General features: G+C 51.2%; 223 protein-coding genes, 2 tRNA genes, 1 other RNA gene, 2 pseudogenes and 1 other annotated feature (1 of these 229 only partly in view). Of the genes and pseudogenes, 113 read left to right on the forward strand and 115 right to left on the reverse strand.

What is annotated here, in order from left to right; genetic code table 11:
* Together WC7_RS15700 and yebS are read right to left on the reverse strand one after the other, a co-directional pair.
* Nucleotides 1-2,310: the 5' portion of a PqiB family protein gene (locus WC7_RS15700; protein ID WP_016152781.1), read on the reverse strand. It extends 324 nt beyond the left edge of the window; only the first 2,310 of its 2,634 coding nucleotides appear in the window; the start codon lies at nucleotides 2,308-2,310; its stop codon lies off the left edge, out of view.
* A complete protein-coding gene (gene yebS, locus WC7_RS15695) occupies nucleotides 2,279-3,562 on the reverse strand; it encodes a membrane integrity lipid transport subunit YebS (RefSeq protein ID WP_016152782.1) in 1,284 nt (427 codons plus the stop codon). The genes WC7_RS15700 and yebS overlap by 32 nt, the downstream gene beginning before the upstream one ends.
* Nucleotides 3,563-3,690: 128 nt before the next feature.
* Between yebS and WC7_RS15690 the strand changes: the two genes are divergently transcribed.
* The 4 genes from WC7_RS15690 to htpX all read left to right on the forward strand — a co-directional run bounded on the left by WC7_RS15690 (nucleotide 3,691) and on the right by htpX (nucleotide 8,113).
* Nucleotides 3,691-4,188: a GAF domain-containing protein gene (locus WC7_RS15690; RefSeq protein WP_016152783.1), complete on the forward strand. Its 498-nt coding sequence runs from the start codon at nucleotides 3,691-3,693 to the stop codon at nucleotides 4,186-4,188.
* 96 nt (nucleotides 4,189-4,284) lie between these two features.
* The gene (gene proQ / locus WC7_RS15685) at nucleotides 4,285-4,971 is read left to right on the forward strand and encodes an RNA chaperone ProQ (protein ID WP_003833781.1); all 687 of its coding nucleotides are present in this window, start codon (nucleotides 4,285-4,287) and stop codon (nucleotides 4,969-4,971) included.
* A gap of 19 nt (nucleotides 4,972-4,990) precedes the next feature.
* Nucleotides 4,991-7,039 carry a carboxy terminal-processing peptidase gene (prc, locus tag WC7_RS15680; RefSeq protein ID WP_016152784.1) on the forward strand — a complete coding sequence of 683 codons (2,049 nt, stop codon included), beginning with the start codon at nucleotides 4,991-4,993 and terminating at the stop codon, nucleotides 7,037-7,039.
* A 192-nt stretch (nucleotides 7,040-7,231) separates the two neighbouring features.
* The gene (htpX, locus tag WC7_RS15675; protein ID WP_016152785.1) at nucleotides 7,232-8,113 is read left to right on the forward strand and encodes a protease HtpX; all 882 of its coding nucleotides are present in this window, start codon (nucleotides 7,232-7,234) and stop codon (nucleotides 8,111-8,113) included.
* A gap of 284 nt (nucleotides 8,114-8,397) precedes the next feature.
* On the opposite strand, the gene WC7_RS15670 is transcribed toward htpX, so the two are convergent.
* Nucleotides 8,398-10,485, reverse strand: a complete 2,088-nt coding sequence (locus WC7_RS15670) for a TonB-dependent receptor (protein WP_016152786.1) — start codon at nucleotides 10,483-10,485, stop codon at nucleotides 8,398-8,400.
* A gap of 432 nt (nucleotides 10,486-10,917) precedes the next feature.
* Here WC7_RS15670 and WC7_RS15665 point away from each other — a divergent pair, with 432 nt between their 5' ends.
* From WC7_RS15665 to WC7_RS15625, 9 genes are all read left to right on the forward strand, one after another.
* On the forward strand, nucleotides 10,918-12,504 hold the full coding sequence (locus tag WC7_RS15665) for an ABC transporter substrate-binding protein (protein ID WP_016152787.1): 1,587 nt from the start codon (nucleotides 10,918-10,920) through the stop codon (nucleotides 12,502-12,504).
* Complete coding sequence (locus tag WC7_RS15660; protein WP_016152788.1) at nucleotides 12,504-13,478, forward strand: ABC transporter permease; 975 nt, start codon at nucleotides 12,504-12,506, stop codon at nucleotides 13,476-13,478. The genes WC7_RS15665 and WC7_RS15660 overlap by 1 nt, the downstream gene beginning before the upstream one ends.
* Nucleotides 13,468-14,280, forward strand: coding sequence for an ABC transporter permease (locus WC7_RS15655; protein WP_016152789.1), 813 nt, complete (start codon nucleotides 13,468-13,470; stop codon nucleotides 14,278-14,280). Before WC7_RS15660 ends, WC7_RS15655 begins: the two co-directional genes overlap by 11 nt.
* Nucleotides 14,274-15,068, forward strand: a complete 795-nt coding sequence (locus tag WC7_RS15650; protein ID WP_016152790.1) for an ATP-binding cassette domain-containing protein — start codon at nucleotides 14,274-14,276, stop codon at nucleotides 15,066-15,068. The genes WC7_RS15655 and WC7_RS15650 overlap by 7 nt, the downstream gene beginning before the upstream one ends.
* Nucleotides 15,052-15,642 (forward strand): ATP-binding cassette domain-containing protein, encoded by a 591-nt coding sequence (locus tag WC7_RS15645; protein WP_016152791.1) that lies wholly within the window; start codon nucleotides 15,052-15,054, stop codon nucleotides 15,640-15,642. Before WC7_RS15650 ends, WC7_RS15645 begins: the two co-directional genes overlap by 17 nt.
* Nucleotides 15,643-15,727: 85 nt before the next feature.
* Nucleotides 15,728-16,378: a metal-binding protein ZinT gene (gene zinT / locus WC7_RS15640; protein ID WP_016152792.1), complete on the forward strand. Its 651-nt coding sequence runs from the start codon at nucleotides 15,728-15,730 to the stop codon at nucleotides 16,376-16,378.
* A 139-nt stretch (nucleotides 16,379-16,517) separates the two neighbouring features.
* Nucleotides 16,518-17,156, forward strand: a complete 639-nt coding sequence (gene leuE / locus WC7_RS15635; protein WP_016152793.1) for a leucine efflux protein LeuE — start codon at nucleotides 16,518-16,520, stop codon at nucleotides 17,154-17,156.
* Between the two features lie 173 nt (nucleotides 17,157-17,329).
* The gene (yeaR, locus tag WC7_RS15630; protein WP_005120376.1) at nucleotides 17,330-17,692 is read left to right on the forward strand and encodes a DUF1971 domain-containing protein YeaR; all 363 of its coding nucleotides are present in this window, start codon (nucleotides 17,330-17,332) and stop codon (nucleotides 17,690-17,692) included.
* A 3-nt stretch (nucleotides 17,693-17,695) separates the two neighbouring features.
* Complete coding sequence (locus tag WC7_RS15625) at nucleotides 17,696-17,878, forward strand: DUF1869 domain-containing protein (protein WP_003832433.1); 183 nt, start codon at nucleotides 17,696-17,698, stop codon at nucleotides 17,876-17,878.
* Nucleotides 17,879-17,921: 43 nt separating this feature from the next.
* Here the strand turns inward: WC7_RS15625 and WC7_RS26335 are convergent.
* Nucleotides 17,922-18,766 (reverse strand): IS5 family transposase gene (locus WC7_RS26335; RefSeq protein WP_100245687.1). Its coding sequence is split into 2 segments (ribosomal slippage): nucleotides 17,922-18,421 and nucleotides 18,421-18,766, totalling 846 coding nucleotides; the frame shifts between segments, so codons are not numbered across the junction.
* A 247-nt stretch (nucleotides 18,767-19,013) separates the two neighbouring features.
* On the opposite strand from WC7_RS26335, the gene WC7_RS15615 reads away from it, so the two are divergent.
* Nucleotides 19,014-19,661: a hypothetical protein gene (locus WC7_RS15615; protein ID WP_032947085.1), complete on the forward strand. Its 648-nt coding sequence runs from the start codon at nucleotides 19,014-19,016 to the stop codon at nucleotides 19,659-19,661.
* Nucleotides 19,662-19,710: 49 nt separating this feature from the next.
* Here WC7_RS15615 and fdhF read toward each other — a convergent pair whose 3' ends face one another.
* On the reverse strand, nucleotides 19,711-21,858 hold the full coding sequence (gene fdhF / locus WC7_RS15610) for a formate dehydrogenase subunit alpha (RefSeq protein ID WP_016152795.1): 2,148 nt from the start codon (nucleotides 21,856-21,858) through the stop codon (nucleotides 19,711-19,713).
* Nucleotides 21,859-22,217: 359 nt separating this feature from the next.
* Here fdhF and WC7_RS15605 point away from each other — a divergent pair, with 359 nt between their 5' ends.
* Nucleotides 22,218-22,466 carry a GlsB/YeaQ/YmgE family stress response membrane protein gene (locus WC7_RS15605; RefSeq protein WP_016152796.1) on the forward strand — a complete coding sequence of 83 codons (249 nt, stop codon included), beginning with the start codon at nucleotides 22,218-22,220 and terminating at the stop codon, nucleotides 22,464-22,466.
* Nucleotides 22,467-22,515: 49 nt separating this feature from the next.
* Here WC7_RS15605 and yoaJ read toward each other — a convergent pair whose 3' ends face one another.
* The 3 genes from yoaJ to WC7_RS15600 are packed head-to-tail and all read right to left on the reverse strand — an operon-like array spanning nucleotide 22,516 to nucleotide 23,764.
* On the reverse strand, nucleotides 22,516-22,590 hold the full coding sequence (gene yoaJ, locus WC7_RS26645; RefSeq protein ID WP_101700011.1) for a protein YoaJ: 75 nt from the start codon (nucleotides 22,588-22,590) through the stop codon (nucleotides 22,516-22,518).
* A gap of 2 nt (nucleotides 22,591-22,592) precedes the next feature.
* Entirely contained in the window at nucleotides 22,593-22,691 is a 99-nt protein-coding gene (locus WC7_RS26650; RefSeq protein WP_032941789.1) for a YoaK family small membrane protein, read from the reverse strand.
* 47 nt (nucleotides 22,692-22,738) lie between these two features.
* Nucleotides 22,739-23,764, reverse strand: coding sequence for a sensor domain-containing diguanylate cyclase (locus WC7_RS15600; protein WP_016152797.1), 1,026 nt, complete (start codon nucleotides 23,762-23,764; stop codon nucleotides 22,739-22,741).
* A gap of 186 nt (nucleotides 23,765-23,950) precedes the next feature.
* On the opposite strand from WC7_RS15600, the gene WC7_RS15595 reads away from it, so the two are divergent.
* Complete coding sequence (locus tag WC7_RS15595; RefSeq protein ID WP_016152798.1) at nucleotides 23,951-24,199, forward strand: putative hemolysin; 249 nt, start codon at nucleotides 23,951-23,953, stop codon at nucleotides 24,197-24,199.
* Nucleotides 24,200-24,206: 7 nt separating this feature from the next.
* Here the strand turns inward: WC7_RS15595 and WC7_RS15590 are convergent, their stop codons facing one another.
* Complete coding sequence (locus tag WC7_RS15590; protein ID WP_016152799.1) at nucleotides 24,207-24,554, reverse strand: DUF488 domain-containing protein; 348 nt, start codon at nucleotides 24,552-24,554, stop codon at nucleotides 24,207-24,209.
* Nucleotides 24,555-24,752: 198 nt separating this feature from the next.
* Between WC7_RS15590 and WC7_RS15585 the strand changes: the two genes are divergently transcribed.
* Nucleotides 24,753-25,460 carry a CTP synthase C-terminal region-related (seleno)protein gene (locus WC7_RS15585; RefSeq protein WP_016152800.1) on the forward strand — a complete coding sequence of 236 codons (708 nt, stop codon included), beginning with the start codon at nucleotides 24,753-24,755 and terminating at the stop codon, nucleotides 25,458-25,460.
* Nucleotides 25,461-25,497: 37 nt separating this feature from the next.
* Here the strand turns inward: WC7_RS15585 and WC7_RS15580 are convergent, their stop codons facing one another.
* Nucleotides 25,498-26,685 (reverse strand): CynX/NimT family MFS transporter, encoded by a 1,188-nt coding sequence (locus WC7_RS15580; RefSeq protein ID WP_016152801.1) that lies wholly within the window; start codon nucleotides 26,683-26,685, stop codon nucleotides 25,498-25,500.
* Between the two features lie 99 nt (nucleotides 26,686-26,784).
* Here WC7_RS15580 and WC7_RS15575 point away from each other — a divergent pair, with 99 nt between their 5' ends.
* The gene (locus tag WC7_RS15575; protein WP_016152802.1) at nucleotides 26,785-27,603 is read left to right on the forward strand and encodes an AraC family transcriptional regulator; all 819 of its coding nucleotides are present in this window, start codon (nucleotides 26,785-26,787) and stop codon (nucleotides 27,601-27,603) included.
* Here the strand turns inward: WC7_RS15575 and WC7_RS15570 are convergent.
* From WC7_RS15570 to dgcJ, 3 genes are all read right to left on the reverse strand, one after another.
* Entirely contained in the window at nucleotides 27,560-28,006 is a 447-nt protein-coding gene (locus tag WC7_RS15570; RefSeq protein WP_016152803.1) for a DUF441 domain-containing protein, read from the reverse strand. The two genes, WC7_RS15575 and WC7_RS15570, sit on opposite strands and share 44 nt — an antisense overlap.
* Nucleotides 28,007-28,143: 137 nt before the next feature.
* A complete protein-coding gene (locus WC7_RS15565) occupies nucleotides 28,144-28,647 on the reverse strand; it encodes a YbaK/prolyl-tRNA synthetase associated domain-containing protein (protein WP_016152804.1) in 504 nt (167 codons plus the stop codon).
* Nucleotides 28,648-28,691: 44 nt separating this feature from the next.
* Entirely contained in the window at nucleotides 28,692-30,182 is a 1,491-nt protein-coding gene (gene dgcJ, locus WC7_RS15560; protein ID WP_016152805.1) for a diguanylate cyclase DgcJ, read from the reverse strand.
* Nucleotides 30,183-30,347: 165 nt separating this feature from the next.
* On the opposite strand from dgcJ, the gene WC7_RS15555 reads away from it, so the two are divergent.
* The 3 genes from WC7_RS15555 to WC7_RS15545 are packed head-to-tail and all read left to right on the forward strand — an operon-like array spanning nucleotide 30,348 to nucleotide 32,217.
* On the forward strand, nucleotides 30,348-31,118 hold the full coding sequence (locus WC7_RS15555) for a class I SAM-dependent methyltransferase (RefSeq protein WP_016152806.1): 771 nt from the start codon (nucleotides 30,348-30,350) through the stop codon (nucleotides 31,116-31,118).
* A 14-nt stretch (nucleotides 31,119-31,132) separates the two neighbouring features.
* Nucleotides 31,133-31,543, forward strand: a complete 411-nt coding sequence (locus tag WC7_RS15550) for a hemerythrin domain-containing protein (RefSeq protein ID WP_016152807.1) — start codon at nucleotides 31,133-31,135, stop codon at nucleotides 31,541-31,543.
* A gap of 59 nt (nucleotides 31,544-31,602) precedes the next feature.
* Entirely contained in the window at nucleotides 31,603-32,217 is a 615-nt protein-coding gene (locus tag WC7_RS15545; protein WP_016152808.1) for a CatB-related O-acetyltransferase, read from the forward strand.
* Between the two features lie 75 nt (nucleotides 32,218-32,292).
* On the opposite strand, the gene WC7_RS15540 is transcribed toward WC7_RS15545, so the two are convergent.
* Both WC7_RS15540 and yeaG read right to left on the reverse strand, forming a co-directional pair.
* Nucleotides 32,293-33,576 carry a YeaH/YhbH family protein gene (locus WC7_RS15540; protein ID WP_016152809.1) on the reverse strand — a complete coding sequence of 428 codons (1,284 nt, stop codon included), beginning with the start codon at nucleotides 33,574-33,576 and terminating at the stop codon, nucleotides 32,293-32,295.
* A gap of 123 nt (nucleotides 33,577-33,699) precedes the next feature.
* On the reverse strand, nucleotides 33,700-35,634 hold the full coding sequence (yeaG, locus tag WC7_RS15535; RefSeq protein WP_016152810.1) for a protein kinase YeaG: 1,935 nt from the start codon (nucleotides 35,632-35,634) through the stop codon (nucleotides 33,700-33,702).
* A 434-nt stretch (nucleotides 35,635-36,068) separates the two neighbouring features.
* Between yeaG and WC7_RS15530 the strand changes: the two genes are divergently transcribed.
* The 4 genes and pseudogenes from WC7_RS15530 (at nucleotide 36,069) to WC7_RS15520 (ending at nucleotide 39,022) form a co-directional block, all read left to right on the forward strand.
* Entirely contained in the window at nucleotides 36,069-36,815 is a 747-nt protein-coding gene (locus tag WC7_RS15530) for a MipA/OmpV family protein (RefSeq protein WP_016152811.1), read from the forward strand.
* 578 nt (nucleotides 36,816-37,393) lie between these two features.
* A complete protein-coding gene (locus tag WC7_RS0124500) occupies nucleotides 37,394-37,636 on the forward strand; it encodes a hypothetical protein (RefSeq protein ID WP_019076610.1) in 243 nt (80 codons plus the stop codon).
* Nucleotides 37,637-37,646: 10 nt separating this feature from the next.
* A complete protein-coding gene (locus tag WC7_RS15525; protein WP_016152813.1) occupies nucleotides 37,647-38,000 on the forward strand; it encodes a hypothetical protein in 354 nt (117 codons plus the stop codon).
* 178 nt (nucleotides 38,001-38,178) lie between these two features.
* Nucleotides 38,179-39,022, forward strand: a pseudogene (locus tag WC7_RS15520) (aldo/keto reductase).
* A gap of 95 nt (nucleotides 39,023-39,117) precedes the next feature.
* Here WC7_RS15520 and WC7_RS15515 read toward each other — a convergent pair.
* The gene (locus tag WC7_RS15515) at nucleotides 39,118-40,002 is read right to left on the reverse strand and encodes a D-hexose-6-phosphate mutarotase (RefSeq protein ID WP_016152815.1); all 885 of its coding nucleotides are present in this window, start codon (nucleotides 40,000-40,002) and stop codon (nucleotides 39,118-39,120) included.
* A gap of 199 nt (nucleotides 40,003-40,201) precedes the next feature.
* On the reverse strand, nucleotides 40,202-41,197 hold the full coding sequence (gapA, locus tag WC7_RS15510; protein ID WP_003030697.1) for a glyceraldehyde-3-phosphate dehydrogenase: 996 nt from the start codon (nucleotides 41,195-41,197) through the stop codon (nucleotides 40,202-40,204).
* A 341-nt stretch (nucleotides 41,198-41,538) separates the two neighbouring features.
* Between gapA and msrB the strand changes: the two genes are divergently transcribed.
* Both msrB and WC7_RS15500 read left to right on the forward strand, forming a co-directional pair.
* Nucleotides 41,539-41,952: a peptide-methionine (R)-S-oxide reductase MsrB gene (gene msrB / locus WC7_RS15505; protein WP_016152816.1), complete on the forward strand. Its 414-nt coding sequence runs from the start codon at nucleotides 41,539-41,541 to the stop codon at nucleotides 41,950-41,952.
* A 42-nt stretch (nucleotides 41,953-41,994) separates the two neighbouring features.
* Nucleotides 41,995-42,270 carry a YeaC family protein gene (locus tag WC7_RS15500; protein ID WP_016152817.1) on the forward strand — a complete coding sequence of 92 codons (276 nt, stop codon included), beginning with the start codon at nucleotides 41,995-41,997 and terminating at the stop codon, nucleotides 42,268-42,270.
* A 44-nt stretch (nucleotides 42,271-42,314) separates the two neighbouring features.
* On the opposite strand, the gene yajD is transcribed toward WC7_RS15500, so the two are convergent.
* Nucleotides 42,315-42,659 (reverse strand): HNH nuclease YajD, encoded by a 345-nt coding sequence (yajD, locus tag WC7_RS15495; protein ID WP_003832478.1) that lies wholly within the window; start codon nucleotides 42,657-42,659, stop codon nucleotides 42,315-42,317.
* Between the two features lie 93 nt (nucleotides 42,660-42,752).
* Nucleotides 42,753-44,006: a chitinase ChiD gene (locus tag WC7_RS15490; RefSeq protein WP_016152818.1), complete on the reverse strand. Its 1,254-nt coding sequence runs from the start codon at nucleotides 44,004-44,006 to the stop codon at nucleotides 42,753-42,755.
* Nucleotides 44,007-44,301: 295 nt separating this feature from the next.
* Here WC7_RS15490 and WC7_RS15485 point away from each other — a divergent pair, with 295 nt between their 5' ends.
* The 8 genes from WC7_RS15485 to WC7_RS15450 all read left to right on the forward strand — a co-directional run bounded on the left by WC7_RS15485 (nucleotide 44,302) and on the right by WC7_RS15450 (nucleotide 53,046).
* Nucleotides 44,302-45,378 carry a zinc-binding dehydrogenase gene (locus WC7_RS15485; protein ID WP_016152819.1) on the forward strand — a complete coding sequence of 359 codons (1,077 nt, stop codon included), beginning with the start codon at nucleotides 44,302-44,304 and terminating at the stop codon, nucleotides 45,376-45,378.
* Between the two features lie 27 nt (nucleotides 45,379-45,405).
* Nucleotides 45,406-46,785, forward strand: a complete 1,380-nt coding sequence (locus WC7_RS15480) for an MFS transporter (protein WP_016152820.1) — start codon at nucleotides 45,406-45,408, stop codon at nucleotides 46,783-46,785.
* Between the two features lie 17 nt (nucleotides 46,786-46,802).
* Nucleotides 46,803-47,846 (forward strand): NAD(P)-dependent alcohol dehydrogenase, encoded by a 1,044-nt coding sequence (locus tag WC7_RS15475; RefSeq protein ID WP_016152821.1) that lies wholly within the window; start codon nucleotides 46,803-46,805, stop codon nucleotides 47,844-47,846.
* A 24-nt stretch (nucleotides 47,847-47,870) separates the two neighbouring features.
* Complete coding sequence (locus WC7_RS15470; protein WP_016152822.1) at nucleotides 47,871-48,707, forward strand: ketose-bisphosphate aldolase; 837 nt, start codon at nucleotides 47,871-47,873, stop codon at nucleotides 48,705-48,707.
* 4 nt (nucleotides 48,708-48,711) lie between these two features.
* Nucleotides 48,712-49,659: a carbohydrate kinase family protein gene (locus WC7_RS15465; RefSeq protein WP_016152823.1), complete on the forward strand. Its 948-nt coding sequence runs from the start codon at nucleotides 48,712-48,714 to the stop codon at nucleotides 49,657-49,659.
* Nucleotides 49,660-49,668: 9 nt separating this feature from the next.
* A complete protein-coding gene (locus WC7_RS15460) occupies nucleotides 49,669-50,652 on the forward strand; it encodes an NADH-dependent methylglyoxal reductase (protein ID WP_016152824.1) in 984 nt (327 codons plus the stop codon).
* 136 nt (nucleotides 50,653-50,788) lie between these two features.
* Nucleotides 50,789-51,547 carry a DeoR/GlpR family DNA-binding transcription regulator gene (locus WC7_RS15455; RefSeq protein ID WP_016152825.1) on the forward strand — a complete coding sequence of 253 codons (759 nt, stop codon included), beginning with the start codon at nucleotides 50,789-50,791 and terminating at the stop codon, nucleotides 51,545-51,547.
* Nucleotides 51,548-51,687: 140 nt separating this feature from the next.
* Nucleotides 51,688-53,046, forward strand: a complete 1,359-nt coding sequence (locus WC7_RS15450; RefSeq protein ID WP_016152826.1) for an MFS transporter — start codon at nucleotides 51,688-51,690, stop codon at nucleotides 53,044-53,046.
* 38 nt (nucleotides 53,047-53,084) lie between these two features.
* Here the strand turns inward: WC7_RS15450 and pncA are convergent, their stop codons facing one another.
* Genes pncA through sppA form a run of 3 tightly spaced genes read right to left on the reverse strand, consistent with a single transcriptional unit; the run spans nucleotide 53,085 to nucleotide 56,666 of the window.
* Nucleotides 53,085-53,723, reverse strand: coding sequence for a bifunctional nicotinamidase/pyrazinamidase (gene pncA, locus WC7_RS15445; protein ID WP_016152827.1), 639 nt, complete (start codon nucleotides 53,721-53,723; stop codon nucleotides 53,085-53,087).
* A gap of 14 nt (nucleotides 53,724-53,737) precedes the next feature.
* The gene (ansA, locus tag WC7_RS15440) at nucleotides 53,738-54,754 is read right to left on the reverse strand and encodes an asparaginase (RefSeq protein ID WP_016152828.1); all 1,017 of its coding nucleotides are present in this window, start codon (nucleotides 54,752-54,754) and stop codon (nucleotides 53,738-53,740) included.
* Nucleotides 54,755-54,809: 55 nt separating this feature from the next.
* Complete coding sequence (sppA, locus tag WC7_RS15435; RefSeq protein WP_016152829.1) at nucleotides 54,810-56,666, reverse strand: signal peptide peptidase SppA; 1,857 nt, start codon at nucleotides 56,664-56,666, stop codon at nucleotides 54,810-54,812.
* Nucleotides 56,667-56,841: 175 nt separating this feature from the next.
* On the opposite strand from sppA, the gene WC7_RS15430 reads away from it, so the two are divergent.
* The 3 genes from WC7_RS15430 (at nucleotide 56,842) to topB (ending at nucleotide 60,504) form a co-directional block, all read left to right on the forward strand.
* A complete protein-coding gene (locus WC7_RS15430; RefSeq protein ID WP_016152830.1) occupies nucleotides 56,842-57,393 on the forward strand; it encodes an NAD(P)H nitroreductase in 552 nt (183 codons plus the stop codon).
* A gap of 116 nt (nucleotides 57,394-57,509) precedes the next feature.
* On the forward strand, nucleotides 57,510-58,553 hold the full coding sequence (gene selD / locus WC7_RS15425) for a selenide, water dikinase SelD (RefSeq protein ID WP_016152831.1): 1,044 nt from the start codon (nucleotides 57,510-57,512) through the stop codon (nucleotides 58,551-58,553).
* A gap of 4 nt (nucleotides 58,554-58,557) precedes the next feature.
* Nucleotides 58,558-60,504 (forward strand): DNA topoisomerase III, encoded by a 1,947-nt coding sequence (gene topB / locus WC7_RS15420; RefSeq protein WP_032947018.1) that lies wholly within the window; start codon nucleotides 58,558-58,560, stop codon nucleotides 60,502-60,504.
* Nucleotides 60,505-60,567: 63 nt separating this feature from the next.
* On the opposite strand, the gene gdhA is transcribed toward topB, so the two are convergent.
* Nucleotides 60,568-61,911: an NADP-specific glutamate dehydrogenase gene (gene gdhA / locus WC7_RS15415; RefSeq protein WP_016152833.1), complete on the reverse strand. Its 1,344-nt coding sequence runs from the start codon at nucleotides 61,909-61,911 to the stop codon at nucleotides 60,568-60,570.
* 237 nt (nucleotides 61,912-62,148) lie between these two features.
* Here gdhA and WC7_RS15410 point away from each other — a divergent pair, with 237 nt between their 5' ends.
* Nucleotides 62,149-62,424 (forward strand): YnjH family protein, encoded by a 276-nt coding sequence (locus WC7_RS15410; protein ID WP_016152834.1) that lies wholly within the window; start codon nucleotides 62,149-62,151, stop codon nucleotides 62,422-62,424.
* Here the strand turns inward: WC7_RS15410 and WC7_RS15405 are convergent.
* Nucleotides 62,384-62,797 (reverse strand): pyrimidine (deoxy)nucleoside triphosphate diphosphatase, encoded by a 414-nt coding sequence (locus WC7_RS15405; protein WP_032947020.1) that lies wholly within the window; start codon nucleotides 62,795-62,797, stop codon nucleotides 62,384-62,386. The genes WC7_RS15410 and WC7_RS15405 overlap by 41 nt on opposite strands.
* Before the next feature lie 79 nt (nucleotides 62,798-62,876).
* On the opposite strand from WC7_RS15405, the gene WC7_RS15400 reads away from it, so the two are divergent.
* Together WC7_RS15400 and WC7_RS15395 are read left to right on the forward strand one after the other, a co-directional pair.
* Nucleotides 62,877-63,446, forward strand: coding sequence for a carboxymuconolactone decarboxylase family protein (locus WC7_RS15400; RefSeq protein ID WP_016152836.1), 570 nt, complete (start codon nucleotides 62,877-62,879; stop codon nucleotides 63,444-63,446).
* Complete coding sequence (locus WC7_RS15395; protein ID WP_016152837.1) at nucleotides 63,439-64,062, forward strand: CDP-alcohol phosphatidyltransferase family protein; 624 nt, start codon at nucleotides 63,439-63,441, stop codon at nucleotides 64,060-64,062. Before WC7_RS15400 ends, WC7_RS15395 begins: the two co-directional genes overlap by 8 nt.
* 100 nt (nucleotides 64,063-64,162) lie before the next feature.
* Here WC7_RS15395 and WC7_RS15390 read toward each other — a convergent pair whose 3' ends face one another.
* The 7 genes from WC7_RS15390 to xthA all read right to left on the reverse strand — a co-directional run bounded on the left by WC7_RS15390 (nucleotide 64,163) and on the right by xthA (nucleotide 71,292).
* Nucleotides 64,163-65,470: a sulfurtransferase gene (locus WC7_RS15390; protein ID WP_032947087.1), complete on the reverse strand. Its 1,308-nt coding sequence runs from the start codon at nucleotides 65,468-65,470 to the stop codon at nucleotides 64,163-64,165.
* Nucleotides 65,471-65,556: 86 nt separating this feature from the next.
* Nucleotides 65,557-66,189, reverse strand: a complete 633-nt coding sequence (locus tag WC7_RS15385) for an ATP-binding cassette domain-containing protein (RefSeq protein WP_016152839.1) — start codon at nucleotides 66,187-66,189, stop codon at nucleotides 65,557-65,559.
* Nucleotides 66,189-67,724: an ABC transporter permease family protein gene (locus WC7_RS15380; protein WP_016152840.1), complete on the reverse strand. Its 1,536-nt coding sequence runs from the start codon at nucleotides 67,722-67,724 to the stop codon at nucleotides 66,189-66,191. The genes WC7_RS15385 and WC7_RS15380 overlap by 1 nt, the downstream gene beginning before the upstream one ends.
* A complete protein-coding gene (locus WC7_RS15375; RefSeq protein ID WP_016152841.1) occupies nucleotides 67,697-68,866 on the reverse strand; it encodes an ABC transporter substrate-binding protein in 1,170 nt (389 codons plus the stop codon). The genes WC7_RS15380 and WC7_RS15375 overlap by 28 nt, the downstream gene beginning before the upstream one ends.
* A 32-nt stretch (nucleotides 68,867-68,898) precedes the next feature.
* Nucleotides 68,899-69,609 carry a TVP38/TMEM64 family protein gene (locus WC7_RS15370; protein WP_016152842.1) on the reverse strand — a complete coding sequence of 237 codons (711 nt, stop codon included), beginning with the start codon at nucleotides 69,607-69,609 and terminating at the stop codon, nucleotides 68,899-68,901.
* Nucleotides 69,606-70,262, reverse strand: coding sequence for a TVP38/TMEM64 family protein (locus tag WC7_RS15365; RefSeq protein ID WP_016152843.1), 657 nt, complete (start codon nucleotides 70,260-70,262; stop codon nucleotides 69,606-69,608). The genes WC7_RS15370 and WC7_RS15365 overlap by 4 nt, the downstream gene beginning before the upstream one ends.
* 223 nt (nucleotides 70,263-70,485) lie before the next feature.
* Entirely contained in the window at nucleotides 70,486-71,292 is an 807-nt protein-coding gene (xthA, locus tag WC7_RS15360) for an exodeoxyribonuclease III (protein ID WP_016152844.1), read from the reverse strand.
* A gap of 444 nt (nucleotides 71,293-71,736) precedes the next feature.
* Here xthA and WC7_RS15355 point away from each other — a divergent pair, with 444 nt between their 5' ends.
* From WC7_RS15355 to ves, 7 genes are all read left to right on the forward strand, one after another.
* A complete protein-coding gene (locus WC7_RS15355; RefSeq protein ID WP_016152845.1) occupies nucleotides 71,737-72,957 on the forward strand; it encodes a succinylornithine/acetylornithine transaminase in 1,221 nt (406 codons plus the stop codon).
* Nucleotides 72,954-73,988, forward strand: a complete 1,035-nt coding sequence (gene astA, locus WC7_RS15350) for an arginine N-succinyltransferase (protein WP_016152846.1) — start codon at nucleotides 72,954-72,956, stop codon at nucleotides 73,986-73,988. Before WC7_RS15355 ends, astA begins: the two co-directional genes overlap by 4 nt.
* Entirely contained in the window at nucleotides 73,985-75,463 is a 1,479-nt protein-coding gene (astD, locus tag WC7_RS15345) for a succinylglutamate-semialdehyde dehydrogenase (RefSeq protein WP_016152847.1), read from the forward strand. Before astA ends, astD begins: the two co-directional genes overlap by 4 nt.
* Nucleotides 75,460-76,803: an N-succinylarginine dihydrolase gene (gene astB, locus WC7_RS15340; protein ID WP_016152848.1), complete on the forward strand. Its 1,344-nt coding sequence runs from the start codon at nucleotides 75,460-75,462 to the stop codon at nucleotides 76,801-76,803. The genes astD and astB overlap by 4 nt, the downstream gene beginning before the upstream one ends.
* Nucleotides 76,796-77,761 (forward strand): succinylglutamate desuccinylase, encoded by a 966-nt coding sequence (astE, locus tag WC7_RS15335; protein WP_016152849.1) that lies wholly within the window; start codon nucleotides 76,796-76,798, stop codon nucleotides 77,759-77,761. Before astB ends, astE begins: the two co-directional genes overlap by 8 nt.
* A gap of 349 nt (nucleotides 77,762-78,110) precedes the next feature.
* Entirely contained in the window at nucleotides 78,111-78,596 is a 486-nt protein-coding gene (gene spy / locus WC7_RS15330; RefSeq protein ID WP_003030629.1) for an ATP-independent periplasmic protein-refolding chaperone Spy, read from the forward strand.
* A gap of 351 nt (nucleotides 78,597-78,947) precedes the next feature.
* Nucleotides 78,948-79,523 (forward strand): environmental stress-induced protein Ves, encoded by a 576-nt coding sequence (gene ves / locus WC7_RS15325; RefSeq protein ID WP_016152850.1) that lies wholly within the window; start codon nucleotides 78,948-78,950, stop codon nucleotides 79,521-79,523.
* On the opposite strand, the gene cho is transcribed toward ves, so the two are convergent.
* Entirely contained in the window at nucleotides 79,483-80,370 is an 888-nt protein-coding gene (cho, locus tag WC7_RS15320) for an excinuclease Cho (protein ID WP_016152851.1), read from the reverse strand. The two genes, ves and cho, sit on opposite strands and share 41 nt — an antisense overlap.
* A 132-nt stretch (nucleotides 80,371-80,502) precedes the next feature.
* Nucleotides 80,503-81,333, reverse strand: coding sequence for an ammonia-dependent NAD(+) synthetase (gene nadE, locus WC7_RS15315; protein ID WP_016152852.1), 831 nt, complete (start codon nucleotides 81,331-81,333; stop codon nucleotides 80,503-80,505).
* A 210-nt stretch (nucleotides 81,334-81,543) separates the two neighbouring features.
* Between nadE and osmE the strand changes: the two genes are divergently transcribed.
* From osmE to chbG, 7 genes are all read left to right on the forward strand, one after another.
* Nucleotides 81,544-81,885: an osmotically-inducible lipoprotein OsmE gene (gene osmE, locus WC7_RS15310; RefSeq protein ID WP_016152853.1), complete on the forward strand. Its 342-nt coding sequence runs from the start codon at nucleotides 81,544-81,546 to the stop codon at nucleotides 81,883-81,885.
* A gap of 297 nt (nucleotides 81,886-82,182) precedes the next feature.
* A complete protein-coding gene (chbB, locus tag WC7_RS15305) occupies nucleotides 82,183-82,503 on the forward strand; it encodes a PTS N,N'-diacetylchitobiose transporter subunit IIB (protein WP_003832547.1) in 321 nt (106 codons plus the stop codon).
* 87 nt (nucleotides 82,504-82,590) lie between these two features.
* Nucleotides 82,591-83,949 carry a PTS N,N'-diacetylchitobiose transporter subunit IIC gene (gene chbC / locus WC7_RS15300; protein ID WP_003030619.1) on the forward strand — a complete coding sequence of 453 codons (1,359 nt, stop codon included), beginning with the start codon at nucleotides 82,591-82,593 and terminating at the stop codon, nucleotides 83,947-83,949.
* A 54-nt stretch (nucleotides 83,950-84,003) separates the two neighbouring features.
* Nucleotides 84,004-84,351, forward strand: a complete 348-nt coding sequence (gene chbA / locus WC7_RS15295; RefSeq protein WP_003030618.1) for a PTS N,N'-diacetylchitobiose transporter subunit IIA — start codon at nucleotides 84,004-84,006, stop codon at nucleotides 84,349-84,351.
* A gap of 10 nt (nucleotides 84,352-84,361) precedes the next feature.
* Entirely contained in the window at nucleotides 84,362-85,204 is an 843-nt protein-coding gene (chbR, locus tag WC7_RS15290) for a transcriptional regulator ChbR (protein ID WP_085951046.1), read from the forward strand.
* 124 nt (nucleotides 85,205-85,328) lie between these two features.
* Nucleotides 85,329-86,684 carry a 6-phospho-beta-glucosidase gene (locus tag WC7_RS15285; RefSeq protein WP_016152854.1) on the forward strand — a complete coding sequence of 452 codons (1,356 nt, stop codon included), beginning with the start codon at nucleotides 85,329-85,331 and terminating at the stop codon, nucleotides 86,682-86,684.
* A gap of 12 nt (nucleotides 86,685-86,696) precedes the next feature.
* Nucleotides 86,697-87,455, forward strand: coding sequence for a chitin disaccharide deacetylase (gene chbG / locus WC7_RS15280; protein WP_016152855.1), 759 nt, complete (start codon nucleotides 86,697-86,699; stop codon nucleotides 87,453-87,455).
* A gap of 36 nt (nucleotides 87,456-87,491) precedes the next feature.
* Here the strand turns inward: chbG and katE are convergent, their stop codons facing one another.
* Nucleotides 87,492-89,750 (reverse strand): catalase HPII, encoded by a 2,259-nt coding sequence (gene katE, locus WC7_RS15275; protein ID WP_016152856.1) that lies wholly within the window; start codon nucleotides 89,748-89,750, stop codon nucleotides 87,492-87,494.
* Nucleotides 89,751-89,959: 209 nt separating this feature from the next.
* Between katE and cedA the strand changes: the two genes are divergently transcribed.
* Nucleotides 89,960-90,205 carry a cell division activator CedA gene (gene cedA / locus WC7_RS0124505; protein WP_369707928.1) on the forward strand — a complete coding sequence of 82 codons (246 nt, stop codon included), beginning with the start codon at nucleotides 89,960-89,962 and terminating at the stop codon, nucleotides 90,203-90,205.
* A gap of 66 nt (nucleotides 90,206-90,271) precedes the next feature.
* Here cedA and tcyP read toward each other — a convergent pair whose 3' ends face one another.
* The 4 genes and pseudogenes from tcyP to hxpB all read right to left on the reverse strand — a co-directional run bounded on the left by tcyP (nucleotide 90,272) and on the right by hxpB (nucleotide 93,302).
* Nucleotides 90,272-91,663: a cystine/sulfocysteine:cation symporter gene (gene tcyP / locus WC7_RS15270; RefSeq protein WP_016152857.1), complete on the reverse strand. Its 1,392-nt coding sequence runs from the start codon at nucleotides 91,661-91,663 to the stop codon at nucleotides 90,272-90,274.
* A 135-nt stretch (nucleotides 91,664-91,798) separates the two neighbouring features.
* Nucleotides 91,799-92,398 (reverse strand): metal-dependent hydrolase, encoded by a 600-nt coding sequence (locus tag WC7_RS15265; protein ID WP_087121839.1) that lies wholly within the window; start codon nucleotides 92,396-92,398, stop codon nucleotides 91,799-91,801.
* 83 nt (nucleotides 92,399-92,481) lie between these two features.
* Nucleotides 92,482-92,603 (reverse strand): annotated as a pseudogene (locus tag WC7_RS25415) (SDR family oxidoreductase); the annotation flags it as partial.
* A gap of 30 nt (nucleotides 92,604-92,633) precedes the next feature.
* The gene (hxpB, locus tag WC7_RS15260; protein WP_016152859.1) at nucleotides 92,634-93,302 is read right to left on the reverse strand and encodes a hexitol phosphatase HxpB; all 669 of its coding nucleotides are present in this window, start codon (nucleotides 93,300-93,302) and stop codon (nucleotides 92,634-92,636) included.
* 168 nt (nucleotides 93,303-93,470) lie between these two features.
* Here hxpB and WC7_RS15255 point away from each other — a divergent pair, with 168 nt between their 5' ends.
* Complete coding sequence (locus WC7_RS15255; RefSeq protein WP_019076635.1) at nucleotides 93,471-94,007, forward strand: YniB family protein; 537 nt, start codon at nucleotides 93,471-93,473, stop codon at nucleotides 94,005-94,007.
* Nucleotides 94,008-94,071: 64 nt separating this feature from the next.
* Here the strand turns inward: WC7_RS15255 and WC7_RS15250 are convergent, their stop codons facing one another.
* Together WC7_RS15250 and pfkB are read right to left on the reverse strand one after the other, a co-directional pair.
* Complete coding sequence (locus WC7_RS15250; protein WP_016152861.1) at nucleotides 94,072-94,932, reverse strand: fructosamine kinase family protein; 861 nt, start codon at nucleotides 94,930-94,932, stop codon at nucleotides 94,072-94,074.
* Nucleotides 94,933-95,201: 269 nt separating this feature from the next.
* Complete coding sequence (gene pfkB / locus WC7_RS15245; RefSeq protein WP_016152862.1) at nucleotides 95,202-96,131, reverse strand: 6-phosphofructokinase II; 930 nt, start codon at nucleotides 96,129-96,131, stop codon at nucleotides 95,202-95,204.
* Nucleotides 96,132-96,418: 287 nt separating this feature from the next.
* Between pfkB and WC7_RS15240 the strand changes: the two genes are divergently transcribed.
* Nucleotides 96,419-97,177: a DUF481 domain-containing protein gene (locus WC7_RS15240; RefSeq protein ID WP_016152863.1), complete on the forward strand. Its 759-nt coding sequence runs from the start codon at nucleotides 96,419-96,421 to the stop codon at nucleotides 97,175-97,177.
* A gap of 167 nt (nucleotides 97,178-97,344) precedes the next feature.
* On the opposite strand, the gene yniD is transcribed toward WC7_RS15240, so the two are convergent.
* The gene (gene yniD, locus WC7_RS26655; protein ID WP_003030590.1) at nucleotides 97,345-97,452 is read right to left on the reverse strand and encodes a small membrane protein YniD; all 108 of its coding nucleotides are present in this window, start codon (nucleotides 97,450-97,452) and stop codon (nucleotides 97,345-97,347) included.
* Nucleotides 97,453-97,756: 304 nt separating this feature from the next.
* On the opposite strand from yniD, the gene thrS reads away from it, so the two are divergent.
* The 8 genes from thrS to ihfA all read left to right on the forward strand — a co-directional run bounded on the left by thrS (nucleotide 97,757) and on the right by ihfA (nucleotide 105,040).
* Entirely contained in the window at nucleotides 97,757-99,685 is a 1,929-nt protein-coding gene (gene thrS / locus WC7_RS15235) for a threonine--tRNA ligase (RefSeq protein WP_016152864.1), read from the forward strand.
* 3 nt (nucleotides 99,686-99,688) lie between these two features.
* Entirely contained in the window at nucleotides 99,689-100,231 is a 543-nt protein-coding gene (infC, locus tag WC7_RS15230; protein WP_048997935.1) for a translation initiation factor IF-3, read from the forward strand.
* A gap of 96 nt (nucleotides 100,232-100,327) precedes the next feature.
* Nucleotides 100,328-100,525 carry a 50S ribosomal protein L35 gene (rpmI, locus tag WC7_RS15225; protein WP_003030583.1) on the forward strand — a complete coding sequence of 66 codons (198 nt, stop codon included), beginning with the start codon at nucleotides 100,328-100,330 and terminating at the stop codon, nucleotides 100,523-100,525.
* Nucleotides 100,526-100,580: 55 nt separating this feature from the next.
* Complete coding sequence (gene rplT / locus WC7_RS15220) at nucleotides 100,581-100,937, forward strand: 50S ribosomal protein L20 (RefSeq protein ID WP_003030578.1); 357 nt, start codon at nucleotides 100,581-100,583, stop codon at nucleotides 100,935-100,937.
* Nucleotides 100,938-101,057: 120 nt separating this feature from the next.
* Nucleotides 101,058-101,182: a sequence feature (Phe leader region), on the forward strand.
* Entirely contained in the window at nucleotides 101,063-101,107 is a 45-nt protein-coding gene (gene pheM / locus WC7_RS26955) for a pheST operon leader peptide PheM (protein ID WP_001386830.1), read from the forward strand. It overlaps the preceding feature by 45 nt.
* 167 nt (nucleotides 101,183-101,349) lie before the next feature.
* The gene (gene pheS, locus WC7_RS15215) at nucleotides 101,350-102,333 is read left to right on the forward strand and encodes a phenylalanine--tRNA ligase subunit alpha (RefSeq protein WP_016152865.1); all 984 of its coding nucleotides are present in this window, start codon (nucleotides 101,350-101,352) and stop codon (nucleotides 102,331-102,333) included.
* A gap of 15 nt (nucleotides 102,334-102,348) precedes the next feature.
* Nucleotides 102,349-104,736: a phenylalanine--tRNA ligase subunit beta gene (gene pheT, locus WC7_RS15210; RefSeq protein WP_016152866.1), complete on the forward strand. Its 2,388-nt coding sequence runs from the start codon at nucleotides 102,349-102,351 to the stop codon at nucleotides 104,734-104,736.
* Between the two features lie 4 nt (nucleotides 104,737-104,740).
* On the forward strand, nucleotides 104,741-105,040 hold the full coding sequence (ihfA, locus tag WC7_RS15205) for an integration host factor subunit alpha (protein ID WP_003030571.1): 300 nt from the start codon (nucleotides 104,741-104,743) through the stop codon (nucleotides 105,038-105,040).
* A gap of 40 nt (nucleotides 105,041-105,080) precedes the next feature.
* On the opposite strand, the gene WC7_RS15200 is transcribed toward ihfA, so the two are convergent.
* From WC7_RS15200 to WC7_RS15180, 5 genes are all read right to left on the reverse strand, one after another.
* On the reverse strand, nucleotides 105,081-106,310 hold the full coding sequence (locus WC7_RS15200; RefSeq protein ID WP_016152867.1) for a NupC/NupG family nucleoside CNT transporter: 1,230 nt from the start codon (nucleotides 106,308-106,310) through the stop codon (nucleotides 105,081-105,083).
* Nucleotides 106,311-106,313: 3 nt separating this feature from the next.
* Complete coding sequence (locus WC7_RS15195; protein ID WP_016152868.1) at nucleotides 106,314-107,276, reverse strand: nucleoside hydrolase; 963 nt, start codon at nucleotides 107,274-107,276, stop codon at nucleotides 106,314-106,316.
* A gap of 17 nt (nucleotides 107,277-107,293) precedes the next feature.
* On the reverse strand, nucleotides 107,294-108,028 hold the full coding sequence (locus tag WC7_RS15190; RefSeq protein WP_016152869.1) for an outer membrane protein OmpK: 735 nt from the start codon (nucleotides 108,026-108,028) through the stop codon (nucleotides 107,294-107,296).
* A 31-nt stretch (nucleotides 108,029-108,059) separates the two neighbouring features.
* On the reverse strand, nucleotides 108,060-109,274 hold the full coding sequence (locus tag WC7_RS15185) for a PfkB family carbohydrate kinase (protein ID WP_016152870.1): 1,215 nt from the start codon (nucleotides 109,272-109,274) through the stop codon (nucleotides 108,060-108,062).
* 85 nt (nucleotides 109,275-109,359) lie between these two features.
* Nucleotides 109,360-109,518: a DUF1427 family protein gene (locus tag WC7_RS15180; protein WP_016152871.1), complete on the reverse strand. Its 159-nt coding sequence runs from the start codon at nucleotides 109,516-109,518 to the stop codon at nucleotides 109,360-109,362.
* A gap of 304 nt (nucleotides 109,519-109,822) precedes the next feature.
* Between WC7_RS15180 and btuC the strand changes: the two genes are divergently transcribed.
* The 6 genes from btuC to selO all read left to right on the forward strand — a co-directional run bounded on the left by btuC (nucleotide 109,823) and on the right by selO (nucleotide 115,243).
* A complete protein-coding gene (gene btuC / locus WC7_RS15175) occupies nucleotides 109,823-110,803 on the forward strand; it encodes a vitamin B12 ABC transporter permease BtuC (protein ID WP_032931198.1) in 981 nt (326 codons plus the stop codon).
* 60 nt (nucleotides 110,804-110,863) lie between these two features.
* A complete protein-coding gene (locus tag WC7_RS15170) occupies nucleotides 110,864-111,415 on the forward strand; it encodes a glutathione peroxidase (RefSeq protein WP_016152873.1) in 552 nt (183 codons plus the stop codon).
* Nucleotides 111,415-112,164, forward strand: a complete 750-nt coding sequence (gene btuD / locus WC7_RS15165) for a vitamin B12 ABC transporter ATP-binding protein BtuD (protein WP_016152874.1) — start codon at nucleotides 111,415-111,417, stop codon at nucleotides 112,162-112,164. Before WC7_RS15170 ends, btuD begins: the two co-directional genes overlap by 1 nt.
* Before the next feature lie 77 nt (nucleotides 112,165-112,241).
* Nucleotides 112,242-112,706, forward strand: a complete 465-nt coding sequence (locus tag WC7_RS15160) for an NlpC/P60 family protein (RefSeq protein WP_003832591.1) — start codon at nucleotides 112,242-112,244, stop codon at nucleotides 112,704-112,706.
* 319 nt (nucleotides 112,707-113,025) lie between these two features.
* Nucleotides 113,026-113,739 (forward strand): EAL domain-containing protein, encoded by a 714-nt coding sequence (locus tag WC7_RS15155; protein WP_016152875.1) that lies wholly within the window; start codon nucleotides 113,026-113,028, stop codon nucleotides 113,737-113,739.
* Between the two features lie 61 nt (nucleotides 113,740-113,800).
* A complete protein-coding gene (gene selO / locus WC7_RS15150; protein WP_016152876.1) occupies nucleotides 113,801-115,243 on the forward strand; it encodes a protein adenylyltransferase SelO in 1,443 nt (480 codons plus the stop codon).
* Here selO and WC7_RS15145 read toward each other — a convergent pair.
* From WC7_RS15145 to ppsR, 8 genes are all read right to left on the reverse strand, one after another.
* Nucleotides 115,240-116,019, reverse strand: a complete 780-nt coding sequence (locus WC7_RS15145; RefSeq protein ID WP_016152877.1) for a heme ABC transporter ATP-binding protein — start codon at nucleotides 116,017-116,019, stop codon at nucleotides 115,240-115,242. The genes selO and WC7_RS15145 overlap by 4 nt on opposite strands.
* Nucleotides 116,012-117,004, reverse strand: coding sequence for a FecCD family ABC transporter permease (locus WC7_RS15140; protein WP_032947022.1), 993 nt, complete (start codon nucleotides 117,002-117,004; stop codon nucleotides 116,012-116,014). Before WC7_RS15140 ends, WC7_RS15145 begins: the two co-directional genes overlap by 8 nt.
* Nucleotides 117,004-117,825, reverse strand: a complete 822-nt coding sequence (locus WC7_RS15135) for a heme/hemin ABC transporter substrate-binding protein (RefSeq protein ID WP_016152879.1) — start codon at nucleotides 117,823-117,825, stop codon at nucleotides 117,004-117,006. Before WC7_RS15135 ends, WC7_RS15140 begins: the two co-directional genes overlap by 1 nt.
* Nucleotides 117,822-118,853 (reverse strand): hematinate-forming heme oxygenase ChuS, encoded by a 1,032-nt coding sequence (chuS, locus tag WC7_RS15130; RefSeq protein ID WP_016152880.1) that lies wholly within the window; start codon nucleotides 118,851-118,853, stop codon nucleotides 117,822-117,824. Before chuS ends, WC7_RS15135 begins: the two co-directional genes overlap by 4 nt.
* Before the next feature lie 47 nt (nucleotides 118,854-118,900).
* On the reverse strand, nucleotides 118,901-120,886 hold the full coding sequence (locus WC7_RS15125; protein WP_016152881.1) for a TonB-dependent hemoglobin/transferrin/lactoferrin family receptor: 1,986 nt from the start codon (nucleotides 120,884-120,886) through the stop codon (nucleotides 118,901-118,903).
* Nucleotides 120,887-120,960: 74 nt separating this feature from the next.
* A complete protein-coding gene (gene hemP / locus WC7_RS15120; protein ID WP_016152882.1) occupies nucleotides 120,961-121,191 on the reverse strand; it encodes a hemin uptake protein HemP in 231 nt (76 codons plus the stop codon).
* 124 nt (nucleotides 121,192-121,315) lie between these two features.
* Entirely contained in the window at nucleotides 121,316-122,362 is a 1,047-nt protein-coding gene (aroH, locus tag WC7_RS15115; RefSeq protein WP_016152883.1) for a 3-deoxy-7-phosphoheptulonate synthase AroH, read from the reverse strand.
* A 126-nt stretch (nucleotides 122,363-122,488) separates the two neighbouring features.
* Nucleotides 122,489-123,322 (reverse strand): posphoenolpyruvate synthetase regulatory kinase/phosphorylase PpsR, encoded by an 834-nt coding sequence (gene ppsR / locus WC7_RS15110; protein ID WP_016152884.1) that lies wholly within the window; start codon nucleotides 123,320-123,322, stop codon nucleotides 122,489-122,491.
* Nucleotides 123,323-123,650: 328 nt separating this feature from the next.
* On the opposite strand from ppsR, the gene ppsA reads away from it, so the two are divergent.
* Nucleotides 123,651-126,029 carry a phosphoenolpyruvate synthase gene (gene ppsA, locus WC7_RS15105; protein ID WP_016152885.1) on the forward strand — a complete coding sequence of 793 codons (2,379 nt, stop codon included), beginning with the start codon at nucleotides 123,651-123,653 and terminating at the stop codon, nucleotides 126,027-126,029.
* A 95-nt stretch (nucleotides 126,030-126,124) separates the two neighbouring features.
* Here the strand turns inward: ppsA and fadK are convergent, their stop codons facing one another.
* From fadK to WC7_RS15080, 5 genes are all read right to left on the reverse strand, one after another.
* Nucleotides 126,125-127,771, reverse strand: a complete 1,647-nt coding sequence (fadK, locus tag WC7_RS15100) for a medium-chain fatty-acid--CoA ligase (RefSeq protein WP_016152886.1) — start codon at nucleotides 127,769-127,771, stop codon at nucleotides 126,125-126,127.
* Nucleotides 127,772-127,854: 83 nt separating this feature from the next.
* Complete coding sequence (locus tag WC7_RS15095) at nucleotides 127,855-128,148, reverse strand: ferredoxin family protein (RefSeq protein WP_016152887.1); 294 nt, start codon at nucleotides 128,146-128,148, stop codon at nucleotides 127,855-127,857.
* Nucleotides 128,145-129,434: an FAD-dependent oxidoreductase gene (locus WC7_RS15090; RefSeq protein WP_016152888.1), complete on the reverse strand. Its 1,290-nt coding sequence runs from the start codon at nucleotides 129,432-129,434 to the stop codon at nucleotides 128,145-128,147. Before WC7_RS15090 ends, WC7_RS15095 begins: the two co-directional genes overlap by 4 nt.
* Before the next feature lie 51 nt (nucleotides 129,435-129,485).
* Nucleotides 129,486-130,421, reverse strand: coding sequence for an electron transfer flavoprotein subunit alpha (locus WC7_RS15085; RefSeq protein ID WP_016152889.1), 936 nt, complete (start codon nucleotides 130,419-130,421; stop codon nucleotides 129,486-129,488).
* Nucleotides 130,422-130,442: 21 nt separating this feature from the next.
* A complete protein-coding gene (locus WC7_RS15080) occupies nucleotides 130,443-131,207 on the reverse strand; it encodes an electron transfer flavoprotein (protein ID WP_016152890.1) in 765 nt (254 codons plus the stop codon).
* Between the two features lie 505 nt (nucleotides 131,208-131,712).
* Here WC7_RS15080 and WC7_RS15075 point away from each other — a divergent pair.
* Nucleotides 131,713-132,603, forward strand: coding sequence for an AraC family transcriptional regulator (locus WC7_RS15075; RefSeq protein WP_016152891.1), 891 nt, complete (start codon nucleotides 131,713-131,715; stop codon nucleotides 132,601-132,603).
* Between the two features lie 54 nt (nucleotides 132,604-132,657).
* On the opposite strand, the gene WC7_RS15070 is transcribed toward WC7_RS15075, so the two are convergent.
* The 9 genes from WC7_RS15070 to ydiK form a co-directional block, all read right to left on the reverse strand.
* Entirely contained in the window at nucleotides 132,658-133,809 is a 1,152-nt protein-coding gene (locus WC7_RS15070) for an acyl-CoA dehydrogenase (protein WP_003836610.1), read from the reverse strand.
* Nucleotides 133,810-133,822: 13 nt separating this feature from the next.
* Complete coding sequence (locus tag WC7_RS15065) at nucleotides 133,823-135,418, reverse strand: acetyl-CoA--acetoacetyl-CoA transferase subunit alpha/beta (protein ID WP_016152892.1); 1,596 nt, start codon at nucleotides 135,416-135,418, stop codon at nucleotides 133,823-133,825.
* Nucleotides 135,419-135,574: 156 nt separating this feature from the next.
* Nucleotides 135,575-136,333, reverse strand: coding sequence for a type I 3-dehydroquinate dehydratase (aroD, locus tag WC7_RS15060; protein WP_016152893.1), 759 nt, complete (start codon nucleotides 136,331-136,333; stop codon nucleotides 135,575-135,577).
* A gap of 36 nt (nucleotides 136,334-136,369) precedes the next feature.
* A complete protein-coding gene (ydiB, locus tag WC7_RS15055) occupies nucleotides 136,370-137,236 on the reverse strand; it encodes a quinate/shikimate dehydrogenase (RefSeq protein WP_016152894.1) in 867 nt (288 codons plus the stop codon).
* Nucleotides 137,237-137,257: 21 nt separating this feature from the next.
* Entirely contained in the window at nucleotides 137,258-138,493 is a 1,236-nt protein-coding gene (locus WC7_RS15050; protein WP_016152895.1) for an MFS transporter, read from the reverse strand.
* A 240-nt stretch (nucleotides 138,494-138,733) separates the two neighbouring features.
* Entirely contained in the window at nucleotides 138,734-139,954 is a 1,221-nt protein-coding gene (locus WC7_RS15045) for an MFS transporter (protein WP_016152896.1), read from the reverse strand.
* A gap of 48 nt (nucleotides 139,955-140,002) precedes the next feature.
* Entirely contained in the window at nucleotides 140,003-140,359 is a 357-nt protein-coding gene (locus WC7_RS15040) for a YdiL family protein (protein ID WP_016152897.1), read from the reverse strand.
* Nucleotides 140,360-140,517: 158 nt separating this feature from the next.
* Nucleotides 140,518-140,625, reverse strand: an RNA gene (gene rprA, locus WC7_RS25425) — antisense sRNA RprA.
* Nucleotides 140,626-140,809: 184 nt separating this feature from the next.
* Entirely contained in the window at nucleotides 140,810-141,919 is a 1,110-nt protein-coding gene (gene ydiK, locus WC7_RS15035; RefSeq protein ID WP_016152898.1) for an AI-2E family transporter YdiK, read from the reverse strand.
* A 213-nt stretch (nucleotides 141,920-142,132) separates the two neighbouring features.
* Between ydiK and WC7_RS15030 the strand changes: the two genes are divergently transcribed.
* The 3 genes from WC7_RS15030 (at nucleotide 142,133) to WC7_RS0124510 (ending at nucleotide 145,862) form a co-directional block, all read left to right on the forward strand.
* Nucleotides 142,133-145,189 carry a D-2-hydroxyglutarate dehydrogenase YdiJ gene (locus WC7_RS15030; protein WP_016152899.1) on the forward strand — a complete coding sequence of 1,019 codons (3,057 nt, stop codon included), beginning with the start codon at nucleotides 142,133-142,135 and terminating at the stop codon, nucleotides 145,187-145,189.
* Nucleotides 145,186-145,596, forward strand: coding sequence for a 1,4-dihydroxy-2-naphthoyl-CoA hydrolase (gene menI / locus WC7_RS15025; RefSeq protein ID WP_016152900.1), 411 nt, complete (start codon nucleotides 145,186-145,188; stop codon nucleotides 145,594-145,596). The genes WC7_RS15030 and menI overlap by 4 nt, the downstream gene beginning before the upstream one ends.
* A 77-nt stretch (nucleotides 145,597-145,673) precedes the next feature.
* A complete protein-coding gene (locus tag WC7_RS0124510) occupies nucleotides 145,674-145,862 on the forward strand; it encodes a YdiH family protein (protein WP_029139522.1) in 189 nt (62 codons plus the stop codon).
* 67 nt (nucleotides 145,863-145,929) lie between these two features.
* Here the strand turns inward: WC7_RS0124510 and WC7_RS15020 are convergent, their stop codons facing one another.
* Complete coding sequence (locus tag WC7_RS15020) at nucleotides 145,930-146,781, reverse strand: Vmh family MBL fold metallo-hydrolase (protein ID WP_016152902.1); 852 nt, start codon at nucleotides 146,779-146,781, stop codon at nucleotides 145,930-145,932.
* A 122-nt stretch (nucleotides 146,782-146,903) separates the two neighbouring features.
* Here WC7_RS15020 and WC7_RS15015 point away from each other — a divergent pair, with 122 nt between their 5' ends.
* From WC7_RS15015 to WC7_RS14975, 9 genes are all read left to right on the forward strand, one after another.
* Nucleotides 146,904-147,791: a LysR family transcriptional regulator gene (locus WC7_RS15015; RefSeq protein WP_016152903.1), complete on the forward strand. Its 888-nt coding sequence runs from the start codon at nucleotides 146,904-146,906 to the stop codon at nucleotides 147,789-147,791.
* 376 nt (nucleotides 147,792-148,167) lie between these two features.
* A complete protein-coding gene (locus WC7_RS15010; RefSeq protein WP_032947027.1) occupies nucleotides 148,168-148,944 on the forward strand; it encodes a hypothetical protein in 777 nt (258 codons plus the stop codon).
* 342 nt (nucleotides 148,945-149,286) lie between these two features.
* Entirely contained in the window at nucleotides 149,287-149,655 is a 369-nt protein-coding gene (sufA, locus tag WC7_RS15005; protein ID WP_016152905.1) for a Fe-S cluster assembly scaffold SufA, read from the forward strand.
* A gap of 8 nt (nucleotides 149,656-149,663) precedes the next feature.
* The gene (gene sufB, locus WC7_RS15000; protein ID WP_016152906.1) at nucleotides 149,664-151,151 is read left to right on the forward strand and encodes a Fe-S cluster assembly protein SufB; all 1,488 of its coding nucleotides are present in this window, start codon (nucleotides 149,664-149,666) and stop codon (nucleotides 151,149-151,151) included.
* A 16-nt stretch (nucleotides 151,152-151,167) separates the two neighbouring features.
* On the forward strand, nucleotides 151,168-151,914 hold the full coding sequence (gene sufC, locus WC7_RS14995) for a Fe-S cluster assembly ATPase SufC (RefSeq protein WP_016152907.1): 747 nt from the start codon (nucleotides 151,168-151,170) through the stop codon (nucleotides 151,912-151,914).
* The gene (sufD, locus tag WC7_RS14990) at nucleotides 151,889-153,160 is read left to right on the forward strand and encodes a Fe-S cluster assembly protein SufD (protein ID WP_016152908.1); all 1,272 of its coding nucleotides are present in this window, start codon (nucleotides 151,889-151,891) and stop codon (nucleotides 153,158-153,160) included. Before sufC ends, sufD begins: the two co-directional genes overlap by 26 nt.
* Nucleotides 153,157-154,377, forward strand: coding sequence for a cysteine desulfurase SufS (gene sufS, locus WC7_RS14985; protein ID WP_016152909.1), 1,221 nt, complete (start codon nucleotides 153,157-153,159; stop codon nucleotides 154,375-154,377). The genes sufD and sufS overlap by 4 nt, the downstream gene beginning before the upstream one ends.
* A gap of 12 nt (nucleotides 154,378-154,389) precedes the next feature.
* A complete protein-coding gene (gene sufE / locus WC7_RS14980; protein WP_016152910.1) occupies nucleotides 154,390-154,806 on the forward strand; it encodes a cysteine desulfuration protein SufE in 417 nt (138 codons plus the stop codon).
* 118 nt (nucleotides 154,807-154,924) lie between these two features.
* Nucleotides 154,925-155,929: a L,D-transpeptidase LdtE gene (locus WC7_RS14975; RefSeq protein WP_016152911.1), complete on the forward strand. Its 1,005-nt coding sequence runs from the start codon at nucleotides 154,925-154,927 to the stop codon at nucleotides 155,927-155,929.
* A gap of 68 nt (nucleotides 155,930-155,997) precedes the next feature.
* Here the strand turns inward: WC7_RS14975 and lpp are convergent, their stop codons facing one another.
* Nucleotides 155,998-156,234 carry a murein lipoprotein Lpp gene (gene lpp, locus WC7_RS14970; protein ID WP_003029373.1) on the reverse strand — a complete coding sequence of 79 codons (237 nt, stop codon included), beginning with the start codon at nucleotides 156,232-156,234 and terminating at the stop codon, nucleotides 155,998-156,000.
* A 309-nt stretch (nucleotides 156,235-156,543) separates the two neighbouring features.
* A complete protein-coding gene (gene pykF / locus WC7_RS14965; protein ID WP_016152912.1) occupies nucleotides 156,544-157,956 on the reverse strand; it encodes a pyruvate kinase PykF in 1,413 nt (470 codons plus the stop codon).
* A 576-nt stretch (nucleotides 157,957-158,532) separates the two neighbouring features.
* Here pykF and WC7_RS14960 point away from each other — a divergent pair.
* The 3 genes from WC7_RS14960 to WC7_RS14950 are packed head-to-tail and all read left to right on the forward strand — an operon-like array spanning nucleotide 158,533 to nucleotide 161,050.
* A complete protein-coding gene (locus WC7_RS14960) occupies nucleotides 158,533-159,555 on the forward strand; it encodes a methionine ABC transporter ATP-binding protein (RefSeq protein WP_016152913.1) in 1,023 nt (340 codons plus the stop codon).
* Nucleotides 159,548-160,216 (forward strand): methionine ABC transporter permease, encoded by a 669-nt coding sequence (locus WC7_RS14955; RefSeq protein WP_016152914.1) that lies wholly within the window; start codon nucleotides 159,548-159,550, stop codon nucleotides 160,214-160,216. The genes WC7_RS14960 and WC7_RS14955 overlap by 8 nt, the downstream gene beginning before the upstream one ends.
* Nucleotides 160,217-160,237: 21 nt before the next feature.
* Nucleotides 160,238-161,050 carry a MetQ/NlpA family ABC transporter substrate-binding protein gene (locus WC7_RS14950; protein ID WP_003029358.1) on the forward strand — a complete coding sequence of 271 codons (813 nt, stop codon included), beginning with the start codon at nucleotides 160,238-160,240 and terminating at the stop codon, nucleotides 161,048-161,050.
* A 74-nt stretch (nucleotides 161,051-161,124) separates the two neighbouring features.
* Here the strand turns inward: WC7_RS14950 and ttrA are convergent, their stop codons facing one another.
* The 3 genes from ttrA to ttrB are packed head-to-tail and all read right to left on the reverse strand — an operon-like array spanning nucleotide 161,125 to nucleotide 165,946.
* Nucleotides 161,125-164,196, reverse strand: a complete 3,072-nt coding sequence (gene ttrA / locus WC7_RS14945; RefSeq protein WP_016152915.1) for a tetrathionate reductase subunit TtrA — start codon at nucleotides 164,194-164,196, stop codon at nucleotides 161,125-161,127.
* Nucleotides 164,189-165,211 carry a tetrathionate reductase subunit TtrC gene (gene ttrC / locus WC7_RS14940; protein WP_016152916.1) on the reverse strand — a complete coding sequence of 341 codons (1,023 nt, stop codon included), beginning with the start codon at nucleotides 165,209-165,211 and terminating at the stop codon, nucleotides 164,189-164,191. Before ttrC ends, ttrA begins: the two co-directional genes overlap by 8 nt.
* Nucleotides 165,212-165,946: a tetrathionate reductase subunit TtrB gene (gene ttrB, locus WC7_RS14935; protein ID WP_016152917.1), complete on the reverse strand. Its 735-nt coding sequence runs from the start codon at nucleotides 165,944-165,946 to the stop codon at nucleotides 165,212-165,214. It abuts the gene before it with no gap.
* Nucleotides 165,947-166,173: 227 nt separating this feature from the next.
* Here ttrB and ttrS point away from each other — a divergent pair, with 227 nt between their 5' ends.
* The 9 genes from ttrS (at nucleotide 166,174) to ydhT (ending at nucleotide 175,107) form a co-directional block, all read left to right on the forward strand.
* Nucleotides 166,174-167,907, forward strand: coding sequence for a tetrathionate respiration histidine kinase TtrS (ttrS, locus tag WC7_RS14930; RefSeq protein WP_202633465.1), 1,734 nt, complete (start codon nucleotides 166,174-166,176; stop codon nucleotides 167,905-167,907).
* Nucleotides 167,882-168,466, forward strand: coding sequence for a tetrathionate respiration response regulator TtrR (gene ttrR / locus WC7_RS14925; protein WP_016152919.1), 585 nt, complete (start codon nucleotides 167,882-167,884; stop codon nucleotides 168,464-168,466). The genes ttrS and ttrR overlap by 26 nt, the downstream gene beginning before the upstream one ends.
* Before the next feature lie 92 nt (nucleotides 168,467-168,558).
* Nucleotides 168,559-168,768: a fumarate hydratase FumD gene (gene fumD / locus WC7_RS14920; RefSeq protein ID WP_003029345.1), complete on the forward strand. Its 210-nt coding sequence runs from the start codon at nucleotides 168,559-168,561 to the stop codon at nucleotides 168,766-168,768.
* A 482-nt stretch (nucleotides 168,769-169,250) separates the two neighbouring features.
* Nucleotides 169,251-169,877, forward strand: coding sequence for a ferredoxin-like protein (locus WC7_RS14915; protein ID WP_016152920.1), 627 nt, complete (start codon nucleotides 169,251-169,253; stop codon nucleotides 169,875-169,877).
* Nucleotides 169,878-169,997: 120 nt separating this feature from the next.
* The gene (locus WC7_RS14910; protein WP_016152921.1) at nucleotides 169,998-172,100 is read left to right on the forward strand and encodes an aldehyde ferredoxin oxidoreductase; all 2,103 of its coding nucleotides are present in this window, start codon (nucleotides 169,998-170,000) and stop codon (nucleotides 172,098-172,100) included.
* Between the two features lie 10 nt (nucleotides 172,101-172,110).
* Nucleotides 172,111-172,776: a YdhW family putative oxidoreductase system protein gene (locus WC7_RS14905; RefSeq protein ID WP_016152922.1), complete on the forward strand. Its 666-nt coding sequence runs from the start codon at nucleotides 172,111-172,113 to the stop codon at nucleotides 172,774-172,776.
* 64 nt (nucleotides 172,777-172,840) lie between these two features.
* Entirely contained in the window at nucleotides 172,841-173,509 is a 669-nt protein-coding gene (locus WC7_RS14900) for a 4Fe-4S dicluster domain-containing protein (RefSeq protein WP_016152923.1), read from the forward strand.
* The gene (gene phsC, locus WC7_RS14895) at nucleotides 173,506-174,291 is read left to right on the forward strand and encodes a thiosulfate reductase cytochrome B subunit (RefSeq protein ID WP_016152924.1); all 786 of its coding nucleotides are present in this window, start codon (nucleotides 173,506-173,508) and stop codon (nucleotides 174,289-174,291) included. The genes WC7_RS14900 and phsC overlap by 4 nt, the downstream gene beginning before the upstream one ends.
* A gap of 3 nt (nucleotides 174,292-174,294) precedes the next feature.
* Complete coding sequence (gene ydhT, locus WC7_RS14890) at nucleotides 174,295-175,107, forward strand: protein YdhT (RefSeq protein ID WP_016152925.1); 813 nt, start codon at nucleotides 174,295-174,297, stop codon at nucleotides 175,105-175,107.
* 9 nt (nucleotides 175,108-175,116) lie between these two features.
* Here ydhT and WC7_RS14885 read toward each other — a convergent pair whose 3' ends face one another.
* The 5 genes from WC7_RS14885 to WC7_RS26665 all read right to left on the reverse strand — a co-directional run bounded on the left by WC7_RS14885 (nucleotide 175,117) and on the right by WC7_RS26665 (nucleotide 178,567).
* Entirely contained in the window at nucleotides 175,117-175,794 is a 678-nt protein-coding gene (locus WC7_RS14885; protein WP_016152926.1) for an amino acid ABC transporter permease, read from the reverse strand.
* Nucleotides 175,784-176,569: an amino acid ABC transporter permease gene (locus WC7_RS14880; protein WP_016152927.1), complete on the reverse strand. Its 786-nt coding sequence runs from the start codon at nucleotides 176,567-176,569 to the stop codon at nucleotides 175,784-175,786. The genes WC7_RS14885 and WC7_RS14880 overlap by 11 nt, the downstream gene beginning before the upstream one ends.
* The gene (locus tag WC7_RS14875) at nucleotides 176,569-177,387 is read right to left on the reverse strand and encodes an amino acid ABC transporter ATP-binding protein (protein ID WP_016152928.1); all 819 of its coding nucleotides are present in this window, start codon (nucleotides 177,385-177,387) and stop codon (nucleotides 176,569-176,571) included. Before WC7_RS14875 ends, WC7_RS14880 begins: the two co-directional genes overlap by 1 nt.
* Nucleotide 177,388: 1 nt before the next feature.
* Nucleotides 177,389-178,222: an ABC transporter substrate-binding protein gene (locus WC7_RS14870; protein WP_016152929.1), complete on the reverse strand. Its 834-nt coding sequence runs from the start codon at nucleotides 178,220-178,222 to the stop codon at nucleotides 177,389-177,391.
* 204 nt (nucleotides 178,223-178,426) lie between these two features.
* Nucleotides 178,427-178,567 carry a hypothetical protein gene (locus tag WC7_RS26665; RefSeq protein ID WP_016152930.1) on the reverse strand — a complete coding sequence of 47 codons (141 nt, stop codon included), beginning with the start codon at nucleotides 178,565-178,567 and terminating at the stop codon, nucleotides 178,427-178,429.
* Between the two features lie 331 nt (nucleotides 178,568-178,898).
* Here WC7_RS26665 and WC7_RS14865 point away from each other — a divergent pair, with 331 nt between their 5' ends.
* Nucleotides 178,899-180,380, forward strand: coding sequence for an APC family permease (locus WC7_RS14865; protein WP_016152931.1), 1,482 nt, complete (start codon nucleotides 178,899-178,901; stop codon nucleotides 180,378-180,380).
* Nucleotides 180,381-180,401: 21 nt separating this feature from the next.
* Here WC7_RS14865 and WC7_RS14860 read toward each other — a convergent pair whose 3' ends face one another.
* Nucleotides 180,402-181,100, reverse strand: coding sequence for a cache domain-containing protein (locus WC7_RS14860; RefSeq protein WP_016152932.1), 699 nt, complete (start codon nucleotides 181,098-181,100; stop codon nucleotides 180,402-180,404).
* A gap of 24 nt (nucleotides 181,101-181,124) precedes the next feature.
* Complete coding sequence (locus WC7_RS14855) at nucleotides 181,125-181,850, reverse strand: FadR/GntR family transcriptional regulator (protein WP_016152933.1); 726 nt, start codon at nucleotides 181,848-181,850, stop codon at nucleotides 181,125-181,127.
* Between the two features lie 314 nt (nucleotides 181,851-182,164).
* Here WC7_RS14855 and WC7_RS14850 point away from each other — a divergent pair, with 314 nt between their 5' ends.
* The 4 genes from WC7_RS14850 to WC7_RS14835 all read left to right on the forward strand — a co-directional run bounded on the left by WC7_RS14850 (nucleotide 182,165) and on the right by WC7_RS14835 (nucleotide 187,270).
* A complete protein-coding gene (locus WC7_RS14850) occupies nucleotides 182,165-183,592 on the forward strand; it encodes a gamma-aminobutyraldehyde dehydrogenase (RefSeq protein ID WP_016152934.1) in 1,428 nt (475 codons plus the stop codon).
* An 11-nt stretch (nucleotides 183,593-183,603) separates the two neighbouring features.
* Nucleotides 183,604-184,077, forward strand: a complete 474-nt coding sequence (locus WC7_RS14845; RefSeq protein WP_016152935.1) for an ester cyclase — start codon at nucleotides 183,604-183,606, stop codon at nucleotides 184,075-184,077.
* Nucleotides 184,078-184,165: 88 nt separating this feature from the next.
* The gene (locus WC7_RS14840) at nucleotides 184,166-186,058 is read left to right on the forward strand and encodes a flavin monoamine oxidase family protein (RefSeq protein WP_016152936.1); all 1,893 of its coding nucleotides are present in this window, start codon (nucleotides 184,166-184,168) and stop codon (nucleotides 186,056-186,058) included.
* 3 nt (nucleotides 186,059-186,061) lie between these two features.
* A complete protein-coding gene (locus WC7_RS14835) occupies nucleotides 186,062-187,270 on the forward strand; it encodes a c-type cytochrome (protein WP_016152937.1) in 1,209 nt (402 codons plus the stop codon).
* A gap of 47 nt (nucleotides 187,271-187,317) precedes the next feature.
* Here WC7_RS14835 and WC7_RS14830 read toward each other — a convergent pair whose 3' ends face one another.
* Nucleotides 187,318-188,793, reverse strand: a complete 1,476-nt coding sequence (locus WC7_RS14830) for a MocR-like pyridoxine biosynthesis transcription factor PdxR (RefSeq protein WP_016152938.1) — start codon at nucleotides 188,791-188,793, stop codon at nucleotides 187,318-187,320.
* A gap of 106 nt (nucleotides 188,794-188,899) precedes the next feature.
* On the opposite strand from WC7_RS14830, the gene puuE reads away from it, so the two are divergent.
* From puuE to WC7_RS14810, 4 genes are all read left to right on the forward strand, one after another.
* A complete protein-coding gene (puuE, locus tag WC7_RS14825; RefSeq protein WP_016152939.1) occupies nucleotides 188,900-190,162 on the forward strand; it encodes a 4-aminobutyrate transaminase in 1,263 nt (420 codons plus the stop codon).
* A gap of 175 nt (nucleotides 190,163-190,337) precedes the next feature.
* Nucleotides 190,338-191,393 carry an ABC transporter substrate-binding protein gene (locus WC7_RS14820; protein WP_016152940.1) on the forward strand — a complete coding sequence of 352 codons (1,056 nt, stop codon included), beginning with the start codon at nucleotides 190,338-190,340 and terminating at the stop codon, nucleotides 191,391-191,393.
* Nucleotides 191,380-192,384 carry a FecCD family ABC transporter permease gene (locus WC7_RS14815; protein ID WP_016152941.1) on the forward strand — a complete coding sequence of 335 codons (1,005 nt, stop codon included), beginning with the start codon at nucleotides 191,380-191,382 and terminating at the stop codon, nucleotides 192,382-192,384. The genes WC7_RS14820 and WC7_RS14815 overlap by 14 nt, the downstream gene beginning before the upstream one ends.
* Complete coding sequence (locus WC7_RS14810; protein WP_016152942.1) at nucleotides 192,381-193,133, forward strand: ABC transporter ATP-binding protein; 753 nt, start codon at nucleotides 192,381-192,383, stop codon at nucleotides 193,131-193,133. Before WC7_RS14815 ends, WC7_RS14810 begins: the two co-directional genes overlap by 4 nt.
* Here WC7_RS14810 and WC7_RS14805 read toward each other — a convergent pair.
* From WC7_RS14805 to WC7_RS14780, 6 genes are all read right to left on the reverse strand, one after another.
* Complete coding sequence (locus tag WC7_RS14805; RefSeq protein ID WP_016152943.1) at nucleotides 193,102-193,842, reverse strand: substrate-binding domain-containing protein; 741 nt, start codon at nucleotides 193,840-193,842, stop codon at nucleotides 193,102-193,104. The two genes, WC7_RS14810 and WC7_RS14805, sit on opposite strands and share 32 nt — an antisense overlap.
* 200 nt (nucleotides 193,843-194,042) lie before the next feature.
* Nucleotides 194,043-194,119, reverse strand: a tRNA-Val gene (locus WC7_RS14800).
* Nucleotides 194,120-194,123: 4 nt separating this feature from the next.
* A tRNA-Val gene (locus WC7_RS14795) sits at nucleotides 194,124-194,200 on the reverse strand.
* A 199-nt stretch (nucleotides 194,201-194,399) separates the two neighbouring features.
* Nucleotides 194,400-194,882 (reverse strand): glutathione peroxidase, encoded by a 483-nt coding sequence (locus WC7_RS14790; RefSeq protein WP_016152944.1) that lies wholly within the window; start codon nucleotides 194,880-194,882, stop codon nucleotides 194,400-194,402.
* Between the two features lie 267 nt (nucleotides 194,883-195,149).
* Nucleotides 195,150-196,160, reverse strand: a complete 1,011-nt coding sequence (gene gap, locus WC7_RS14785; protein WP_016152945.1) for a type I glyceraldehyde-3-phosphate dehydrogenase — start codon at nucleotides 196,158-196,160, stop codon at nucleotides 195,150-195,152.
* Between the two features lie 78 nt (nucleotides 196,161-196,238).
* Entirely contained in the window at nucleotides 196,239-197,219 is a 981-nt protein-coding gene (locus WC7_RS14780; protein WP_016152946.1) for a GlxA family transcriptional regulator, read from the reverse strand.
* 248 nt (nucleotides 197,220-197,467) lie between these two features.
* Between WC7_RS14780 and WC7_RS14775 the strand changes: the two genes are divergently transcribed.
* Nucleotides 197,468-197,938 carry a GNAT family N-acetyltransferase gene (locus WC7_RS14775; protein ID WP_016152947.1) on the forward strand — a complete coding sequence of 157 codons (471 nt, stop codon included), beginning with the start codon at nucleotides 197,468-197,470 and terminating at the stop codon, nucleotides 197,936-197,938.
* A gap of 98 nt (nucleotides 197,939-198,036) precedes the next feature.
* Here the strand turns inward: WC7_RS14775 and WC7_RS14770 are convergent, their stop codons facing one another.
* Nucleotides 198,037-199,230, reverse strand: coding sequence for an MFS transporter (locus tag WC7_RS14770; RefSeq protein ID WP_016152948.1), 1,194 nt, complete (start codon nucleotides 199,228-199,230; stop codon nucleotides 198,037-198,039).
* A gap of 141 nt (nucleotides 199,231-199,371) precedes the next feature.
* Entirely contained in the window at nucleotides 199,372-200,508 is a 1,137-nt protein-coding gene (locus tag WC7_RS14765; protein WP_016152949.1) for an alpha/beta hydrolase, read from the reverse strand.
* Between the two features lie 172 nt (nucleotides 200,509-200,680).
* On the opposite strand from WC7_RS14765, the gene WC7_RS14760 reads away from it, so the two are divergent.
* Nucleotides 200,681-201,571 (forward strand): LysR family transcriptional regulator, encoded by an 891-nt coding sequence (locus WC7_RS14760; RefSeq protein WP_016152950.1) that lies wholly within the window; start codon nucleotides 200,681-200,683, stop codon nucleotides 201,569-201,571.
* A 51-nt stretch (nucleotides 201,572-201,622) separates the two neighbouring features.
* On the opposite strand, the gene WC7_RS14755 is transcribed toward WC7_RS14760, so the two are convergent.
* The 5 genes from WC7_RS14755 to WC7_RS0124515 form a co-directional block, all read right to left on the reverse strand.
* Complete coding sequence (locus WC7_RS14755) at nucleotides 201,623-202,135, reverse strand: GNAT family N-acetyltransferase (protein WP_016152951.1); 513 nt, start codon at nucleotides 202,133-202,135, stop codon at nucleotides 201,623-201,625.
* 258 nt (nucleotides 202,136-202,393) lie between these two features.
* Nucleotides 202,394-203,563 (reverse strand): branched-chain amino acid transport system II carrier protein, encoded by a 1,170-nt coding sequence (gene brnQ / locus WC7_RS14750; protein WP_016152952.1) that lies wholly within the window; start codon nucleotides 203,561-203,563, stop codon nucleotides 202,394-202,396.
* Nucleotides 203,564-203,648: 85 nt separating this feature from the next.
* Nucleotides 203,649-204,455, reverse strand: coding sequence for a PhzF family phenazine biosynthesis protein (locus WC7_RS14745; RefSeq protein WP_016152953.1), 807 nt, complete (start codon nucleotides 204,453-204,455; stop codon nucleotides 203,649-203,651).
* Entirely contained in the window at nucleotides 204,442-205,098 is a 657-nt protein-coding gene (locus WC7_RS14740) for a helix-turn-helix transcriptional regulator (protein ID WP_016152954.1), read from the reverse strand. The genes WC7_RS14745 and WC7_RS14740 overlap by 14 nt, the downstream gene beginning before the upstream one ends.
* Nucleotides 205,099-205,111: 13 nt before the next feature.
* Nucleotides 205,112-205,474 carry a RidA family protein gene (locus WC7_RS0124515; RefSeq protein ID WP_032947028.1) on the reverse strand — a complete coding sequence of 121 codons (363 nt, stop codon included), beginning with the start codon at nucleotides 205,472-205,474 and terminating at the stop codon, nucleotides 205,112-205,114.
* 309 nt (nucleotides 205,475-205,783) lie between these two features.
* On the opposite strand from WC7_RS0124515, the gene WC7_RS14735 reads away from it, so the two are divergent.
* Nucleotides 205,784-206,284, forward strand: coding sequence for a hypothetical protein (locus WC7_RS14735; protein WP_231390972.1), 501 nt, complete (start codon nucleotides 205,784-205,786; stop codon nucleotides 206,282-206,284).
* 12 nt (nucleotides 206,285-206,296) lie between these two features.
* Here the strand turns inward: WC7_RS14735 and WC7_RS14730 are convergent, their stop codons facing one another.
* From WC7_RS14730 to WC7_RS14700, 7 genes are all read right to left on the reverse strand, one after another.
* A complete protein-coding gene (locus WC7_RS14730) occupies nucleotides 206,297-207,352 on the reverse strand; it encodes an AbrB family transcriptional regulator (RefSeq protein ID WP_016152957.1) in 1,056 nt (351 codons plus the stop codon).
* 35 nt (nucleotides 207,353-207,387) lie between these two features.
* The gene (locus WC7_RS14725; protein ID WP_016152958.1) at nucleotides 207,388-208,620 is read right to left on the reverse strand and encodes an ATP-grasp domain-containing protein; all 1,233 of its coding nucleotides are present in this window, start codon (nucleotides 208,618-208,620) and stop codon (nucleotides 207,388-207,390) included.
* 8 nt (nucleotides 208,621-208,628) lie between these two features.
* Nucleotides 208,629-209,258 (reverse strand): 2OG-Fe dioxygenase family protein, encoded by a 630-nt coding sequence (locus tag WC7_RS14720; protein ID WP_016152959.1) that lies wholly within the window; start codon nucleotides 209,256-209,258, stop codon nucleotides 208,629-208,631.
* Nucleotides 209,259-209,404: 146 nt separating this feature from the next.
* Nucleotides 209,405-209,608 (reverse strand): tautomerase family protein, encoded by a 204-nt coding sequence (locus tag WC7_RS14715; protein WP_016152960.1) that lies wholly within the window; start codon nucleotides 209,606-209,608, stop codon nucleotides 209,405-209,407.
* Nucleotides 209,609-209,622: 14 nt separating this feature from the next.
* The gene (locus WC7_RS14710) at nucleotides 209,623-210,963 is read right to left on the reverse strand and encodes a hypothetical protein (protein WP_016152961.1); all 1,341 of its coding nucleotides are present in this window, start codon (nucleotides 210,961-210,963) and stop codon (nucleotides 209,623-209,625) included.
* A complete protein-coding gene (locus WC7_RS14705) occupies nucleotides 210,953-212,815 on the reverse strand; it encodes an FAD/NAD(P)-binding protein (protein WP_016152962.1) in 1,863 nt (620 codons plus the stop codon). The genes WC7_RS14710 and WC7_RS14705 overlap by 11 nt, the downstream gene beginning before the upstream one ends.
* Nucleotides 212,812-214,002: an MFS transporter gene (locus WC7_RS14700; RefSeq protein ID WP_016152963.1), complete on the reverse strand. Its 1,191-nt coding sequence runs from the start codon at nucleotides 214,000-214,002 to the stop codon at nucleotides 212,812-212,814. Before WC7_RS14700 ends, WC7_RS14705 begins: the two co-directional genes overlap by 4 nt.
* Nucleotides 214,003-214,110: 108 nt before the next feature.
* Here WC7_RS14700 and WC7_RS14695 point away from each other — a divergent pair, with 108 nt between their 5' ends.
* Entirely contained in the window at nucleotides 214,111-214,983 is an 873-nt protein-coding gene (locus WC7_RS14695; RefSeq protein WP_016152964.1) for a LysR family transcriptional regulator, read from the forward strand.
* A gap of 376 nt (nucleotides 214,984-215,359) precedes the next feature.
* Here the strand turns inward: WC7_RS14695 and WC7_RS14690 are convergent, their stop codons facing one another.
* The 6 genes from WC7_RS14690 to WC7_RS14670 all read right to left on the reverse strand — a co-directional run bounded on the left by WC7_RS14690 (nucleotide 215,360) and on the right by WC7_RS14670 (nucleotide 221,989).
* Complete coding sequence (locus tag WC7_RS14690) at nucleotides 215,360-215,920, reverse strand: hypothetical protein (protein ID WP_016152965.1); 561 nt, start codon at nucleotides 215,918-215,920, stop codon at nucleotides 215,360-215,362.
* Nucleotides 215,921-216,207: 287 nt separating this feature from the next.
* Nucleotides 216,208-216,951 carry an SDR family oxidoreductase gene (locus WC7_RS14685; protein WP_016152966.1) on the reverse strand — a complete coding sequence of 248 codons (744 nt, stop codon included), beginning with the start codon at nucleotides 216,949-216,951 and terminating at the stop codon, nucleotides 216,208-216,210.
* Between the two features lie 290 nt (nucleotides 216,952-217,241).
* Nucleotides 217,242-217,403 (reverse strand): hypothetical protein, encoded by a 162-nt coding sequence (locus WC7_RS26960; protein WP_016152967.1) that lies wholly within the window; start codon nucleotides 217,401-217,403, stop codon nucleotides 217,242-217,244.
* A 349-nt stretch (nucleotides 217,404-217,752) separates the two neighbouring features.
* Nucleotides 217,753-218,757: a tryptophan--tRNA ligase gene (gene trpS, locus WC7_RS14680; protein WP_016152968.1), complete on the reverse strand. Its 1,005-nt coding sequence runs from the start codon at nucleotides 218,755-218,757 to the stop codon at nucleotides 217,753-217,755.
* A 218-nt stretch (nucleotides 218,758-218,975) separates the two neighbouring features.
* Nucleotides 218,976-220,760: a diguanylate cyclase gene (locus WC7_RS14675; RefSeq protein WP_016152969.1), complete on the reverse strand. Its 1,785-nt coding sequence runs from the start codon at nucleotides 220,758-220,760 to the stop codon at nucleotides 218,976-218,978.
* A 119-nt stretch (nucleotides 220,761-220,879) separates the two neighbouring features.
* Nucleotides 220,880-221,989 carry an AI-2E family transporter gene (locus WC7_RS14670; RefSeq protein WP_016152971.1) on the reverse strand — a complete coding sequence of 370 codons (1,110 nt, stop codon included), beginning with the start codon at nucleotides 221,987-221,989 and terminating at the stop codon, nucleotides 220,880-220,882.
* A gap of 203 nt (nucleotides 221,990-222,192) precedes the next feature.
* Between WC7_RS14670 and WC7_RS14665 the strand changes: the two genes are divergently transcribed.
* Entirely contained in the window at nucleotides 222,193-223,152 is a 960-nt protein-coding gene (locus tag WC7_RS14665) for a YbgA family protein (protein ID WP_016152972.1), read from the forward strand.
* A 145-nt stretch (nucleotides 223,153-223,297) separates the two neighbouring features.
* Here the strand turns inward: WC7_RS14665 and WC7_RS14660 are convergent, their stop codons facing one another.
* The 7 genes from WC7_RS14660 to WC7_RS14630 all read right to left on the reverse strand — a co-directional run bounded on the left by WC7_RS14660 (nucleotide 223,298) and on the right by WC7_RS14630 (nucleotide 229,819).
* Entirely contained in the window at nucleotides 223,298-225,226 is a 1,929-nt protein-coding gene (locus tag WC7_RS14660) for a putative bifunctional diguanylate cyclase/phosphodiesterase (RefSeq protein ID WP_016152973.1), read from the reverse strand.
* Between the two features lie 17 nt (nucleotides 225,227-225,243).
* Nucleotides 225,244-225,738: a putative pterin-binding protein gene (locus WC7_RS14655; protein WP_016152974.1), complete on the reverse strand. Its 495-nt coding sequence runs from the start codon at nucleotides 225,736-225,738 to the stop codon at nucleotides 225,244-225,246.
* 541 nt (nucleotides 225,739-226,279) lie between these two features.
* Nucleotides 226,280-226,921, reverse strand: coding sequence for a helix-turn-helix transcriptional regulator (locus WC7_RS14650; protein WP_016152975.1), 642 nt, complete (start codon nucleotides 226,919-226,921; stop codon nucleotides 226,280-226,282).
* 124 nt (nucleotides 226,922-227,045) lie between these two features.
* The gene (locus tag WC7_RS14645) at nucleotides 227,046-228,014 is read right to left on the reverse strand and encodes a threo-3-hydroxy-L-aspartate ammonia-lyase (RefSeq protein ID WP_016152976.1); all 969 of its coding nucleotides are present in this window, start codon (nucleotides 228,012-228,014) and stop codon (nucleotides 227,046-227,048) included.
* 27 nt (nucleotides 228,015-228,041) lie between these two features.
* Entirely contained in the window at nucleotides 228,042-228,437 is a 396-nt protein-coding gene (locus tag WC7_RS14640) for a RidA family protein (protein WP_016152977.1), read from the reverse strand.
* A 245-nt stretch (nucleotides 228,438-228,682) separates the two neighbouring features.
* Nucleotides 228,683-228,991, reverse strand: coding sequence for a monooxygenase (locus tag WC7_RS14635; RefSeq protein ID WP_016152978.1), 309 nt, complete (start codon nucleotides 228,989-228,991; stop codon nucleotides 228,683-228,685).
* A gap of 36 nt (nucleotides 228,992-229,027) precedes the next feature.
* Complete coding sequence (locus WC7_RS14630; RefSeq protein ID WP_016152979.1) at nucleotides 229,028-229,819, reverse strand: PhzF family phenazine biosynthesis protein; 792 nt, start codon at nucleotides 229,817-229,819, stop codon at nucleotides 229,028-229,030.
* Between the two features lie 133 nt (nucleotides 229,820-229,952).
* On the opposite strand from WC7_RS14630, the gene WC7_RS14625 reads away from it, so the two are divergent.
* On the forward strand, nucleotides 229,953-230,651 hold the full coding sequence (locus WC7_RS14625; RefSeq protein WP_016152980.1) for an RluA family pseudouridine synthase: 699 nt from the start codon (nucleotides 229,953-229,955) through the stop codon (nucleotides 230,649-230,651).
* The last annotated feature ends 35 nt before the right edge of the window (nucleotides 230,652-230,686 follow it).

Raw genomic sequence — 230,686 nt, forward strand, 5'->3', positions numbered from 1 at the left:
GCCTCTGAACAGGACAGGCGTACCGATATTCAGCGAACCTGCTTCCGGCGCTTCTACCACAATACTCAGACCATCGAGGTAACGAGAGTCGGTAATGGTGGCTTCCTGCAGTTCAAAATCACGGCGCGGGTTACCGCGTCCTGGTTCAACGTTAATATACGGCTGTAAGATCGTATCCAGATGCTCGACGCCTGCCGCGGAGATTTGCGGTGTGATCACGGAGAAGCGGGTACCGCTACGGGCAAAAGTCTGCACGTATTCCGGATACAGAACTGCTTTTGCCTGAACTTCGTTACGGGCGGTGATGAGCTCAAGCGTCTGGATCTGGCCGATATCGATCCCCAGGTAGCGAATTGGCATGCCGGCCGCGAGTTTACCGGCATCGAACGCGTGCAGGGTTATCTGGCCGCCCACCGCACGCGCGGCGGTTTCGGAAGCATACAGAATACGCTTGTCGCCTTTGCGTTGGCTGGCGCTGGCGCCGCTTAGGTTATCGAAGCTAATCGCCCCTTTGAGCGCTCGCGACAGGGGAGATGCCTGTACGGTCAATCCGCTACCGTTAAGCTGAACCTTTGCCCCGCCTTCGGCCCAGAATACGCTGTTGCTGGTCAGCAGGTTGCGATATTCCGGTTTGATATGCAGATCGATATCAAACGCATCGGCGCGTGGGCGAACGCTAATCACTTCGCCGACCTCGAATTTGCGGTATAACACCACCGAACCGGCCTGTACATCAGGCAGCGTTTCGGCGCTCAGGCTGAGCGTGGTAGTTGGCAGATCGCTCAGGCTGTTTTCAATCGCTTTTTCCAGGTTGGCATACAACGGGTAGCTTTTTTTCATTTCACCCTTGGTACCGGGCAAAATACGAATGCCGCCGCTGAGCCATTCGCTGGCGCTGGCGCCAAGGAATTCCACGCCATCAAGCCCGACCTTGACGTCAACCCGGCTGTTGACCACAAACTTACTGTCACCTTGCACCAGGGCGCGATGCTGTGGTTCGATGGCAACGGTAAATGAAACACCTTTGCCAGAGAGCGTGCGATCAATCACCTGACCGACCTGTACGCCGTGAAGAATCAGTGGCTGACCGGCATCAATACCGTAACTCTCCGGCGCGGTCAGCGTAAGCGTCATGACGCCCGGATCGTGTAACAACGACTTCTCAGCAGGAATAGCCGCAAACTGGTTACGCGGCTCGCCCTCGCCAGGTACCAGCTCGAAAGTTTTGCCCGTCAGTAGCGAACTGATATTTGCATCGTTTAACGATAATTTAGGGCTGTGTAATTCAATCCGCGTATTGTCGCGCAGCAGCGTTACTACGCTGGGATCGACCGTCATTTCGCCGGTCACTTTACCGCCCGGATTTAAATCCAGTTTGGTCAGTTGCCCGACTTCTAATCCTTGATACATCAGCGACGTTGAGCCGGCCTTGAGTCCATCGCCGCTGGGTAAATCAAGCTTGACGATCACTCCCCGCTGGCTGTGCGCGAGATCCTGATACAAACCAAACGTGTCATCGGCCACCGCGGGTTTAGAGTCTTCGGGCGAATCAAAAGCAATGGCGCCATTGACCAGCGCCGCCAGACTCTCCAGCTTGATTTTCGCTCCGCTGAGGCTGACATCCGCATTCACACCGGACACGTTCCAGAAACGGCTGCCTTTTTTCACCAGGTTGGTAAAGCGACGTTCGATCAGCACGTCGATGGTTACGCCCTGATGATTTGGGTTGATGGTGTAGTCATACACCCGGCCCACCGGAATCTTGCGGAAATATACCAGCGAACCGCTATTGAGCGACCCGAGGTCAGGGGCCCGCAGGTGCAGCATCAAATCGCCATTATCCAGACGATATTTGGGCTGCGTATCGAGGGCGACGAAATGATCTTCCGGCTCGCCGGTTCCGGGCATCATGCCGATATAGTTGCCGCCAACCAACGCATCCAGGCCAGAAACCCCCGCCAGCGACGCTTTCGGCGTGACTAACCAGAACTGGGTATCTTTGCGCAGAGCATCTTTCATGGTCGATTTGATGCTGACGCGCACTTCAATTTTGCGTAGATCTTCGCTGAGGTTGATATCCTGCACGGTGCCCACTTCAACGCCCTGATAGCGAACGGGAGTACGGCCCGGCACAATGCCGTCAGCAGACATAAAGTCAATGGTTACGGTATTGCCGCGATCTTCATAGCTTCCCCAGATAAGCCATCCTGCAATCATCAGCGCGATGAAAGGCAGCAGCCAGAACGGAGAGATACGGCGTTTAGTTTTAATCTGCGCTTCAGTCTGCGAAGCGGGCGTTTCCTGACTCATGTGCATCCCAAAGTAAGCGGCTGTCCAGCCATTCCACAGCAAGAATAGTCAATATTACCGCTGCGCCGAAATAAAACGCAGCTGGCCCCATAGTAAAAGCAAGTATCTGATCGCGATTAATCAGCGACATGGTTAAAGCGATAACAAAGAGATCCAGCATTGACCAGCGACCAATCCAGGTCACCATACGCAGCAGTTTGATGCGGGTACGCAATCCTTGCTCACATCTAAAATGGATGCTGATGAGCAACGTAAACATCACAATCACTTTGGTGAATGGCACCAGAATACTGGCGATAAAAACAATCGCCGCCACGCCGACGTTGCTGTTCGCCAGGGACATTATGCCAGACAGGATCGTGTCTTCCTGGCGGCCGCCATTGACATAAATTACCGAGATGGGCAGCAGATTAGCAGGCAAAAGCAGGACGATCGAGGCCAGCAGAGCAGCCCAACACTTTTGGATACTTTGATTCCTGCGCCAGCGCAACGGGATATGACAGCGAGGGCAGCGACCTCGGGCGTCCGGATAACCTGTAAAGTGGCAGCCGAGGCAGACGCGGAGTTTTTCATCAGGCCGACGGGCTGGTCTTTGCGGGTAGAAACGGTCCCAAAGCTGCTCAACGTTAAGGTGCGACAGCGTCAAAACACTGAGGATCACCAGCGCAATAAAAGCAAACAGACCTACACCGGGTTGCAAAAAAGCATAGTCCTGAACTTTGATTGATGCGACGCCAATGCCCACCAGATAGATATCAAGCATCACCCACTCTTTGAGCCTTTCCAGCATTAGCAGCACTGGGCGCAGGTTCATCCCAAGAATATTGCCAAACCACAGATAAGCGATTGAGGTCACGAGAATGATGGGCGCACCGGCAACGCAAAAGAGTACGAAGGATGCGGTGAGTGGGTCGCCTTGTCGGGTCATTTGCCAGATGCCTTGCAGCACATTGGCGTCAATGCGCACACCTAATAAATAGATGTGCAGGAGCGGTTCTCCCCAGGCAAAGGGCATCAGCAGCAGCATGGTGAAAGCCATAGCCGCCAGTCGTGTTAATGACCAGTCGCGTCCGTCACGAATTTTTGCCTGACAGCGTGGGCAAAATGCACTTTGATGCGAACGCATTTTAGGCAAACTAAAGATTAGGTCACATTCAGGGCAACGATGGTAATGCGCACGAGGGAGTGCATCACCAATGGACCTGATGGCTATTTTTTTAGTCGGCGTGATGCGTGGTGTCGTTAAGGCCATGTATCGCGAATCAAATTGTTGAAGTAATGTTATCTTAACTCATGACGGGAATGATCTTGAGCATTAACGCATTTAATGTTTATTTTAGTAGGCTGCAGCTTTAAGTAAGACAACTAAGTGATTACATAATGAACAAAACAGAGCTATACACGGATCTGAACCGTGACTTTCAGGCATTAATGGCAGGTGAAACCAGTTTTCTGGCAACGCTGGCAAATACCAGCGCGTTGTTGTACGAACGTCTTGCAGAAGTAAACTGGGCCGGTTTTTATCTGCTCGAAAACGATACGCTGGTGCTGGGGCCTTTCCAGGGAAAAATCGCCTGCGTGCGGATCCCGGTAGGACGCGGGGTGTGTGGGACCGCAGTAGCGCAGAACCAGGTTCAGCGCATTGAGGACGTTCATGCTTTTGACGGACACATCGCATGTGATGCCGCCAGCAACGCTGAAATCGTCCTGCCAATCACCGTCGAAAATCAGATAATCGGCGTGCTGGATATCGATAGCACGGCGTTTGGCCGCTTTACTGACGAGGATGAACAGGGGCTGCGAACGCTGGTGGCACAACTTGAAACCGTGCTTGCAACGACGGATTACAAAAAATTCTTTGCGCGCGTCGCAGGATAATCAACGGATAACGTAGCAATTACTGATGACGTCATTATAATGTCGCCTGTTCATGCCTGCGCTTGTTGGCTACGTCCGTTGTAATCAGGAAATTTCATGGAAAATCAACCTAAGTTGAATAGCAGTAAAGAAGTCATCGCGTTTCTGGCCGAACGCTTCCCGCAGTGTTTTAGTGCGGAAGGCGAAGCGCGCCCACTGAAAATTGGCATTTTTCAGGATCTGGTAGAGCGTGTTGAGGGCGAAATGAACCTCAGCAAGACGCAGCTCCGCTCTGCCTTACGTCTCTATACTTCAAGCTGGCGCTATCTGTATGGCGTTAAATTGGGCGCAACGCGTGTTGATCTCGACGGCAACCCTTGTGGTGAGCTGGATGAGCAGCACGTTGAACATGCTCGCAAACAGCTGGAAGAAGCTAAAGCCCGCGTTCAGGCGCAACGTGCAGAGCAACAGGCGAAAAAACGCGAAGCAGCCGCTGCTGCCGGTGAAAAAGAAGACGCACCGCGTCGCGAGCGTAAGCCGCGTCCTGCACCGCGTCGTAAAGAAGGCGCTGAGCGTAAACCTCGCGCTGAGAAACCAGCAGCAAAAGCACCGCGTGCTCCTCGTGAAGAACAGCATACCCCGGTATCTGATATTTCAGTACTGACGGTAGGGCAGTCTCTGAAGGTGAAAGCAGGTAATAATGCGATGGATGCCACCGTATTAGAAATCACCAAAGATGGCGTCCGTGTACAGCTGAATTCGGGTATGTCTTTGATTGTACGCGCAGAACACCTGGTGTTCTGAAACGGAGGCCAGGCCTGGCATGAACACTTTTTTTAGGCTTACTGCGTTAGCTGGTCTGCTTGCATTAGCAGGCCAGGCACTTGCTGTGGAAGATATCACGCGTGCCGATCAAATCCCCGTTTTAAAGGAAGAAACCCAGCATGCGACGGTAAGTGAACGTGTGACATCGCGTTTTACGCGTTCGCACTATCGCCAGTTCGATCTGGATCAGGCGTTTTCGGCAAAAATTTTTGACCGCTATTTGAATCTGCTCGACTACAGCCACAACGTGCTGTTGGCGAGCGATATCGAACAGTATGCAAAAAAGAAAACGGTCCTTGGCGATGAACTGCGTACCGGCAAGCTGGATGTCTTTTACGATCTCTATAATCTGGCGCAAAAACGCCGATTTGAACGTTATCAGTACGCGTTAAGCGTACTGGCACGTCCAATGGATTTCACCGGTACCGACACCTTTAACCTCGACCGGAGCAAAGCGCCATGGCCGAAGAGCGAAGCAGAGCTTAACGCGCTGTGGGACGGCAAGGTTAAATTTGACGAACTCAGCCTGAAGCTGACCGGCAAAACCGATGCGGAAATTCGTGAAACGCTGACGCGTCGCTACAAGTTTGCGATTCGCCGTCTGGCGCAGACCAACAGCGAAGATGTGTTCTCTCTGGCGATGACGGCTTTCGCCCGTGAGATCGATCCGCATACTAATTATCTCTCTCCACGCAATACCGAACAGTTCAATACTGAAATGAGCCTGTCTCTGGAAGGTATTGGCGCGGTTTTGCAAATGGATGATGACTACACCGTCATTAACTCCATGGTGGCGGGCGGCCCGGCAGCCAAGAGCAAAGCAATAAGCGTTGGCGACCGTATTGTCGGCGTGGGTCAGACCGGTAAGGGAATGGTCGACGTGATTGGCTGGCGTCTGGATGACGTTGTTGCGCTGATCAAAGGACCCAAAGGCAGCAAAGTTCGCCTTGAAATCCTGCCTGCCGGTAAAGGTACTAAGACGCGTACCGTCACGTTAACGCGTGAACGTATTCGTCTCGAAGACCGCGCCGTGAAAATGTCCGTGAAAACCGTTGGCAAAGAAAAAGTCGGCGTACTGGATATCCCTGGCTTCTATGTTGGTCTGACGGATGATGTCAAAGTTCAGTTGCAGAAGCTGGAAAAACAGAACGTCAGCAGCGTCATTATCGATCTGCGCACTAACGGTGGTGGCGCGCTGACCGAAGCCGTTTCGCTCTCCGGTCTGTTCATTCCTTCCGGCCCGGTGGTTCAGGTTCGTGACAATAACGGTAAAGTGCGTGAAGACAGCGATACCGACGGCGTTGTGTACTACAAAGGTCCGCTGGTAGTGTTAGTCGATCGCTTCAGTGCTTCGGCATCAGAGATTTTTGCTGCGGCAATGCAGGATTATGGTCGTGCGCTGATCGTTGGTGAACCGACTTTCGGGAAAGGCACTGTACAGCAGTATCGCTCTCTGAACCGTATTTATGATCAGATGCTGCGTCCGGAATGGCCGGCGCTGGGTTCTGTTCAGTATACGATCCAGAAATTCTACCGTGTAAACGGTGGCAGTACGCAGCGTAAGGGCGTTACGCCGGACATCATCATGCCGACAGGTAATGAAGAAACGGAAACCGGTGAGAAGTTTGAAGATAACGCCCTGCCGTGGGATAGCATTGATGCTGCGTCTTACACCAAATCAGAGAATCTGACGCCGTTCGGACCTGAATTGTTAAAAGAGCACAATGCACGTATTGCCAACGATCCTGAGTTCCAGTACATCATGAAGGATATTGCGCGTTTCAATGCGATGAAGGATAAACGCAACATCGCTTCTCTCAATTACGCTCAGCGTGAGAAAGAGAATAACGAAGATGACGCAATGCGTCTGGCGCGTATCAACGATCGGTTTAAGCGAGAAGGTAAGCCGCCGCTGAAAAAACTGGACGATTTACCGAAGGATTACCAGGAACCAGATCCCTACCTGGATGAAACGGTAAAAATTGCGCTTGACCTGGCGCATCTTGAAAAAGAAAAGCCAGCGGAACAGCCCGCAACCAGTAAATAACCTCCAACAGGCACAAGAAATTGTGCCTGTTTTTTTAACAAACGCATGAAGACGTCAGTGTGATACGATAAAATGTAAAGTTGTGTCTTTCTGGTGACTTAGCACCTATGGATGCTTGAAAATAGCCATAAGACCCATACGATATGGGTAATCGCATAGTGCGTTTTGTTAAATTGAGGTTAAAAGAAAATTATGATGCGAATCGCGCTCTTCCTGCTGACGAACCTGGCTGTGATGGTCGTTTTCGGGCTGGTATTGAGCCTGACAGGGATTCAGTCAAGCAGCGTTCAAGGCTTGTTGATCATGGCACTGCTGTTTGGTTTTGGTGGTTCCTTCATTTCGCTGCTGATGTCCAAATGGATGGCGTTAAAATCCGTTGGTGGGGAAGTGATCGAACAGCCTCGCAATGAAAGAGAACGCTGGCTGATGAATACGGTAGCGAATCAGGCTCGCCAGGCTGGGATCGCTATGCCGCAGGTTGCAATCTACCATGCGCCAGATATTAACGCGTTTGCTACCGGTGCGCGCCGGGATGCTTCGCTGGTGGCTGTAAGTACAGGCCTGCTGCAAAACATGAGCCCGGAGGAAGCCGAAGCCGTTATCGCGCATGAAATCAGCCACATTGCCAATGGCGATATGGTTACCATGACGCTCATTCAGGGTGTGGTGAACACCTTCGTTATCTTTATCTCACGTATTCTGGCGCAAATTGCCGCTGGCTTTATGGGCGGAAACCGCGATGAGGGTGAGGGCAGTAACGGCAACCCATTGATCTACTTCGCAGTGGCGACGGTGCTGGAACTGGTGTTTGGTATTCTGGCGAGCATTATTACCATGTGGTTCTCACGTCATCGTGAATTCCATGCGGATGCCGGTTCAGCAAAACTGGTGGGGCGTGAGAAAATGATCGCCGCGCTGCAGCGTCTGAAAACCAGCTATGAGCCGCAGGAAGCGACCAGCATGATGGCGTTCTGCATCAACGGTAAATCCAAGTCGTTGAGTGAGCTGTTTATGACTCACCCGCCGTTGGATAAACGTATTGAAGCGCTGCGCAGCGGAGAGTATTTGAAGTAAGTTAATGACTGTCACGGGGCACCCGTTGCTCCGTGACTCATAAAACATAATGGCTATTTAAAGCTATCGATTAAAGCCTCACCCAGACTATTCTGTCCCAGTTCTGCTTTACCTCTCATTCCGTCATTTTTCTCTGCCGGGGACGAAAATATTCCTTGCCGCTTTATCTCTGGTAAAAATATAGGAGCCCCGCTGGCTGACAAAATGAACAGTGCCGGGCATTTGATGAAACCCAGTGGTAGACGGGCTATCATTGACAGCCCGTCTGGTAGGAAAAAACTAAATCAGAACTGGTAGTTTAATGATACCCAATAGTTACGGCCCGGGTTTACGTATCCGGTAGTGGATTGTGCAGTCTGATAGTAATCTCCTGCGTAGGTGCTATTACGGCCCACCTGGTAAAGTTTAACCTCGCTAAAGTCTTTATCCAGCACGTTATTGACCGCCGTATTTAGCGTCAGATCTTTGGTCAGCTTATAAGACATTCCCATGTCGAGAACGGTCCAGGCTTTTAAATCAGCGCCTTTATCGTCATAGACGGCCTTTTGTACTGCGCTGAGGTTGTTGTAATTTTCGGTAAAGCGTGGGGCTTTACCGCGATAACGTGCGCTCAGCCAGGCATTCATATCTTCCGTTGCCTGCCAGTTCAGGCGAGCGTTAGCCATATGTTTTGGCGTGTAGCTTAACGGCGCGCCTTTATTGTCACCATCTTTTTGCTTGCTCTGGGTGTAGGTATAGTTGAGGGATAAAGTCAGCACATCCGACCACAGAGGGAAGGTGCTGGCAAATTCAACGCCATCGGTCCTTGCCTTGCCGCTGTTGGTATAGCTGTTGGTATTATCATCGATAGAATACGAGACAATTTTATTTTTGTATTCGGTATAGAAGCCGGTAATGTTGGCGTTCAGCCCGGTGTCGTTCTCGTAATACAGCCCGGTTTCGTAGCTGATACTTTCCTCAGGTTTTAGGTCCGGATTACCGACCGTATTCACGGTTCCTTGCGCGGTTACGCCGCTGATCCCGTTATGTAACTGGCTCAGTGATGGTGCTTTATAACCTGTCGTCACGCCGCCTTTGAGCGTCCATTCGTCGGATACGTCCCAAACCATATACGCTCGTGGGCTGAGATGACCGCCAAAGACATCGTTATGCTCGTAGCGTGTCCCTGCGGTTAAGGCCAATGAGTCGAGAATATGCCATTCATCTTCTACATAGGCTGCCCACGTTTTTTGATGGAACGTTTCGCCGGTATTGGCCAGCACCACACCGTCTTTCATGCGCGCATCCCAATATTCCCCGCCGAGGGTTAAGAGGTGCGAATCACCTAATGGCGTCAGCAGTACTGAGTCCAGAATGACGTTGGTGTTCTTCAGTTCACGTGCGTCACCGGCCCGGCCTGCGTTCTCTGGCGTGAGTGCGGAGGAGACTAATTGTCGTCCTTTGTTCTCAGTTTCATTCCAGCCGAGGGAGGATTTCCAGGTGCCGAACGTTAAGGCGGTATCGTGGCCGAGGGTGACTTTGTTACGCTCATAGCGCAACGTTTTATCGTAACCCCCCGTCAGGTTACCCAACTGACCGTCATCGTTATCATAGCGCTGTCTGGCGGAGTCGAGATCTAACCATAGCGTATTGCTTTCATTCGTTTTCCAGTCGAGTCGCGTGCCGATGTTATAGTTTTCTGACTCGGTAGGATAAGGTACGCGTGTGGAGGCGGTATCGCTCAGGGAGGTAACGCTGGAACCCTGACGTTGGGTGGTGCTACCCCGAACCTGCATATCCAGTACGCCAGCGATTAACGGGCCGCTAGACCAGAAGTTGGCGACCGTGCTGTTACCCCATTTATTACTCTCTTGCAGGTTAACGCCGGTATTGATGGAGGTGCTCCATTTATCGGTACTTTTTTTGGTAATGATATTCACCACGCCACCGATTGCGTCGGAGCCATAAAGCGTCGACATCGGGCCGCGGATCACCTCAATATGATCGATTGCCGCCAGTGGAGGCATAAAGCTGGTATTCATAGCTGAGAAGCCGTTTGGCGTCACATCGCTGCTGCCGTTTTGACGAATACCGTCAATCAGGATCAGAGTATAACTGGCGGGCATGCCACGAATGCTGATCTCCAGGCCACCGGTTTTACCGGTGCTGCTTTCAACATCCACCCCTTCAACAGAACGCAGGGCTTCGCCTAAATCATTATATTTATTGGTTTGTAACTCTTGCTGTGAAATAACGGAGACGCTGGCGGCAGCGTTGGTGATTTTCTTTTCGTAACCGGAAGCGGTTACCACCATAACATCTTCAGCGAAGGCCAGGGGACTGGAAAATCCTAGACAGGACAGAACAACAGAAGCAACAGGTTTTAAACGCATAGTCAAACTTCCTTTGTTAAAAATTCAAAGGAAGTAAGATAATTGATGGGAATGATAATAAAAATAATTATCATTATATGTTTACATAACTTATCACTTCTGGTGTTTTTCTTGAATAAATATACATAAATTGTCATTAGTTTTAGCTAAGTAAATAGCGGAAATGACCAATAATTAGTATTTGTAATCATTAGGTTGTAATTAATTTGCTATTAATTGACTGGCTAACATTTAATCTATTTTCTGTGATTCAGAGGGTACTCAATTAGGAGTATCAGAAAAAAGTATGATAATCTTAGAAAATCGTCATACTTTTCTGCGCCGCATCATTTTTTTCGTCATTTCAGTCCGCCATAATCCCTTCCCCAGGAGACCGTTTAACGGCATTGAATCGTTGAGCGGCATAAAAATAACGCAAATCTGGATAACATAATGATTAAAGGCAAGCTGGCACTGCTTACGTGCGCATTGACTCTCGCATTAACCTCACCACTTCTCGCCGCGCAAAATGTGAGCGAGGGGCAGACGTTGAAGCTGGCAATTGGACCTGAGCCAACGGAAGGGTTTGACCCGATGCTGGGCTGGAGTCATGGCAGCTATTTGCTTTTGCATGCACCATTATTAAAACAAAACGCAGATATGAGCTGGGGTAACCTGCTGACGGAAAAAGTTGAAACCAGTGCTGACGGCAAAACCTGGACGTTGACGTTAAAACCTGACCTTAAATTCTCCGATGGTTCCCCGCTAACCGCTGAAGATGTGGTGTTCACCTATAATAAAGCCGCAAAGAGCGGCGGCAAAATCGACATGGGAAACTTTACTCATGCCAGCCTGAAAGATAACCGCACGGTAGAAATCACGCTGCGCAGCCCGCAGAGCACCTTTGTGAACGTGCTGGGCTCTTTGGGTATTGTTCCCGAAAAACGGTATGACGAAAAAACATTCGCCAAAAATCCGATTGGCGCGGGCCCTTATCGGTTGGTGAGTTTTCAGCCGGGGCAGCAGCTGATCGTGGAGGCGAACCCCTGGTATGCCGGTAAGAAAAATGATTTCAGTAAGCTGGTGTTTGTCTTCCTTGATGAAGATAACGCTTATGCCGCAGCGCGCAGTGGTCAACTGGGACTCGTGCGTATTGCGCCTTCGATGGCGGTCGCCCCTCAACAGCAGAATTTGAAGCTTTGGGTACGCGACAGCGTGGAAAACCGTGGCATTGTGTTCCCGATGGTTCCTGCGGGTAAAAAAGACGCCAATGGTTATCCGATCGGTAACGATATCACGGCTGATATCGCCATCAGACGCGCCATCAACTACGCCATCGATCGTAAACAACTTGCCGATCAGGTCATGGAAGGTCATGCGATTCCGGCGTATAGCGCGGTTCAGGGCCTGCCATGGCAGGGACAGTCAGTTGCGTTCAAAGATGGCGACAGCGAAAAAGCGCGGATGATTCTGGAAGAAGCCGGCTGGAAGGTGGGGAAAGACGGCGTACGTGTGAAAGACGGTAAAGAGGCTCGCCTGACTCTATGGTACGCCAGCGGTGACAGTACGCGCCGGGATTTAGCCGAGGCCGTACGTGCGATGCTGGAGCCCGTGGGTATTCAGGTCTCGCTGCAATCCGGAAGCTGGGAAACCGTTGAGCGGCATATGCATGCGAACCCGACGCTGTTTGGCTGGGGAAGCCTGGATCCGATGGAGCTTTTCCATCACTACAGCAATCAGGCCGCGGGCGTGGAATACTACAATCCAGGCTATTACAGCAATCCCGTCGTTGAACAACATCTTAAACAGGCCATTGATGCTCCAGACTGGCAAAAAGCGTTGCCTTTCTGGCAACAGGTGGAGTGGGATGGCAAGCAAGGGGCTGGGGTGCAGGGCGATGCCGCCTGGGCATGGCTGCTGAACATTCAGCACACTTATCTGGCAAATCCGTGTATTGACCTGGGCAAAGGCGCGCCGGAGATCCACGGTAGCTGGTCCCTGCTCAATAATCTGGATGAATGGACCTGGACCTGCCGTTGATGAAGTCTGTTGTAGGCCATTTTCTACGGCTGATAGTGTTATTAGTGCTGGTTGCGGCTGGCACTTTTATGCTGCTCAGCTTTTCTCCTGTCGATCCGATTCGCGCCTATATCGGCAACGATCTCCTGCACGTGCCGCCGGAACAATATGCGCGTATCGCTGCTCGCTGGGGATTAGACCAGCCGTTATGGGAGCGTTTTGGTCACTGGTTTATACGTGTATTGCAGGGCGATCTCGGCTACTCAATGTTGTTTAATGCACCAGTTGCCAGCGTAATCAAGGAGCGCTTTGCAACTTCGTTTGCCTTGCTTGGCGGCGCGTGGCTGCTCTCCGGCATACTGGGAACGGCAATGGGATTTGTCGCGGGTCGTTATCTGAATCGCTGGCCGGATAAAGCAATCTGTCGACTCAGCTATCTGCTTTCGTCTTTGCCGACCTTCTGGATTGGTATGCTGCTGCTGGCGTTATTTGCCGTGCGCTGGCCTGTATTTCCGGTCTGCTGCGCGTGGGAGCCGGGCAACAGTGGCGATATGGCCACGCTGGCTGAGCGTCTGCGCCATTTAGTGCTGCCCGTTTGCGCGCTAAGTTTATTGGGACTTGGCCAAATTACACTTCATACGCGGGAAAGTATCGCCAGCGTGATGAAAAGCGATTTTGTCCGTTTTGCGCGTTCTCAGGGAGATAAAGGCTGGTCGCTGCTGCGTCATCAGGTTCTGCGCCACGCTATCACGCCCGCGCTGTGCCTGCAGTTCGCCTCGCTGGGAGAACTACTGGGCGGCGCACTGCTGGCGGAAAAAGTTTTTGCTTATCCGGGACTGGGACAGGCCACTATTGATGCCGGATTACGCGGCGATCTGCCGTTACTGATGGGAATTGTGTTGTTCAGTACCATACTGGTGTTCATTGGCAACTCGCTGTCTACCTGGCTTGTCCATGTGTTGAACCGTGCTCTGGAGCGACCTGATGCTCTATAATCCGACGCCGACGCTGATTCGTCTTCTGCTCTCTTTTAGCTGCCTGCTATGCATTGCGGTGTATGGCGCAGCGACGCTGGAAAACCCATTGAGCGTTAATCTGCTTGCCCGTCATTTACCGCCTGATGCGCTGTATTGGTTTGGCACCGATAACCTCGGTCGCGATCTGTGGATTCGTTGCTTTCAGGGCGCGTTAACCAGTCTGCAAATTGGTATTGGCGCGGCGTTGTGCAGCGGCTTCATCGCATTACTGATGGCGGCGGTTTCACGTATACATCCGCGTCTGGATGTACTAATGCGTCTGATTACCGATGCCATGCTGTCAATGCCGCATCTGCTGTTGCTCATATTGATCTGTTTCACGCTGGGTGGCGGAAAAAATGGGGTGATTATGGCAGTTGCGTTGACCCACTGGCCGCGTCTGGCGCTAATCCTGCGTGCCGAAGCGCAGCGCGTGGCCCACAGTGATTATCTGACGTTAACCTGGCGTCTGGGACACGGACATTTTTACTGCTGGCGGCATCACTATCTCCCGGCATTGTTACCCCAGTGGTTAACGGGAACCTTGCTGATGTTTCCCCACGCGGTGTTGCACAGCGCGGCGTTGAGCTTCCTCGGTTTTGGGCTGGCGCCGCATGAACCATCGCTGGGCCTGTTGCTGGCTGATGCGCTGAGGTTTATCAGTCATGGCGACTGGTGGTTAGTGCTGTTTCCCGGGCTGATGCTATTCAGTCTGGTTATGTTATTCGATCAGCTCGCAAGGGCAGTGCATCGTTTATGGTTACGAGGTGACGCATGTTGAGTTTAAGACAGGTCTCGCTGGACGTGGCGCGTTATCGCTGGTACGGCGCGAGAAACTGGTCTTCGCTGTTGCAGGATATCTCTTTCGACGTAGCGCCTGGTCAGATGGTGGCGTTAGTCGGGGGAAGTGGGGAAGGTAAAAGCCTGTTGCTGCAATGTCTGCTTGATCTCTTACCGGACAATTTGCGCTTCAACGGCTCCATCACCCTGGAGGGGAAAACGCTGGACAGTGATGATATTCGCAAATGTCGTGGCAATACTTTCAGCTATGTCCCGCAAGGCGTTCAGGCGCTTAACCCGCTGCTCTCGATTGAAAAGCATCTGCGCAGGGCAAGTCAGCTCTCCGGCCAGGCCTGGAATGCCGGAAAAATTGAACGATTGCTCCAGCGTAGCCAACTGGAAAGTCGCGTATTAGATGCCTTCCCACGCCAGCTTTCAGGGGGGATGGCGAAACGTGTTCTGGCCTGTCACGCGTCGCTGAGCCAGGCTCGCTATATTCTGGCTGATGAAATTACCGCCTGGCTTGATGCACCGCTGGCTAATCAACTGCTTGAACAGCTACGTGAGCAATGTGAGCAAGGGGCTGGCGTTTTATGGGTAACGCACGACCTCACGCTGGCCGCTCGCCACGCGGACCGCATTGTCGCGCTGCATCAGGGAAGGGTGTCGGATAACGTCAGCCGGGAACAGCTGTTACGCGGAGAGATCAGCGAGCATCTGCAACGCCAATGGCGGGCGCTGCCTGAAAGAAATCAACTTTTTGGAGAGCGCGATGCTGTGCTGTCGTGAAGTGACGATTTGTCAGGGAGGAAAGGTGCTATGGCAAAATCTGACCTTCTCTCTGCGCCCCGGAGAACGCATTGGGGTTTGTGCACCCAGCGGAACCGGCAAAACAACGCTGGGACGCGTACTGGCGGGCTGGCAAAAACCGACCTCGGGTGACATTCTGGTTGATGACCAACCGCTGCCAATGCACCAGTATTGCCCGGTGCAACTGGTGCCACAGCATCCGGAATTAACCTTTAACCCCCGGCGTAGCACCGGCGATGCGGTTTATGATGCCTGGCGACCTGATACCGAACTGCTTACCCGTCTTCACATCAATCCTGAGTGGTTAACCCGTCGTCCCGGACAGCTTTCTGGCGGTGAACTGGCTCGAATTGCTTTACTTCGCGCGCTGGATCCGCGGACACGTTTTCTTATTGCCGATGAAATTACCGCCCAACTCGATCCTTCCATTCAAAAAGATATCTGGGTACTGCTGCTTGAAGAGTGCCAGCGTCGGCCATTAGGTATGCTCATTATCAGCCATCAGCAGGCTCTGCTTGATCAGATCTGCTCCAGAAAACTCATTGAAGCGTGAGGCAATAACGTGCAGTAATGTCTATTGATTAAATTGTTACGTTATATTATAACATTTCACTCGCAAACGATTTGAGGGTGAAATTTTGGCTATTCGTTTTAACAAACTGACAATCGCTCTGGGGATGCTTTTAGTCAGTGGGCAGGTTTTGGCGCATGGTCATCATTCCCATGGTGCGCCGATGAGTGAAGCAGAACAAAAGGCGTCGGAAGGGGTATTTGATGATAACCAGGTGCAGAACCGGGCGCTGTCCGACTGGGATGGCATGTGGCAATCTGTCTATCCGTATCTGGTCAGTGGCGAACTTGATCCGGTTTTCAAAAAGAAAGCGGAGAAAGATAAAAGCAAAACGGCAGAACAAATTAAAGCTTATTACCGTACAGGCTATGCAACCAATGTAGACACCATCGGCATCGAAGATGGCGTGATGGAATTTCACACCGGTAATCAGGTCGCATCGTGCAAATACGATTATGCCGGGTATAAAATCTTGCACTATAAATCAGGCAAGAAAGGTGTACGGTATCTGTTTGAGTGTAAAGCCGCTGACAGCAAAGCGCCTAAATACGTGCAATTCAGCGATCATATTATCGCGCCGCGTAAATCGAGCCACTTCCATATCTTTATGGGAAATACCTCGCAGGCCGCCTTACTTGAGGAGATGGAAAACTGGCCTACCTACTACCCTTATCAGCTGAAGGGCGAAGAAGTAGTGGATGAGATGCTGCACCATTAATCTGGGCTAACCTTATCTGTACACACCCGCCACCAGTGGCGGGTTTTTTAATTAATAACCTGCTCTTTCCATCACCTGTCGCATTCGTTAGCATATTGTATCGCAGCAAGTGCATGTGTTTTTTCAGGAAGAGGTTAACGTGTTCGCAGAGTATGGAGTTCTGAATTACTGGACGTATCTGGTGGGGGCTATTTTTATCGTGCTGGTACCGGGGCCAAATACGATATTTGTGCTGAAAAACAGCGTCGGTAGGGGAGTAAAGGGGGGTTATCTCGCCGCCAGCGGTGTGTTTATTGGTGATGCCGTGTTGATGTTTTTGGCCTATGCCGGTGTTGCTGCATTGATTAAAACAACGCCCGTTTTGTTCAATATCGTTCGTTATCTTGGCGCTTTCTATTTACTGTATCTTGGCGCGAAGATCCTGTATGCAACACTGAAATCGAAAGCAAGCGACGCCGCGCCTGAGGAAGTCCCGTTTGGCGCTATTTTTAAGCGCGCATTAATCCTGAGCCTGACCAATCCCAAAGCTATTCTGTTTTATGTGTCGTTCTTCGTGCAGTTTATTGATGTCAATGCGCCGCATTCAGGGCTGTCATTCTTTATTCTGGCTATTACGCTTGAGATAGTGAGCTTTTTCTATTTGAGTTTCCTTATTTTCTCCGGCGCGTTTGTGACGCAATATATCCGTACGAAGAAGAAACTGGCTAAAGTGGGGAATTCCCTTATCGGCCTGATTTTCGTTGGTTTTGCCGCCCGTCTGGCCACGCTTCAATCGTGATGCCATCGGCCCGCTGATTGCGGCGGGCCTTTAATATTGCGCTCTGCTTTTCATTTATAATCGTACGGTTATAACCAATAAATGGTATTTTAAATATATATTTTGAGGCGTACCCTGTGTACAGCAGCGGTTCAATATGACTCGCTGGTTGTCGACTGGAAAAGGGAAGAAAAATGCTTCAAATTCCACAGAATCATATCCATACACGCTCTACGCCATTCTGGAACAAAGAAACGGCGCCTGCCGGAATTTTCGAACGCCACCTTGATAAAGGGACCCGTGCCGGGGTTTATCCTCGACTTTCGGTTATGCAGGGGGCGGTCAAATATCTCGGATACGCAGACGAACACAGCCCGGAGCCAGTAGAGGTGATGATTATTGAAGCCGGTCAGTTTGGCGTTTTTCCACCGGAAAAATGGCATAACATCGAAGTGATGACCGACGACACTTACTTTAATATCGATTTTTTCGTTGCCCCGGAAGTTCTGATGGAGAGTGCAAATCAACGAAAAGTCGTGCGCACCGGCAAGGAGTAAATCATGGGTAAAGCAACCTATACCGTCACCGTGACCAATAACAGCAACGGTGTTTCTGTTGATTATGAAACAGAGGCACCAATGACATTACTGGTGCCGGATGTGGCAGCAGAAGTGGTCAAAGATCTGGTCAATACCGTGCGTTCGTACGATACCGAAAATGAGCACGAAGTCTGCGGGTGGTAGGCATTAGTCACTGCTACTGATTGAATATATTAGGCTGTGTCCCTTAATTGCATAATCTTTTGTAAAACAGTCTGATACAGCCCAGTTTAACCATCGCCAGATAATTCCTCGCCGTTTTGTCATAACGTGTGGCTATGCGACGATATTCTTTCAGGCGACCAAAGCAACGTTCAACAACATTGCGATTACGGTAAGCATCACGATCGAGTTGTGAACGACCATCTGAGGCCATTTTTTCATTGGATTTGCGAGGAATGACGGCTTTTATACCCTTGTTTTTCAGTTCGTTCCGTAACGCATGTCCGGAGTAGGCTTTATCTGCCAGTACGGCATGACCACGTCGCTTCATGCTGCCATTCTGGCGCTGAACACCAATACCGTCCAGCAGACGTTGTGCGAACTGGCTTTCATGGGCTTGTCCGGGGCTCAGCACAATATTTAACGGCAGACCGCTTCCGTCTGTCGCCAGATGGATTTTGGTGCCAAAACCGCCGCGAGAGCGACCCAGCCCATTATCTCCGGCGATATCGGGATGTTTTTTTGAGCCCCGGCTGCACATTTGAGTGCACGGATATTACTGCCATCCAATGCTGTCGCTGACCAGTCAATAAGACTGTTTGTATCAAGTAACGTAAGTAACTTGTTGAAAATCATGTTAATCACTCCTGACTTTGACCACCGGTTAAAACGGTTGTAAACGGTCTTCCATGGACCATATCGTTCAGGCAAATCGCGCCATGGTGCGCCTGAACACAGCACCCAGAACATACCATTGATGACCATACGGTGTTCTGCCCATGGGCGTCCGGCCCGTGGTGTTGCTGGTTCAGCAGGTAATAAGGGCTGGATGAGAGCCCATGCATCATCGGGAAGGTCGTAACGAGCCATAGTTCAATGTGTTGTGGAAACAGGCAGTTACTATAGCTCAGGTGATTAAGGGACACAGCCTAGTTTTTAATCTAAAAACTGCACTGCGCTTTGACGGCGCAGTGCGTTTTTTTATCTGGGCGAAACAGGGAAATATCCAGAAAGGATTCCTTAAGAAAACCTTAAGAGAGTCGCATTGATTGCTAATAGTTGATCATTCACAGGGGTTATGATCGCGAAACAGTTACAAAAAAAGAACATCGCGCTTATGAAACTCAATACCCGACTTACATTACCCACAATCATTCTCGGATTAGCCATCGTGGCGATCCCGTTCGCCGCGAACTGGCATCTCCCGCTACTCAACGGTATTGTCGTCAGCTGGATTGAAAATGGCCAGGCGCTATGGCTGCTGTTTGGTGCCATATTTACACTCAGCTACATCAGGCCTTTATCACGTCCCGAAGGCGAGAAGCAATTTTGGCTTTGGGCGGCAGCGTGGTGGCTGGTATTACTGGGCCGAAGCACAAGTTGGGGCCGCGATTATTTTCCTGAGTATCCTAAACTCCTGTTCAGAGCTATCTCAGTGGTATTGATTGCCATGATTATTCTGCCAGTGCTGATTTCGAAGCGCTTACGCCAGGATATTGCCCGTCGCTTTCGCAATGAATCGCTACCGCTGTGGCTGTTAGCGATCACCACCTGTGCATTTTTGATCTCCGATACGGTAGAGCATCATCGTCTGCTGGCTCCCATCTTTCTGCACAATGCTCAGTATGGCGATCTGATTGAAGAACTGTACGAACTACCGTTTATGGCGGGATTGTTTCTGATGAACCTCGGCTTTATGCGGCGGGATAAGCAGGAGGAAGCTGCATCCATCCGCTTCAGTGAACCACAGCTGGCGAAGTCATGAGATAAGGCCTGAGTCTGGAAAGCCAGACTCAGGCGATGATGGCGGTGATTTACGCAATAGCCTCACACAGACGTGACTTCATATCGCTATACGTTTGTGCGGCATATTTTTCTGCCCACCCCTGATCGGTAATGTGTTCAATATTTACGGCGCAATATTTGGTTTCCGGCGTTTTCGAAATAGGATCGAGATTGTCCTGGGTTAACTCGTTACACGCGCCAATCCACCATTGATAAGTCATATAGACCGTTCCGACATTGATGCGCTCGGAGACATCCGCGCGGCTGATAACCTTACCGCGGCGCGAGCTGACCCATACCAGATCGCGATGACGAATACCCAATTTTTCAGCATCATGGGTATTGATTTGCACATACCCAGGCTCGTCTGCCAGCGCTTGCAACGCTGCGCAGTTGCCGGTCATCGAACGGCAGGAGTAGTGCCCAACCTCACGCACGGTACACAGCACCAGCGGATATTGTTCATCAGGAACTTCTGCAGGCGCTCGCCACGGTGCGGCAAACAGTTTGCCTTTGCCATTGGCGGTATCAAACTGGCTGTGCGCGTAAAGGTAGGGCGTACCAGGACTATCGAGATCCGGACATGGCCACTGAACATGACCCATCTCACCCATTTTCTCATAGGTCACGCCGTAGAACAGTGGACACAGCTCGCGCATCTCATCCCAGATTTGCTGGTTATTTTGATACTGCATTGGATAACCCATTTCGCTGGCCAGCAGGCTGATAATCTCCCAGTCACGCTTTACATCACCGGTGGGTTCAATCGCTTTCTCAAAACGCTGGAAACCGCGATCGGCGCAGGTAAAGACGCCACCGTGTTCACCCCATGAGGTGGCAGGCAGGAGGACATCGGCCATTTCCGCCGTCTTGGTCATGAAGATATCCTGCACGACGATAAAATCGAGCGCGTTAAATCCTTCGCGGACCAGACCCAAATCGGCCTCGGTTTGCAGCGGGTCTTCTCCCATGATGTAGTAGGCTTTGATTTTGCCTTCGATAGCCAGATGCGGAACTTCGGTGATGCGGGTCCCAACCTTGTCATCCATCTGATTAACGTCAATGCCCCATGCGGTGGCAAATTTCTCCCTGACGGCGAAATCGGTTACGTCCTGATACCCGGGAAACTGGTTAGGTAGCACCCCCATATCGCACGCGCCCTGCACGTTATTTTGCCCGCGCACCGGGCCAACACCGACGTTAGGGCGTCCCAGATTTCCGGTCAGCAAGGCCAGGCTCGACAAACCACGAACCACGTCAACGGCCTGACCAAACTGGGTGACGCCCATCCCCCACATCACGGTGGCCGATGGCGCCGCGGCAAATGTACGCATCGCCTGACGAACCTGCTGTGCGGGAACACCGGTTAAATGTTCAACGTCTTCAGGCGCATACTCCTTAACGGTTTCCCAGTATGTTTCCAGTCCTTCCGCATGCTTTTGTACATACTCGCGATCGTAGAGTTGCTCCTCGATGAGAACATGGCCAAAGGCGTTGACCAGCGCCATATTGCAACCGTTTTTCAACTGCAAATGTTGGTCAGCGATACGGGCAGTTTCAATCCGGCGTGGGTCGCAGACAATGATTTTTGCGCCGTTCTGGCGAGCTTTAATTACCCGGCGGGCCACAATTGGGTGTGAATCGGCACAGTTATAACCAAAGATCAGCAGGCATTTTGAGTTTTCAATGTCGCTGATGGAATTGCTCATGGCGCCATTGCCTAACGTTTCCTGTAACCCGGCCACGGAAGGGCCGTGACAGACGCGGGCACAGCAATCGACATTGTTGGTATGGAGCACGCCACGTGCGAATTTTTGCATCACGTAGTTGGTCTCATTCCCTGTTCCACGGGAAGATCCGGTGGTCATGATGGCACGAGGGCCATAGGTATTTTTGATTTCAGTTAAGCGTTTTGCGGTGTAGCGAATGGCTTCATCCCAGCTAACGGGAGTGAATTTTCCACCTTTTTCATAACGGATCATCGGGCGGGTCAGACGGGGAGTCAGAAGGCGAGTGTCGTTAAGAAAGTCCCAACCATAATAGCCTTTCAGGCATAACTGATTTTGGTTCGTTACACCCTCTGCGGCCTCAGCGCGGATGATTTTGTTATTCTCAACAACAAGCTTGAGCTTGCACCCGGCCCCACAGTATGGGCATACACTGGTGATTTTTTTCATCAATAACAGACCTGTTAAATGCTGAAATAGCGCGAATTGTAGACGCAGTCACGCGATACGTATCGCGGACTACGATGTGTCGTAGTGACGGGCTGTTTAAGCATAAAGTGTGCCAGAAGTGAAAACCCAGCAATAGCAGGGGCTGGCGGCCAAAGCGTTAAGCAGAATGACTGACGATTCGACATTAATGACGAGGCGCGACAAAATTAGTCTGCCGGTCAGCGGTGTAACCTTATGAAACATCAGAAAAAGATGAAAAACAGAAGTGATAGCGATCACAAATTTTAATTTTTCAGCGCTATGCTATGCTTTTATACGACGAGTGAATCGTTAATTTAAAAACATAAGTGAGGGAAATTATGGGCATTATTTCATGGGTGGTTTTCGGTCTTATTGCTGGGATTTTGGCAAAATGGATTATGCCGGGTAAAGATGGCGGCGGATTCTTTATGACCATTATCTTAGGGGTTGTCGGTGCGGTAGTGGGTGGCTGGATCAGCACCTTCTTTGGTTTTGGTAAAGTCGATGGTTTCAACTTCGGCAGTTTCGCCGTGGCGGTGATCGGTGCGATTGTGGTGTTGTTTATCTACAGAAAAATCAAAAGCTAAGTAAACATACAGACAATAGAGGCCACTAATATGTGGCCTTTTTCTTAGGTCACCACCAGCCGAATTCTGTTCCCAGAACGACGATGATAGCCACGCCAATCATAATAAGCGTTGTTTTTTTCATCGTTATGCTCCCGGCGCAGCATAGCCGCCAATAAAAAACCAGGATAAGAAAACGACAGCGGAAATGAAAATGATGACGGGGAAAATAATACCGAGTCGCATACGATTATCTACCAGAGTTATTTAAAGACGGGTTAGCATAGCAGGGCTTAATGTACGACAAAAGTGGTTTTATCCTGACGCTTTTTATCCTTGTACATTGCGCTGTCTGCGAGGTGAAGCGCGCAGTTTACATCAGTCTCCAACGGATTAATTTCCACAACGCCCAGGCTGGCGCCAGGATAAAATAGATGAATGTCAACCAGGTGGTAGTCACCACAAATTTGCTGTTGTAGCTGATTTTTCACCTGCTGCAGGCGGTCCCGCGGATCCCTGTCATCTTCCGGTGACAGGCTCACGACTAAAAATTCGTCTCCACCCAGTCGCCCAAGGATATCATTGTCACCGCATTCGCGAAGCAGACGCTGACCAATCTGGATCAGAAACTGGTCGCCAACCTCGTGGCCAAAGCGGTCATTGATCAATTTGAAATCATCCAAATCAATATAGGCAAAAATAATCTTCTGCCTGAGATGTCGGGCAAGGGAAAAAAGAGTCTCAACATTTTCAAAAATGGCGCGCCGATTCGGTAATCCGGTCAGGGCATCGGTGTAAGAGTGCGCAATCAGCGCGGCATTCGCTTCGCGTAACTGAGCAACCAGCGACTCTTTTTGAATTGACTGGGCGATCAGGCCCGCAAACAGATGTAACACCTGTTCGCCACGTTGGCTTAATGCGTGCTGGTGGCGACTGGCGGCGCAGAGCGTACCGTAAAACGTTCCGTCGGGAAGATGAACCGGCGTGCTCAGGAAAGTGGTTATCTCCAGCGCGCGGGCGGCGGTACACTCCGGCCAGCGAGCGGGAACGTTGTCGCTGTACAGACAGTTTTCGTCTATGGCGCGTTTGCATAGCGTCTCATCCCAGAGTACGGACAGCCCTTCAGGGATCTGCATCTGCTTGCTATTGCGCGCATACAAAATATGCTGCAGGCGGGCATCTAAATCGACCTTAGTTAAATAGGTGGATTCCATCTCAGTCACCACTTCCAGCATCTCCAGAAGTTGCCGAACCAGGCTCTCAACTGACTGCTCCGTGGCTAAGGATTGTGAGACTCTGGCAAGGATCATGTCCGACATGAGGTGTAAATGCTCCTGAGTAATGACTGGGCTAACGTGGCCCGCATGATAGAACATCAAGATGAAAGATGAAACACGCCATCCCGCTCAAAACTTAAACATTAAATTGAAAGCTGACAGTAAAACATGGAGATAGATGGAAAGTCGGGGTAACCTGCCGGGATAAGGTTTTTAACAGGAGTCGATATGAAACTGGCGTCTATTATTTTGCCCGGCTTGTTGGTGTTAGCGGGATGTACCACTCAGCCCGAAGCCCCCAAACCGCCGAAGATTGGTCTGGCGAATCCGGCATCGGTATATTGCGAACAAAAGGGCGGCTCGCTGATTGCTGTGCAGACCCCGCAAGGCGTAAGGTCGGACTGCAAATTACCGGGCGGGGAAGTGATTGATGAATGGGCGCTCTGGCGCAGAGATCATCCGACAACGGGCAAATGAAATCCGGTTAGCATTGACGTATCCATTCAGCCAGCACCAGCGCGTGGTTTTGCTGGGTGTTTTTCGCCGCATACAGTAGCGTTAAGGTTTGCTGTCGGGCAATCTCTGCGAGACGCTTTCCTTCCTGCTGCTGTAGGGCGAGTTCAGCGCGATATTGCTCGGAAAAGTGTGTGAAATCAATCAATTCTGCGTGGAACGCCTTGCGTAAATCAGATGACGGCGTAAGCGCTTTATTCCATTCGTTAAAAATAAGGTCGGTCTTTTTTACCCCGCGAGGCCACAGCCTGTCGACCAGTACGCGATAACCATCATTTTTTTCTGCTGGGTCATACACGCGTTTACATTGAATTTTCATCTTCTCATCCGCTCCATTAATCCACTGCTTTGATTTATTTCGACACCTTTATTACGGTTAAATAAGATCGTAAAACGTGACAATTGTAACATTCTGCCCGTCCTGACTCCCAATTTAAGGGATTGTGATACCAACAAAAAATCGGTAGGCTGAGGCTCCTTATATTGTCCCTCATTGTCTGGACATAAGGAAAGCTTAATGGAAATTTCCCCGTTTAAAGATACGCTTCGCATTGCGCTGGTGGGTGATTACAGCCCTGATATTGTGGCGCATCAGGCCATTCCTCTTGCTATCGATGATGCCGCTGCCGTCCTGGAATTAGTGGCTGATTATGACTGGCTAACCACCTCTGATATTAGCAGCAGTGAAGATCTGATTGGCTATGATGCTATTTGGGTCGTTCCTGGCAGTCCATATCGGCACCTGGAAGGCGCACTGATCGCGATACGCTACGCGCGTGAAAACAGCATCCCATTCCTCGGGACCTGTGGCGGTTTTCAACATGCGATTCTGGAGTATGCCCGCAACGTGCTGGGCTGGAGAGATGCTGCCCATGCGGAAACGGATACCACGGGGCGGATGGTCATCGCACCGTTGACCTGCTCGCTGGTAGAAAAAACGGATGATATTGAACTGAGGGCCAATACGCTGATTGCCAAAGCCTACGGACGGGGTGTTATCTCCGAGGGGTATCACTGCAACTATGGCGTATCGGAAGATTTTGCCGCCGAGCTTGAGAGCGGTGATCTTCGTGTGACTGGCTGGGATGAGGCTGGTGATATCCGTGCTATTGAGCTGGTGACGCATCCTTTTTTTGTCGGCACACTCTTTCAGCATGAACGTGGAGCGCTGGCGGGAAAACCCGTGCCGTTAGTTCAGGCAATGCTGCGCGCTGCGCGAGGATAAAAAAACGGGCAGGTTGTACCCAAACCTGCCCGCTGCATTATGCGCTTGCGATCTCCCGATTACGCCCTGCGCACAGACCAAACACCGCCATCAGTATCGCTAACACGGCGACCCCAGCTAATGGAATCAGCCAGCTACCATTGAGGTCGTGAATCTTACCCATCAGCGGTGGCCCACAGGCAGCCAGTAAATACCCGACGGATTGTGCCATGCCGGACAGGGCCGCGGCCTGATGCGCTGAGCTTGCGCGCAGGCCAATAAAGGTCAAACCAAGGATCATCGTGGCGCCTGAGCCAAAGCCAAACAGTATGGTCCACAGCAAAGCCTGCCCGGGCATTACCGCGAATCCCGCTGCGCCGATGGCGCACATTAACGAAACCAGTGCGGCGATGGCGCGCTGATCCTTAAATCTGTTCAGGACGAGAGGGATCAATAACCCCGGCGCGGCGGTTGCCAGTTGCAGTAAACCATGCAACGAACCGGCCTGCGCTTCGCTGTAGCCGTGGCTGATTAAAATGGCGGGTAGCCAGCCAATGATCACGTAGTAGATAAGTGAATTGATCCCGAGAAACAGCGTCACCTGCCAGGCAAGGCTCGAACGCCAGATCGCGCGGGAATGCAACGCGCGCGAGTTGCTCAAACTGGCATTGGCCGTCTGGCGACATTGGGGTAACCAGATAATCAGCGCCAGCAGCGGAAAGACCATCAGTACCATCAGCGCACCGCGCCAGCCAAACCCGTTCAGCGCCAGCGGAACCACAATAGCTGAACCCAGTGCCGCCGCTGCGCCCATAGTCAGCGAGTATGCGCCAGTGAGTTTTGCCACATGCTGAGCAAAATCACGCTTAATCAGCCCAGGTAACAGCACATTTCCCAGCGCGATTCCGCAACCAATGATAGCGGTGCCGCTAAACAGGAAACCTAGTGTGGGCAGCGAACGTATCGCAATACCTGCGCAAATCAGTAGCATTGCGGCAAACAGGCTGCGTTCGATACCCCAACGGCGTGCAACGGCGGCGGCCAGAGGCGATATCAGTGCGAAGGCCAGCAGCGGCAGGGTGGTCAGAAGTCCCGTCTGGGCGGTACTCAGGCCGTAGTCGGTGCGAATTGCATCCAGCAGCGGGGCGGCTCCGGTAAAGGTGACGCGCAGCGTGGTGGCAATCATCAGGATCCCCGCGATCAGCCAGGCTGCGTTTTTGCCGCGGGAGGAAGGCATATTTGTCATTTTTTTCTCATATCGTCAGGCGAGGCGATACTTTAGCGTTTTTACTCAATGGATGAATCAAGCTAAAATGACAGTTTATCGCTAAAAACGGACATTTTTATGTTAGGACTGAGGCTGGATGGGTATGAGCCCGACCTTTACCACGATGCGGCGGTGGCGTTTTGTATTCAGGCCCGGGAAGATGAACTCTTCAGTCCGCTGCATCAGCACCGTAAGGGGCAGTTGATTCTGGCCTTGCATGGCGCGATCACCTGTGAGGTTGAAAATGCTATGTGGATGGTGCCTCCACAATATGCGGTATGGATCCCCGGTGAAATTCCGCACAGCAACCACGTTACCGTTGGGGCGCAACTGTGCTTTTTGTTTATTGAGCCGCAGGCAGTCGTGATGCCTGAACGCTGCTGCACCCTGAAAATCGCCCCGTTATGTCGGGAGCTCATTCTGGCGCTGGCGTCCAAAACGGATGATCAACGGCTGGAGCCGTCTACCCAGCGGCTGACACAAGTGCTATTTGATGAACTCCCGCAGCAGCCGCAGGAGCAAATGCAGTTGCCGGTTTCCGATCACCCGAAAATCCGCAGAATGGTCGCGACGATGTCGCGGGAGCCCGCGCAGTGGCAGACGCTGGGACAGTGGGCCAGCGTATTTGCGATGAGTGAGCGGAACCTCGCCCGTCTGGTCGTTAAAGAAACGGGGTTGAGTTTTCGCCGCTGGCGTCACCAGCTTCAATTAATTCTGGCGCTGCAGGCGCTGATAGATGGCCATAACGTGCAACAGGTTGCGCAAATGCTCGGTTACGATTCGACCACGGCATTTATCACCATGTTCAAAAAAGGCCTGGGACAGACGCCAGGCCGTTATCTGGCTGGACTGGCTACTGCTTTCCAACAATCAATGACACCAGACCTGCCGCAATGAGCGGTCCCACCGGCACACCGCGAAATAGCGCCACGCCCAGTACCGTACCCACCAGTAAACCGGCCACAAGCTGAGGCTGGCTACCCATGAGCGTGACACCGCGCCCGCCAAGCCAGGAGACGAATACCCCGATGGCAATAGCGACCAGTGATTTCCAGTTCACAAAGGAGTGGATGAGCGTGGAGGGGGGGAGCGTTCCGCTGGCGATCGGCGCCATGACGCCAATGGTTAGAATTATAATCCCGACGGTCAGGCCCTGTTTTTCTATCCATGGAAAGAACGTATTCAGAGGGGTAACACGGACAATGATCAGCACCAGAATTGAAACAGCGACAGTGGTGTTGTGGCTGACAAAGCCCAGAGCTGCCAGTCCGAGCAGGATCAGCAGAGTGACATCAAACATCGTAGTTTCCTTGCCAAAAGAAAAAATAAGCCTGCTTACTGTACGCGTAAACGCGTGACGGAACAGGCTTTTTTTAATGATTATGATTTTTTTTGGGCTAATGCACGATGCTACGTTTTTACACCTGACTCGAGCGGCTATTGTACGCGGCGGAACGGGAGTAATTCCGGTTGCGCGATACGCAGGTAATCTGCGGTATCCATGATCACGGATTTTTCCAGCACTCCGGCATTGAACGCAATTTCGTTAAAACGCTCAAACAATAGCGGATCGGCGACCAGCTTAAGATTTGGATGGAAGCTAAACGGTGGAATAGCGCCGAATACGCAGCCTGTCAGCGCATCGACTTCCGCCGGGCTGGCAAGTGATGCTCTTAACCCGCCGATATGACTGGCTAACAGGCTCAGGTCGGCCTGCTGGTCGGCAGAAAGAATCGCCAGGACATGCTGATTAACGCCGTTGCCTTTGACCTTACAAACCAGCGCTTTTGCTCCCTGGCCCAGTGCGGTACCGCGAATTTCAGAAACCGCTTCACATTTGCCGACCGCTTCATGGCTTACCACGCGATACGTCGCGCCTTGTTCTGACAACAGCGAAATTAAACGCTGATGCGTTGCGTTACCTTTGTTCACTTCCGTCATGACTTACTCCTGGTACAACAATGAAAATTCTGTCAGAAAAATGATTACGCATCCGCGCGTTTTTTCTGTTTGTTCAGGTAGAGCTGTGCATCGGATGCTTTGTAGGCATCATCAATGGTGTCGTTTGGCTGCATATTATAAATCCCTGCGGAGAAGCTGATTGCTCTATCTTGCGCAATAATTTGTAAGTTATAGCGAATCCTCTCCAGCAGACGAGGCGTTAATTCAGCGGGGTAATCAATGAGGATAATGCAAAACTCATCCCCACCGAGGCGGATGGCATAGTCGTTTTTGCGAATCGAGGTTTGAATGGCTCTAGCCAGAATGGTGATAATGCGATCGCCTTCCTTATGCCCCAGCGTATCATTAATGACTTTTAGTTTATCGCAATCAATGGCGATAAAGGTCACGAGGGTGCCCGCGTTTACTAACTGCTGTAAACGCTGTTCGAGCGTCGGCGTTAAAATTTTGCGGTTGTAGAGCCCGGTCATCGCGTCACTGATATTTTCACGCGTGACGTTGTGATACAGCCGAAAATGCGTTCTGACCATATTCAGCAACAGTATTGTCGCCAGCAGATAAAAGGCGAATACTTTCCAGGAGGAGACAATAAAGTACATAAAATCAAGCGATAAGGTGATGCGTATACCGCCGGGCATGTCCTCCTGGTAGTGAACATAGCTAAACAGGTTGTTCTCACTTTGGTGAACGAGTATCTCTTTACCTGAGTTGATGTCCGAAAGCGTCACGTTAAGATAGCGCCAGACGAGAGGGCGGTCGCTGGTATAGAAAATATTCTTTAAATTCTCTTTGTTAATATCCACCATCACCACGCCTTTTAACTTACCGGCATAGTAGACCGGTGTTAAAAAGCTCATCACTTTTTTCTCGGTCAGGTTATCTTCATAAATACGGGAGATTACCGTGCGGCCAGTGAAAATACCGTCAATATCATTCTGGTTGATACCCAGGTTTCCTTTTTGCAAAAACGACCAGTTGTGTATCGCAAATTTCCGCGAGTCGACCAGATCAAAGAAATAGACGTAATTATTTTTGAGATCGACGTAATATCGAAATTTATACTCCTGCATACCTAAACCATGACCGTAATCTTTCTGCTCACGATTAACGTTTACCGCCCGGTCAAAAGAGGGCAGTAGAAATATGTCTTCAAGTTTCTCGCTACATTTTGTGGTGGGGGTTTGCAACGTACCGTGTAATGGTAGGTAGTTATGCTGGGTGAGGTTGAGCCCATGAGTGCCGTTAACGCTGTCGAAAGCGTTGCAAAGTGCTTTTTGTTGCTCGATAGAAGCGGGTTCCTGGGGGGATGAAAATGTGCGCATCAGATGGGCTGCAATACTTTGATTAGTATACTTATCATAGAGAAACGACGAGTCGGCTTTCTCATTGATATAGCGCATGTACGCATTCATTGCTTTATCGCTGGCAATGAGCTCATAAACCAAAAAAGAAAACGTCAAAACAACTACGCTGACGGAGATAAAGAGCCTGAGCGCTTTATGATGCAATTGCATAATGATGTACAGCCCTGTAAGTCTGATACTTCAGTCTATCACACGGCATACATCCGCTCTAACGCTACTGGGAAGGGCATTTTGTAATAAAAATCATTCGCGTGCTTCACCTTTAACTCTTATTGTTGTATTTATAATACAACTTATAAGAAAGGAGACAAGCAGATGAGCGCGACTGATAAAGCGGGCCATACGTTCTTAGCCAGCCTGGGCAAAACCCGTCTGCGTCCGGGGGGCGTTGAAGCAACAGAGTGGTTGTTCAGCCAGTCACAGCTGACGCCCGACAGCCAGGTGCTGGAAGTGGCGTGTAACATGGCCACGACGGCGATAGAGTTAGTTCAACGTTTTGGTTGTACGGTATACGCCATTGATATGGATAAAACCGCACTGGCAAACGCCAGAAATAACGTGGCGGCAAATGGTCTGGAAAATCACATTCACGTTATGGCAGCTAACGCTAACACCCTTCCATTTGCGGATAACAGTTTCGACGTTGTGATTAACGAAGCCATGCTGACAATGTATGCCGATAAAGCGAAGGCGAAGTTAATTGCCGAATATTATCGCGTATTGAAGCCCGGCGGGCGTCTGTTAACTCACGATATTATGTTCACCGCACAAAAACTGGGCGCGGGCGAGCAGGGCCAGCTTGTAGAGGTAGTGAAATCAAACGTTAGCCCGATGACCAGCCAAGGCTGGCGCGATTTATTTCTGAACGGTGGGTTTGCACAGGTCTTGCAGCAGAATGGTGATATGTCGCTGATGTCGCCGCGAGGATTAATTCGTGATGAAGGGCTGACTGGGGCGGTTAAAATTGTGTTTAACGGCTTACGCACACGCGAAAATCGTCGCCGGTTCCTGAAAATGTTTCGCTTCTTCCGTTCGCAACGTCACCAGCTAAACTACATTGCCTGCTGCTCCGTAAAGGGAAAATAAAAAAGGATAAACGGATGAATATTGATAAAATGAAAAATCAGCATCTTGAAATTCTGGAAAAAATATCATTTCTACGTACGTTGAGCCATGCAGGCGTATCATCCAATGCCCAGGAAATTGCAACTGCGATCGTTAGCATGAGTGCCATTATAAAAACACATTTGTCTGCTGAAGATCAGTTCCTTTATCCACATATTGAGCAGGATGGAAATAGTACGCTCAGACAGGTTAGCTCAAAATTTAAACGTGAAATGACGGATATCGTCAGCGAATATGAAGTTTTTTCCCGGCGCTGGAATATTGCCAGTAAATTAAAAGGTAATGATGAGGCATTCAGACGTGATGCCAACAATGTTCTACGCAAAGTGTATGAGCGTATGCAAAAAGAAAATAAAGACTTCTATCCGCTGGTGGAAAGGATGTAGGGTGTTTTAAAACACAATGATAAAAGGATGGCGAAGAGTCAGAAAAACACTGGTCGAGAATGGAGTACCTTCATCAGACAGTGACCAACCCTAATATAGTTATTAAGGGTACGCATAGCTATTACAGTGACTGCTGGGATCATGGATTCGAACGTTCGGTGGTGCGGTATTTACTCGGTGATGAGATCAGCCGGGACTGGGAACCGCTTGGGCATTTGGATAAGTTGATTATTGGGAATTTCGTCTGCATTGGCGCTGAGAGCGTTATTCTGATGGGGGGAAATAGTACGCACCGGCTTGACTGGATCAGTCTTTATCCCTTTATGGCGTCGATCAAAGATGCCTACGAGTTTCGGGGTGACACGGTGTTGCATGATGGTTGCTGGTTAGGCATGCGCGCCATGATCATGCCAGGCGTTACGCTCGGGGAGGGCGCTGTTGTCGCAGCAGGTGCGGTGGTGACTAAAGATGTGCCACCGTATGCGGTAGTCGGCGGCAATCCGGCAAAAATAATAAAATATCGCCTGCCGGTGGGGGATATTGAACGAATACTGGCCCTTAATTTGTATCAACTTCCGGAAGAGTCGCTCGTGAAAATGCAACCGCTGTTGTCTTCTGGCGATATTTCCGCGCTCGAAGTGGAAGTGGCTAGCCTGAGACAAAATGCTAAATGACATAACATGTAGTCGAAACGCGAGGTCATAAAAATCAACCAGAGGAGATAACCTCTGGCTGATTTATGTATGTGGTTAGCTATTGCTGGTTGTACTTTGCTTATGAAACAGTTCGCGAAAGACCGGATAAATATCATCCTGGTCGCGGATATGCTGCATCGCAAAGTTTTCAAACGTTGATTGCAGATGTTCGTATTCACGCCACAAGGTCTGGTGCGCGCGGCGGGTGATTTCGATATAGCTATAATATCGCACCATCGGCAGCAGTTTTTTCGCCAGAATCTCATGACACAACGGGGAATCATCCGCCCAGTTATCACCGTCCGAGGCCTGTGCGGCATAGATGTTCCACTGGGCCGGGTCGTAACGGTCTTTTACCACTTCATCCATTAACTTCAGCGCGCTGGAGACAATAGTTCCCCCGGTTTCCTGAGAGTAGAAGAACTCGTGCTCATCCACCTCTTTCGCCTGGGTATGGTGGCGAATATAAACCACTTCCACGTTTTTGTAGGTCCGACTCAAGAACAGATACAGCAAGATATAAAAACGCTTGGCCATATCTTTGGTCGACTGATCCATTGAACCGGAGACGTCCATCAGACAGAACATCACTGCCTGGCTGGAAGGATCGGGCCGTTTTTCATAATTCTTGTAGCGTAAATCAAAGGTGTCGATAAACGGCACGCGTTCGATTTTTGCCCGTAGTTCGGCAATCTCTTTGCGTAACCGTTCCTCTTCCAGCAACTGCGCTGGTTCACTTTTTGCGATGGTTTCCAGATCCGCTTCGAGCGCATGCAATTCGCGACGCTTACCAGCCGTCATCGCTGTGCGGCGCGCCAGTGAGTTTTGCAGGGAGCGCACCACGCTGATGTTGGCAGGCACGCCGTTAGAGGTGAAACCTGCCCGGTGCGTTTTGTACTCCGTTAACTGACGCTGCTGATTCTGCTTCAGGTTAGGAAGTGCTAAATCTTCGAACAACAGATCGAGATATTCATCTTTAGAGATCTGGAAGACGAATTCATCCTGACCCTCGCCATCCTGGCTGGCCTGGCCTTGTCCGCTTCCTGAACCACCGCCGCCGCCCTGCGGGCGTTCAATGCGGTCGTTCTGCACAAAATGGTCGTTACCCGGATGCACGCGATGGCGCAAGCCGCCACGCCCCTGATGGAACATCGGTTCGCTAATATCATCAGTCGGAATAGAGACAGATTCGCCGCTATCCACATCAGTCACCGAACGCTTGTTAATGGCCTCGGAGATCGACTGTTTAATTTGCGATTTATAACGGCGTAAGAAGCGCTGGCGGTTTACCGTGCTCTTGTTTTTGCCGTTAAGACGCCGGTCAATAAACCAGGTCATAAGCCCCCCGTACTGCATTTGCCAACTTTATGCTACATCAGTAACGCCGGATGCGCTGAGCATATCCGGCCTACGGATGTGTATTGTAGGCCCGGCAAGCGTACGCGCCTCCGGGCACTTATTTTAAGACGATTTACGTACGCGCAAATACCATTCGCACAGTAAACGCACCTGTTTACGCGTGTAGCCTTTTTCCATCATCCGGTCGACAAAATCGTCGTGTTTTTTCTGCTCGTCAGTTGAGGTTTTGGCGTTGAACGAAATGACCGGCAGCAGCTCCTCGGTATTGGAGAACATTTTCTTCTCAATGACCGTGCGCAGTTTTTCGTAACTGGTCCAGTTTGGATTGCGACCGCTGTTATTCGCTCTGGCACGCAGAACAAAGTTGACGATCTCGTTACGGAAATCTTTGGGGTTACTGATACCCGCCGGTTTCTCAATTTTCTCCAGTTCTGAGTTCAACGACTCGCGGTCAAACAGCTGACCGGTATCCGGGTCGCGATACTCCTGATCCTGAATCCAGAAATCCGCATAAGTGACATAACGGTCAAAAATGTTTTGTCCATATTCGGAATAGGATTCGAGATAAGCCGTCTGGATCTCTTTGCCAATGAACTCAGCATATTTCGGGATCAGATAGCCTTTCAGGAACTCAAGGTAACGTTCTGCCAGCTCCTGCGGGAACTGTTCGCGCTCGATTTGCTGCTCCAGTACGTAGAACAGATGCACCGGGTTAGCTGCCACTTCGGCGTGGTCAAAGTTAAAGACGCGTGAGAGGATCTTAAACGCGAAACGCGTCGAAAGACCGTTCATTCCCTCATCGACCCCGGCGTAATCCCGATACTCTTGATAGGACTTCGCTTTTGGATCGGTATCTTTCAGGCTTTCCCCATCGTAAACACGCATCTTCGAGTAAATGCTCGAGTTCTCAGGCTCTTTCAGGCGAGAAAGAATGGTAAAGCGAGAGAGCGTTTCCAGCGTGCCCGGTGCGCAAGGCGCATGGGTCAGCTCACTGTGGTTAAGCAGTTTTTCGTAAATTTTGATCTCTTCGGAGATCCGCAGGCAATAAGGCACTTTGACGATGTAAACACGGTCAAGGAACGCCTCATTGTTTTTATTATTACGGAACGTCACCCATTCGGACTCGTTCGAGTGGGCAAGAATAATTCCGTTAAACGGCAGGGCAGAGATACCTTCTGTCCCGTTGTAGTTTCCTTCCTGGGTTGCGGTCAGCAGAGGATGCAGCACTTTAATTGGTGCTTTAAACATCTCAACGAACTCCATAATCCCCTGGTTTGAGCGGCACAGTGCGCCCGAATAACCGTAGGCATCAGGATCGTTCTGGGCGTGGTGTTCGAGTTTACGAATATCCACTTTCCCGACCAGCGCAGAGATATCCTGGTTGTTTTCATCACCAGGCTCCGTTTTGGCGATAGCGATCTGCTCCAGAATAGACGGCCAGACTTTGACAACGCGGAATTTTGTAATGTCCCCGCCAAAATCATGCAGACGTTTTGCAGCCCAGGGCGACATGATCGTACCGAGATAACGACGTGGGATCCCATACTCTTTTTCCAGGATCTGGGCGTCTTCCTGCGGGTTAAACAGGCATAACGGATGATCGTTTACCGGGCTACGCTCGCCGTTGGCGCTCAGGACATAAATCGGTACTCGCTGCATCAGCGACTTCAGCCGCTCAGCAAGAGATGATTTCCCCCCTCCCACAGGCCCCAGCAGATACAGAATCTGCTTCTTCTCTTCCAGACCCTGAGCCGCATGCTTCAAATAAGAAACAATCTGCTCAATGGCCTCTTCCATGCCATAAAACTCTTCAAAAGCGGGGTATCGTGCAATCACCCGATTCGAAAAGAGTCGAGAAAGACGAGGTTCGTGGGCAGTGTCGACCATGACAGGCTCACCAATAGCCATTAATAGCCGCTCTGCCGCATTGGCATAAGCGCTGCGATCTTGCCGACAAGTGGTAAGAAACTCCTGCAGCGTGAACTCTTCGTCCTTGGCAGCTTCATAACGCTGGCGATAGTGATCGAATATATTCATGGTATGCCGTCCTTTCGTTTTTTTAGCACATGTTAAGAGCCGTTCATATGAATAGTAGAGGCCCCTGAAGAGGTAAACTGAACGACGTCGCTGCTGAAGAAATAAGCAACTCTCATGCCATTGTGGTGGTCAGGAGATCAACGTATTCGGTGATACACCTTCTAAAATTAAGCGTAGATGGCATTTGCAAAACTTGCCTGTGTGCGCAAATGAATTTCAATGGCATATCAATAACTCATCAGCAAAAAAAGCATATCTGTTGTAAATATATGGGGCAGGATTCATGCGGTGTTCACTGTCCTGCAAGCAAAATGTCATCACTCGCTGAGAAATTAGGGGGTTACATTCTGGGGCGAATCCGTAAAATAGTTGGGCTGAAGCGTATTGACGGTTAAACTTTGACCGCTACACATTTAAATAAGGAATTATTGACTGTGACCAAACTCAAACTTCTGGCACTTAGCGTGCTTATTGCCACTTCCGCTAACGTCGCACAGGCAGAGAGCAACCTGACGCTGGGCGCAGGCGTTGGTGTGGTTGAGCACCCTTACAAAGATTACGATAGTGACGTTTACCCGGTCCCGGTTGTGACTTATGAAAGCGATAACTTCTGGTTCCGTGGTCTGGGCGGTGGTTACTACCTGTGGAATGACGATACCGATAAGCTGTCGGTGATGGCCTATTGGTCGCCAATGTACTTCAAACCGGGTGACAGCGACGACAACCGTCTGCGTAGTCTGGATAAACGTAAGAGCACCATGATGGCTGGCCTTTCTTACATTCACAACACGCAATACGGTTTCCTGCGTACCAGCCTTGCAGGCGATACGCTGGATAACAGCAATGGTATTGTATGGGATCTGGCGTGGTTATACCGCTATACCAATGGCGGTCTGACGTTGACTCCGGGGATTGGTGTCGAGTGGAACAGTGAAAACCAGAATGAATACTATTATGGTGTTTCACGCCATGAATCTGCCCGTAGCGGCTTGCGTAGCTACGATCCTGAAAGCTCCTGGAACCCGTATCTGGAGCTCAGCGCAAACTATAACTTCCTGGGCAACTGGAGCGTATACGGTACTGCGCGTTATACCCGCCTGTCTGATGAAGTGACAGACAGCCCGATGGTGGACAAATCCTGGACGGGTCTGATTTCAACGGGTGTTACCTACAAGTTCTGATGCCACTGCGTGTCAAACACTCGCCCGCAGAGATGCGGGCTTTTTTGTGCATATCAGAGATGAATATTGATCCAAAACATGTGATTTGATTTTTTGTGCTGTTTTGGCATTACATCGGCCGCAACAAATAGTTAACGTATTTTTCCTGCCGCAATTACCAAAATTAAACCTGTTGTTTGATGAGACTGAAATCTATTCGTTTGTGAATGGAAGAGTATCTGTACAGTTTCACGAATTATTGTTCTGGGAGAGTGATTTCTGGTTTCGCAATATATTGATAATATTCTATTTTATAATCACGGTATAATTTTATCGTGAAACTCTCGCCACTAAAAATAGCAAGATAACTATTTTATTATTTTTGTGAGACGATGAAAGTTAACTTTCATTTGAAAAAATAAAATCATTAAGTTAATTTTTATTTTACATCTTTTAGGTATTTATCTGAAAAAATTAAAATTGACATTAAATAAGCGATTGCAGATATTACTCCAACTTAATAAGTAAAGACAGTAACGCTGCATGGCTCAGATATTAAATGTCATGTGGTTTTCTTGCGAATAAACCTGGTAGAGATAATGAAAAAGTTAATCATGATAGCAGTGATGGGTGGGATTCTGACGGGATGTTCCACCGAGGCTTCACGCATGAGTGCTTGCGAAAGCAAGGGCGTGAGCCGCGATGCCTGCTATATCGCTGAGCAAAACCGTCAGGCGACAATCAATGCCGTAGCTGAAAAACAAGCTATGGAGAACGCGCAAAACGTATATAACTCAAATGATACTAATTCCAGTCATCACCACAAACACAATAATTATTAAGGTGTAACTTATGAAGAAATTAATAATTATCGCTGTACTGGTCGCAACATCTGCTGCTGCACCAGCCTATGCCATCAGCGAGGCTTACCGTCAGCAGTTACAGCATGAACATAAAACGATGGTCAGCGATGCTAATGCTCCGGTGCACGCCAGTAAAATCACACCCGTGCATGTGAATAAACTGGGCGTAGACTTTAAACGTGGCGCTGATGGTATTGCTTATATTAATGGCAAAGCTGCGGCAAATGATGAGAACAATGCAGACGCTCAGTCTTATAGCGCGGGCTTGATTTCCGTCATTGTCTATAAAAACGGGAAAATTAACGCGATGAAAGAGGGGAAATATTTAGGTCGCTTAAAATAACCGCAGTGCAGTTAAGATTTTCTGTCATTCGGCCCGGGAGCATTGTTTGTTCCCGGGTTTTTTATTGCCGTTGCCATAGCGGTCAACTTCCAATCTTAGAGGGTGCAATTTGTGCACCCTAACAGGACACATGCCAGTTGTTTTGCTTTACTGTGGTGCATTAACACAGGAGGGTGCGATGACAGCGAAACAGGTGATGTTTACAAAGCAGGTATCGCTGCCTGCTATTGGGCAGGGAACATGGTACATGGGCGAGGATCCTGGCCGACGTCGGGAAGAGGTTTCAGCGCTGCGGGCTGGTCTGGATCTCGGTCTGCGGTTGATCGATACCGCCGAAATGTATGCAGATGGTGCAGCGGAAGAGGTAGTGGGTGAAGCATTAACCGGGCGTCGTGATAGCGCTTTTTTAGTCTCGAAAGTATATCCCTGGAATGCCGGTGGTCAGAAAGCCATTGCCGCCTGTGAAGCGAGCCTGCGTCGACTAAAAACCGATTATCTGGATCTCTATTTGCTCCACTGGACGGGCAGTTTTTCATTTGCTGAGACCGTTGATGCCATGGAAGCACTCATTGCGCAGGGGAAAATCCGCCGCTGGGGCGTCTCTAATCTCGATTACGATGACATGCAGGCGTTATGGCAAGTCACGGGTGGGCGGGAATGTGCCACTAACCAGGTGCTTTATCATTTAGCATCGCGCGGTATTGAATATGATTTACTGCCGTGGTGCCAGCAGCAGCAGATGCCGGTCATGGCTTACAGTCCGTTGGCTCAGGCGGGGCGATTGCGCGGTGACTTGCTTTCTCACTCTGTGGTGAACGACATCGCGCACGCGCACAATGTTAGTGCTGCGCAGATTTTGCTGGCATGGGTGATTCGTCTGCCGGGCGTGATGGCGATTCCAAAAGCGGCAAGCATAGCGCATGTCGAACAAAATGCCGCCGCGCTGGAGAGTTGATGAGCTGAAGCAGTTAGATAAGGCATATCCAGCGCCAAAGGGTAAAACGGCGCTGGATATGGCCTGATTTGCCGAATGGCGATGCTCACGCTTCTTATCCGGCCAACGCAATGTTTGGTAGGCCGGAAAAGGCGCAAGCTCCGTCAGGCTACAGACACAATTTTAGCGTTTAGCAACGCGGATAGTTTGTGCCAGGCGTGATGGTTTTTCTTCGTGGGTTTTCTGCGGCGCGGTCGCGTAAGCCGTCTCTACGCAAACAAACGTTTTATAGCCGTCATCCGGCATGTCGCCCATGCTAACGGACAGCGCCGGACCCGGGTTCCAGCCCACGACATTCAGATGGTGGTGATGGACGACGTCGATATTGCGGTTGAGAGCATCATCATGGATAACGCTGCACGCTTGCGGATTCAGATAGACACGATCGGTGCGGTCCGGGAAGGTCTGGATACCATCAGCCAGCACATCTTCTTTAGCATCATTTACTTTGTCGATCAGGCGATCGCCAAGTCCACTGACTTTTACTGCCGCAATGTCACCGACGTTGAAATAGGTATGCAGCGCAGAGGTTGTTTCAAATTCACCGTGGGCTTCCAGTTCCATTTCACAGGTGGCACCTACTTTGAAACGGGCCAGCAGGCAGAACTCGTGCGGCCATAGCTGACGCGTTTCAGCGTTGCTTTGCAATTCAAACGTCAGCACCACACCATTGTCGTCTTCATTGTGCGCTTTCAGCGTCCATGGCAGGTTGCGGGCAAAACCATGAGAAGGCAGGCCCTGCTGAGCAGCCGGACCAAACCACGGCCAGCAAATTGGTACGCCGCCACGCAGCGCTACGCCGGTTTTAAACGGGGTATTGTTACTTAGCCACAGGACTTCCTCTTCGCCGTTGGGTTTCCAGGAAAGAAGATGTGCGCCCTGCAGTGCGAAAGATGCTTTAACCTGTGGATGATCGACCACTAGAATCTCAAGTTCATCAAGCTGGCGGCGGGAGAGGACCGGGGTAATTTGTTCGATTACCGGAAGTGCAAAAATTTTATTAATCATTATGCAATCCTTTTTTTTACCCTAAATAATTCGAGTTGCAGGACGGCGGCAAGTGAACGATCCCGATGAGCTTACAGAAGTAAGTGATTCGGGTGAGAGAGCATTGCCAACACACCGGTAACTTGAAGTATGACGGGTATCTTCAGGCAAAAAAAAGAGCGACCTGAGTCGCTCTTACAGATTACTGTTTCATCTCAACTTATTTGGAGATGTGAGCAATCAGGTCCAGAACTTTGTTGGAGTAGCCGGTTTCGTTGTCGTACCAGGATACCAGTTTCACGAAGTTGTCGTTCAGTGCGATACCAGCTTTAGCATCGAACACGGAAGTGCAAACTTCACCGTTGAAATCGGTAGATACTACGTCGTCTTCGGTGTAACCCAGAACGCCTTTCATCGGGCCTTCGGAAGCAGCTTTGATTGCTTTCTTAATTTCTTCGTAAGAAGCAGCTTTTTCCAGACGAACGGTCAGGTCAACAACAGATACGTTCGGGGTAGGAACGCGGAACGCCATACCAGTCAGTTTGCCGTTCAGTTCTGGCAGTACTTTACCTACAGCTTTAGCAGCACCGGTAGAGGACGGGATGATGTTCTGGGATGCGCCGCGGCCGCCGCGCCAGTCTTTGTGAGACGGGCCATCAACGGTTTTCTGAGTAGCGGTGGTCGCGTGAACAGTAGTCATCAGACCTTCGATGATGCCGAAGTTGTCGTTGATAACTTTAGCCAGCGGAGCCAGGCAGTTAGTGGTGCAGGAAGCGTTAGAAACGATGTCCTGACCTTCGTATTTGTCAAAGTTAGCGCCTTTAACAAACATCGGAGTGTTATCTTTGGACGGACCAGTCAGAACCACTTTTTTCGCGCCAGCAGTGATGTGCTTACGAGCGGTTTCATCTGTCAGGAACAGGCCAGTAGCTTCAGCTACTACGTCAACACCAACTTCGTCCCATTTCAGGTTAGCCGGATCACGTTCAGCGGTAACACGGATTTTTTTACCGTTTACGATCAGATGACCGTCTTTCACTTCAACGGTACCGTTGAAACGGCCGTGAGTGGAGTCATATTTCAGCATGTAAGCCATGTAGTCAGCGTCTAACAGGTCGTTGATTGCAACGATCTCGATGTCAGAGCGTTCTTGAGCAGCACGGAAAACAATGCGACCGATACGGCCAAAACCGTTGATACCTACTTTGATAGTCATATATTCCACCAGCTATTTGTTAGTGAATAAAAGGTTGCCTGTAAAATTACAAAAACCTTACGCAGCGTCAAGCGGAATCGTGTCAATCATTGCGACAAATCAATCTGCTGCTTAAGCTTTGCGCAACTGACTCGCCTCACTCTTCCTTTGGGCTTGAAACCACATGGGGTCGGCGGCCCGAATTTTAAAGGGCAATCAAGATAAAAACGTGATTGTGATCACGAATTGCAGGCTGCCATTTCGCACGGATCAAGTTTAGAACAAAAGTTCGCACTCTGGTGTTAATGTTTTGTTAGAATCTGTCTCGCGATGTGAGTTTAGATAAAGCGAGATGTGAGCAAATGGCTAATCAACCTTCTCCAGAAGAACTAAAAAAAAATTTAACCGAAATGCAGTTCTACGTGACGCAGAATCACGGGACAGAACCGCCATTTACCGGGCGTTTGCTGCACAACAAGCGTGACGGCATCTACCACTGTTTGGTCTGTGACAAACCGCTATTTCGTTCCGAGACAAAATATGACTCTGGCTGCGGCTGGCCCAGCTTTTACGAGCCTGTCAGCGCAGAGGCTATCCGTTACATTAAAGATACTTCACACGGTATGCAGCGCATTGAAATCCGCTGTGGTAACTGTGATGCGCACCTGGGGCATGTCTTCCCGGATGGTCCGCAACCTACAGGTGAACGTTACTGCGTTAACTCAGCGTCTTTGAACTTCACCGATGGTGAAAACGGTGAGCAGACCAAAGGCTGAAGAAACGATTCAGCAAATTATTCTACGGAGAGTGGATTTAACATGAATCTTGATGAGATGATCAACAGCATGACGCCGGAAGTTTATCAGCGCTTATCAACTGCCGTTGAACTCGGAAAATGGCCGGATGGCGTGGCGCTAACGGCAGAACAAAAAGAGAACTGCTTACAGCTGGTGATGTTGTGGCAGGCGCGAAACAATATTGACGCGCAGCATATGACGATTGATACCAACGGTGAGATGGTGATGAAGAGTAAGCAGCAGTTGAAAGTGGAGTTTGGTATTACGCCCGAACCCATTGCGACGTTTAAATCCTGATTACTCAGGCCCGGCAAACATCTATGTCGGGCCCGCAGTTGAAGTTATTTCTTGTTCATCATCGCCTTCAGATCGGCGAACGGATTATATTTCGCTTCGCCCACCGCTTTCTGTGCATCTTCGCCTGCAACCACCGTTGAACCATACTGGTCCGCTTCCGTATATTTGGAATGTTCGTGATCGTGGCAGTACAGGCACAACATTTCCCAGTTGCTACCATCTTCCGGGTTATTGGAGTGATCGTGATCGATATGGTGTACCGTCAATTCGCGCAAATTTGAATACACGAACTCACGGGAACAACGTCCGCAGACCCAGGGGAAGAGTTTAAGCGCCTTTTCCCGGTAACCGACTTCCAGACGGGCGTAATTTTTAGGGATAAAAGCCATAAAGCTCATGCCTCCAGTAGAAAATGAAAAGCTGCGCCAAAAGCTGGCGCAGCAGAATGCGATAATCATAACCTATTGTGTCAGGCGTTGGGATCAGTGTTTGATGCCTAACGAATCGGCTAACTGCTTAGCCAACTGGTTTTGGTCATCCGCACCGTATTCCCAGAACATGGCGCCTCCCAGCCCCTTGCTCTTGATGTAGTCAGCCTTGATCGCTACCGAGCGTGGATTTTCATAGGAGAGGGCAAAGAGCGCTTTTCCCTCCACAGACTGCACTGACAGCCACGGCACTTTTGCTTCATCATCCCAATGCTGGCTAAAGCGCTTTTGCGGATCGTTGATCAATTTCGCCACAATGTCGTTGTACTTCACATAGGTATCTTTGCTCAGATCGACGCCCAGTGATTTGAACAATTCAATTTGCGCGGGCCCGAAATAGGGCTGGGTAACAGGATTTTTCTGTGCGTCAGGTTTGCTCCAGTCAATGCCTGGCTCAACAGCGCGTTTCGGTACGCGACCATAAAAACCAATGCCCAGGTTCATCTGACTCGCTTTTAGACCGGCAGCAAGATAGTTGTTGACCACAAAATCAGCGCTGTACTTATCCGCCGCGGCAACCGTCGGCCATTGTGTCGAATCGTACAGGTTCGAGTTGAAATACTGCGTACCGTAAGCCATGTCATAGGTCATCAGGTTTATGTAGTCGAGCGATGGCGCAATGGCTTTCACATCCACCCAGCTTTTCGGGCTTTCCGCATTTGCGCCCACGGCGATAGTCAGTAGTTTTTTATGCCCCAATGCGGCGCGGAGCTCTTTTAACAGTGCGGTAAAGTTAGCACGGTCGGCCGGTTGACTTTCGACCAGTCCCCAGGCGCCGTTGACTGGGTATTCCCAGTCGAGGTCGATGCCATCAAGGCCATATTTCGCAATTATCTCCTGAGCAGACTGAATAAACACCGCGCGCGATTCTTTCGTTGCCGCCGCGCCTGAGAATCCACGTGCCCCCCAACCACCGACGGAAAGCAATACTTTCAGGTTCGGATTCTGTTTACGCAGCTGTGGAATTTTCAGTAAATCATCCTGCACTTTCGGTGAAAGCCAAATCTGATGCAGCTTACTGGCGTCTTTTAAGGCGTCATTGGCCTCGTCTTTTTCGTTGTTGTAGACAAGGCCAAACGAATAGTTGAGATGGGTTATCTGACGAACATCCAGTTTATTGATGTCGCCACCAGGACCGGCAGTGACGTCGCCGCCACCATTGAAGTAGCCAACTGACATCAGTGAACTGGCGGAAACAACGCTGGCGCAAAGCAGGGGTAATGCTGCCAACAAAGGCAATAGTTTCATCGGTGTTCCTCTTTGACATTTAAACAAGCAAACACGCCACGGAAATGGCGTGGCGAAAAAAAATAGCACCTGCAGGTTAACAGTTTCATAACAGGAAAAATGCGAAGGTGTTCACGTCATTTTAACCAAGCGGCTGCTGTGTCTTTGGCTTTCAATTCATCTTGGCACTTATTTGTGATCTAAGTTGTGAAATGCAGATCATAATCTGTGTTTTAAAGATTTTATGTTGACCTCAAAAATTATATGGATAAGTATGATGCCAGGTGATGCAAAACTAAACACAAAGGAAAATTCAATGAAAGCACTGGCAAGATTTGGCAAGAGCTTTGGCGGCTACAAGATGATTGATGTCCCGGAACCGATATGCGGCCCGGATGACGTAGTGATTGAAATCAAGGCGGCAGCTATCTGCGGCGCGGACATGAAACACTACAATGTCGACAGTGGGTCCGACCAGTTCAATTCGATTCGTGGTCACGAATTTGCCGGCCAAATTGTGCAGGTTGGCGATAAGGTTAAGGACTGGAAAGTCGGTCAGCGAGTGGTTTCTGACAACAGCGGGCACGTCTGCGGCGTTTGTCCGTCTTGCGAACAAGGTGATTTTCTTTGTTGTACAGAAAAGGTGAATTTAGGTCTGGATAACAATACCTGGGGAGGGGGGTTTTCGAAATACTGTCTGGTCCCTGGGGAGATCCTCAAAATTCACCGTCATGCGCTGTGGGAAATCCCAACAGGTGTTGATTATGAAGAGGCGGCTGTACTCGATCCCATCTGCAATGCCTACAAATCTATCGCCCAGCAATCCAAATTTCTTCCGGGTCAGGATGTGGTGGTTTTTGGTACCGGCCCGCTGGGACTTTTTTCGGTACAAATGGCGCGCATTATGGGGGCCGTTAATATCGTGATGGTTGGGCTGGAAGACGATGTCGCGGTACGTTTCCCGATAGCCAAAGAAATGGGGGCCACGGCTGTCGTCAACGGTTCAACCGAAGATGTGGTCGCACGTTGTCAGGAGATCTGCGGGAAAGACAATCTGGGACTGGTCATCGAATGTTCCGGTGCCAATATAGCCCTGAAACAATCTATCGAAATGCTGCGTCCTAACGGTGAAGTCGTCCGCGTGGGGATGGGCTTCAAACCTCTCGATTTTTCTATTAACGACATCACTGCGTGGAATAAAAGCATCATTGGTCATATGGCCTACGATTCCACTTCCTGGCGCAATGCTATTCGCCTGCTCGCTAGCGGTGCGATAAAAGTCAAACCGATGATCACTCACCGTATCGGCTTATCGCAATGGCGAGAAGGTTTTGACGCGATGGTCGATAAGACCGCGATTAAGGTCATCATGACCTACGACTTTGATGAATAACCCCATTTATTAAAGGAAGGTTCCCGGATGGAACAGATAGCAAAACCGCACTGCGGCGCGAGGTTGGACAGGCTGCCTGACTGTCGCTGGCATACGTCTATGTTTGCCATGGTTGCCTTCGGATTACTGGTTTGCTGGAGTAATGCCGTCGGTGGATTAATTCTCGCGCAATTAAAAGAACTTGGCTGGACTGATAATTCCACCACCGCCACATTCTCTGCCATTACGACGGCTGGAATGTTTCTCGGTGCGCTCGGTGGGGGAATTATTGGCGATAAGATCGGGCGTAAAAATGCATTTATTCTGTATGAAGCGATTCATATTTTTTCTATGATCGTTGGTGCGTTTTCACCCAATATGACCTTCCTGATCGCCTGTCGTTTTGTGATGGGAGTTGGATTAGGCGCGCTGCTGGTCACCTTATTTGCCGGGTTTACCGAATATATGCCTGGCAGAAATCGTGGTACTTGGTCGAGTCGGGTCTCGTTTATCGGCAACTGGTCTTATCCGCTCTGTTCACTGATCGCGATGGGGCTGACGCCACTTATCAGCGCGGAATGGAACTGGCGCGTACAGCTGTTGATTCCTGCGGTGCTGTCGCTCATAGCAACTGTTATTGCCTGGCGCAGTTTCCCTGAGTCGCCTCGCTGGCTGGAGTCTCGCGGGCGCTACCAGGAAGCCGAAAAGGTGATGCGGGCAATTGAAGAAGGTGTCATTCGACAGACCGGTAAGCCTCTTCCGCCAGTCGTGATAAAGGATGATGGTAAACAACCTCGTTCTGTACCGTACTCCGCCTTATTAACAGGTGTATTGCTGAAGCGGGTTATTTTGGGTTCTTTTGTTCTGATTGCCATGAACGTCGTTCAGTACACCTTAATTAACTGGCTACCGACAATATTTATGACCCAGGGTATTAATCTGAAAGACTCCATTGTCTTAAATACCATGAGCATGTTCGGTGCGCCATTTGGGATTTTTATCGCCATGCTGGTAATGGATAAAATTCCGAGAAAAACAATGGGGGTGGGGTTATTAGTGTTAATTGCTGTGCTGGGTTATATCTATTCGCTGCAAACCAGTATGCTGCTAATTACATTAATCGGTTTTTTCCTGATTACTTTTGTTTATATGTATGTTTGTTATGCCTCCGCTGTATACGTTCCGGAAATATGGCCGACCGAAGCGAAACTTCGCGGTTCGGGACTGGCCAACGCTGTCGGGCGTGTCAGTGGTATCGCCGCACCTTATGCAGTCGCAGTATTACTTAATGGTTACGGCGTGACAGGGGTGTTTGTACTGCTAGGTGCGGTCTCCATTATTGTCGCCATTGCCATTGCTACCATCGGAATTGAAACCAAAGGCGTCTCTGTCGAAAGTCTCGGGATTGATGCAGTTACCAGCAAATAATATTGACGGGAAATAAAATGAAAAACTTGAAAGCGATATTAAAAACGCCGGGCACGATGAAAATCATCGCCGCCGATATTCCGGTGCCCAATGAGCATGAAGTGCTGATCAAAGTTGAATACGTTGGGATTTGCGGTTCAGATGTTCACGGTTTTGAATCAGGTCCTTTTATTCCGCCGAAAGATCCTAATCAGGAAATTGGTTTGGGGCATGAATGCGCCGGTACGGTGGTGGCGGTAGGAAACCGTGTAACCAAATTTAAACCGGGTGATCGGGTGAATATTGAACCCGGTGTACCGTGCGGTCACTGCCGCTACTGCCTGGAAGGGAAATACAATATCTGCCCGGACGTCGATTTTATGGCTACGCAGCCCAACTACCGTGGCGCGCTAACCCACTATCTGTGTCATCCGGAGAGTTTCACTTACAAATTGCCCGATAACATGGACACCCTGGAAGGTGCGCTGGTGGAACCAGCGGCGGTGGGTATGCATGCTGCAATGCTGGCAGACGTTAAACCGGGTAAGAAAATCGTCATTCTTGGGGCGGGGTGTATTGGTTTAATGACTTTGCAGGCGTGTAAATGTTTGGGCGCAACCGAGATCGCGGTGGTTGATGTGCTGGAAAAACGTCTGGCGATGGCTGAACAACTCGGGGCGACAACCGTTATAAACGGTGCAAAAGAGGACACCATTGTCCGCTGCCAGCAGTTCTCTGGCGATATGGGCGCGGACATTGTTTTCGAAACTGCCGGTTCAGCCATAACCGTTAAGCAGGCGCCGTATCTGGTGATGCGCGGCGGGAAAATCATGATCGTTGGTACAGTACCTGGTGATTCCGCAATTAATTTCCTCAAAATTAACCGTGAAGTGTCTATTCAGACAGTTTTCCGTTACGCCAACCGCTATCCGGTTACTATTGAAGCCATATCCTCCGGTCGGTTCGATGTGAAATCGATGGTGACGCATATTTACGATTATGCAGATGTTCAGCGCGCGTTTGATGAATCCGTTAATAACAAAAGCGAAATTATTAAAGGCGTAATTAAAGTAAATCATTAATTTATCGGAAAGGGAGAAATAACTATGCTGGCAGATATTAAATATTGGGAAAATGATGCCCAAAATAAACATTATGCGATTGCTCACTTTAACGTGTGGAATGCGGAAATGCTAATGGGGGTGATTGATGCGGCGGAAGAATCGAAATCGCCGGTGATTATCTCTTTCGGTACTGGTTTTGTGGGTAATACCTCGTTCGAAGATTTTTCGCACATGATGGTTTCAATGGCTAAAAAGGCCTCGGTTCCAGTTATTACCCACTGGGATCACGGACGTAGCATGGAGATTATCCATAACGCCTGGACTCATGGTATGAATTCGCTGATGCGTGATGCCTCTGCCTTTGATTTCGAAGAGAATATTCGTCTGACAAAAGAGGCCGTGGATTTTTTCCATCCGCTGGGTGTGCCGGTCGAAGCTGAGCTGGGCCATGTGGGCAATGAAACGGTGTACGAAGAAGCGCTGGCGGGTTATCACTATACCGATCCGAACCAGGCGGCGGAATTTGTCGAGCGTACCGGCTGCGATTCTCTGGCGGTGGCGATTGGTAACCAGCACGGCGTCTATACCTCAGAGCCGAAACTGAATTTCGACGTGGTTAAACGCGTGCGGGAAGCCGTATCCGTGCCACTGGTGTTGCATGGTGCGTCGGGTATCAGCGATGCGGATATCAAAAAAGCCATTTCATTAGGTATCTCTAAAATCAACATTCATACCGAACTGTGCCAGGCTGCCATGGTGGCAGTGCAGGAGAACCAGAATCAGCCCTTCCTGCACGTTGAACGTGAAGTTCGCAAAGCGGTAAAAGAGCGCGCGCTGGAGAAAATTAAATTGTTTGGTTCTGACGGTAAAGCGGAATGACAACATGGATAATATCGAGGTTATTTGTATAGGGGCAGCTATTGTTGATATTCCCTTACAGCCGGTGAGTAAAAATATTTTTGATGTTGATTCTTATCCGTTAGAAAGAATAGCGATGACAACCGGCGGCGACGCAATTAATGAAGCGACTATTATTTCTCGTCTCGGTCATCGTACAGCGTTAATGAGCCGGGTAGGTGCTGATGCAGCAGGTCATTTTATTCTCGACCACTGTCGTCGGGAGAATATAGATATTCAGAGCCTGAAGCAGGATGCCGCAATTGATACATCTATTAACGTGGGATTAGTCACCGCCGATGGCGAGCGTACTTTCGTGACTAACCGTAACGGCAGCCTGTGGAAGCTGAATATCAGCGATGTTGATTTTGACCGCTTCTCTCAAGCAAAGCTGCTGTCGCTGGCGAGTATTTTTAATAGCCCGTTACTGGATAGCGATGCACTGACGGAAATTTTCGCTCAGGCGAAAGCGCATCGGTTAATTATCTGTGCGGATATGATCAAACCGCGGCTTAATGAAACACTGAAAGATATTCGACAGGCATTGAGTTACGTGGATTATCTGTTTCCTAATTTTGAGGAGGCCAAACTGCTCACCGGGAAAGAGACGCTGGATGACATTGCCGACAGTTTCCTGAACTGCGGCGTGAAAACAGTCGTGATTAAGACCGGGAAGAGAGGCTGCTTTATCAAACGTGTCGATATGAAAATCGAGGTTCCAGCCGTTTCGGGAATTACCGCCATCGACACTATCGGCGCGGGAGACAATTTTGCCTCGGGATTTATTTCCGCGCTGCTTGAAGGCAAAACACTGCGTGAGTGCGCGCTGTTTGCTAATGCAACGGCGGCCATATCGGTTTTGAGCGTAGGGGCCACGACGGGTGTGAAGAACAGAAAGCTGGTTGAACAACTTCTCGATGAATATGAAGGATAATAGCGGCAGATGAAAATGATTCCTTTAGGCAGTACGGATATTACGCTTTCCCGCATGGGATTAGGCACATGGGCGATTGGCGGCGGTCCGGCGTGGAACGGCGATCTCGATCTGCAGGTCTGTATTGATACCATTGTTGAGGCGCATCGCTGCGGTATTAATTTGATTGATACCGCGCCAGGTTACAACTTCGGCAATAGTGAAGTGATTGTCGGGCAGGCGCTGAAAAAACTGCCGCGTAACGATATCGTTGTTGAAACCAAATGCGGCATCGTCTGGGAGCGAACAGGAAGTTTGTTTAACAAAGTGGGCGACCGGCAGTTGTATAAAAATCTCACACCCGAGTCGATTCGCGAAGAGGTGGATGCCAGTCTGCAAAGACTGGGTATTGAGAGCATTGATATCTACATGACCCACTGGCAGTCGGTCGAACCCTGTTTTACGCCGATTGCGGAAACCGTCGATACACTAAACGCACTCAAGAAAGAGGGGAAAATTCGTTCTATCGGTGCGGCTAACGTCGATGCGGAACATATCAGGGAGTATCTCAAACACGGTGAGCTGGATATCATCCAGGCCAAGTACAGCATCCTTGACCGGGCACTGGAAGCTGAACTGCTGCCGTTATGTCAGCAGCATGGCATCGTGGTGCAGGTATATTCACCGCTTGAGCAGGGTCTACTGACCGGAACTATTGATCGCGATTATGTCCCTGGCGGGGCGCGGGCCAACAAAGTCTGGTTCCAACGAGACAATATGCTACGGGTGATTGACATGCTTGAGCAATGGCGGCCGTTGTGCGAAAAATACCGCTGCACAATCCCCGCGCTGGCACTGGCGTGGATTTTAAAGCAAAGCGATTTAATCACCTTGCTGAGCGGCGCAACCGCACCTGAACAGGTCCGTGATAATGTTCAGGCGTTAACGATTCCCCTGACCGATGATGATTCTTTATTGATGAGGCGAATGGCTGAGGCGTTGGATACAAAATAAGCCAAATGGGGTTCACCTCTGTTTCTGTGTAAAATAGCACTAAAATCTGTGATTCAGACATGTTATTTTGAAAATAAACATGGCCTGTGAGATACTTGGGTCTTATTATTACTTTGCAGCAAACAGAGGTGTCATCGTGGCGGCAAAAGACAGGATTCAGGCCATTAAGCAAATGGTGGTGAATGATAAGAAAGTAGCGGTATCTAATTTAAGTTCGATCTTTCAGGTGACTGAAGAAACGATTCGCCGCGATCTGGAAAAACTGGAAGATGAAGGTTTTTTGACCCGAACATATGGCGGTGCTGTACTCAATACAACCGCGTTGTCCGACAATATCCATTTTTATAAGCGTGCAAAATCTTTTTTTGAAGAAAAGCAGATCATTGCCCGTAATGCATTACCGTTCATTAAAAATAAGACCACCATGGCTGCCGACGCCAGCAGTACCGCGATGGAATTATTGAAACTGTTGAAGGAAAGAAACGATCTGACGCTACTGACCAACTCGGCTGAAGCTTTTCATGAACTTGCACAGTCAGAAATTAACGTTGTTTCTACTGGCGGTGAATTAAATAAGAATACGCTGTCGCTTCAGGGAAGGATCACCAAGGAGATTATCAGCCGCTATCATGTTGATATCCTGGTGATGAGCTGCAAAGGTCTGGATATGCAGAGCGGAGCGCTTGACTCTAACGAAGCGGAAGCGGAAATCAAAAAGACGATGATCCGCCAGGCGACCGAGGTGGCTCTGTTGGTTGATCATTCTAAGTTCGATCGTAAAGCGTTCGTCCAGCTCGTGGACTTTAGCCATATTAATTACCTAATAACCAATAAGGCACCGGGTGCAGAGTGGATTGCATTTTGCAAAGAAAATAATATTCAACTCGTATATTAATTTTAACGTGGGTCGTGTCGATATTATTTTAGTTTGCACCTGGAAAATGCCATAAGAATCTAATGATGATGGATGGCGCGGTGAGATTTTTTCTGCCGCGATCGCCATACTTTCTATTTAGCTTAATTTGAGGCATCCAGATGGAACAATGTGACCCTATCGGTGCAAGATTAGATCGCTTGCCTTTATCTCGATTTCATTTTCGTATTTTCGGCATTATCAGTTTTAGTTTATTAGTCACCGGTTTTCTCAGCTATTCCGGGAATGTGGTGTTGGCAAAATTAGTCAGTACCGGTTGGTCAAATAATTACCTCAACGCCGCGTTTACCTCGGCTCTGATGTTTGGCTATTTTATTGGCTCACTAACCGGTGGCTTTATTGGTGATTATCTTGGTCGACGCAAAGCGTTCCGCTTCAATTTGCTGATCGTCGGGGTCTCTGCCTGTGCGGCAACGTTTGTGCCTAACATGTATTGGCTTATCTTTTTCCGCTTCCTAATGGGGAGCGGAATGGGAGCGCTGATTATGGTGGGCTATGCCTCATTTACTGAATTTATTCCGCCCGGGGTGCGTGGGAAGTGGTCTGCTCGCCTGTCGTTTGTCGGCAACTGGTCGCCGATGCTTTCAGCGGCGATTGGCGTTGTGATTATCGCCTTTCTAAGCTGGCGGATGATGTTTTTACTCGGTGGCATGGCGATGCTCTTAGCATGGTATCTGTCGGGAAAGTACTATATTGAATCTCCTCGTTGGCTGGCTGGCAAAGGAAAGAGAAACGAAGCTGAAAAACATCTTCTACAGGTGGAACTGCAAATTCAGAAAGAAAAAAACATCACTTTACCTCCCTGCCATAGCGATTGCCTGACGGCGGATATAAGCACGGAAAGTGATTCATTTTGGCTCTTGTTCAAAGGGCCGATGTTGCGTTGTACGCTGGTGGCAATCACCGTGCTTATCGCGATGAATATTTCGCTCTATACCATTACGGTATGGATCCCGACGATTTTTGTTAACTCGGGAATCGATGTGACGAAATCTATTTTTATGACCGCGATAATTATGATTGGCGCACCCGTTGGGATATTTATTGCCACACTGATTATTGATCGTTTTCCACGTCGATTGTTTGGTTCATTCTTGTTGATTATTATCGCGCTGCTCGGATATTTCTATTCGATTCAAACCGAAGAGTGGGCTATTTTGAGCTATGGGCTGGTGATGATCTTTTTTTTGTATATGTACGTGTGCTTTGCCTCTGCGGTATATGTCCCCGAACTGTGGCCCACACACCTTAGATTGCGGGGATCGGGCTTTGTGAATGCCGTGGGAAGAATTGTCGCAGTATTTACGCCCTATGGCGTCGCTATCTTGTTGACCCGCTACGGCTCGATTACGGTCTTTATCGTGCTAGGCATAATGCTGGTGCTGTGCGCGCTGATTCTTTTTTGCTTTGGCATCGAAACACGCAAAATTTCGCTGGAGGAGATTTCGACACTGGCTTGAGATAACGTGCCGACAGGGGGGGATCCTGTCGACATCAATTAGCGCTGGGTTTCCAGCCAGTCATCAAGCGTATACAGCGTTGCGCCCGCCGCCGCCATTTCCATAAACGCCTCTGCACTGTCCTGGGGTTGAATATTGACGCCACGGCAGCCGTCGGTAATAACGCTGACGGTATAACCAAGATCGAGCGCATCCAGAACGGTGAATTTAACGCAATAGTCGCTAGCCAGACCCATGATAATAAGCTCAGCAATACGGTGTTCGAGCAGCCAGGCGTTCAGCGCGGTTGCCTGACGACGACCGTTATCAAAAAACGCACTGTAACTGTCGACCAGCGGGTTCTCGCCCTTGGTGAAGGTTTTCGCTATCGCACGCTGGTTCAGCAGCGGATGCAGGGCCGCTCCTTCGCTGTTTTGCACGCAATGATCGGGCCAGAACGTTTGCGCCAGACCATCCAGTTGTCCCTGACTGTAGGGGGCGACCTGATGCTGGCTGGCAAAACTACCGTGATTAGCCGGATGCCAGTCCAGACTGGCAACAACCGTGTCGCCGCGTAGGGCGCACCAGTCAATCAGACGGTTGGCAATCTCGATTGTGCTGTCGCCTTGCGGAACAGCGAGAGCGCCGCCGGCACAAAAGTCATTTTGTAAATCGACCAACAGTAAGGCTCGGGCCATGGGCATAGACTCCTTTATTCGTCCGGGGTGAGCTCGCCGCGCAGATTTTGCGTCATAGCTTCACGAATGCTCTGCACATCCAGTCCCTGACTGAGTAAATAGTGCAATTTGGTGAGTGTGGCTTCGACGGTCATATCCGCGCCGCCAATCACGCCAGCGTGGGCGAGGGCATTACCCGTCGCGTAGCCACCCATGTTTACCTTGCCGGACATACACTGGGTCAGGTTCACCACCACAATGCCCCGCGAGCTCGCATCTTCAAGTTCTTGCAGAAACTCTTTATTTTGCGGTGCATTGCCCACGCCGTAGGAGCGCAAAATTAACGCTTTCACCGGCTGGCGCAGGAAGTTACGCACCACATCAGCGGAGATACCTGGATAAATGGTGACTACGCCAATCGGTTGTGGAGTAATAGGGTGAACAAGCAGTTCACCTGCGCCGTGCGGTGCTGGCGGTGTTCCCAGTCGACGGATGTGGATCCCGGCTTCCAGTAGCGGCGCAAGGTTAGGTGAGGCAAAGGCGTCAAAGCCATCGGCGTGCGCTTTAGTGGTACGGTTGCCGCGAAACAGTCGATTGTTGAAAAACAGGGTTACTTCATTGATCGGGTAATTTGCCGCAACGTACAGCGCATTGAGCAGGTTGATTTGCCCGTCTGAACGTAGCTCTGCCAGCGGAATTTGTGACCCTGTCACAATTACCGGTTTACCCAGGTTCTCCAACATAAAAGAGAGCGCTGAAGCCGTAAACGCCATGGTGTCGGTGCCGTGCAGAATGACAAAACCATCGTAATCGTCGTAGTGTGCTTTAATGTCTTCCGCAATATGCTGCCAGTCTTCCGGCGTCATGTCGGAGGAATCCATCAACGGGACGTATTCGTGGATGGTGAAGTCTGGCATCTCCGGGCGGTGGAATTCAGGCATCAATGCCAGTTGACGCTGGAGATGACCAGAAACAGGAATATAACCCTGTTCTGAGCGCTGCATACCAATGGTACCGCCGGTATAGGCAACGTAAATCGATTTCTTTTGCATGACTTTTCTTCTGTCTCAATGAAAACCCCTCTTCATCCCGAAGAGGGGGCAATTGTTAGCGAACGTTGGCGCAGGTCAGGCAAAACGCATATCGGTTTTGCGGATCGTTAAACGCGGCCAGCTTATCGCTTTCCGCTTTAACTGCACTGGCCGCAGAAGCAAGCGGCGCCGGGAGCATGGCCTGAATAGCTTCGGGCAGCATGGCGCGAACGGAGCCTGACATGCTGTCCATTACCATATCGACGAATGTCGGTTCATCCTGATAATACGCAATGTGCCACTGTTTCAGCTTGGCAAGCTCAGCCGCTTTCGCGATGGCGTCGTCAAAATCACCGAGGCTGTCTACCAGTCCGTTGGCTTTCGCATCCTGACCGGTCCAGACGTGACCCTGCGCGATTTTGTCAATCTGCTCAGGGGTTGTCTTACGTGCATCCGCGACCAGCGTGATAAAGCGCTTATAGCCATTTTCAATGCTCAATTGCATCATTTGCTGCACTTCAGGCGGTAACGCTTTGGTGATGGAGATATCCGCCAGCGGGGAAGTGGCCACGCCATCGGTATGTACACCAATGGAACCCAGGCTGTTTTCTACGGTGTTGATCACACCAAAGATCCCGATTGAACCGGTCAAAGTGCTGGGGTTCGCCACAATGTAACTGGCTGGGGTGGAGATCCAGTAGCCACCGGAGGCCGCCATGCCGCCCATGGACACGACAACCGGTTTACCCGCCGCTTTTGCCGCAGCCAGCTCAGCACGAATGACTTCCGAGGCGCTGACGCTGCCGCCAGGACTGTTCACGCGCAGTACAATAGCTTTCACTTTCGGATCGAGACGCGCTTCGCGGATTTGTGCGGCAGTGGTGTCGCCCCCCACATTTCCTGGGGTTTCTTCACCGTCCATAATCGCGCCGTTCGCGAAGATAACGCCAATGCTGTCTCCGGTATCCGCCGGCGTTTTCAGCGAATAATCGTAATAGCTGACGGCGCGATAGTTTTTATCCGCTTTGCTCCAGCCAAACTGTTTGGTCAGCATTTTTTCGACTTCGGCGCTGGAGGCGAGTGCATCCACCAGTTTGTTGTCGAGCGCATATTTCGCCGTATCTCCATCGACCTTCGTCAAACCGTCCAGCATTGCCTGTGCGCCAGGGAACACCTGCTGAGCTGGGATCTGGCGGTTGGCGGCGACCGTGTCGAGATAGTTCTGCCACAGCTCGCCTATCCAGCGACTGTCGGCTTCACGCGCGGCAGGAGACATATCATCGCGGATAAACGGTTCTACGGCAGACTTATAGGTCCCGACGCGGAATACGTGCGTGGAAACTTTCAGCTTATCGAGCAGGGACTTGTAGTACAGACCGTTGGTGGCAAAGCCGTGCAGATCAACGGAACCCTGCGGAGAGAGGTAAATTTTGTTAGCAAAACTGGCGAGGTAATACTGCCCTTGGCTGAAGTTATCGCCCACGGCAAAGACCGGTTTACCGCTGTCGCGGAATTCCCGCAGTGCTTTGCCGATATACTGCATGGAAGGCTGGTCTGCCCCGGCAAAATTTTTCAGATCCATCACGATGCCGGTGATGTTGCGATCATCTTTTGCCTGGCGAATCGTATTCACGATATCGAACAGGGAGTTTTCCTGCAGACGATCGGAACTGGCGCCAAACAGCTGACGGCCAATAACGCTTAAACGACTGGTGCTCGAAGGCTTATCGACAATCACCCCGGAGATATCCAGCAGCAGCGCGCCTCGCTCAGCGTGTTCGCTGGTGTTGCTGCTGCTGACCTGCATCCAGATGCCCACGCCAACCAGCACCAAAAAGATGAAGAACAGGTTAAGCACAAATTCACGGACGAAATTGAGTAATCGCCATGTCCATTTAAAAAATCCGGCAATAAATCGCCACAGGGTTCGCATGTATTCTCCCTACCAATTAACAACACGCCACCCCGAAATCCCGGAGAAAGGCGATAAGATGAGGCTATCGTAATGACCCGACAGGCACTTGTCAGCAGGAATCACCGCCTGTGCTGTAACAAAATCCGCTCACGTGTTAATTTTGTGAACAAATTTCATTGTTGGAGTTAAGCAAATGGATGCACTCGAATTACTTATGACCCGTCGTAGCGCCTCTCGTCTCGTCGAACCGGCCCCGGCAGGAGAACAACTGCAAAATATTCTGCGTGCGGGAATGCGCGCGCCGGACCACAAAACGCTGCAACCGTGGCAATTCTTTGTCATCGAGGGCGAAGGGCGTGAACGCTTTGCCGCCGTGCTTGAAAAAGGCGCTATTGCATCTGGCAGCGATGAGAAGGCCCAGGAAAAAGCGCGCAGCGCGCCGTTTCGCGCGCCGCTGATTATTACCGTGGTGGCGAAATGTGAAGCAAACGACAAGGTTCCGCTATGGGAACAGGAAATGTCTGCCGGTTGTGCGGTGATGGCCATGCAGATGGCTGCCATTGCCCAGGGCTTTGGCGGTATCTGGCGCAGTGGCGCATTAACCGAAAGTGAGGTCGTCCGCGAAGCGTTTGACTGTCGCCCACAGGATAAAATCGTCGGTTTTCTCTATCTGGGCACACCACAGTTGAAAGCATCCACGACGATTACCCTTGCCGATCCGAGCGCATTCGTCCGTTATTTCTGATATCAACGGCAAAACTGTCTGGATTATGAGCAAAGGCACCCGAATTCAGACAGTCACTCTTACCACATCATGGAATGAGCGCTACCATATCCGGATTGCAATGACAGGAGATGTCCATGAGCGAGCAAGCTATTCGTTTAACGCAATACAGCCACGGAGCCGGTTGCGGTTGTAAAATTTCCCCAAAAGTGCTGGAAACCATCCTGCACAGTGAGCAGGCGAAGTTTGTTGATCCAAACTTACTGGTGGGTAATGAAACCCGCGACGACGCGGCTGTATACGATCTGGGGAACGGCACCAGCGTAATCAGCACCACCGATTTCTTTATGCCGATTGTCGATAATCCGTTTGATTTTGGCCGCATCGCCGCCACCAACGCCATCAGCGATATTTTCGCCATGGGCGGCAAACCGATTATGGCAATTGCTATCCTGGGCTGGCCGCTTGATAAGCTGGCGCCGGAAATCGCCCGCGAAGTAACCGAAGGCGGACGCTTTGCCTGCCGTCAGGCGGGTATCGCGCTGGCGGGGGGGCACTCTATCGATGCCCCTGAGCCTATCTTTGGTCTTGCGGTAACCGGCGTTGTTCCAACTGAACGCGTGAAGAAAAACAGCACCGCCGAGGCGGGATGCAAGCTGTTTTTGACCAAGCCTCTGGGTATTGGTGTCCTGACCACCGCAGAGAAAAAATCGCTGCTGAAGGACGAGCACAAAGGGCTGGCGACGGAAGTGATGTGCCGGATGAACATTGCCGGGGCGGCATTTGCCGATATCGACGGCGTGAAAGCCATGACCGACGTTACCGGTTTTGGGCTGCTGGGGCATCTGAGCGAGATGTGTCAGGGGGCCGGCGTTCAGGCGCAGATCGTCTACCAGGCTATTCCTAAGCTGCCAGGTGTTGAAGAATACATCGCGCAGGGCGCGGTGCCGGGCGGTACCCAGCGTAACTTTGCCAGCTACGGACACCTGATGGGTGAAATGCCGCAGTCGGTTCGCGATCTGCTCTGCGATCCGCAAACTTCCGGTGGTCTGCTGTTAGCGGTAACGCCGGAAGCTGAAGCCGAAGTTAAAGCGGCAGCTGCGCAGTTTGGCATCGACCTCACTGCGATTGGTGAGTTAGTGGAAGCTCGTGGCGGTCGCGCCATGGTTGAGATCCGTTAACTCGATGCGGTTGTTTATTGCCGAAAAACCGAGTCTGGCGCGCGCTATCGCCGATGTGCTGCCGAAGCCGCATCGCAAAGGTGACGGTTTTATCGAGTGCGGAAACGGGCAAGTGGTGACCTGGTGTATTGGTCACCTGCTTGAGCAGGCGCAGCCAGATGCCTACGACAGTCGTTATGCTCGCTGGAGTCTGGTTGATCTGCCGATTGTCCCGGAAAAGTGGCAACTGCAGCCGCGTCCCTCGGTGACCAAACAGCTCAACGTTATTAAGCGATTTTTGCATGAGGCCAGTGAAGTCATTCACGCAGGTGACCCCGATCGTGAAGGACAGCTGCTGGTGGATGAAGTGCTTGATTACCTGCAACTGGCCCCTGAAAAGCGCCAGCAGGTGCAACGCTGCCTGATTAACGACCTCAACCCGCAGGCCGTCGAGCGGGCGATTGAGCGTCTGCGCGCCAACAGTGAGTTCATCCCCCTTTGCGTGTCGGCACTGGCGCGAGCGCGGGCGGACTGGCTGTACGGTATCAACATGACGCGCGCTTATACCATTCTGGGGCGTAACGCGGGCTATCAGGGCGTACTTTCGGTCGGGCGCGTGCAAACGCCGGTGCTCGGACTGGTTGTGCGTCGCGATGAAGAGATTGAAAACTTCGTTGCCAAAGACTTCTTCGAGGTAAAGGCGCATATCGTGACGCCTGCCGATGAGCGGTTTACCGCTATCTGGCAGCCGAGCGAAGCGTGTGAGCCGTATCAGGATGAAGAAGGGCGCTTGCTAAACCGCACGTTGGCTGAACACGTGGTAAACCGCATTAACGGTCAGCCGGCGATCGTCACCAGCTATAACGATAAACGGGAATCAGAATCCGCGCCGCTGCCGTTTTCGCTGTCGGCGTTGCAGATTGAAGCGGCGAAACGCTTTGGCTTAAGTGCGCAAAACGTTCTGGATATCTGCCAGAAGCTGTATGAAACCCATAAACTGATCACCTATCCGCGTTCGGATAGCCGTTATCTGCCGGAAGAACACTTTGCCGGACGTCACGCGGTGCTGAACGCGATTAGCGTCCATGCGCCGGATCTTCTTCCGCAATCTGCGGTCAATCCCGATACGCGAAACCGCTGTTGGGATGATAAAAAAGTGGATGCCCACCACGCCATCATTCCAACCGCGCGCAGTTCGTCCATCAACCTGAACGATAATGAAGCGAAGATATACAATCTGATTGCCCGTCAATATCTGATGCAGTTTTGCGCGGATGCGGTATTCAGGAAGTGCGTTATTGAGCTGGACATCGCGAAAGGTAAGTTTGTCGCCAAAGCCCGTTTTCTGGCGGAGGCCGGATGGCGTACGCTGCTTGGCAACAAAGAGCGCGACGAAGATAACGACGGGACGCCGCTGCCGGTGGTGGCAAAAGACGACGAGCTGCTGTGCGAAAAAGGCGAAGTGGTTGAACGACAGACCCAGCCTCCGCGGCACTTTACCGATGCCACGCTGCTGTCAGCGATGACCGGAATCGCGCGCTTTGTGCAGGATAAAGATCTGAAAAAGATCCTGCGCGCAACGGACGGACTGGGAACGGAAGCGACGCGCGCCGGGATTATCGAGCTGCTGTTTAAGCGTGGTTTCCTGGTGAAGAAGGGGCGCTATATCCATTCTACCGATGCCGGAAAAGCGCTGTTTCATTCGCTGCCTGAAATGGCGACGCGCCCGGATATGACCGCGCACTGGGAGTCTATCCTGACCCAAATCAGCGAAAAACAGTGTCGATATCAGGATTTCATGCAGCCGCTGGTGGGGACGCTGTATCAGCTAATCGATCAGGCGCGCAGCACGCCGGTTCGACGCTTCCGTGGTATTGCCGCACCGGGTAGTAGTGGTGGTGACAAGAAAAAGAGCGCGCCGCGGAAACGCACGGCGAAAAAAAGCCCGCCATCTGAAGAGGCGGGCCTGTAATGCGCTCTTAGGCTGGATAAGGCATGTGTGCCGCATCAAGCCTACGGGAACAACAGATCTGAATTAAATCACACCCTGGCCCAACATCGCGTCGGCAACTTTCACGAATCCCGCGATGTTGGCGCCACGTACGTAGTTGGTTTGCTTGCTTTCGCCGCCGTACTCGACGCAGGCATGGTGAATATCCAGCATGATGTGGTGCAGGCGCGCATCCACTTTCTCCGCTTTCCAGCCCAGACGTGCGGCGTTCTGCGCCATTTCCAGACCGGATGTCGCTACGCCTCCCGCGTTGGCCGCTTTACCCGGCGCGAACAATACACCCGCTTCCAGGAACAGATCGGTGGCCTCGATGGTGGTAGGCATGTTTGCCCCTTCGGCGACAGCCTTCACGCCGTTGGCGATCAGCACGCGTGCCGCATCGACATCAAGTTCGTTCTGGGTGGCGCACGGCAGGGCGATATCAACCGGAACCGACCACGGCTGTTGGCCTTCCAGATAGGTCAGGCCAAATTCGCGGGCGTAATCCGCCACGCGGCCGTCGCGGCTGTCTTTGATCGCGCACAGACGCGCCAGTTTTTCTTTGGTAAATCCGCTTTCGTCGACCACGGTACCGCTGGAATCGGAGGCGGTGACTACTCGCGCGCCAAACTCCATGGCTTTCTCAATGGCGAATTGCGCCACGTTACCGGAACCAGAGACGGCCACGCGCATGCCTTCAAAGCCCAGACCATGGCGTTTGAGCATCGCTTCGGTGAAGTACACCAGACCGTAGCCGGTAGCTTCCGGGCGAATCAGGCTGCCGCCGAAAGAGAGACCTTTACCGGTAAAGACGCAGGCGCTGTTGTTGGACAGTTTTTTCATCATCCCGGCCATAAAGCCGACTTCACGACCGCCCACGCCGATATCGCCCGCCGGAACATCGGTATCGGGCCCTAAATGGCGGAACAGTTCGGTCATCAGCGCCTGACAAAAACGCATGATTTCGCCTTCGCTTTTACCTTTCGGATCGAAATCGCTCCCGCCTTTACCCCCGCCCATTGGCAGCGTGGTCAGGGCGTTTTTAAATGTTTGCTCGAAGCCAAGGAATTTCAGGATCGACAGGTTCACGGAAGGGTGGAAACGCATCCCGCCTTTGTATGGGCCAATGGCGGAGCTAAACTGCACGCGCCACGCGCGGTTGACCTGCACCTGATTGCGATCGTCCAGCCAGACGACGCGGAACTGGATCACGCGCTCCGGTTCAACCAGACGTTCCAGCAACGACATCTGACGATAACGCGGGTTTTGCTCGAGGAAGGGCCACAGTGTCGTCATTACCTCACGAACGGCTTGCGCGAACTCGGTCTGATTCGGGTCGCGCTTTTGCACATGGTTAAGGAATGACTCCAGAGAACGTGTCTGATCCATAGATATAAGTACCTCTTATGTATTGATATGGTTATATTTTTGATTTTTGTGTTAAGTGTTTTGCAGTTTTTGACTATAACATCAGCAGTGTGACGGGACGCAAGAAAAAATTAACCGCGCTAAGTAAATTAATATTGCGGCGTGGGTCATAACCAAAAGCGATGATGGCAAGGGCTAAAGTTTCTGCCGGTTTATACCGTTATACTGAGCATAACTGTCAGTCAAAAAGGAAATAATATGCGCCGTATAATCATGGCAGGAGCGTTGGCACTGGTGTCCAGCGCGACGCTGGCAAATCAGCTCTATCGCCCGGACGTGCAGGTGAATGTCCCACCGGAGGTGTTCAGTTCCAGCGGTCAGCGGGCGCAACCCTGTAGTCAGTGCTGTATTTATCAGGATCAAAACTACTCAGAAGGGGCGGTGATTAAAGCGGATGGCGTTTTGCTTCAGTGCCAGCGTGATGATAAAACGATCAGCACGAATCCGCTGGTCTGGCGTCGCGTAAAAGGATAAACGCTTCTAATAGCGGGATATCGGCAGGCGCCAGCGGATAACGCAGCGCCTCTTCGGGTGAACACCAGACGATATCCTGATGTTCATACACTTTCAGCTCCCCCTGATATGACGGTACATGCCAGGCATGTAAGTGAATGAGTCGGCCTGAAACCTCGCGTTGATGGCTGGCAATGTAGCGCCCAACGACCGCCTCGATGCCCAACTCTTCACGCAGTTCACGGACCAGCGCCTCTGGCTGACTTTCCCCCGGCTCAACCTTACCGCCAGCAAACTCCCACATACCTGACTGATCCGCATGCTGCGGGCGTTGAGCCAGTAAAATTTTGCCATCACGTTCAATGATAGCGGCGACCACGTCGAGGGTTTTCATTATATTCATCAAGATCTAACGGCAGAAAATGACATACTATCGTTATCTTTGTTTTATCTAAAGTATTCAGGAGCCACCGTTGAACGATCCTCAGTCGTGGGTAAAACCGTTAACGCGTATCCCTTCCAGTTTGCAACCGCTCGTTGCTACGCAGAAAAAACATTATGGCGATGTGCTGCATCCCACGCGCTGGTGGGGGCGGATGCCGTTCCTGTTCTGGCTGGTGGCGCTGTTTGTCGGGTTTCTGGAGCGTAAAAAGGCGCGCCTGTCGCCGGTGATGCGCGCGCTGTTGATGACTCGCGTTTCTCAGGTGTGCCACTGCGCTTTCTGCGTTGACGCCAACAGTTTACGGCTGGCTGAACGCTGCGGCGCGCTGGATAAAGTCTTACAGGTTGCCAACTGGCAAGAATCGACGCTATTTAGCGCAGAAGAACGTGTAGGGCTGGCCTATGCTGATGCGGTCACCGCAACGCCACCACAGGTTGACGATGCGCTGAAAGCGCAGATGAAGCAGTATTTTACCGATGACGCCATTACTGAAATGACCGCGCTGATTGCGTTTCAAAATCTCTCGGCGCGTTTTAATGCCGCTCTCGATATTCCCTCCCAGGGACTGTGCGACAGTTTTAAAGGACGCCCGAATGCTTGACCGCCATCTTCATCCGCGATTAAAACCGCTTTTGCATCGCTGCGTGGGCATCATTGATCAACCGGCGATTACCCCGGACGGACTTACGCTGGTCGGTTTTGCTATTGGCGTGCTGGCGTTGCCATTTCTGGCGTTAGGCTGGTATATGGCGGCGCTGGTGGCCATTGTACTCAATCGGCTGTTTGACGGGCTGGATGGGGCGCTGGCACGGCGCAGAGGGCTAACGGACGCGGGAGGATTTCTCGATATCTCGCTCGATTTTCTGTTTTACGCCTTAGTGCCGTTTGGTTTTATTCTTGCTGCGCCGGCGCAAAATGCGCTGGCAGGCGGTTGGCTGTTGTTCGCGTTTATTGGCACCGGCAGCAGCTTCCTGGCCTTCGCCGCGCTGGCGGCAAAGCATCAGATTGATAACCCCGGTTATGCGCATAAATCGTTTTATTATCTGGGCGGACTGACCGAAGGAACCGAGACGATTTTGCTGTTTGTGTTGGGATGTCTGTTACCGGAATATTTTGCAGTAATGGCGTGGGTCTTTGGCGCGCTGTGCTGGATGACGACGTTCACCCGGATCTGGAGCGGATATCTGACGCTGAAAGCGGTCCAGCGTCAGGCGTAACGTAGTGCGTTGCCGGATGCGCTTCGCTTATTCGGCCTACAACGATGGTTTATGTAGGCTGGGTAAAGCGTTCTCGCTGCATCCGGCAACAATGACAATCTTACTTGCTGGCGTCTGGACCCCGTTCACCGCTGGTGACCGGGTTTTTCGGAGAGCTGCTCCACTCATACCAGCCGCCGTCGTAGACGGAGACGTTTTTCCAGCCCATTGCGCGGGCATACATAAACGTTTCCGAAGCACGCCAGCCGGTACCACAATAGAATGAGACCTGTTGCTCTGGCAGGATATTCCATTGCTTCCACATGGCGGTGATGTCATCGGCGCTGCGCATGGTGCCATCCGGGTTATGGAAATCTTCCATGTGGGTGGAGTCGCTGCCTGCATGGCCCCAACGCGCCCCTGCGATCTCACCTTTTGGCTTAATGTAGCTATAGCCGCTGGTCGTACCGATAAATTCCGGCCATGAACGAATGCTCACCAAAGACGCATCCTGGCGATGCAGCAGACCGCGAGCCTGTTCCATATCCAGCATCAGTTGCGGTTGGGCAGGGATCGTCACGCCGAAATCAGGTTCAGGCTTCACCGTTGGTGCCGTACCGCGTTCGACCGGTAAACCTGAGTCAGACCAGGTCTGCCAGCCGCCGTCGAGCAGACGAACATCTTTCACACCTGCATACAGCATAATTTGTGCCACGCGCGCGGCGGCGTAGACATCGCGGCCGTATAAAATCACCGTGGTGTCGTGGCGGATGCCGTGTTTCGCCAGCATCGCTTTGAGCTGCGCGTCGGACACTTTATTCCACAGCGGTTCGCTTTCGACTTCGTTGGTATCAATATAGCCCGCGCCAGGGATATGGCTGAGCAGATACAACTTCGGCGCGCCCCAGGCGGCTTCAATCACTTTCCAGTCACCGGCCGGTTTGGCGGTCACCTCTTTACCCTGCTGAAGGTCGTGCAGCCACTGCGGGTAAACCAACTGTTCGAAGTGCGGCAGACGTTGCAGGCGGGCAGGGTCCGTAAGCGCATCGCTGAGGGTTGAGATAGCGTTAAAACCGACTTTCTGCAGGCGGGATTTGACGGCCTGCATGTCAGTATCGCTGCCATACAATGCCACCGGCGCGTCGGTTTTCAGGTGATGTGCCTTAACCCAGGCGCTGAGTTGTTCATCATTCATCTTGTCGAGCCAGGCGGCAGACAGGTTCAGTGCGGAAGGCTCGTGTCCTGAAGGACCATTAAGCGATTGCGGCCAGCCGTTGTAAAAAGCGCTCTGACGGGTATCGATCGCCGCGCCTTGCTTTTGCTGTAACTGGTTGAGGGTGAGCGTCTGTGCTGTTTCAGCAGCCCAGGAAGAAGCGCAAGCGAGCCCTAAAGCCAGTGCCAGCGCGGTCATTTGAGAAACACGTTTCATCGAATAGCCCGACGTTGAAAAAGAGGACGACATTCTGTGCCGCCAGTTAAGTAAAAACCTTGCGTTAACGCAGCATATCGCCACATTCACGCCCAGTTTTCCATCTGTAATACGCGACCTGCTGGCGGAACGTCCTGCGCATCGTGGGTAACCTGGACCACCGGAATACCCAGTTTACGTACTTCGGTGAAGACCCACTGGCGAAAGGTATCGCGCAGCGACGCATCCAGCCTGCTAAAGGGTTCATCGAGTAACAGCGCCTGGGGTTGCGCCAGCAGCGCGCGAAGCAGGGCGACACGCGAGCGTTGCCCGCCGGAGAGCGAAGCCGGATCGCGTGAATAAAATCCTGCCAGGCCCGCGCGTGCGAGGGCGCTTTCCACCTCATGGCGTCTGGCGAGACCTTGCACGCTGGCGGGTAAGGCCAGCAGTAAATTCTGCCCAACGCTGAAATGGTCAAACAGCAGCGCATCCTGAAACAGAATGCCAATCTGGCGCTGCGCGGTAGGCAGTGTGTCTACGCGCTGTTCGTTGAGCCACAGTTCGCCTGACGCCTGAAACTGAGGAGACAACGCCCCGATCATCCACGAAAATAGCGAAGACTTACCGCTGCCGGAAGGTCCCATAATGGTGACAATGTCACTTTTATTAACCTGAAAATTAACGTCCTTCAGTAGCGCTGTCGTACCCTGGTACAACGAAACGCCTTGTACAGTGAGCATTAGCGGAGTCCTTGTCGAAAGCGGCCAATCCACGCAGCGAGAAACGCCGCCAGTGCGAAAATTATAAGCGGTAACAGAAGCTGCCATAGCGCCTGGGTTGCCAGAATGGCGGTGCTACCGCCGCTGCTTAATGCCACCGCTTCGGTGGTCAGCGTGGGATAGCGCCCGGCGCCTAACCACAGCGTCGGCATATACTGGGCGATACTGACTGAGAACCCTACCGCGAAGGCAACCAGCGCCGGGCGCGCCAGCTGCGGACATTTTATCTGCCAGAATATGCGGCCCCGGGTCCAACCCAGCGTTTGCGCAATCAAAATCAATCGTGGGTCAATGCGTTGCCACGCCGGTTTGAGCACAAACAGCATCCATGGCATCACCCACAGCAGGTGTCCCCAGACAATGGTTATCATCAGCCCATCCTGTCCGGCATATAACGCCAACAGATACTGTCCAGTTACCAGCGGCAGCGCAGGCAAAATGAGCGGTAGCCAGACCCAACGGTGTCCGGTTTGTGGACCCCATTCCAGCCAGGCAAAAAGTATCAGCAGCGCCAGCACGCTGGAGAGAAGCCCCAGTTGCAGGCTAGTGCTGAGCGCCTCGCTATTTAGCGACGAATAGCTGGCGATCAGCGCCAGAACCAGCGCGCACACCACACCGCCAAAGGGCAAAAGTTGTACCAGCGAACGGCCGATTGTACAGGATGAAAAACGCAGGCGTTCCCCGTTTACTGCGGGAATAGTGCGTTGCCAGGCGCGCCAGAGCAGATACCCCGCCAGCGCGATGATGAGTAGCAGCAGTACCAGCAGCAGGCTGGCGAGTGCTCCTTTAGCCTGTTGCTCGGCATCGCCCTGACTGAGCCATTGCCAGCTCAACACGGCAAGCGTTGGCGGGTTTCCGGGACCAAGGACGATTGCTACATCCACTACCGAGAGCGACCAGGCGACAATCGCCAGCATGGCTTTGCCTAACGCGGGGGCGAGAGAGGGCAGAACCAGCCAGTTCAGGCATTGCAGTCGGCTGTAACCCAGCGAATCCAGGACGATAACCTGCTGCGAAAGCTGTTTTTCACTCAGCAGAGCTGAGAGGATCCATAACAAAAAGGCACTCTCTTTTACCGCCAGCGTCACGCCAAGCCCAATGCCGTAGCGATCAGGCTGGGGGCTGAGGAACGGGAGCCATTGCCAGAGCATGCCGCCTTCGGCAAAAACCAGCAGCACGCTGGTGGTGAAGGCAACATGTGGAATCGCCAGCAGCCACGGAAGACGCGTGCACAGACGCGCCCAGCCTGCGCCGGGCCATAAGGCGAGGATCGCCAGCAGGGCGATGATCAGCGCGCCGCCAGCCGCGAGGCTTACGGAAACCAGCGTTGCCAGTAACGCCTGCGGGAGTTGAGGATCGCTAAATAGCGCCAGCCAGTGTCTGGTGTTCAGCGCCGGCGTTATCAGAGAAAAAGCCGCTGGCGCCAGCGGCAGATAAACGCCCGCCATGATGGCCCAGAGTAGCAGAATTAATGTGTACCGTAGCGGCGTAGCCATTCTTGTTCCAGAGCGTTTACCCATGCAGCATGCGGTTCTGGCAGCATGGCAGGGAGCCCTTGTGGGATCCGCGCCAGCAGCGCATTACGCTGGTCGACAGGCAATTTTTGTGGATCAAGCACCGAAGGATCTCCCCAGACTGACGGGTCGGCTTTACGTAGCTGCGCTTCGGGTGAAAGCAGGAAATTTGCCACAACTTTCGCTCCGGCGCTGGCACGCGCATTCGCTGGAATGGTGACAAAATGCACGTTGCTGAGCATGCCCTGTGAGAAACCAAAACTATAGCTGCTTTTGGGTAATTCACCGCTGGCCACTTTTTGCTGCACGTGGGCAGGATTAAAGGTCATTGATAAACGCAGGGTGCCACCGTTGAGCAGCGCATCCATTCGCGCGGGCGTGGGCGGAAAATCTTTACCTTCGCGCCACAGGGCAGGATGCAAAGCATCAAGGTAATGCCACAATGGAGCGGTAACGTCGGCGAATGTGGACGCATCGGGTGCTATTTTCAGCGCCTGCGGCTTGTTGGTGAGCGAAATTAACAACTGCTCAAGAAAAGCCGTTCCGGTAAAGTCTGGCGGACGCGGATAGGTCACCGTGCCAGGGTGCGCCTGGGCAAACTCAAGCAGTGCCTGCGGGGATTGCGGCGGCTGCGCGGTGAGATCGTGCCTGGCAATAAATGTAAGCTGTGCGCCGCCCCACGGTGATTCAGCCCCCTCCGTTGGAATGGAAAAGTCTTCATTCACCGGTTTCTGGGTATCAACATAGCGCCAGTTAGGCAGCGTTTGCGCCCACTGGGTCTGTAGCAGCCCGGCTTCTTTCAGCGTGCGGAAATTTTCGCCGTTCACCCACAGTAAATCGACCGAGCCACCGGTTTTTCGCCCGGATGCCGCTTCCGTCTGGATACGTTTTACGGCGTCGGCGGCATCCGCCAGGCGTACGATTTTCAGGTTAATGGCATAGTGCGTTTTCATCTCGCCGCTAACCCAGTCGAGATACTGGTTAACTGCGTTGTCGCCACCCCAGGCGTTGAACCACACCGTCTGACCGCGGGCGTCATTTTTGATTTGCTGCCAACTGGCGTCCTCGGCGAAAGCCGCCAGCGGAGAGAGCAGCAAACTCAGGCACAATAAGCAGTAACGCATAATATCTCCATTGCTAAAAATGGGGGAAAGACTCAGGTCTTTTTCCGTTGATGCTCAAGATAAAGGCTTCTGGCCACGGCAATCACCACGCTCAGAGCGAACAGGATGAACAGGCCGGTAACAAACCAAAATGTGCCGCCGGTTAACAGGCTACCAGCCCATGAATAGACGATAGTGGCCGGTAACTGACCGATGCCGGTGGCGATGAAGAAATGGCGAAAACGAATCGAGGTCAGGCCTGCTGCGTAGCTTACCGGGTCGAACGGCACAAAAGGTAACAGGCGACAGACAAGAATTGTGTGCTTGCCATAGCGCTCGAAAAAAGTGTCCATGTTGTTCAGCACCGTTTTTCCGGTCAGTTTTTCCACCGCGCTGCGACCTAAAACGCGGGCAATAAAAAAGCACAGCGCCGCGCCTGCCATCGCGCTGCTCCAGGACAGTACGCCGCCACAAAATGCGCCAAACAGCGAGGCGTTGGCAAAGGTGATCACAAAGGCGGGAAGCGGCGCGACGATGGCCTGTAAGATCATCAGGAAGAACGACACGACCGCCGCCTGGGTTCCGTAAGAACGAATGAAGTTCTCAAGAGCATGCTGATCGAGCGTGGTAAATGCCGCCAGGCTGGCGTGAAGAAAATCACTCACGCCAGGTATCCACGCCCACGCCATCAGGGCGAGCAGCAGCAGGGCAAGCAAGCTTATACGGTAATAGCGTGTCCGCCGCGCTTTATTCATCTTGATCATTTACCCGCGTACTCGTGACCGGGCGCCGGATCGACATGTTTATGCCGCGCCCAGGCTTTGGCTGCCTGAACGAGGACGAATAGCGCCAGCCCCGCAACGCTGAGCTTACCGATAAATGCCCAGCTAATCCCTTCGCTGGCCAGTTCGTGCGACATCAGCGTATAGATAAAGATGCCGGGCAAGGTGGTTAGCGCAGATATCACGGTAAATGACCAGAACGGAATGGCCGTCAGCCCATAGGCATAGTTTTGAATGTTATAGGGGAACAGTGGCACGAGCCGGGTCAGGATCAGAAAGTCTACTCCGCTATGGGCAATGCCTTTTTCGATAGCCTGAAACGTTGCCGTATGGCCAACGTATTTCAACAGTAATTCCCGCCCAAGCCAGCGAGCCAGCATAAACGACAGCGCCGAAGCCGTGGTTGCCGCCACTAACGAGATAAGCGTCCCTGTCACCGGGCCAAACAGCACACCGCCGACGATCACCAGGATGCTGCCAGGGATCAGACACAGCGCGGCAACTATAAACAGCAGGATATAAAGGGTATAGCCGAACAGGCCGCTTTGGCGGATGACATCTTGTAAATGATGGAAATTGGTGATCAGATCGGTCAGACCGTAATGATGGAAAACTCCCGCCAGAACGCAGAACAATACCGCAACAACTAGCAGCCGGTATTCTGCGTTATGCGAACTTCTTTTTCATGGGGGGTCTCCTGTAAAACCGAATGCAATGTAGCGTTTTCGTCAGCGAAAAGTGCGCGCGAAGATATAATAAATTTCCGGCCGCAACAATGTATTACCGTGGCTTTATTGATTTTGCACAGAATAAACAGACTCTCCAGGCCAGGCCCGGAGAGTGAAAATACGCAGACGATCAGACGCGGAATTTAGCCCATACAGGCGCATGGTCGGACGGCTTTTCCATGCTGCGGATTTCATAGTCGATGCCGGTTTCTTCGCAGCGCTCCGCCAGCGGTTTGCTCGCCAGCAGCAGATCGATACGCAGGCCACGGTTATCATCAAAGCCTTTTGAGCGGTAATCAAACCACGAGAACTGGTCGTTCTTTTCAGGCCAGGCGTGACGGTAGGTATCTACCAGGCCCCAGCCCAGCAGACGCTCCATCCACTCGCGCTCTTCTGGCAGGAAGGAACATTTGCCGGTACGCAGCCAGCGTTTACGGTTCTCTTCGCCAATACCGATATCGAGGTCGGTTGGGCTGATATTCATATCGCCCATGATCAATACCGGATTGTCGCGCTTCAGTTCAGTCTCCAGGTAGTTTTGTAGGTTCTGATAAAACGCGGCTTTGGCCGGGAACTTGGTTTCATGGTCACGGCTTTCGCCCTGCGGGAAATAGCCGTTAATCACCGTGATGCTGCCCAGAGGCGACGGAATTTCCGCCATGATGATACGACGCTGCGCTTCTTCGTCATCACCCGGGAAGCCACGACGCACCGCAATCGGCGTTTCTTTCGTTAATAGTGCTACGCCGTAGTGGCCTTTCTGACCGTGATAAAAGACGTTATAACCCAGCTTTGCTACCTCTTCGAGAGGGAACATATCGTCGTGGACTTTTGTCTCCTGTAAGCCAATAACATCCGGTTGGTGTTTTTCGACAATGGCTGCCAGTTGATGGGGACGGGCACGCAGGCCGTTGATATTAAAAGAGACAAATTTCATAGTCGCTGCCACTTTGCAAGATGAATAGTGCAAGGATGGTAGCAGAATTTCTGCAGGCTGACTGCTTCTTGTCACCTGATTCCAACAATGATTGCTAATGGTGTTAACGATGGAGCAAAAACTGCACCGTTTTGGCGCGTAGCGCGTCGGAATAGAGCAATAATTTCCGATAAATTTCGTATACGATCACAATTCCAGAATTATATTTGGCGACTGAATAAAATTGCGTTTTTTCCTCTGTTTAGTCATCTGGTACGCAAACATATTCACTTTATATGCACATACAGTGAATATCGTCAGGTTGTAACTCGTTGATATTCCGTCACCGCCCTCCGTTTATGCACTTTTTTCGCTGGCTGGCACGAAGCCTGCAATCTACATTTACACCGCAAACACTATATTTATTAACATATAGATAACCTTTTATTTACCGTTGAGGTCGCTATGTCTCTGTCAATTACGCGTGAAAATTTTGATGAATGGATGATGCCCGTATACGCTCCGGCCCCTTTTATTCCGGTGCGTGGCGAAGGTTCACGTCTGTGGGATCAGCAGGGTAAAGAGTATATCGATTTCGCGGGAGGCATTGCGGTTAACGCGCTGGGTCATGCACATCCGGCATTGCGCGAGGCATTAAACGACCAGGCGAGCAAATTCTGGCATACGGGAAATGGCTACACCAACGAGCCGGTGCTGCGCCTGGCGAAAAAGCTGATTGATGCCACTTTTGCCGAGCGTATTTTCTTCTGTAACTCTGGCGCAGAAGCTAACGAAGCGGCATTAAAATTGGCACGTAAATATGCCCACGATCGTTTTGGTAGCCAGAAGAGCGGCATTGTGGCGTTTAAAAATGCTTTCCATGGTCGCACGCTGTTTACCGTCAGCGCCGGAGGACAGCCCGCCTATTCACAGGACTTCGCGCCGCTGCCGCCGGATATCCGCCATGCGGTGTATAACGATCTCGACTCTGCCAGCCAACTGATTGATGACAACACCTGTGCGGTTATTGTGGAGCCGGTCCAGGGGGAAGGCGGCGTAGTGCCGGCAACAAACGCCTTTTTGCAGGGGCTGCGTGAATTATGCGATCACCATAATGCGCTGTTGATTTTTGATGAAGTTCAGACCGGAGTTGGTCGTACCGGCGAACTGTATGCCTACATGCACTACGGCGTTACGCCGGACCTGCTGACGACAGCGAAAGCGCTGGGCGGCGGTTTTCCCATCGGCGCACTGCTGGCGACAGAGCGTTGCGCCAGTGTGATGACGGTCGGTACGCACGGTACAACCTACGGCGGAAACCCGCTGGCCACTGCGGTGGCGGGAAAACTGCTGGAAATTGTTAACACGCCGGAAGTGCTTAACGGAGTGAAACAGCGTCACGACTGGTTTGTGGAGCGTATTAACGCCATTAACGAACGTTTTGGACTGTTTAGTGAAATTCGTGGACTCGGACTGCTGATTGGCTGTGTGCTGAACGCGGAATTTGCCGGGAAAGCAAAACTCATCTCGCAAGAAGCGGCCGTTGCCGGAGTGATGGTGCTGATTGCTGGCGCTAATGTGGTGCGGTTTGCGCCAGCGTTAAACGTTAGCGAAGAAGAAATCGCCACCGGACTGGATCGCTTTGCGCTGGCCTGCGAACGCATTAAAGCAGGAGGTTCATCATGATGGTGATTCGTCCCATTGAACGTGCTGATATCACGGCGCTGATGCAGCTTGCCAGTAAGACCGGCGGCGGGTTGACCTCGCTACCGGCGAATGAAGCTACGCTGATGGCGCGTATCGAACGTTCGCTACAAACCTGGCGCGGTGAGTTGCCCAAAAGTGAGCAGGGATATGTGTTTGTGCTTGAAGACAGCGCCAGCGGAACCGTGGCAGGGATTTGCGCCATTGAGGTGGCGGTGGGGCTTAACGATCCCTGGTACAACTACCGGGTCGGTACTCTGGTGCACGCCTCGAAAGAGCTGAACGTGTATAACGCGCTGCCGACGCTGTTTCTGAGTAACGATCACACGGGCAGTAGCGAACTTTGTTCTCTGTTTCTCGATCCGGACTGGCGTAAAGAAGGCAACGGCTATTTGTTGTCGAAGTCGCGCTTTATGTTTATGGCGGCCTTTCGTGACCGGTTCAATGAGAAGGTCGTGGCCGAGATGCGCGGCGTGATCGATGAACACGGCTACTCTCCGTTTTGGCAAAGCCTCGGCAAACGTTTTTTCTCAATGGAGTTCAGCCGGGCGGATTTTCTCTGCGGAACCGGGCAAAAAGCCTTTATTGCTGAACTGATGCCTAAGCATCCGATTTATACCCATTTCCTGTCTGACGAAGCGCAAAGCGTGATTGGTCAGGTGCATCCGCAAACGGCTCCTGCGCGGGCGGTGCTGGAGAAAGAAGGATTTCGCTACCGCAACTACGTCGATATTTTCGACGGCGGACCGACCCTGGAATGCGATATTGACCGGGTACGGGCTATCCGTAAAAGCAGGCTGGTGGAGGTGGCTGAAGGGCAGCCTGCGCCGGGCGACTATCCTGCTTGTCTGGTTGCCAATGAAAATTATCAAAATTTCCGCGTCATGTTGGTTCGTGCCGACCCGGATACTCAGCGTCTGGTGCTGACGGCGGCGCAACTGGACGCCCTGAAATGTCACGCGGGCGACCATGTACGTTTTGTGCGTCTTTGTGCAGAGGAGAAAACAGCATGACATTATGGATAAACGGCGACTGGGTGACGGGGCTGGGCGAGCGTCGGGTGAAAACCAATCCCGTAAGCGGTGATGTACTGTGGCAGGGCAATGATGCCGATGCAGCCCAGGTAGCGCAGGCGTGCCGGGCCGCGCGCGCAGCCTTTGCCAGTTGGGCTAAACAGCCCTTTGGCGCACGCCAGGCCATTGTTGAAAAATTTGCCTCATTGCTGGAAAGCAATAAAGCCGAACTCACACAGATTATCGCCCGGGAAACCGGCAAACCCCGTTGGGAAGCCGCTACAGAACTGACGGCGATGATCAATAAAATTGCCATCTCCGTGAAAGCTTGGCATGCGCGTACCGGAGAGCATCACAGCGAATTACCGGATGGCGCAGCGACGTTGCGCCATCGCCCGCACGGCGTGCTGGCGGTTTTTGGCCCGTATAACTTCCCCGGCCATTTACCCAATGGTCATATTGTTCCGGCACTGCTGGCAGGCAACACATTGATTTTCAAACCCAGCGAGCTGACGCCGTGGACCGGTGAAGCCGTAACAAAGCTGTGGGAGCAGGCGGGATTGCCGCCGGGTGTGCTGAACCTGGTGCAGGGCGGTCGCGATGCGGGGCAGGCGCTGAGCGCGCAGGACGATCTCGATGGCCTGCTGTTTACCGGCAGTGCCAATACGGGTTATCAACTGCATCGACAGCTATCCGGCCAGCCGGAAAAAATCCTTGCTCTGGAGATGGGGGGCAACAACCCGCTGATTATTGAGAACCCGGAAGATATTGATGCCGCAGTGCATCTGACTATTCAATCCGCGTTTGTCACCGCCGGACAGCGTTGTACCTGCGCCCGTCGCCTGTTAGTTAAAAAAGGCGCGCAGGGGGATGCGTTCCTGACGCGCCTGGTGGACGTTAGCCAGCGTTTAATGCCCGGCAACTGGGACGCAGAACCGCAGCCATTTATTGGCGGGCTGATTTCCGAACAGGCCGCGCGGCATGTCTATGATGCCTGGCAGCGTCTGGAATCGTTAGGGGGCCGGACGCTGTTAGCGCCACGTCTGGTGCAAGCCGGAACGTCACTGCTCACCCCAGGGATCATCGAACTGACCGGGGCGGCGAACGTACCCGATGAAGAGGTCTTTGGACCGCTGCTTGGCGTCTGGCGTTATGACAGCTTTGATGACGCAATTCGTATGGCGAACAACACCCGCTTTGGATTGTCGTGTGGGTTGGTTTCCCCCGATCGCAGCCAGTTTGATCAACTGCTGCTCGAGGCGCGGGCCGGGATCGTCAACTGGAATAAGCCGTTAACCGGCGCGGCGAGTACAGCGCCGTTTGGCGGCGTTGGCGCATCCGGGAACCATCGCGCCAGCGCGTGGTATGCTGCAGATTATTGCGCCTGGCCGATGGCAAGTCTGGAATCACCGGCCTTAACGCTGCCAACGACGCTTAGCCCCGGCCTGGATTTTTCTCGCGAGGATAAGCTATGAAAGCCCGTGAGGTAAATTTTGATGGTCTGGTGGGGCTGACCCACCACTATGCGGGGCTGTCATTTGGTAATGAGGCCTCAACCAAACATCGTTTTCAGGTATCGAACCCGCGTCTGGCGGCGAAGCAGGGTCTGCTAAAGATGAAAGCGCTGGCGGATGCGGGATTTCCCCAGGCGGTGATCCCGCCTCATGAGCGGCCGTATATTCCGGTGCTGCGTCAGTTGGGCTTTACCGGCCGCGACGAACAGATACTGGAGAACGTGGCGCGTCAGGCGCCTCACTGGCTCTCCAGCGCCAGCTCCGCATCGTCTATGTGGGTGGCGAATGCGGCAACGGTCTGCCCTTCAGCCGATGCGCTGGACGGGAAAGTGCATCTGACGGTGGCGAATCTGAATAATAAGTTTCACCGTTCGCTGGAAGCGCCGACCACCGAAGCGTTGTTACGGGCGATTTTCCGTGATGAGAATAGTTTTACGGTCCACGGCGCGTTACCCCAGGTTGCGCTATTCGGTGATGAAGGTGCGGCAAACCATAACCGCCTCAGTGGGGATTACGGCGACCCTGGCGTACAGCTGTTTGTTTACGGTCGTGAAGAAGGGAATGTGTCCCATCCGAAGCGCTATCCGGCGAGGCAATCCCGTGAGGCCAGCGAGGCGGTCGCCCGACTGAATCAGGTTAACCCGCATCAGCGCATTTTTGCCCAGCAAAACCCGGACGTTATCGATCTTGGCGTGTTTCATAACGATGTGATTGCGGTGTCGAATCGCCAGGTACTGTTTTGTCATCAGCTGGCGTTTGTCAGACAGCAGGCGTTGTTCGAGCAGTTACGCAGTCAGGTGGCAGGTTTTACCCCGCTGGAAGTCCCGGCTGCGGAAGTGTCGTTGCAGGATGCGGTGACTACCTATCTGTTTAACAGCCAGTTACTGAGCCGTGATGACGGTTCGATGATGCTGGTCCTGCCGCAGGAGTGTCGGGAGCATGCGGGCGTGTGGCGGTATTTGAACCGTCTGCTCGAGGAAGACAATCCGATCGATGACCTGCAGGTATTCGATCTGCGTGAAAGTATGTCCAACGGCGGCGGTCCGGCATGTCTGCGCCTGAGAGTGGTGCTTACGCCACAGGAGCTGCAGGCCGTAAATCCGGCGGTTATCATGAACGATAATCTGTTTAACACGCTGAATAATTGGATCGACCGTTACTATCGCGATCGTCTTACCGCCGCCGACCTTGCCGACCCGCAGCTGTTGCGTGAGGGGCGTGAAGCGCTGGATACGTTGACGCAATTGCTCAACCTCGGCTCTGTGTATCCCTTCCAGCAGGAGAAGACCCGCCATGGATAATTTTCTGGCCCAGACGCTGGCAGGGATAACCCCCGAGACAATCGAGGGTACAGCTCGCGGCTTTTCCTGGCAGTGGATTGGTCACGGAATTCTGGAGCTGACGCCGGTCGCTCCGGCGGAATATTCGCTGGTGCTGTCTGCGGGGATCCACGGTAATGAAACGGCCCCGGTAGAGATACTTGATTCAATTCTCTCCAGGCTGTTTAGCGGTGAACTAACGCTCACATGGCGGCTGCTGGTGATTCTGGGGAACCCGCAGGCGCTGGCGGCGGGACAACGTTATTGTCATAGCGACCTGAACCGTATGTTTGGCGGCCGTTGGCAGATTTTTGCCGCGAGCGAAGAAACGCACCGAGCCCATCAGCTTGAGCTGTGTCTGGAGGATTTTTATTCGCGGGCGAAAGAGCCAGTCCGCTGGCATCTGGATCTGCACACCGCGATTCGCGGCTCGCAGCATCTGCGCTTTGGCGTGTTGCCACAACGCAACGTTGCCTGGGACGAAGATTTTTTGGGATGGCTGGGAGAGGCAGGGCTGGAGGCGCTGGTTTTCCATCAGACACCTGGCGGCACGTTCACCCATTTTAGCGCTGAACATTTTGGCGCGCTGGCCTGCACGCTGGAACTGGGTAAAGCGCTGCCGTTTGGACAAAACGATCTGACTCAGTTTGCGCAGACGGCAGATGCGCTGGCGAAGCTGCTGCAGGGCGAGCGAATGTCACCGGGAGAAACATCTCCGCTGCGTTACCGCGTGGTGTCGCAAATCACGCGGCGTAGCGACGATTTCATTCTTCACATGGATAACCAGACGCTCAATTTTACCCCTTTTACAGAGGGCACCTTGCTGGCGCAGGACGGTGATGAACGTTTTACCGTCACCCATGATGTTGAATACGTTCTTTTTCCAAATCCAAACGTGGCCTGTGGTTTACGTGCCGGATTGATGCTCGAAAAATTATGACAAATATATATGCCCTTTTGGTTTATCCCTAAGGGCTTATTTTTACGTGCTGTTTTTATTTATTACGGATTATTCCTGGTGAATTGCTTTCTTAATAATCAGGGATGAGGTATAGTTCTTCATAATCCCTTCAAAATCATCCCGTTGTAATTTTTCATTGCAACTCTGCGCAATTTATTCTTTTTTTCTCCATAATTGATGAAAGTTTGTTTTTTACACTTTCATTGTTTTACCGTTGCTCTGATTAATTGACGCTTAAGCCGGTAAAGTTAATCTCGTCAACACGACATCACATTGCATAAGAGTCGCATGAGTGTCGTAAAAATAACTGAAAGAAAGGATAGAAATTATGCGTAAACTGACTGCTCTGTTTGTTGCCTCTACCCTGGCGCTGGGCGCTGCTAACCTGGCCCACGCCGCTGACACGACAACAGCTGCGCCAGCTGATGCCAAACCAATGATGCACCACAACGGTAAGTTTGCCCCGCATCATGACATGATGTTTAAAGACCTGAACCTGACCGATGCGCAGAAACAGCAGATTCGCGAGATCATGAAAGGTCAGCGCGATCAGATGAAACGACCGCCGCTGGAAGAGCGCCGCGCAATGCACGACATCATCGCCAGCGATAGCTTCGATAAAGCGAAAGCGGAAGCGCAGATTGCGAAGATGGAAGAACAGCGCAAAGCCAACATGCTGGCGCATATGGAAACCCAGAACAAGATTTACAACATTCTGACCCCGGAACAGAAAAAGCAGTTTAATGCCAATTTTGAGAAGCGTCTGACAGAACGTGCCGCGCAGAAGGGTAAAATGCCGCAAGCTGCTGAGTAATCGTTCAGCGTCTACACTATATCATTCACGCTGTGTGTGCTAATTGCCGCACAGTGTGAAACCAAACTCAAGACCGCCGCTCTTGTCCACAACACGTTTAACGAGGTGGGCAGGATCGGCGGTTTTTTCTTTGCTGCCTCTTGCACCGCGCTTGTGACACGTTATTCTCCTGAAGCCCGCGAAAATTCCACCTGGAGGGCGCGTTGTTCTTTTTTGCAAAACACCGGGTTCATCGCTAAGGCAAATCAACTCTGCTGCCGATAACAATAATCTGCAGGGTGAACATAACAATGATGATTTATGGCTGCCTGTTTACGGTGGGCTGCCGTGCTGCGCCTTTCTGGAGGGATGATGGAATACTTTGATATCCGCAAAATGCCGGTCAATCTGTGGCGAAATGGTGCGGGAGAAACGCGTGAGATTTGCTGTTTTCCGCCAGCAACACGAGATTTTCACTGGCGGGCGAGTATCGCCTCCATCGCAGCGAATGGGGAGTTTTCTCTTTTTCCCGGCGTAGAACGCGTGATTACCCTGCTGGAAGGCGGAGAAGTGACGCTGGAAGAGCCGAACACTTTCACGCATACCCTGAAACAGCATCAGCCTTTTACCTTTGCCGGTGACAAGGTGGTAAAAGCGAAGCTGACGGAAGGGCAGATGTCGATGGATTTTAATATCATGACCCGACGGGATGTCTGCCAGGCAAAAGTCAGAGTTGCCGATCGCACCTTTACGACTTTTGGTTCGCGCGGCGGCGTGGTGTTTGTTATCAGCGGAGCCTGGCAACTGGGTGATAAGTTGTTGACCGTCGATCAGGGTGCAAGCTGGCACGACGGTAAACACACGTTACGACTGCTGGAGCGCGAGGGGAAACTGCTGTTCAGCGAGATTAACTGGATGCCGGGGCATTCTCCGGACTCAGTTCAATAATGTCATATTGACCAGACAGAATAGGCCGGCAGAGAATTTTGTAGCCATCTTGATCAAAGCCGGCCGGCATTCGCGCCAGTGTAGCTGCCTCATCCAGCGTTGAAACGGCTCCCAGCCACAGCCAGTTATTGATGATATGGTACTGCGTCATTTCAGCGCGGGTTTCCTGCAGCGCAATGGCATTGCTCCACGGCCAGCAGATTACGCGCACTCTTTCCAGGGCTTCTACCAGACGCAAATAATGTGCTTCAGGGCTTTCTTTCCCGCAGCAGGCTCCGGCGCAGCGTTTAAGCGCGGAGCGAAAACAGGCGCGCCCGTGGCTGAGGGGTTCCAGCCCCAACAGGCCGTAGCATAGCTGTTGTTCATCGGCGAGGCTTTGCAGCGTCTGTAGCGCTGCGCGGCGGTTGGCAAACAGGCCAAACAGATTGGGGGCGTGGGAGAAATCAATATCTCGTGCGTAAACCACCTGAACCGTTCGGTCGGTAAGCTGCAAGGCACACAGCTGGCGATTGCGTCGCAGCCGTTTGTTAAACAGGGGCTGCTGTTCTTTGATAAGCCGCGCTTCCAGCAGCAGGGCGCCAATTTCTCCGGCCGTACAAATCCAGCTAATGCGCCTGGCCTGACGCAGCATACTCGCTTCGTCTGCGGTACGCAGATGCGCCAGCACACGGCTGCGAATATTGACACTTTTACCAATATAAAGCGGCATGGTGTCGCTATCACTGTGAAACAGATAGACGCCTGGCGCGGTGGGAAGCGCACTCAAAAACGGGCGCAAATGCTCGGGATATTCATAGATTGCCGCTGCCTCAAATGTCAGACGAGGGGCTGATTGACGCTGTACCACTGTTGACTCCAGATGCTGGTTATTCATCCAGTGTAGCAGTTTGAGGGCGATTAAAAAAGCGGCATGAGATTCAGCAGGCTAATGCCAGATAGTGCCAATCCTGGCGCTACCCGGCATTTTGAAGGGAAAGGATTACGCTTTTTTCCAGAAATTATCAAACACGGTGATCGGGGTGCGACGTTTATGCTCAGTTTTCACGTACCAGCCTTCAATTTTTTTCGCGACGTCGGCATCCAGCGTTTTTCCTTCCAGATAGTCGTCGATGTTGTCGTAAGTGACGCCCAGTGCGGCTTCATCCGGCAGAGAAGGACGATCGTCCTCGAGGTCGGCAGTTGGTGCTTTCTTATATAAGTGCTCCGGGCACCCCAGCGCGGCGAGCAGTTGTTTGCCCTGGCGCTTGTTCAGACGAAATAGTGGGTTAATGTCGGTACCGCCATCACCGTACTTAGTGAAAAATCCGGTGATGGCTTCTGCAGCATGATCGGTACCCACGACAACCCCGCTGGTCATGCCGGCGATACTGTATTGTGCCTTCATACGTTCACGGGCTTTTTCATTGCCGCGCACAAAATCGCTCAGTTCGATACCCGCTTCACGCAGGGCCTGCTCGCTGGCCAGCACCGCGCCCTTAATATTGACGGTCAGTACGCGGTCCGGTTGAATAAAGGCGATGGCATCCTGGCAGTCCTGCTCATCGGCCTGAACGCCATACGGTAGGCGTACGGCAATAAACTGCAGTGCGTCATTACCCGTTTCTTTTCGCAGCTCGGTGATCGCCATCTGGCACAGTTTTCCCGCGAGCGTTGAGTCCTGTCCGCCGCTAATTCCCAACACCAGCGATTTCAGAAAGGGGTAGGTCTGCAGATACGATTTCAGGAAATCCACGCTGCGGCGAATTTCTTCTTCTGCATCGATGTGCGGTTTTGCGCCAAGCGCCTGGATTATCTCTTGCTGCAGAGTCATTTAACCCCCTCCGAAAAATAAAATGATCAAAAAAATGATGTGTTAAAGCTAACGCGTTGAGGCCCAAACGACAAGGGATGCGAGCCTGATATAGCATCATTTTGTTTTAATAGAATTTTCCGAAACCACCTAAGTATCCTCTGATTGCTTGAAAAATGCGTTGTTGTGCTCCAGGCTTATATAACACGCTGAAATACAAGAGGACGGAATATGAACAAGAATCTAACAGGAATTCTGAGCGCAGCGGCTGTTTTGACTATGCTGGCAGGGTGTACGGCCTACGATCGTACGAAAGACCAATTTGTTCAGCCCGTGGTGAAAGATGTGAAGAAAGGGATGAGCCGGGCGCAGGTAGCGCAGATTGCCGGTAAACCGTCTTCCGAAGTCAGTATGATCCATGCGCGTGGGACGTGTCAGACCTACATCCTGGGTCAACGAGATGGTAAAGCTGAGACCTATTTTGTTGCTTTAGATGACACCGGACACGTGATTAACTCTGGCTACCAGAGCTGCGCAGAGTACGACACCGACCCGCAGGCAGCGAAGAAGTAACAACTGTTTATTGCCTGAGCACTCGGGAAAACCGGCCACTGCGCCGGTTTTTTTATGTCACACGATCTTAATTATTGACGCGAATTATTTGCCTGAAGTGTGAGGGTGGTCATAACGCCAGGTCAAGGAGAGACAATTTAGTTGGTCAAGGAAATACCATCCGCCGGTGCAATCCCGTATACTCATTTCAGCCACCTAAAAAAGTAATTTAGCTGACGCAAGTTACCCAGAGCATGGATGCAGGTTAGGGCTTGCGGAGTGTCTGGTGACAGATAATCGCACATGAGGATCGTTTTAATGGAAAAGAAACACATTTATCTGTTTTGTTCTGCGGGCATGTCGACTTCATTGTTGGTTTCGAAGATGCGTGCTCAGGCCGAAAAATACGAAGTACCGGTTATTATTGAAGCGTTTCCTGAAACGCTGGCCGGAGAAAAAGGTCCAGTGGCCGATGTTGTATTATTAGGTCCACAAATTGCTTATATGTTGCCCGAAATTCAGCGTTTGTTACCCAACAAGCCTGTGGAAGTGATTGACTCGCTGCTGTATGGCAAAGTCGATGGTTTAGGCGTGCTTAAGGCTGCGGTTGCAGCAATTAAAAAAGCCGCAGCAAATTAATTATTTTATTTTAATTTTTCCCGTCAAAGAGTTATTTCATTAACATTCACCGCAATTATTAATTGCGGTATTTAAGGGTATTTTTCTATGAGTAACGCTATTGCTTCACTTGAAAAGGTACTCCTTCCTTTTGCTGTAAAAATTGGAAAGCAGCCACACGTTAATGCAATCAAAAACGGTTTTATTCGTTTAATGCCGTTAACCCTCGCAGGGGCCATGTTTGTATTAATCAATAACGTTTTCCTGAGCTTTGGGGAGGGGTCGTTTTTTTATTCAATGGGCATTCGACTTGATGCTTCAACTATTGAAACGCTGAATAGTTTGAAAGGCATTGGTGGAAACGTCTATAACGGTACGCTGGGTATCATGTCATTGATGGCGCCGTTCTTTATCGGTATGGCGCTGGCAGAAGAACGCAAAGTCGACTCACTGGCTGCCGGGCTGTTATCCGTCGCCGCGTTTATGACCGTAACGCCATATAGCGTGGGTGAAGCCTATGCCGTTGGCGCGAACTGGCTCGGCGGTGCCAATATTATTTCCGGTATTATTATCGGCCTCGCGGTCGCGGAAATGTTCACCTTTGTGGTCCGTCGCAATTGGGTAATTAAATTACCTGATAGCGTACCGACATCCGTGTCGCGCTCTTTCTCTGCGCTGATTCCTGGCTTCCTTATCCTCTCCATTATGGGGATCATCGCCTGGGCATTGAACACCTGGGGTACGAACTTCCACCAGATCATCATGGATTCCATTTCAACTCCGCTGGCATCGCTGGGCAGCGTGGTGGGCTGGGCCTACGTGATTTTTGTTCCGCTGCTGTGGTTCTTCGGTATTCACGGTTCACTGGCGCTGACCGCGCTGGACAGCGGTATCATGACGCCATGGGCGCTGGAAAACATTTCCATCTACCAACAGTTTGGTTCCGTAGACGCCGCGCTGGAGGCCGGAAAGACCTTCCACGTCTGGGCGAAACCGATGCTCGACTCCTATATTTTCCTCGGGGGTAGCGGGGCTACGCTGGGTCTGATTATCGCTATCTTCCTGGCATCGCGTCGTCCGGATTATCGTCAGGTTGCTAAACTGGCACTGCCGTCAGGCCTGTTCCAGATTAACGAACCTATCCTGTTCGGTCTGCCGATCATCATGAACCCTGTAATGTTTATCCCGTTCATTCTGGTGCAGCCGATTCTGGCGGCGATTACGCTGGCAGCTTATTACTCCGGCATTATTCCACCGATTACCAACATCGCACCGTGGACCATGCCAACCGGTTTGGGCGCGTTCTTTAACACCAACGGTAGCGTCGCTGCTCTGCTGGTCGCGCTGTTCAACCTCGGTATCGCCACGCTGGTTTACCTGCCGTTTGTGGTGGTAGCCAACAAAGCGCAGAACGTTATTGATCAAGAAGAAAGCGAAGAAGATATCGCTAACGCATTGAAATTCTAAATTTAATCCGGCATGGCTTCACGGTCATGCCGGACTGAACCAGAGGAAAAAAGTATGTTGGATATCGAAAACATCGTTGACACGCAGTCAGAAGCAGAAGAACTCGAAGAAGTGGTGATGGGTCTCATCATCAACTCCGGTCAGGCGCGTAGCCTGGCGTACGGCGCGCTCAAAATGGCCAAGCAAGGTGATTTCGAGTCAGCTAAGGCTATGATGGACCAGTCTCGTCTGGCGCTGAATGAAGCGCACCTCGTGCAAACGAAACTGATTGAAGGCGATCAGGGCGAAGGTAAAATGAAAGTTAGCCTGGTGCTGGTTCATGCTCAGGACCACCTGATGACATCAATGCTGGCGCGTGAGCTGGTGACTGAACTGATTGAGCTTCACGAAAAGCTGAAATAGCGAGGAGTGCATAATGCAGCTACAGATTAACGCACCGGAAATCAAAACCGTCTATGAGCAGCAGCTGTTTAATGGCAAAAATTTCCATGTGTTCATCTATAACAAAACTGAGAGCATCAGCGGGCTGCATCAGCATGACTACTACGAATTTACCCTGGTTTTAACCGGGCGCTATTATCAGGAAATCAACGGTAAACGCGTATTGCTCGAACGCGGGGACTTTGTTTTTATTCCATTGGGATCGCACCACCAGAGTTTTTATGATTTTGGGGCGACAAGGATCCTGAACGTCGGTATCAGTAAACGCTTTTTTGAACAGCACTACCACCCGCTGCTGCCATTTTGTTTCGTTGCATCGCAGGTCTATCGGGCGAATAATTCGTTTCTCACTTACATTGAAACGGTTATTGCATCACTGAACTTTCGCGAGAGTGGACTGGATGAATTTGTAGAAGTGGTCACCTTCTATATTATTAACCGGTTGCGCCATCATCGCGAAGAGCAGGTGCTGGATGATATTCCGCAGTGGCTTAAAACCACCGTGGAGACCATGCATGACAAACGGCAGTTTAGCGAGAATGCGCTGGAAAACATGGTACACCTGTCCGCGAAATCCCAGGAGTATCTGACCCGCGCAACCCAGCGTTATTACAGCAAAACGCCGATGCAGATCATTAATGAAATCCGCATTAACTTTGCTAAAAAACAGCTGGAAATGACTAACTATTCTGTAACGGATATTGCTTACGAATCTGGCTACAGTAGTCCAAGTCTGTTTATTAAAACGTTTAAAAAGCTGACGTCATTTACACCTAATAGCTATCGTAAGAAATTAACTGAATTTAATCAGTAGATATTATTAGCCAATAACCCATTTTTTATAGCTTGCCCAAAATAGCGTCGGGACAGCCACGCTATACCTGACAAACGGGTTGAGCATAATACACGTCAGTGTTTTGACACTGAAGGGAGAAAGTATGAGCCAGAAATTAAAAGTCGTCACTATCGGTGGCGGGAGCAGCTACACCCCTGAGTTACTTGAAGGCTTTATTAAGCGCTATCATGAATTACCGGTTTCTGAATTGTGGCTGGTTGATGTCGACGATGGAAAAGAGAAGCTGGACATTATTTTTGACCTTTGCCAGCGCATGATCGATAAAGCTGGCGTGCCGATGAAGTTGTTTAAAACGCTGGACCGCCGTGAAGCGCTGAAAGATGCTGATTTCGTTACCACCCAGCTGCGCGTAGGGCAACTGAAAGCCCGCGAAAAGGATGAACGCATTCCGCTGAGCCACGGGTATCTGGGGCAGGAAACCAACGGCGCTGGTGGGCTGTTCAAAGGTCTGCGTACTATTCCGGTTATCTTTGATATTGTCAAAGATGTGGAAGAACTGTGCCCGAATGCGTGGGTGATTAACTTTACTAACCCGGCCGGGATGGTGACGGAAGCGGTCTATCGCCATACGAATTTTAAGAAATTCATCGGTGTATGCAATATTCCTGTCGGCATGAAAATGTTCATTAGCGATGTGCTGGCGCTGAAAGAGAGCGATGACTTATCCATCGATCTGTTCGGTCTGAACCATATGGTCTTTATTAAAGACGTACTGGTGAATGGTAAATCACGCTTTGATGAACTGTTGGATGGCGTGGCTTCAGGTCAACTGAAAGCCTCCACCGTGAAGAACATCTTCGATCTGCCGTTCAGTGAAGGGTTGATTCGCTCGCTGAAGCTGCTGCCGTGCTCATATTTGCTTTACTACTTCAAGCCAAAAGAGATGCTGGCGATTGAAATGGGTGAATACTATAAGGGCGGCGCTCGCGCTCAGGTGGTACAGAAAGTGGAGAAACAACTGTTTGATCTGTACAAAAACCCGGATTTGAACGTGAAACCGAAAGAGCTGGAACAGCGCGGTGGAGCCTATTACTCCGATGCGGCCTGTGAAGTGATCAACGCCATCTACAACGACAAACAGACCGAGCACTATGTCAACGTTCCGCACCATGGGCATGTTGACAATATCCCGGCAGACTGGGCGGTTGAGATGACCTGTACACTGGGACGCAACGGCGCCACGCCGCACCCACGTATTACCCATTTTGATGAGAAAGTGCTCGGCCTTATCTATACCATAAAAGGCTTTGAAGTCGCGGCGAGCAATGCGGCACTGAGCGGTGAGCTGAATGATGTGCTGCTGGCGTTGAACCTGAGTCCGCTGGTGCATTCTGACAGCGATGCCGAGATTCTGGCGCGTGAGCTGATTCTGGCGCATGAAAAATGGCTGCCAAACTTCGCCGGGTGTATCGAGAAACTCAAAAGCGAACAACACTAACTGAGGTCGGCTATGGAACGCGTACTGATTGTAAATGCGGATGATTTTGGCCTGAGTAAAGGACAAAACTACGGCATTGTTGAAGCCTGTCGCAATGGCGTGGTCACCTCGACAACCGCACTGGTTAATGGCGCAGCCATTGACCATGCGGTACAGCTGAGTCGCGACATACCTGAACTAGCCGTTGGGATGCATTTTGTTCTGACGCTGGGCAGGCCGTTGACGGCAATGCCAGGCCTTACTCGTGACGGGTTACTGGGAAAATGGATCTGGCAGATGGCTGAAGAAGACACCTTGCCGTTGGATGAAATTTCTCAGGAACTGGCCGCGCAGTATCAGCGTTTTATTGACCTGTTCGGGCGGGAGCCAACGCATCTGGATAGCCATCACCATGTGCATATGTTCCCGCAGATTTTCCCTATCGTGGCCGGGTTTGCTGCCCAACGGGGGATTGCGTTACGGATCGATCGTCAGGCGGTATTCCAGGCGTCTGACTTTCCGCAGACGTTACGGACTTCCCAGGGATTCAGCAGCGAGTTTTATGGCGAAGCGATTTCTGAAGCCCTGTTTTTGCAAACGCTTGACGCGTCAGCAGACCGGGGAGAGTCCTCGCTGGAAGTGATGTGTCATCCGGCCTTTATCGATGACATTATTCGTCAAAGTGCCTACTGTTACCCCCGCTTAACTGAGCTCGACGTGCTGACGTCTCCGTCACTGAAATATGCTATTGCGGAGCGCGGTTATCGTCTTGGCAGTTTTCTGAACGTCTAACTCCTGAGTTTGCGGCGCATAATGCGCCGCATTTTTTTAGGCAGGGATCGTGTCGATTTTTCCGGCGCGTGACCAGACGCGGTGCGCACTCATTAGCGTCAGCAGGGTATCCATAAACTGTGCGTCTGCACTGTCTGCCTCCACCACGCCTTCTTCTCCTTCAGTTTTGATATCCAACGTTGCTTTAAACTGACGCGCATCGCCAGCCAGTGCGATAGGTTTTAAGTGCTTATACGCTTCGAGTAAGTAATATCGGGCATCACCGTTCATAGCGATATCTGCGATATTGCCACACGGAACGATAACCGCATCGACGGTCAGCGATGGTGAACCCGCAAAGGTACCGGCGATTGTCAGGACGGAACCATCATCGGCAACCACATTACCCATTCGGGAATAGAGCAGTTTGGCGTGAACGCCTTTGGCCTGTAAGGCTTGCATGATGGCAAGCAGGTCGCCCGATTTCACCTGGTCATTAAGTAGAATGGCGACCACGCGGCCCTTAATCTCACCTTGCGCACCCGCATATAAACTGAGTGACGGCGCACTTTTCAAACCATTGACGTTAGCCGGTGGGGCGATTTTGGCCTGTTCCTCGGTTAGCTCAAAACCGAGATTATCGGCAACCGCCTCGGCGAGGGCTGTATCAATATGGGCTAACTGTTCGACCACTCTTTCCCGAATATAGGGGCGCGTAACTTTGCTGAGTTCGAAGCTGAATCCGCCGATAATATGCTGCTGTTCAATTGGCGTCTGACTTAGCCAGAACAGGCGAGGGTGCGCATAGTATTCGCCAAAAGAGGGGCTACGTTCGCGGATTTTGTTTCCTTCAATCCGTTCCTGATACGATTCAAATCCACCGCGTTTTGGCCCCGGCGGCGTTTCACGCGGCCAGTTATCATTGATGGAGTTAGGTTCATAGTTGGCCGGGTTGGTATCGATGTCCATACGATGCATACCGTCACGCTGGAAGTTATGGTACGGGCAGGTCGGGCGATTAATCGGGATTTCATGGAAGTTGGGCCCGCCCAGGCGGCTGATTTGGGTATCGGTATACGAAAACAAGCGGCCTTGCAGCAAGGGATCGTTGGTAAAATCGATACCAGGGACGATGTGTCCGGGATGAAAAGCGACTTGTTCATTTTCGGCGAAGAAATTATCCGGATTACGATTCAGCACCATTTTACCGACGCGTTGCACCGGAACCAGCTCTTCTGGGATCAGCTTGGTCGGGTCGAGCAGGTCAAAATCGAACTTGAATTCGTCTTCTTCAGGAATGAGCTGCAGCCCCAGTTCGTATTCCGGATAATCGCCTGCTTCAATAGCTTCCCACAGATCGCGGCGATGAAAATCGGGATCACGACCGGTAAGTTTTTGCGCTTCATCCCATACCAGCGAAGCTTTGCCCGCCAGCGGTTTCCAGTGAAAACGGACAAAGGTGGCTTTCCCTTGCGCATTTATCAACCGGAACGTGTGAATGCCAAAGCCTTCCATCGTGCGATAGCTGCGTGGAATACCCCGGTCAGACATCGCCCATATAACGTTGTGCAACGTTTCTGGCTGTAACGAGACATAATCCCAAAAGGTATCGTGGGCGCTTTGACCCTGTGGGATAGCCCAATGCGGCTCCGGTTTTACCGCATGGACGAAATCCGGGAATTTATGGGCATCCTGAATGAAGAAGACTGGCGTGTTGTTTCCCACCAGATCGAAAATGCCCTCTTCAGTATAAAATTTGGTCGCAAATCCTCGAATATCTCTGACCGTATCCGCTGAGCCTGCGCCGCCCTGAACCGTAGAGAAACGGACAAAAACCGGGGTGATTTTATTTTCATCACTCAGAAAGTCCGCTTTCGTCGTCGCGCTGAGGCTGGCATAGGGCTGAAAGTAACCATGAGCGGCCGAACCTCGGGCATGTACGATCCGCTCCGGGATGCGTTCGTGATCAAAATGGGTGATTTTTTCCCGCAGGATAAAGTCTTCCAGCAGAGTTGGCCCACGGTTTCCTGCGCGCAGAGAGTTCTGATCGTCTGCGATGCGCACTCCCTGATTGGTTGTCAGAGCAAAATCTTCGCTGCCTTTACGAAAACTATCCAGCGCGTTGAGTTTGTCACTTTTGGTGTCAGGCGCTTTTAAGCTGCCGGACGTAGTGGGCTGCATGCCTGGTGGCGTGGGTTCAGGTGTTGGCCGATGTGAACCGTCTGCTGGCGCCAGTGAGTCAAGTCCTGGCTGGGATTCGCTGGCATCATGAACCGGCGCTGAGTGATGGAGTGGGTGCTTATCATTCTGTGACATTAAACTCGTCTCCTGTTTTCATCGCTTAAAGGTCGTTGTTGCCGTCAAAAGCTTTAACTATAGACCACTTGCTCAGTGGTGCAGGAACTGACCGAGGGCGTAAAGCGCGATGAACCAAGCAAACAGCGCACGCAAGGCAGGACGTCAGGAGACAAAATCGGCTAAGATAGCCGTTTTCTGATTTTTAGAATTAGTCTTTAGTGAAGCAACTGATTATGAAACCTCTTCGCCAACAAAATCGTCCGGTAATTAGCTATGTTCCTCGCGTGGAGCCAGCCCCACCAGAGCATGCAGTTAAAATGGATGCGTTTCGTGACGTATGGATACTGCGCGGAAAATATGTCGCTTTTGTCTTAATAGGGGAGGCGTTTCAGCGTTCGCCTGCATTTACGGTCCCGGAATCAGCGCAACGCTGGGCTAATCAGGTTCGCCAGGAAAATGAACTGAGCGATTAACGGATATAAAAAACCGCCGGAGCATGACACTCCGGCGGTTTTTTTTGTTTTTCAGATCTAACAGACTTAGCGATGCGCCAGTTCGGCGTTATCGTCGCTGTCCAGAATTGTTTTATCGGTCTGTTTCAGCCATTGGCTGGTCAGCGTACCGGCTGTCATAGAACCGCTCACGTTCAGCGCGGTACGACCCATATCGATCAGCGGCTCAACGGAAATCAGCAGCGCAACCAGCGTGACCGGCAGACCCATAGCTGGCAGGACGATCAGCGCGGCAAACGTTGCACCGCCACCCACACCCGCAACCCCAGCGGAACTGACGGTGACGATACCGACCAGCGTCGCAATCCACATCGGGTCCAGCGGGTTGATCCCGACGGTCGGGGCGACCATTACTGCCAGCATTGCCGGGTACAGCCCTGCACAACCGTTCTGGCCAATGGTGGCGCCAAAGGAGGCGGCAAAAGAGGCGATGGATTCAGGCACGCCCAGACGACGGGTTTGCGCTTCAACGTTCAGCGGAATTGAGGCTGCGCTGGAACGGCTGGTGAAGGCGAAAGTCAGCACCGGCCACACCTTGCGGAAGTATTTCAGCGGGCTAACGCCGTTAACACCCAACAGGATCCCGTGTACCACGAACATAATGCCCAGACCGAGATAAGAGGCTACGACGAAGCTACCCAGCTTGATGATGTCCTGCAGGTTGGAGCCAGCAACTACTTTGGTCATCAGCGCCAGAACACCGTACGGTGTCAACTGCATCACCAAACGAACCAGCTTCATCACCCAGCTTTGCAGGGTATCGATAGCGACCAGCACGCGCTCGCCTTTCGGCGCATCATCTTTCAGCAGCTTCAGTGCGGCAACACCGAGGAATGTCGCGAAGATAACCACGCTGATAATCGACGTCGGGTTAGCTCCGGTCAGATCGGCAAACGGGTTTTTCGGGATAAACGACAACACCAGCTGTGGAACGCTGAGGTCAGCTACTTTGCCAACATAGTTGGTTTCAATCGCGTTCAGACGAGCGGTTTCGGCCCCACCTTGCACCAGACCTTCTGCGGTCAGGCCGAACAGGTTGGTTACCAGAACCCCTACCAGCGCGGCAATCAGCGTAGTAAACAGCAGCGTACCGATGGTCAGGAAGCTGATTTTACCTAACTGAGAGGCGTTGTGCAGACGCGCAACGGCGCTGAGAATAGACGCAAACACCAGCGGCATGACAATCATCTGCAGCAGTTGGACGTAACCGTTGCCGACAATGTTGAACCACTGTACGGAATCTTTAAGAACCTGGCTGTCGGAACCATAAATGGTGTGCAGGGCGAGGCCAAACACCACACCCATGACCAGACCGACCAGTACTTTTTTTGCCAGACTCCACTGCTTGTGACGGGCTTGCGCCAGCACGAACAGCAGCACTACGAACACGATAATGTTCGCGATTAATGGATAGTTCATCCCCGTTCTCCTGATCTTATTATGCGTATCACCGTGTGACGGTGATTCTGTTGGCGCAAGATTAGCAGAACTGTGACTTGCCTCTTATATTCAAATGGAATTGTTTATGCCAAAAATAACTTTTTGGCTGATTTATTAGTCAACCTGGTGCGTTATAAAACGATTAAACTGCATTTGCAGCGTATTTATCATTTGTGATGACCAGCGCACCGCACTGTTCTCTTGTACGGTCTGCGGCATCCAGATTGCCCACGCGAACAGCGCCATGCACAGAAACCGCTCCAGTTGGTTGCCTTTTTGCGGCACGAGGATAGGCAGACGAAAACGCCAGCGGCAGGGCCAAAGCAAGGGGACGCCCGCCGGGGTCAACATGTCGGCCAGAATGTGGCTGAGATAACCGAGAACCATACCTTGTAAGGCATCAGCCGGAATTATCCAGGTATCAGGGACTTTCAGGTAAAACGTGGCCAGCAGGGCAAAAACCGCCAGCAGGCTATGCGTAAACCCGCGATGACCAAATGCCCGGGCAATGGGCTTTGATACCCACTTCAGACGCTGCCCCAGCAGGGATTTGGGATGATCGATATCCGGCAGTAAGCACGTCAAAATGGCTGAAGGAACAATATGCCACCAGTCACCCTGCGCAAGAACGGGCGTTAGCTCGGCATTCTTGGCAAATACCGCACAGGCAATAGAAAAAAGAAGGTGACCTTCCGCCGTCATGATAAAACCCAATAAACTGTCGATTCATACAGTATAGGGGTTTTATACAGTAGGCGGAAGAGGTGACGTTGTAACCCTTTGTCACAAGTGCGCCTTTACCGCGCCAGCCAACCGCCATCCACGGCCAGCGTATAGCCATGTATATAGTCCGAGGCAGCACTTGCGAGGAACACGACCGGGCCTTTCAGGTCATCAGGCGTGCCCAGCGTCCGGCAGGCGGGCAATGTGATCATTGCCCGTCGCAGGATTAGCCGCGCAGGTGAGCGGCAGTGAGTTCGGTGAGCGAGGCCAGTTTGACGTCGGCCAGAACGAAGCGAGGATCGTCCTGATTTTCATGCGCAGGTACTACGATGGAACGCATACGGGCGGCTTTCGAAGCAATCATGCCGTTCACCGAGTCTTCCAGTGCTACGCAGTTTAATGGGTCAATGCCCAGTTTCGCCGCGCAATCGAGATAAACCTGCGGGTGCGGTTTGCTGTAGGGCAGTTTTTCCGCAGAAGCCAGTGCATCGAAGCTGCTGCGCAGATCAAACATGGTTAGCACTTTTTCCAGCATATGCAGCGGCGAGGCGGATGCCAGTCCTACTTTCAACCCCTGAGATTTACACAATGCCACGGCCTCACGCACGCCCGGCAGCAGTGGTTTTGTTTCTTCAACTAACGCAATTGCCCGGGTAATGATGCGCTCGGTTACTTCCTGACGTGAGGGACCGTTCCACGGTTGCTGTGCAAACCACAAATCAACCACCATGTCGATGCGTAAGCCAAGTGTATCGGGAAGTTCATGGCGGCGGGAGATATCAACGCCTAAACTTGCTATCACATCCAGTTCGGCCTGATCCCAAAGCGGTTCAGAATCGACCAGTAATCCATCCATATCGAAAATTGCAGCAAGAATTTGACGCGGGGTTGACATCACAACCTCTCCTTTACGGGTGATAAAAGGGATTAAGAGCCAGCCAGGACGGGCTCTGAGCGTTCATTATGGCTAATTCAGCAGTATACCGCCTTTAAAGATCAGGCGAAAACGATAATCAACGGGTAAACTTAGGCCAAAATGACACGTCTTAATCAAGGGGAACTCATGACGTATCAACAAGCTGGACGCATTGCCATCTTGAAAAGGCTGGTGGGATGGGTGATTTTCATTCCCGCGCTGATTTCAACCCTGGTTTCAGTACTGAAGTTTATGTATGCGCACAGCGAAAAGCAGGAAGGGATTAACGCGGTCATGCTCGATTTTGCTCATGTGATGATCGACATGATGCGTGTGAACACACCTTTTCTTAACGTGTTTTGGTATAACTCGCCGACGCCCGATTTTCAAAGTGGACTGAATCTCGTTTTTTGGCTGATTTTCATTCTGATTTTTATCGGTCTGGCGTTGCAGGATTCAGGCGCCAGAATGAGCCGTCAGGCGCGTTATTTACGCGAGGGCGTTGAGGATCAGTTGATTCTGGAACAGGCAAAGGGCAGTGAAGGGTTATCACGCGAGCAACTTGAGTCGCGTATTGTGGTACCGCACCATACGATCTTTTTACAAATTTTTCCGCTCTATATTTTGCCGGTGATCGTTATCGTGATTGGCTACTTCTTCTTTTCATTACTGGGCTTTTTGTAACTGCTGCACTATCAGGCCTGACGCGTTGCGAAACGCCAGGCCAGATAAGCAACGTGCGACTTTGCTAAGCCGCCAGTAACCTGTCCAGCGCTTTCTGCGCCACGACCAGATGCTGTCCCCCGAACAGAATAGCCCTGTTCAGCAGCGTATAGAGCTGGTAGACAGGCTGTCTGTCGAGAAAATCCAATGGTAGCGGAGAAACAGACTGATAACCGTCATAGAGTTGCGGCGGCTGATCGGTATGTAACGGCAGCATTGCCAGGTCACACTCTCTGTCCCCCCAGTAGCAGGCAGGGTCAAAGATGTACGGGCCGTTCGGGCCGAGGGCGCAGTTCCCGGACCACAAATCACCATGCAGAAGAGACGGCTGCGGCTGATGGGAAGAGAGACGCTGCTGAACATGCTCGACAATGGCGTCGATATTGCCAAACGCAATGCCTTTTTCAGCGGCGAGTTCCAGCTGCCAGCCAATACGCTGCTCGGCAAAAAAGGTTGACCAGCGACGTTGCCAGGTGTTGGGCTGCGGCGTGGTAGAGAGCGCATTATCGAAGTCGAGCCCAAACTGCGGCTGATCGCTCCATTCATGCAAATGCGCCAACTGTTGGCCGAGGATAAACGCGTTGTGCGCATCAAGCGGACGGGGAGGGAGGAAATCCATCACCAGAAAGCTGTAATCTCTGTCTGCGCCTACCGCCCAGACTTTCGGTACAGATACGGTTTGACTGCGAGAAAGTAGCTCCAGTTGATCGGCTTCCGCCGTAAAGCCGGTTAACAGCTCTCTTTCATCGCATTTGACGAAAAAATCGCGCCCCGCATAGCGTAAATGCCATGCGGCGTGGATCTCTCCGCCGGGCAGTTCGTTACGCAGTTCGATTTCGCCTTCACCTAATTGCTCGCTTAAAAGACGACTGATAGCCTGCCACATGATGTCTCTCCCCATGTTGTCTGCCAGATCATAAGGTTAGCGCAAGAATGCGGTTAAAAAACACGAACTGACGCACACCACGGACGCGTCATCGCTGGAAAGGCACTTAATGTGTGTCGTTCTTCTTCACCTCGCATAGTTGTGAAGACGCCCGGTTGCACATGATTCACTGCTTTGTAATCACGTGATTTTTTATCATAGACGTATAACACCCATGCCGACAGTTTTACGGGGAAATCCCCTTGTATCTAGACAAGGGGAAGCCGTCATTACTGAGCCAGATACGCGTATATTTTTTGCGTATCGTCTAAAGCGCACAGACGCGTACCCTGATTCAGGGTGGCGGCGCTACCTGCGGCGACACCGTAACGAACAATATCTGCAAAAGGTGCGCTCTCCGCCAGTTTAAGCGTCATGGCCCCGACCATACTGTCGCCCGCGCCTACGGTACTTTGACTCTTCACCGGTGGCGGAACCACCTGGACACAGGTTTCACGATCAACGCCCAGCGCTCCTTGTGGTCCAAGCGAGACCACTACGCGATGCGCTTTTCCGCTTTGCACGATTTCCTGCGCGGCGTTGCGCACATCATCGGGCTGCGTGAGTTCGCGATTCACCAGCGCGCTCAGTTCTTTGAGGTTGGGTTTGACCAGTTCGATATTGCCGATGGTTAATGCTGCCGCCAGCGCTTCGCCAGAACTATCGACGATACAACGAATCCCTTGTTTTTGTGCTGTGGTAATGAGCCGGGTCAGCTTCTCAAGCTGTACGCCAGGCGGCAAACTGCCGCTAATAACCAGCAGTGCGCCAGACTCAATTTCCAGCACCTGATCCTGAAGTTGGTAGAACTCATCATCGGTGAGCGCAGCGCCTGGCATGACGAAGCGATACTGTTCGCCGCTGGACTCAACGTGGACATGGAGATTTTGTCGGGTCCAGTCTTTAGCTTCGACGGTGGATACGGGAACATTTTCGTCGGCGAGCAAAACAACAAGATGCTCTCCGGTGGCGCCACCCGCAGGGAAGATGGCCGTAGCGGTGCCGCCAAGATGGGCAATTGCGCGAGCGACGTTGATACCGCCGCCGCCGGGTTCAAAAACCGGCGAGGTACAGCGAAGCTTACCTTCCGGGTAGATTTGCGGCGTGATTGTTGCGCTATCGAGAGAGGGCGCAAGTGTTAACGTATAGATACGTACCATCTTTACCTCCTGTTAGGCTGTCCTCAGTCTGGCACTTAACCCCCCGAAAGTGAAGTAATTAACAACATGATTTTTCATATCTTTATTTAAAATAATCGCGTTAAAGATATATAAATAAAAAAACGGTTTAGGAACGCTCTTATTCAAAAAATGAAATAAGAATTTATTGCTATGTTATTCGAGTCTTTTTATAATTTGTTACCTTTCAAGGGTCTTTTGTCATTGATCCATATGAAAGTTTCCGAGACCGTTATGGTCTCTTTTTTTGTTGTACGGACTCTTAATAAATGAAGCTTTTGAAGACAGTGCCCGCAGCGTTACTGCTGACGGGTGGCCTGCTTGCGTCAATGCAGGCTGCCGCCGATGATTCCGTTTTTACTGTCATGGATGACCCTTCCAGCGCGAAAAAACCCTTTGAAGGTAACCTGAACGCGGGATATCTCGCCCAGTCAGGCAACACAAAAAGTTCTTCTTTAACTGCAGACACCACCATGACCTGGTACGGTCAAACTACGGCGTGGTCTTTGTGGGGAAATGCCAGCAATACCTCCTCAAATGATGAGCGTTCATCGGAGAAATATGCCGTAGGTGGCCGTAGTCGTTACAACATGACCGACTATGACTATCTCTTTGGTCAGGCAAGCTGGCTGACCGACCGTTACAACGGCTATCGCGAGCGTGACGTGCTAACCGCAGGTTATGGTCGTCAGTTCCTCAACGGACCGGTGCACAGCTTCCGTTTTGAATTCGGTCCTGGTGTGCGCTATGACGAGCACACGGATGGCACCACCGAAACACAGCCGCTGGGCTATGCGTCCGGGGCCTATGCGTGGCAGATGACGGACAATACTAAGTTTACGCAAGGTGTGTCGGTATTTGGTGCTGACGATACAACGCTCAATTCTGAAACGGCCTTGAACGTTGCCATCAACGAACACTTTGGGTTAAAGGTGGCTTACAACGTTACCTGGAACTCTGAACCACCGGCAACAGCGCCGGAGCATACCGATCGTCGTACTACTGTGTCACTCGGCTATCGTATGTAATGACAAGCCGGGTCAAATAATTGGCCCGGCTTTTCTCAATTAACGTTAAATTTATTTAATATAAAATCTGTGTTTTATTTTTAATACTTATCAATAACGCGCTATTTTCAGACGAATTCGATTTAATTGATAAATACAACGGAACCGGAACAGCGTGTGCCAGTATTTTAACCCCAGATCATCGCAGCCCAACGTAGCATCAGCATTGCCGCACAAATAACGAGCAGTATCACAACCATCTTCCAGTGTTTCTTCGCAAAGCGATTTGTTGGCATTGTGCTTTTCCTGCTCAGGTTAGATAACTTTATACAAGTGTAACAAAAACATCAGGGTGTCAGTGAATTGATTTACATCATAGAGTGCGCGTTGATTGTTGCTTTGATCGGCTCATAATGCCGTGTACACTGTCAAACGGTGTTATCAAAAAGCGGGTGTAGGTCCAGTGTAGCCATTAAGGCGACCAGTGACATATTTCGCAGAGTGAAGCGGGAATCAGCCCACACCTTTTTGATGATTTTAAATATTGAATCTTTGTATGTGATCTTACGTGTGGGTCACCACTGCAAATAAGGATATAACATGCCTGTTATTACTCTTCCTGATGGCAGCCAACGCCATTACGACCACGCTGTAAGCCCCATGGATGTTGCGCTGGACATCGGTCCAGGTCTGGCGAAAGCCACTATTGCTGGCCGTGTTGACGGTGAGCTGGTAGATGCTTCCGATCTGATTGAGCATGATGCGAAGCTCTCCATCATCACCGCGAAGGATGAAGAAGGTCTGGAGATCATTCGTCACTCCTGTGCGCACCTGTTAGGGCACGCGATCAAACAACTCTGGCCGCACACCAAAATGGCGATCGGACCGGTTGTTGATAACGGTTTTTACTACGATATCGATCTTGACCGTACGCTAACCCAGGAAGATGTCGACGCGCTCGAGAAGCGGATGCACGAGCTCGCTGAGAAAAACTACGATGTCATTAAGAAGAAAGTCAGCTGGTACGAAGCGCGTGAAACCTTCGTGAAGCGTGGCGAGACCTATAAAGTCTCCATTCTTGATGAAAACATTGCCCATGATGACAAGCCTGGCTTGTACCATCATGAAGAATATGTCGATATGTGCCGTGGCCCGCACGTGCCGAACATGCGTTTCTGTCATCACTTCAAACTGATGAAGACCGCTGGGGCATACTGGCGTGGCGATAGCAATAACAAGATGCTGCAGCGTATTTATGGTACTGCATGGGCCGATAAAAAAGCCCTGAGTGCCTACCTGCAACGTCTGGAAGAAGCGGCCAAACGCGACCACCGTAAAATCGGTAAGCAGCTTGACCTGTATCATATGCAGGAAGAAGCGCCGGGTATGGTGTTCTGGCACAATGATGGCTGGACAATCTTCCGTGAACTGGAAGTCTTTGTTCGCTCAAAACTGAAAGAATACCAGTATCAGGAAGTTAAAGGTCCGTTCATGATGGACCGCGTGCTGTGGGAAAAAACAGGTCACTGGGATAACTACAAAGATGCGATGTTCACGACCTCCTCTGAGAACCGTGAATACTGCATTAAGCCCATGAACTGCCCGGGCCACGTGCAGATCTTCAATCAGGGTCTGAAATCCTATCGTGATCTGCCGTTGCGTATGGCCGAGTTTGGTAGCTGCCACCGTAATGAGCCGTCAGGCGCGCTGCATGGCCTGATGCGTGTTCGTGGCTTCACTCAGGATGATGCACATATCTTCTGTACAGAAGAGCAGATCCGTGATGAAGTTAACGCTTGCATTCGTATGGTCTACGATATGTATAGCACCTTTGGCTTCGAGAAAATCGTCGTCAAACTGTCCACTCGCCCCGAAAAACGTATCGGTAGCGATGAAATGTGGGACCGTGCTGAAGCTGACCTGGCCGTTGCGCTGGAAGAAAACAACATCCCGTTTGAGTACCAACTGGGTGAGGGCGCATTCTACGGTCCGAAAATTGAATTTACCCTGTATGACTGCCTCGATCGTGCATGGCAGTGCGGTACTGTACAGCTGGACTTCTCTCTGCCGTCCCGTTTAAGCGCCTCTTATGTTGGCGAAAACAACGAGCGTCAGGTGCCGGTTATGATTCACCGCGCAATTCTTGGGTCGATGGAACGTTTCATCGGTATCCTGACCGAAGAGTTCGCTGGCTTCTTCCCGACCTGGCTTGCGCCAGTTCAGGTTGTCGTCATGAACATCACCGATTCACAGTCTGAATACGTCAACGAATTAACGCAGAAACTACAAAATGCGGGTATTCGTGTAAAAGCAGACTTGAGAAATGAGAAGATTGGCTTTAAAATCCGCGAGCACACTTTACGTCGTGTCCCTTACATGTTGGTCTGTGGCGACAAAGAGGTAGAAGCAGGCAAAGTTGCCGTGCGCACCCGTCGTGGCAAAGACTTGGGCAGCCTGGACGTAAATGAAGTGATTGAGAAGCTGCAACAAGAGATTCGCAGCCGCAGTCTTCAACAACTGGAGGAATAAGGTATTAAAGGCGGAAAACGAGTTCAAACGGCACGTCCGAATCGTATCAATGGCGAGATTCGCGCCCTGGAAGTTCGCTTAACAGGTCTGGAAGGCGAAGCTTTGGGTATTGTGAGTCTGAGAGAAGCGATCGAAAAAGCTGAAGAAGCTGGAGTAGATTTAGTTGAAATCAGCCCTAACGCCGAACCGCCAGTTTGTCGTATTATGGACTACGGCAAGTTCCTTTATGAAAAGAGTAAGTCTTCTAAGGAACAGAAGAAAAAGCAAAAAGTTATCCAGGTTAAGGAAATTAAATTCCGTCCTGGCACCGACGATGGCGATTACCAGGTAAAACTCCGCAGCCTGGTACGCTTTCTGGAAGATGGCGATAAGGCTAAGATCACGCTGCGTTTTCGCGGTCGTGAGATGGCCCACCAACAGATCGGTATGGAAGTGCTCAACCGCGTCCGTGACGATCTGAGTGAACTGGCAGTAGTCGAATCCTTCCCTACGAAGATCGAAGGCCGCCAGATGATCATGGTGCTCGCTCCTAAGAAGAAACAGTAAGGCCTTCAAGTAGCAATGTCTGTGGAGCCTGCGGGTTCCACAGCCGTTGTTCGCCTACGTTTCGTTTATTAACAATGCGAAGTGGAAGTTATTAAAATGCCAAAAATTAAGACCGTACGCGGTGCTGCTAAGCGCTTCAAAAAAACCGGTGGTGGTGGATTTAAGCGTAAGCACGCAAACCTGCGTCATATTCTGACCAAAAAATCTACTAAGCGTAAACGTCACCTGCGTCCAAAAGGCCTCGTTTCTAAAGGCGATCTGGGTCTGGTTATCGCGTGCCTGCCGTACGCATAAGCCGTTAACGTTTAATTAATTTTTTTACTAAGAATATAGATACAGGAGAGCACATATGGCTCGCGTAAAACGTGGTGTAGTTGCCCGTGCACGTCACAAGAAAATTTTGAAACAAGCTAAAGGCTACTACGGTGCGCGTTCTCGCGTATACCGCGTTGCCTTCCAGGCTGTTATCAAAGCTGGTCAGTACGCTTATCGTGACCGTCGTCAGAAAAAGCGTCAGTTCCGTCAACTGTGGATTGCGCGTATCAACGCAGCAGCACGTCAGAACGGTATTTCTTACAGCAAATTCATCAACGGCCTGAAAAAAGCCTCTGTTGAAATCGACCGTAAGATCCTGGCTGACATCGCAGTATTCGACAAAGTAGCGTTCACCGCTCTGGTCGAAAAAGCGAAAGCAGCTCTGGCATAAGCCGGTGAAAAGAGGGAGCCTGGCTCCCTCTCTTTTATTTGTAGTGCAATCAATTGGTTGACAATTTATCCGTAAGCCTTTTCAATAAAGGTTGTTCGGTTTTTACCACACAAGGTAACGCAAGCATGAATGCTGCTATTTTCCGCTTCTTCTTTTACTTTAGCACCTGAACTCAGGAGGCTTGCGCGTGAAAGAAGAAACGGAAAACAGCGCCTAAAAGCCTCCCTGGTGGAGGCTTTTTTTATACACGTTATCCTTCAGGCTGCCTCTGCATTGGCTGCAGTCGCTTCCCCCAGTCTCGTACGTGTGTACGCTCCTGAGGATTAGCGCTCTACTGCTGCCTTGACTCAGCCAGAATGATTTTGTGTATATACGAGCGACTAGTGAATATCGCAACATAACGAGGAAAACCATGTCACATCTCGCAGAGCTGGTTGCCAGTGCAACGGCCGCCATTAACCAGGCTTCAGATGTTGCCGCGTTAGACAATGTCCGCGTCGAATATTTGGGCAAGAAAGGGCACCTGACCCTTCAGATGACTACCCTGCGTGAACTGCCGGCAGAAGAGCGCCCGGCAGCAGGTGCGGTGATAAACGAAGCCAAAGAGCAGGTTCAGCAAGCGCTGAACGCGCGTAAAGCCGAATTAGAAAATGCCGCGCTGAATGCTCGTCTGGCTGAAGAAACGATCGATATCTCCTTGCCTGGGCGTCGTATCGAAAACGGCGGTTTGCATCCGGTAACGCGGACTATCGATCGCATTGAAAGTTTCTTTGGTGAGCTGGGCTTTACCGTGGCGACCGGTCCGGAAATCGAAGATGACTATCATAACTTCGATGCGCTGAACATTCCTGGCCATCACCCGGCGCGCGCTGACCACGACACTTTCTGGTTTGATGCGACTCGTCTGCTGCGCACGCAGACTTCCGGCGTGCAGATCCGCACCATGAAAGAAAAACAGCCGCCGATCCGTATTATCGCTCCGGGCCGCGTATATCGTAACGACTACGATCAGACGCACACCCCAATGTTCCATCAGATGGAAGGGCTGATTGTTGATACCAACATCAACTTCACCAACCTGAAAGGCACGCTGCACGATTTCCTGCGCAACTTCTTTGAAGAAGACCTGCAGGTTCGTTTCCGTCCTTCCTACTTCCCGTTCACCGAACCTTCTGCGGAAGTCGATGTGATGGGTAAAAATGGCAAATGGCTGGAAGTATTGGGTTGCGGAATGGTTCACCCGAACGTGCTGCGTAACGTCGGTATCGATCCGGAAATCTACTCTGGCTTTGCATTCGGTATGGGTATGGAGCGTCTGACCATGCTGCGTTACGGCGTAACCGATCTGCGTTCTTTCTTCGAAAACGATCTGCGTTTCCTCAAACAGTTTAAATAAAGGCAGGATAAAACAATGAAATTCAGTGAACTGTGGTTACGCGAATGGGTAAACCCGGCGATTGATAGCGATGCGTTGTCAAACCAAATCACGATGGCGGGTCTGGAAGTTGACGGTGTGGATCCTGTTTCTGGCGCGTTCAACGGCGTTGTGGTGGGCGAAGTGGTTGAGTGCGCTCAGCATCCGAACGCTGACAAACTGCGCGTCACCAAGGTGAATGTCGGCGGCGACCGCCTGCTGGATATCGTCTGCGGTGCGCCAAACTGCCGTCAAGGGCTGAAAGTGGCTGTAGCAACCGTTGGTGCCGTTCTGCCGGGCGATTTCAAAATCAAAGCCGCAAAACTGCGCGGTGAGCCGTCTGAAGGCATGCTGTGCTCGTTCTCCGAGCTGGGCATTTCCGACGATCACAACGGTATTATCGAACTGCCTGTCGATGCACCAATTGGTACCGATATCCGTGAATACCTGAAGCTTGACGATAATACTATCGAAATCAGCGTCACTCCGAACCGCGCCGACTGCTTAGGCATTATCGGTGTGGCACGTGACGTTGCTGTACTGAACAAAGCCCCTCTGGTTGAGCCGGAAATAGCGCCAGTAGCCGCAACCATTAGCGACGTCCTGCCGATTCAGGTCGACGCGGTGGAAGCCTGCCCACGCTATCTGGGCCGCGTGGTGAAAGGCATTAACGTTAAAGCGCCAACCCCGCTGTGGATGAAAGAAAAACTGCGTCGTTGCGGCATCCGCTCGATCGATGCCGTGGTTGACGTGACTAACTATGTGCTGCTCGAATTGGGCCAGCCGATGCACGCATTCGACAAAGACCGCATTGAAGGCGGGATTGTTGTCCGCATGGCAAAAGAAGGTGAAACCCTGGTATTGCTGGACGGCAGCGAAGCGAAGCTGAATGCGGATACGCTGGTGATTGCGGACCATAACAAAGCGCTGGCAATGGGCGGCATCTTTGGTGGCGAGCACTCCGGTGTGAATGATGAAACGCAAAACGTCCTGCTGGAATGCGCGTTCTTCAGCCCGCTGTCTATTACCGGTCGCGCACGTCGTCACGGTCTGCACACCGATGCATCTCACCGCTATGAGCGTGGTGTCGATCCGGCGCTGCAACATAAAGCCATGGAACGTGCTACGCGCCTGCTGATTGATATCTGCGGCGGCGAAGCGGGTCCAATCATTGACGTGACGAACGAAGCCTCGCTGCCAAAACGCGCAACCATTACGCTTCGCCGTAGCAAACTGGATCGTCTGATCGGACACCATATTGCAGATGAGCAGGTGAGCGATATTCTGCGCCGTCTGGGTTGTGATGTCACGGAAGGGCAAGATGAGTGGAAAGCGGTAGCGCCGAGCTGGCGTTTCGATATGGAGATCGAAGAAGACCTGGTCGAAGAAGTCGCCCGTGTATACGGTTATGACAATATCCCGAATACGCCAATTCAGGCGGGTCTTATCATGGGTACGCATCGTGAAGCGGATTTGTCGCTAAAACGCGTAAAAACGATGCTGAATGACAAAGGCTACCAGGAAGTTATTACCTACAGCTTTGTCGACCCGAAAGTCCAGGCGCTGCTGCACCCGGGTGAAGAAGCGCTGTTGCTGCCAAGTCCAATCTCGATTGATATGTCGGCAATGCGTTTATCCCTGTGGACCGGCTTGCTGTCTACGGTAGTGTACAACCAGAATCGTCAGCAAAACCGCGTGCGTATTTTCGAAACGGGTTTACGTTTCGTACCGGACACGCAGGCCAATCTCGGGATCCGTCAGGATCTGATGCTGGCGGGCGCGATCTGCGGTAACCGTCATGATGAACACTGGAATCTGGCAAAAGAGACTGTTGATTTCTATGATCTGAAAGGCGATCTGGAAGCGGTTCTCGACCTGACCGGCAAGCTGGCGGATATTCAATTCAAAGCTGAAGCGAATCCAGCACTGCATCCGGGGCAGTCTGCGGCGATTTATCTGAAAGGTGAACGCATTGGTTTCATTGGGGTTGTTCATCCTGAACTGGAACGTAAACTGGATCTGAACGGTCGCACTCTGGTGTTTGAACTGGAGTGGAACAAGCTCGCAGACCGCGTGGTGCCTCAGGCGCGTGAAGTTTCTCGCTTCCCGGCGAACCGTCGCGACATCGCAGTCGTTGTGGCAGAAAACGTTCCCGCTGCGGATATTTTATCCGAATGTAAGAAAGTTGGCGTAAATCAGGTAGTTGGCGTAAACTTGTTTGACGTGTACCGCGGTAAGGGTGTTGCGGAGGGTTATAAGAGCCTCGCTATCAGCCTGATCCTTCAGGATACCAGCCGTACACTTGAAGAAGAGGAGATTGCCGCTACCGTCGCCAAATGTGTAGAGGCATTAAAAGAGCGATTCCAGGCATCATTGAGGGATTGAACCTATGGCGCTTACAAAAGCTGAAATGTCAGAATATCTGTTTGATAAGCTTGGGCTTAGCAAGCGGGATGCCAAAGAACTGGTCGAGCTGTTTTTCGAAGAGATCCGTCGTGCTCTGGAAAATGGTGAGCAGGTAAAACTCTCTGGTTTTGGTAACTTCGATCTGCGTGATAAGAATCAACGTCCGGGCCGTAATCCGAAAACGGGCGAAGATATTCCCATTACAGCACGGCGCGTGGTGACCTTCAGACCCGGACAGAAGTTAAAAAGCCGGGTTGAAAACGCAACGCCGAAAGAAGAGTAATCTGAACTAACTAAAAAGGCCGCGAATGCGGCCTTTTTTCTTAGTGGGCCAGAAGGAAAAACAGCCCGGTCAGTGCTGCGCTCAGCAGGTTAGACAACGTGCCCGCCAGGATCACTTTAAGCCCCATTTTAGCAATGAAACTTTTTTTCCCCGGCACAATCCCCCCCAGTACGCCAATCAATGCGGCAGGAGAGGACAAATTGGCAAACCCAGCCAGCGCCATGATCGTTATTATCTGCGAATATTCCGACAGTTGGTCTTTCATTGGAATAAAGCTGGTATACGCGACGAACTCATTCAACACCAATTTTTGACCTAACAGGCTACCAATTTGCAAGACTTCGTTAGCGGGAATGCCCAACAGCCAGGCAACCGGAGCAAAGAGGTAACTAAAGATAAATTGTAGCGTGACGTTACCATAGCCGAAAAAGCTACAAAACCAGCCCAACAAGCCGTTCACCATAGCAATTAATGCAATCAGTGCCAGAAGCATTGCCCCCACGTTAGCGGCGAGCTTCAGCCCGATAGTCGCGCCATTTGTCGCCGCTTCAACGATGTTGATAGGCTTTTCATCTTGACCAAGCATATCGCCTGACACGTCGGCAGTGTTTTCGGGTTCCGTTTCTGGAAACAGCATTTTCGCCATTAACAGACCGCCTGGTGCTGACATAAAAGAGGCGGCTACCAGATAGCGAATTTCGATCCCCATACTGGCATAGCCAACCAGCACTGAGCCTGCGATAGAGGCCACACCACCTGTCATGAGGGCAAACAGTTCTGAGCGCGTCATGCGTGGCGCATAAGGCTTCATCAGGACGAAGACGTCAGTATTGCCCGCAAAAATATTGGCCGTTGCAGCCATGGATTCTGCCGGGCTGGTGCGCAGCAGTTTATGGATACCCGTACCGATGAGACGGATAATCCACTGCATGATGCCCAGGTAGTACAGCACGGAGAACAATGCTGACATAAAAATGATAATCGGCAGAACATGCACGGCAAATACAAACCCCATTTTGAACTGTCCGAGATTACCGAAGAGAAAGTTAATCCCTTCCGACGAATAGTTCAGCATGCCTGACAGACTGTTTGATATGGCGAGTAAGATTTTTTCCCCTAAGGGGACATACAGGATAAATGCAGCAAAAAGAGCCTGGATTGCAAAGGCACCGCCAACGGTGCGAAACCGGATAGCTTTGCGATTTTCTGAACATAGCCAGGCAACGAGTAACAGGACAACAATGCCAAGTATGACGATGAGTATCTGCATGGTTTATCCCTCATCGGCATCAATGATGCTACGGAAAAGATCTTTAAAGAGAGCATCCCGCTCAATAAATTTTGCGACCTGAATGACGTGACGGCGGTTATCAAAACTCCAGCTCAGATTGTCATTGATCAAAGGGGATGTACGGTATTCACAGGTGAACCAGTCAGGATTCAGGACATAGCCAACCGTAGTGATATCCCAAATGACTTTGCGGGATGCAAAACCAATCCAGGGGCATCGCGGGGCAATTTCAGCAAAGTAGCTACCAATGCGGCTGGTCTCTGCAAAATAGTGCTGCATCTCTGGGACCGATGAGGCCATAGTGTTAGCCACGCCAAAGCAGGGGATTTGGGTGAGCGCTACGCCGCTATCAAAAAGTACCCGACTCGCCGCAATGTCCTGCATCAGGTTGAATTCATGATTATCTTTCCAGGCATAACTGTTACCCCCAAGCCAGATGACATGAATCTTTGTGACGATGTCCGGCGCGAGGAGCAGTGCGTTAGCGATATTGGTCGGCGCGGCGATTGCGAGTACATGTAATGTTTGCTCAGCCGTTCTTGCCCGGTTAATCAAATCCTGTACTGCTGCTGACATCTCCGGCTGATTGCTATCTTTCAGATAGCGTGTTGAACCCTGGAATATTTGCGGTATGTTTTCGCGGCGGGGGAGTTTGTTAAATACGCGATAGATCTCATCGACGCTCAGTTGCATGCCTACTGCGGGATCGTCAACATATGTGTGCGAGCCCTCTTTACCAAAATAGTGGTTGGTAAACGGAGCGGCGTAAACAGCTTGCAGATCGAGGCGCTCCGGGTGTAAGAATGCCCAGGCAATGGCCATCTGATCGTCAATTTCATTGTAGGTATCGCTGTCAATAACGATAGGCACTTTGCCATAATTAGGTGGCGTAATTAAGGCAATACGCTGCGCTGAAGTTAATTCAGGCCAGTGGATACTTAACATCGTTAATGTTCCTTAAGTTAGAAGTCGTAGGCCAGTCGATAAATGAGAATATCGCCATATCCATCCGCACCAAGTTTGTTATAAAAGTACCGATACATTAATGTGGTGGATATATGAGGCATGATTTTCCAGGTAATATTCAGGCCGCCGTTTAAACCATTGCTACCATGATTGTTAGCGGTATAGTCATCATTACGGTCAAGTTCTATTTCATTCCAATTGGACAGTAAGAAGTCCTGGTTGAGAAGATTGAAAGCATAGCCAGCGTTCCATCCGATTGAGAAACCATTGAGTCCATTAATATCATAAGCTGGGCCAAAATTACTGTGCGCGGTAATGTACTGACGAGCAATCCAGGGTTTAAACCACCATCCATCGCCTTTCAGGTCGGTATAGCCAAGCCCAATAAATTGATTCGTCTCTTTAAAATTAGGGCTTTGCGAATTATAGACTTTTGTAAATAGGCTGGCACCCGTTTTCCAGAGGTAGGTATGGATTTCACCATTCGCAGTCTGCCCCTGATTTCCCTCGTCATCTAGAATATTTTCAAAATCATAAAAGCCGTACATTTCACCCCAATCAAAACCAATACCTCCCTCAATACCAATTAAGGCTTGTTCATATTCGAGGTCTTTAACACCGGCATCCCAGGATTGATAGTCAAAATGTATATTTCCCCAGCCGTATTGTTGTTCAGCTAATGAGGAAAAAGCTACGCACGATAATAAAGCCCCGAAGGCGATTTTTTTCATTTTATATCCCTATTTTGGTGGTGGGTTAATATCAGTATTTAGTACAAGCTAATCGTTTTAATACGAGTTCATGGGATGGCATATTGGCTGCACCTTCACGCTCTACAGCCAGTGCTGCAAATACACAGGCGTAATGAATTGCGCTGGCAATATTTTCTCCACAGGCAAGTCGTGCAGCGAGTGCACCATTAAATGCATCACCGGCGCCGGATGTATCAATATTAACGGCGGGATATGCCGGGAACTGTTGGTGTGTAGAACCATCAAATAACCAGCACCCATCTTTGCCTAACGTAATTAGAATATATTGTGGTCCCATTTGGTGCATGGTTTCGGCGGCCTGACGAATATCGTCTGGCGTACGAATAGCCTTGCCAATAATCGCCTCTGCTTCTGTGAGGTTTGGGGTCAGGATGTGTGTCCAGCGGAGAAGGTCTGTCACTTCCTTACGCCATGGTGCTGGATTCAGGATTGTCATCACCCCGGCGGCATGTGCGAACTTAATAGCTTTAGCTGTAGCGTCAGGATTGTTTTCCATCTGCGTCAAAAAAACATTGGCGGTGCCAATCTCGTCATAACAGGATATAATTTCTTCACTTGTTATTTCCTGATTAGCCCCTGGATTAATAACGATTACATTATCGCCAGCCTCTTCGGATATCATCACTACGGCACTGCCGGTTGGTGCATCATTTTTGGTAAAGATGGTTAGTTTTTCTAATCCTACGCCATTTAAAAAATGCTGGGCTTTGGTTGAAAACTCATCTTCACCTAATTTGACCGTAAAATAAGTGCGAGCATTGGCTTGTGCGGATGCTATCGCCTGGTTGCTGCCTTTCCCGCCGGGTAAACAACAGGAAAAAAGCGCGCGCGTGGTTTCCCCTGAAATAGGAAAACGGTGAAGCCGATATACTAAGTCGGTATTAAATGAACCCAGAATGTAAACTTTCCCATTGTTTTCGTTCATTGATATTTCTCGTTCGATCTTTGATTGGTTAATGATGATGTTTTGGTGCAAATAAAGAGAGTTGTTCTCATATAATGGGAATGCATTGTCGTGATTATATACAGCACCTCCATAGCATGAGCGGACATGTCCTGTTTTTACGAGGTCATTGATGTCGCGGCGGAGTGTTCTTTCCGTAACATCAAGTACCTTAACAAGAGATGATATTTTTACACTTCCTTGTTTTTTGAGTAGTGTTAAAATATAGCGAAGACGCTGTTTTTTGTAACGACAGGGCATCTAATCCTCACTTTTCATGAATGTGATGAGAGGTCCATGTAATAAGTTTATTTTGTCTATACGTTAATTTCTTTGGTGAATGAATTTATTTGTTGAATAAATAATTAAAGATCTGATTACCACTAAGTACACCGATGATACCAAATACACCAGGCCAGGCAGCAGGGGCTGGAATGGGGAGTTTTATTAATGTAAATATGAAACCAATAATTGCACCGGCAATAAGCGAAAGAATTATATCCATAAGATAATTCCTGAGGGTGTTATGATGATATGAAGACTACACAATATATTTACGTATTGATGAGAAGACAATCACACAAAACTTCTGCAACCGGACATCTTGTCCGGTTGTGGTTATTTATTTAATCTCAGGAACGATATTAATAATGACAGCTACTACCTGGTATTGCTGCCAGCATTGCATTATGCAAAAGACTAAGGTTCATGCTGTTTTGGGCCATTGCCTCATTTGCGGTAGAGCTTCCTTCCATGTTTTTTGCTTTCATCGTAAAATTAATGAGATAACCCATAAAAAAAGTATAAACATGCAACCTTTTGCACAATTACAACGTCGGCGAGACCGATACTGGTTAGGCACTTTATCGCTGTTGCTATTGGTCATGCTCGTGATTAGCTTATGCGCAGGAGAACAGTGGATCGCCCCCGGCGACTGGTTCAGCGCCCGCGGCGATCTGTTCGTCTGGCAAATCCGATTTCCCCGTACCCTTGCCGTTTTGCTGGTTGGTGCTGCGTTGGCCTTATCTGGCGCAGTGATGCAAGCTCTCTTTGAAAACCCGCTCGCAGAGCCTGGATTACTGGGCGTGTCGAATGGCGCGGGAGTCGGGCTCATCGCGGCGGTGTTGCTGGGGCAGGGGCAGCTCCCCGGCTGGGCGTTGGGCTTATGCGCCATCGCTGGGGCGCTGATTATCACGCTTATTCTGCTCCGTTTTGCCCGCCGTCATTTGTCTACCAGCCGTCTGCTGTTGGCGGGGGTGGCGCTGGGCATTATCTGTAGCGCGCTGATGACATGGGCCATCTACTTCTCCACTTCTTTTGATTTGCGACAGCTAATGTACTGGATGATGGGGGGCTTTGGTGGCGTTGACTGGCATCAGGCCTGGCTCATGGTGGCGTTGATTCCGGTGCTGGTGTGGATCTGCTGTCAGTCGCAGCCGATGAATATGCTGGCGCTGGGGGAAACTTCTGCACGTCAGTTGGGATTGCCATTATGGTTCTGGCGCAACCTGCTGGTGGTCGCCACGGGCTGGATGGTTGGCGTAAGCGTGGCTCTGGCGGGAGCGATTGGCTTTATTGGGCTTGTGATCCCACATATTCTGCGGCTGTGCGGCTTAACCGATCATCGCGTGTTACTGCCGGGCTGCGCGTTGGCTGGCGCTATCGTATTACTGTTGGCTGATGTTGTCGCGCGTCTGGTGCTGGCCTCGGCTGAGCTGCCAATTGGTGTGGTGACGGCCACCATGGGCGCACCGGTATTTATCTGGCTATTGTTAAAAGCCGCGCGCTAGAACGCGTTGATTCGGTCTATGATTAAAAACTGAAAATCCACCTGTTGTTCTGGAGATGCTATGCAAAACACTATCCTCGATACAGACGTGACGACCATTGACGGCAAGGTGACCTCACTGCAGCCGTATGCCGGAAATGTGCTGTTAATCGTCAACGTTGCTTCAAAATGTGGGCTAACGCCGCAATATGAGCAACTGGAGAATCTGCAGAAAGCCTGGCATCAGCAGGGCTTTACCGTTCTTGGGTTCCCCTGCAACCAGTTTCTGGGCCAGGAGCCGGGCAGTGAAGAGGAAATAAAAACGTACTGCAGTACCACCTGGGGCGTTACCTTCCCGATGTTCAGCAAAATTGAGGTCAACGGCGAGGGACGCCATCCGCTGTATCAGAAACTGATTGATGCCGCGCCAACCGCCGTTGCGCCTGCGGATAGTGGATTCTATGAGCGTATGGCGAGTAAAGGTCGGGCGCCGCTCTACCCGGACGATATTCTGTGGAATTTCGAGAAGTTTTTAGTGGGTCGGGATGGTCAGGTACTGCAACGATTTTCACCTGATATGACGCCTGAGGATCCTGTTCTGGTGCAATCCATCAAGACGGCGCTGGCAAACTAATGTCTCGATTGATGCAGCTACAGGACGTAGCAGAATCGACCCGACTCGGCCCGCTTTCTGGTGAGATAAAAGCAGGGGAGATCCTGCATTTAGTGGGGCCTAACGGCGCAGGAAAGAGCACGCTGTTGGCGCGAATGGCGGGGCTGACGACCGGCAAGGGCAGCATCACCTTTGGTGATGTGTCATTGGATGAATGGCCGGCAGCAAAGCTGGCGCAATATCGCGCTTATCTTGCGCAACAGCAAAACCCACCGTTTGCGATGCCGGTCTGGCATTTTCTGACGCTGCATCAACCCGATAAAGCACGCACCGATCTGTTACAGGAAGTCGCCGATGCGCTTGGGCTTGGGGATAAGCTGGGACGCAGCGTGAATCAGCTCTCCGGCGGTGAGTGGCAGCGCGTGCGCCTGGCTGCGGTTATCCTGCAGATTTGCCCACAAGCGAATCCATTCGGCCAGCTTTTGTTGCTGGATGAGCCGATGAACAGCCTGGACGTGGCGCAACAAAATGCGCTGGACCGGATGCTGGGTCAGCTGTGTTTGCAGGGCATCGCGATTGTAATGAGCAGCCATGACCTTAATCACACCTTACGTCATGCGCACAAGGCCTGGCTTCTCAAACGCGGGAAGCTGCTTGCCAGTGGTGCTCGTGATACGGTACTAACGCCGGCCAATTTGTCTGCGGCTTATGGCGTGAACTTCCGTCGTTTGGATATTGAAGGCCACAGAATGCTCATATCAACCACTTAAGTTAAATGGGTTCTTGAAAATCATATAATTTCCACGCTAAATTGGCATAAAAATATAATTCAGAGGATTCGTCCTGAATGCGCTTTTGGCTTCTTTTCATCACAGCATTGTTTTTGGCGGGCTGCAGCAGCCATCGTGCTCCTGCGCCAAATGCCCGCTTGTCGGATTCTATCGCCGTTATCGCCGGACTTAATGACCAGCTACAAACCTGGCATGGCACACCCTATCGTTATGGCGGCATGAGCCGTAGCGGAGTGGATTGTTCTGGATTTGTATTGATGACAATGCGCGATAAATTCGATCTGCAACTCCCGCGTGATACCCGCACGCAATCAAAGATTGGTACCGAAATTGATAAAGATGATTTGCTGCCCGGCGATCTGGTGTTCTTTAAAACCGGGTCTGGGGAAAGCGGTCTGCATGTCGGAATTTACGATACCAATAATCAATTTATTCATGCCTCAACCAGCCGTGGTGTGATGCGCTCATCACTGGACAACGTTTACTGGCGCAAAAACTTTTGGCAGGCGCGACGTATTTAATCCTCATCAGTCACGAGGCTGCCTACGGCTGAGCAGCCTCGACATTTCCATTTGTTAGTAACTTCTTATTTCTGCCGCCAGCCGGACAATACCCCTGAACATTAAGAGCGTATCTTGCTAAAAATATGATTTATTCCGAGATATTAAAAAGTGCAAAGCTGGATATTCGCTTATAATCAGGATAAGCTAAAAAAAAGGGATTCGATTTACTGGCTATAAAGGGAAAAATGAAAGGGCCTCTACTTGCATCAGCAATAACGTATTTCTCCATCCTTTGCTACAGGATGCCGGATAACACCTATGCAGAGGGGCTGGCACGATGATTGTTTCAATGGATACTCTTTACCATTCAGAGTTCTCTTTTCTCCCTGCGAGAAACGAAAAAGGCGATCTTGAATACGTAGATATCATTACCAGTTTTGCCAGTGCGCAGGGGGATGTGCGTATACCCACCGAGCTGGTCCTACCTCGGATGTCGGACGAAGAGCAATGTCGCTTATTTACCGAAAAGCTTGAATTAATCGAAACGTGCCAACATTTTTTTATTCAACGAAAGGTTTCTGCCTGGATTAATTTAACGCCGGCAATTGCTAATACTTTATTATCAGATACTAAATTTGCTTCACAAGTTGAACGATTGTCATTTCTGGAACTGGCTATTAATGAAAACTATCCAGAGTTAAATAATGGAAAAGCGAATCCAACACTGGCAGCACTGGCGGCGCGATTTCCATTAGTACTGACAAACTATGGTGCAGGCGGCATATCAAACCGGGCAATTTTTGATGGGCTGTTCAAACGCGTCGTGCTCGATAAAAACTTTGTTCAACAAAGGATTACACATATTTCGTTTGAGCCATTTATGCGGGCTATCCTGGCACAGCTATTTCCCAGCAGTGAGTCAATTATCATTAGCGGTATTGATACACCCGAGATGTTAGCGCGCGTACTGCCTCTGGGATTCAGCGCCATGCAGGGCGCGCTGTGGCCTGCTGTGCCCCCCGCGCAGATAATTTCGCTCGCGAAGATATAACCCTCATATTTGCTGGTGTTTAACAGGCTTTTAACAGTCTACACTAGAGACAGGAGGCCCTATGACCCTGTCTTTTACCACCCGCTGGCGTGATGAATTACCAGCAACCTATACAGCACTTTCACCCACTCCCCTGAAAAACGCGCGCCTGATCTGGCATAACGATGCGCTGGCGGAGCAATTAGCTATTCCAGAGACACTATTTGATATTCCAACCGGAGCCGGTGTTTGGGGCGGTGAATCGTTGCTTCCCGGGATGTCGCCTTTAGCGCAAGTTTATAGCGGACATCAATTTGGCGTCTGGGCGGGCCAGCTTGGCGATGGACGCGGGATCCTGTTGGGCGAACAACAGCTCGCTGACGGCTCAACGTGTGACTGGCACCTGAAAGGCGCCGGACTTACGCCTTATTCCCGTATGGGGGATGGTCGCGCCGTACTGCGCTCGACAATTCGCGAAAGCCTGGCCAGCGAAGCGATGCATTGCCTGGGAATACCGACCACGCGGGCATTGTCGATTGTTACCAGCGACACGCCGGTGTATCGTGAAACGGTAGAATCAGGGGCGATGCTCATTCGCGTGGCGCAAAGCCATCTGCGCTTTGGCCATTTTGAGCATTTTTACTATCGCCGCGAGCCGGAAAAAGTGCGCCAGTTGGCTGACTTTGCGATTCGCTATTATTGGCCGCAATGGCAGGAAGAAGCCGATAAGTATCAGCTGTGGTTTAACGATGTTGTCACGCGTACTGCGACGTTAATAGCGGACTGGCAGGCGGTAGGATTTGCGCATGGTGTCATGAACACGGACAACATGTCGATTCTGGGACTGACGATGGATTACGGCCCATTCGGTTTCCTTGATGACTACGTGCCCGATTTTATCTGCAACCACTCAGACAACCAGGGGCGATACAGTTTCGATAATCAACCGGCCGCGGCGCTTTGGAACCTGCAACGTCTGGCGCAAACTCTGTCGCCATTTATCCCGGTCGAGGCGCTTAATGATGCGCTGGACAGTTATCAACTGGCGCTGTTAACTCGCTACGGTCAGCGGATGCGACAAAAGCTTGGCTTCTTTAGCGAGCAAAAAAACGATAACGAACTGCTTAGTGAACTGTTTAACCTGATGGCGCGGGAAAGAAGCGACTATACCCGAACATTTCGCATGCTCAGTCAGACGGAACAACACAGCGCGCAATCCCCGCTGCGCGATGAGTTTATCGACCGCGCAGCGTTTGACGACTGGTTCACGCGGTATCGCTCACGCCTGCAGCAAGACAACATTGCCGACGCAGACAGACAAACGCAGATGAAGGCGGCTAATCCGGCGATGGTATTGCGTAACTGGTTGGCGCAACGGGCGATTAATCAGGCAGAGCAGGGGGATTACGCCGAGCTGCATCGGTTACACGAGGCGTTGCGTACCCTATTTGTCGATCGTGATGATGACTATGTCAGCCGTCCACCTGACTGGGGCAAACGGCTGGAAGTGAGCTGTTCAAGCTAAGGGGCCAGAAATACCTGCGGGGATCCGTTGGCCGGATGCTGGCCAACGTGTACCTGCGCGCCATACCAGCGTTTCAGGTCATCGGCCTGTAACACGACCTCAGGCGTTCCCTGCGACACCAGCCTGCCGTTGTGCAGCAACACTATTCTGTCTGCCCACAGTGCGGCGAGATTCAGATCGTGAAGCACAATGCACACATGCAGCTCTTGTGAAGCGGTAAGCGTCTTCAGCAAGCGCAACAGATGCTGCTGGTGGTAAAGATCCAGCGCAGAGGTCGGCTCATCAAGGAATAACCAGCCGCGAGGCGCGCCGTCGCACCAAAGTTGCGCCAGTGCACGGGCTAACTGTACTCGCTGTTGTTCGCCGCCGGAAAGCGCGGCGTATTGCCGGCCCGCCAGCGGTGTACATCCGGTCATTTCCATCACCTGAGCGATAAGTCGAGGTTCCGACCGCTGGGTCCAGGGCGCACGCCCCATCGCGATGACGGCCTCTACCGGCCAGTCAAATCCCAGTTGTGTTTGCTGGCGCATCACCGCCCGATGCCGCGACAGTGTTTGGCTATGCCATTCATCCAGCGGTTTACCCGCCAGCAAGCAGCGCCCTGTAGCCGGTTTCAGAAAACCGGTCAGCAGGCGCAGCAGGGTGGATTTCCCCGCACCGTTTGGGCCGATGAGCGCCACCAGTTCACCTTTTTCGAGAGCAAGAGAGACGTCGTCAATCACCGCTCTGCCCGCGACGCGATAGTGAAGCCCTTCAGCGATGAATTGTTCAGCCATGCGGTCCTCGCTGACGAAAAATAAGCCATAAAAACCACGGTGCGCCCAGAAGACTGGTTAGCAAACCGACCGGCATTTCCGCAGGCGCAACCGCCGTACGGGCCAGCGTGTCGGCTATCAGCAATAAAAATGCGCCCGCCAGCACGGAACCTGGGATAACGGCCCGATGGTCTGAGCCGAGCCACATGCGCATCAGATGCGGGATAACCAGCCCGATGAAGCCTATTACGCCGCTTACCGCCACGGCTGCGGCAACCAGCAATGCGCTACAAAGTAGCAAAACACGCTGAACGGTACGCACATCTACGCCGAGGTAATGCGCCTCTTCCTCACCTAACTGCAGCAGGTTCAGCGCCGGTGCCAGACGCCAGATGATCAGCACCGTCGGGACAGTCAATGAAGTGACAGCCAGCAGCGTGGACCATTGCGCGGCCCCCAGACTGCCCATCCCCCATAGCGACAGCTGGCGCAGTTGCGCGTCATTACTGACCCACGACAGAACGCCAACCGCCGCCCCGCACAGCGCGTTGATGGCAATACCGACCAACAGCAGACGTGAGAGTGAAGCGTCGCGTTGTTGGCTAAGGATAAAAATAACCACCGTTGCCGCCAGCGCACCGAGAAAAGCGGCCAGCATGGGGGCGTACAGCATCAACAGCGCGGGCAAAGAGACCGGCAGCACTACCCACAGGGCGACGGCGCAGGCGGCACCGCTGCTTATCCCCAGTAATCCCGGATCGGCAAGCGGGTTGCGAAACAGGCCCTGCATCACGCAGCCCGCGAGCGCCAGAGAACCGCCAATCACCAGCGCCAGCAGGACGCGGGGCAGGCGAATGGTGAGCCAGATTTGACGCAGTGCCTCATCGCCATCACGCCACAGCAGACTTACCGGCAGGCGCAACGCGCCAAAACCGGTAGCCATAATTGTCATCACGACCAACATGAGTGCGAGTGTCCATAAAGAACAACGGATACGTCGCGACATCAGGGCAATTGCTCAGCTTTAGCGCGAAGCTGCAAAATGGCCAGCGGGGTGCGTACGCTAAAGCCGAGCAGCGCCATATCGTCAACCTGCAATACCTGTTTATTCCGTCCGGCAGGCGTCTGCGCCAGGCCCGGCAGCGCCCACAGGTTATCTTCGCCACCCATCGCCTTAACGCCGTCCTGTGAAATCACCACCAGATCGGGCTGGCTGGCAATGACACCTTCCTGCGACAGCGGCTGATAGCGGTTAACACCCTGCATTGCGTTGCGCAAACCGGCGGCACGAATAGCCGCATCGGCTGCGGTTTGCTGGCCCGCCGCCATCGCGGTCATCCCTCCATGATTGAGAATAAACAGCACGCGTTTGTTAAGTTCAGATGACGGCAACGCCGCCAGTTCCTGACGTAAGCGGGTGCGCAGCGTTTCGCCATCGGCCTCCCTATGGGTGGCTTCGGCGATGACGCGAATTTTTTCATCAATCACGTTAAGCTCGTTGCTTGCCGGGATCGTCACAACCCTGACGTTGCTCTGTTCGAGCTGTTTTAGCGCCAGAGAGGGCTGCGCCTGCGCGCTGGCAAGGACCAGCGTAGGACGGGTGGCAAGGATCCCTTCGGCGTTGAGCTGGCGCAAATAACCGACATCAGGTAGGGCGTTTGCTGCTTCAGGCCACTGGCTGGTGCTGTCTCGCGCCACAAGGGAAGACTGTGCTCCCAGTGCGTATACAATCTCGGTGACATCGCCACCGAGAGCAACAACCCGTTCCCTGGACGCAGCCATCGCGACGATGGGCAGTAGCGCAATCAGGACCAGCAGTTTTTTCATGCGGCCAGCCCCTTCGGCGTCAGTGCGTCAATTTGCGCGCGCCATTGCGTCTGCTCTGGTTCGCCTTCCGTTCGTTGACCATACAGCTGGGCGATTTGCGTGCCGTCGGCAGCAAACAGTTCCAGGCTGGTGACGTGGCCATCGGCGGTCGGTTTGCGCGTTACCCATGTTTCTGCCACGCTCTCTTCAAGCAGGTGTAAGGTAAATGTCGGGTTGAATATGTTCAGCCAGCCTTTCATCGGCACCAGTTTTTCTATCACACCGGTAAAAATCTGTACGCAGCCACGATTACCCACAAAGACCATAATTTCATTGCCATCCTGGCGCGCGGTGTCGAGTAACTGCGCCAATGCGCTATTTGCGACTTTACAGGCCAGATCGTCGCCCACCAGGTTAAACGCCTGTTGGCGGGTGAGATCGTGGCGTTTCAGCAGACCGAAGAACTGGTGTACATCGGTCATGGCTCGCCACTCTTGATCAACGGTCTGCGCATCGACCGTGACGGTGGCTGGAGCAGAAGGGGGGGCGGGTTGCAGCGCCAGAGGCGGGTTTTCAGCGAAGATGAAACGGGTCAGCAACGCAGCCCATTCCTCAATGAGGGTATTCTGTGTGGCATAGACCTTCAGCAGCGCATCCCCCTGATGGTCAAAGAACTGAATGCTCTGACGCTCGCCGTGGGCGGTTGTTTCGCTGATATGGAACACGCTTGCCCACTGATTGAGGAACAGGCGCAGGTCGAGGGCGCGCGGATTGAGTACCAGTCCGGCATGACCGTTCAGGTGCTGATTGGTAAACGCACCAACCTGCTCATGCACAGCATATTCGTTGCGGCATATACATTTGGTTTCGCCGACGGCTTCCAGTGCGCCGAGGATTTCACGCACTTCGCCCCGTAAGCGCCAGGCGTCATGACCGACGCGCGCGAAGGTCAGTTCGGCTTCGCTAATATTCATCAATCCCGCAATATCACGTGCGTATTTGCCAGGATTTTCTTTCTTCAGTTCCAGCCAGCGAGTGTAATGATTCATTGTCTCTTCCTTCCAGATTGCTGCCCCGGCGAACCGGGGAAAAGTGATTACCACTGATAACTCACGAAAATTTTGCCATTACGACCATCCAGCGGAATGCCCTGCGGCGACCAGTACTCTTTGTCGAAGGCGTTGCCCAGTACCAGCGTGGTGGTCATGCCTTTCAGCGCTTGTTGGCCCTGATAGCTCACGTAGAAATCGTTTACCGCATAACCGGGCTGTTTCGTGTAGCTGCTGCTGATATGCGTTGAACGGTCAGCAAAGGTACCTATCCAGCCAACGGAAAAACCGCTGTGCGCAACCGGTACGTTCAGTTTGCTGGTGACGGTATCCGGGTTAATGCTGGAAATGTATTCGCCGGTGTCTGTATCTTTGCCGCGCGTACGGTTATAGGCCATGTCGAGGCTGAACAGATCGGCGGAATATTTCGCCATCACGTCCCAGCCCCAGATTTTGGCGTTGGGTACGTTATAGGACATGGTTGTCGCGGCGGCGAAGTCGACGCTGGTAGAGATGTAATCTTTCGCTTTGGTGTCGAAATAGCTGGCTTTAAATTCGAGCGCATCGCTCGCCATCAACAGATCGTCAAAGCGCAGGCCAAATCCGTATTCCTGCGTTTCGTTGGTTTCCGGGCGTAGGTTAGGGTTCGGTACCCAGTAGTTGGTGTAAAAACGGCCAATCGAGAAGTGTTTGGCATCGTTATACATCTCGCCCATTGTCGGCGCACGGAAGGCCTGAGCGTATGAACTGAACAGCATCAGCCAGTCGGTTGGCGCAACGGTGAGCCCGGCGCGGGACGACCATTTATCGGCATCGACATCTTCATAGCCGTCGCTGCTGCCGCGATAAGAGTCATAACGGGTACCGCCCAGCAGCGTAACCGGCAGGTCGCGCAGGGTGATTTCATCTTGTAGCCAACCGGAGCTGAAATCGATTTTTGCCTCCGGGAAACCGGTGGTTGCGCCGCCTGGCTGTTGTTCCTGACGATAGTATTCCCCGCCGTAGGTCAGCAGGTGAGATGCAAAAGAGTCGGTAAACAGACGGCTGCGGTTGTCGATTTTGCCGCCTTTGGTGGTTTGTTTGCGAAACTCGCCGGTGTTATCCGTGTTTTGCGCATTAATGCGTGCTTCGGACCAGTAGACGCGGGCATCCGCGTTCAACCAGTCATTGTCGGCTGGAGCAATCGAGTAGGTCAGTTGCGCGTCGCGCTGGATGGTTGAGCGATCGGTCATCGGGTTGCTGGTGGCATCCGCCGCGCTGGTTTGCGGGTTTTTAGGTTCACGGGCGTCATTGTTGTAGTAACGCAGCGAGCCGGCCAGCGTCTGGGCGCTGTCAATTTTCCAGCTGCCTTTCGCCAGCATATTGTTAATCGCTTCGTCGTTTGGTGCCGTAGTACCGTTGCTCTGGCGCAAATCACCGCGATCGCGACTGGACCAGGCAAGCAGTCCGTCCAGCGTATCGGTGCGACCAAACGCGCTGGCACCCATACCGAGGCTGTGATCGCCGGTTGCCGCGGTACCGAACACGCGATAACCGCTGTTTTGTCCGGCTTCCAGCAGATCTTTGGCATCCGCAGTGTCATAGGCGATCACACCACCTAACGCGCCGCTACCGTACAGCAGTGCAGAAGGGCCACGGACGACCTCGATGCGTTTGATCAGCGCCGGATCGAGGAAGGTACTGTTCAGGTGTCCGGTGTCGGTTCCCTGACGAACGCCATCAACCAGCACCAGAACGCCACGTCGATCGTAGCCGCGCAGATTCACGTCCTGGCCGTTAGTGCGACCGGTGCCGTCAAGGGTCAGGCCCGGAACCGTACGCAACAGGTCGGCTGCTGAGCTGGCGGTCTGGTTTTCCGGCGCGGTGGCATCAATCACGCTGACCATCATCGGTGCTTCAAAAGCACTTCGGGCATTGCCGGTAGCGGTGACGGTCATATCTTCTACCGCCGCATACGCGACGGCGGGCAGGTTACTGATAATCGCCAGCGCCAAGAGCGAAGGGCGCAGGGATGCAGTGTGCAGGTGTGGCATAGCAACTCTCCATTAGGAAATCGAAAAGCGCTGGCTGCCTGGGTACTACCTGGGTGGCTGGCGAAAAGTGGTGTTTATTTGGTCAGAATGAGTTTTCCGGCTTGTGTCTGGCGCAGCAGATAGAGCTGACCATCGTGTTCTATGATCACGCGCCCCTCTTTGCCCAGCAGACTTTTACTGTCAATTCGGCGCTCGTTTGGCGCGACGGCAGGCGTTGTTTTTTCTTTTGCGGGCGTTGTTGTGTTATCCATACGTGAATAGTGTTTAAAAATAACAATCAATTTAACAATGATAATCATTATCATCAAACTGCAAAATTGCGGCAAGCCTTTTTGTGAAATAATTGTGACGAGAATAGATTTTGTACAATAAGGAGGGGAAAAACAAAGGATTAGCACCGGGCAACGTGATGTTACCCGGCGAACAGCATTAAAAACGGCTATCAACCGCAGAGGCGAGTTTTTCAACCAGTAGTTCAGTATCTTCCCAGTTCAGGCACGGGTCGGTAATGGACTGGCCGTAAACCAGCGGCTGGCCGCTAACGATTTTTTGCGTACCTTCACGCAGGAAACTCTCCGCCATAATCCCGGCAATCGCCGTCGAACCATTGCGAATTTGCTGGCACACATCATCACAAACGTCCAACTGACGACGATGCTGCTTCTGGCAATTGCCATGGCTAAAATCGACCACCAGATGTTCAGGCAGGGAAAATTCGTGCAGGGTATCGCAGGCGGCGGCAATATCTTCAGCATAATAATTCGGCTTTTTACCGCCGCGCATGATGATATGCCCGTAAGGATTTCCGCTGGTCTGATAAATGGTCATCTGGCCGGTTTTATCCGGAGAGAGGAACATGTGGCTGGCACGGGAGGCGCGAATCGCATCGACGGCAATACGCGTATTGCCATCCGTACCGTTTTTAAAGCCGACCGGGCAGGAAAGCGCAGAGGCCATTTCACGGTGAATCTGGCTTTCGGTGGTGCGTGCGCCAATGGCTCCCCAACTGATTAAATCGGCAATAAACTGACCGGTCACCATGTCGAGGAATTCTGTTGCCGTGGGTACGCCCAGTTCATTGACCTGCAACAGCAGTTTGCGCGCCAGTTCAATGCCGTGGTTCACGCGGTAGCTGCCGTTTAAATCTGGGTCGGAAATTAAGCCTTTCCAGCCCACTACGGTGCGCGGTTTTTCAAAATAAGTGCGCATCACGATTTCCAGACGCGCCTGATGTTTTTCGCGCAGCGCCTGTAAACGCGTCGCGTATTCCATGGCGGCATCAAGATCGTGAATCGAGCAGGGACCTACGATCACCAGTAAACGAGCGTCTTCACCATTTAATATTTTTTCTATCCGGCGTCGGGAGTCCGTAACATGACGGGCGACGGAGGACGAAACAGGATGCCGTTGCGCAAGCTCTGCTGGAGTGACCAGGTTGTCAATACGCGCAGTACGGAGTTCATCGGTTCTGTTCATTACTTGTCTCAGAAATTTGTTGCTTCAACGGCAGGACTACCGGGAAGTGATGTATATCACAATATCATACTCATCCTGCCTGGTGGCGAGCATAATAACAAAAAATCGAACCAATGCACTAGCATTCTAGTACATACGGCGATTCAGCCCCATGATGTCGAGGATCTTGGTAGCAATCTCTTCTACCGAATAATTGGTACTGTTCAGCCATGGGATCTGGTTTTTCCGGTATAGCGCTTCCACCTCAGCAACCTCCATCCGGCACTGGCGCATCGAGGCGTAACGGCTGTTTTCGCGGCGCTCTTCGCGGATGGCCGCCAGGCGCTCAGGGTCGATGGTCAGGCCGAACAATTTATGCTGTAACGGCTTCAGGGACGCTGGCAGCACCAGATTATCCATATCATCGGCAATAAAGGGGTAGTTGGCCGCGCGAATGCCAAACTGCATGGCCAGATACAAACTGGTCGGGGTTTTACCGCAACGGGAAACGCCAAGCAGGATCACCTGCGCCTGATCGAGGTTGCGCAACGAAATACCGTCGTCATGAGCGAGGGTATAATCAATGGCGGCAATGCGCGCGTCGTACTTGTTAAGGTTGCCGGGGTTCAGGCCGTGGGTACGATGGGCGATCGGCGTAGGGTCGAGCTTCATCTCTTGTTGCAGTGGGGCAACCAACGCCTGCACGATATCCTGACAAAATCCTTCGCTTTGCAAAATGATCGAGCGAATTTCCGGCAAAACGATAGAGTAAAACACCAGAGGGCGCACGCCAGTTTGTTGATAGATCGCGTCAATCTGGTCTTTAACCGCTCGCGCACGACTCTCATTTTCCACAAACGGCAGCGTAATGCTGCTGATCGTAACCGGAAATTGCGACATTACCGCGTGGCCCAATACCTCGGCGGTGATGGCCGTACCATCAGAAATATAAAATACGTGACGATCAACAGCATTATCCATTTTGCTCATCCTGGGGCTGACATAATTCTCTGAAAGCATAAATTAAAATTCGCCAGAAGCGAATATTGCTGCATCTATTTTGTAAAATGAAACGGTATTTTTATATTTACTGAAAAGTACATTTCATTTTTCGGAACAAATGTTTATACCGGTAGTTTTTGTGGTGATCCCCTGTGGCTCGCGGGTTTGCGCAAATGCGGAAACAATCTGAAAAAATAAAAAATAAAGTTGCTTGAACGATTCACCGTTTTTTTCGCTGAAGTAAATATGCAAAGATAATTACGCAAAATTGAGTTTCCTAACCTCGTTCATATATAAGGATTGTTCGATGTCCAACAATGGCTCGTCACCGCTGGTGCTTTGGTATAACCAACTCGGCATGAATGATGTAGACAGAGTTGGGGGCAAAAATGCCTCCCTGGGTGAAATGATTACTAACCTTTCCGGTATGGGTGTTTCCGTACCGAATGGTTTTGCAACGACCGCCGATGCGTTTAACCAGTTTCTGGACCAGAGCGGTGTAAACCAGCGCATTTATGAGCTGCTGGATAAAACGGATATTGACGATGTCACCGAGCTTGCGAAAGCCGGCGCACAGATCCGCCAGTGGATTATCGACACTCCTTTCCAGCCGGAGCTGGAAAATGCCGTCCGCGATGCCTACGCGCAGCTGTCAGCAGACGATGCCCATGCCTCTTTTGCCGTGCGCTCTTCCGCCACCGCAGAAGATATGCCAGATGCGTCATTTGCCGGTCAGCAGGAAACCTTCCTCAACGTCCAGGGATTTGATGCCGTACTGGTTGCTATCAAACACGTCTTTGCCTCGCTGTTTAACGACCGTGCAATCTCTTATCGCGTTCACCAGGGTTATGACCATCGTGGCGTGGCGCTCTCTGCTGGCGTTCAGCGGATGGTGCGCTCAGACCTCGCGTCTTCCGGCGTAATGTTCTCCATCGATACCGAATCCGGTTTCGATCAGGTGGTGTTCATCACTTCCGCATGGGGCCTGGGCGAGATGGTCGTGCAGGGTGCCGTTAACCCGGATGAATTCTACGTGCACAAACCGACTCTGGCGGCAAACCGTCCGGCGATCGTCCGTCGCACAATGGGTTCGAAAAAAATCCGTATGGTCTACGCGCCAACCCAGGAACACGGCAAGCAGGTGACGATTGAAGATGTACCGCAGGAGCAGCGCGACATTTTCTCCCTGACCAACGCAGAAGTGCAGGAACTGGCGAAGCAGGCGGTACAGATCGAGAAGCACTACGGTCGTCCGATGGACATCGAATGGGCGAAAGACGGTCATACCGGCAAACTGTTCATTGTGCAGGCGCGTCCGGAAACCGTGCGCTCGCGCGGCCAGGTGATGGAGCGTTATACGCTGCATGCTCAGGGTAAAATTATTGCTGAAGGTCGTGCTATCGGTCACCGCATTGGCGCGGGTCCGGTCAAAGTCATTCAGGACATCAGCGAAATGAACCGTATCGAACCTGGCGACGTCCTGGTTACCGACATGACCGACCCGGACTGGGAACCGATCATGAAGAAAGCGGCGGCGATTGTCACCAACCGTGGCGGTCGTACCTGCCACGCGGCGATCATTGCCCGTGAACTGGGGATCCCGGCCGTGGTTGGCTGTGGTGATGCCACCGAGCGAATGAAGGACGGTGAGAAAGTCACTGTCTCCTGCGCCGAGGGTGATACCGGTTATGTTTACGCTGAGATGCTCGACTTCAGCGTGAAGAGTTCCAGCGTGGAGACCATGCCGGATCTGCCGTTGAAGGTGATGATGAACGTGGGTAACCCGGACCGGGCTTTCGACTTCGCCTGTCTGCCAAACGAAGGTGTCGGCCTGGCGCGTCTGGAATTTATCATCAACCGCATGATTGGCGTACACCCGCGTGCGTTGCTGGAGTTCGATGACCAGACGCCTGAACTGCAAAACGAAATCCGCGGCATGATGAAAGGTTTTGATTCACCGCGTGAATTCTACGTTGGTCGTCTGACGGAAGGGATCGCCACGCTGGGCGCGGCGTTCTATCCAAAACGCGTTATCGTGCGTATGTCAGACTTTAAGTCCAACGAATATGCCAACCTCGTCGGCGGTGAGCGTTATGAGCCGCATGAAGAGAACCCGATGCTGGGCTTCCGCGGGGCGGGCCGTTACATTGCTGATAGCTTCCGCGACTGTTTCGCGCTGGAATGTGACGCAGTGAAACGTGTCCGTAACGATATGGGCCTGACTAACGTTGAAGTGATGGTACCGTTTGTACGTACCGTTGCCCAGGCGAAAGCAGTAGTGGAAGAGCTGGCGCGTCAGGGGCTGAAACGCGGTGAGAACGGACTGAAGATCATCATGATGTGTGAGATCCCGTCCAACGCCTTGCTGGCCGAACAGTTCCTTGAGTACTTTGACGGCTTCTCCATCGGTTCAAACGACATGACGCAGCTGGCGTTGGGACTGGACCGTGACTCTGGTGTGGTTTCTGAACTGTTTGATGAGCGTAACGACGCGGTGAAAGCGCTGCTGTCGATGGCGATTCGTGCAGCCAAGAAACAGGGCAAATACGTGGGTATTTGCGGTCAGGGTCCATCCGATCACGAAGACTTCGCCGCCTGGCTGATGGAAGAGGGGATCGACAGTTTGTCGCTGAACCCGGACACCGTCGTGCAGACCTGGCTGAGCCTGGCTGAACTGAAGAAGTAACATCATGCCGGATGGTGGTGTAAATGCCTTACCCGGCCTACGGTTAGTATGCAACGTAGGCCGGATTAGAGGTGTTAGCATCGCCATCTGGTACTTTACTCTTCAACGCTTTCCACACTCCCCACGCTTAAACGCTGAATGATATCCTGACGCAGCTGGTATTTTTGTACCTTGCCTGACGCCGTGCGCGGTAACGTTTCGACAATGACGATGTGTTCCGGATATTTATACTTTGCCACCCGTTTGCGGCTAAAAAAGGCCACCACTGATTCCAGCGACAGCGAATGATGCGGCGGTTTCAGTACCACATAAGCGCACGACCGTTCACCTAAACGATCGTCTGGCATCGCGACAACGCAGGCATCATGAATGCGCGGATGCTGCAATAAAATATCCTCCACTTCGCGGCTGCTGATGTTTTCCCCACCGCGCACAATAATATCTTTTTTACGCCCGGTAATTTTGATGTATCCCGCTTCGTCCATGCGGCATAAGTCGCCACTGTAATACCAGCCATCTTTATCCAGCGCGCGGGCGGTCAGTTCAGGCTCATCGAGGTAGCCCATAAAAACATTGGGACCACGCGAGGCCTCTTCACCTTCGACCCCAGCAGGCAACGTATTGCGCGCTTCATCGACGACTTTAATTTCCACGCCTGCGGCGGCATATCCATCGGTGTTCATCATGCGTGAAAGTGAATCGTCGAGATTGACCAGCGCATGCGGCGAGCTCTCCGTCGAACCATAGATGCTTAACAATTTAATGCCGCGCTGTTGGCAGTCACGGGCAATTTTTTGCGGAATGGTGGTGCCACCGCATAAGAAAAAACGTAGTGATGTGAGATCACAGGGCCGTTTTTCCAGGCTACACAACATGTCGTAGACGAAGGGGGTTGCACCGAGCACGCAGGTACAGCGTTGTTGCTCGAGCAGTTCAAGACAGGCGGTTGGGGTGAATATATCCAACAATACGCTGCGTGCGCCGATTAAAAACGGCGCGGTAACGCCATGCAAAAAACCGGTAGCGTGTCCCAGTGGGGCGGGCATCAAAAACACATCCTGCCAGGTGAGATTGAGTCGGGCACAGTAGGCGCGTTCGCTGGCAAGGATATTGTTGTGGGTTAACATTACGCCTTTCGGCATTCCCTCGGTCCCGGAGGTAAACAGCACGGCAGCCAGTTCATCGGCGTGAACGTTAATAACCTGGGTTAATGGCGGAGCCTGAAGCAGTTGGCTGAACGCCAGCGAAGCGGTGGCCGGTGCCAGTTTATCTACGGCGACAATCTGTTGCAGATGCGGCAACTGGTTTTGCAAGGGGAGGATCAGATCAACCGGTCGGGTCTGTTTAAACAACGTCGGTGCGAAAAAAATCTTCGCTTTGCATTTGTTCAGTACCCACACCAGTTCCGCTTCGCGCCAGGCAGGCAGCAGTGGTACGGAAACGGCCCCGGTTTTCAGGCAGGCCAGATAGATAATGGTGAACTCGCACCAGCCAGGCAACTGAAAGGCAATGCGATCGCCGGGTTGGATCCCGCAGGCTACAAACCAGGTTGCCAGACTGCTGGCAGCATCGTCGAGTGCAGCGTAGGTATATGAAGCGCCATGATTATCAACCACGGCGATTTTATCCGGCATGGCTCTGGCGGTTTGGTGCCAGTAATCGCCAAGCGAAGCATCTCCCCATAAACCCAGTTGTCGCCAGGCCTGGCGACGTTCGGCGTTAAACGTAAGTGTGATACTCATGAAGTTATTCCCAGGATTATTTCGGCATACATCTGACCGGATGGCCAGGCGGGGCCAATCCGGCGTACAACATGCAAAATCCGTTAGCCGTAGCGGAAATCAACGCCAAATGTTCCGAGCGGGTATTCCCATTGTGTGAGGATCGTGTCACCGCACAGCACCCGGCAGGTGCCGCACTCCAGGCAGCCTGCGGAATCAAAATGAATATTTCCACTCTCATCCTGTTTATACAGTCCGGCGGGGCAGGCTTTCAGCAACTTGCGAAATTCATTAAGGTCGGGATGTTCAGCCAGAATGATGTGCGGGTGGCCTTCATCAACATTAAATTTATTGACGCCCAGTTTGACGTCGACGTTAACGTTAGTGTCCTGATTCATAGTGCGGTGGCCCCCTTGATGCCGTCTTTCAGTAAGTTCATCAGCCCAATTTGCCTGGCATGGGACATGATCATCTTGCGAACGGGCTGATTTGGGCTTCCGTCGACGGTAAACATATCGTTCATGATATCGGCCACCATGCGGGGATACTGGGTGAACAGGCGCGGGTTTTCCATCAGCGCCGGGATCTTGCGAAAATGCTGCAAATCACGCATCACACAGCCCTGTTCGAGGGCGCGTTTGTAATCCATCAGGCTACTGGCCGAGTAATCCTGGCGCTCTTTTGCTGCAATGGCTGTTTGGGCGGCGGCTTCTGCGGAAGCTATCGCCAAATCCATGCCGCGCACGGTATAACCCAGATTCAGACAGAAACCAGCGGCATCGCCGACGATCATTACCCCGTCATCAACCAGTTTCGGAACCATTGCCACACCGCCTTCCGGTACCATATGTGCGGAATACTCCAGCAGTTCCCCGCCGGCAATCAGCGGACGAATAGTCGGGTGTCGCTTAAAGTCTTCCAGCATTTGCGGAATGCTTTTCGTGGCATGGGCAATATCCCCCAGACCACACACCAGGCCCAGAGAGATGGAATCCTGGTTGGTATACAGAAATCCGCCTCCCATCAGTCCATCAGACGGTGAGCCTGCGAACAGCCAGGCTGCACCTTCGTTGCCTGACAGATTGAACCGATCCGCAATCACCGCCGACGGTAAGCCGATCAGCTCTTTTACGCCAACGGCATAGTGCTGTGCAGAAGAGGGGGGAACCATCCCCAGCGACCGTCCCAGCATAGAATTAACGCCATCGGCAAGGATGACAATATTGGCTTCGAGGATATCGTCCCCGGCTTGCACTCCGGTGACCTTATTGCCTTCGCGAATTAGCGCGTCGACGCGCACGCCGGGGATGAACTGCGCGCCAGCCTGTTCCGCTTTTTCCATGAGCCATGGGTCAAGCCGGTTGCGCAAAACGGTATAAGAGTCCTGCGCTGGCGCGTTGTCTTTTTCACGATGGAAGTCGAGGGTAACGGCGCTCTCTTCGGTCAGGAAGGATATTTTTTCGCGGGTGACTTTACGTTCGAGAGGCGCTTCCTGCGCGAATCCGGGCATGATGCGCTCAAGGCTATGCGCGTAGAGTCTCCCGCCGGTCATATTTTTACTGCCCGCACTGTTGCCGCGCTCAATGACCAGTACGTCCAGTCCGGCCCGGGCCATAACGTAACCTGCCATTGTACCCGCTACACCAGCACCGACCACAATGGCATCAAATTTTTCATCTGACATGCTTTATGCTCCTTTCCCGCCGCGAGGGCAGGGAGATGTGCGTTAACGGGATTAGCGGCTGAGATGGTCGATAAGGGCCGGAACCACTTTGTAGATGTCGCCTACCAGACCGTAATCGGCGTAATTGAAAATAGGGGCTTTTTTATCTTTGTTGATGGCGACAATGACTTTCGCGCCGTTACCGCCGACCATATGCTGAATTTGTCCTGAGATGCCCAGCGTGAGATACAGGTCTGATTTCAATAACACGCCAGAAACGCCAATGTAGCGTTCGCGTTCCATCCAGTTTTCGCCTTCGGCAATCGGTCGTGAACAACCCACTTCAGCACCCAGCACGGATGCCAGTTGGCGCACCATTTCCAGATCGTTTTGCGCCACCAGGCCGCGACCCACACCCACCACGCGCTTGGCTTTGCTGAGATCCACGCTGCTCACGGATTTGGCGCGACGCTCCAGGCACATCACTTCATGGTGCGGCGCGATGTACGTTGCTGAGACAACCGGGCAGTTGTGCGAGGCGTTTTCCGCGACCGGTTCAAGCTGGCCTGGGGCAAGCGTGATAATCGCCAGCGTACTTTTGATTTTTTCTTTGCCAAATGCCAGACCACCATACATGCGGTGTTCGGCGAACAAAATGCCTGCATCCAGCGTTACCGATGTGGCGTCGTTCACCATCGCTGCGTTGAGCTGAATGCTTAAGCGTGCGCCAAGAGATTTGGCTCGTTTAGTCGCGGACATCAGCAGCAGCCCGGCGTGTTCCTGCATCAGGGCGGCGATGGTCTCAGCGTAATTTTCAACACGCTGTAAACCGGAGGTTGCGTCGAGCACGACTATCTTATCGGCGCCCAGGGCTTGCAACTGATTGGCCTGGTCGCTGCCTTGTACGATAAGGTGTACCTGCTCACCCCACAGGCGAGCGCCGGCCATTAATTCTGCATAGCGTTCTACGTTATCGCTGAACACCCAGACGTTGGCTAATTTACTCATGATGATTTCTCTCCGTTGGGCTTAGTTCAGGGCTTTTTTCAGGTGTTCAGCCAGTTCGGCAATGGCTTCTGCTGAGTCATTTTCCAGAATGATGTGCTGACGTTCTGTTTGCGGCGGCACGGTAAGGCTCACCAGTTCCGCTAACGGTGATGCAGGTATCCAACCAATATCGCTGGCTTGCCACGGGGTGACCGGTTTTTTACCCGCGCCCAGAATCGCCTTCATCGAGGGAATACGCGGTGTGTTGATATCCGACGTCACGCACAGTACGGCGGGGAGCGGCAGATCAATTACTTCGACTTCATCTTCAAGCGTGCGCTCAACCACAAGGCGATCGCCGTTACGTTGGATGCTGCTGACGGCATTAATCACCGGGAGCTGTAATAGTTCGCCAACCAGTAAGCCGACCTGCTGCGCGTAGATATCCCCCGATCCTTCACCGAACAGCATCAGGTCGAAATCCATATTTTTGGCCGCACAAGCCAGCGCCTGAGCGGTATCCCGGGGTAATGAATGCTCCAGTTGTGGATCCTGCACCATATACAAACTGTCCGGCCCGCGGGACAGCACGTCTTTACGCACTTTGGAGTTTTGTAGTAGCGACCCGCCCACCGTTAAGGCGACGATTTCATCACCCTCCGCGCTAAGTTGCGCTGCGGCCTCTATCGCATTTAAGTCAAACTGGCTGATTTTGGCATCGGCCCGGTCAAAGTTAAGCGAGCGCTGTGGGGTAACAACAATGTCCTGTTCTTCAGGCACCAACTTAAAGCAGGTTATTATTTTCATGGCATCTCCAGTGATTCTCGTGTGGATGATGACGTGGTGCGTCATTATCGACAGTAGGGAAAATTGACTGAAAATAGTGTGCGACAGAGGGAGGGCTGTTTTCGACGGGGAAATCTGTTTTCATTGCCAACAATCTTGCAAAAAAAACGTCCCGGGAATGCCTGGTTTATCAGCAATAATCAGACGGTGCGTACCAGAGGAAAAAACGGGAACACAAAGACAGTGAAAATAATTGCGAAATGCATCATGTTTTTAATCGCCTCTGCGCTGAATTTGTTTCTTATATGTAAATTATTAATGCAGACTTAATAACATTTATTCTTTTTGATTATTATAAAACGCAAATAATCAATGGCAGCAATGTACCAAAGCAAAAGGTGTCATCTTGCAGACGGCGCAAATAATTTTGTTTCGCCGGGAAGGAATAACGTTGTATAACGTCATTATCGTTTTTATTTTCCGATATTAATAATCCCAAAATTGCTGCCTTTAGGTGGAGGTTGTCATGTATCAACGCTGCTTTGATAATGCCGTGGAGACCCTTTTTGAACAGGGGAAAACCCCGAGATTCTCGCGATTCGTCATCAGTGATGACCCTAACTGGGAGTCGGGTCATCACGTTCACGATAATGAAACAGAGCTTATTTATGTCAAAAAAGGGGTCGCAAGATTAATTATCGATTCGTCGCTGTATGTCGCGCATGCCGGGGATATCGTGGTGATAGAGCAAGGGCGACTCCATGCGGTTGCTTCGGATAGTAGCGCGCCTGCAACGACTTACACCTGCGCGCTCTACGGGTTTCGTTTCAACGGCTGGCAGGATAATCAGCTATTGCAGATGCACTCGTGTCCGGTGATTAGCGTTACTCAGGGGAAGGAGGTTATTAAGAGTATCTTTAATGAGTTGGGGGTTATGCTCCCCCAGAGCAAAAATAACCTGACATCTTCAGCCTACGACGCTTTTGCTTATGCTCTAACCGTTTTATTTTACGAAAACTTTAAAAATGCCTATCGTTCTGAGCAAGGTTATATTAAAAAAGATGTCTTAATTAAAGATGTGCTGGTTTATTTAAATAATAACTTCCGTGAAAAAATTACTCTCGATCAGTTATCCAAAAAATTCCGGGCCAGCGTGAGTTATATCTGCCATGAATTTACTAAGGAGTATCGAATTTCGCCGATCAATTATGTGATTCAGCGACGAATGACCGAGGCGAAATTTGCCCTGACGAATACGGAAGCTTCGTTAGCGGAAATATCCTGGCGGGTAGGGTATGAAAATGTCGATCACTTTGCCAAACTCTTTCAGCGGCATGTAGGTTGTACCCCCAGTGATTATCGCAAGCAGTTTAAAAATAATCTGGTTGAGCAGGAATGCTTGATGCCAGAGGTCTGATTATCCTGGATCGTGCCGGAAAACGCTTGTGCGCTATCCGGCACGAATTACCGCTTACTTATTCTGGTAATCTTTCAGGATTTGGCGTCCGGCGACGTAAATCATAATTTCGTCGGTGCCGCCGCCAATGCGCTCGCAGCGAACATCGCGCCAGAATCGGGAAACGCGTGCTTCATCGGTGTAACCCAGCCCGCCCATGATCTGAATGGCGTCATCAATCACTTCCATTGCTGTGCGGGCGCAGTACAGTTTTGCCAACGCCGCGCTGGTCCGCAGCGACTGTTCCTGATCGGCCTGCCAGGCGACTTTCAACACCATATTGCGCATGTTTTCAATTTTAATCGCCATCAGCGCCAGTTTTTCCTGGATCATCTGGTTATGGCCAATCGGTTTACCAAATGCGATTCGCTGGTTAGCGTAACGGGCGGCATCTTCGAAGGCGCACTCGGCGAAACCGGTACTACGCGCGGCGTTGATCAACCGTTCCATCTCAAAGTTGTACATGACGTTGAGGAAGCCCATGCCTTCTTCGCCGACCATATCGCTTTCGTCTACTTCAACATCATCAAGATAGACTTCGCAGGTGCTGAGCATGTGCCAGCCGATTTTATGCAGCGGATTAACCTTAATGCCGGGTTTCTTCGAATCCACCCACCACAGCGTAAAGGCTTTCTTCGGATCTTTCGGCTCCGGATCGCGAGCCAGTACCAGCATATAAGGATACTCTTTAGCGCCGGTGATAAAGGTTTTTTGCCCGTTGAGATATACCTTGCCGTTTTTGCGGGTGTAGCTAGTGGTGGCGCTGTTATTGTCTGAACCTGCTCCCGGTTCGGTTAATGCCAGCGCATAAGCCGGATCGCCCGTTTCCATGGTGCTTTCTGCCGTTTTACGTAACTGCTCGGCGGAGCCAAAACGACGCATACTGTGAATGCACTGACCGTTCGTGATTAAAAAAGCGGGTGCGCCGCATTTGGAAACTTCCATCAGTGCCAGCATCTGCGTGACGTAATCTGCCGGGATACCGCCGAATTCTTCCGGAACGCCCAGCATTGAAATACCGTTGTCCGCAAGGGCGCGCATAAACTCTTTCGGATAGGTAGCCGTCTGATCGCAGGTACGGAAATATTCCTCCGGGAAATTGCTGGTAATCAGTTCGCGAATGCTGGCAAGCAGCAGCTCTTGTTCTTCAGTTAATGAAAAATCCATCAGGGTACTCCTTTTAATTGGCGGCATCGGGCAATATAAAACCCATCGAAGCATCGATAAATAATCTTTCGTCCATCAGTTTCAGTTCCGGAGAAATAACCGGAGGGAAATCCATTTTGTCCAGAATGTCTTCCTGTAAAGAGACTCCTGGCGCAATTTCGACTAAATGAAGACCATCTTCTTTTAACGTAAATACAGCACGCTCGGTGATGTAACGCACATCCAGTCCGCGCTCGAGTGCAATTTTTCCGCTGAAAGTGACTTCAGGTAATTCGTTGACGAATTTTTTCACCCGGCCTTCCTGCACGATATTTAATTTGCCATTGGCAACTTCCGTTTTCAGGCTTCCGGCAGTTAACGTGCCGCAAAATATTATTTTCTTCGAGGTGGCGCTAATATCGATAAAACCGCCAGTTCCCATAATTTTGCCATTGAATTTATGTACGCCGACATTGCCGTGGCGATCCACTTCGGCGAAGCTTAAGTAGCATACATCCAGCCCACCGCCGTGGTAGAAGTCAAACTGGGAGGTCATATCCAGAATCGCGCGGGTGTTGACGTTGGCACCAAAAGCGATGCCCTGGGAGGTAATTCCGCCAATCGGGCCGGTCTCGACCGTCAGAATAAAGTCGTCAGCGCAGCCTTCTTCGCGTGCAACGAGACCAATACCATCGGCGATACCCACGCCAACGTTGCCGACCGCGCCTTTACGCATTTCGAACAGGGCGCGTCGGGCCACCAGTTTACGCTGATTGAGCGGCAGGGCAGTCTGCTGGCTGTCATCAAGGACAAAATCGCCCGAGATAAAGCGGTTAACCGGCGCGCCGCCGTACAATTGAGTTTGATCGGGATCGATGACCACAATATCGACCAGATAGCCCGGAATACGCACGGCTTTTGGGTGCAGTGTGGCTTTCTTCACCATTTTTTGCACCTGCATCATGACGATGCCGCCGTTGTTGTGAACGGCCTGAGCGATCACCAGCGCGTCGAGATACATAACTTCATCTTCAAACGTGGCGTAACCTTCGCCGTCGCAGGTGGTGGCGCGAATAAAGGCGATGTTTGGCGCAATGGCTTTGTAGTAGAGGTACTCTTTGTTATCAATTTCCACCAGCTTGATCAGATCTTCGGTGGTCACTTCATTCAGCTTTCCGCCCTGTTGGCGGGGATCGACAAATGTTCCGATACCGATCTCACTCAGAATACCCGGCTGGTGGGCTGCCGAGGCACGCAGAGTCTGGGTTAATACGCCCTGAGGATAGTTATAGGCGGCAATTTTATTCTGTTCAGCGAGGTCGGAAATTCGTGGTGATTGTCCCCAGTGGCCGCATAATGCCCATTTGACTAAACCTTCCTGTGCTAACGGGCTAATTCCACGGTCAGCACGGTCACCTAATCCCGTTGGGCTAATCAATGATAAGTTTCGGGGTGAGTGTGCGTTTTTATATTTTTCAGCCAGCGCATTAATTAATGTTGTTGCTTCGAGAATACCGCCGCCTGCGCCTAATACACAGAGCGTTGCCTCATCAGGAATATAATTAATGGCATCCGCTGCGGATAATACGGGGACCCGACCATCAATGCGTTTTGGTCTTGATAATTTCATGTGAACTCCAGATTATATGCGTGCGACTACCTGTCGCTATATTCGACAATAATAATGTGAGTTATTTAATAATGTCCGGCCATCTGCCCGATATTCGTGATTAAGCGAATATCTGGGGCAGGGCATTACTGATATTAATATGGATAAACGGTACTATTACGCCTGATGCAATATGGTCAAAACAGTACGTAGGTCGGTGACCGAAATTTGCCCAGGGGCAGAGGCTTTTTTCACCGCGCCAAAGGTTGCCGCTGAACCGAAAACCTCACCGGACAGACGTGAAATCACCCCTGTTTTAGCCATCGACATAGTAATGATCGGGCGATCGGCATAGCGTTCCTGCATTTCCAGAGTTGCGCCAAGCAGGGTCAATACATCCGTTTTGTTTTGCGGCATCAGGGCGATTTTCGGGATATCAGCGCCAAGCTCCTGCATTTTACGCAGGCGCAGGACAATCTCTTGTGCCGCTGGCGTCTTATGGAAATCATGATTCGACATAATGACGGCGACATTTTTTGCATGTGCATATTCGACGGTGGCTTTAATCAGTTCGTCACCGGTGAAAAGCTCCAGGTCAATCATATCGACCAGACCGCTATCTACCGCCGCACGGTTTAGCGCAATATAGTTTTCGACAGCCAGCGCCTGTTCACCACCTTCTTTGGCACTACGGAAGGTGAACAGCAGCGGTTTGTCAGCCATCACCTCGCGGATGGCGCGTGCAGCTTCCAGTACGGCATCAACGGAGGACACCTCGGTGAAATGGTCAACGCGCCATTCCAGAATGTCGAAATCCGCCTCGCGATAGGCCAGCGCTTCGCTTTTTACCGTTGCGATGTCTTTACCCATCAGTGAGACAATGATCTTCGGCGCACCCTCGCCAATGACGAGGTTTTTTACGGTTACGGTTTTCATCGATTACCCTTTAAATATTTTACAAATGCTTGCTCATCAGGCTGCAAAACCCATAACCTGTTTCACATACTCAAGAGGGAAATCTTTCCCGGTCCAGAGTTTGAACTGTTCAGCCCCTTGCCATAACAACATGCCGTAACCATCAATCGTTTTGCAACCGGCAAGTTGTGCCTGTTGCAATAATTTGGTCATATGCGGGTTGTAGACGCATTCAGTCACCAGCAGATCCGGGCGTAGCAGGGAAACGTCGGTTACCAGAGATTCGTTCTCCAGCGGCTTCATTCCCACTTTCGTACCGTTGGTCAGAATATCCGCGCTGGCCAGTGCGTCCGCAAAAGCCTGTCGATCGTCGAGATCGATAACGGTGACCTCGCAGTCGGTATTTTCATTAACACGTTTGGCGAATTCCTGCGCTTTGGCAAAGAACTCATCTTGACGGTTAAAGAGTTTGATTTCTTTGATGCCTTCAATCGCCGCCTGGGCGCCAATGGCCGTTGACGCACCGCCTGCGCCCAACAGTACCATGGTTTTACCCCTGATATCGAAACCGCTTTCCTTGATGGCGCGAATATGCCCCGTGCCATCAGTATTGTAGCCGCGCAGGTAACCATCATCATTGACGATAGTGTTAATCGCGCCGACCAGTTTGGCTGCAGGCGTTAATTCATCAACATATTCACATGCCAGTTGCTTGTTGGGCATTGAGACTCCGGTACCGCGCATTTTTAAGGCCTTCAGCCCGGCAATCGCATTAGCAAACGTGGAGTTATCGACTTCAAATGCCATGTAGGTAAAAGGTAATCCCGCTTTTTCTAATGCCTTATTTTGCATTTCAGGCGACAAGCTGTGTCTGATAGGGTAGGCCATCAGACCAATCAGTTCATATTTTGCAGTTACGTCCATTTGATACTCCTTCTAAGCAATTTATTGAAAATAACGTTCGCCCAACCGCACATCATTTTTGGGAATATCAAATACGCGGTAGTAACGAATAAAGACGATGATGGCGGTGATGAAGGCCAGCAAAGCAAATGCGAGGTCCAGCAAAATGATGTACTGCAGGCCAATGTTTGAAAGGTATCCGGTGATTAATGGGATAATAAAGTTGGCTACGCCCCCCATCATCATATAAATACTGGTGACCTTGGCTTTGCTCCTGGGGAAAAACTCTGACATCACCGAAACGCCGAGCTGTAAAATACCGCCTGCGGCAGAAAACCCGATAAGAAATGAACCGGCGTTACACACCAATGGGGATGGATATAAATAGATAACCGCTGCGGTGAGGGTTGCCAGCCCGGCGTTAAATACATTCGCCCAAATGGGGCGAACCATTTTCTTGAGCAGTGCAGCAAAAATAAACACGCAGACCAGCGATCCCATACTGTAGTAAGAGATGGTTTTCAGCGCGTCGGCTTCTGCCATGCCGGCAAATGCCATCGCGTATTTCGGCATCCAGACTACGATGACGTAAAAGGTCGAAAATGCGGCTACCCCAAACATAACGGAGGCTACGCCTTCCAGCCAGACCAGCGGTTTACTGTTCATCTGTGGTAGCTCTTTTGCAATGCCCGCATCCACCATCTGGCTGGGGAAACGGCTTTTGAGCAGCATCAACGTTATGATGACGAACAGTACCCCCGGGATAATGACCGCATAGCCGTACCAGATATGGTTGAGCAGCATGGTGCTGACGACGATGGGGTAGATCATCTGCCCGAATGAGACCATCGCTTTAACCAGGATAACAGCTGACCCAGATGCCTTAGGGAAGCATTCCATCAATGCCGGATAGCCCCCTGTATCCAGGGCCGAGTTAGCGACGCCGACACAAACAGCGAGAATAAAGGCAATCATCAGATTCGGGCTGGCGGGAATGCCGAAGAAAAACAGCATGTACAGAATTGCCCCTAACAGAATGATAGCCCGTCTACCAAATTTATCTGAGAGCACGCCAAAGAATAAAATACTCACCAGACGACCAAGACCAATGCCGGAAATTAAATAGGCTATCCCCGCATTGTCGGTAGAGAATTTTTCTGCAAGAGAGCTCATATTTTGCGCCAGTGTAATGACGCTAATGCCGTGTAAAAAATAACTTAAATAAATACAGATTATCGCCAAAAGAAATGGCGTATTAAAGGTCTTATTTTGAGACATGTTCACAACTCCTTGCGGATTTTAAAATTGTTCTGTGCTCGTCGATATTGTTTAAATTGCGGCGACCTTGTGATTAATATACCGGGGCGCTGATATTGTGCCTACATAGCATGGCGTTTAAGTTACCAGGTATGTTGCATGCTCAACTGTGAAACTTAATTCTTTCAACCAAGATTTTGCTGAAGTTTTAAAACCGCGACCAATTATTTTGCAGCGAGAGGGAACAATATTGCATCCGCGTTATTTTACGCCCGTCGCCATGTTTAGTTGCTGCTTTGTCGCGATACGGCTGCGATAGCCAATAAACAATGCTAACAGGAAGCCTACCGCGGCTATGCCGGTATCAAACCACATGATGTGAGCAATGCTGGTCTGCGAGAGTCTTGCCGTTATCAGTGGGATGGTGAAGGTCGCAATGCTGCCCGCGCTGTAGTAAATCCCGGTGGCTTTGCCCTTCGCATCGGGAAAGCGTGCGGCCATCAGCGTTAAACCGATTTGTACAACGCCTCCGGCTGAAGAGAAACCGATGACAAATGCGAAGACGATCACCATGTAGATCGACGGATGCAGGCAGACCATCAGCAAGGCGATAAATGAGATAAAGGTGTACAGCATTAACAGAGAGGTTGCGCGCCCCGTCTTTCGTGCCAGTGGCGCGGTGATCAACACACACAGTAGAGAACCGCAGGTGTAAATGCTTAACAGCTTGATCGATAAGGTGTAGGACATCCCGGCGACAAACTGTCCGTACTGTGCCAACCACTGGCTTATCAGATAAAATGTCGCCATGGCGATGTAGCCGTACAGAGTGTAACTGGCGAGATCAAGAAGAGAACAACGATGTTCAGATTGTATGCTTTTCTGTTGAACGGGTAATGCCTTGAGGGGGGCTTGATGCCCAGGATGGGCCGGGAATCGACAGCGAAACAAAAATACGCCATTAATTAGCATCACGGCGGCCGCCACAAGAAAGGACCAGCCAAACCAAAGTTCTGCCCACACCAGCAGACTGATAATCATCGGCAGCAGAAACTGACCGATGGAAACAAACGCTTTAATTAAGATATTAGCCGTGCCGGGAGAGCGGGGAAACGCCTCCATCAGGCTGGGGTAAGTTCCGGCGTCAAGAAAACTGTTTGCCATTCCAGCTAAAAATCCAAAAGCATAGGCAATATAAATGCTGTGAGTATTGATGATGCCTACAAAGAACAGCAGGTAGCAGACCATACCGAAAATAATAAACGGTCTGCGGCCATAGCGATCGGAAAGCATGCCCGCCACCAATAACACGCTTAAACGGCCAATGCCGAGTGAGGAAATAACAATTGAGACGCCTGCGGCATCGGTGTGCCACTGTTGTTCCAGTGAAGACATATTGAGGCTCATCAGAATGACCCCCATGCCGTGTACCAGGTAATTAAAGTACAGCCCTATCGCAGTGGAGAAATAGGTGTTTTTCATAATATGTTACTCAGCGAAGAGGCTAAATGAGTGTGGCGCTGCGGTCTCTTAACACAAACGCTCAAGGTCGTGGGCGTACAGTTCAACAGCGGCCGATTGATAGATTTTCCAGTCGAGAAAATCATCGTGCTGATAAACCGCCTGAAAAGAGTTCAGATCGGGAAAGAAACGCATGGTGTTATTACCGATACGGTTATTTATTTTTTCGATAATGGCGTTAATTCTTAACTTTCGTTTGGCTTTCATTTCTGCACAAATGCGCGTGATGTCTTCCGGGATTTCCTTTTCGCCATTCTCCCATTGTTGCCAGGCGGCAACATTGTGATCCCGCGAGATATACATAGCGCTTTCTTCTACCGTCATAGCAAAAATATGGCGGATAGCCTGGAGTTCTAATGCGTTCATTATTTGATCACCTCATAAAAGACGGTGGAATAGTAATAACATTGCTGTGGATATTTCGGCTTGAAGAGAGTCACAGTATCTTGTGCAATATTATTTGTTTATCAACGGGGAAGAGGGGTTCTGTGTTGCGGTAAGGCTGGTGGCGAGGCGCGCGAAGGACAAAAAAAAGCCCATCGTGGGAGATGGGCAAAGACTACACACAGCAATTCGTTGTTTCACTCAGGGGATTTCCATGCTTATAAATCAATGTGTTGATCTAAAGCCATGGGCTAATAGTAGGCATACTGATTTTTTACGTCGATCAGATTCATCTCAATAGTTTAAAAACTGTAAATAATTTGCGAAGCAAATGAGTATTTAAAGAAGGATAACGTTGGGTCTTATTCAGTAATCGGGCGGAATTGATTAGCAATGTTAAACAATCAGGCGGCGGTGCCGCCTGACGTGGGATTACTTATTGCGTTCGATTTCAGCAATTTCTTCGAGGATTTCGTCGGGATCGCTACCTGGCGCAGGGGCTTCGTTTACCCAGGCGGAGAACAGACGCCAGGACACGGCCAGTACCACCGGGCCGATAAACAGACCAATCATGCCGAAGGCAATCAGTCCGCCGATGACCCCTGAGAGAATCAGGATCAGTGGCAAATCGGCCCCCATGCGAATCAGCATCGGGCGAATAACGTTATCCAGCGTTCCGACCAAGCCGCTCCACACCAGCAGCACCGTGCCCCAGGTTGAATCGCCCGTCCAGTACAGCCAGATAATGGCCGGGACCAGCACCGGCAATGGTCCCAGTTGCACCAGACAAGACAGGATCATCAATACCGCCAGCAGCGTGGCGTACGGCACGCCGGTTACCGCCAGACCAATACCACCGAGCACTGCCTGCACCAGCGCGGTGACCACAACGCCTAATGCGACGGCGCGAATGGCTTGTGCTGCCAGCAGAATGGCGGCATCGCCACGTTTGGATGCCAGGCGACAAGCGAAGTGGCGAATACCTAACGCCACCTGTTCACCGCGCCAGTACAGCAGGGCGCTGAACAGCAGCATCAGACCACAGTGCATCATAAAGCGGCCAAGATGTGCAGCCTGGCCAACAAACCAGGTCGTCGTCGTGCCGATATAAGGACGAACCTTGGCCATGATGGCCGCGCCGCCCATATCCAGCAGACTGTGCCACGCGGCATACAATTTTGCGCCGACCAACGGAATACTGTTCAGCCACGCCAGATCCGGCAGGGTCATATCGCCTGCGGTTACGGCATGGATCAATGGCCCGCTGCCATCAACAATGCTATTGACCAGTAGCGCGATAGGAATGATGAACAACAGCACCAGCAGCAGGGTCATCACCAGCACGGCCAGCGAGCGACGGCCCCAGAGCAATTTTTGTAAGCGTAGCAGGATCGGCCAGGTCGCAATGACCACCGTCCCCGCCCATGCAAAACCGAGGATAAAGGGCTGAACAATCCAAAGACAGGCCACAATCATGACGGCTAAAAACAGCGCCGATAGCAGCACTTGTGCAATATCCTTGGGCTGGCGGAAATTTACCATAAATACTTTTCACCTTTGTCTTTGCGCCAGAACGTTGACGCGACGTGAACACTTAAATGACACCCTGTAATGATGAGCAATTTCAGCGGTTTTTAACAGGCGGATTCTGCCTGTAAATCTGCTGAGCGTATTAGAAAAAAATGTGATACAACAAACAAAGCAACACGCAAACGATTAAATTCACAACACAGACCGCAGGAAAGGGTCACTATAATGATTCCACAAATTTCTCAGGCGCCAGGTGTCGTTCAACTGGTGCTCAATTTTTTGCAGGCACTGGAGCAGCAAGGATTTACGGGCGATACGGCAACGAGCTATGCCGATCGTCTGACAATGTCGACGGATAACAGTATTTATCAGCTGCTTCCTGATGCTGTCGTATTCCCTCGTTCAACCGCAGATGTGGCGCTCATTGCTCGTCTGGCGGCGGAACCTCTTTTCTCTTCGTTGATTTTTACCCCACGCGGTGGCGGCACCGGGACCAACGGTCAGGCGCTGAATCAGGGCATTATTGTTGATATGTCCCGCTATATGAGCCGCATCATTGAAATCAATGTGCAGGAAGGTTGGGTGCGGGTCGAAGCTGGGGTGATAAAAGACCAGCTCAACCAGTTTCTGAAGCCTTACGGCTATTTCTTTGCCCCCGAGTTATCCACCAGTAACCGGGCAACGCTGGGTGGGATGATCAATACCGACGCATCCGGACAAGGCTCGTTGGTTTACGGTAAAACCTCCGATCACGTGCTGGGTATCCGCGCGGTGCTAATGGGCGGCGATATTCTTGATACCCAGCCAATGCCGGTCGAACTTGCCCAAACGCTGGGTAATAGCAACACCGCTATTGGCCGCATCTACAAGACGGTTTATGAGCGTTGCCGCGACAACCGACAGCTGATCATTGATAAATTCCCGAAACTTAATCGCTTCCTGACCGGTTACGATCTGCGGCACGTCTTTAACGATGAGATGACCGAATTTGATTTAACCCGCATTCTTACTGGCTCTGAAGGTACGCTGGCGTTTATCACCGAAGCCCGTCTGGATATCACGCCACTACCCAAAGTCAGACAACTGGTTAACGTTAAGTACGACTCTTTCGACTCGGCATTGCGTAATGCCCCGGTGATGGTGGAAGCGCGCGCGCTGTCGGTAGAAACCGTCGACTCCAAAGTGCTTAACCTGGCACGGGAAGATATTGTCTGGCACTCGGTAAGTGAATTGATTACCGATGTGGCGGATAAAGAGATGCTGGGTCTGAATATTGTGGAGTTTGCCGGTGACGATGAAGCATTGATTGATTCGCAAGTCAGCGCACTGTGCGAACGGCTGGATGGCTTAATCGCGCGTCAGGAAGCGGGCGTTATAGGCTGGCAGCTATGTACCGAGCTGGCAGGCGTCGAACGCATTTACGCGATGCGTAAAAAAGCCGTCGGTCTGCTGGGGAATGCGAAAGGGGCCGCGAAGCCGATTCCGTTTGCTGAAGATACCTGCGTTCCACCGGAACATCTGGCTGACTATATTGCCGAGTTCCGTGCGCTGCTCGATAGCCACGGCCTGAGTTACGGCATGTTTGGTCACGTGGATGCAGGCGTGCTGCACGTCAGACCGGCGCTGGATATGTGCGACCCGCAGCAGGAAGTGCTGATGAAACGCATTTCTGACGATGTTGTCGCGCTGACGGCAAAATATGGCGGTCTGCTGTGGGGCGAGCACGGGAAAGGTTTTCGTGCAGAATATAGCCCGGCGTTCTTCGGTGAGGAACTGTATCGTGAACTGCGTAAAGTGAAATCGGTGTTTGATCCGCAAAACCGGCTCAATCCTGGCAAAATCTGTCCACCGGAAGATGTTGATGCGCCGATGATGAAAGTGGACGCGGTGAAGCGCGGAACGTATGACCGTCAGATCCCGCTGGCCGTCCGCCAGGAGTGGCGTGGGGCGATGGAGTGTAACGGCAACGGGTTATGCTTTAACTTTGATGCGAAAAGCCCGATGTGTCCGTCGATGAAAATCAGCCTCAACCGTATCCATTCACCGAAAGGGCGGGCTACGCTGGTGCGTGAATGGCTGCGTCTGTTGGCAGATCGCGGGATTGACCCGCTACAGCTGGAAAAAGAGCTACCGGAAAAACGTGCCAGTTTACGTACGCTGATTGCCCGTACCCGCAATAGCTGGCATGCGCGCAAAGGCGAATACGATTTCTCGCACGAAGTGAAAGAGGCAATGTCGGGTTGTCTGGCGTGTAAAGCCTGTTCCACACAGTGTCCGATTAAAATCGATGTGCCGGAGTTCCGCTCACGCTTCCTGCAGTTGTATCACACGCGTTATCTGCGGCCGTTGCGCGATCACATGGTGGCGACCGTTGAGAGTTATGCGCCGTTAATGGCGCGGGCGCCCAACACGTTTAACTTCTTCATCAACCAGCCGCTGGTGCGTAATCTGGCTAAAAAGCACATCGGCATGGTCGACTTACCGCTGCTGTCTGCGCCGTCGCTTCAACGTCAGCTGGTTGGTCATCGTTCCGCCAATATGACGCTGGAACAGCTCGAATTACTCAGCCTTGAGCAAAAAGCCCGTACGGTGCTGGTGGTGCAGGATCCGTTCACCAGCTATTACGATGCACAGGTGGTGGCTGATTTTATACGTCTGGTTGAAAAGTTGGGTTTGCAGCCTGTACTGCTGCCGTTCTCGCCAAACGGCAAGGCCCAGCATATTAAGGGCTTTTTAAATCGTTTTGCAAAAACCGCAAAGAAAACATCTGAGTTTCTCAATCGAGTGGCGAAGCTGAATATTCCGATGGTGGGTGTCGATCCGGCGCTGGTGCTTTGCTATCGCGATGAATACAAACTGGCGCTCGGGGAACAGCGGGGCGATTTCCATGTGTTACTCGCCAACGAATGGTTATCGACAGTTGTGGAGTCACAGCCGCCAGTCGCTGTGGGCGGTGAACCGTGGTACTTCTTTGGACACTGTACCGAAGTGACGGCCCTGCCGGGCGCGCCTGCTCAGTGGGCGGCTATTTTTGCCCGCTTTGGCGCAAAGCTGGAGAACATCAGCGTAGGGTGCTGTGGCATGGCGGGCACCTATGGCCACGAAGTGAAGAATCATCAGAACTCACTGGGGATCTATGAGCTATCATGGCACCAGGCAATGCAACGATTGCCGCGTAACCGTTGTCTGGCTACCGGATACTCCTGTCGCAGTCAGGTTAAACGCGTTGAAGGCACGGGCGTTCGCCATCCATTACAGGCACTGCTGGAGATTATAGGATGATCTGGAAACGTGAAGTCACACTCGAAGCGCTCAACGCCATGGGTGAAGGAAATATGGTTGGGCTGCTTGATATTCGTTTTGTGCACATTGGCGATGACACGCTGGAAGCCACAATGCCGGTTGACCACCGTACTAAACAACCATTTGGTTTGCTGCACGGCGGCGCGTCCGTAGTGCTGGCTGAGAGCATTGGTTCGGTGGCTGGCTATCTGTGTACTCAGGGTGAGCAGAAAGTGGTGGGCCTGGAGGTCAACGCCAACCATATTCGCTCGGCGCGGGAAGGGCGCGTCAGAGGGGTATGTCGCGCGGTGCATACCGGCTCCCGTCATCAGGTATGGCAAATCGAAATCTTCGATGAGCAGGGACGATTGTGCTGCACGTCGCGTCTGACGACAGCAATTTTGTGATGCATATTGCTTTTGGTCATTATCTGCACAGGGAATGGTGTTATACTGTGCAGGTTTTGAACACAAGCGAGGATGATATGTCTACCCAACTAGACCCGGCCCAACTGGCAATAGAGTTTTTACGTCGTGATAAAACCGATCTTTCACCAGCTCAGTACCTGAAAAGACTGAAACAGTTAGAGCTGGAGTTCGCGGATTTATTGACGCTTTCTTCGACTGAACTAAAAGAAGAGATCTATTTTGCCTGGCGCATGGGCGTTCATTGATTCCGGTATGCTTATCGTAATGAAACCCCGACACGCGTTCGGGGTTATTTTTTGCGTTAAATCTCAATCACCACTTCATCTCACCAGTATTAACCTTCGCACTTAGCTCCAGAGAACTTGCGTCTGCAAGACCTGGCCATGCCGCGGTGATGGTTTTAATCACATAATCCGAACCTTTCTTCGCCCCTAACGCCTGCTCAAACGATTGCAGATAGTCCTGTGTGAAGCGAATCGCTTTATCGCCCGCAGGGCGTTCGCCGATGTAATGCCCCGGGACCACCTGGGTGGGTTGTAACTTCTGCATTTCGCTCAGTACGCTACGCCACGCGCTACGCTGTTCTGCAGATTGCGTATCCGCCGTCCAGACGTGTATACCAGACGCCACGCCGGTACCGCCAATAATGGCACGGTTCGCCGGGATCCAGACATAGGCTGCATAATCATTAGGGTGGCGCAGTTCCAGCGCTTCACCATCAACCGTGAAATGCGTTTGCGTTGTCGCTTGCGGAACAGTGAGCGATGTTGGCGCGCCATCCTTCATTTGCGGACCCCAGAATTGCAGTTTGGCCTCTTTGGTGGCACGGATATGCTCTACTACGTGCGGTGTTGCCAGGACTTTTACCTGTGGGAAGGCTTTGACGATAGGCTGCAGTCCGAAATAGAAATCCGGATCGCCGGAGGTGATCACGATGGCCTTCAGCGTTTTACCGCTGGCGCGAATCATCTGCACCAGCTGTTCACCATCTTTAGTACTGAACTGTGCGTCAAACAATATTGCTTCTTTCGGTCCTGAAACCAGCGTTGAAGAGACCGGGAAAATAGCCTTGTCCTGTGGATTGTAGACGTCCAGCTGTAGCGTCGCGGCAAAGGTTGAAGAGGCGAACAGAGGTAACAGCAGGGCCAGCGTTTTAACTTTCATGCCAGGTATCCTTGTGCAGGAAATTGTCTTTTGATAGTTCCTGTATTTTAAGGAAATTCGGATCTGTTAGAATTCCCTTATTAGGACATGCTGAGTTTCATAAAACGATCGGATGGGATGCAATGGACAGAGTGATGGCGGCAACGGTATTCAACCATATCTGTGATTTGGGCAGTCTGAGCGCCGCCGCGCGTGCGCTGGGGCTTTCCCGTCCGATGGTCAGTCGTTACCTCGACGAGATGGAGAAATGGGCGGGGGCAAGGCTAATCCATCGCTCGTCGCGCCGTCTGACGATCACGCCAGCGGGTGAAGAGGCATTAGTGAAAACGCGTTCTCTGGCGCAGCTTTCGCTGGATATTGGTGCCGCCAGCGCCGCGCAAACTCCCTCTGGCACGCTACGCGTGGCCTGTGCGCATTTTACAGCTATGCATATTTTAGCGCCGGTACTGCCCGCGTTTCTGACGAAGTATCCGCAGCTGCGTATCGAGGTGGAGATCAATAATCAACCGGTAAGCCTCGTTGGAGAACGCATTGATGTGGCGATCCGCATAACGGAAAACCCTGAACCTGGAACTATCGCCCGTCGCCTTGGCGACTGTAAATCGGTACTGTGCGCGTCTGTAGAGTACCTGCATCAACATGGCACTCCTGAGACTATCGACGACCTTACGCGGCATAATTGTCTGTACTACAGCGGGTTTGCCGGAAAATCCTGGCACTTTCTGGATGCCCAGGGGCGGGCTGCCGCTGTTGCGATTAAAGGCAATTTGAGCGCCGGGATCTCTTCGTTGCTCTGTGAGTCGGCGTTGGCGGGAACGGGCATTGCGCTGGTGCCGGAACTGGAGGCGCGGGAAGGACTGGCACAGGGAAAGCTGGTTAGACTCTTGCCCGAGCTTCAACCAAAAATCCTGCCAATTTATGGTTTATATCTTTCGCGGGAGCATCAGCCTGCAGGGCTGCGCCTGTTGCTGGACGCACTCAGTGAAAAACAGCGCCTAATAATTGATTGAATACGCTTATAAAATAGTCAAATCGCAATTTGTGTTAAACAAAACATATCCGGAAGTGAGATTATTCTTATCGCCCCTTCAAGAGCTAAGCCATCGTGAGTGCCGGAGATAAGCGCCGGATGGGGCCGGAACCCTTAAGCCTGCCAGCAAGCAGCCTTAAGGGTTTTTTGTTGTCTTCACGTAGTGCCCGAACGGGATTGTACCTACTTGCCGTGAGTCTGCAGACCGATGTTGTCAAAAAATAGCCGTGGTGACATTTAAGTTTAAAGAATCATAACCGCTTTATATAGCACAGAGAATACAGAACAGACGCTTTGGTAAATCATTACTGTGTGCGCTGTTCTGGTCACCGTGAAACGTTAACCGGGTTTAAATAATGGTAGAGAATCTTGTTTTCAATTATAAAAATCAGACACCGATTCACTATCGATTCAAACCAGCCTCCAGAGATTGTCGGCATTTGTTGATTGTCATGTCTGGATTTAATATCCCGGATGCTACCATCTATGACTTTGTCATGCTTGACCATTGCCATTCTGCAATTCTATGGATTAAAGATGATTTTGGCGGTCTGCCAGCTTATTACTTGTGTAATAAAATGAATTTCGATATTGAGCAGGGGGTTAGTCTACTCATGCAGGGGGTGATTGATTTTGTAAAACCCACTAACACGACTATTCTTGGTGCTTCCAAAGGCGGGTCGATGTCGATGTATTACGGCATTAAGCACAACATTCGGAACATCATTACAGCAGTCCCCCAGTTTTACATCGGTAGCTATGTTGCAAAAGGATATTGGACGCACGTCGGACAAGAGATGATGGGCACCATCTCGCCAGCGAATATTAATAAGCTGGATAATATGCTGCAGGATGTTATCTACAGAGATAAACATAAAACTGCGAATATCTATCTTTTCACCTCACCAAATGATAAACAGTTTCCTGTTGAGATTGCGCCAAATTTAGCACTGTTGCAGGAATATAATCATTTCAATCTTGTGGAAACCAGTTCATCCTTTGCAACCGAACATAATCAAATAACACGATATAACTTAAATGTTATTTTATCCATCATCTATCAGCTTGAAAATAATATAACCCCTGCCTACGGGCGAGTGAAAAATGGCAATGGGTGGCTAGCCAGCCGTTAACTTTTGTCCGTTCACCGCTCTGCGAATCTCATCTCTGATAACTCCCTGGTTAGGTATAGCCTGACAGAGGAAGTTGCCTCTTCTATCACAGAAATAGTCATTTTCTATACATCTTTTGATTATCGACCTGTCTCGCCGATTGAAATTACTTAATCCATTATTAATCAATGCATTGAACAAAAAAATCCATCCCTGTTAACCCACGCAGCAGGGTCTATGCTTAGTAAAAGGGGTCAAAAAGGGCGATTAACCCGAATGCCCCTGCTGTTGAGGGGTTGAAGTGATAATCATTATCACTAACATGTTGTTATAGCTTGAAAGCTAGTGACTCGAGGTAACCCTATGGAATTGCATTCAGGAACATTTAACCCGGACGATTTTGCCTGGCGAGGTCTGACGTTAACGCCAGCGGCTGCGGCGCACATCCGCGAGCTGGTGGCAAAGCAACCCGACATGTTAGGCGTGCGTTTAGGCGTGAAGCAAACGGGATGCGCGGGATTTGGCTACGTGCTGGACACCGTTCGCCAGGCGGAAAAAGACGATCTGCTGTTTGAAACGGAGGGGGCCAGACTTTATGTACCGTTACAGGCGATGCCGTTCATCGACGGCACAGAAGTCGATTTCGTGCGCGAAGGATTAAATCAGCTATTTAAATTTCATAACCCGAAAGCCCAGAACGAATGCGGCTGTGGCGAAAGTTTTGGGGTATAGGCGGTACTATGTCTCGTAATACTGAAGCAACTGACGATGTCAACACCTGGGCTGGCGGGCACCTTAATTACAAAGAGGGCTTCTTCACCCATCTACAAACCGATGAGCTGGCAAAAGGGATCAACGAAGATGTCGTGCGCGCGATTTCGGCAAAACGTAATGAACCCGACTGGATGCTGGAATTTCGCCTGAATGCCTTTAAAGCGTGGCTAACCATGGAAGAGCCGCACTGGCTAAAAGCGCATTACGATAAGCTGAACTACCAGGAGTACAGTTATTACTCCGCGCCGTCCTGCGGTAATTGCGATGAAACCTGCGCGTCTGAGCCGGGCGCGGTGCAGCAAACGGGGGCGAATGCGTTTTTAAGTAAAGAAGTTGAGGACGCATTTGAGCAGCTTGGCGTGCCGGTCCGCGAAGGCAAAGAGGTGGCGGTTGATGCTATTTTTGACTCGGTGTCGGTGGCGACAACTTATCGCGATAAACTGGCGGAACAGGGCATTATTTTCTGTTCGTTTGGTGAGGCGATTCACGATCACCCTGAGCTGGTAAAACAATATCTGGGTACGGTTGTCCCGGGGAATGACAATTTCTTTGCGGCGCTGAATGCGGCGGTGGCCTCCGACGGCACGTTTATTTATGTCCCGAAAGGTGTGCGTTGCCCAATGGAACTGTCGACCTATTTCCGTATAAATGCGGAAAAAACCGGTCAGTTTGAACGCACCATTCTGGTTGCGGATGAGGGCAGTTACGTCAGCTATATCGAAGGCTGTTCAGCCCCGGTACGCGATAGCTACCAACTGCATGCCGCGGTGGTGGAAGTCATTATCCACAAAGATGCCGAAGTGAAATACTCGACGGTACAAAACTGGTTCCCTGGTGATGGTAACACCGGCGGCATTTTGAACTTCGTCACCAAGCGCGCCCTGTGCGAAGGCGAAAACAGCAAAATGTCGTGGACGCAGTCGGAAACCGGCTCGGCCATTACCTGGAAATACCCAAGCTGTATTCTGCGCGGCGACAACTCTATCGGCGAATTCTACTCCGTCGCGCTGACCAGTGGTTATCAGCAGGCCGATACCGGCACCAAGATGATCCACATCGGCAAGAACACCAAATCGACCATTATCTCGAAAGGGATCTCCGCGGGACACAGTCAAAACAGCTATCGCGGCTTAGTGAAGATCATGCCGACCGCAACCAACGCCCGCAACTATACCCAATGCGACTCGATGCTGATTGGCGCGGATTGTGGAGCGCACACCTTCCCGTATGTGGAGTGTCGTAACAACAGCGCCCAGCTTGAGCATGAAGCCACGACCTCGCGCATTGGTGAAGACCAACTGTTTTACTGTTTACAGCGCGGCATCAGCGAAGAGGATGCCATTTCGATGATCGTTAATGGTTTCTGTAAAGACGTGTTCTCTGAACTGCCGCTGGAATTTGCCGTTGAAGCGCAAAAACTTCTCGCCATAAGTCTTGAACACAGCGTCGGTTAAAATTTAAGGAAAGCACATGTTAAGCATTAAAAATTTACAGGTCAGTGTGGAAGATAAGGCGATCCTGCGTGGGCTGAGCCTGGATATTGGCCCCGGAGAGGTACACGCCATTATGGGGCCGAACGGTTCCGGGAAAAGTACGCTTTCCGCAACGCTCGCCGGGCGCGATGACTACGAAGTCACCGGCGGGACGGTAGAATTCAACGGTAAGGATTTACTGGAACTGTCACCCGAAGACCGGGCCGGTGAAGGGATCTTTATGGCATTTCAGTATCCGGTAGAAATCCCCGGCGTCAGTAATCAGTTTTTCCTGCAAACGGCACTGAATGCGGTGCGCAGTTACCGTGGCGAAGAGTCGCTGGACAGGTTTGACTTCCAGGATCTGATGGAAGAGAAAATCGCGTTATTGAAGATGCCGGAAGATTTGCTAACGCGTTCGGTCAACGTTGGTTTCTCAGGTGGCGAAAAAAAGCGTAATGACATTTTGCAAATGGCGGTGCTGGAACCTCAGCTGTGCATTCTTGATGAGTCGGACTCCGGGCTGGATATCGACGCGCTGAAAGTCGTTGCGGATGGCGTGAACTCGCTGCGCGACGGGCAACGTTCATTCATTATCGTCACCCACTATCAGCGCATCCTGGATTACATCAAACCCGATTATGTGCACGTTCTCTACCAGGGGCGAATTGTGAAATCCGGCGATTTCACGCTGGTCAAACAACTGGAGGAGCAAGGTTATGGCTGGCTTAGCGAACAGCAGTAACGTGCTGCAACAGTGGCATCATCTGTTTGAAACGCAAGGGGAGACGCGCTCGCACCATGCCCAGCAGCACCTGCAGCAGATGCTGCGTCTGGGACTGCCAACGCGTAAGCATGAGGACTGGAAATACACACCGCTGGAAGGATTAACCAACAGCCAGTTTGTCAGTCATGTCACTGAGATAACGTCCGCCCAGTGTGAAGCGTTAGCGCCGGCTATTGATGCTGTCCGCCTGGTGTTTGTTGACGGGCAATTCTGTCCAACGCTCAGCGACAGCGCAGAAGGTAGCGGGTTTAACATTACCGTTGATGACGTGCGCCAGTCGCTACCGGCGGCTATCCAACCGGAAGTCTTTCTGCACCTGACCGAAAGCCTCTCCCGCAGTGTAACGCACATTCAGGTGAAGCGTAACCAGCGACCGGCAAAACCATTGCTGCTGCTGCACATTACCCAGGGGCTGGCGGGCGAAGAGGTGAACACGGCGCACTATCGCCACCATCTGGACCTGGCAGAAGGCGCAGAAGCCACCGTCATTGAACAGTATGTCAGCCTCAGCGAATATCGCCATTTTACCGGTGCACGATTAACGATGAACGTCGCGGCAAACGCACACTTGCGTCACATCAAACTGGCGTTTGAGAATCCGCTCAGCCACCACTTCGCGCATAATGATATTCAGTTGGGCGCTGATGCCACGGCCGCCAGCCACAGCTTTTTACTCGGTGATGCGGTGTTGCGCCATAACACCAGCACCCAGCTTAACGGCGAAAACACCACGCTTCGGCTTAACAGCCTGGCGATGCCGGTGAAAAATGAAGTCTGCGATACCCGCACCTGGCTTGCGCACAACAAGGGATATTGCAACAGTCGACAACTGCATAAAACGATTGTCAGCGATAAGGGGCGGGCGGTATTCAATGGCCTGATCAACGTCGCTCAGCACGCCATTAAAACCGACGGTCAGATGACCAACAATAATTTGCTGCTCGGAAAACTGGCGGAAGTGGATACCAAGCCGCAGCTTGAAATTTATGCCGACGACGTGAAATGCAGCCACGGGGCGACGGTAGGGCGGATCGACGACGAGCAGATGTTCTATCTGCGTTCGCGCGGGATCGGCCAGCATGATGCCCAACAAATGATTCTCTATGCGTTTGCCGCTGAGCTGACGGAAGCCCTGGGCGAGGAAACGCTGAAACAACAGGTCCTGGCACGGATCGCTCAACGCTTGCCGGGAGGCGTAGCATGACATTTCCCATTGAAAAAGTGCGGGCTGATTTTCCGGTCCTGACGCGTGAAGTGAACGGTTTACCGTTGGCGTATCTGGATAGCGCCGCCAGCGCGCAAAAGCCCAACCAGGTGATTGATGCCGAAGCCGAGTTTTACCGTCATGGCTATGCCGCGGTCCACCGCGGGATCCATACGCTGAGCGCGCAGGCCACGGAAAAAATGGAGAATGTGCGCAAGCTCGCCTCGCTGTTTATCAACGCCCGTTCAGCTGAAGAACTGGTGTTTGTTCGCGGCACAACGGAAGGTATCAACCTGGTAGCTAACAGCTGGGGCGGCAGCAATGTGCGGGCGGGCGATAACATTATCATCAGCGAAATGGAGCACCACGCCAATATTGTGCCCTGGCAGATGTTGTGCGCTCGCGTAGGTGCAGAACTGCGCGTTATTCCGCTCAATACAGAAGGTACGTTGCAACTGGAAACGCTGCCGACGCTGTTTGACGATCGCACGAAACTGCTGGCGATTACCCATGTGTCTAACGTGTTGGGCACGGAAAACCCATTGGTTGAGATGATTGAGCTGGCGCATCAATACGGCGCGAAAGTGCTGGTGGATGGCGCACAGGCAGTTATGCATCATCAGGTGGATGTGCAGGCGCTGGATTGCGACTTCTATGTTTTCTCTGGGCACAAGCTCTACGGGCCAACCGGTATTGGCATTCTGTATGCCAGAGAGTCGTTGCTGCAGGAGATGCCGCCGTGGGAAGGCGGTGGGTCGATGATTGCGACGGTGAGTCTGAGCCTGGGGACGACGTGGGCCAAAGCCCCCTGGCGGTTTGAAGCCGGAACGCCAAACACTGGGGGAATTATTGGACTCGGCGCGGCTATTGAATATGTTTCCGCACTGGGGCTTACTGAAATCAGCGAATATGAACAATTCCTGATGCGCTATGCGCTGGAACAGCTGGCGGATGTGCCGGATTTAACGCTCTACGGGCCGGATAATCGTCTGGGGGTGATTGCGTTTAACCTCGGCAAACATCACGCCTATGACGTCGGGAGTTTTCTTGATAACTATGGTATCGCCGTGCGGACAGGGCATCACTGCGCCATGCCGCTGATGGCCTACTATAACGTTCCTGCGATGTGCCGGGCGTCGATTGCTATGTACAACACCCACGAAGAAGTGGATCGCCTGGTAACGGGCCTCAAGCGTATTCATCACTTACTGGGATAACAGGGAGGCGTTATGGCTGCGCTACCGGATAAAGAAAAGTTGTTGCGTAATTTTCTGCGTTGCGCTAATTGGGAAGAGAAATACCTGTACATTATTGAACTGGGTCAGCGTTTGCCGGAATTAAACGACGACGATCGTAATACGGAAAATAGCATCCAGGGCTGTCAAAGTCAGGTATGGATTGTCATGCGTCAGAATGCTGAAGGAATTATTGAATTACAGGGCGACAGCGATGCGGCAATTGTGAAAGGGCTTATCGCTGTCGTATTCATTTTATATGACCGCATGACGGCCCAGGATATTGTGAATTTTGATGTGCGTCCGTGGTTTGAAAAAATGGCGCTCGCACAGCATCTCACACCGTCTCGTTCACAAGGGCTGGAGGCGATGATTCGGGCTATTCGCACCAAAGCCGCAACTCTTAGCTAAACTGATAAAACACGTCAATTTTCAGCTCGACGTGAAAGAGTGAGGTAGTGCAACGCAGTGACTCGTAGGCCGGATCGGGCGCTCGACGCCGTCCGGCAGGAACGCCAGGGGGGTGAGTATGAAACGCGCGTCTGTTATTACGTTAATGCTAATCGGCGCTTACAGCGCTATTCAGGCCGCATGGGCGGTCGATTATCCTTTGCCTCAGGCGAACAGCCGTCTTGTTGGGCAAAATCAAACTTACACCGTGCAGGAAGGCGATAAAAACCTACAGGCGATTGCCCGTAAGTTTGATACCGCCGCAATGCTGATCCTTGAAGCCAATAATACTATTGCCCCCGTACCTAAACCCGGAACGCTGATTACTATTCCCTCGCAATTACTGCTACCGGATGCACCCCGAGAAGGCATTATTGTGAATCTGGCGGAACTGCGTCTGTATTACTTCCCGCCGGGAGAGAATATTGTTCAGGTTTTCCCAATTGGTATCGGTTTGCAGGGGCTGGAAACGCCGGTAATGGAAACCCGGGTTGGGCAGAAAATCCCGAATCCGACCTGGACCCCTACAGCAGGCATCCGTAAACGCTCTTTGGAGCGCGGCATAACATTACCGCCGGTAGTACCTGCCGGGCCAAATAACCCGTTAGGACGCTTTGCACTGCGTCTGGCGCATGGAAACGGTGAATATCTGATCCATGGCACCAGTGCGCCGGACAGCGTGGGGCTGCGCGTAAGTTCTGGATGTATTCGCATGAACGCGCCGGACATCAAAGCACTGTTTGCTCAGGTCCGGACAGGAACGCCGGTTCGGGTGATTAATGAGCCGATAAAATATTCGATAGAGCCGAACGGAATGCGCTATGTTGAGGTGCATCGACCGCTGTCGCCGGAAGAGGAGCAAAACGTCCAGACCATGCCGTATGTGCTGCCAGCCGGTTTTACCCAGTTTAAAGACAATAAAGCCGTGGATAACAGTTTGGTGGAAAGAGCCTTGTATCGTCGTGCGGGCTATCCGGTCACCGTAACGGCCGGGCAAGCGTCGGTCGTAAGCAATGGCGCGGAAGTGAAGTCTGCACAGAATGGCGTGCCGGGAGAGGATGCAGAGGTGCGCGCTACGCAATAACAGGGAAGGGAAATTCAGAGCAAAAAAAATGGCGCACAATGTGCGCCATTTTTATTACACAGATACTATTACTTGCGGTATTTAGTAGCTGCGTTGTCCAGACGCTGGTTAGCGCGAGCTGCGTCATCTTTAGCAGCCTGAACGTCGGAACGCATTGCGTTCACGTCGTTGCTCAGCTGGTCAACTTTAGCGTTCAGAGTCTGAACGTCAGAAGACAGCTGATCGATTTTAGCGTTGCTGGAGCAACCTGCCAGCAGAGTAGAACCCAGGATTACCGCGCCCAGTACCAGTTTAGTACGATTCATTATTAATACCCTCTAGATTGAGTTAATCTCCATGTAGCGTTACAAGTATTACACAAAGTTTTTTATGTTGAGAATATTTTTTTGATGGGAATGCACTTATTTTTGATCGTTCGCTCAAAGAAGCATCGAATTGTGCAAAAACGGCTAAAAACCCGAGTGAAAACAGAAAGCTTCCATCGGATTCATCTTAGATAATCACGGATTAGATAGTGAAATCCGATTTGATTTTTTATTAATTGTAGCTATCGATAAAATAAAAAAAGCGCCACCAGGGCGCTTTTTTAAGCAAATTAATTCGCGTTGGAATTATTACAGCACGTGAACGGATGCCGTGTTGGTCGTGCCGCTCGGAACCAGTGCACCGGAAACCATCACCACAACGTCTCCTTTCTGAGCCAGACCGCTTTCCAGAGCGACTTCTTTACCCAGACGATAGAAATCATCGGTAGAGCTGATTTCTTTAACCACCTGTGCAACTACGCCTTTACTCAGCACCAGCTGACGCGCGGTAGTTTCGTTGGTGGTCAGCGCCAGGATGGTGGCATCCGGGAAGTATTTACGTACTGCGCGAGCAGATTTACCGCCCTGGGTTGCTACAACGATCAGCGGAGCATCCAGTTTTTCTGCAGTTTCAACCGCGCCACGGCAAACGGCTTCGGTGATGCGCAGTTTGCGGCTGTCGTTGTTGAAGTCCAGACGGCTGGTCATCACGCGGTCGGTACGCTCACAGATGGTTGCCATGATGGTGACGGCTTCCAGCGGGTATTTACCTTTTGCAGACTCGCCAGACAGCATTACTGCATCGGTACCGTCGAGGATGGCGTTCGCTACGTCACCGGCTTCAGCGCGGGTCGGACGCGGGTTTTTGATCATGGAGTCCAGCATCTGGGTCGCAGTGATAACGACTTTACGTGCACGGATACATTTTTCGATGATCATCTTCTGCGCGAAGATAACTTCTTCAACCGGGATCTCAACGCCCATGTCGCCACGAGCAACCATGATGCCGTCAGATGCTTCGAGGATTTCGTCGAAGTTGTTCAGGCCTTCCTGGTTTTCGATTTTGGAGATGATCTGGATGTTTTCGCCGCCGTGCGCTTTCAGGTGCTCACGGATTTCAACGACGTCAGAACGTTTACGGATAAAGGATGCTGCAACGAAGTCAACGCCTTGCTCGCAACCGAAGATCAGGTCCTGTTTGTCTTTTTCAGCCAGTGCTGGCAGCGCGATGGAAACGCCCGGCAGGTTAACGCCTTTGTTTTCGCCCAGGTCGCCGTTGTTCAGCACTTTACAGATAACTTTGTTACCTTCGATAGCGGTAACTTCCATGCCGATCAGACCATCGTCAACCAGAACGGTATTGCCGACGGACAGATCTTTAGTGAAGCCTTCATAAGTCACTGCAACGATTTCGTTGTTGCCGACGACAGATTTGTCGGTGGTGAAGGTGAAGGTTTGGCCCGCTTTCAGGGAAACGTCGTTACCGCCTTCCAGTTTGATGGTACGGATTTCCGGACCTTTGGTGTCGAGCAGGATTGCGGCTTTCTTGCCGGTTTTGCTCATGACGTTGCGCAAATTCTTGATGCGCTGACCGTGTTCTTCATAGTCCCCGTGGGAGAAGTTCAGACGCATGACGTTCATGCCCGCGTCCAGCATTTTGGTTAACATCTCTTCGGATTCGGTTTTCGGACCGATGGTGCAAACAATTTTCGTCTTTTTCATGACAGTCTTAGTCTTTAAGTTGAGAAGGATATGGAAATCTGGCTCCCGCCGCGCACGGACGGGAAGCTAAACCTGAGTTACGAAAGTTGTGATGCCTCGCACTAAGGATAGGTGACATCGAAAGAGCGTGCAGAGGAATGTGTGCTTGTGTTTCAGCCCAACGGGATGGTGAGTTTTGTAGTCGTTGAGTTTTACAGGTCAATGTGCTGAAACCATTCAAGAGACAATTGGCGCGCATTATACGCTGAAAATTATCAAAAAGGAAAATGGAAACAGCGTTTCAAAACACTTCTGTGCAGTTTTACAGAAAATATTCATTAATTTGTTTCCAGGTATGGATAAAGAGGTTATTCGCAGCAGCATTTGTTGCGCAACAAGGTGTAATTGTCATCCCAATCCCTGACTTTTTGTGTATAACGCCGACCAAACCAACATATTTCTAAAAGTTATATCAAATGCGTTTTAATTCATTTTAAAAGCCAATCTCACTGATTACACTCGTTTGGACATCCATACTGCTAAACAGCCAAAAGCGCTAGCAGCAGAACAATAAGCAGCAGCGGATACCTAAACGACATGATTGTCCTGAAAAATATTTCGAAAGTGTTTACGCCAGGCAGGCTTGCCATTACCGCTGTCGATAACGTCAACCTGACGGTTGAACAGGGACAGATTTACGGAATTATTGGTTACAGCGGGGCGGGGAAAAGCACCTTAATACGCTTACTTAATGGTCTGGAAAAACCGACTTCAGGCAGCGTAACGATTAACGGCCACGATATCTCTGCCGCCCGTGGGGAATCTTTACGTCAGGCGCGACTGAAAATCAGCATGGTGTTTCAACACTTCAATTTGCTGTGGTCACGAACGGTTAGTGAAAATATTGCGTTCTCTATGCAAATTGCTGGAGCGCCAAAAGCATCAATTAAAGCGCGAGTTGCTGAACTGATTTCGCTGGTGGGGCTGAGCGGTCGTGAAAATGCGTATCCGTCTCAGCTGAGCGGTGGGCAAAAACAGCGGGTAGGAATTGCCCGTGCGCTGGCGAACAATCCTGACGTTCTGCTGTGTGATGAAGCCACTTCGGCGCTGGATCCGCAAACTACCGATCAGATCCTCGATTTACTGCTCGATATTAATCGCCGTTTCAAATTAACCATTGTGCTGATCACGCATGAAATGCACGTGGTACGCAAAATCTGCGATCGCGTCGCGGTAATGGAAAACGGCAGGGTCGTTGAGGAAGGCGACGTGCTCAACGTCTTTACCCATCCGCAGCAGCCGATCACCCGACAGTTCGTTCGTCAGGTGAGTCAGTACACCGAGGAAGACGAGTTTAACCCACAGTTGGCCAGCGAGCTGGGCGGTGTGGTGATCAAGCTAACGTTTACCGGGCAACGTACGCATCGGCCTGTGGTTGGCGAATTGACCCTGCGCTATGGCCTGCCGTTTAACATTTTACACGGCAAGATGACGCAAACCGCGCACGGTGTGTTTGGTCAGCTTTGGGTGCACGTTGTGGCCTCTGAGGAACAATTGAACAATATTTTGGCCGATCTGCGCCAGAGCGACATTGAAGGCGAGGTGATCAACCATGGCTGAAGAACTGTTTCCTCATCTGAAGTGGGAGCAACTGCTGGCAGCAACCCAGGAAACGCTCTACATGACGGTCCTTTCTGGCGCGGCGACCTTTGTCCTGGGCGTTGCACTTGGTCTGGCGCTGTTCCTGACCGCACGCGGCGGACTGTTTCACAATCGCGCGGTGTATAGCGTTATTTCGCTGGTGGTGAATATCTTTCGTTCCATCCCGTTCATCATTCTGATCGTGCTGCTGATCCCGTTTACCAAAGCGATGGTTGGCACCATTCTCGGCGCTAATGCCGCGTTGCCTGCGCTGATCGTAGGGGCCGCACCGTTTTATGCGCGTCTGGTCGAAATTGCCCTGCGTGAAGTCGACAAAGGCGTTATTGAAGCGACGCGTTCAATGGGCGCACGGCTAAGCACGCTTATTTTTCGGGTTTTACTGCCGGAATCCTCTCCTGCTCTGGTGTCCGGGATCACCGTGACGCTGATTGCGCTGGTCAGCTACAGCGCGATGGCAGGGGTGATTGGCGCCGGTGGTTTAGGGAATTTGGCCTATCTGGAAGGATTCCAGCGCAACCACAGCGACGTCACGCTGGTGGCGACGGTGACGATTTTGCTCATTGTCTTCATCATCCAGCTTTGCGGCGATGTGATCACCTCTCTGTTAGATAAACGCTAATAAAATACGGAAACCATTATCATGAAAAAATCACTGACGTTACTCGCCGCAGCAACCTTAAGCGCCCTGAGCTTTGCCTCCTGGGCCGATACTCTGACCGTTGGCGCCTCTAACGTGCCGCACGCGGAGATCCTTGAGCAGGCTAAGCCTATTCTGGCAAAGCAGGGGATCGATTTAGAGATTAAACCGTTCCAGGATTACATTCTGCCCAACACCGCGCTGGCTGGCCGTGAGATTGACGCTAACTACTTCCAGCATATTCCGTACCTGAACAGCGTGATTAAAGATCATGCGGGCGATAAAACCTATGATTTCGTCAGCGCCGGAGCGATTCACATCGAGCCAATTGGGATCTATTCGAAAAAAGTAAAATCGCTTAAAGATCTGCCGGAAGGCGGCAAGGTCATCATGCGCGATGCGGTATCTGAGGAAGGCCGTATTCTGTCGATTTTCGAAAAAGAGGGCGTAATCAAGCTGAAACCGGGCGTGGATAAAGTCACCGCGCGCATTAGCGATATCGTCGAGAACCCGAAAAAACTGAAGTTTCTGCCTAACGTGGAAGCCGCGCTGTTACCGCAGATGTATAACAATGACGAAGGCGATGCGGTGGTGATTAACGCCAACTACGCCATCGACGCCGGGCTGGATCCGGTGAAAGATCCTATCGCTGTCGAAAGTGGTGAAAACAACCCGTATGCCAACATCATTACCGTGCATCGTGGCGACGAGAAGAAAAAAGATATCGTGGCGCTGGTTGATGTCCTGCACTCAAAAGAGATCCAGGACTGGATCCGCACCAAATATAAAGGTGCGGTGATCCCGGTAAATAACTGATCCGCTGGCATTGCCTTATCCGGCCTACGACGTTCTGTAGGCCGGATAAAACGCGTTGGTGTGGCCATCCGGCGCTAGAGTTTCACTCGCTCAATCCTCGCTGGTAAACCCTGACGCACCGCTGCACCTGACACCCAGTCAAGCCAGGTATTGGCTACCTGCCGGGTAGGATCCGCAAAGCCCAAATCGTTGAGATTAATCCCCGACCTTATTTGTGCGTCAAACGCCATCGGCTTGCCGTCGAGCGTATGCTGCGCCGCGCCCATTTCTTTATGCCCATAACCGTGTTCAATGGCGATCACGCCCGGCATCACGCCATTAAGCAGGCTTATCTGCGCCTGCGCCTGACCGCCAGGCGTGGTGATACGCACCATATCGCCGTGCGCTAAACCATATCGTTGACCATCCTGCGGATGAAGCGCCACCAGATTAACCGGCTTCAGATGATGCAGACGTGGGATCACCGCCGTGGCGCTGGACATGGTATTGGATTTAAAAGAAATCAGTTTCAGCGGCCACTCTTGTTCCGGGAACAACTCCTCGACCGCACGCCCATCTGACAGTCGTGAAGGATACCAGGCCGGGCAGCCGCTGTAGCGCTCGCCGGTAATTGCATGGCGGTGCGCGGCGACGTCCGCATTCCAGATTTGTAGCGGTTTTTCCCACGCATTGCCTATCCGATTCTCAACCCGCCCGCTGTTGTCTGGCGCAAAACGCCCACCGCGGGAGTAGATAAACGCCACCCGGCTGATTTCATCGGCTTTCAGTGTTTGGGTCATCACAGGCACGATCCGCTGTACCCCAGTCAGCGCCAGGTCTTCCGGTTGCGCTTCAGCGACCGGCGCTTTGCCCATAAACGCAATATTGGCGGCGAGTCGCAGGTAGTAATCTTCCGCACGATTCAACGGATAGTGATTGCCCTGCGGATCGGTAATCGCATTGTCACCAAATCCGGGGAGCCCGATGCGTTTTGCCACTGCGATACAGAAAGATTCCATCGAGGCGGGTTGACCATCAGCGGTACTGCTGGTTGCCGCTGTCACTACCGGCCAACGCGCGGTGGTGGCTTTACTGGCAACGCCGGCCCACGGGGCGCTGAATCCCCAACTTTCGAAGTTGTGGGTATCCGGCACGATGTAATCGGCCAGCGCCGTGGTTTCGTTCATAAAGGCGTCAATAGCGATAAACAGCGGCAGACGCGCAGGATCCTTGAGCTTTTCTTCCGCCACGCCGCGCAACCCTGCGATGCCGTAGAACGGGTTGGTCATGTTGGAGATCCAGGCTTTCAGCGGATAAGGGTAGCCTTCCAGCGCCGAGACGAGGAGTTCAGTAAGCTGGCCTGCGACAAACGGATACCACGGGGCTTTGGCCGGGAAGGGCGATTGTCCGGCGGCCACCTTATTGCGATACTCTTCGGAAGACTCATAAGCAGTTTTACTGCGCGCGATGCTTAATCCTTTTGGTTTTACCTTCCCGGCGAAGCTGTCCATGTTGTAGCGCGGACCGTCGGTGGCGCCATTGAACTTGCCGCCGCCGACAAACACGCCGCCTTCAAGACTGAGATTGCCAATCAACGCATTGAGCATCATCACCGACCAGGCGTTATAAAATCCATTGCCTGCCATCATTCCACCGTGCGTAATCACCGCCGCCTGGCGGCCATGGCGGGTAAACGCGTCGGCCAGGGCGCCAATGTCAGCTTCAGACACGCCGCATTGCTGGCTGTACTGCGTCAGCGTTAGTTTCCCGGCGGACTCTTTCAGACACTGGAAGCTGCTTTTTACCGTCACCGTCTGACCGTCTGCCAGCGTGACCTGGCGGGTGACGAACAGCTGCGCGCGTGGGCAACTGCTGGCGGCGACAATTTCGCCGGCCTCGTTAATGACCACCGGCTCCTGGGCGGCATTTGCACTCAGGTGCGCGAGGGTTAAATGCTGTCCGGCAAGGGTTGGAAGCTCATCGGTAATCACCAGATGCGTGGCGTTAGTCCAGCTTTTTTCCCCGGCCTGCTGCATGGCCTGTACGCCGGGAATGGTGAGATAATCGGCGTTATAACGCTGTTTTTCGATAATCCAACGGATCATCCCCATCGCCAGCGCGGAGTCACTTCCCGGACGTACAGGCTGCCAGTGGCCGCGATTGTCAGCCTGCACCGTGGTCAATGGCAGGGCCGGTGCCACCACCACATAACGGAAGTCGTCGCGTAAACGGGCGCTGGCCAGTTGGCGAGCCTGGCGCTTAAACGGGTTACCGGATTGCGCCGGAGACGTTCCCATAAATAGCGCGAATTTGACGTTGTCCCAGTCGGGCTTCACGTGGGTATTTTTATCCAGATCGCCCATTAACGCACCGGAACCGGCACGGTATGCCAGACCACAGTAAGCGCCATGAGCGCCGAAGTTTTTACTGCCAAAACTATTTAATGCAAAGCGGCGCAAAAATGAATCACGTCCTTCATCGCTGGTATTGGTGACCAGCAGTTGATTGGATTTAGGGCCATAGCCGGGATGTCTGGCATCAAGCGGTGTGTTGGTGTCATGGATTGCCCGCAAGCCGTCAACGTGGCCTTCACCAAACAAGTCGCCGCCTTCCACCACCTCTTTGATCAGCTGTTCGAAGCTGATGCGCTGCCATTTTCCCTCACCGCGTTTGCCGACACGTTTCATGGGCTGGAGAATGCGTAATGGGCTGTATAAACCTTCAAGTAAGGTTGCGCCACGGGCGCAGGCCGTGGAACGCGCGTCAAGACCCGTTTCGCCCGCCAGTTGTTCCATTGCGGTGGCAAAGGGGACGGAGGCGTCAATATGGTGCTCGTGAGACAATGGGTGATAGGGGTTGCCCGCAATGCGCAACACCTTGCCTTGTTCGCTGTCAACGCGCACCCGCACGCCACACTGCGTCCAGCAGCCGAAGCACTGTGTCATGGAGATAACCTGCTGCGGGTTCTGCTGCCAGCGCGGCTGGGCATTGGCTTCGGGGATGAGGGCGTTACCAAAGATGCGGTCTCGGGTAATTTTGCCCGAGGAGCCGTCCAGCAAACCGTCTATCGCGCGCTTTGCCACATCCCGATAACTCAGGCCAAAAGTCACCATACCACCTACGGCAAGGCCTACTTTAAGCCACTGACGACGGGTTAAATTAGCCATGTTGCATTCTCCTTGCGATCGCGTTCAGGGCTTCACGAACAATAATGATCAGTGCTATCCACAGGCCGAAGGTGCCCACAATGGCCAGCCAGCCATCGGTACCACCGGGCAGGGTATAAGGATTAAACAGCGCGTTAAATTTCGGTACGGTCTGCACCTGGATAAGTAACGTCCAGCGCATCAGCCAGCACAGCGCCATCGCGCTAAATACAAGTAATATGCGCAGCGGCAGCGATAAGGGGTTACGGAGCACCAGCCCGCACAGGACAAGCGAAACAAGCCATAGCGCAACCCAACCGATGGCGTAGTGTCGTGCTAACGGGGCAACGTTCAGCCATTGGCGAATAGCCGAACCGGAAAGCGTATTGCCGCTCACCCATATCACCACGACCAAAGCCAGTACCATCAGGGTGACTGTCTGCCCCCACGCCAGTTTGCGGGCCAATGTTCCCTCGCGTTTTATCGCGGCGATGAGCAGGGCGAGAAACGTTTGCAGCGCGCTGAGGAACATCGCAACCGGAAAGGCGTAGCTGAACCAGACAGGACGCGCCTGCACTACCGACACTTCGCGGCCGGTGTATACCAGCAACCCGATGGCTGACAAGGCGCTACCTATCGCCAGCCACTTAGTGACACTGTAACTTTTAAGCGTTAACCGTTTAACATGCTGCGCCAGAAACCACAGACCTAAGAAGCCGGTAAATAGCGGTAAAAACAGCGCGCCCCAGGGCATCCAGGACCACGGCGTCGGCCAGGCGTAGAAATGCCAGACGCGGGCGGTTTGGTGTAAGTCAGCGGTCAGCGCCAGCGGCGCGGTAATCGCGCAGGTCAGGGCGATTAACAGCGTCAGGTTTTCCAGTTCCGGCATCTCTTGTTTACGCCAGTGAAGTACGCAGGCGAACAGCGCGGCGCAGGCGGCAATGCCGATGAAAAAGAAATATTGTACGGCCCAGGGTAACCAGCTTACGTCCTGGGGATGGGCCAGAACCTCTTCAATAACCAGTGAATGGTTCATTTAAACCTCCTGCCAGAGAGCGGGTTGAGCACGTCCCATCAACGGGGTTACAAACGCTTCGTCCAGACCCAGATAGAACACGTGCGGTGATGTCCCGTTTTCCGGTTTCAGGACTTTGATGGCGTCATGGTGTTCACGCAGCATTTGAGAAATCCGGCTGTGCGGATCTTTGATATCGCCTATGATGCGCGCGCCGCCGACGCAGGATTCCACGCAGGCCGGGAGCAAGCCAGCTTCGAGGCGATGAACGCAAAAGGTACATTTATCGGCGGTTTGTGTTTCATGGTTGATGAACCGCGCATCATAAGGGCAGGCCTGCACGCAGTAGGCGCAGCCCACGCAGCGCGTGTTGTCGACCACCACAATGCCGTCTTCGCGTTGGAAGGTAGCCTGTACCGGGCAAACGGGCACGCAGGGAGGATTATCACAATGGTTGCACAGCCGCGGCAGCAGGACGTTGGTGACGCTCTGCTGACCTTCAATCTGCACCTGGTGCTGGTTAACGAGGGTGCGAAATTCACCCTGCGGCGTCTGGTTTTCAATGGCGCAACTGACAGTACAGGCCTGGCAGCCGATACAGCGTCGCAGGTCAACCAGCATGGCGTAGCGATGCTGAAGTGAGCCTTCATGGCGTTCAGGCGAGAAGGGAAATTGCGCCTGAGCCAAGGGTACCAGTGATGCGCCAGCGGTCAGGACGCCCAGTTGCTGGAGAAACTGCCGTTTACTGCTGTCCATATTTTCTCCCGTCACGATGCAACAACGAAACATTGGTCACGCCGTTGGTTTGCGTGTGATGAATAAAGAATCTTGATGATTTACAGTGTAAAAATCGTGACGGGGGGTACTCTATTGTGGTTAACCACATACCCGGCTTGTTGTTGATCTAAAACAACATAATTGACAGGGATAATTGAGTGGGACGCAACGTAGCAAAATGTCTGACGGTGCTGGTGTCGCTATGGATGCTAAGCGGTGTGGTCAGGGCCCAGACATGGAACATTGGCGTTTTGGCGATGCGTGGGGAGGTCTCCACACGTAATCACTGGCAGCCGCTGGAAACCCTGTTGAATCAGCAAATTCCCGGCGAACAGTTTCATATTCAACCGCTGGACCTGCGGCAGATGCAGGAGGCGGTGAATCGTGGAACGGTACAATTTGTGGTCACTAATCCGGCGCAATTTGTTCAACTAAACAGCCGCGCTGCGCTACGCTGGTTGGCGTCACTCCGTTCTACTCGCGGGGGGAAAGCCACCAGTAATGTGATTGGCAGCGCGATCCTCGTCAGGCGCGATAGCGGGATAACCTCCGCACACGATCTGATCGGCAAAACGGTGGGTGCCATTGATGCTCAGGCATTTGGCGGCTATTTGCTGGGATATAAAGCGCTCAGCGATGCCGGGCTGCGCCCGGATCGCGATTTGCGCCTGACGTTTACCGGATTTCCCGCCGATGCCTTACTCTATTTATTACGCGAAAAAGCCGTGCAGGCGGTGATTGTGCCGGTGTGCCTGCTGGAAAAAATGGACGAAGAAGGGCTTATTCGTAAAACAGATTTTACGGCCGTGCTTAACCATCCAACGTCGATACCCTGTTTAACCAGTACGCCGCTCTATCCTGACTGGTCATTTGCGGCACTGCCTGCGGTAAGCGACGAGCTGGCCGATCGCGTCACGCGTGCCCTGTTCAATGCGTCGCAAAACGCGACGTTTCGCTGGGGGGCGCCCGCCTCGACCCGCGAGGTGGAAGCGCTGCTGCGCGATGTCCGCCAGCATCCGCAGCAGCGCCAGCTGTGGCTGGATGTCAAAAGCTGGTTTATTCAACATCGGCTGGCGATGGGGGCCGCGGCTCTTGTCTTGTTGTTGCTGACGCTCAATTACATCTGGGTGATGCTGCTGGTCCGCCGACGCGGCAGGCAGTTGGAGCAAAACAACGTATTGTTGCGCAAACAGGAACAGGAGCTGGAAACCGCTCGCCAAATGAGCGTGCTTGGCGAGATGACGTCGGGTTTTGCCCACGAGCTCAATCAGCCGCTATCGGCTATCCGTCATTATGCGCAGGGCTGTCTGATCCGCCTGCGTAGTCAGGATCAACAGCATCCACTGCTGCCCGCGCTGGAGCACATTGATACCCAGGCGCAGCGGGGGGCTGATACGCTGCACAATCTACGCCAGTGGGTCAGCCAGGCACAGGGCAATCCGGTGATGACCGATGACTGGCAGGTCGTCAACGTTCATGATGCTATCCATCACGTTTGGCAATTATTACGCATGCCACAGCAATTCCCGGCGGTAGCGCTGCAAACGCAGATCGGTAAGGCGTTAACATTAACGTTGCCGAGTGTTCTCCTCGAACAGATACTGGCCAATGTGGTTCTCAACGCCGCCCAGGCGGGGGCAACCACCGTGTGGTTTAGCGCTCAGCGTGAGGATGGTGATGTGAGTATTCAGGTGCAGGATAACGCCGGAGGTATTGATGAGGTGCAGCTGTACCAGGCTTTTCAGCCGTTTATGACCACCCGTAAAGAGGGCATGGGGCTGGGGTTAGCCATTTGTCAGCGGCTGGTGCGCTACGCAAACGGAGACATTGAGATCAAAAATCATCAGGCTCCAGATGAAAAAGCGGGCGTTGTAGTGACATTACATTTTAAGCAAAACCCGGAGGGAGGCCGTCGTGGCAATCATTCATCTGCTGGATGACGATATTGCCGTCACCCAGGCTTGCGCGTTTTTACTGGAAAGTCTGGGATATGAGGTGTGTTGCTGGGAGCAAGGCGAAACATTCCTCGCTGAGGCAAATCTGCATCAGGTGGGCGTACTTTTGCTGGATATGCGTATGCCTGTACTGGATGGGCATGCTGTGCATGAAGCCATGCGCCAGCGTGAGAGTACGCTGGCGGTGGTATTTCTCACCGGGCATGGCGATGTGCCGATGGCGGTTGAGCAAATGAAACGCGGTGCGGTCGATTTTTTGCAAAAGCCGGTTTCCGCAGCGCCTCTGCAAGCGGCGTTAGAGCATGCAGTGCAGATTTCTCACGCCGCCTTTTCGCGACAAGAGATCGTGGTTTGCTATCAGCAGCTTACGCCAAAGGAGCGAGAGCTGGCGCGACTGGTAGCAAAAGGGTTAATGAATCGGGAAATTGCTGATGCCATGAATATTGCCGTGCGCACGGTTGAGGTTCATCGGGCGCGGGTGATGGAAAAAATGCAGGCGGGGAGTCTTGCTGAACTGGTTAATCGACTGCAGAGGATTCAGTAAATTTATGACATTTATTTGATTTTCATTGAATTTTGTCTAATCCGTCAGACTGATATATGCTGTTGGTTTGAGTTAATGACGAGCGGGAAAAAATGGGAAATCAGACCAAAGACGATGAGTTGTACCGTGAAATGTGCAGAGTAGTCGGTAAAGTAGTGCTGGAAATGCGCGATCTGGGACAAGAGCCTAAGCATATCGTCATTGCGGGAGTACTGAGAACCACCCTCGCCAACCAGCGCGTGAAGCGCAGCGAGTTAGAAAAACAGGCTATTGAGACCGTAATTAAAGCATTAGCCGGTTAATCCACAAAAAGAGGATGGTGGTCTCGTTCGCCGTCCTTTTATTCTCGTCACGTTAATTTATCAATATATATAATTTAGTGCTGAAATTAGAAGAGTAACCTTCGCTGTGTATTGAGTTATATTCCGAATGATATATTAAAATATATATGCGAGTAGAGTCACAAATATTTGCAAAGCATGTGAAATATTATTTCAACTTATCTTAATGATAATAAATCTCACTCCGCATTTATTATTTCCCTTCCGTTTTTTAATTGATGACGATCAAAACTATGAGCGCTGAATAACCACATTATCTTTACGCCTAACCCTAAAGGATTAGATTCATTCAGTTTAACCACCGTCATTTTACGCGATCAGGTTAGGGCAAAAATTTACGTGTTGTTGGCAACATTAACCGCCCGAAATGGCTTGAGCTGCACGGGTTTAATTTAGCCTGGAGGTGTTGCTAACACAGCGTTTGCGAAGAGGATGCGAAATAAATGAATCAGGTTGATCGTCCATTTTTAGATTGTGGTTTAACGCGGCTTGAATTTCTGCGGATATCAGGAAAAGGTTTGGCGGGATTAACCATCGCCCCTGCACTGTTATCACTTTTTGGCTGTAAGCAGGAAGATATCGACAGCGGTACCGTGGGGCTTATCAATACGCCGAAAGGGGTGCTGGTGACCCAGCGAGCGCGCTGTACTGGCTGCCACCGCTGTGAAATTTCCTGTACCAATTATAACGATGGTGCCGTGGGGACTTTCTTTTCCCGTATAAAAATCCATCGCAACTTCTTCTTTGGCGATGATGGCGTCGGGTCCGGTGGCGGACTTTATGGCGATTTAAACTATACCGCTGATACCTGCCGTCAGTGCAAAGATCCGCAATGCATGAAGGTCTGCCCCATTGGCGCTATTACCTGGAAACAGGAAGACGGCTGTATTGCGGTGGATCATAAACGTTGTATTGGCTGCAGCGCTTGTACCACCGCCTGCCCGTGGATGATGGCGACCGTGAATACCGAAACAAAAAAATCCTCAAAATGTGTGTTATGTGGGGAGTGCGCCAATGCTTGTCCGACTGGGGCATTAAAAATTATCGAGTGGAAAGATATTACTGTTTGATAGATAGCAGGTATGCCTGATACGCGTCATTAATTGCCAAAAATATCGCAGTTTTGCAAAAAAAAACTGCCTGAAGGATGGCGGGTATATCTATTAAACCTTCTTGCAAAGGAAAACATGATGGCTAATGGTTGGACAGGTAATATTTTACGGGTCAATCTCACCACGGGGAATATCACCCTTGAAGATTCCAGTAAATTTAAAAAATTTGTCGGCGGGATGGGCTTTGGTTATAAAATTATGTACGACGAAGTCCCGCCAGGCACCTTGCCTTTTGATGAAGGGAATAAACTGGTTTTCGCCACCGGGCCATTAACGGGCTCTGGTGCCCCTTGTAGCTCCCGCGTCAATATCACCTCCTTATCGACTTTTACCAAAGGCAATTTAGTGGTGGATGCTCATATGGGCGGCTTCTTTGCTGCGCAAATGAAATTCGCCGGTTACGACGCCATTATTATCGAAGGCAAGTCCGCGACGCCTGTCTGGATCAACATTAAAGACGAAAAGGTCAGCATCGAAAAAGCCGATTTCCTGTGGGGTAAGGGAACGCGCGCCACAACCGAAGAGATTTGCCGCATTACCAGCCCGGAAACCTGCGTCGCCGCTATTGGTCAGGCGGGTGAAAATCTGGTGCCGCTCTCCTGCATGATCAACAGTCGCAACCACAGCGGAGGCGCAGGTACTGGCGCGGTAATGGGGTCGAAAAACCTGAAGGCCATTGCGGTAGAAGGGACCAAAGGGGTCAATATTGCCGATCGTAAAGAGATGAAGCGGCTCAATGATTACATGATGACCGAGCTCATCGGTGCCAACAACAACCACGTTGTGCCAAGCACCCCGCAGGCCTGGGCAGAATACTCTTCGCCAAACTCGCGCTGGACGGCCCGTAAGGGACTGTTCTGGGGCGCGGCAGAAGGGGGACCAATCGAAACCGGGGAAATCCCGCCGGGTAACCAGAATACCGTGGGTTTCCGTACCTATAAATCCGTGTTCGATCTGGGGCCAGCCGCTGAGAAATACACGGTCAAAATGAGCGGCTGCCATTCATGCCCCATTCGCTGTATGTCGCAGCTCAATGTCCCGCGGGTGAAAGATTTTGGCGTGCCAAGTACCGGCGGTAACACCTGCGTGGCGAACTTTGTCCACACCACCATTTTCCCCAATGGCCCGAAAGATTTCGACGATAAAGACGATGGGCGCGTGGTGGGAAATCTGATTGGTCTGAACCTGTTTGATGATTATGGCATCTGGTGTAACTACGGGCAGTTGCACCGTGATTTTACTTACTGCTATTCGAAAGGCGTCTTTAAGCGCGTACTGCCAGCTGAAGAGTATGCGGAGATCCGCTGGGATCAGCTGGAAGCGGGCGATCCTCATTTTATTAAGGATTTTTACTACCGGTTGGCGCATCGCGTGGGGGAACTCAGCCATCTTGCGGACGGATCGTATGCCATTGCGGAACGCTGGGATTTGGGCGAAGAGTACTGGGGTTATGCCAAAAATAAACTGTGGTCGCCGTTTGGTTTTCCTGTCCACCATGCAAACGAGGCCTCTGCACAGGTGGGGGCTATCACCAACTGTATGTTTAACCGTGACTGTATGGCGCACACCCATATCAACTTCATCGGTTCCGGTTTACCGCTGAAATTACAGCGCGAAGTGGCGGGCGAGCTATTTGGTTCGCAGGATGCATACGACGAAACCAAAAACTACACCCCGATCAATGCCGCCAAGATCAAATACGCCAAATGGACGCTGCTGAAAGTCTGCCTGCATAACGCGGTTACGCTGTGCAACTGGGTGTGGCCGATGACGGTTTCACCACTCAAGAGCCGTAACTATCGCGGCGATTTGGATCTGGAAGCAAAATTCTTCCAGGCGGTCACCGGCGATGAAACCACGCAGGAGAGTCTGGACCTGGCCGCTGAACGCATCTTTACCCTGCACCGTGCCTATACGGTCAAATTGATGCAAACCAAAGATATGCGCAATGAGCACGATCTCATCTGCTCCTGGGTGTTTGATAAAGATCCGAAGATCCCGGTCTTCACTGAAGGGACCGACAAGATGGACCGGGAAGATATGCGTCAGTCGCTGACGATGTTCTATCAGGAAATGGGCTGGGATCCAGAGCTGGGTTGCCCAACGCGTGAAACCCTGAACCGACTCGGACTTGAAGATGTAGCCGCTGATTTGGCTGCACAAGATCTGTTGCCGGCGTAAGGAATGCGAGATGACTAACGTGAGCGACGTTCTGACCCCCGTTGAGGCGTTTCCTGACGAAGTGGATAGCCGAAAGAGACAGTGGCTGCAGGCGTTTCACCCGCCTGTAGAACAGATGAATGCGCCCCAGGTTCAGGAACCAGCCAGCCCGGAGTTGATTGTGGCAGATTTTATCCGTCAGCATTCAGCATCGGGGCAACTGGTGGCGCGCAGTGTCTTTTTGCTGCCGCCTTATTCGGTTCCTGAAACCGATCTTTCCGCGCTGCTGGATGTGCTGGGCCAGGACGCGAATGGTGCGGATATCACCTGTGTGCAGGGTGCGGAAGAAGCATATTTCTATTCGACGCAAACCATGACGGCAAATTACGCCGACATGTGTGTGCAGGTGGTGGAAAACGACATCTGCCGTGCGATTGCCGAGGCGGTACGCTTCGACTGTCGAACGTATCCTCGCCCTTATAAGGTCGCCATGTTGACGCAACCGCCGTATCGCTTTGAGTCTCAACAGATTGCCGCTGCGCTCACGACCATGGAAACGCATCCTGATTATGCAGATATACGGACTGTGGAATCGTCAAATGCGGAGCCTTATTTGTTCAGCGAACGTTTTATGAGTTATGGCAAAGCGTACGGCCTGTGCGAATGGCTTGAGGTTGAGCAGTATCAGAACCCCTGAATTATTCAGGTTGATGTCATGGAACGTGTGGACGACCACTGTCACAGTATTAGAGGATAACCCGATGTCCTTCACCCGACGAAAATTTGTCATTGGCATGGGGACGGTGATTTTTTTCACTGGCCCAGGTCAAAATCTGTTAGCGAGTACCAGGAGTTCTAAAGACGTACATTACGTCATGATTCACGATGAATCACTGTGTAACGGATGTAATATCTGCGCCCGCGCATGCAGGAAAACCAACCATGTTCCTGCGCAGGGTAGCCGTTTGTCGATAGCTCATATTCCGGTTTCGGACAACGACAACGAAACGCTGTATCACTACTTCCGTCAGTCCTGCCAGCACTGTGATGATGCCCCCTGTATTGAGGTGTGTCCGACCGGCGCCTCATGGCGAGATGACAACGGCATTGTGCGGGTAGACACGTCTTCCTGTATCGGCTGCAGTTACTGTATTGGCGCGTGTCCTTATCAGGTGCGCTATCTCAACCCGCAGACCAAAGTGGCGGATAAATGCGACTTCTGCGCTGAATCTCGTCTGGCGAAAGGTTTCCCGCCGATCTGTGTTAACGCCTGCCCGGAACATGCGCTGATTTTTGGTCGCGAAGATAGTCCGGAAATTCAGACCTGGTTGAGAGAAAATAAGTATTACGAGCATCAACTTGCAGGCGCCGGGAAACCCCATTTGTATCGTCGGTTCGGTCAACATTTGATTAAAAAGGAAAATGTATGAACGCGTCGCAGAATGCCGAACAGTTTCACGCCCAGCTTGCGCAGTATGTTCCCCTGTTTTCACCGGACTACTGGCCTGTGTGGTTGGTCATCGCCGGATTAATGCTGGTGGGGATGTGGCTGGTGCTGGCGCTACACGCCATGCTGCGCTTTCGGGCCGCACATAAAGCGTCGGCAGGGCACGGTGAGAAAGTCTATTTATACTCGAAGGCCGTTCGTTTGTGGCACTGGTCGAATGCGCTGCTATTTCTGCTACTTCTGGTCAGTGGCCTGGTCAATCACTTTTCCGTCGTCAGTGCGTCGGTGATGAAAAGCCTGCTTACCGTGCATGAGGTCTGCGGCTTTTTGCTGCTCGCTTGCTGGATTGGCTTTGTCCTGATCAATCTGATTGGCGGCAACGGGCATCACTATATTATTCAACGTCAGGGCTGGATCGGACGAGCGCAAAGACAAACGCGTTTTTACCTGTTTGGCATTATGCAGGGCGAGTCACACCCATTCCCGGCATCAAAGCGTTCTAAATTCAACCCGCTACAGCAGGCGGCCTATGTTGGCGTGATGTATGGCTTACTGCCACTGCTGCTGATCTCAGGGTTGTTATCGCTCTATCCGACGGTTGTCGGTGACCTGTTCCCCGGCGTGCGTTACTGGTTGCTCCAGGCGCACTTCGCGCTGGCAATAATCAGTCTGTTTTTCATTTTTGGGCATCTTTATCTCTGCACGACAGGTCGTACGCCGGGCGAAACCTTCAAGTGTATGGTGGATGGCTATCACCGGCATTAAGCGATGATGATTACGCGAAGTGACTTACGGGCCTGGCGCGTTGGGCCCGTAATGTATCGCTGGTTTCTACGCGCGTTTCCAACTGGCGGAAGCTATGCTGATGTCCATCGTGCACTCCAGCGGGAAGGGTATACAGACTGGGCAAATAGTCTGGTGGAATACGGCTGGTCAAAATGGCGGGAAGAGGCGAGTTTTGCCCAGCAGGATATTCGCGCGATGGGGAATATTTCCCGTGTGCAAACGGCGGGGGAAATCAGCCGTCCGCTGGCGAGTGCGGAAGATAATGCCCGATTCAGTTGTGCAGGCGATAACGTTAAAATCACCAGCGCCGGGTATGCCGCACAGATCGCCAGCGCAGGTTACAGCGCACGTATTGGTAGCGTAGGCTATAACGCGCATATCGGCAGTTCAGGCGATCGCGGGCGAATTGCGGTTGCGGGAAATTCGGCACGTATTAGTAGCGTGGGTGACGGGACGCGTATCGCCAGTACCGGCATGCGCGTACGCATCAGTTCGCTCGGCGACAGAAATCGGATTGCCTGCGGTGGTGATTTAACTCAGTTGGCCTGTTTTGGCGCAGAGTCTAAAATCGCCAACTGCGCCGACAACATCCACATTATTGCCAGCGGAGAGAACGCCGTTGTTGCCAGTACCGGTGTTGTCGATTCGATAATACTCGGTCCCGGCGGCTGCGCGGCGCTGGCCTATCACGATGGCGAGAGAATGCGTTTTGCGCTTGCCGTTGAGGGGGAAAATAACATCCGGGCGGGCGTGAAATATCGGCTCAACGAAGACCACCAGTTTGTGGAATGTTGAGCCGTGATCTCATTTTAACGCGAAGCGGCGTTGGGTGATTTTCTCCAGGCTCAGGCACAGCAGGTAATAGACCAGTCCGGTAAAGATAAAAATGGCTGCCGGATAGATTTGTACCCGGCTGTTAACCTGACCCGCAACCGTTGTGAGTTCCGGCACGTTAACGATAAACGCCAGCGACGTGTCCTTCAGTAATCCAATAAAAATCCCCGTCAGCGATGGCAGTACGTTACGCAGCACCTGCGGCAATAAGATAAGCCACAGGGCCTGATACGGGCGAAAACCCTGAGCCACGGCAGCATCATATTGCCCGCCAGGCAGCGCGCTAATTCCTGCATACACTGAGTGCATGACCGAGGCGGCGGTGAACCATGCCAGCGCCAGCGTCACGGTAACGGCTCCGGGGAGATCGCTTCCGGTCAGCATGGGTAGCAAATACCACATCCAGAAAATCACAAAGATTAGCGGAATGCCGCGAATAAACTCCGCCCAGATAAACAACCCGTTGCGAACCGTGCCCGGAAAACGCCAGGCGCAGCAGGCAAGAACTATCCCACCAGGCAAGGCCAGCAGCGCCGCGCCGAGATCCATTAACAACGTGAGCAGAACGCCGCCGGGTTGTCCCTGGGCCACCCGTCCCCACAGGAGATAATCAAGATTGTCGGTAATGACCGAAATGTTAGCGATCATGCAGTATGCTCCTGACGCTGAAGATACGCGTTTTAACCTTGGACGATTTACCCGATGCAGGCCGTGGGCCAAGACGCGTAAGCAGCATACCCAGAACGATGCCGGTGAACAGATAGAGCGCAGTGCCAACAGCAAAGGCTTCCAGCGCGTGCGCGTTGTAGCTCTCAATTTGCCGCACCTGGTAGGTGAGCTCAGCAAATCCAATACCGCTGGCAAGCGAGGAAAGTTTCATCAGGTTAAGGTATTGCCCAACAATGGGTTGCCAGGCGTTCGCCAGTCCCTGAGGGAGCAGAATGTGACGAAACGTCGCCCAGGATGAAAAACCCTGCGCCACGGCAGCCTCACGTTGTCCGGCAGAAACCGCCTGTAAACCAGAGGCGATCTCCTCGACCAAAAATGCCGAGGTAAATACGCCCAGCCCCCATGCTGAACAGATAAACTCTGGTGTTAACCACCAGACATCGCCTGGCAGAATAGACCAGGGATGCTCTGCATTGATGAAGGTAATGACGTTGCGGGGCAGCCAGTTCCATGCGGCAAAATACCAGAACATCAGTTGCACCAGTAAAGGCGTGTTGCGAAACACCGAAACCCATACACTGACCACCGCTTTGTTGAAGCGATGGCCCGTCAGACGCAGGCCGAGTAGGAAGATGGCAATGAGCGTGGCGAGTACGACACCTGCCAGTGTCACCCAGAGCGTGGTGAGAAAACCGGAAATTATCCATTGCAGAGGTTGCCCGCTCAGCACTCCCTGCCAGTCCATTGCAAGCATTATAGCGATGACTCCTGGTGTAGCGGGTCGAGCACTTTTTTCAGGAAACGCTGGGTTCTCGGGTGCTGTGGCCGGGTGAAAAAATCCTCCGGCGCGGCCACTTCAAGAATTTCTCTGCCATCGATGAATACCACGCGATCGGCAATCTCACGGGCAAAATGCATTTCATGGGTCACGACGATCATGGTGATACCGCTGTGGGCCAGGTTTTTCATCACCTGTAATACCTCGCCGATCATTTCTGGATCCAGCGCGGAGGTGGGCTCATCAAACAGAAGGATTTGTGGCGATGAGGCCAGCGCGCGGGCGATGGCCACGCGCTGTTGCTGCCCACCGGACAACTGTGCGGCATAAGCGCTCGCTTTTTCTGCCAGTCCCACCTGATCCAGCAATTCGAGTGCCCGACGCGCGGCTGCCGCCTTGTTCCAACCGTGAACATATTCCAGCGCCAGCGAGATGTTCTGATGCGCTGTCAGATGCGAATAGAGATTGAATTGCTGAAAAACGAAACCGATACGGCTGCGTAACTGGCGTAATGCTGCCCCGCGCAACTGACTAATTGGTTTGTCATCAATGAAAATCTCGCCACCGCTGAGCGACTCAAGCTGATTGATAAGGCGTATAAGCGTGGATTTTCCCGAGCCAGAAGGGCCCAGAATAGTCACCACTTCACCGGGTTCAACTGACAGGCTGACGCCGTTAAGTACGGTGTGAGTGTCAAACTGTTTGATGACATTGCGCAGTTCGACGCTTGCCTGGCGCAAATGGGTAAAATCCGCCGCGGAAACTGCACAACGATGAAACAGGGCTGAGAGCATATTACTTCGCTTCTATTTTAAAGGCGCGGGGTTGCGGATTTTTGGTTTCAGGGCCAAACCAGACATCATAAATTTTTGCCGCCTGCCCGGTAGATTCCAGCCTCAAAAGCTCATCATTGACGGCTTTTAACAGCGCTGGCTCACCTTTTTTCACTCCCACGCCGATCTCTTCTTTGCTCAACAGATCAGGCAGAATTTTGAAATCTGCTTTATCCGGCGCACCGCTTAATAGACCGGCCAGAATCGTACTGTCCTGGGTGATGGCCTGAACATTGCCATTGCGTAGCGCGGTTAACGCCAGTGGAATATCGTCGTAGGCCAGCACACGCGACTGCGGGAAGCGCTGATGTAGCGCCTGCTCACCGGTAGTACCTTTTACCGCGCCGATTCGCGCTTTGCTGTATGCATCGAGCTGGTCCGGGGATTTGGCCGGTACCAGGAACTGCTGCCCGGTAACAAAATAGGGGATGGAGAAGTCAATGACCTGCGCCCGCTCAGGCGTAATCGTGATATCCGCCACGATTAAATCGGCTTTACCGGATTGTAATAAAGGAATGCGGTTTGCCGGATTAGTCGCTACCAGTTCCAGTTTTACGCCGAGGGATTTTGCCAGCGCTTCAGCAAAATCAACGTCATAGCCGACAATCTTATGCGTTTTGGCATCGACGGAGCCAAACGGCGGATTCGCGTCGAATGTCGCAACTTTTACTACGCCTGCGGCTTTGATATCGGCCAGTTGGTCAGCCTGAGCCTGCGAGGCGGCAATGCCGGTGGCCAGCAGCACGCCGAGTGCCAGCAATGTTTTTTTAGCGCGATAAGTTTTCGTTGCCATCATGATGTAAATCCCTGTCGTTTTTGGTTTGTGCTTTTTACGCTCCCATAACTTACGTTCAGGACAAAATAAGAAAAAATTCTTATCTATTTACAAAATGTTATTAGTGAAAACGGTGTTAACAATGGGTAAACGCAATGGGAAATGTAGATAAGAGGAGGGGCATAGTCTGGCGGTAAAAAAACCGGCATTGCGCCGGTTTGGAAATCAGATTTTACAGGCGTCGCCGCAGTCATTATCAGCAATAATGTCCTGCGCTTTCTTGTCAGCATCTTCCAGACGTTCAGCATTACGCTCTTGCGCTTCTTCCAGTCCATCAAAGACCAGATTATCGAGATCAATTTCCATCATTCACCTGCTCAGGTTCAGCGTTTAACATCATATTATTATATTGCAAAAATGTTGCTTAACAGCAGCGATTCTTGCTACTTAGCGTCGAACTCAATTCGGGGTGCCTGTTTACCCGCCAGTTGGCCAACAATTCGCCATTGCTAAAGAACCGTGAAGCGGAAATACCGAAAAATGATTGTGCCCTCGACTGTTCTACTTTCACTTTTTCATTAACGTGATGCGCGATCATTTTTAACAAATTAGCGACAAAATCACTATACATATAACTTAATATCTTTTATACATTAATTGTTCAACCCTGCGACTATTCCACAAAAGAGAAAGCTATATGGAACAGACACCTGATAAGAAAAACGATAATTTTCAAAAAGATGGCAAAGAACAGTTCAATCGCTCGATCGGTCTTATTTCAAACTTTGCGTTGGGTTTTACCTACCTTTCGCCGCTTACCGCCGTCTATTCGCTGTTTGCACTGGCCGTAACGCTGGCGGGGCCGCCCGCAGTCTGGTGGATTTTAATCGTCGCATGTGGACAACTTTTAGTGGCGTTGGTTTTTGGTGAGGTCGCTTCCCAGTATCCGATAACCGGCGGGCTTTATCCGTGGGCCAGAAGGTTATGGGGCAAGAAATATGCGTGGATCGCTGCCTGGATTTACCTGTGGGCACTGGTGGTCACCATTACGTCAATCGCGGAATATACTTCAACATTTGTTGAGTCGCTCTTCCACTATGGTCAGACGCCAGCCACTATGTTGGCGACTTCCGTCCTGCTGCTGCTTTTGATGATGGCTGTTAATATGTCCGGGACTAAAAATCTGGCTCGGGTCGCAAAAATTGGCTTCTGGTGTGAAATCGTTAGCGTGATTGCGCTGGGAATTTATCTGCTGATATTCCACCGTTCGCAGCCATTCTCCGTAATTTTTGATTCGATGGGCGTGCTGGCGCATGACGGCAGCTATTCCACCGCATTTATGTCTGCCGCGCTGATGGGGCTGTTTATGTTCTTTGGCTTTGAGGCCTGCGGTAACGTTGCGGAAGAGGTACAGAATCCAAGTAAAAAGATCCCGGTTGCGATGATTTTGAGCATCGTATTTGGTGCGATTTCGGCGATTATTTCCGTCATGGGATACCTCCTGGCTTCACCAAATCTGGTCAGTATCGTGAATGGCAAAACGTCTGACCCGATTCCGGCCATCCTTAATGAAGCACTTGGTGAAACCGGCGCAACTATCTTTATCATCGTCGCGATTGTGGCGATGCTGTCGTGCATTTTGTCTCTGCAGGCTGCGTTAAGCCGCCTTATCTTTTCTTTCTCCCGCGACAGAATGCTGCCGGGAAGTGAGTGGATGTCAAAGATCTCTAAAAATGGTGTTCCGGATAATGCGATGGTTGTTAGCTGTCTGCTGCCAGTCATCATTTGCGTTTGGGTCTATTTCCAGCCAGACAATCTGTCGCGTATTACCGCGTTTGCCGTCATCGGTATTTATATCTCGTTCCAGATGGTTGTGCTTGCCGCACTGCGCCAGCGCCTGAAAGGCTGGAAACCGGCTGGGGAGTGGACCATTGGCGGTTGGGGCGTGATTGTGAACGTGCTGGCGCTAGCCTATGGATTGTGTGGGATCTGGTTGTTGGCGCAACCGGCAGACAGCAGCGATTTCATCGATCGTTGGACGGTACTGTTCGGCCTAGCGATTGTCGTTGGCTCCGGGCTTATCTATATGTTCCTGACCCGACCGTTTGGTCGCTCTGCGGCACCGGAAAACGACGCCATTGCCTACGCTAACAAGCTGAATATGGGGCAGGATAACTAAACACTAAGGGCCTTCGGGCCCTTAGTTTTGATAGTGATAAAGGATAAAGTAGTCGCTCTGATAAACAACGGTACTGTTTGCGGGAGAGAGTAATTCACCCACGCGAAAACGTGGCCAACTGGAAAAGATAATTCTGTTTTCCAGATTGGTCAGAATGACATAGTCAGGATGAGCGCAGGAGAGCAGTTCGGCCTCAATCTGACTGACCAGCAGATCGACGGCGGCAACGCCAAGAAACTGATCGTTGTAGTAGATCGGCACTGCCGAGGTCAGGGTGTAGGAAATATTGCAGATATAGTCGACGTAGGGGCCGTGGATATAGGCTTTTCCTGCCGGAGGTGAGTGCTTAAACCACTCGAAGGTTCTGAAATCCAGGCGTTGCTGGGTGGCCTGATCTAAATCGAGGTGCGCCTGACTCAAACCATTATCTTTCTTATACCACCATTCCAGCAGCCAATACTCTTTTGTGGTGGCAGTGCTCTCAATATGGCTGGCGAACCCGGCCCCTGAACAGTAATGATTGTTACTGAGGGTGCGCTTGATGTGTTGCTGAACGGTAGATCTCACCGATGGATCGAGGACAACTTCTGCTGAGGCCTTTTGCACCCCGGAAATCGCCTCATGGATGCTCCTCGCCAGCGCAACGGTAGAATCTACGGTAGAGGCGGTAATATCATCAATCTTACGAATTAATGCGCTTAAGGATGTCGAAGAGCTCATTGTCTGTCCTGCCTTCACTGATTGTCAGTTCGAGTTATATTTCAGCTTTTTTTCAATAAGGTAATAGGTAAACGAGTCGATGATCCGTGTGGCAAGCTGCACGGATTCTGCCTCGTTGTGAGCAGCCAGCGCATCGGCCAGTGCCGAGTAAAGCGCAATAATTTCGGCATGAATGTTGTCTGCGCGATAAAGTATCGCCACCAGCGATGCCCATTCAGCCTGGACCTGCAGCTCCTGATTGGCCAGTCGCGCGGAATGTGAACTGGCAGCTATCGCCAGTAGACAGCGCATATCGGCCTGGGTCATCAGCTCTGGTGAGTTTGCCTTGCTGAGCACCTCAACAAACTCGCGAAATTTGGCGATATCCGCGCCGGTCATCCGTCTGGAAGCCAGCCTTGCGCTATGGCTGATAATGGCGCAATGCATTTCGCCCAGGTCAGAAAGATAATCCGTACTGATCGCTTTGAACGGATGCAGGGCGCTGTTTTTGCCATCAATATTTTCGCAAACGAAGCTCCCGCCATTTCGACCACGAACCGTATGGATAAGATTATTAGCCCGAAGCGTGTTTAGCGCTTCTCTGATAGTGATATGTGAGACACCCATCATCTTTGCCAAATCAGTTTCGTTGGGGAGCTGTTCTTTTGGCTCCAGCAACCCCGTGATAATGGCGTTTGACAGGCGCTGCACTATCTGGTCTGAACGACTGACCTGCCCGATAGGCGCAAATATGACCGCGTGAGTAATCATAATCTTTTCTGCACTCAATTCCCTGAAACAACGACCATTTTTAACACATGCCCGTCAGGCAAGGAAGGTAAGAATGGCCGAGTTATTTTACATGCCTATGCGCAACGTCACTGCACAAGCGGATGTGTGTCCCGATAACCTCATGATGAGCTGAGCAAACGCGTTAGCTCACGATGAAAAGCCTTATCCCGAAAATGTAAAAATTAAGTTAAAAATGCGAGGCTTATCATAGTGTCAATGTTGCGCATTTGAAAATCTTTTACAATATATATATTACATAAGATTCTTTATGTATTAACGGGCAGGAGACAGACATGAAAACCCTGAAGCATTTTATCAATGGGCAATATGTAGCAGGTCGTAGCGAAGATACCTTCGAACTGGTGAGTCCGGTCGACGGCGAAACGTACGCATTATCACCCAACGCCAATGCGGAAGAGGTGGAGCAGGCCTACTCGGCGGCGGAGGCGGCGTTTAGCATCTGGCGAAAATCGACGCCGGCACAGCGGCAAAAGGCGTTATTGCAACTGGCAGATGAAATTGAACGAAACGTTGAGCGGCTGGTGAACGCGCAGAGTCAGGAGACCGGTCAGCTTCGCCATTTTATTGAGAAGGAAGAGATCGCGGCATCCTGCGATGCCATCCGTTTTTTTGCCGGTGCGGCGCGCTGTCTTGAAGGGAAAGCGGCAGGGGAATATTCCGCTGGGTTTACCTCGACTATCCGCCGTGAACCGCTGGGTATCGTTGGACAAGTCACGCCATGGAACTACCCGTTCATGATGGCGGTATGGAAGATTGCGCCAGCGCTGGCGGCAGGCAATACGGTCGTATTAAAACCCAGCGACACCACGCCGGTCAGCACGCTGCTGTTGGCTGAACTGGCCGCGCCGTTGTTCCCAAGAGGGGCGTTTAACGTCGTATTAGGTAAAGCCAGCACCGGTTCGCTGGTGGTTTCAAACCCGAAGGCCTCACTGGTTTCAATTACCGGTTCGGTCCGCGCGGGTCTACAGGTTGCGGCTTCGGCAGCGGCGAACCTGACCAAGGCGCATCTGGAATTGGGCGGGAAAGCGCCTGCGGTGGTGTTTGCTGATGCAGATATGGACAAGGCGATCGCGACGATTACCACGGCAGGCTTCTTCAATGCTGGCCAGGATTGCACGGCGGCTACGCGTATTCTGGTCGAACAATCCATCTACGCTGAATTCCTGGAAAAGCTGGTTCAGAAAACGAAGAGTATTAAATTTGGACCGCCAGCGGATCAGGCTGCGCTATATGGCGCATTGAACAGTAAAAACCAACTGGAGCAGGTGAAAGGCTTTATTGCGCGTTTACCGGCACATGCAAAAATTGAAACGGGTGGGCGTGCCGGGCCGGGTCCGGGCTTCTATTTTGAGCCGACGATCGTCTCCGGATTGCATCAACATGACGAAGCTATTCAGCATGAAGTATTTGGACCGGTAATGACTATTCAACCGTTTTCGACTGATGAAGAGGGTCTACACAAAGCGAATGATGTGGAATATGGTCTGGCCGCCAGCGTCTGGACCAGTAACCATGGTCGCGCACAGCGCTTCAGCATTGACCTCGATTTTGGCACCGTGTGGATTAACAATCACATTCCTCTGTGCGCCGAAATGCCGCACGGCGGGTTCAAAAAATCGGGTTATGGCAAAGATCTCTCATCCTATTCGCTCGAAGAATATACCCGGGTGAAACATATCATGTGTGACATTTCTGAATAGAGAGGATGTCGATGAAAACATTAAACATAGCGGTGCTTTCATTCGTGATGTTCTCGGGCTATAGCCTGGCAGAAAGCACATCGCTGAATACCGTTAAAGAGTACATGGCGGCCTGGAATGCACACGATGCTTCGCGAGCCGCGCAATATCTTGCTGATGACGCAGTCTATTATGATGCCGCCGCTGGCGAGCCGATAAATGGCAGAGAAAAAGCTGAAAAAGAGGTTATCGGTGCCTTTATTAAGGCGGTGCCAGATCTGAGCTGGAAAATGGTCGGCAAACCCGTTTACGACGAAGATACCGTGGCGTTTCGTTGGGAATTTTCAGGCAAAAATAGTGGTGAATGGGCAGGGAGTCCGCCGACAAATAATCCGATAAAATTTGAAGGTGTCAGCTATATTCATGTTAAAGCAGGTAAAATCACCTGGCAGGGCGATTATTATGATTCTAAAAAACTGGATGAAGAGTTAAAGCCAGGGAAATAGTCGGCTGTCCCCCTTTATTACTATGAAGGGGGACATCTCTTATTTGTGTCGTATTTAGGGCAGTGTGTAGCAATAAGGAAAAAAGTTAATGGCAATTACCAGACGTGATTTTCTCAACGGCGTCGCGGTGACTATTGCGGCGGGGCTTACCCCGCTGGAATGGGTCAGGGCGGCAGGAAAGGGAAACGCATTTATAGATGGAAATTATTATCCGCCAGGGCTGACGGGGCTGCGGGGTAATCATCCTGGATCGTTTGAAATGGCGCATGCAGTAGGCCGCGAGCATAAACATTTTGATTTAAACGCTCTGCCCGTTGAGGAAGAGTACGATCTGGTGATTGTGGGCGGCGGTATTAGCGGGCTGGCTGCCGGTTGTTTCTGGCGCCAGCTTACCGGGCAAAATAGCCGGATCCTGATCCTCGATAACCATGACGATTTTGGCGGGCACGCCAAACGTAACGAATTTACGAGCTCAGGTAAGAAATTACTCGGCTATGGCGGCAGCGAAGCATTCCAGTCGCCCGCGCACAATTTCAGCCCTGAGGTGCAAAAACTGATGGAAACCGTGGGCGTCAGCGTCACGCGGTTAAAAGAGAGCTTTGACGTAAACTTCTACCCCGACTGGCAGCTCAGTCGCGGCGTGTTCTTCGACAAAAAGAATTTTGGCGAGACAAAAATCGTCAGCGGCGATCCGGGGCGCGCGGTATCTGATGATATCCCGCCGAACAGGCTCTATGGCCGTAAAATTGAAGACTTTATCAATGATTTTCCGCTAAGTGAGCACGACCGAAAGGCGTTGATCGACCTGCACGTCCATCCTGGCGATTATCTTCCGGGCATGACGGTCGATGAGAAAATGGAATGGCTGGATACCCACAGCTACAGTGAATTTTTGGCCACAAAAGTTGGTTTGAGCAAAATGGCGCTGCTCTATTTTCAGCAGCGTTCTAATGACTTCTTTGCCATCGGCATTGAAGGCATTTCCTGTAGCGATGCCAGGGCGTGCGCATTACCCGGCATGGAGGCGCTGGGAATACCGCCGTTGGACGGCGAGTCGCTGGCCGACCTCGAAGAGCCGTATGTTTACCATTTCCCTGACGGTAACGCCGGGCTGGCCCGACTGTTAGTCAGGTATATGCTGCCGGATGCGCTACCGGGTAACACGATGGAAGACTCCGTCCTTGCCAGACTGCATTATGAAAAGCTGGATCTGCCGGAAAACACCACGCGCTTGCGTCTGAATAGCACGGTGATTAATGCGGCCAACACAAAGGATGGCGTGGTGGTGACCTATCTGCGTGACGGCAAAATGCATCGCGTGCGCGGTAAAAACACCATCATGGCGGGCTATAACATGATGATCCCGTATCTGGTGCCTGAGATGCCGGAACAGCAGCAGGCGGATCTCAAACTGAACGTGAAGGCTCCGCTGGTGTACACCAACGTGGTGGTCAAAAACTGGCAGGCGTTCAAACAGCTTGGCGTGCATGAATTTTACTCTCCGGCGGCACCATACAGCCGGATTAAGCTCGACTATCCGGTCAGCATCGGCGGGTATCAACACCCGGCCTCACCGGACGATCCGATGGTCATTCACATGGTCTATGTGCCTACTTATCCGGGCAGTAATCTGTCGGCCAGAGAGCAATTCCGTCTGGGGCGAGCGTATTTACTGGGGACCACATTTGCGACGCATGAGGAGATGATTCGCTCCCAGTTGCAGGAAATGTTTGGCTCAACGGGCTTTGATAATCAACGCGATATCTCCGCCATTACGGTTAACCGCTGGGCGCATGGCTATGCGTATTACGCCAACGCGTTGTTCGATGATATGGATAAAATGCCAGAAATTATCGAGCGGGCGCGTCAGCCAGTTGGTCGCATTGCCATCGCTAATTCCGATTCTGACTGGGGCGCTTATGCCCATACGGCCATCGACCAGGCATGGCGTGCGGTTAATGAACTCAAGGATATGGGGTGATCTATGCGTAACGTAACCGTTCTTGCCGCCTGTTTGTTTACCGCCTCTGTGAGTGCAGCGGAATCTAATGGCGAATATATCGCCCGTATCTCTGACTGTGTGGCCTGTCATACCACCGAAGGGGGGGCGGCGATGGCGGGTGGCAAAAAGTTTCCTACTCCGGTAGGGGATATTTATTCGACCAACATTACCCCAGACAAAACCCAGGGTATTGGTAATTACTCATACGAGGATTTTGACAAGGCCGTACGTCAGGGAATTGCCAAAGATGGTCATCCGTTATATCCGGCCATGCCTTATCCCTCTTACGCGAAACTTTCTGATGACGATGTACAGGCGTTGTATCGCTATTTAATGCATGATGTCACCCCCTCTGCGCAGCCCAATAAAGAGAATGCCATTCCGTGGCTACTCTCCGCCCGCTGGCCGCTGCATATCTGGAACTGGCTATTTACCGACGGGCCAGCGACGGCTGTAGAGCGTGCAAAAACGGATGACAACGCTGCGTTAGTAAAACGGGGCGCTTATCTGGTGGAAGGTCCCGGACACTGCGGTTCTTGCCATACCCCGAGAGGCATGGCGATGAACGAAAAAGCGTATACCAATGCTGATGCCGAGTACCTGAGCGGCGCGATGATCGACGGCTGGTATGCGCCTTCGCTGCGCGGCACGGGAATGTCTGAGCAGGAATTAAAATCGCTGTTGCTGACCGGTAAAAGCAAGCATGCCGCGGTTTCAGGTTCGATGGCAGAAGTCGTCACGCAGAGTACACAGTACCTGACCGATGACGATGCCACGGCGATCGCGCAATATCTGCTGAGCCTGAAAAGCGAGAAGCCTGAAACGGTGCGCGCAGCGGCAACTACGGTGTCCTGGTCGAATTCACCCGAGGCGGGCAAAGTGACCTATAACCGCTACTGCTCCACCTGTCACGGTCTGGAGGGGAAAGGTACGGATGATAACGCACCTTCTTTGATCAACAATCCGCTGGTGATGGTTGATGACCCGACGCCGCTATTCAGAGTGATTGCCCACGGCGCAGAAACACCGACAACGCGTGGCAGCGTCTCCTTTAAGATGCCGGCTTACGGTGGCATGTTAAGCGACAACGAAATGCGCGACGTGATTAATTACGTGCGTAAAAGTTGGGGAGAAGGGAACGGCGAAGTAAGCCAGAAGGACCTGGCAGGAATTAAAAAAGCGTCACATTAAACAGCATGTCGGATGGACAAGGTGCTTGCCGCGCCATCCGGCAGTGCTTAAACGGCGTTTATTCTGATAATACCCACCAGTCGGGTAAACGCCGACGCCATTTCATGCTCTTCGATACTGGCAAATCCCAGCAGCAGGCCGCTGCGTTTCTCTTCATTCACGTAATAGCGAGACAGCGGGCGCACCAGCAGCCCTTGCGCATTTGCCTGTTGGGCAATGACAACGTCATCGCTCCCGACGGGCAACTGTAGAATCATGTGCAGCCCGGCGTTGCTGCTGAAGGAGCCAAGATACTGCTCGCCCAACTGGCGGCTGATAAGCTCCACCAACGTCTGGCGGCGACGACTGTACAACTGGCGCATTTTACGAATGTGCGCCGCGTAGTAACCCTCGCGGATAAACTCCGCCAGCGCTGCCTGAATCAGCAAATGTCCACCACGATAGAGGTCGTTATGAACCTTCTTCAGCGGCGCGGCGAGCGGTTTGGGCAGTACCACATACCCGAGCCGCAGTGCGGGATAGAGTGTTTTACTGAATGTCCCGATATAGATGACCGGCGTCTCTTCTTCCAGTCCCTGCAATGATGGAATTGGCTGGCCGGAAAAGCGAAATTCGCTGTCGTAGTCATCTTCCACTATCCAGCTTCGCGTTTCACGTGCGCGAAAGAGAAGTGCCCGACGGCGGTTGAGGCTCATTACCGAACCGAGCGGATATTGATGTGACGGTGTCACAAAAATCAGCTTTGGCGCGGATTCGCCAGCCTCCGGCGGCACCATACCTTGTTCATCAACCGGGATCGCCGAAAAGTTAACCGCATTGATGCGCAGAATATTTTTGATTCCCCAGTAGCCCGGCTCCTCAATCCAGGCGTTATCCCCCGGGTTGCATAGCGTCCGGGTCACCAGATCCAGCGCCTGGTGAATACCTTCAGTAATCAGAATTTGCTCCGGTGAACACCGCACCCCGCGTGCGGTGCGCAGATAGTCTGCCAGCGCTTCTTTCAGCTCAGTCACGCCGCCTGCGGCATCGTACGTGAGAAACTCCGGGCGTAACCGTCTCGCCAGCCGATCCTGAATTTTTTTGAGCACCCGGTGAGGGAAATGCTCCACATCAGGTACGCCTGGAATAAATGCGCCCCATTGACGAGGGCTGGCGCTGGCATGGCCCAGCAGCTCAAGGCAGCGGGCAGATAAGCGGGTGTGATCCTCCAGTGTGGCGGCAACGGGCTCTTTGTGGGGACGCAGGTCGAGATTGTCCAGCACGCTGTCGGTGACAAATGTGCCGCTGCTGGTGCGCGCGGAAATATAACCTTCGGCCTGCAATTGCTCGTAAACCCGCAGGATGGTATTGCGCGATAGCGTCAGTTCGCCTGCCAGGTCACGGGACGGAGGCATTCGGGTAGCCGGTTTCAGGCTACCTTCGAGGATGCAACTGCAGATGGCGGCATACAGGCGACGATGCAGCTTTTCATCGGTCTGCTGGCTAAATGCCTGCTTGATCACATCTCCGGCAAGTGAACGCATTTGGATCCTTAAAATAAAACGATTTGGCTCTCGATTAAAGTACCAGATGGCGTCTAAATTTAAAGGGTAATTCAACCTAAATGTATTAATGGACAAGGTGTAGAGAATGAACAATAAAAACCTGCAACAACGTCGTCTGGATGCCACCCCGCGTGGCGTAGGTGTAATGTGTGATTTTTATGCCCAGTCAGCAGAAAACAGCACAATTACCGATATCGAGGGCAATCAGTACATTGATTTTGCCGCCGGGATTGCCGTGCTGAACACCGGACACCGTCATCCTCGCCTGGTGCAGGCAGTCGAAGCGCAACTGCAGGCTTTTACCCATACGGCTTATCAGATTGTCCCGTACGAAAGCTATGTGTCTTTGGCGGAGAAAATCAACGCCGTTGCGCCAATCGACGGCAAGCGCAAAACCACATTCTTCACCACCGGGGCTGAAGCGGTCGAAAATGCGGTGAAAATTGCGCGCGCACATACCGGCCGTCCTGGCGTTATTGCTTTTGGCGGCGGTTTTCATGGGCGTACCTACATGACGATGGCGTTAACCGGCAAGGTGGCACCGTATAAAAAAGGGTTCGGCCCGTTCCCTGGCTCGGTTTACCACGCACCGTATCCTTGCGAGTTGCAGGGGATTTCTACGGCGGACTCCATCAAAGCGATTGAGCGCCTGTTTAAAGCCGATATCGATCCCACCCAGGTCGCGGCGATTATTTTCGAACCCGTCCAGGGTGAAGGGGGCTTCGTGGTGGCGCCGCCGGAGTTTGTGGCTGCCATCCGCCGTATTTGCGACGAGCATGGCATCGTGATGATCGCCGATGAGGTGCAAAGCGGGTTTGCCCGTACGGGCCAGTTGTTTGCGATGGACCACTACGCTGACAAAGCTGACCTGATGACTATGGCAAAAAGCCTTGCAGGCGGTATGCCGCTGTCTGGCGTCGTGGGCAAAGCTGAAATTATGGATGCGCCTGCGCCGGGTGGTCTGGGCGGAACCTACGCCGGAAACCCGCTGTCAATTGCGGCAGCTCATGCGGTGCTGGATATCATTCGTGATGAACAGCTGTGCCAGCGTGCGGCAGCTCTTGGCGAACAACTGCGCGCCACTCTGACTGACGCGCAAACCGGGTGTCCTGAACTGGCCGAAGTGCGCGGCTTAGGCTCTATGATCGCCGCTGAATTCTGTGACGCAGCGACGGGAGAACCCAACGCAGCCGCCGCACAACGCGTGCAGAAGAAAGCCCTTGAGCAAGGATTACTGCTGCTGACCTGCGGTCAGTATGGCAACGTTATTCGTTTCCTTTATCCGCTGACGATCCCGCAGGATCAGTTCGCCAAAGCGCTCGATATCATTAAAGCGGCAACCAAATAATCTGTTAGTCATAGTGTTACCCACAGCCGACGGTGGTCATCACCGTCGGCTTTTTTGTCGGCATAAATTGATCTTCCTCGTGTGTCGTGCGGTATTTATCGCGAATGGGTTGCCTGTTATATCGTTATATAATTTAATGCACATCGTTTTTACTCCGCTATCCAGATGGTATCCCATGTTAACTTTCCGCTCTTTTGTGCTGGTATGCGCCAGCATGTTGTTTGCGTTTTCTGCCCAGGCCGACCGTACGATTACCGACCAGCTTGGTCGTCAGATCACGATTCCGGACCACGTCGACAAAGTGGTCGTGCTGCAACACCAGACGCTGAATATTCTGGTCCAGCTTAATGCTCAGCAGGACATTATTGGCGTGATGTCGAGCTGGAAAAAACAGCTCGGGCCTGAGTTTGCGCGCTTTATGCCGACAATTGCCACATTGCCGACGCCGGGCGATCTCACCAGCGTGAATATTGAAAGCCTACTGGCGATTCATCCACAGGTGGTTTTTGTCGCCAACTATGCGCCTGCGGAGATGATCCAGCAGATTCAGAACGCCGGTATTCCGGTCGTGGCAATCTCATTGCGCAAGGATGCAGCCGGGCAACAGAATAAAATGAACCCGACCATGGCCGATGAAGAGCAGGTCTACAACGAAGGGTTAAAGCAGGGGATTCGCCTGATTGCGGACGTCGTGGGGCGCAAACCGCAAGCTGAGACGTTGATCGACTACGTATTTGCGGCACGGGCAAAATTCAATGCGCCGGTCGCAAAAATCCCGGATGCGCAAAAAGTCCGTATTTATATGGCTAACCCCGACCTGATGACTTACGGCTCCGGGAAGTACACGGGACTCATGATGCAGCACGCGGGTGGGCTAAACGTGGCGGCTGCCAGTGTAAAAGGCGCCCGTCAGGTTGCGCTGGAACAGGTATTGGCGTGGAACCCGCAGGTAATTTTTGTTCAGGATCGCTACCCGCAGGTGGTAACGGAGATCCAAAACGATCCTAACTGGCAGGGGATTGATGCGGTGAAAAATCATCGCGTCTGGTTGATGCCTGAGTACGCCAAAGCCTGGGGCTATCCGATGCCTGAAGCGTTGGCGATTGGTGAGCTGTGGATGGCCAAAAAACTGTACCCGGACGCCTATAAAGACGTGGATGTTGATGCGCAGGCGCAAGACTACTATCAGCGTTTTTATCGTGTGAACTGGCAGCCTGATGCAGTTAAGTAACCACATTTTACCCCAGCAACCACTCTTAATCGCGACGGTCCTGTTGCTGGGCCTTGGTTCGTTGTGCCTCGGACAATATCCGCTGTCGTTAAGCGAAGTCTTTTATCACCTGATGCACTATAGCGACGCTGAAGGGATTGCCGGTCAGGTTATCTGGACGGTCAGGCTACCGCGAATTCTGATGGCGCTGCTGGCGGGTGGGGCGTTGGGGTTATGTGGCGCGACGCTGCAAGGGGTATTTCATAATCCGCTGGTCGACCCGCATATTATTGGCGTGACGTCCGGGGCCGCTTTTGGCGGAACGCTGGCTATTCTGCTCGGCCTGTCGCCGTGGTTGATGATGGGTTCAACGTTTTTCTTCGGTCTGACGGCGCTGGTCCTGGTGTATGCCATTGCTGCGCTGCAGGGGCTGGAGAATACGCTGGTGCTGATCCTGTCGGGTATCATTTTGAGTGGTTTTTTTGCCGCGCTGGTGAGCCTGATTCAGTATCAGGCTGATACCGAAGAAACGTTACCCAATATCGTGTTCTGGCTGCTCGGCAGCTTTGCGACGGCTAACTGGCATAAAGTTCTGCTGTTGGCGATTCCAGTTGGTATCGCTGCGACAGTTTTGTACCAGCTACGCTGGCGGATAAACCTGTTATCACTCAATGATAAAGATGCCCGATCGCTAGGCGTCGCGGTAGTTCCTCTGCGACGCAGCGTTTTGCTGTGCTGCGCTTTTTTAGTCGCCGCTCAGGTAGCGGTCAGCGGCAGTATCGCCTGGGTTGGGCTGGTTATTCCGCATCTGGCGCGTTTGCTGGTGGGGGTTGATCATCGGCGTCTACTGCCGTGCGCCTTCTGGATGGGAGGCGGTTTTATGATTGTGGTGGATGATATTGCGCGTACCCTGATGCACGCGGAGATACCGCTTGGGATCATCACCGCATTATTCGGCGCGCCGCTGTTTGCTTTTTTACTCATCCGCTCCAGCCGCCGGGAGATATCATGAAACCTGCCGCATTGCGTGTAAATACGCTTACCTATGGGTATCGCGCGCCGCTATTTGAGCCGCTTACATTCAGTTGCCAGAAAGGTGAGATCTGGGCTGTGCTGGGACGTAACGGCCTGGGTAAAAGTACGCTGCTCGATACGCTAACCGGCACGCTACCAGCTTTGGACGGCAGCATTGAAAATGACGGCGGGATAGGGATTGTGGCGCAGCATTGCCACCTGCCATTTCCTTATACGGTGAGCGACGTGGTGCTGATGGGGCGGGCAAAGCACGTGAAGCTTTTTGCGCAACCCAGCCAGCAGGATCAACAAAGAGCGACCCAGGCGCTGGAGCAGTTAAATATTGCCCAGCTTGCTTCCCACTCGTTTAGCTCACTTTCCGGGGGGCAACAGCAACTGGTGATGATAGCCCGGGCGCTGGTGACGGAGTGTCAAACGCTGCTGCTTGATGAACCGTGCTCCGCGCTGGATCTCGCCAATCAGCAGGTGGTGCTTCAGCTCATCAGCGATCTGGCCCATCTACAGGGATGCAGCATTCTTTTTTCGACCCACGATCCGCTGCATGCGTTACAAATAGCCACCCATACTTTGCTGCTGCTCTCCGAAGGAAAATGGCGGGCAGGGCCAACGGACAGCATTGTGACGGAAGAGAATCTGTTCCTGGCCTTTGGCTTACCGCTGCGAAAACTCAGTGTAGAGAACCACCCGACGCCGTTTATCGCACCGCTGTTTTCTGTTCGTCGTTAAGAGGTAAAAACCCGGCGGCGGTAAGAAACGCCTGACCGCCGTTGGAGAGCATGAATTTAACCAGCGCCATCACCTCGTTGGATGCGTCGAGCACCGCCAGTTGGTATTCGCAGCGAATATTGTGCTCATCAGGGATAGCTACATAATGCACGTCGGGTTGGGCGTGCAGCGTTTTCGCGTAATGCGCGTAGCCGATAAACAGATCGGCCAGTCCCTGGCGAAGGATCCAGGCGCTCGCCAGTTCACCAGACGGGATTTTCACCGTATCACGCCCACCAACCAGCGGGATGGCGCGCGCCCGAAGCTGTTGTCCGAGTCCTGGCTCCAGTACATCCATATTGTCGAAAAATGCCCAGGTATAGTCTCCGGAAGGATCGCAGACGGGCGTGGATGTACCTATTCGTAGCGTTGGGTCGCGGAGCAAATCCAGCCAGGCGCCGTTTCGGTTGCTGACCAGACTCAGTTGATTCCAGCTAAAGGTTTGCGTGAGGACAGCTTTTTGCAAAGCCAGCAGGCGTTGCGGGTGCTCCCGATTGGCTGAGGCAAAGAGCGCACACGGTTCACCGGCTTCAATACGCTCGCGTAATAAACCGGCCGGACCATATTCCACCTTCACGTCTATTCCGCTATGGCGCGAGAACTGGCTTATCAAAGGGGCAAATGCCAGGCGTAAACTGCCCGCGGCAAACAGAATAATGGAAGAGGGCATGGTATCCGATCTCTGACGAAAAAGGTTTGCGAAGAGGATAAATGATACGCGCTGAGCATAGAGTTTAGAAGACTTTGGCCTATCGCTTTGTGCCAGCATCATACGGAGTAATGATTAAGCTTAAGGTTACGAACAGGAGGCAATAAAAAGAAATTATGAGGTGTAACGAAGGGAAATAGCACCAAATCATAGAAATAATTTGGTGCGTCCGAGTGGACTCGAACCACCGACCCCCACCATGTCAAGGTGGTGCTCTAACCAACTGAGCTACGGACGCAAGATGGTGCGTTCAATTGGACTCGAACCAACGACCCCCACCATGTCAAGGTGGTGCTCTAACCAACTGAGCTATGAACGCAACGTTGTAGGTGACAACGGGGACGAATATTAGCGGCACAGACCGAATGAGGCAAGAGGGAAATAGCATTTTTCTTCCTGAACTCACGCGATTGCAGAGTAATTAAGCAAGTTGATTATATTTTGTTGATTTTGCAGCGTGTTTTTTATTCAGACAGTGAGCAGGGGCATAATGGGGACGGTTTGAATGACAGGTGCGCTCAGACTTTAAGCGCAGCAAGGATCGCGGTTTCTATTTTCTCAGGGGTAGTGAACGGCGCAAAACGCTTGAGCGGTTTGCCGTCACGCCCGATCAGGAACTTAGTGAAATTCCACTTAATACGCCCACCCAGCACGCCGGGTAATTCGTTTTTCAGGTAACGAAACACCGGATGCGTAGCCGCACCGTTGACTTCCACTTTCTCAAATATCGGGAAGCTCACACCGTAGTTGATGTGACAGGTTTGCGAGATTTCGTCGGCCCCGCCGGGCTCCTGATTACCGAACTGGTTGCAGGGGAAACCAAGCACCACCAGACCCTGCGCGGCGTACTTCTTGTAAAGCGCTTCGAGGCCTGCATATTGCGGCGTGAAGCCACAATGGCTGGCAGTATTGACCACCAGAACCAGTTTGCCAGCATAGTCGGCCATAGAGACGGGCTCACCATGCAGACGGGTGGCTGTAAGTTGATAAAAGGTGATCATGCCGGAATCCTCAAATAAGATCGCATTACTCATTTTATTATGGTCGCAACTGTCTGATTAATAAACTGACCGTTGAAGTGCTGGCGATTTATTATTTTGTCGGGTTATCGCTAACGTTTTTAAACGCGTCACCCCAGCAGCATCGTTAGGTGACGACTAAAAATGGGGGGCGTGACGTTGTGCGTGATTATCACTGCGACAAACACGTGACAGATATAAAAAAATCCACGCCTGGCGTGGATTTAGAGAGAGTGTGAGAGCAGGGGATTAACGTTCGTGCTTTGCCATTAGCAGTGCCAGGTCGACGAGGCGATTAGAGAATCCCCATTCGTTGTCGTACCACGCCAGAATTTTGACCATATTGCCGCCAATCACCAGCGTTGACAGGCCGTCGATGATGGATGAGCGCGGGTCACCCTGGTAATCGCTTGAGACAAGCGGTTCATCGCTATAGCCGAGGATCCCTTTCAGTGGCCCTGTCGCAGCGGCGTCACGAAACGCATTATTGACCTCCTCTGCTGTTACATCCCGCTCAAGCGTTACGGTCAGGTCGACAATGGACACCACCGGAACCGGTACGCGCAGCGAATACCCGGTTAAGCGACCATCCAGCTCCGGGATGACTTTGCCAAGTGCCTTCGCGGCACCGCTGGAGTAGGGCACAATCGACAATGCAGCGGCGCGGGCACCACGAAGATCTTTTTCCGGCTGGTCGTGCAGCGCCTGGCTGTTGGTATAGGCGTGGGTGGTATTCATCAAACCATGCTTAATGCCGAAATGTTGGTGCAAAACCTGTGCGGCAGGTGCCAGACCGTTAGTGGTGCAGCTACCGTTGCTGACGACAAAGTGTTTATCCGCAGAGTAGAGGTGATCGTTAACGCCCATCACGATGGTTAAATCATCGTTCTTACCAGGGGCGGAGATAATCACTCGTTTTGCGCCACCGCTGTGGATATGCACCGCCGCCTTGTCACGTTCAGTGAAGAAGCCGGTTGCTTCAATGACAATATCGACTTCACGCTGACGCCATGGGATGTTGGCTGGGTCGCGTTCGCTGAACACGGTGATGGATTTACCGTTAACCACCAACTGCCCCTCACCGGCGGTGACGTCGGTGTCGAGTTTACCGAGCAGCGAGTCGTATTTCAGCAGATGCGCCAGCGTTTTACTGTCTGTCAGATCGTTGATTGCCACGATCTGGATCTCCGGGTTACCCAGTGCAGCACGCAGTACGTTACGTCCGATACGGCCAAAACCGTTAATACCGACCTTTACCATGATGAACTCCTTATCTGTTGTCTCTGGAGTAAATTTAGGCCGGTCACGTGTTGGCGTAAATGACAAAAAAGGATCACTTTACGCCATTTTACGACAGTGAAAGCGCTGGCGATATTCACCAGGCGTCAGGTGAAGCTGTTTTTCAAACAGCCGTCGCAGGTTAATGCTGCTGCCAAATCCTGTTTGTTCGGCGATACGCTCCAGCGTCTCGTTGGTCTGCTCCAGACGCTGTCGTGCAGCGGCCAGACGGGCTTCGGCCACATAGCGTGCCGGTGATGCGCCCGTTTCCCGGGTAAACACGCGGGTGAAATTACGTGGACTCATGGCGACTTTTTCCGCCAGTTTATCCACACTGAGATCGGCGGTGAGGTTCTCAAGCAGCCAGGCGAGCAGATCGTTAATCGGGCCCAGGGTGCTGGTCTGCTGAAGGTTGTAGCGGCTAAACTGGAGTTGTCCCCCGGGACGGCGCAGGTACATGACGAAATCCTGAGCGACGTCGCGCGCCAGACTGAAGCCGTAATCCTCTTCAACTAACGCTAACGTCAGGTCAAAGCCGGAACTGACGCCACCTGATGTCCAGATATGTTCGTCCTGGATATAGAGCGGACCGCTTTCGACGCGCACCTTTGGGAATTCTGCCTGCATGGTTTCCAGTAGCTTCCAGTGGGTGGTGGCTCGTCTGCCGTCCAGCAGCCCGGTTTCTGCCAGCAGCATCGCGCCGCCGCAAATGGATACAATGCGGCGGGCGTGGGGAGCAGCCAGGCGTAGCCAGTCAACCACCGCAATCCCTTCCTGCGGGTTTTGACCTCTGCCAGTGATGATGATGGTATCGAGAGGTTCGCGAGGATCTATCTCATGCAGGCGGTGATCTGCCAGTAAATTTAGGCCGGACTGACCATGGATCACCTGATGCGGTTGCGTTGTCGCTAACTGAACCTGGTAACACGTCTCCGTAGCGCCTTTGGGATGCAGGCGGTTGGCCTGCATCAGAATGTCGGCAATACCGGCGGACTCAAACAGCATACCGCCATCGGGAACAATAATGAGTATCTTCTTCATGTCCTGAAAAGTAATCTTTTTACACAATAAGTCAATATTACATACTCAACTGGAAAAAGCCTTACCCGTGGCGTAGCGACATTACCGCCACAGGCCGATGGTTTGATGTTGACTCAACGGCGTTGCCTGAGCATCTCCCTTGATTAAGAATAGCGTTGCATTGACCCATTAAACTCACCACGAGGGGCTGACGCTCTGCTACACCAAAAATGGTATTGTTCTACAAGTCACTCTCCTGACGAGGTCTTATGAAAATCAGAAGGTTTAGTAATGGAGATGAAATTTCGTTATTCAGCGTCTTTTTATCTTCTGTACATACCCTCGCATCACATTACTACACACAGGAACAAATAGATGCGTGGGCCCCAACGGATATCGACCCGGAACAATGGGCCAATCATATGAAGGAATTACGCCCCTTTGTTGTTGAAGTGGATGGTGAAATAGCTGGATATGCAGATGTTCAGCCAAATGGGTACATTGACCATTTCTTTGTCTCGGGAACCTACCCGAGACAGGGAGTAGGGACACTACTGATGAATCGCATTCATGAAGAAGCCAGACAACGTGGAATTGGCGAACTGACTTCAAATGTCAGTAAGGCTGCGGAGGCGTTCTTTCTACGACACGGCTTTCATGTTGTGGAACGTGGGTTTCCTGCCTGTCGCGGACTGACATTACAAAATGCACTGATGCGAAAATATTTGGTGAAAAAATAGAAGATAACTGGGCTAAAGGTCCGCGATCAGCGAGGGCGGACACTCGGCTCTCTGCCGTATGCCATGACAGAGAGCACGCCAGAAATGAATGGATAGTTCTAGTTTGCTTTGCTGTTTTGACGGGATGTGACAATCGTCATTGCTGCCGCCGCCAGAAGTAAGAAACCACTCAAGCCAAAAGTACTGCGCCATCCCAGAGTGTCGAATACCATCCCACCTGCCGTTGAACCCAGAGCAATTGATAGCTGGATCACCGCAACCATTAAGCCACCACCCGCCTCTGCATCTTCGGGTAGTGCCCGCGCTATCCATGTCCACCATCCCGTTGGCGCAGCCGTTGCTAGTAGTCCCCACAGGCTGAGCAATACGGCAACAGCCCAGATGCTGTGTCCAACCAGCAGTAACGCCCCGGCAGTCGCTGCCATAAGTAGGGGGATCATGATTAAAGTCTGATAAAAACTTGTGTTCAGGAATATTGATACGGCCAGTGTGCCGACAAAACCCGCCACGCCTATTGCGAGCAAAATCAGAGATAGACCAGAAGGGCCTACGCGGGTTACGGTTTCAAGAAAGGGGCGCACATAGGTAAATAAGGCAAACTGCCCCATGAAGAAGAATCCGCAGGCCAGAAGTCCCGCAGGGACAATGGTGATGCGGAACAGACGATGCATAGATCTCTGGGATTTTTGTTTTTTATCGCTTTCCATCAATGGCAGGCTGACCCACTGCCAGATGAACGCGGCTATAGCCAGGGGAACGAGGCATAAAAATGCCCCTCGCCAGCCCACGGTCGTCCCCAGATAGCTGCCAAGCGGTGCCGCTACAACGGTAGCCAGCGCGTTCCCACCGTTAAAAATCGCCAGCGCGCGGGGAACCTGATGCTGCGGAACGAGCCGAATGGCGGTTGCAGCAGACATGGACCAGAATCCACCAATGACCACCCCAAGCAGGGCCCTCCCTAGGATATAAACCGGATAGCTGGGTGCCAGGGCGACGACTATCCCCGATATGGCCATTAAAACCGTCAGCCCCTGCAGGAGATGTTTTCGGTTCAGATCTCCGGCAATATGGGAGATAGTCAGGCTGGTAATGACCGCCAGCGCGCCAGAGATTGCAATTCCCTGGCCAGCCAGCCCTTCGGTAATGTGTAAATCACTGGCAATAAGCGTAAGCAGGCTGACCGGCATAAACTCGGAAGCGATCAGCACAAACACGCACAGCGTCATGGCAAACACGCCCCCCCAATGCGCATGCTTTTTTTCGTAATGCGGTTTTAGTCTTACTGTGGACATTATCAGATCTCTTAATATCGAATCGGCCTGGTTCAGGCGCAGTCCGGACAGACGTCATTCAGGAAATCACGTCAAAACATGGATGAAAATGATCTACAGGCGTTTTACAGCCGCCTGTAAATATCAGGCGGCTTGGAGCGGTTATCTTAGGTTGGTATTGAAAAACTGCTCAAATTTAGCAAACGGAATCTTACCCGCAACGTTGTCGTACAGATCAACATGATTTGCCCCAGGGACAATCACCAGCTCTTTCTCATTGCTGCCGATCGTCCTAAAGGCATCTTCAGCAAAATAGCGTGAATGGGCTTTTTCGCCGGTCACGATAAGCGTGGGGATAGTGACTTCATTGGCGTAGCTCAGCAGCGGCATATTCATAAATGACAGCGGCATCGTCGCATTCCAGGCCCCGGTTGAGTTGACCGAACGCGCATGGAAACCACGCGGCATGCGATAATAATCAAAGAATTCTTTCAGAACCGGATTGGGATTTGCGGGTAACGTTTCTGGCAGAATACGTTTCGACGTACTGACGTCCCCCTTTTCATCAACATAAATGTCATGCCCGCCGGGCGCGAAAGCTCCGTTCTTCGCATCTTCCCAGCGCTGTGCGTTCAGATACTGTAATACGGCGCGACGATCCGCAGTGGTATAACGGTCTTTAGCATCACCTACGCCATGCCCCATCGCACGGCTCATGTCATACATCACACTGGTCGCCACCGCTTTCACGCGGGTATCCATCGCGGCGTCGTTTAAGGCCATCCCGCCCCATCCGCAGATACCCAGTAATCCTATACGATTTCGATCAACCTCATTTTGCAGGCCAAGGAAATCAACAGCCGCGCTGAAATCCTCGGTGTTGATATCCGGAGAGGCAACGTTACGTGGATAGCCACCGCTTTCCCCCGTATATGAAGGGTCAAAAGCCAGGGTAACAAATCCCTGCTCAGCCAACGCCTGCGCATACAGACCGCTGGACTGCTCTTTCACCGCGCCGAAAGGCCCGCTGATGGCAATGGCTGCCAGTTTGCGCTCGCCGCGATCCTTTGGAATGTAGAGATCACCGACCAGGGTGATCCCGAAGCGGTTCTGAAAGGTCACTTTACGGTGATTAATTTTCGTACTTTTAGCGAAGGTTTTATCCCATGTCTCGACCAGTGAAACTGGCGCGTTCGGATTGGTTGTATTGGCATAACTCATCGTTGTAACTCCACTTAATGATGCGCAGAGCAGCATGGCTGGTATCGCGGCTGTCAGTTTTTTGGTGAAGGCAGTCATCAAAATCCCCTCATAAAACGTGATAGATACAGGTTTCATACGGACAACACTGCTGTGCTTTGTTGCAATGCGAGCATTATAGTGAGCAGTAATAGTGCTTATTAGAGGGGTAAAATTGCTAGAATTAATACCATATTGTTCTAAATGGTGATGCGATAGCGAGGGAAACGTGATGGCGAAACGGGAAAACTATAATGATTTATACCTGTTCATGCAGGTGGTGCGGGAAGGGAGTTTTACCGCTGCGGCGCAACGACTCGGCCTGGCACAATCAGGTATAAGCCGTTCTGTACGCGAACTTGAAGAAAGACTGGGCGTTCAGCTTCTGGCTCGCACTACGCGTAGGCTATCGCTTACCCATGCCGGCGAACAACTCTACCGGACCATTGAGTCAGGATTCGACGCTTTAGATATGGGGCTTGCCACGCTGGCCCATTATCGCCAGTCCCCGTCAGGTACGGTACGGATTAATGCCAGTCAGCACGCTATTGATAAACTGCTCCTGCCAAAGCTTGCGGTGTTTAAGCAACGCTATCCTGACATCCGGCTGGAACTCATCAGCGAAAGTCGGTTTGTCGATATTATTGCGGAAAGATTCGATGCCGGTGTACGTCTCGGACCGGAAGTTGGCGGTGGCATGATAGCGGTCCGTATTTCCCCCGACATGGAGATGGCCATTGTTGGTACGCCAGAACACTTTCGCCGCTATGGCTTTCCACAAGTCCCGGCAGATTTGGCGGTTCATCCCTGCATCGCTTATCAATTTGGCGATGGAAGCCTCTATACATGGGAGCTTCAACAGGATGGTAAAAAAATAACGCATCAGCCGCAGGGACAATGGGCTTTTGCTGACAGTTATATGGAAGCCAAAGCCGCCAGACTGGGGCTGGGGCTGGCTTATGTTCCGGAAGAACTGGTGTCCGATGATTTAGAAGAGGGTTCGCTCATCAGAGTATTACAACGCTACAGTCAACGCCTGGAAGGCTCATTTCTCTATTATCCGCACCGCAATGTGTCTCCCGCTCTGCGAGCAGTTATCGATACACTGAGAATTTATGAATGAAGGCCAGGCTGCACACGTGTCAGGGTAACGGGTCTGAGCGAAAAGCGGGCCTTATATACACATCCCCATTAACTTGAGTATGCTCCTCTGTGAATTTGTTTCGAAAATGATGTCGCTGATGTGTTTCATTCCCTGCTTTTTATAGAATTTTTGAGCACGTTCATTTTGTTCAAGAACCTCCAGCCATAAATATTTTTTCCCCTGACTTCGGGCAAGATCTATGACTTTATTAAACATTAGTTGACCGTAATGCTGATTCGTTTTGGTTGGGGCAAGGTAGAGTTTATTAAGTAAAACACCGCTGATGTCTGTATTCGGGATAGTTGCTTGCCATGTCAGCTTCACAAAACCAATCGGCTCCTCGATTTCAACTATATACCAGCTAATGTTTTTATCATTAATACTCTGCTCAATAACAGGAAGTGAATATTCACCCTCCAAATAATTATCAAATTCTGATTCTGACTTCCACATATGCTTAAAGTGCGCAGTATAGAAGCGGTAGCCAAGCTCATTTAGTAATCCCGAATCGGCTAATGTTGCTTGTCGTATGATTAAAGACATGGGAGAGGCCCTTACTTTATGAGAGAAAAATGATCTTAAATTTGTAATATATACGGCCTGTTAAGTCTATATGTCCGTTGTGACTGTCTTACCCTCAAACTTTGAATACGCAATCTAAGGTCTGAAGTTGGTGGAGCTCGACCATTAAGTTATTTTTTATCGATGTTAGCTTCTGGCTCGAAGCAGGCAGGCCAACTGATTGCCTGGTCTGCTTTGAGCGAAAATGAAAAGACATCTTCCGAACTTGCGGCTGTTCATTCAGGATTTTACAAACAAGCTCATTATTCCCACTGCCAGGGCGCTATAGAAAAGCAACTGATACAGATTCGTCGGCACGTCTGTCCATTTTCTAACGATGCCCAGCGCGACCACGACCAGCGCAGCCGGGTAAATGGCGCACAGCACGGGAACCGCCATTGCGGTGAGGGAATTCAGTCCCAGCACGGCAAGTGCTGCTGACACCATCAGGGAGAGCGTCACCAGCAGCCCATAAGACGCACCGGTCGTCTGGTTGAAATAGCGCGCCGTTCCGGTCGTCAGACCAATGGCCGTGACCAGACAGGCGAGGGTAATGATCGCCGCCAACAACACCCGGCCATAAACGCCAAAAACAGTCTCGACATAGGCGCTCATCACCTGCATACCGTTCGTTGCGCCCCGCACCGGGCTGTGGGACCCCATCGACAGATAGCAGATATAAATCACGGCCAGACCTGCCGCGGCGATAAAGGCTGCGGCGATGGAATGGGTAAAGATGCCCCGCGGATGGTGGATCCCGCGCTGTTTAAGCGTGTGGGTGATAATGGCGCCAAAGCACAGCGCACTGATCACATCCAGGGTCTGATAACCGTTGACGAACCCTGTATCGAACGCGCGAGTTTGATATGCGGTTGTGGCGGTCGTGAGGTCAGCAATCGGATGTAACCAGGCACATATGCCGATAAAAATCAGGGCACTAATTTTAATGGGCGAAAGGAAGAAACCGACGATTTCCAGCATTTTCCCCGGCTTAGCCAGCGTCGCGCCAGCAAGGCCAAAGAACGCGGCGGAAAATATAATCTTCTGCATCAGGGAACTAGCTGCGCCATCGGTGATGACTTCGTAGCTAATCGTCGCGGTGCGTGGCGTACCAAATAAAACCCCCAGCGTTAAAAAGCAAATGCCAATAAAAATCAGGCTCGGCCATTTGCCTAAGGGTTTCGTTAATTCCGCGATATCTCCGCCATTAATGGCAAGGGAAATAATCGCCAGCGCCGGGAACAGAACCGCTGTGATGATAAAGCCAAAGCCTGCATTAAAGGCGTTTGCGCCCGCCTGCATGCCGACCAGCGGCGGGAATATAATATTGCCTGCACCCAAAAAAAGCGCAAGTGTCATCCCGCCAAGAGCCATTGTCTCTGGCAATGAAAGTCTGGTGTTTGCTGTCATTATTAACTCTTATTTTATATAAACATCATGCTTTGGAAGGCGTGGTCATTATATGCCTGGTCACCGTTCCGGTCATACATCGTTATTACAACTGGAATATTCCTTCGATGGTCATACGAGCGAAGCCATGCAATTCCACGCGCCCGTCATCCCGAACTACACAGCGCAACGCCCCTTTACGCTTCCCGCCTTGTTGAGCGGTCAGGACATTTTTACCCGTACGCGCCGCCCAGAACGGGGCGAGGAAAGTGTGTGCCGACCCGGTGACTGGATCTTCGTTCACGCCGACCTGCGGGCCGAACCAACGGGACACAAAATCAAACTGGTTATCAGCGGCGGTCACGATCACGCCGCGGGTGTCGAATACCGCCAGCTTGTTGAAGTCAGGATTAAGCCCGTCGATGATATTTTTGTCATCGACCAGTACAATCAGATCGTCCGATTTCCACACCCCGATAACACCGGCGGTAATGCCGAGGGCTGCCGGCAGTCCATCAGGAGTATCAATCTTCATGGCCGATTTAGCCGGGAAGTCCATGCAGAGTTCGTCCCCGTTCTTACTCACCGTCAACAGGCCGCTGCGGGTGTGGAAGCTGATAGTTTCTTGTTGGTAGCCAAGCTTGTTGAACAGCACCCAGGATGCAGCGAGAGTGGCATGACCGCACAAATCCACTTCAACCGCAGGCGTACACCAGCGCAGTTGATAACCCTCCTCGAACGGCACAAAAAACGCGGTTTCAGAAAGATTATTCTCCGTGGCGATGGCTTGCAGAACAGCGTCAGGCAGCCACTCAGTTAACGGACAAACGCCCGCCGGGTTGCCGCCAAAAGGTTGAGAGGTGAAAGCATCAACCTGATAAAAAGGAATTACTGTGGTGTCAGACTTTGTCATTTAATTTATCCAGATAGTTGTAAACGGTGTATCGGGTGACGCCCAGCGCTTTAGCGACATGATTAACGCTGCCTTTAATCTTGAAAAAGCCCTGAGCATGTATTTCAGAAATAACCCGTTTTCTGAAATCAATTTTATTTTCTGAACCCGTGGGTCTGAATTTCGAAATAACGTCATCCAGAGATTTATCCTGAATATCAGCTAGCGGATTATCCGGCGTTTCAGCCGCGGCGGCCGGATGGAGTAAATAGTCCAGGTCGCGTTTGAGTTTTGATACCACATCCATATCGACGTTAATGCAAAAAGCTACTAACGGCACGCCGTCCTTGCTGTAATAAATCGTCGATGCGCTATTCAATGTGGTGCCAGAGAGAGTGGTGGTGGTATATCCACTGAATACCTGACTGGAAACACGCTGCGAAGCATCCAGTAAACCTAAAAATCCCGTGTCATTTTCCGGGCCGGACAACAGCGCATCACCGGCTTTCCTGCCGCTGACGTGTCCATTAATGATGCTTATCACGGACGATTCGGGGCGGGTAAGGTCATGCAGAACTGCTTCTGTGTTTAAGGGAAGCGTGGTTCTCAATGCCTCAAGCGAAGCCGTCAAAATAGTGATTAAACGTTCACGTTCGTCTTTCATTTTGCTCTCTCCATCAGACAACGGCCTGGACTTCTATTTCGACGTCTAAATCAAATGCAAGGTGGCTGGTGACGACGCTCCTTGCGGGGAAACCTTCCGGGAAGAACGCGCTGTAAGCAACATTGAATTCGCTAAAGTGCTCCATGCTGCTTAACCAAACCTGGACTTTCACAATGTGGTTCAGCGTCGTATGCGCCCGCGCCAGAGTTTCCCGGATGGCGTGCATGATATGCCGGGTCTGCTGGGTGACAGATCCATACAACGGTTCACCTTCGGGGCTCATGGCGACATGGCCTGAAAGAAAAACAAACCCGTTCACCTGCACGGCGTCTGAAAAGGGAAAAGGCTTGGTCGTGGGGTAGCGTACGATAGACATGTGTCAGATTTGCCCTAAAGAAAGTGTAGTAGCACGGTAGCATGACTTAATTTTAAATTAAACAAAATTATTATTTTAAACATTTGTTGATTTCGTGGCTTTCATGCCTCTCCACTAACAGAGCATCGACAGATACTTTGTTGACGGGATGGGACATGCTCTGAACCGCGTTTAAGTTCTGTAAGGACAAGCTCGTCTGTTTCTGGTACTGATCGGATAAGCTAACTGAGCGAATGTCCGTAGTGGGCGAGGAGCGGAAGTTAGTCTCGTAAGCACAAAAGCAGTCAGTCGGAAGCTCTATAAAAGTGAATGATTCGTTTTGCAGGGATACTTACACCGCCAGTTAGTTTGAAAATGGTGCAATTTCTCAACACAGGGTTTACCCAGATGGCTATGTCACCACCTCCTATTTTTGAAGGCAACGACTATTACAGCGTCTCTGAAGAATTTTTTAGCAAATTACCAGCTGATCTAAGAGCGCCTTTTGAACAAATAATGAAGAAAGGGGCGGAGATTATTAGCGGTTGCGATAAAGAGATTGAAAGTCTGATTAGACTTATAAAGGTAATACCTACTACAACAAGCCTTAGTTACATTTATCGTCGGCTTCGTACGACCAAGTTTGAAATCACTACTGAATCGATGATGGAACAGGAGATGTTAACAACCGCTTTTGTGGTCAGCTACGCACGTTTGTTCGCCAAAAGCAATGGCACTTGCGTTCTCCAGCGGAATGATCTCCCTGTCCACCTACGGGCTGTTCATGATGAGCTGTATAAAATTCGCAACGAACGTTATGCTCATAACTGAGGTCATAACCCCCTACAGCGGCCTCGTCGGCTTACTGGTTTTAGCGCTATTACCTTCTATAACCTCTCTTTTGCGGTAGATAACTATTGCAGGGATCGTTTGGATGAGCAACATGCGTATAATATGGCTTGCCATCACAAAACTCGCATTCGCGTTAAGCGCCAGTGCCGCAAAGGACATTGATTCCACGCTCCCGGGAACCCAGGAGAGCATCAATACATAAAATGGATAATCCAGAAGATGCGCCGCTGTAAATGCCATCATGACCGTCACACCCAGTCCAATAGCAATGAGCTGTATTGAAGACCAAAGATGACGCAAAAATGCAGTCAACGTAAACGCAATAAAATGATGCCCCAGTAATATGCCCATCAGGATCATACTGAACTGATTGAAAATATCGGGAAAAAACACAGTCTGAGATGACAAAGGGTGCAGGAGTGCTGCACAAAGCAACGACGTGATCATAAAGGGCGCAGGAAAGTGGAAGCGTTCAAGGCATTTGCCCAACACATAGCCCGCAAAGACAATACCCAATAGCCAGAGCACATTAGTCGTTGCAAACAATACAGGCGGCATGGCCATATGGGTTTGCGCACCGCCGGTAATATATCCGGCAAATAAGGTCAATGTGATGAGCCGAAGCGAGTGCGAAATGATAATTTTTTGCGGCGGCGTTTTAACATGGGACGCTAGCGCTAATACCGCTGCCATTGCCCCCGGAACGGCGCCCAATAACGCCTCTTCCTTACTCCAGCGTAATCGGTGAATACACCACAAGTAGCATGCGGTGAATTGCAGGGATAAGCATACTAATAACAACACCAGTAAAAATGCGATATTTCCTTGCGCCCCAAAAGAAAAATCGCGAAATAAAAGACCAATTGACGTACCAAGAGAGAGTTGAATCACCGTCAGGCTGCCCGGCAGTACTGGCACAGAAAGACCGGTACGTTTTAACACCAGCACGGTAATAAGGGGGCCAAACATCATACCTAACGGAACGTTGCAATAGGTAAAACCCAACCCAGCCAGGATACAAAGAGCAAAACCTAACAATAATTTCATACACCTTTCTCCTGGCTACCGGGAGTGTTAAATACTCAGTGAACGGTTTCGTTAACCCAAAGGGTATTTTCAGCAACCCATTGGGTCAATGCATCAAGACGTTCGTGTATTTCCCGGCTGGACTCCGCTTGAACAATAGCACTCACGATCTCGCCATTTGTTAATTTCATCGCGTCATATTGGCGGCCGACGACACCTGTTGCCCGATATTTAACCACAAAAGGCAATGGACATTTTTCCGCAATAGAGAGGAGCGTGCCCTGTGCAGGCGGCACATTTAATTGGCCAACCCGTAAAACGGGTTGTCTTTGCGATAAATCCTGCGGATAGATTTCGCATAAACTGGCTTTAAGCCAGGTCATTCGAGGATCAAGACCAAAAGCGGCCCCTAATTCTTCATTGACAAAGCAGCCACCTAATCGGCAAGCAAGCTCGCCAAAAATAATGTTGTTATCTTTATCAACAAAAACTTCAAGGTGAAGCAATGCGTTTTCTTCCGTTGGAAAAACCTCTTCAGCAAGATATTTGGTGTAGGCAATCAGTTTACGATGCAGCGGCGTGTCATCTTCCATAACCAGACCTAATGTTTTCCCGGATAGAAAATCCAGGCAGGAGACGGTTGCACGAGATGCAGAAACAAATATCGCCTTTCCTTTTAAATACAACGCATTAATTTGATAAGCTTCGCCTTCGATAAATTTTTCAATGAGCAGATTGTGATACTCTGGCGGCTTAACCTGCGCCAGATATTTATAAAGCTGGCCTTCATTTTTAAGAACCACCACGCCCTGTGATCCACGCCCATCATTAGGTTTGATGACGCAGGGATATCCCTGTTCGGCAATGAATCGCGCCATCGCAGTCTCACTGTCGACGCGTGCCATAGCAGGAACCGGTAACTGATGAGACTGAACAAGCGATTTCATCATAAATTTATCACGGAAGAACATGGCCTTTTTTTCACGGTCGTGTGTCAAACCCAGACGATCGCTGATTCGCGCGGCCCTCAGAACATCGATTTCGGCGAGGTAAAAGATACCCGTTGCTTTATTGTCCTGGGCGTAGTGGTAAATATCCATTTCCACGAAGGGATTATCATTAAAGTTTTCATAAAAAAGGAAAGAAAAACCTGCCCCCATATGATCAAGAATATTATCGATCTGGCTTGCGCACGTTGCAATCAGAACCGGGGCCACTGATTGCAATGACTGCCACTCTTCACGTGAGTGCTGAAAAATAATTTTTGGTGGACACAGCAAGATATTCATTGTTTTTCTCATTCAATATCAAATGTAATGACAAATACATCCCGATAACCTTTTCCTGGCAACAAAGGAACCACTGCCGCGGTATAATGCTGATAATTCACATCATTGAATATTACTGCATCGCCCGCATGCAGTTTGAACGTAGAGGCATCATTGCCCCCATCATGATTAGGAATAAGCGTGGTTTCTCCACCAGTCACATTCTCAATTTCGCTGCAATAGATTGCAATGTACTTAAAACCATCTTTATGAATACCCTCTGGAGCGGGATATCCAGGCCTTCGGTCATCTGTCGTTATTCTTATTTGATGAATGCCAATATTGTAAGTCGTGTCTGGAAGCAATGGCAAAAGCTTACGAAACACCAGATTCATCACTTCTTCAGCAACGTCTTGTTTTATTTCTGGGTATTTTCTTGCAATACCGCCAGCGTAATTGTTCAGTTTTTCCGCTTGAAAAAACTCACCCACTGCGCACAGATCAAAATACTTTTCACGTCCGGCCCTGGCCTGCATGTAACTTCTGAACCGAAAAATACCATCTTCAGCCTTAAGCCATGGATCGGGTAGTAATTCATCAAAACTATTTTTGACTTTCGCTGAAGTCTTCCCCAGTCGAATATGATGATAGGTGTGCATAGATAACGTCCTTAATACGGTAGTTTGAGCAGTCTACTTATAAGATATGAAATGCATATCTAACAATAAATAATATTGCAGACTCTTTTATACTGATAATCTATGGGCAAAAGTAAGGAGGCAGGCTCCTTACTTTTTAAATAACTCTACTTGCTTTTTTTACGTAACTCCGTCACTGGCACGCCACCAATTCCCCAGTTATCAGTCTCCACTTCATCAATGACCACGATGGTTGTGCTGGGGTTTTTATTCAAGACATCAACCAATAGTTGTGTCACTCCCTCCATTAATTTTTTCTTTTGCTGATCGGTAGCACCTTCATTAGTAATTTTAATATTTACGTAGGGCATATGAACTCCTTTTATTAGATAATTTTTGACATTGCACCAAGATAAACAAGTGCAAAGAGATTAAACGATAGAACATAACCGTAGTGCATTTTAAAACTGGTGTTACTGGGTGATACATTCAGACTGTTTGCGGCGAAAATAGCATTGATCGATACGGGAGAAATAAGCTGAGTTGCAATAAATAAGCAAATCCATATCTGATAATCAACCATCCCCCCCGTAAGATAATCAGAAAATATCGACCATGCGATACTAAAGATAATCAGTGGATGGATACCTAATAAACCAAAAAGCGGTACGATGAACAAAATAATCGCGTAGATCTGCAACGTTGTCAGCCCGCCAACATAAGCAGTGATACCCTCAGGTACATGGGAAAAAAGCAGCCAACAAACTGAGGTCAACACACTACAGCTTAAAAGCAACAATACCTCACCGGATATATTCTGTGCTGATTCAGTTAATTGCTCAGCCCAGGGTTTATCCTTTTTAACCAGATGATCGACAACAAAGAGCACGACTGCTGTAAAGGCAATACTTTGCAGTGAATTAAGATTCAGTACCGTTAATGAAAAAATGAATACTCCCCAGAACAGACCTACACATAGCAGGATATACCGCATCCCATCACGGCTGGGTGTCACCGTCTCGTTTTCAGCGATTACCGTCACTTTTGCGCTTTGGTTGAACAAGATACTGAATAAAAAGAGAGGGATACCCACCAGCATCGCCTTAAGATGCGGTACGTCAGGCATTGCCGCCCAAACGGCAGCAGCGCCGATGGTGGTTGGCATCAGTACCATCGTAATGCATACGGTGCGCGTAATAATCTTTGCCAGGTTGAATCTTGGCCCAATAACTGACTTGAGGCCATCGAGCAGCAATGATATTGCCCCCAGACTCATTGGCCATGTTAAGAACGCCGTCAATAACGTAACCCCAAAAGTCATGTTCGATGTTTTTCTACGCGAAAAATATCCTCCCAGAACAGCTGTAAAATTAAGAGAGGCCATGACTTGTCGTAATAAGGCAATACCAACAAGCAGTAAAATCACATCAAAATATCGCGAAAAAATTGCAGGGAGCACAATGCCTTTCAGGTTGTTTGTAGCAAGAAGAAACATCATCGAGCAGAGAAAAATAATCACACCACTTCTGGCGGATGATTTTTTTGACCAGAAAGCAAATGTCGATGCGAAGTAGAGCACGGAGGTAACTCCCGCAATAGCCGACATCGCCGCATGTTTATCCGTCAACGCACAAGCGAACAGAAATACCAGCAATGATGTTATCGCTAACGCAGGTTGCAATGATTGCCACGCCTTGCCACGGGCCTGGATTTGCTCAGTCTGCATTTATCGCTACCTCTGGCTGAGCCTGCCGCACCATCATTTGATGATACATATCTGCGACACAACGGCCTGCATCAACCAGGAATCTTGAATTAACCAGCGGACGTGGCAGGACGTAGGTGTAAAAATTCGCGCCTTCCGCAGGATTGCCCAGCACCCAAAAAGCCGTCTGCGCTTCCCCCATGCGATTAATAGGATGCTGGCATTGATCGATATCCAGCCCACCCGGGTGATACCCCTCATTCATAAATGGACGAACAATACCATTGGCTGTCATATTTCTGATTAACGGTGAAGCGTCATGTAGTGGCGAAAAACTGGCAATTTTCGCCTTGATTAAAACATCAGCCTGAATCTCAGTACTCTCTTCTTTAAAAGGTGAGTGAACTTCGAATTTTCCTTCGCAGTCGTTCAATACTAACCTTGAATCTTTACCACCGGCCAGACTCACCACATTCGCTTCCATTAATGCTAATAGTTGTTCATTTCTTAACTTCGGCGGGCCAACGACAATGCGGTTAAAAATAGGATTAAAATGCTCAAGGAAATACTGATGTGACCGCGATTCAAGCCCTGAATTATCAATCGCTTCTCGTAAAATATCCCTGACATCACGAATAATGTCTGTCGCCGCTTTGATCGGGCCATGGACATTGCCCTCCTCAGACTCCTGGAGATCTTTACGCAGGAAATACATAAACCATTGAGTATAATCCTTTAAACTCAGATGTTCCTGCGATTGATGTGGATAAAGCACACTGTCAATTACCGCGATGTCTTCAGCGCTCGGTTCATAAGAGCCAGCATCTAACCACTGCCCATTTAGGGTTGAACGATAGGCATAACACATTTCTTTATGCAGTAAGGGGAAAACTTGTTCAAGAAAATCGATTTTTGAAGATCCTTTCTCAAACACATTTTTCAACCGCAATTCTCTGATAGCCATTGCCGTTAAGAAGCGTGGGGAGTACTGCCCAGAAACGCCTTTTTGATTCGCGCCGCGACTGCTAAAAGGTAGAGCCTTACGTGAATAGATAAAAATACCCGGTTCTTTTCCGGAAGGATGATAGCGAAGCTCACCATCTTCCCGGCTAAATTTTCCACCCCTGCCGATAGTGAGTTGCGAAATGACATCATAGGCAGTCAGACCAATACCCTGAACAATCACATTTGATTCCGCTGTTATTTTATTCAAATTATTTATTGGATAAGGAGTCGAATAGTAGTCCAGGCGTTCATTTTTCTTATAATTATTGGCAATAAATCGTTCAACAAGATGATCGTCAAACGTTTTGGCGTTGTCGCTGTGACCAGTGGTTAAATAGACGTAATCGGCCACCACACGCTGACTGTCTTCCAAGACAATAATAGACTTCGCATCGTCCTGAATCAGAATGTTGTTGGCCTGCTGATTTATCTGTGTAACCGAGATATTGTCAGGCAAACTTTTGATAATTTCGTGATAAAACCAATTTAAGTATTCACCTAATAATCGACGAGGTAAATAATCGTTGGCGTCAATTGGTTTGCCAGCCACGTCTTTTAAATAACGGCCATCAACATTTTTATAGCCCTGCTCATTAGCCCACTGATGAAAACATGGCCCTGAACGGAAAGATCCGGCATTTTTTACCGTCGCATCACCAAATAATGTTATCTGGCAAGCAACGGTGTTAACCAATAAATGGTCGGGCTGCGATAAACTGTGCGCACCTACACCCATCGCATTTTTATCAACGATAACAATATTAATATGTTCATTCTGTTTACGTTGTGCATGCTGAGCACAAATCCTTTCCAGAATACTAAGCCCCCGAGGCCCCATTCCTATAATAGCAACGGTTGTCTTTTTCATTCTTTGCTCCAACTTTGAGAGTATTTAACTTTGCTGTGTTGAACATAGCTAATCCCTGCTGCGATAAATAACGCACAAGCGCCAGATAATATTGAAATAGTTATCCCGTTTTTATTGTTCTGAAACGCACTCACGATTAATGGCCCGGCAATTTGCCCAATGCCATATGTTAACGTCACCAGACCCAGAAGATTAATTTTCTGTGGTGCAGAAATCTTTTTCGCGAGTGGCATAACGAGAGAACTGGTTCCCATGAAAGTTGCACCAAAGCCAATACAACTCAAGGTCAATAAAAGCGGGGAATGGATAAACGAGGCCATCACAACGCAGCTCGCCTGCACAATTAAGTTAACACTCAGGCAGGACAATATGCTCCACTTGCGTGCAGCCCATAACCAACCATAGCATCCTGGGATAACGGCAAGGCCAACAATAGACCAGATATGGTTGGCCAGAAATTCATTACCCACTCCCCGGGCCATTAAAGGGAGATAAGTAGCTACAATGATATAACCGAAGCCTGCCAGTCCATATAACAATGCTAAATTCCACCACTGGATGTTCGGCTCGGATGACGAAGCTTTTTTCTGAGGAGGTAGAACGTGTTTATTTGCAGGCAGCAATATAATCAGCGCGATGAAGAGTACAGCTGAAATGATTGACGCGCCGATCCATAGTAGCTTTGAATTTAATGCATATGCGATACCGGCTATAACATATTCATTGCCTATAAAAATACCCACCCCGACGCCGGCAAACAAAGAAGCAATGACAAACGGATTATGGGTATGCTGTAGCATAAGCATCGACCCGAATATCATCATGCCTGCGCTGGCAACACCGGCGATAAATCGAATAACAATTACTATATCAGGGTGCGTGACTACTGCCATCGCAAAAATAAGCAGGCCGGTGACTAATGCAGCACAAATTAACATCGTTTTGATATTCTTCAGGCCACCAAAAATACCAAACGAGAACAGGAGGCTGCCAACCAGGTATCCGGCGTAATTCGCGCTTGCGATTAACGATAATTGCGAAAAATTAAAAATGCCTTCATGCAACATGACCGGCAGCATCGGAGTATATAAAAACCGACCAATTCCCATCCCCAGCGTTAAAACAATCATACCGAAGACCGCCGTGCTCAACTGGCGATGGCCAATAACATTGTGATCAAGATCCATTTTTCAGGCTCAATATGTCAATCAGATTTGATTGTTATGTTACATAAAGAAATGATAATAAAAAGTTAATAAAAATGACGAAAACCTTCACTTTGAGTGACAGACACGATGAACAGTACCTCATTAAATTTGTTTAAAACCGTCGCGGAAACCGGCTCTATCACCGCAGCAGCCCGTAATCTGCACTGCGTTTCTTCAAACGTCACGACGCGGCTCAAGCAACTGGAGTCCAGCCTGGATGTTTCGTTGTTTGTTCGCGAGAAGAATCGTCTTCACATCACCCCTGAAGGTGAACTGCTTCTGCGTTACGCTAACAAAATCCTCGCGCTTTTAGACGAAGCCGAGTTGTCTATGCAGGGAACGAAAGCGGCTGGCCCTCTGCGCATTGGCGCAATGGAAACCACTGCCGCCGTCCGACTTCCTGCTTTGCTGGCAAACTTCCACCGTGAAATGCCCTCCGTAGAATTAAACTTAAAAACGTCACCGACAGATGTGTTAGTTCGTCAGATCCAGAATAGTGAACTTGAAATTGCCTTCGTCGCTGACCACAAGGCGTTGCACGTAGACAATTCAAGGCTACAAACGCAGGTGCTGTGTCAGGAAACCCTGGTTCTGGTTACGGCCGCAGAGCATGGTGATGTCGTGACGGGAGCCGATCTGGAGGTGACAAGGCCGCTCGTCTTTGTGAAAGGATGTAATTATCGTTCCCGGCTTGGGCAATGGTTACGGCTACAAAATGTCGATTATGACGACCCGCTGGAGTTTGGTTCTTTTCAGGCAATACTTGGTTGCGTAAGTGCCGGAATGGGCATTGCATTATTGCCTGAGAGCGTCGTCAAACAGTATGAAACGAGCTTCCCCATACGGTGCCACTCTATTACTCCTCACATTGGTAATGTCAATACTATGATGATATGGCTTAAAAATCGTGAGGTTAGCCGGGTATTGAATTGCTTTGTTTCCTTTGTTTCATCCCACTGAGGTATTCCACAACCATATTGTGCCGTTAGGGCTTTTGGGCTGGTAAATACTCTATATGGATCTATTATCGATGCAGGCTTTCAGTTTCAGGATTGACTAATGCAATTTAATAGAGTTGCTGAAGATTTCTTTCCTGGGATTGGTCAAGAAATTTGACCACTGTTTTGTAGTAAGAACGGCATCTGCTCTCTGATTCGTTCGTTGCCAGTCTGCCATTGGCACAAAGCGGCTATTCAGTCTGCTTAACTTTGTTTCCAGGTTCAAAGGGGGAACGATGAGGTTTTGGCAGAATATGCTTAAGTTAAATGTGAAAAGGAATTCAAATTGGATGGAGTTTTTCACACATGAAAGATATCTTTCAGGATGCAGGTAAAAATTACCGAACAAGCAGATTCTGCCAATCTGGATTCTCAATTTTACGGGAATAGGGCAGCATCGCACGATTAATCAGTTCAAAGAATTCTGACTCCACTATCCTTACCGCTTTGCATGTACCTGGCCCTTTCCATTCATCAAAGAGACGCCAGTAAAGTGATTTCAGCATATCGACCGCTGCCTCGAAAATCTTTACGTCAGGTTCAAACCAATGACACACCAGAAAATACATTTTTTGTTCTGCATCATGAATGGATGTGCACTGGGAAAGTTGACTCATAAATAGCTTTATCCAGACCAATGCTGCTGTTTTTAGCGGTGGCAGTACAATCCGCTGCTCTATCATGTATCGTGACAGATATAATTCAACCTCAGTACGTTCAGGTTGATTATCAAGACCAAGTGAAGCGAGAATTAAGAGAGTCACCGAATCATTTCCTTCGGTAATTTTATCTTCAGCCCATGCAATGATCAGGCAGTCCAGATTATCGTAGAGAAAGTGATATTTCCTTGAAAAAACAAGCAGTCCGAGCTGGTCATTGAGTGAGTATATACATGGCATCTGATGTTCTCTTTCCTGTATCGTTTACATGAACCTTGGCAATGCTCCTGTCTAAGGCCATCATTCATTTAACGGGTGGGGCTACGTATTCGAATGAAATACCAGTTAACCTTAATTTTATCTTAACTATTGATATAAATACTATAAAGTGTAGTGACATACAGATTTTGACCACATAAGCCGAAGTGTGAGAAGTCCGCCTCTGGCACGGAGCAGTCTGGCTGGCGCCCCTCAAGAGCTGCTATGTCAAGAACGGACGTTGAGCACGTTGTTCAACGTCACCAAATTCAGCCCCTGGCACTCAGATTCTCGCGAGTTGGACCTTGAAAGTAGATACTACCTATATGGCAACTACGCGGTTGAGCGAGTACAAAACGAATTGTTTCCCAGACTGAGCGTCCATTTAATAAACGTTCCCCCATTCTGGATTGACTATCAACAAACGTATCTAACCCTGTAAGTTCGAAATCCGGTGGATACAACCCGGTCACACGTATATTTTCTTTGGACAACTGGTGTGACAGTTTAGTTGTGAATCCGCTAAGCCCGTGTTTGCTGGCAAAAAAAGCGGGATGCGCAATTGAATCCGTAAAATTCGGAATCCCACATGAAGATATTATTGAGACGACATCCGCGCTTTCTGAACGTCTTAACCCAGGCAACAATGCATGAGTCAGTAAAATCGCACCTGTCAGGCCTGAACTGACGGTATTGATAATTTCTGCGTCTGGTTGATCGTCTAACGTTCCTGACAGCCACTGGGCGGCATTGAGGATTAAAATGTCGATGGGCTTGTCTGAAGTTAACAACTGTGAAGAAAACTGCGAAAGGGATTCAGGCTGGGTTAAATCACAGATATATCCTTTTGCAATCCCGCCTTCAGCCGCGATGATACTGCAAGTTTTTTGAATATCCTCAGCACGCCGCGCGCAAAAATCCACCTCGACGCCTTCTCGCGCCAGCCACACGCACAGCGCCTGACCAAATCCTCCGCCTCCACCCGTAATTACAGCTCTTTTACCTCTCAGCATCTTCATCCATCCTTTTCTTTATGACTATGTGTGGATATAGATATACATGAGGAAGTGGATTGGCATCTTTCAATTAGTGCCATTTTTACATGAGGAATAGGGATAGGGGACTTGCAAAGCCAGCATCTGGCGCGGAGCGGACTGAGCGTTAGGTTATTATATTCTCTGCAAGGATATGTATGCGCTATACACCAATTTTAATTGTGCTATTTAGTCAGTAAATTTGTTTAGAATACCATTCCTCTTCTGTTTATAAAGACAAGAAGAGGGATGTGCTAATCATTTAGATATCAGTAGCCTGCAGCCCTGTTGGCTTCTTTGATGCGATTGTTTCTTGCGTCTTTATCGTGTTGGTCTTTTGCCTGCATTATTCCACTTGCAGCATCCACCCAATCATTTGCGGTACAACCTGACAATACCATACTCAACATTAATGCAAACGCATACTTCATTTTAACTCCATCATTCATTATTGTATAAATAGCGTCTGTATAATGCTCAATGTATTTAACGCTAATGCGGTTAATTTAACAAATAATCATATCTCAGGCAAGGTGAGGATTTCGAACCCGTACATGTAATGGGTAATTCATAATGATTAGCTGAAATAATTGAAGGGGCCGGGTAGAAATAGCACTGCATAAAAAACGACATATCGTATTGCGTGGATTATTAAACAGCGAATTAATTAGCCTCTGTGACAGAGGTTATCTTTACGCGTCAACGCATGGCTGCGCTACTCCCGGCGATTGTCATTCGTCGGGAGCTATCTTTAATTATCGAACCTGTAGTGCTTCGAGTTCAGAACACCGGCAAACCCAGCCCTTGCTTTACTTCTTTTAATGTCTGCTGTGTGACCTCGTGCGCCTCTTCGCTTCCTTTTTTGAGCATCGCCATCAGCATACCTTTATCCTGGATGTAGGTTGCCCGCCGCTCGCGCATCGGGGCGATAAGCTCCTGCAAGCACATCTCCAGCTCGTTTTTGCATGTCCGGTCACCCAGCCCGCCGCGCTGATAATGTACTTTCATCTCCGCCACTTTTGCTTTATCCGGATGAAAAGCATCGAGGTAAGTAAATACCATATTGCCGTCAATCTGACCCGGATCGGACACTTTTAGATGATTGGGATCGGTGTACATTGCGCTGACCGCATGATGAATAGCCTCTTCGCTGGCAGACAGGAGTAGTGTGTTGCCGAGCGATTTTGACATTTTGGCATTACCGTCGATCCCTGGAAGACGGCTGGTCTCACTCAGTAGCGCTTTACAATGCGACAAGACAGAGGTTGGTAACAGACTATTCATCTTATGCACGATCTCATTGGTCTGTTCGATCATGGGCAACTGATCGTCGCCGACGGGAACCACCTCGGCTTTGAAGGCGGTAATATCTGCCGCCTGGCTGATGGGATAAACCAGAAAGCCAACCGGTAACGAGCGGGCAAATCCTTTCTGCGCAATTTCGTTTTTGACCGTAGGATTTCGCTCCACGCGAGCCACGGTAACGATGTTCATATAAAGCGCAGTCAGCTCAGCGAGGGCGGGCAGGGCCGACTGCAGACAAATGGTGGTGAGTGACGGGTCGATTCCTGCGGCGAGGTAATCAGCCAGCACTTCGGGAATATTGTTGCGGATCTTTTGTGGTGTGCTGCCGTTATCGGTTAGCCCTTGCAGGTCAGCAACCAATATAAACTGCTGATAATCATGTTGCAGCGTGGCGCGCTGGCGCAGAGAGCCAACATAGTGGCCGAGATGCAGCGGGCCAGTGGGACGATCGCCAGTGAGGATGATAGTTTTGTTGTTCATGTAAGACTCCTTAATCAAAAAACCGAAAGGGGTCTTTAAATGCAAATAACCGCCTTTCGGCGGTTATTTAAAATGGGGAAAACACATTCTGACCGCCTTTAAGAAGGCAGCCACCACAGGTTGTGATTAAACGCGGTGATATCGTGTTTTGTGTTCATCCAGTCAACATATCACCGCCTGGCGCAGAGGTAAAGCAATGCACGGCGTACTGACGTATCTTAGCTCGCTTCCAGCATGCCAAAGCTCACGATGCGCGAACGGCCTAACTCTTTCGCGCGATACAGCGCCACGTCTGCGGCGCGCAGAAGATTATCGCTCTGGGCGTGCTGCGGATAGCTGGCAACGCCAATAGAGACATCAACGTGACCAATCTCTGAGAGTCCAAAGCGCAGCGACAGTTCGCGTACACCATTATAAATATCTGTCGCAAAGCGGTTGGCGGCCTGCTCATCCGTATTGGCCAGCAACACCAGAAACTCTTCACCGCCGTAGCGGAAGGCCATGCCGCTGTCATGGACAACGCGCTGAATAGTGGTGGCGATACTTTTTATCACGCTATCGCCCGCCTCATGGCCAAAGCGGTCGTTAATATTTTTGAAATGATCGATATCGATCATCAGGCAACTGATCGGCTCTTTGTTACGCACTGCCTGGCTCATCTGGGTGCGCAGCGTATCTTCCAGATGGTGACGGTTGCGCAGGCCGGTTAGCGGGTCGTAGAGCGCTTTCTCCAGCAGCGCATCACGCAGGCGCTGGTTGGCTAACGCCAGACCGAGTGCTTCCGCCATCAGTTCCAGATACGCGCGAGAGGGAGCGGAATCATTGCTGAGGTTCTGGAATGAGAGCAGGCCGATGGCTTCACCCTGGGCAATCAGTGGCACGCACAGGGTATGCTGCTGGCATGATTCCGGTAGATGGTAGCAGGCGATATCGGGTTCGCCTTGCACGGGTGGATGGCTCTGACCGCGGCGCACTGCCCAGCATTCGTCCGGGTGGAAAGCATCCGCTTTTCCCTGCGGTGAAAGCCATTGCGCAACGCAGCGCATTTGCCAGGGCTCTCGATCCAGTATGTAAAGCCGCCCGGCAATACCGGGAGCAACATTCGGCGCAAACAGCTCTGCCACATTAATGACATCGGCAAAATTCTCGCAGCCTTGCAAACGTTGAGTCATACGTGCGAGCAGCTCGCGGATTGACCAGTCGGCGTCTCGTTCTTTCTCCAGTCGCTGACGTGCCAGGCCGTTCTCGCGAAAAATGCGGATCGCCTGTGCCATATCGCCGATTTCATCGATCTGATTAAAGCTGGGTGTCTCAACGGCGTAATCCTGCGATGCCAGACGGTTAACCACATCGCTCAAACGCACCACGGGACGCAGTACGCGGCGTTTTAAAATAAAGCCGAGAACGAACAAAAATAGCAGCGCCGTCAGCCCGACCATCACTTCCGAAGCCGTACGTAGCGTGCGCGATGTCTGAGTGGCATCTTCAATGGTGTTGCGTACGCGGCTGTCGAGTAACTGACGGAAATGATCTATCCGGTCCTGGGCTCGCTCCAGTTCCTGTTCATAGGATTTGCCATACAGCAGGGCGATGGCCTGCGACTCTTCTCCGCGCGCGACGCTGGCAAGCGCCGCAGCTTGCTCATCCTGCAGGGTATCAACAATCTGCAGCCCTTCATGCAATAGCGCCAGCTCTTCATCCGTCGCCCCAATGTCTTTTAGTTTCGACAGCCGCTGTTCAACGGCTTTCAGCGACGCTTCTTTCTGGCGGTAGGCGTTAAGCGCTTCCGGGTCTTTTGCAATAACATATTCGCGTGCCAGATCTGACAGCGACCAGGCATCGAGCTCGACTTCTTCGGTCAGTTGATCGAATTGATAACGTTGCTCCACCACCTGGCGTTCGGTGTTATCGGCGCTGGAGGCCATCAACATGACAACGCCGGAGGCAATGGTCAGACACACCGTCGCGCTGTAGGCCCAGTTGGTGATTGTGGCAATTCGCACTGATTAGTTCCTTCTGCGACGATTAATGAATAAGCATGATTGAAATTATAGGAAACGTATGATTTTGCGTGAAAATAAAAAAGGCGGTCTCAGGACCGCCTTCTGTTATCGTCCTGCCATCATAAATCTGGAGGATTTTTTCCTTCTTCCATAAAGGCTTCGTCGATTCCTTCCACGTTACCTTCATGATCGCGCCCGGAAAACAGGTTCCAGCAGGTAATGAACAGTGCGGCAATCAGGGGGCCAATCACAAAGCCGTTAATGCCGTAGATCTCCATTCCGCCGAGAGTGGAAATCAGAATCAGATAATCCGGCATTTTGGTGTCTTTACCCACCAGCAGCGGGCGCAGGATATTGTCCACCAGCCCGACGATAATCACGAAGAAGCCAACAATAAACAGCCCTTGCCACAGCTGGTGCGTGGCGAAGAGGAATATTGCCGCAGGTACCCAGACGATCGCTGAGCCGACCGCGGGCACGAGGGAGAGAAACGCCATCAGCGCGCCCCACAGGACGCTGCCGTCGATGTCGACAATTGCAAACGCGATGCCGCCAAGAATACCCTGAACCAACGCCACGACCGCTGTGCCCTTGACCGTTGCCCGCGTCACGCCGACGAATTTGGCAAACAGGTGCTGTTTGGCAAAATCAGAAAGCGGTAATGAGTCCAGAATCTGGCGCACCAGGTACGGCCCGTCCTTCAGTAAGAAAAACAGCAGATACAGCATGATGCCAAAGCTAATAGCAAAGCCGAATGTCCCCTTACCAATCAGGAACGCGCTGCCGGCGAGATACTGTCCACCCTGCAGTACAACGTCGGACAGTTTTTTCTGGATCTGCGCGACGTTATCCAGATTATGTTCTGCGAGGAATCCTCTGGCCCAGTCAGGAAGATACGAAATAATGGCGTTGACCACTTCCGGGAACTGAGTGTCGTTTTGTTGTAATTTGGCATACACCACGTTCAGCTCAATAGCCAACGAGGAGAAGATCACCATCAGTGGGATAAAAACAATCAGACAGATGATGCCGATGGTGAGCAGTGACGCCAGCCCGTTACGTTCGCCAAGCGCGCTGCGCAGTCTGTTTTTCACCGGGTTAAAGATGGTGGTTAAGATTGCGGCCCACAAAATGGCAGAGAAATAGGGAGACAACACATCGAAGAACGCCCAGGTCACGAGGGCAAGTATGAAAATGAAGAAACCTTTAGTCAGTCCGTTAAATCGCATTAGTGAACCCTGTAATGAGAAGCAGTCCCGACTATAGAACCGTTCAGGGGAATTACCAACTTTCGCTGCGCATATTTACTTAAATTGGTTAACCTGTTTTTCGTAGGGAGCCTGCGACAGATAAATAACGTACGCTATGATTTATTAGTGAAACAGTCATACTTTTCTTCCCGAAAAAGGGCGTCAAAAAAAGAGGGGGCGTTATGAACACTCAACCTGTAATCGGGATTAGTGGATGTTTAACCGGCTCAGCCGTGCGATTTGACGGCGGGCATAAACGGATGGGATTTGTGATGGACGAGCTGGCTCAGTGGGTGACTTTTAAACCTGTCTGCCCGGAGATGTCCATCGGTTTGTCTGTACCACGCCCCGCGTTGCGTTTGGTTCAAACCGCCCAGGGGAATATCCGCATGTGTTTTAGCCATGCGCCTGGTGAGGATGTAACCGATAAAATGTCCGATTTCACCGCTTCATATATCAATGGGCTTGGCGGTCTGTCGGGTTTTATCGTCTGTGCTAAATCACCGAGCTGCGGAATGGAGAGAGTGAGGCTGTATGACGAAAAGGGAAATCGCGGGCGAAAAGAGGGAACCGGTCTGTTTACCGGCACATTAATGGAAACCTACCCGTGGTTGCCGGTCGAAGAAGATGGCCGCTTGCACGATCCGGTGCTGAGGGAGAACTTTGTCGAGCGAGTGTTCGCGTTACATGAGCTTAATATGCTGCGAGCCTCTGGTCTTACTCGCCACGGTTTACTCAACTTCCACAGCCGCTATAAGCTCCAGCTTTTGGCTCATCACCAGGCGGGTTACCGGGATATTGGCCCTTTCGTGGCCTCGCTCCATCAGTGGGATGATTTGGACGCTTTTTTCGTGGTATATCGCGAAAAGCTAATGGCGATCCTCAAAAAGCCCGCCTCACGGAAAAATCATACCAACGTACTGATGCATATTCAGGGCTACTTCCGCGATCGGTTGAACACCCGCCAGCGCGGAGAGTTGCGTGACGTTATCCTCAACTATAGCGGCGGACTGCTGCCAATATTGGCGCCACTGACTCTGCTCAAGCACTACCTTGCTGAATACCCAGACAGCTATTTACTTACCCAGAACTATTTTGATCCTTATCCGAAGGATTTAGCCCTACGGTTAATGATTAATTAGCCTGATGGCGAGTAAATCTGGGGCAGAAATATCCGTTGTTCGGGAAGGTTATCCCTGCCGTTTTCTGATGCGTTTAAGCAGGGATAATTTTCACGGTGTGTAATCATGCGGCCCTGCACCCACGGGCAAATGTGCCGACCGCGATTTAACCGTTTCTGATTTCTTCATCGATACAAGGCTGAGGTTTGCCAAACAGATATCCTTGCGCGAAATCGCAGCCCAGAGCCTGAAGTCTTGTCAGTTGCTCCTGCGTTTCAACACCTTCTGCAACAGCTTTCATATTGAGAGATTTCGCCATGCCCGTGATCAGTTTGATGATAGTCAGGGCGTCTTCCTGCGTAGATATCGAATGCACAAAGGACTTGTCTATTTTGATTTTATCGAAGGCCAGTCTGCTGAGGCGCGAAAGAGAAGAGTATCCGGTACCAAAATCATCGATGGAGATTTTTACCCCCAGGGCCCGGAGCTTATTAAGCGTATTTATCGGCGTAGCACTCTCGGTAAAGAGAGAGGATTCAGTCACTTCCAGTTCGAGGCGGTCAGGTGGAAGTCCAGTTTCTTTCAGAATGGTTAACACGATTCCTGCAAAGGCCTTGCTGCTTAGCTGGACAGGGGAGACATTGACTGAAATTTTAGCCGGAACCGCCCAACCCGCGGCTTCCCTGCAGGCAATTTCGAGCACCGCTTTCCCCATCTCATTAATCATCCCTGTTTTTTCAGCAACAGGAATAAAGCTATCCGGCGACAAGAGGCCCTTGAGAGGATGGACCCAACGAATAAGCGCCTCATAGCTGTATATTTTCTGACTGAAAGAATCGACAATAGGCTGGTAATACACCACGAACTCTTTGTTCACTATTGCTAATGCCATATCATGCTCAAGCGTTCTGCTTTCCTGCAATTTTTCTAACATTCGTTGCCGGAAGACTTTTATCTTGCCAGAGCCTTCATTTTTGGCTTCATAAAGGGCCAGATCGGCAAATTTATAAAGATAGTCGGAGCGACGCTCATTTTCTGAGATAACAATGCCAACACAGGTGGTTATGTTGATAATTGTGTTGTAAATGGTGTAGGGCTGGCTGATAAACTCACATATTTTCTGGGCTCGCGAAACGGCCCGACTTTCTGTCAGGCCACTTGAGAGAAACGCAAACTCATCCCCGCCTAAGCGATACAGCGTATCCGACGTAAGGCTTGTCGAAATCAGACGATCGGATATCTGGCGCAGTAACATATCACCGGCATCATGACCATACGTATCATTGACCTCTTTGAATCGATCTAAATCAAACAACATCACAGTCACAGCATCGTTATTTTTCTCTGCCATTTCGATTGTTTTATTTAAATCGCTCCAGAATAGCTGGCGGTTATTCATCTCGGTGAGCGAGTCATGGTAGACGTCATATTCCAGCTTGGCATTCTGAATTTGTAGCTTTTCCTTCGATTTTTGCAGTTCTTCGGCAAGACTCTTGACCTGAAGGTGCCCCCGCAGAATATTTCTGTTTTGATAAAAAATGAGCACACCCAGAATCGCACTCAGTATTATTAGCAGTACAGATGTCGTTGAGTAAATATAGTACAGCGTTTGAATTTTTTGGTTGGCGTTATTAATCGAGTTAACATCTTTGTTTAATGCGCCGGATGAAAGACGCCCAAGTTGTGCATCCAGGGTATGCATTTTTTTCAGATACGCCTGGAGTGCTGGACGGTTCATTTTCTCGAGATTATCATCCAGATAACTAAGGATATTTTCAAGTGTTACCGCTAGCTCACGGTGGGCTATATTGCTTTCTATGTAGCGCCCCAAATCACCTTCTTTTATCAAATCACTCTGGCTGAGCATAATGTCGAGACGCATGCGTACATCATCAAGATTCATCGTATCATCGATAGTGTAAAGACCAAGCAACGATTCAAATCGGTAATATTGAGATACCAACTGAGCGGCAGACCAGGAATCGGTGTAGTGAGTCAGTTTCTGTAGCTCTTGTTGCCTTTCATGCACGAGGAAAGAGATATATCCGGTAGATATAAAAAGAAAAAAGATGATGCCAGCCAGTATTCTGTTCATGATGTTCCTCTGAACGCTTACTCAATATCCATACTACTGACCTGCCATGCAGACCTTGAATAATAAATCTGATTATTTAGTTCCGGCATGCTGTCATAGGGGTACACAATGAATAATGGGCCCTTATCACGGATGCGCATATATTTTCCGTTGATTTTTAAAGCAAGGATGGCATTGTATTTTTTGAAATCACTGAGAGGGATAACGGTGGTGTAGTCATTAAGCGCAGTAACCTTTACAACGGAGCCGCTCGCCCCAACATAATCCATGAGTTTTTGTAGTGGAATACCCGTAAAGGTCGTACGTCCATTATACCAGGGGGAGGTGGTCTGAAAACTTACCATGCCCAGCTTCTCAAGGCTGGCGGTATCAAAAACCGCTTTCCCGTCTTCATTTGTATTTTCAATATTACCGGATAACGTTAAAAGAACTTTACCGGTGGGCCTGGAAAGTTCACCCGCCCAAAGCTGGGTGGAGAGCACAACGCTTACCAACATGACTATTAACCGCATTCTAACCTCACCAATCAGCCGGATGTAAAAGAATTATAATTTAGATATCACGCTATTTATATATTCCGCCTGTCTATTATTGGTGATGTGAAGCTATTTGTATTTTAATTCATTTAAATCAATGGGTTGCCATGCTTAATGGTTATGAATATTTATTAAATCAGGCGAAGTCTGTTATTAACGGACGGTGATTTTTGTTGTGTCTGTACAAAAAACAATCACCCTGTGGTTGTTAAAAAATCACACGATCATAAAGGTTTATTTTTTTGTGCAGCGACAGGGAATCGTTGTTTTATCGGCGGGTAACCTTGTTGAATAAATCGAACTTTTGCCTATTCCCGGGATTAGATTACACAGGCGTAGCAGACGTTCAAAAATAGTCAATTATCAGGAATTCAAAATATGCAAAATCACCTACGGGATCGTCAGCAACTTAATGAACTTATCAATGGCTGGATGCACCGCGATTGGGGGAATATGCCGCGCTGGCTTGCTGCCTGAGCCAGGCGGATATACCTTGCTGAGCGCCGCATAACCTGGTTTATTCGCCAGCCTGAGCCGACTGGCGGGCATACAGATACGCGGTTGCTCTGGAGACGCCCAGATGCTGCGCCACTGTGTCCATAGATTTTCGTACGTTCAGCAAACCGTCTTTGCGTAATTGTTGAATCAGTCGTTTACGGTCTTCAGGTTTCAGGGCGCGGGCCGTCGTTGCGCATTTAGCGGCAAAGTCATCGATACGCTGGCGGATGACTTCGTTACTGCCGGGATCGATATGTTCCTTAATGGGAGAGTCAGCGGTTTCAGTAAAACGCGCAAGGGCACTCTGCATGCCACGAAACAGCGTCATATCCACGTTCAGACAGAGTGCTGCTACGTATTTGCCTTCGTCATCCTTGATGCCGATGGAGGTACTTTTCACCGGGCGGCCATCGGCAAACTGGTTGCTGTAGTTGGCTATAATGCTGGGAAATTCAGGCGATGCGATTCGCGCCAGACCCAGTTCTGTTGCCGGTTGACCGGGTTCTCGCCCGGACAGGTTATTATGGATGGATAAAATGGCATGTTCAGGATTTTTGAGATCATGAACCACCACTTCGCAAAACGGCGAGAAGGTCTCGCTCAAGCCCCTGGCGATAGTGTCAATTTGGCTGAGAAGTGAGTTGTTATCGGTTTTTGGCATGCCAGTCTCCTGCGGTGATGCCTGTTGCCATGATTGCGGGCAGTTTACAGTGAGCAGGGTTCGCTTTTCCAGACGCGAGTGTTCAGACGGTAATAAGGTATCCGCATGGCAGATACCTTATTGATTACCCGGCAAGGAATTCACTGTAGCGGCTGATATCCACGTTCCCACCGCTGATGATAATGCCGATTTTCTTGCCGCGAAGTTCAGCTTTGTGCGCTCTGGCGGCGGCAAAACCCAGACAGCCAGTCGGCTCCACGACAATTTTCATTCGCTCAGCGATAAATTTCATCGAGGCGACTAATTCATCGTCTGAGACAGTCAGAATATCGTGCACATTTTGCTGGATAATCGGAAACGTAATATTCCCGAGATGTTGGGTCTGAGCACCGTCAGCAATGGTTTTCGGCGTATCGATATGAACAATCTTTCCGCTGCGAAACGACTGTTGACCATCGTTTCCCGCCTCCGGTTCGACACCATAGATGATGCAGTCAGGTGACAGATGTCTGGCTGCCAGTGCGGAGCCCGAAAGCAGGCCGCCGCCGCCCAGACACACGAAAAGAACGTCTAGCTGACCCACTTCTTCAATCAGCTCTTTTGTGGCGGTGCCTTGGCCCGCAATCACGTGCGGATGGTCGTATGGCGGGATCAGCGTCAATCCTTGTTTCTCTGCCAGCTCCCGTCCGATTTTTTCACGATCTTCGGTATAGCGATCGTAAATCACCACATTTCCACCATAGCCTTTTGTGGCTGCAACTTTAGCCGCCGGGGCATCATGCGGCATGATAATCGTCGCCGGGATCCCCAACAATTTTGCCGACAGGGCAATGGCCTGCGCATGGTTGCCGGACGAAAAGGTGACGACGCCCGCAGCGCGTTGTTCAGGCGTGAACTGGCGTAACGCATTCATGGCTCCGCGAAATTTAAACGCGCCCATTCTCTGGAAGTTTTCGCACTTGAAGAAAACTTCAGCACCAAATTCGTCATTAACCGTTCGGGAGGTCATCACCGGCGTTTTGTTGGCATAGTCGGCGATGCGCTCTGCCGCGGCGGCAACATCGTTATAATCAGGCAGTGTTATCTCAGTCATTGTTGTTCACCTGTATGTCGTTAAACGTCATGCTTGTGGGGCCAGGGCTATAGCTTCAACTTCCAGCGCGAAACCATAATGAAGTTCTGCAACGCCCGCTACCGCTCGGGAGGGCCGGAAATCACCGATCCACTCCCCATAGATTTTGTTAAACGTTGGCCATTGGTTGATATCTGTCACATAGACGCGTACTGACACCAGGTGCTGTCGAGAAATCCCAGCGCCAGCCAGGCAGGCATCAATATTCTGCAGTACCAGCCGCGTCTGCTCTTCAAAAGAGGCATCCGTTTTTTTTTCTCCATCACTCGTGACCGGCAACTGACCAGAAATGAAGACGAATCCGCCAGCCGTTGTACTGTGCGAGTAATGACCTGCAGGCGGAAAACCTCCTGCAGATGAGTTCAATGTAATGTCCACGGACATAAGAGAATCTCCTGTAGTTAGTGGTAATTCATTTTGTATAAAATAATACTATTTGTATTATTTTATACGCTTTCATACCGCGTTCGGCTAGTGATAGTTTTCACAGGTGATGATTTTGTGAACTATGGCAAACGTGACCCACGTTATATAGCTATCCTGGCGCGGCGAAAGAGGGGGAACGCTTTTGATGAGGGTAAAGCAGGGGAGTGAAGAAGCGCCCCGGGGCGGGGCGTTAAAGCCAAAAATTAGCCGATATGGCCGTGGTTAATCTTACTTAACGGTTCATTGATATCGAAGATTTTGCACGTCACGTCTTCCACACCCAGGTGCTTCAGGCGGGCCGTGTGTTTTTTGATATAGGCCAGAGCGCTGTCTTCATCCTGAAACAGGTAGATGCCACCCGCTTCGTGGTTTGCTGCGTTCTCGGTCCAGATTTTCCAGATGAAACCCGGTTCCTGGTTGATGGATTCGGCCAGTTCAACAAGCTGATGTGACATCTCAGCGCCAAACGGACCAGGAAAATCAAAGTGTATCTGCACGAGTTTGTTCGCCATAAATCCTCCATGGATTGGTTAATTCGGGTAAGGCTGCTAGCGTAACAGCACTTTACCCGTCAGATAAGTTACTGCTTGTCCACCGATATAAACACGTGTTCCTGTCAGCTGGCAGCGTAAATCGCCGCCGCGTTCAGAGACCTGGCGCGCCAGCATCTGCGTTTTATTCAGTTTTGCAGCCCAGTAAGGAATCAGCATGCTATGCGTCGAACCGGTGACCGGGTCTTCCGCGACCGCTTCACCCGGGCAGAAGAAACGGCTGACGAAATCGTATTCCCCGTCACCCGGCGCGGTGATACATACCATTTTCCCGAGGGGAATCATGGCGTGGATATTCGGGCGCACAGCCTCAACCTGCTGTTGATTCTCCATCACGACCATGTAATCGCGCGCGACGCGCACTTCTTTATATTCGGTGATGCCCAATGTTTCCAGCAGTAAGGTGGGCGGTTCGGCAGATTCGCTTTGCCAGGCAGGAAAATCAAGCGTCAGCCAATCACCGCTGCGCGTGACCGTCAGTGGACCCACAAAACGGGTGGCAAAATGGATGGTCGCTTCCGGGTAATCCAGATGTTCAAAGATGACATGTGCGGCGGCAAGCGTGGCGTGCCCACACAGATTAATTTCGCCTTGTGTGGTAAACCAACGCAGCTCGAAGCCATTCTCATTGGCGACAAAAAAAGCGGTTTCCGACTGGTTATGCTGCTGTGACATTTTTAATAATATTTCATCGGGCAACCAGTCATCGAGCGGGCATACTGCTGCGGCATTACCGCCAAACGTCGTAGTGGTAAAGGCATCTACCATGTAGAAATCGATTTGTTGCACGGTGTAACCCTCTCATCGCACTCAGGATATCCCACACTCTATCATGCTATGATTGTCATTGGTTAAGCGCCCTGATTCGCCAGTGTGGTAAAAATTCGCTATCATCCGTTTCCACACTTCATCCTGGCCGCTCATGTCTACGATCCTCGATACCTTTATTGCCCCGCCTTGTCATGAGGAGATAGCGATCCTCTATCAGGACGAGCATCTGGTGCTTATCAATAAACCCTCCGGACTGCTTAGTTTGTCGGGGAAAAACCCGCAGAATCTCGATTCGGTACATCACCGGCTGGTACAGATTTACCCCGGCTGTACGCTGGTACATCGGCTTGATTTTGGGACGTCAGGGCTGATGGTGATTGCCCGTAACAAGGCTATCAACGCCGCGCTTTGCCAGCAGTTCAGTCAGCGCGCGGTAAGCAAGGTGTATAGTGCGTTGTTGTGCGGGCATCTGAAAAACGATGAAGGAGTTATAGACGCAGCGATTGCCAAGGACCCGGCGCTGTTTCCACTGATGTCGATTTGCGCCATTAACGGTAAACCCGCGCGCTCGCGCTATCAGGTTATTGAGCGTTTTCATCATCGCCAGCAAGATGGGGAGTTACTCGCTTTGACGCGGGTACGGCTGACACCTGAAACCGGGCGTACCCACCAGTTGCGGATCCACTGTCAGCAGTTGGGGCATCCCATTTTGGGGTGCGATTTATATGGTGGGCGTCTGCTGCCAGGCACCGAACGGACGTCGAGACTGATGCTGCATGCCAGTGAACTGCATTTCAGGCATCCGGTCAGTCAGGAATGGATGACGGCCCAAAACGCCAGCCCGTTTTGAGGATATAAAAAAGCCGCCAGATGGCGCAACGTCGG

It is taken from the genome of Citrobacter sp. KTE151 (genome assembly GCF_000398845.1).
Classification (GTDB): Bacteria; Pseudomonadota; Gammaproteobacteria; order Enterobacterales; family Enterobacteriaceae; genus Citrobacter; species Citrobacter braakii.

Coding starts and splice junctions, on each gene's coding strand:
- WC7_RS15690 (WP_016152783.1), top strand. CDS start 3,691: ATGAACAAAACAGAGCTATACACGGATCTGAACCGTGACTTTCAGGCA.
- WC7_RS14835 (WP_016152937.1), top strand. CDS start 186,062: ATGCGTAACGTAACCGTTCTTGCCGCCTGTTTGTTTACCGCCTCTGTG.
- WC7_RS14900 (WP_016152923.1), top strand. CDS start 172,841: ATGTCCTTCACCCGACGAAAATTTGTCATTGGCATGGGGACGGTGATT.
- WC7_RS15460 (WP_016152824.1), top strand. CDS start 49,669: ATGAAAATGATTCCTTTAGGCAGTACGGATATTACGCTTTCCCGCATG.
- WC7_RS14720 (WP_016152959.1), bottom strand. CDS start 209,258: ATGCACACCTATCATCATATTCGACTGGGGAAGACTTCAGCGAAAGTC.
- astE (WP_016152849.1), top strand. CDS start 76,796: ATGGATAATTTTCTGGCCCAGACGCTGGCAGGGATAACCCCCGAGACA.
- btuD (WP_016152874.1), top strand. CDS start 111,415: ATGTCTCGATTGATGCAGCTACAGGACGTAGCAGAATCGACCCGACTC.
- WC7_RS15095 (WP_016152887.1), bottom strand. CDS start 128,148: ATGAATCAGGACACTAACGTTAACGTCGACGTCAAACTGGGCGTCAAT.
- yebS (WP_016152782.1), bottom strand. CDS start 3,562: ATGGCCTTAACGACACCACGCATCACGCCGACTAAAAAAATAGCCATC.
- sufC (WP_016152907.1), top strand. CDS start 151,168: ATGTTAAGCATTAAAAATTTACAGGTCAGTGTGGAAGATAAGGCGATC.
- WC7_RS15405 (WP_032947020.1), bottom strand. CDS start 62,797: ATGAAAACCCTCGACGTGGTCGCCGCTATCATTGAACGTGATGGCAAA.
- WC7_RS14645 (WP_016152976.1), bottom strand. CDS start 228,014: ATGACTGAGATAACACTGCCTGATTATAACGATGTTGCCGCCGCGGCA.
- menI (WP_016152900.1), top strand. CDS start 145,186: ATGATCTGGAAACGTGAAGTCACACTCGAAGCGCTCAACGCCATGGGT.
- puuE (WP_016152939.1), top strand. CDS start 188,900: ATGAACAATAAAAACCTGCAACAACGTCGTCTGGATGCCACCCCGCGT.
- brnQ (WP_016152952.1), bottom strand. CDS start 203,563: ATGACAGCAAACACCAGACTTTCATTGCCAGAGACAATGGCTCTTGGC.
- WC7_RS15605 (WP_016152796.1), top strand. CDS start 22,218: ATGGGCATTATTTCATGGGTGGTTTTCGGTCTTATTGCTGGGATTTTG.
- sufS (WP_016152909.1), top strand. CDS start 153,157: ATGACATTTCCCATTGAAAAAGTGCGGGCTGATTTTCCGGTCCTGACG.
- WC7_RS14625 (WP_016152980.1), top strand. CDS start 229,953: ATGTCTACGATCCTCGATACCTTTATTGCCCCGCCTTGTCATGAGGAG.
- WC7_RS15015 (WP_016152903.1), top strand. CDS start 146,904: ATGGACAGAGTGATGGCGGCAACGGTATTCAACCATATCTGTGATTTG.
- chbC (WP_003030619.1), top strand. CDS start 82,591: ATGAGTAACGCTATTGCTTCACTTGAAAAGGTACTCCTTCCTTTTGCT.
- WC7_RS15070 (WP_003836610.1), bottom strand. CDS start 133,809: ATGGATTTTTCATTAACTGAAGAACAAGAGCTGCTGCTTGCCAGCATT.
- pncA (WP_016152827.1), bottom strand. CDS start 53,723: ATGGCCCGAGCCTTACTGTTGGTCGATTTACAAAATGACTTTTGTGCC.
- WC7_RS15250 (WP_016152861.1), bottom strand. CDS start 94,932: ATGTGGCAGGCTATCAGTCGTCTTTTAAGCGAGCAATTAGGTGAAGGC.
- katE (WP_016152856.1), bottom strand. CDS start 89,750: ATGTCACAGAATGATAAGCACCCACTCCATCACTCAGCGCCGGTTCAT.
- WC7_RS15430 (WP_016152830.1), top strand. CDS start 56,842: ATGGATGCACTCGAATTACTTATGACCCGTCGTAGCGCCTCTCGTCTC.
- yniD (WP_003030590.1), bottom strand. CDS start 97,452: ATGCCAACAAATCGCTTTGCGAAGAAACACTGGAAGATGGTTGTGATA.
- WC7_RS14975 (WP_016152911.1), top strand. CDS start 154,925: ATGAAACGCGCGTCTGTTATTACGTTAATGCTAATCGGCGCTTACAGC.
- WC7_RS15545 (WP_016152808.1), top strand. CDS start 31,603: ATGGAGTACCTTCATCAGACAGTGACCAACCCTAATATAGTTATTAAG.
- WC7_RS15625 (WP_003832433.1), top strand. CDS start 17,696: ATGGGTAAAGCAACCTATACCGTCACCGTGACCAATAACAGCAACGGT.
- WC7_RS26665 (WP_016152930.1), bottom strand. CDS start 178,567: ATGGAAATTGATCTCGATAATCTGGTCTTTGATGGACTGGAAGAAGCG.
- sufE (WP_016152910.1), top strand. CDS start 154,390: ATGGCTGCGCTACCGGATAAAGAAAAGTTGTTGCGTAATTTTCTGCGT.
- WC7_RS14950 (WP_003029358.1), top strand. CDS start 160,238: ATGAAAAAATCACTGACGTTACTCGCCGCAGCAACCTTAAGCGCCCTG.
- astA (WP_016152846.1), top strand. CDS start 72,954: ATGATGGTGATTCGTCCCATTGAACGTGCTGATATCACGGCGCTGATG.
- rplT (WP_003030578.1), top strand. CDS start 100,581: ATGGCTCGCGTAAAACGTGGTGTAGTTGCCCGTGCACGTCACAAGAAA.
- WC7_RS14880 (WP_016152927.1), bottom strand. CDS start 176,569: ATGCTTGCAATGGACTGGCAGGGAGTGCTGAGCGGGCAACCTCTGCAA.
- WC7_RS14635 (WP_016152978.1), bottom strand. CDS start 228,991: ATGGCGAACAAACTCGTGCAGATACACTTTGATTTTCCTGGTCCGTTT.
- WC7_RS15355 (WP_016152845.1), top strand. CDS start 71,737: ATGTCTCTGTCAATTACGCGTGAAAATTTTGATGAATGGATGATGCCC.
- WC7_RS14760 (WP_016152950.1), top strand. CDS start 200,681: ATGGCGAAACGGGAAAACTATAATGATTTATACCTGTTCATGCAGGTG.
- WC7_RS15650 (WP_016152790.1), top strand. CDS start 14,274: ATGTTGAGTTTAAGACAGGTCTCGCTGGACGTGGCGCGTTATCGCTGG.
- pheT (WP_016152866.1), top strand. CDS start 102,349: ATGAAATTCAGTGAACTGTGGTTACGCGAATGGGTAAACCCGGCGATT.
- WC7_RS15515 (WP_016152815.1), bottom strand. CDS start 40,002: ATGATTAATAAAATTTTTGCACTTCCGGTAATCGAACAAATTACCCCG.
- WC7_RS14870 (WP_016152929.1), bottom strand. CDS start 178,222: ATGATGGCAACGAAAACTTATCGCGCTAAAAAAACATTGCTGGCACTC.
- WC7_RS15160 (WP_003832591.1), top strand. CDS start 112,242: ATGCGCTTTTGGCTTCTTTTCATCACAGCATTGTTTTTGGCGGGCTGC.
- WC7_RS14915 (WP_016152920.1), top strand. CDS start 169,251: ATGAATCAGGTTGATCGTCCATTTTTAGATTGTGGTTTAACGCGGCTT.
- WC7_RS14905 (WP_016152922.1), top strand. CDS start 172,111: ATGACTAACGTGAGCGACGTTCTGACCCCCGTTGAGGCGTTTCCTGAC.
- WC7_RS15200 (WP_016152867.1), bottom strand. CDS start 106,310: ATGCAGATACTCATCGTCATACTTGGCATTGTTGTCCTGTTACTCGTT.
- WC7_RS14775 (WP_016152947.1), top strand. CDS start 197,468: ATGAAAATCAGAAGGTTTAGTAATGGAGATGAAATTTCGTTATTCAGC.
- WC7_RS15550 (WP_016152807.1), top strand. CDS start 31,133: ATGAATATTGATAAAATGAAAAATCAGCATCTTGAAATTCTGGAAAAA.
- WC7_RS14700 (WP_016152963.1), bottom strand. CDS start 214,002: ATGGATCTTGATCACAATGTTATTGGCCATCGCCAGTTGAGCACGGCG.
- ydiK (WP_016152898.1), bottom strand. CDS start 141,919: ATGGTAAATTTCCGCCAGCCCAAGGATATTGCACAAGTGCTGCTATCG.
- WC7_RS15375 (WP_016152841.1), bottom strand. CDS start 68,866: ATGCGTTACTGCTTATTGTGCCTGAGTTTGCTGCTCTCTCCGCTGGCG.
- WC7_RS14830 (WP_016152938.1), bottom strand. CDS start 188,793: ATGCGTTCACTTGCCGGAGATGTGATCAAGCAGGCATTTAGCCAGCAG.
- WC7_RS14780 (WP_016152946.1), bottom strand. CDS start 197,219: ATGAAGAAGATACTCATTATTGTTCCCGATGGCGGTATGCTGTTTGAG.
- WC7_RS14710 (WP_016152961.1), bottom strand. CDS start 210,963: ATGCAGACTGAGCAAATCCAGGCCCGTGGCAAGGCGTGGCAATCATTG.
- selO (WP_016152876.1), top strand. CDS start 113,801: ATGACCCTGTCTTTTACCACCCGCTGGCGTGATGAATTACCAGCAACC.
- WC7_RS15140 (WP_032947022.1), bottom strand. CDS start 117,004: ATGTCGCGACGTATCCGTTGTTCTTTATGGACACTCGCACTCATGTTG.
- pfkB (WP_016152862.1), bottom strand. CDS start 96,131: ATGGTACGTATCTATACGTTAACACTTGCGCCCTCTCTCGATAGCGCA.
- ves (WP_016152850.1), top strand. CDS start 78,948: ATGGAATACTTTGATATCCGCAAAATGCCGGTCAATCTGTGGCGAAAT.
- tcyP (WP_016152857.1), bottom strand. CDS start 91,663: ATGAACTATCCATTAATCGCGAACATTATCGTGTTCGTAGTGCTGCTG.
- WC7_RS14840 (WP_016152936.1), top strand. CDS start 184,166: ATGGCAATTACCAGACGTGATTTTCTCAACGGCGTCGCGGTGACTATT.
- fumD (WP_003029345.1), top strand. CDS start 168,559: ATGGGAAATCAGACCAAAGACGATGAGTTGTACCGTGAAATGTGCAGA.
- WC7_RS15570 (WP_016152803.1), bottom strand. CDS start 28,006: ATGTTTGATGTCACTCTGCTGATCCTGCTCGGACTGGCAGCTCTGGGC.
- WC7_RS15085 (WP_016152889.1), bottom strand. CDS start 130,421: ATGAGTAAATTAGCCAACGTCTGGGTGTTCAGCGATAACGTAGAACGC.
- ansA (WP_016152828.1), bottom strand. CDS start 54,754: ATGCAAAAGAAATCGATTTACGTTGCCTATACCGGCGGTACCATTGGT.
- ydiB (WP_016152894.1), bottom strand. CDS start 137,236: ATGGACGTAACTGCAAAATATGAACTGATTGGTCTGATGGCCTACCCT.
- WC7_RS15590 (WP_016152799.1), bottom strand. CDS start 24,554: ATGAAAATTCAATGTAAACGCGTGTATGACCCAGCAGAAAAAAATGAT.
- WC7_RS15155 (WP_016152875.1), top strand. CDS start 113,026: ATGATTGTTTCAATGGATACTCTTTACCATTCAGAGTTCTCTTTTCTC.
- WC7_RS15075 (WP_016152891.1), top strand. CDS start 131,713: ATGTATCAACGCTGCTTTGATAATGCCGTGGAGACCCTTTTTGAACAG.
- WC7_RS15565 (WP_016152804.1), bottom strand. CDS start 28,647: ATGACGGAAGTGAACAAAGGTAACGCAACGCATCAGCGTTTAATTTCG.
- WC7_RS15380 (WP_016152840.1), bottom strand. CDS start 67,724: ATGGCTACGCCGCTACGGTACACATTAATTCTGCTACTCTGGGCCATC.
- htpX (WP_016152785.1), top strand. CDS start 7,232: ATGATGCGAATCGCGCTCTTCCTGCTGACGAACCTGGCTGTGATGGTC.
- WC7_RS15555 (WP_016152806.1), top strand. CDS start 30,348: ATGAGCGCGACTGATAAAGCGGGCCATACGTTCTTAGCCAGCCTGGGC.
- ppsA (WP_016152885.1), top strand. CDS start 123,651: ATGTCCAACAATGGCTCGTCACCGCTGGTGCTTTGGTATAACCAACTC.
- chbA (WP_003030618.1), top strand. CDS start 84,004: ATGTTGGATATCGAAAACATCGTTGACACGCAGTCAGAAGCAGAAGAA.
- pykF (WP_016152912.1), bottom strand. CDS start 157,956: ATGAAAAAGACGAAAATTGTTTGCACCATCGGTCCGAAAACCGAATCC.
- sufB (WP_016152906.1), top strand. CDS start 149,664: ATGTCTCGTAATACTGAAGCAACTGACGATGTCAACACCTGGGCTGGC.
- ydhT (WP_016152925.1), top strand. CDS start 174,295: ATGATGATTACGCGAAGTGACTTACGGGCCTGGCGCGTTGGGCCCGTA.
- WC7_RS15670 (WP_016152786.1), bottom strand. CDS start 10,485: ATGCGTTTAAAACCTGTTGCTTCTGTTGTTCTGTCCTGTCTAGGATTT.
- WC7_RS14770 (WP_016152948.1), bottom strand. CDS start 199,230: ATGTCCACAGTAAGACTAAAACCGCATTACGAAAAAAAGCATGCGCAT.
- yeaR (WP_005120376.1), top strand. CDS start 17,330: ATGCTTCAAATTCCACAGAATCATATCCATACACGCTCTACGCCATTC.
- WC7_RS15500 (WP_016152817.1), top strand. CDS start 41,995: ATGAATCTTGATGAGATGATCAACAGCATGACGCCGGAAGTTTATCAG.
- WC7_RS0124500 (WP_019076610.1), top strand. CDS start 37,394: ATGAAAAAGTTAATCATGATAGCAGTGATGGGTGGGATTCTGACGGGA.
- osmE (WP_016152853.1), top strand. CDS start 81,544: ATGAACAAGAATCTAACAGGAATTCTGAGCGCAGCGGCTGTTTTGACT.
- WC7_RS14860 (WP_016152932.1), bottom strand. CDS start 181,100: ATGAGCTCTTCGACATCCTTAAGCGCATTAATTCGTAAGATTGATGAT.
- WC7_RS14850 (WP_016152934.1), top strand. CDS start 182,165: ATGAAAACCCTGAAGCATTTTATCAATGGGCAATATGTAGCAGGTCGT.
- WC7_RS15480 (WP_016152820.1), top strand. CDS start 45,406: ATGGAACAGATAGCAAAACCGCACTGCGGCGCGAGGTTGGACAGGCTG.
- yeaG (WP_016152810.1), bottom strand. CDS start 35,634: ATGAATATATTCGATCACTATCGCCAGCGTTATGAAGCTGCCAAGGAC.
- WC7_RS15475 (WP_016152821.1), top strand. CDS start 46,803: ATGAAAAACTTGAAAGCGATATTAAAAACGCCGGGCACGATGAAAATC.
- aroD (WP_016152893.1), bottom strand. CDS start 136,333: ATGAAAACCGTAACCGTAAAAAACCTCGTCATTGGCGAGGGTGCGCCG.
- sufA (WP_016152905.1), top strand. CDS start 149,287: ATGGAATTGCATTCAGGAACATTTAACCCGGACGATTTTGCCTGGCGA.
- rpmI (WP_003030583.1), top strand. CDS start 100,328: ATGCCAAAAATTAAGACCGTACGCGGTGCTGCTAAGCGCTTCAAAAAA.
- WC7_RS15660 (WP_016152788.1), top strand. CDS start 12,504: ATGAAGTCTGTTGTAGGCCATTTTCTACGGCTGATAGTGTTATTAGTG.
- selD (WP_016152831.1), top strand. CDS start 57,510: ATGAGCGAGCAAGCTATTCGTTTAACGCAATACAGCCACGGAGCCGGT.
- hxpB (WP_016152859.1), bottom strand. CDS start 93,302: ATGTCAACCCCGCGTCAAATTCTTGCTGCAATTTTCGATATGGATGGA.
- WC7_RS15045 (WP_016152896.1), bottom strand. CDS start 139,954: ATGAAAAACACCTATTTCTCCACTGCGATAGGGCTGTACTTTAATTAC.
- WC7_RS26960 (WP_016152967.1), bottom strand. CDS start 217,403: ATGAAGTATGCGTTTGCATTAATGTTGAGTATGGTATTGTCAGGTTGT.
- gapA (WP_003030697.1), bottom strand. CDS start 41,197: ATGACTATCAAAGTAGGTATCAACGGTTTTGGCCGTATCGGTCGCATT.
- WC7_RS15020 (WP_016152902.1), bottom strand. CDS start 146,781: ATGAAAGTTAAAACGCTGGCCCTGCTGTTACCTCTGTTCGCCTCTTCA.
- chbG (WP_016152855.1), top strand. CDS start 86,697: ATGGAACGCGTACTGATTGTAAATGCGGATGATTTTGGCCTGAGTAAA.
- WC7_RS15600 (WP_016152797.1), bottom strand. CDS start 23,764: ATGTCGGACATGATCCTTGCCAGAGTCTCACAATCCTTAGCCACGGAG.
- WC7_RS14765 (WP_016152949.1), bottom strand. CDS start 200,508: ATGACTGCCTTCACCAAAAAACTGACAGCCGCGATACCAGCCATGCTG.
- WC7_RS15040 (WP_016152897.1), bottom strand. CDS start 140,359: ATGAACGCATTAGAACTCCAGGCTATCCGCCATATTTTTGCTATGACG.
- WC7_RS14865 (WP_016152931.1), top strand. CDS start 178,899: ATGGAACAGACACCTGATAAGAAAAACGATAATTTTCAAAAAGATGGC.
- WC7_RS14815 (WP_016152941.1), top strand. CDS start 191,380: ATGCAGTTAAGTAACCACATTTTACCCCAGCAACCACTCTTAATCGCG.
- WC7_RS15195 (WP_016152868.1), bottom strand. CDS start 107,276: ATGTTAAGTATCCACTGGCCTGAATTAACTTCAGCGCAGCGTATTGCC.
- WC7_RS14960 (WP_016152913.1), top strand. CDS start 158,533: ATGATTGTCCTGAAAAATATTTCGAAAGTGTTTACGCCAGGCAGGCTT.
- trpS (WP_016152968.1), bottom strand. CDS start 218,757: ATGAACAACAAAACTATCATCCTCACTGGCGATCGTCCCACTGGCCCG.
- pheS (WP_016152865.1), top strand. CDS start 101,350: ATGTCACATCTCGCAGAGCTGGTTGCCAGTGCAACGGCCGCCATTAAC.
- WC7_RS14845 (WP_016152935.1), top strand. CDS start 183,604: ATGAAAACATTAAACATAGCGGTGCTTTCATTCGTGATGTTCTCGGGC.
- WC7_RS14665 (WP_016152972.1), top strand. CDS start 222,193: ATGAACACTCAACCTGTAATCGGGATTAGTGGATGTTTAACCGGCTCA.
- WC7_RS14640 (WP_016152977.1), bottom strand. CDS start 228,437: ATGTCCGTGGACATTACATTGAACTCATCTGCAGGAGGTTTTCCGCCT.
- WC7_RS15595 (WP_016152798.1), top strand. CDS start 23,951: ATGAAACTGGCGTCTATTATTTTGCCCGGCTTGTTGGTGTTAGCGGGA.
- WC7_RS15135 (WP_016152879.1), bottom strand. CDS start 117,825: ATGAAAAAACTGCTGGTCCTGATTGCGCTACTGCCCATCGTCGCGATG.
- WC7_RS15255 (WP_019076635.1), top strand. CDS start 93,471: ATGACGTATCAACAAGCTGGACGCATTGCCATCTTGAAAAGGCTGGTG.
- WC7_RS14725 (WP_016152958.1), bottom strand. CDS start 208,620: ATGAATATCTTGCTGTGTCCACCAAAAATTATTTTTCAGCACTCACGT.
- WC7_RS14735 (WP_231390972.1), top strand. CDS start 205,784: ATGATTCGTTTTGCAGGGATACTTACACCGCCAGTTAGTTTGAAAATG.
- WC7_RS15490 (WP_016152818.1), bottom strand. CDS start 44,006: ATGAAACTATTGCCTTTGTTGGCAGCATTACCCCTGCTTTGCGCCAGC.
- WC7_RS15030 (WP_016152899.1), top strand. CDS start 142,133: ATGATTCCACAAATTTCTCAGGCGCCAGGTGTCGTTCAACTGGTGCTC.
- chbB (WP_003832547.1), top strand. CDS start 82,183: ATGGAAAAGAAACACATTTATCTGTTTTGTTCTGCGGGCATGTCGACT.
- thrS (WP_016152864.1), top strand. CDS start 97,757: ATGCCTGTTATTACTCTTCCTGATGGCAGCCAACGCCATTACGACCAC.
- WC7_RS14655 (WP_016152974.1), bottom strand. CDS start 225,738: ATGCGGTTAATAGTCATGTTGGTAAGCGTTGTGCTCTCCACCCAGCTT.
- phsC (WP_016152924.1), top strand. CDS start 173,506: ATGAACGCGTCGCAGAATGCCGAACAGTTTCACGCCCAGCTTGCGCAG.
- fadK (WP_016152886.1), bottom strand. CDS start 127,771: ATGAGTATCACACTTACGTTTAACGCCGAACGTCGCCAGGCCTGGCGA.
- WC7_RS15450 (WP_016152826.1), top strand. CDS start 51,688: ATGGAACAATGTGACCCTATCGGTGCAAGATTAGATCGCTTGCCTTTA.
- WC7_RS15285 (WP_016152854.1), top strand. CDS start 85,329: ATGAGCCAGAAATTAAAAGTCGTCACTATCGGTGGCGGGAGCAGCTAC.
- hemP (WP_016152882.1), bottom strand. CDS start 121,191: ATGATAATGATTATCATTGTTAAATTGATTGTTATTTTTAAACACTAT.
- WC7_RS14810 (WP_016152942.1), top strand. CDS start 192,381: ATGAAACCTGCCGCATTGCGTGTAAATACGCTTACCTATGGGTATCGC.
- WC7_RS14885 (WP_016152926.1), bottom strand. CDS start 175,794: ATGATCGCTAACATTTCGGTCATTACCGACAATCTTGATTATCTCCTG.
- chuS (WP_016152880.1), bottom strand. CDS start 118,853: ATGAATCATTACACTCGCTGGCTGGAACTGAAGAAAGAAAATCCTGGC.
- WC7_RS15585 (WP_016152800.1), top strand. CDS start 24,753: ATGGAAATTTCCCCGTTTAAAGATACGCTTCGCATTGCGCTGGTGGGT.
- WC7_RS15090 (WP_016152888.1), bottom strand. CDS start 129,434: ATGTCAGATGAAAAATTTGATGCCATTGTGGTCGGTGCTGGTGTAGCG.
- WC7_RS15485 (WP_016152819.1), top strand. CDS start 44,302: ATGAAAGCACTGGCAAGATTTGGCAAGAGCTTTGGCGGCTACAAGATG.
- WC7_RS14690 (WP_016152965.1), bottom strand. CDS start 215,920: ATGCCATGTATATACTCACTCAATGACCAGCTCGGACTGCTTGTTTTT.
- WC7_RS14670 (WP_016152971.1), bottom strand. CDS start 221,989: ATGCGATTTAACGGACTGACTAAAGGTTTCTTCATTTTCATACTTGCC.
- gap (WP_016152945.1), bottom strand. CDS start 196,160: ATGGTAAAGGTCGGTATTAACGGTTTTGGCCGTATCGGACGTAACGTA.
- WC7_RS15395 (WP_016152837.1), top strand. CDS start 63,439: ATGCTTGACCGCCATCTTCATCCGCGATTAAAACCGCTTTTGCATCGC.
- WC7_RS15180 (WP_016152871.1), bottom strand. CDS start 109,518: ATGGATATAATTCTTTCGCTTATTGCCGGTGCAATTATTGGTTTCATA.
- WC7_RS14650 (WP_016152975.1), bottom strand. CDS start 226,921: ATGCCAAAAACCGATAACAACTCACTTCTCAGCCAAATTGACACTATC.
- WC7_RS15170 (WP_016152873.1), top strand. CDS start 110,864: ATGCAAAACACTATCCTCGATACAGACGTGACGACCATTGACGGCAAG.
- WC7_RS0124515 (WP_032947028.1), bottom strand. CDS start 205,474: ATGTCTATCGTACGCTACCCCACGACCAAGCCTTTTCCCTTTTCAGAC.
- ttrA (WP_016152915.1), bottom strand. CDS start 164,196: ATGGCTAATTTAACCCGTCGTCAGTGGCTTAAAGTAGGCCTTGCCGTA.
- WC7_RS15615 (WP_032947085.1), top strand. CDS start 19,014: ATGAAACTCAATACCCGACTTACATTACCCACAATCATTCTCGGATTA.
- dgcJ (WP_016152805.1), bottom strand. CDS start 30,182: ATGCAATTGCATCATAAAGCGCTCAGGCTCTTTATCTCCGTCAGCGTA.
- WC7_RS15370 (WP_016152842.1), bottom strand. CDS start 69,609: ATGATCAAGATGAATAAAGCGCGGCGGACACGCTATTACCGTATAAGC.
- WC7_RS14745 (WP_016152953.1), bottom strand. CDS start 204,455: ATGACAAAGTCTGACACCACAGTAATTCCTTTTTATCAGGTTGATGCT.
- WC7_RS15525 (WP_016152813.1), top strand. CDS start 37,647: ATGAAGAAATTAATAATTATCGCTGTACTGGTCGCAACATCTGCTGCT.
- sufD (WP_016152908.1), top strand. CDS start 151,889: ATGGCTGGCTTAGCGAACAGCAGTAACGTGCTGCAACAGTGGCATCAT.
- WC7_RS15125 (WP_016152881.1), bottom strand. CDS start 120,886: ATGCCACACCTGCACACTGCATCCCTGCGCCCTTCGCTCTTGGCGCTG.
- WC7_RS15575 (WP_016152802.1), top strand. CDS start 26,785: ATGTTAGGACTGAGGCTGGATGGGTATGAGCCCGACCTTTACCACGAT.
- WC7_RS15410 (WP_016152834.1), top strand. CDS start 62,149: ATGCGCCGTATAATCATGGCAGGAGCGTTGGCACTGGTGTCCAGCGCG.
- gdhA (WP_016152833.1), bottom strand. CDS start 61,911: ATGGATCAGACACGTTCTCTGGAGTCATTCCTTAACCATGTGCAAAAG.
- WC7_RS0124510 (WP_029139522.1), top strand. CDS start 145,674: ATGTCTACCCAACTAGACCCGGCCCAACTGGCAATAGAGTTTTTACGT.
- astB (WP_016152848.1), top strand. CDS start 75,460: ATGAAAGCCCGTGAGGTAAATTTTGATGGTCTGGTGGGGCTGACCCAC.
- WC7_RS14955 (WP_016152914.1), top strand. CDS start 159,548: ATGGCTGAAGAACTGTTTCCTCATCTGAAGTGGGAGCAACTGCTGGCA.
- WC7_RS15655 (WP_016152789.1), top strand. CDS start 13,468: ATGCTCTATAATCCGACGCCGACGCTGATTCGTCTTCTGCTCTCTTTT.
- WC7_RS15470 (WP_016152822.1), top strand. CDS start 47,871: ATGCTGGCAGATATTAAATATTGGGAAAATGATGCCCAAAATAAACAT.
- WC7_RS14695 (WP_016152964.1), top strand. CDS start 214,111: ATGAACAGTACCTCATTAAATTTGTTTAAAACCGTCGCGGAAACCGGC.
- WC7_RS14910 (WP_016152921.1), top strand. CDS start 169,998: ATGGCTAATGGTTGGACAGGTAATATTTTACGGGTCAATCTCACCACG.
- WC7_RS15580 (WP_016152801.1), bottom strand. CDS start 26,685: ATGACAAATATGCCTTCCTCCCGCGGCAAAAACGCAGCCTGGCTGATC.
- WC7_RS15050 (WP_016152895.1), bottom strand. CDS start 138,493: ATGTCTCAAAATAAGACCTTTAATACGCCATTTCTTTTGGCGATAATC.
- spy (WP_003030629.1), top strand. CDS start 78,111: ATGCGTAAACTGACTGCTCTGTTTGTTGCCTCTACCCTGGCGCTGGGC.
- WC7_RS14730 (WP_016152957.1), bottom strand. CDS start 207,352: ATGAAATTATTGTTAGGTTTTGCTCTTTGTATCCTGGCTGGGTTGGGT.
- WC7_RS15065 (WP_016152892.1), bottom strand. CDS start 135,418: ATGAAATTATCAAGACCAAAACGCATTGATGGTCGGGTCCCCGTATTA.
- astD (WP_016152847.1), top strand. CDS start 73,985: ATGACATTATGGATAAACGGCGACTGGGTGACGGGGCTGGGCGAGCGT.
- WC7_RS15080 (WP_016152890.1), bottom strand. CDS start 131,207: ATGAAAATAATAACCTGCTTTAAGTTGGTGCCTGAAGAACAGGACATT.
- ppsR (WP_016152884.1), bottom strand. CDS start 123,322: ATGGATAATGCTGTTGATCGTCACGTATTTTATATTTCTGATGGTACG.
- WC7_RS26650 (WP_032941789.1), bottom strand. CDS start 22,691: ATGCGACTCGGTATTATTTTCCCCGTCATCATTTTCATTTCCGCTGTC.
- WC7_RS15465 (WP_016152823.1), top strand. CDS start 48,712: ATGGATAATATCGAGGTTATTTGTATAGGGGCAGCTATTGTTGATATT.
- WC7_RS14820 (WP_016152940.1), top strand. CDS start 190,338: ATGTTAACTTTCCGCTCTTTTGTGCTGGTATGCGCCAGCATGTTGTTT.
- aroH (WP_016152883.1), bottom strand. CDS start 122,362: ATGAACAGAACCGATGAACTCCGTACTGCGCGTATTGACAACCTGGTC.
- WC7_RS14875 (WP_016152928.1), bottom strand. CDS start 177,387: ATGCTCTCAGCCCTGTTTCATCGTTGTGCAGTTTCCGCGGCGGATTTT.
- WC7_RS15145 (WP_016152877.1), bottom strand. CDS start 116,019: ATGGCTGAACAATTCATCGCTGAAGGGCTTCACTATCGCGTCGCGGGC.
- WC7_RS14755 (WP_016152951.1), bottom strand. CDS start 202,135: ATGTCTTTAATCATACGACAAGCAACATTAGCCGATTCGGGATTACTA.
- WC7_RS15385 (WP_016152839.1), bottom strand. CDS start 66,189: ATGCTCACTGTACAAGGCGTTTCGTTGTACCAGGGTACGACAGCGCTA.
- WC7_RS14740 (WP_016152954.1), bottom strand. CDS start 205,098: ATGAAAGACGAACGTGAACGTTTAATCACTATTTTGACGGCTTCGCTT.
- WC7_RS14805 (WP_016152943.1), bottom strand. CDS start 193,842: ATGCCCTCTTCCATTATTCTGTTTGCCGCGGGCAGTTTACGCCTGGCA.
- WC7_RS15185 (WP_016152870.1), bottom strand. CDS start 109,274: ATGCCCTGTCGTTACAAAAAACAGCGTCTTCGCTATATTTTAACACTA.
- WC7_RS15645 (WP_016152791.1), top strand. CDS start 15,052: ATGCTGTGCTGTCGTGAAGTGACGATTTGTCAGGGAGGAAAGGTGCTA.
- WC7_RS14660 (WP_016152973.1), bottom strand. CDS start 225,226: ATGAACAGAATACTGGCTGGCATCATCTTTTTTCTTTTTATATCTACC.
- lpp (WP_003029373.1), bottom strand. CDS start 156,234: ATGAATCGTACTAAACTGGTACTGGGCGCGGTAATCCTGGGTTCTACT.
- nadE (WP_016152852.1), bottom strand. CDS start 81,333: ATGACTCTGCAGCAAGAGATAATCCAGGCGCTTGGCGCAAAACCGCAC.
- WC7_RS15240 (WP_016152863.1), top strand. CDS start 96,419: ATGAAGCTTTTGAAGACAGTGCCCGCAGCGTTACTGCTGACGGGTGGC.
- ttrS (WP_202633465.1), top strand. CDS start 166,174: ATGCTAAGCGGTGTGGTCAGGGCCCAGACATGGAACATTGGCGTTTTG.
- msrB (WP_016152816.1), top strand. CDS start 41,539: ATGGCTAATCAACCTTCTCCAGAAGAACTAAAAAAAAATTTAACCGAA.
- prc (WP_016152784.1), top strand. CDS start 4,991: ATGAACACTTTTTTTAGGCTTACTGCGTTAGCTGGTCTGCTTGCATTA.
- xthA (WP_016152844.1), bottom strand. CDS start 71,292: ATGAAATTTGTCTCTTTTAATATCAACGGCCTGCGTGCCCGTCCCCAT.
- WC7_RS15665 (WP_016152787.1), top strand. CDS start 10,918: ATGATTAAAGGCAAGCTGGCACTGCTTACGTGCGCATTGACTCTCGCA.
- WC7_RS14685 (WP_016152966.1), bottom strand. CDS start 216,951: ATGCTGAGAGGTAAAAGAGCTGTAATTACGGGTGGAGGCGGAGGATTT.
- WC7_RS15010 (WP_032947027.1), top strand. CDS start 148,168: ATGGTAGAGAATCTTGTTTTCAATTATAAAAATCAGACACCGATTCAC.
- sppA (WP_016152829.1), bottom strand. CDS start 56,666: ATGCGAACCCTGTGGCGATTTATTGCCGGATTTTTTAAATGGACATGG.
- proQ (WP_003833781.1), top strand. CDS start 4,285: ATGGAAAATCAACCTAAGTTGAATAGCAGTAAAGAAGTCATCGCGTTT.
- topB (WP_032947018.1), top strand. CDS start 58,558: ATGCGGTTGTTTATTGCCGAAAAACCGAGTCTGGCGCGCGCTATCGCC.
- WC7_RS14855 (WP_016152933.1), bottom strand. CDS start 181,850: ATGATTACTCACGCGGTCATATTTGCGCCTATCGGGCAGGTCAGTCGT.
- fdhF (WP_016152795.1), bottom strand. CDS start 21,858: ATGAAAAAAATCACCAGTGTATGCCCATACTGTGGGGCCGGGTGCAAG.
- WC7_RS14790 (WP_016152944.1), bottom strand. CDS start 194,882: ATGATCACCTTTTATCAACTTACAGCCACCCGTCTGCATGGTGAGCCC.
- WC7_RS14715 (WP_016152960.1), bottom strand. CDS start 209,608: ATGCCCTACGTAAATATTAAAATTACTAATGAAGGTGCTACCGATCAG.
- ttrC (WP_016152916.1), bottom strand. CDS start 165,211: ATGAACCATTCACTGGTTATTGAAGAGGTTCTGGCCCATCCCCAGGAC.
- WC7_RS15190 (WP_016152869.1), bottom strand. CDS start 108,028: ATGAAAAAAATCGCCTTCGGGGCTTTATTATCGTGCGTAGCTTTTTCC.
- WC7_RS15540 (WP_016152809.1), bottom strand. CDS start 33,576: ATGACCTGGTTTATTGACCGGCGTCTTAACGGCAAAAACAAGAGCACG.
- btuC (WP_032931198.1), top strand. CDS start 109,823: ATGCAACCTTTTGCACAATTACAACGTCGGCGAGACCGATACTGGTTA.
- yajD (WP_003832478.1), bottom strand. CDS start 42,659: ATGGCTTTTATCCCTAAAAATTACGCCCGTCTGGAAGTCGGTTACCGG.
- WC7_RS15390 (WP_032947087.1), bottom strand. CDS start 65,470: ATGAAACGTGTTTCTCAAATGACCGCGCTGGCACTGGCTTTAGGGCTC.
- ihfA (WP_003030571.1), top strand. CDS start 104,741: ATGGCGCTTACAAAAGCTGAAATGTCAGAATATCTGTTTGATAAGCTT.
- WC7_RS14705 (WP_016152962.1), bottom strand. CDS start 212,815: ATGAAAAAGACAACCGTTGCTATTATAGGAATGGGGCCTCGGGGGCTT.
- ttrB (WP_016152917.1), bottom strand. CDS start 165,946: ATGGACAGCAGTAAACGGCAGTTTCTCCAGCAACTGGGCGTCCTGACC.